Source organism: Pseudomonas sp. SWI44, assembly GCF_002947915.1.
In the GTDB taxonomy this organism is placed as follows: domain Bacteria; phylum Pseudomonadota; class Gammaproteobacteria; order Pseudomonadales; family Pseudomonadaceae; genus Aquipseudomonas; species Aquipseudomonas taiwanensis.
The window spans coordinates 1,779,326-2,005,622 of the sequence record NZ_CP026674.1 but is presented as its reverse complement, the minus strand read 5'-3'; the positions used below and the strand labels follow the sequence as shown (position 1 = coordinate 2,005,622).

The window sequence follows — 226,297 nt, the reverse complement described above, 5'->3', positions numbered from 1 at the left end:
GGTGACGATCAGGTCGATGCGGCCCAGCAGGTCGGCGTTGATGCCAGCTTCGGTACCGGTGTTGATACCGTCCTTGAACGGCGAGACGACTTCGAAGCCGTCCATGCAAGCCTGCATGGCGCAGATCGGGTCGATTTCGGTGACCTTGACGATCATGCCTTCCTGGCGCAGGGACTGGGCCGAGCCCTTGCCCACGTCACCGTAGCCGATCACCAGGGCTTGCTTGCCCGACAGCAGGTGGTCGGTGCCGCGCTTGATGGCGTCGTTCAGGCTGTGACGGCAGCCGTACTTGTTGTCGTTCTTGCTTTTGGTGACCGAGTCGTTGACGTTGATCGCCGGGACTTTCAGCTCGCCCTTGGCCAGCATGTCCAGCAGGCGGTGCACGCCAGTGGTGGTCTCTTCGGTCACGCCGTGGATTTTCTCCAGCATGGCCGGGTATTTCTTGTGCAGGATTTCGGTCAGGTCACCGCCGTCGTCCAGGACCATGTTGGCATCCCATGGCTGGCCGTCCTTGAGGATGGTCTGCTCGATGCACCATTCGTATTCCTGCTCGGTTTCGCCTTTCCAGGCGAACACAGGGATACCGGCGGCGGCGATGGCCGCGGCAGCCTGGTCCTGGGTGGAGAAGATGTTGCAGGACGACCAGCGAACTTCGGCACCCAGGGCAACCAGGGTTTCGATCAGCACGGCGGTCTGAATGGTCATGTGGATGCAGCCGATGATCTTAGCGCCCTTGAGCGGTTGCTCAGCCTGGTACTTGCGGCGCAGGCCCATCAGCGCTGGCATTTCCGATTCGGCGATGATGACTTCCTTGCGGCCCCAGTCGGCCAGGGAGATGTCGGCGACCTTGAAGTCGGAAAAACCTGCAGGCGTGTTTACAGCGCTCATTGAGAGCCTCCATTCGTAGTGTGCGAATGGGCGCCGTTGTGCGTTGAGCGTCCGCGTCGCGGACAACGCCCCAACCGAGCCTGACAGGCCGAGCCTGCTGCAGCGCCCCTCGGATGGGTGGCGGGCATGGCGCCACAGTGGGCGACCATGTTAAACGGCAGGGATTATAGCCTTGGCTGTGTGACACACCCAAGGCTTTCTGTCGATTAATCGCGACGATAGTCGATGTTCAATGGAGCGCCGGCGGCCGCTCTGCCATCATTACTCCACGTTAGCCAAGCAGGTCAGGAGTACCGATGAACTTTCACACCCGCAAATGGGTAAAGCCCGAAGACCTCAACCCCAATGGCACCCTGTTCGGCGGCAGTCTGCTGCGCTGGATCGACGAGGAGGCGGCGATCTACGCCATCGTGCAGCTGGGTAACCAGCGCGTGGTGACCAAGTACATGTCGGAGATCAACTTCGTCAGCGCCTCGCGTCAGGGCGACATCATCGAGCTGGGCATCACCGCCACCGAATTCGGCCGCACATCCATCACTCTCAAGTGTGAAGTACGCAACAAGATTACCCGCAAGATGATCCTCACCGTCGACAAGATGGTCTTCGTCAACCTGGGTGAGGACGGGCTGCCGGCGCCGCACGGGCGGACCGAAATCAAGTACATCCAGGACCAGTTCCCGGATACCGCTGTCGAGTAAGCGTCGCCCAAAGGTAGGAGCCAGCCTTGCTGGCGAACCAAGCACCACGGTGCATGGCGCCGGCTGTGCTGGTGTTCGCCGGCAAGGCCGGCTCCTACGCCGCGTGTCATTCGGCCGGTTGGCTCACCTTGCGCACCATCTTGCCGACCGTCAGACCCTGCACCAGGATCGACGACAGCACCACGATGTAGGTGATCGACAGCAACAGGTCACGCTCGTCGCCCACCGGCAGCGACAGTGCCAGTGCTACCGACACCCCTCCACGCAGGCCGCCCCAGGTCAGCACGCGCACGGTCCCCTTGGGCACGCTTCTCCAGCGGCGCAGCAGGACGATGGCCGGTGCCACGGTCAGCAGCCGTGACAGCAGTACCGCAACCGCCAGCACGCCGCCTGCCGCCAAGTGCAGCCAGTTGAATGGCAGCAGCAACAGTTCCAGGCCGATCAGGGCGAACAGCAGGGCGTTGAGCATGTCGTCGATCAGTTCCCAGAAACCGTCCATGTAGCGACGGGTCATGTCGTTCATCGCCAGGTTGCGCCCCAGGTTCCCGATGATCAGGCCTGCCACCACCATGGCGATGGGGGCCGAGACATGCAGTTCGTAGCACATCGCCGAGCCACCAATCACCAGCGCCAGGGTCAGCATCACCTCGACCTGGTATTGCTCGACGCTTTTGATCATCCGGTAGGTGGCATAGCCGATCAGTCCGCCAAACAACACGCCACCCACGGCTTCGTGAACGAACAGCATGGCGGTTTCAGCGACGCTCGGCGTCTCGCCCATCTGGATGATGCCCAGCAGCACGGTGAACACCACGACCGCGGTGCCGTCATTGAACAGCGACTCGCCAACGATGGTGGTCTTCAGCGGTTTGGAGGCGTTCGCAGTACGTAGTGCACCGAGTACGGCAATGGGGTCGGTCGGTGAAATCAGTGCGCCGAACAGCAGGCAGTAGATCAGCGGCACGTTCCAGCCGAACAGGGCGAACACCCAGTGGGCGAGATAGCCGATGACGAAGGTGGCGATCAACACGCCAAGGGTGGCCAGCAGGCCGATCGGCCAACGGTAGCTGCGCAGGTCGGTGAGGTTGACGTGCAGTGCGCCGGCGAACAGCAGGAACGACAGCATCCAGTGCATCAGCAGGTCGTTGAAGTCGATCTGGTTCATCAGCCCTTCGACGCGCTCTTCCAGGCCAGGAAAGCCAATCAGGCTCAGGCCCTGCAGCATCAGGGAAAACAGCAGAGCAGTCACCATCACGCCGATGGCGGGGGGGAGACCGATGAACCGGTAATTGACGTAAGTGAGGAGGGTGGTAAGGCAGATAAACGCTGCAACTAATTCAAGCATCCCAAATCCTGTGACGGTGGCTTCCAAGTCGTAACCCGAATGGCTCGGGCAGTTCTTTGATGGCCTGGCGCGGGGTTCGGGACACAGACTTTGACCGGATTCTTTCGAATCGTTCCCGATATGGACTGTTGCACTGCCTAGATTCCATAGCAGCCGGTCTGCCGGCGATGCGGCGCACAGGGCGCCTCAATCGCTATATATTCACAGGCTTGAAACGTCACAAGGATACAAGGCGTGTTGGCAACATCCCTGGTGCTGGTCGCCGCCCTGCTGCATGCGACCTGGAACACCCTGATCAAATTCAGTGGCGAGCGACTGCTGGTCATTGCCAGCATGGATGCGGTGGCATTGGTCTTTGCGGTGTTGGCGGTAGCCTTCGTCGCGTTTCCTCCGGCTGAAATCTGGCCATGGCTGCTGGCGTCGGCCCTGGCCGAGCAGTTGTACCGTGTCCTGCTGATCAAGGCCTACCGGGTTGGCGACCTGGGGCTGGTCTATCCTCTGATGCGTGGCTTGTCGCCGCTGGTGGTGCTGGGGCTAACGCTGGCATTCGCGGGCGAGTCACTGAGCCAGCAGCAGATCATCGGTATCTTGCTGATCCCCTGCGGCATGGCGTGTCTGCTCTGGCAGGGCGGCGGCGGTGAGCGGCTGCCGTGGTCGATGCTGCCAGTGGTTGCACTGATCGGCTTGTGTATCGGTTGTTACACCTGGTTCGACGGGCAGGCCGTAAGGCTCTGGGGCAAGCCCTGGGACTACCTGGTCTGGCTGACGTTGCTGAGCGCCTGGCCCTTCCCGGTCCTGGCGTGTGTGGCCCGGCGGCCGCAGTTTGCGCTGTTTTGGCAAACCCAGTGGCGGCTGGGGTTGGCGGTGGGTTTGTGCGTGCTGTTCAGCTATGCATTGGTGTTGTGGGCCATGCACCTGGGGTCGGTGGCCGAAGCTGCCGCGCTGCGCGAACTGAGCGTGATTCTGGTGGTGCTGCTTGGCATGCGCTATCTCAAAGAACCTTTTGGCGGCCCGAGACTCCTAGCTTGCGGGCTGGTCCTGGCTGGCATGCTGGTGATGAAGCTCTAACCCCGAACTCGAACAAGGAGTCCTGAACATGACCGTTGCCCTGTGGTGCATCCTGATCGCGCTCGTGCTGCCACCGCTTTGTGCCTTGATCGCCAAGACGAGTGGTCGTTTCGGTCTGAAGGATAATCACGACCCGCGCGGCTTCCTCGACACATTGTCGGGTTTGCCACGTCGTGCCCATGCTGCGCAGCAGAACGGGTACGAGGCATTCCCAGCGTTTGCGGCGGCGGTGCTGGTGGCCGATATCGTCGGCAATGCGGAGCAGGTGACCCAGGATGTGCTGGCGGTGCTCTACATCACCAGCCGGCTGCTGTACATCATCTGCTACCTGGCAGACTGGGCTGCCCTGCGTTCGCTGGTGTGGTTTGCCGGGTTGGGCCTGATCGTTTCGTTCTTCGTGGTATCGATCTGAGTTGAAGTGGCGCTCATCGCCGGCTTGGCGGCGATGAGCCTGCGCAACCTCAAGGTACTTTAGGCACCTCAGGCAGCGGCTTGTCCTTGGGCCAGAGCATCCAGATCTGTCCCTGCTGCTTCATGTTACCGGCCAGTTCACCCGCTTCGGGCCCAGTGCCCCAGAACAGGTCCGCGCGCACCTCGCCGGTGATCGCGCCACCGGTGTCCTGAGCGCCCACCGGGCGTACCACGGGGGAGCCATCAGGGCGAGTGGTAGACAACCACAGCAAGCTGCCCAGCGGGATCACCTTGCGGTCGATCGCCACGCTGTAGCCAGCGGTCAGCGGCACGTTGAGCGAGCCACGCGGCCCTTCGTTGCTGTCTGGGCGGGTGCTGAAGAAGACATAGCTGGGGTTGCTGGCCAGCAGCTCTGGCACTCGTTGTGGGTTCGCTTGTGCCCAGGCGTGGATGCTGCCCATGGTGACATCTTCTTTCTTCAATTGGCCTTGTTCGACCAGCCAGCGCCCAATGGGGCGATAGGGGTGGCCATTCTGGTCGGCGTAACCCAGGCGCATCTGTCGGCCATCTTCCAGCTGGATACGGCCCGAACCCTGGATCTGCAGGAACTGCAAGTCCATCGGGTCGGTCAGCCAAGCCAGCACTGGCGCTTTCACGCCATCGCGGTTGATCACTTCGGCCGTGTCATAGGGCTTGAGCACGCGACCGTCGAGCCGCCCGCGCAGGCGCTTGCCCTTGAGCTCCGGATAAACGCTGGCCAGGTCGACCACGATCATGTCCTCGGGAACGCCGTACACCGCGACCCGTGCTGCGTCGGTGCGCTCCAGGCTGCCGGGGTAGACCGGCTCGTAGTAGCCAGTGATCAGGCCGGTGGCGTTGTTCTCGGCCGAGCGCAGCCCCAGTACTTGCAACTGCTGTTGCAGGAAGGCGCGGATCTGCATCGCGTTGTCAGGCACTTTGGCCGCTGCTTCGCAGGTTGCAGCCCAGACAGGGTCGCGCTTGAGCTTTTCGCAGCCGTTGCGCCAAGCCTGGAAACCGGCCCGCAGGTCACTGTCGCTGACGCTGGGTAAGTCGTTCCAGGTGGCGGGGGCGTAGGTGGCAATGGCGTGGGGTTCGGGTTTGGCGTTCTCACCGCCGTTGCAGCCGGCCAGCAGGGCCAGGGCAGGCAGCGCCCAGGCGAGGTGGCGCAGAGCAGATTTCATGGCTGAATCCTTGAGGGGAGGCCTTGGAGCTTCCCTTGTTTTTCGTAAGGGTATTGGTCTTTGTCGAGCAGGCGAGGATACTGTCGGCCCTTTCCTTCTGCCAATGTGACCGTGATGTTCAAATGTTTCACAGCCCTGCTGCTGATCAGCCTGGCCCTGGTGGGCTGCGACCGTGTCGATCCTAACTCACCTTTGGGGCAGCGCAAGGCGATCTTCAAGCAGATGCTCAAGACCAGTGAGGATATGGGCGGCATGTTGCGCGGACGTTTGCCGTTCGATGGTGTGAAGTTCGCCGACGGGGCGGTGAAGCTCGATGGCCTGGCTCATGCGCCGTGGCAGCATTTTCCCCAGGTCAAGGATGAAGGTGACAGCAGTGCCCGGCCTGAAGTCTGGGAACGACAGGCGCGCTTTCACGACCTGGCGATGCAGTTGGAAGGGGTGACGGGCGAGTTGGTCGATGTTACCCGTAAGCAACCGCTGGATGCGGCAAGTCTGAAAGCGCCGATGGACAGGGTCGAAGCGGCTTGCAAAGCCTGTCATACGGAATTTCGTAACCATTGAGGGAGGGCGCCTCTCCCGAAGGTTCAGGGGAGGCGATGGGCGGGTCAGCGGTCCAGTTGGTCCACGGCTTCCTGCAGTTCCTTGCGGGACTCGGCAAGCTTGTCCTTGCGCTTGTTTATTTTTTCCGCGTCGCCTTTGGCTTCGGCCTTCTTCAGGTCCTTCTCGCGTTGCGCCACTTCATGGCGCGCATCGAGCACCTTCTGTTCGCGCTCTTTGCGCAGGCTGGCATCATTGCAGTTCTCAACCCCGCGCAGGGCTTCCTCCAGGCCCGCGACCTGAGCATCGTTACCGTGATCGCGGGCAATTTTCAGCTGATTCTCGATGGCGCTGCGCTTGGCGGCGCAGCCGGTCAGGCCTTCGTCCGGTTGAGCGGCCTGTACGGCGGTGGCCGCAAGGCCAAGTGTTGCCAGCAGGACGAGGGTGTGAACGCGTTTCATGAGGGCCTCCTTGACGGGGCGGGGCAGCAAAAGTTGGGGGAAATCCTGCCTTGGTTTTGCGGATTTATAAACCCTTGTTGGTTTTTCTAGCCCAGACAAAGATTTTTCCTACATGTTTTTAGGGGGTTCTTTGTTGAGCGGACCCGTCACCGATCATGAAACCGCGAATACCCGCCGCGCTCAGTCGAGCGGCTATGGTTTGCAGTTCATCGTCCACGAAAAAGGCGGCGAGCTGCTTCGATCGGGTGTCACCGATGCCTGGCAAGGCTTGCCAGTCCCTGGCGGACCTACCCGCCAGCGTTTCCCAATCGCCATCAAGTGCCAGGTTGCCCGGTGCGGGTATGCCGAGGCCGCGCAGCCAATGGGCAAAGGGGCGTGATCGGCCAGCTTCGAAGCTGTGCTTGAGCTGGCGGGCGCTGGCATGGCTGATGCCCGGAACTTCGGTCAATTGCTCCGAATCCAGCGTCAGCCAATCCGTCAAAGTGCGTACCTTGCCGCCCTGGACCAGGCGGCGCCAGGTGCCGGGGCCTACACCAGGCATGGCCAGCCCATGCTTGCCACTGAGCCAGGTGAGCCTGGCGATGAATTGCTCTTCGCAATCGTGGCTTGCTTGCCAGCAGCTTCTGGTGTGATACCGATCGGGCGTGGGGGATGCCACGGGTTGCCGCGCCAGGGCGCGGTGCACCACCTGCTCGAAGCGTGGAATGGTCAGTCCTGCCAGGCTGATCGCTACCTGGTCTCCCGGGCGTACGTCGAGTGCCTGCCAGCGAGCCAGTGAGCCCAGACTTACCTGGCTGATCATCCGGTCATCCAGGCGTATGGGCTGCAGTTGCAGCACAGGAGTGACCTTGCCCGTGCGCCCGACACGAAAGCGTACTTCGCGAACCGAGGCCAGCGCTTGCGAGTAGGGGTACTTCCATGCGGCGATCCAGTATGGCGCCTTGGCTTGCCAGCGCTCGGCGGGCGGTCGGTTGTCCTGGCGCAGAATGATGCCGTCGGTAGCGAAGGGCAGAGGGGTGCGGTACCAGTGTTGCCTCCAGTGGGCGGCATCGCTCGCTTGAACGATAGCCTTGCTGAAGCGTTGGCTGTCCGGAAACCCCAGCGCAGCCAACTGCGCCATGCGTTCGACCTGGGTGGACGGCCCATGAGGCCAGTCCCACACGAACAATCCGATGCTGGCGCCTTGTTCGGGTGAAAGCTGCTGACGCGCCAGCAGCCCTGCGACGGTCCCTCGGGCATTCATGCCACCGGCCTTGGCCTGAACGTGCTCTTCGAGGCGGTGGTACAGCTCTCCCTGCAGCACCAGGTCGATGGTTTGGGGTAGCTGCCGGGTGATCGACCCCAGATGAGGGATGTGGCGGCTCCAGTCATGGCCGTGGATGCCATCGCCCCGGCTCAGCAGACGGACCAGTCGACCTTGCCGGTAGACCAGCGAGACGGCGACCCCGTCGACCTTGGGTTGTACCCAAACGTCCGTCTTCCCAGTCAGCCAGCGTTCGGCCTCGGTGTTGTCGCTCAACTTGTCGACGCCGGTGTGGGGGACCGGGTGCGGGATCGGCCCTCGTGCACTTGCCAGGGGATTTGCGTGACCGGCGAGGCCGAAGCAGTTTTCCAGGTGTTTCAGGCGCAGGCGGCTCTGGTCGTAGATGTCGTCAGCGACTTCGGCCTTGCCCAGGCGATGGTAATGGTCATCCCAGCCGGCCAGGGTGCCGCGTAGCTGGGCGATTTCGGCCTTGGCTTGTGCGAGTGGCCAGTCAGGGCATGGCGCGGCGAAGGCCCCGCAGGCTTGGAACAGCAACAGCGAGAGCAGCAAGCGTTTGAGTGGCATGGCCAGCATCCTTGCATGGCGGGTGGAGCCCTCAGCCTAGGCAAGTACGGGGTCCGCTGCGGTGAACAGTTGTCAGTGCATATGTCATGAAAAAGCCCCTGCCGATCACTCGGCAGGGGCTTTCATTTCACCGCTGTAGGAAAATTACAGCCCGGCAGCGTCACGCAGCGACTGGGCGCGGTCGGTACGCTCCCAGGTGAAGGTGGTGAAGGTGTCGTCGCCGACAGTCTTCTGCTGCGGGGTACGGCCGAAGTGACCGTAGGCGGCGGTTTCCTGGTACATCGGGTGCAGCAGGTCGAGCATCTTGGTGATCGCGTATGGACGCAGGTCGAAGCACTCGCGCACCAGCTGGATGATCTTGTCGTCGGAGACCTTGCCGGTACCGAAGGTGTTGATCGAGATGGAGGTTGGCTGGGCTACGCCGATGGCATAGGACACCTGGATCTCGCAGCGCTCGGCCAGGCCGGCGGCAACGATGTTCTTGGCCACGTAGCGGCCAGCATAGGCGGCGGAGCGGTCGACCTTGGACGGGTCCTTGCCGGAGAACGCGCCACCACCGTGACGGGCCATGCCGCCGTAGGAGTCGACGATGATCTTGCGACCGGTCAGGCCGCAGTCGCCCACCGGGCCACCGATGATGAAGTTACCGGTCGGGTTGATGTGGTACTGGGTGCCTTTGTGCAGCAGCTCGGCCGGCAGGGTGTGCTTGACGATCAGCTCCATCACCGCTTCCTGCAGGTCTTTCTGCGAAACCTCAGGGTTGTGTTGGGTCGACAGCACCACGGCGTCGATGCCGACTACCTTGCCGTTCTCGTAGCGGCAGGTGACCTGCGACTTGGCGTCCGGGCGGAGCCATGGCAGCAGGCCGGACTTGCGCGCTTCAGCCTGGCGCTCGACCAGACGGTGCGAGAAGCAGATCGGTGCCGGCATCAGTACTTCGGTTTCGTTGCTGGCATAGCCGAACATCAGGCCCTGGTCGCCAGCGCCCTGGTCTTCAGGCTTGGAGCGGTCAACGCCTTGGGCGATGTCCACCGACTGCTTGCCGATGATGTTCATCACGGCGCAGGTGGCGCCGTCGAAGCCGACGTCGGAGCTGTTGTAGCCGATGTCGATGATGACTTTGCGCACCAGGTCTTCCAGGTCGACCCAGGCAGACGTGGTGACTTCGCCGGCGATGATGGCGACACCGGTCTTGACCAGGGTTTCACAGGCTACGCGAGCGTACTTGTCCTGGGCGATGATGGCGTCCAGGACCGCGTCGGAAATCTGGTCGGCGATCTTGTCCGGATGCCCTTCGGACACGGACTCGGAGGTGAAAAGGGAATATTCGCTCATCTCGACGGGTTCCTAAAATTTACCGATGGTGAGTGTCGCCAGCCGTCCGCTGGAAATGTCGGACCTGAATCTGGAAACCGTTACGCAAGCCTACATAGAGGCTGTCCCCGGGTGTCAGCCCGGCAGCATGGGCCCAGCGGGCCAGGTCGTCCTGCTCGAAACCTAGCCAGAGGTCGCCGCAGGCTTCCCGCGCCCAACTCTGGTCATGGCTGCACAGCTCGGTGACCAGCAGGCTGCCGCCGGCCTTCACCCGTTTGGCCAACTGGCACAAGGCCTGGGCCGGGTCGCTGAAATGGTGCAGGACCATGTTCAGCACAACGCAGTCGGCTTCCACATCCGTTGCACCCAGTGCATCGGCCAACTGCAGATTTACATTACCCAGGCCTTGGCGTTCGCAGACCTGGCGGGCCAGCTCGAGCATGGTCGGGCTGTTGTCCATGGCGGTGACCTGAGTGAAGCGCTGGGCCAGGTCTGGCAGGAAACCGCCGTCCCCTGGGCCGACTTCCAGGGCCGTGGCCGTGGGCGTGAAACTGAGATTGTCCAGCAGTGCCAACAGGCTTTCGCGGTACTGGGGCAGCCCCGCGATCAGGTCTTGCTGGGCGCGGAATTTTTCTTCCACCCGCAGGAAGAAGTCCTGGCTGGTGGCGGCGCGGCGTTGTTGCACCTGCGCGATTCGGGCCAGCACGTCTTCTGGCAGGGCCAGGTCGTCGACTTCTTCGAGCAGCGCCGCATGCAGCCGGCCGCCTGGGCGAAGGCCGTCGGGCAAGGCGCGGCGGTAGAAAATGGCATTGCCTTCGCGACGGGTGGCCACCAGTTCAGCCTGGGCCAGCACTTTCAGGTGATGGCTCATGCCCGACTGGCCGATGTCGAAAATCTGTGCCAGCTCCAGCACCCCGAACGAGTCGCTGGCCAGTGCGCGCAGGACATTCAGGCGCAGCGCGTCGCCACTGGCCTTGCACAGGGCGGCCAGGGTGTCGCTTCGCTGAATGGAAATGGGCTGCGCACGTAGGTTCATGACGCGGCAGTCTAGACAGGCAGGGCTACCCCCGCAATAGCAATATCAAAAAGTTTTGATATTGGGTGATGAGCGGAGCACGCACCCAGCACCACGTGAGCCTGCGCAAGCGGGTTTACCCGTGATCAATCCACCGCCGCTCCCTGTGTTTCCCCCGAATTGGAGGCCAATCACAGGAAAAATGCCCGACTGCGACCATCCGTCATTGCCCCCGAGCCCGCCTGTGGGCGAAAATGGCCGCCTTTTTTCGTTTCACTACCTATTCAAGCCCCAGGAGATTAGCGATGCCCAGCCGTCGTGAGCGTGCCAACGCCATTCGTGCCCTCAGCATGGATGCCGTGCAAAAGGCCAACAGCGGCCACCCAGGTGCCCCCATGGGCATGGCGGATATCGCCGAAGTGCTTTGGCGCGATTACCTGAAGCACAACCCGAGCAACCCGAAATTCGCCGACCGCGACCGCTTCGTGCTGTCCAACGGCCACGGCTCGATGCTGATCTACTCGCTGCTGCACCTGACCGGCTACGACGTCACCATCGATGACCTCAAAGGCTTCCGCCAGTTGCACAGCCGCACCCCGGGCCACCCCGAATATGGCTACACCCCAGGCGTCGAGACCACCACTGGCCCACTCGGCCAAGGTATCGCCAACGCCGTGGGCTTCGCCCTGGCCGAAAAGGTCCTGGCAGCCCAGTTCAACCGTGAAGGCCACAACATCGTAGACCACCACACCTACGTGTTCCTGGGCGATGGCTGCATGATGGAAGGTATTTCCCATGAAGTCGCCTCGCTGGCCGGCACCCTGGGCCTGAACAAGCTGATCGCCTTCTATGACGACAACGGCATTTCCATCGACGGCGAAGTGCACGGCTGGTTCACCGACAATACCCCGGCACGTTTCGAAGCGTACAACTGGCAGGTGATCCGCAACGTCGACGGCCATGACGCCGACGAAATCAAGACGGCCATCGAGACCGCTCGCAAGAGCGACCGTCCGACCCTGATCTGCTGCAAGACCATCATCGGCTTCGGCTCGCCGAACAAGCAGGGTAAAGAGGATTGCCACGGTGCCCCGCTGGGCAACGATGAGATCGCCCTGGCCCGCAAGGAACTGAATTGGAACCACGGCCCCTTCGAAATCCCTGCCGACATCTATGCCGAGTGGGATGCCAAGGCCGCTGGCGCCAAGGCAGAAGCCGACTGGAACCAGCGTTTCGACGCCTACGCCAAGGCCTACCCGGAACTGGCGGCCGAGTTCAAGCGCCGCGAGAGCGGTGAGCTGCCGGCTGACTTCTCCGAGAAAGCCCAGGCCTACATCAACGAAGTGGCTGCCAAGGGCGAAACCATCGCCAGCCGTAAAGCCAGCCAGAATGCCCTGAACGCATTCGGCCCGCTGCTGCCGGAGTTCCTGGGCGGTTCGGCCGACCTGGCCGGCTCCAACCTGACCCTGTGGAAAGGTTGCAAGGGCGTCGAAGCCAACGATGCCAGCGGCAACTACGTGTTCTACGGTGTGCGCGAATTCGGCATGACCGCCATCATGAACGGCGTTGCCCTGCACGGCGGCCTGGTACCTTACGGCGCGACCTTCCTGATGTTCATGGAATACGCCCGCAACGCCGTGCGCATGTCGGCACTGATGAAGCAGCGCGTCATCCACGTCTATACCCACGACTCCATCGGTCTGGGCGAAGACGGCCCGACCCACCAGCCGATCGAACAACTGACCAGCCTGCGCAGCACCCCGAACCTCGACACCTGGCGCCCGGCCGACGCGGTCGAATCCGCCGTGTCCTGGAAAGCTGCCCTGGAGCGCAAGGATGGCCCATCGGCGCTGATCTTCTCGCGTCAGAACCTGCAGCATCAGGACCGCGACGCCGACCAGATCGCCAACATCGCCCGTGGCGGCTACGTGCTGAAGGACTGCGCCGGCGAGCCTGAACTGATCCTGATCGCTACCGGTTCGGAAGTCGGCCTGGCCACCCAGGCACACGCCAAGCTCACCGAGCAAGGCCGCAAGGTTCGCGTCGTCTCGATGCCGTGCACCAGCGTGTTCGATGCCCAGGACGCGGCTTACAAGCAGTCCGTGCTGCCGGTCGAAGTCGGTGCGCGTATCGCCATCGAAGCCGCCCATGCTGACTTCTGGTACAAGTACGTCGGCCTGGAAGGTCGTATCATCGGCATGACCACCTACGGCGAGTCGGCTCCGGCCAGCGCGCTGTTCGAAGAGTTCGGCTTCACCCTGGACAACATCCTGGGTACCGCCGAAGAGCTGCTGGAAGACTGATACAGGCGTAAGGCGAGGGCTTAGCCCTCGTTTCGCGACACAAGGCCGCTCCCACAAGGTTACTGCACGTGCGGTCCCTGTGGGAGCGGCCTTGCGTCGCGATGGGCCGCAACGCGGCCCCAACCGCCATCATGCGTTAGCGAGCCAACGAATGTCCCACCTGCGTCCCTACAAAGTTGCACTCAACGGTTACGGCCGCATCGGCCGCTGTGTCCTGCGCGCACTGTTCGAACGTGGGGCAACGGCCGGTTTCGAGATCGTTGCGCTCAATGACCTGGCCGACCAGGCCAGCGTCGAATACCTGACTCGTTTCGACTCCACCCACGGGCGCTTCCCCGGCGAGGTGAAGGTCGATGGCGACTGTCTGCATATCAATGGCGACTGCGTGAAGGTAATGCGCAGCGCCACGCCGGAAGGCGTCGACTGGGCGGCACTGGGCATCGACCTGGTGCTGGAGTGCTCCGGCGCCTACCACACCCGTGCCGATGGCCAGCGTTTCCTGGATGCCGGCGCGCCACGGGTATTGTTCTCTCAACCGATGGCCAGCGAGGCGGACGTGGATGCCACGGTGGTCTATGGCATCAACCAAGACTGCCTGAGCGGCAATGAACGCCTGGTGTCCAACGCCTCCTGCACCACCAACTGCGGCGTGCCGCTGCTGCGGGTGCTGGACCAGGCTTTCGGCATCGAGTACGTGCAGATCACCACCATTCACTCGGCGATGAACGACCAGCCAGTGATCGACGCCTATCACCACGAAGACCTGCGCCGCACGCGCTCTGCCTTCCAGTCGGTGATACCGGTGTCCACCGGTCTTGCTCGTGGTATCGAACGCCTGCTTCCGGAACTTGCCGGACGAATTCAGGCCAAAGCGGTACGCGTGCCGACCGTGAACGTGTCGTGCCTGGACATCACCCTGCAGACCGCCCGCGACACCAGCGCGGCCGAGGTCAACCGGGTGCTGCGAGAGGCGGCGCTGGATGGCCCGCTGAAAGGCTTGCTGGCCTATACCGAGCTGCCGCATGCCAGCTGTGACTTTAACCATGACCCGCATTCGGCCATCGTCGATGCCAGCCAGACCCGTGTTTCAGGCCCACGCCTGGTCAACCTGCTGGCATGGTTCGACAACGAATGGGGGTTCGCCAACCGTATGCTCGACGTAGCCGAACATTTTCTGCACGTCGTACACCCAACCCGCACCAAACAGCCCTGAAGGACTGCATTCATGACCGTGTTGAAGATGACCGACCTCGACCTGCAAGGTAAGCGCGTTTTGATCCGCGAAGACCTCAACGTCCCTGTGAAGGACGGTGTGGTAGCCAGCGACGCGCGTATCCTGGCAGCGCTGCCGACCATCAAGCTGGCCCTGGAAAAGGGCGCGGCGGTAATGGTTTGCTCGCACCTGGGCCGCCCGACCGAGGGTGAGTTCTCTGCCGAGAACAGCCTCAAGCCAGTTGCCGACTACCTGAGCAAGGCGCTGGGCCGCGAAGTGCCGCTGGTGGCCGACTACCTGGACGGCGTCGAGGTCAAGGCGGGTGATCTGGTGCTGTTCGAGAACGTACGCTTCAACAAGGGCGAGAAGAAGAACGCCGACGAGCTGGCGCAGAAGTACGCCGCCCTGTGCGATGTGTTTGTCATGGACGCCTTCGGGACTGCCCACCGCGCCGAAGGCTCGACCCACGGTGTCGCCAAGTTCGCCAAGGTCGCCGCTGCCGGCCCGCTGCTGGCTGCCGAGCTGGATGCCCTGGGCAAGGCCCTGAAGGCCCCGGCCAAACCGATGGCGGCCATCGTTGCCGGCTCCAAGGTGTCCACCAAGCTGGACGTGCTGAACAGCCTCAGCGCGGTCTGCGACCAACTGATCGTCGGTGGCGGCATCGCCAACACCTTCCTCGCTGCCGCAGGTCACCCGGTTGGCAAGTCGCTTTACGAACCGGACCTGGTCGATACCGCCAAGGCCATCGCCGCCAAGGTCAGCGTTCCGCTGCCCGTGGACGTGGTGGTTGCCAAGGCGTTCGCCGAGAGCGCTGAAGCCACCGTCAAGGCCATCGCCGACGTGGCTGCCGACGACATGATCCTGGATATCGGCCCACAGACCGCTGCCAACTTCGCCGAGCTACTGAAGTCGTCCAAGACCATCCTGTGGAACGGCCCGGTTGGCGTGTTCGAGTTCGACCAGTTCGGTAACGGCACCAAGGTACTGGCCAAGGCCATCGCCGACAGCGCCGCCTTCTCCATCGCAGGTGGCGGTGACACCCTGGCGGCCATCGACAAATATGGCGTTGGCGCCGATATCTCCTACATTTCTACCGGTGGCGGTGCGTTCCTCGAATTCGTCGAGGGCAAGGTCCTGCCTGCCGTGGCAATCCTGGAAGAACGGGCCAAGGCCTGATAGAGAAGGCGCCTGGCAAAGGGAGCGACCGGATGGTCAAGCAATTGCCTGTGATGATCCTTGCCGGACTGCTGGGCGCATGCTCCAGCAGCCCGTCCTCGGATGCCGAAGGCCCGCAACCGCCCAAAGGCGGTTGCTACCAGTCTGAATGGCAGGCCGAGACCGTGCCGGTGATCAACAAGCGCCTGGGGCCGACCGGCCTGGAAAAGTACGACGACGAGCATCAGCGCAAAGCGCCCGGCTGCCCTTGATCGGGTGGCAGGCAACCTGACGGGTATTTCGTGGTCTGCGTGATGAGGAGCCGGCTTGCCGGCGATGGGCTGCAATGCAGCTTCAAGCGGAGTAATTTGATGAAAGCGCTGCTGGCCTCGATGGCCCTGGCGACACTGGCAGGATGCTCACTGCTGCAACCGGCGCAGCCCGCGCCGACGGACAACTGGACCCGTTGGGTCTGCGACACCCAGACCGAAGTCCTGTGGCGTTTCGCTGATGCGAAACGGGATGAAGTCGACGTACGCCTTGGCGGCGGTGACCAGGTCTACCGGCTCAAGTCCGAACCGGGTGCTTCCGGCGCGCTGTACAGCGATGGCGTGCTGGCCTTCCACACCAAGGGCGAAGAAGGCCTGGTGTACTGGGTGGCGACGAACGATCTGATTGGGCGGGGCTGCAAGGCACCGTGACTGGCCGGGCCGCGCTGGCGGCCCACACTACTTGAACAGCAACCGCCCCTGCGGCAGGCTTGCACGAAACAAACGACGCTTGTCGGGAGAGAGATACACAATGGCACTCATTAGCATGCGCCAGATGCTGGACCACGCCGCCGAGTTCGGTTACGGCGTTCCGGCTTTCAACGTCAACAACCTCGAGCAGATGCGCGCCATCATGGAAGCGGCCGACAAGACCGACTCCCCGGTGATCGTCCAGGCCTCGGCCGGCGCCCGCAAATATGCCGGTGCCCCTTTCCTGCGCCACCTGATCCTGGCGGCCATCGAAGAATTCCCGCACATTCCGGTGTGCATGCACCAGGACCACGGCACCAGCCCTGACGTCTGCCAGCGCTCCATCCAGCTGGGCTTCAGCTCGGTCATGATGGACGGTTCGCTCAAGGAAGACGGCAAGACTCCGTCCGACTACGAGTACAACGTTCGCGTCACCCAGCAGACCGTGGCATTCGCCCACGCCTGCGGTGTATCGGTAGAAGGCGAGCTGGGTTGCCTGGGCAGCCTGGAAACCGGCCAGGCCGGTGAAGAGGACGGTGTGGGCGCCGAAGGCATCCTGGACCACAGCCAGATGCTGACCGACCCAGAAGAAGCCGCTGACTTCGTCAAGAAGACCCAGGTCGATGCCCTGGCCATCGCCATCGGTACCAGCCACGGTGCTTACAAGTTCACCAAGCCGCCAACCGGCGACATCCTGGCCATCGACCGCATCAAGGAAATCCACAAGCGCATCCCGAACACCCACCTGGTGATGCACGGCTCCTCCTCGGTACCTCAGGAGTGGCTGAAAGTGATCAACGAGTACGGCGGTGACATCAAGGAAACCTACGGCGTGCCGGTCGAAGAAATCGTCGAAGGCATCAAGTACGGTGTACGCAAGGTCAACATCGACACCGACCTGCGCCTGGCTTCCACGGGTGCCATCCGTCGCTACATGGCTCAGCACCCGAGCGAGTTCGACCCACGCAAGTTCTTCGCCGAAACCGTGAAGGCCATGCGTGACGTGTGCATCGCCCGTTACGAAGCCTTCGGCACTGCGGGCAATGCCTCGAAGATCAAACCGATCTCCCTGGAAGGCATGTTCCAACGTTATGCCAAGGGTGAGCTGGCCGCCAAGGTCAACTGATCCGGCTGCTGCGTAACCCGAAAAGCCCGCATTCGATATGCGGGCTTTTTGTTTGTGCAAGGCTTGACCGGCTTCCCAGGCCTTGCTCGACTTTTTGCTGGTGGCGGGTTGACCGTTAGTCGGCTACCGTCCTAGTTGATGGCGCTTAGCCATTCCTTGCATTGCGCGTTTGGTCATCAAGGCTAGAGTTCATAATCGGATCCAATTGGATTCGAAGGCAGTCTTACAAGAGAAGCAGCATGGATGGCGCTCATACTCAATTGCCGGATGGCAACTCGGTTTTACTGGTTGTAGACGACTACCCGGAAAACCTCATCAGCATGCGGGCGCTCTTGGCCCGCAAGGATTGGCAGGTGTTGACGGCGAGCTCGGGGATGGAAGCCCTTAGCGCGTTGCTCGAGCACGATGTCGATTTGGTGCTGCTGGACGTTCAGATGCCGGAAATGGACGGCTTCGAAGTCGCCCGCCTGATGCGCGGCAGTCAGCGCACGCGGCTGACGCCGATCATTTTCCTGACGGCCAACGAGCAGTCCGACGAAGCCGTGCTCAAGGGGTACGCCAGCGGCGCCGTGGACTACATGTTCAAGCCGTTCGACCCGCAGATACTCAAGCCCAAGGTCCAGGCTTTGCTCGACCAGCAGAGTAACCGGCGCATGCTCCAGCGCCTTACCCGGGAGCTGGAGGCTGCCAGGGCGTTCAATGCCTCGATTCTGGAGAATGCCGCCGAGGGCATTCTAGTGGTGGATGCTACAGGCATCATCAGTTTCGCCAACCCGGCTATCTCGCGGCTGTTGCAGGCGCCGGTCGAGCAATTGCAGGGCGTGTCCGTACTGGACTTGGTGCAACTGCCCAATGTCAGCCTGTGGGTCGATTCAGAGTTCTACCAGGCCTACCTGGCACGGCGGATTTTTCGTGTGCATGACGCCCAGCTGCGTACCCAGACCGGTCAGTTGGTACCGGTGGCGCTGTCGTGCGCGCCACTGCCCGCCGAGCAGCAGGCCATGGTAGTGACGGTGCTGGACATGTCGGTGGTGCGCAACCTGCATCAGCAGCTCGAATATCAAGCCGTGACCGACCCCCTCACGGGCCTGCTCAATCGTCGCGGCTTCTATCAGGCGGCCGACGCGGTGCTGATGCGTAACGAGCACTCGGACAAGTGCCAGGCGCTCATGTACATGGATCTGGACGGGTTCAAGCGCATCAATGACTCCCTGGGTCACGACGCCGGTGATCGTGTGCTGCGTTGGGTCGGCGAGCAGCTCAAGGACTGCTTGGGTAATGAAGCCCTGCTGGCACGCATGGGGGGCGATGAATTCACCGCGCTGTTCGACGGGCTACCGTATCCGGAACAGGCCGGGCGTTTTGCCGAGCGACTGCTCGAGCGGATGTCCAGCTGCCAGCATATAGATGATCTGGACCTGAACCTGGGGGTCAGCATCGGGATCGCCACGTACCCGGACTGCGGTGCCAGCGTCGAAGGCCTGCTGCGGGCCGCCGATGTGGCGATGTATGCAGCCAAGCGAGCCGGACGTCAGCAATACCGCTTCTATGATCAGGAGCTCAACGGCCGAGCACGTTCGAGGCTGATGCTCGAAGACGGTGTCCGCGCTGCCATCGAGGAACGCGCCTTCACCCTGGTGTATCAGCCCCAGGTCAGTTTCGCCGACGGTCACCTGCGTGGTTTCGAGGCATTGTTGCGCTGGCAGCACCCTAGTGTCGGCGATGTGCCGCCGGGGCTGTTCATTCCATTGCTGGAAGAGGCCCGGTTGATCAACCGCCTGGCCAGTTGGATCTATCGTCAGGGCGTGTCCCAGCGCCGGGCCTGGCGTGAACACTTCGCGCCGGACGTGGTACTGGGTATCAGCCTCAGTCGCGCACAGTTTTCCATGCCCAGCCTGGTGGACGAACTGCAGCGGGTAATCAACGAACAAGGGCTGAGCCCGTCGCAGTTGGAGGTCGAGGTCGCGGAGACTTCGCTGATGTACAACATCGACGAGGCGGTCAAGCAGGTCAATCGTTTGCGTGAGCTGGGTGTTCGGGTAGCCCTGGACGACTTTGGCGCAGGCGATTGTTCGCTGCGCATGCTGCGCGACCTGCCAATAGATACCTTGAAGATCGACCGTCATCTGGTTGCACGACTGCCGGACTCCGCGGTTGATGCAGCCCTGGTGCGCAGCGTGATCGCCTTGTGCGCGGACTACGCCATCACGGTCATCGCCGAAGGCGTTGAAACCCCGGCCCAGGCAGCTTGGCTCAAAGCCAACGGTTGTGCGTACGTGCAGGGTTTCATCGTCGCCCACCCGATGACGGCAGCGGATGCCGGGCGCTTCCCGACAATTTTCCCCTGGCCGAGGCTATGATTGGCTAAACTCGCCCTTCGTTCCGCCATACCCTGTGCCATGACCGCATTACGCTACTTGCAAGCCTACCCGCCGCACCTGCAGGCGCAGGTGCGCCAGATGATCGACAGCAACCGCCTGGGCGATTACCTGCAACGCCGTTACCCTGAACGTCACGACATTCAGAGCGACAAGGCGTTGTACGGTTATGCCCAGGATTTGCGTCAGCAGTACCTGCGCAGTGCGCCGAGCCTGGACAAGGTGTTGTTCGATAATCGTCTGGACCTCACCCACCGTGCGTTGGGGCTGAACACGGCGGTGTCGAGGATCCAGGGCGGCAAGCTCAAGGCAAAGAAGGAAATCCGCATTGCCTCGCTGTTCAAGGAGGCCGCGCCACAGTTCCTGCGCATGATCGTGGTGCATGAGCTGGCCCATCTGCGGGAGCGGGAGCACAACAAGGCGTTCTACCAGCTCTGTCAGCACATGGAACCGGACTATCACCAACTGGAATTCGACCTGCGCGTCTACCTGACCTATCGGGAGCTGCAGGGCAATTGTTAAGGACCAAGCGGCATGGATGTGAGCAAGACCAAGAGCAGTTTCTATCGTCGTCTGTATGTGGCCTGGCTGATCGATAGTCAGACAGCCACCAGCGTACCGGCGCTGATGGAGGCCACCGGTATGCCACGGCGCACGGCGCAAGACACCATTGCCGCGCTGGCCGACCTGGATATCGTCTGCGAGTTCGAGCAACAGGAAGGTGCGCGCAACCATGCCGGGCATTACCGCATCCATGACTGGGGGGCCATCGACAAGCAGTGGATCATCCAGCACCTGCGGCAGATCCGTGAAGTCTTGGGGTACCCTTGACCGCTGTGGCGCGAGCCCCCTTGAACAGCGCAAGGCCGTCCTCCAGATCGCATCCATACGCCAGGAATTTGCAGATGTCCGCTAATCGGCAGGCTCTATCCCCTCGTTTCAGTAATTACGCCGCCATGGCCGATGGCGTTGCTACCCTGCTGTTCCCCCATGCCGAAGTCGTGGTTCACGACCTGCGCAGCCAGACCGTGGTGCATATCGCCAACAACATCTCCAAGCGCCAGCTGGGGGATGATTCGGCGCTGGATGACCTGCCCGCCGAACTGGACCCCTCGGCGCCCCTGGGGCCCTACGAAAAGCTCAATTGGAATGGCCAGAAGATCCGCTCCATCAGCAGCGTGATGGTCGATGAGTCCGGTCAGCCGGAAGCGCTGCTGTGCATCAATTTCAACATCTCGGTGCTCGAGCAGGCCAAGCAGGCGCTGGACCTGTTCTTCCAGGCCAGCCGCTTGCTGCCACAGCCAGAAGCACTGTTCCGCGACGATTGGCAGGAGCGGATCAATACCTTCCTGCACGCCTGGCTCGCGGACAAGGGGTTGAGCCTCGGCAGCCTCGACCGTGACCACAAGCGTGAGCTGGTGCAGGCCCTGCATGGACAAGGGGCTTTTCGTGGCAAGAGTGCCTATGACTACGTGGCCAATGTCCTGGGCATGGGGCGGGCGACGGTCTACAAGTATGTGAAGCTCATGCGGGAAGCGTGAAGGCAGGTCTCCAGCGACAGGCGATGCTTGCTGTTTGTAGATAAATATTCTACGGTGGACGAATATTCTATTCGTGGCGGCACTGTGGCCGCCTTTCACCCCGGAGAACCCGTCCATGGAAATCAACGATGCCGAGCTCGACGCGCTGTTTCTGTCGATCTTCCAGGCTCATCAGGCGCTACGCCCGCAGGTACCCGTCACCCCGTTGCTCCCCAGTGCTGGGTTGTCCGCGCTGACCGGCTGTAACGTTCTTCTGAAGTGCGAGCACTTGCAGTGCACGGGGTCGTTCAAATTCAGGGGGGCCAGTAACAAGCTGCGGCTGTTGGATGCTCAGCAGCGTCACCTCGGGGTAATCGCCGCGTCCTCGGGCAACCATGGCCAAGGCCTGGCGCTGGCTGGCCAGTTGCTGGGGGTGCCCGTCACGGTCTACGCCAGCAGCGAGGCATCGCCGGTGAAGATCGACGCCATGCGCGCGCTGGGTGCCAATGTCCAATTGCTGGATTGCGACCCGCTTGAGGTCGAGCTCGAGGCAGGACGCCGGGCAAGGCAGCAAGGCAAGCCGTTCGTCTCGCCGTACAACGATCTGGAGGTCATCGCCGGGCAGGGCACCATCGGCATGGAATTGCTGGAGCAGCATTTCGACCTGGATGCAGTGTTCGTTGCCGTCGGTGGCGGGGGGATGATTTCCGGCATCGCTGCCGCGCTGCATAAACTCAAGCCGTCGGTGGAGGTGATCGGTTGCTGGCCGGTCAATGCGCCGACGCTGCAGCGCTCGCTGGTAGCGGGACGGATCATCGAGGTCGAAGAAACCGACACGCTCTCGGACGGCACCGCAGGCGGAGTCGAACCCGACAGCATCACTTTCGGCCTATGCCAGCGGCTGCTGGACAGGACCGTGCTGGTCAGCGAGCGTGAAATCAAGGACGCAATGCGCGATGTCGCCTCCCATGAACGCTGGATCATCGAAGGCGCGGCAGCGGTCGCTCTGGCGGGCATGAAGCAATTGGCCAAAGACTATCAAGGCAAGAATGTCGCGGTGGTGCTGTGCGGGCGCAACATCCAACTGGAGCAATACCTGGAGGCGATCGCATGAACGTCTTCGACAGGCACCGCATCGAACAACATCTTGACCTGGGCGTGGCCGAGCGTTGGCTCGAAGAGGGTTTCATCGCCTATTCCCAGGGAAAGGTCCAGGCACCCCCGGTCCAGACCTTCGTTTTTGCCCAGTCCAATGGTGACTGTTGCATCAAGTCGGCCTACGTGGAAGGCAGCGAGACCTTTACCGTCAAAGTGTCCACCGGCTTCTACGACAACCCTGCACGAGGATTGGAGAGCAATGACGGCTTGATGCTGGTGCTCTGTGCCCGAACCGGTCAGCCGCTGGCGTTGCTGGCGGACCAAGGTTGGCTGACCGGCATGCGTACAGCATTGGCCGGGCGGATCGTCGCGCGGCGGATGGCACCCGCGAAGGTCGAGGCGATCGGGATTCTTGGGACTGGAACCCAGGCGCGAATGCAACTGGCGCAACTCATGCCCGTTACCACGTGCCGCGAGGTGAGTGTGTGGGGGCGCAGCGATGCGGGGCTGGCTGCCTACCGGGATTACGCCCAGGCACTGGGGTTCGACGTGCGGGTGGAACGTGAGCCCAAGGCGGTCGCCGAAGCGGCCAACCTGATCGTCTGCACCACCCCGTCTCGTGAGGCCTTGCTGCAACGTGAATGGATACGGCCCGGTACGCACATCACTGCGTTGGGCGCCGACACGTCCGGCAAGCAAGAACTCGACCCAAGGCTGGTAGCCAGTGCCGACCGCATCGTGGTCGACTCGATCCGCCAGTGCAGTCAATATGGCGAGGTGTCCCACGCCTTGCAGGCTGGCTTGATGAGCCCGGCCAGGCTAGTGGAAATCGGGACTGTGCTCGCCGGTGACGCCATCGCTCGCGAAGATGAGGGGCAATTGACCGTGGCGGACCTGACCGGTGTCGCGGTTCAGGATGCGCAGATCGCGCGCTGTGCCTTCGAGTCGCTGCGTGGCTGAGAATCAGGCCTCGCAATGAGGCCTGAACATTACGCCCAGTCATGGCGGCATATCGCAGACCAAAATAGAGGCTATTTGACATCATTGCCCGCTATCGCTTACCTCTCCCGATGTGTAACCTGCAAGTCCTGTAGTTGCGAAGACCGCCTTCAATAGCGTGAGCCCTCTACTACAAAAGGACTTGAGCATGCGGCCACTGCTGTGCGTTCTGGGGTTACTGGGAGTGTTGCTGGCCATGCCTGCCGTGGGCCAGGAGAAGTTGCGGCTGGTAGCCGACAACTGGCCTCCGTTCACCGACAGTGGCATGCCAGGGGGGGGATTAGCCACCCGCATCGTCACCACGGCGCTCGCCCGCGCAGGCTATGACAGCGAAGTGGAAGAGGTGCCTTGGGCGCGGGCACTGATGGGGGTCGGGGAGGGGCGCTATGACGTCCTGATCGACGCGTGGTACACCGACTCACGGACGCAGATTGGCCACTTTTCCAAAGCCTACCTGACCAACCGCATTCGTCTGCTCCAGCGTAAGGGAAGCAACGTGCGCTACCAGCGTCAGTCGGATCTGTATCCCTACAGCATTGCCGTGGTACGCGATTATGCCTATTCGCCGCAATTCGATGGCGACAGCCGTCTGAACAAGGTGACTGTACGAAACTTTTCCACTGCCTTGCGCATGCTGGCCGCAGGACGGGTTCAGCTGGCGGTGGAGGATGAGTACGTTGCCCGCTACAACCTGCAGCGTGAATCTTCGAAAGTGCGCGATGAAGTCGAGTTGGTCGAGCCACCACTGGGGGAGAACAGCCTGCACATTCTGGTCAGCCTAAAACGGCCCGACCATCTGCAGATCGTCGATCGTTTCGAGCGCGCCATCGCAGCGATGAAAGCCGATGGCAGCTATGCCCGCCTCATGCACCAGTACGGCTTCTGATCCCACCCTCTGAAACCGGCGTGCCGGCGATAGGGTGTACAGGTCAATCAGCCCGGTGCACCCTCCTTGATCAGATGCGCCGCCAGCGTTCGCAGCGGCCCCAATTGCCGGCAGATCAATGCCAATTGGGTCTGTACCAACCGCTGTTGTTCATCCAGCTCTTCCGGCATCTGCTCCAGCGTGTTGGCCAAGGCCTCTTCGGTATCGCTATGGATCGGCACCGGCAGTCGCGCCGCCAGTCCGTTGGCGATTTCGTCTAGGCTGCTGGCCAGGCTCTGGCCGGCACCTTCGATCAACTGCTCCTGGACTTCGGTCGGCAGCGTCGTATCGCGGTGGGCACCCAGCCCGGAGAGGTAGCTGAGCAAGGTATGCGACAGCACCAGGAAACGGAAACCGACATCGGCCTCTTTGCGAAAGTGCCCAGGCTCCATCAGCATGTTGGCCAGGGTAGTGGACAGCGCCGCATCGGCGTTGTGAGCATTGCGCCGCGCCAGGCGATAGGCCAGGTCATCGCGCTTGCCATGGGCATACTGCTGCATGATCTGGCGCAGGTACGCGCTGGCGCAGGACAGGGTGTTGGCCAGCGCCTTGTTCAGGTTACGGCCCTGCCAGTCAGGAAGGAACAGGAATACCGCGAGAATGGCGATCAGGCTACCCACCAGGGTATCGAACAGACGCGGCAGGAACAGCCCGTAACCGTCGCCGATCTGGTTGAAGCAGAACAGCACCATCAGGGTGATCGCAGCGGTGGCCAAAGTGTAGCGGGTCGTGCGGTTGACGAAGAACACCACGCCGGCGACCACGGCGAACATTGACTGGATGATCGGGCTGGGGAACAGGTCGAACAACGCCCAACCCACCGTGAGGCCGATGGCTGTGCCGATGACCCGCTGCACCAGTTTGCGCCGCGTGGCGCCGTAGTTGGGCTGGCAGACGAACAGCGTGGTAAGGATGATCCAGTAGCCCTGGGTCGGGTGAATCAGGTGCACCATGCCGTAGCCGACCGACAGTGCCAACGGCAGGCGCAGGGCATGGCGGAACAGCAACGAGGTGGGCGTAAGCTGCGTCCGCAGGCGGTTCCATACGTCCTTGAGGTTGCGTGGCGAACGGTCGAGCAGGCTGCTGTCGCTGGCGTCGGCAAGGCTGTCCGGGTTGCTTGCCGCCCCTAGAAGCCGGTCAAGGGTGGCAAGGTTGGCCGCCAGCGCACGCAATGAGCGCAGCAGCCCACGCCAGGCCGGGTTGCTCTGGATGCGCAAGTGCTCCAGTGAGGCGTTGAGGTCTTCCAGTGCTTCGGCAAAGCCAGTGTCCAGGACGAAGGGCTGGCGCAGGCGGATCGAGCGCGACAGCTCCTGGCACGCCGAACCCTGCTGGCGCAGCAGGCGCTGGCAGCGGAACATGACGTCACTGTGGAAGAACGCCTCGGCCAGGGCATTGTAGGGGTAGTGCGAGGCGCTGACCCGCTCGTGAATGTCTTGTGCCAGGAAGTACAGCTTCAGGTAGCGGCTGAGCTTGGAGTTCGGCTGGCTGTTGCCTACCCGGTGCAGAATGATTTCCTTGGCTGCGTTCAAGGCCGCTACGACCTTGCCGTTCTGCTGGGCCAGTTCCAGTCGCCGGGCCTCCACGTCGAGGTTGCGGATGGGCTCGAACAGATTGGCCTTGAGCTTAAGGTAGTGCCCCAGTTCACGGAATAACTTGGCCAGACTCTGTTGCACCGGCTGGTTGGAAAACAGTGCCTGCCACAAAACCGACAGCAGACCATACCAGGCGGCGCCTGCCACCAGCAGCAGTGGTTCGTGCCAGAAATCGGTTACCTGGCCGCCGCGCTGGTCCACGCCAATCATGGTGTAGACCGAAAGAATCAACGTTGCCGAGGCGATCGCGCCGTAGCGCTCGCCCAAGGCGCCGAGCATGGTCAGGCTGAAGGCTGCCAGGGCCAGGGCTGCGGCGAAGATCCAGGGATAGGGGAACAGCAACTCGACCGACAGGGCGGCGATGGCGAAGCACGCCAGGGTAACCGCCAGTGCGCTGAGACGGCCCTGCCAACTGTCATCGGTTTCGGCCAGGGCGCTGGCGATGATACCGAGGAACAGCGGGATCAGCAGTGCCATCTCGTCTTGATACCAGCACAGGGCCATGCTGCCGGTCAGGGCGATCGTTACCCGAATGCTGTAGCTGAACTTGTCTTGGCCCCACAAACGACGCAATGAATGGCGGAACGAGCTCGATGACATGATGGCCTTGGGCAGTGATCGAATGAATACCTTTCGAGGCCGGGCAATCGGGGCCGTTCACATCAGCCCCGGAAAACCGGCACTCCGCGCACAGACCAGCAAGAAGCGTTCCGTGCTGCTGAATGGATTCTACTCTACACGAACTGCGCCGCGGCGTTAGCAGATGCCCAAGCCCATTGGAAATTGAAGCCGCCCAGGTGCCCGGTCACGTCCAGCACTTCTCCGATGAAGTAAAGACCTGGGCTCTTGAGCGACTCCATGGTCTTGGACGACACCTCTCGGGTGTCCACGCCGCCCAGGGTTACCTCGGCGGTGCGATAACCCTCGGTGCCGGCGGGCACCAGTTGCCAGGCCGACAACTTGTCGGCGATCTGGCCAAGCTCCGCCGGGGTGTACTGCTTCATGGGCTTGGACTCGAACCACTGCTCGGCCAACAGGTTGGCCAGCTTGCGGGTGAAAACTTCACCAAGCACGGTCTTCAGTTCGGCGTTGGCGCGCTCGGTCTGCTGTTGCTGCAACCATTCCAGCGCGTCGCGATCCGGCAGCAGGTTGATCTCGACCGTGTCGCCGGCTTCCCAGAACGACGAAATCTGCAGAATTGCCGGCCCGCTCAGGCCGCGGTGAGTGAACAGCAGGTTCTCGCGGAAACGGGTGCCGTTGCAGCTGGCGGTGCAGTCCAGCGAGGTGCCCGAAAGCTCGCTGCACAATGCCTTGAGTTGGGGCTCGGTGATGGTGAACGGCACCAAGCCGGCGCGGGTCGGCAGCAGGGTATGGCCGAACTGGCGGGCCACCTGGTAACCAAAGCCGGTGGCGCCCAGTGTCGGGATCGACAGCCCGCCCGTGGCGATCACCAGCGACTGGCAGGCGAACGGGCCGGCGCTGGTCTGCAGCAGGTAACCCTGCTCGGTCTTTTCGATGTGCTCGATGCGCGTTTCCATGCGCAGTTCGGCACCCGCTTCATCGCACTCGGCCAGCAGCATGTTAAGGATGTCGCTGGACTTGTTGTCGCAGAACAGCTGGCCGAGCTTCTTCTCGTGGTAGGGCACGCCATGCTTGGCCACCAGTTCGATGAAGTCCCACTGGGTGTAGCGGGCCAGGGCCGACTTGCAGAAGTGCGGGTTCTGCGACAGGAAGTTGGACGGCTCGGTGTACATGTTGGTGAAGTTGCAGCGCCCGCCGCCGGACATGAGGATTTTCTTGCCTGGCTTGTTGGCGTGGTCGAGCAGCAACACACGGCGGCCTCGGCGGGCACTGAGCTGGGCGCACATCAGGCCGGCGGCGCCGGCGCCGAGGATGATTACATCGGTGGAATGCACGGTGTAAACCTGTCGGTATGAAACACGGAACCCTATGGCAGCGGGTTGACCCGCGAATACGGGGGTGCATTCGCTGGCGCATTCGCGGGTCAACCCGCTCCCACAGGATAGGCGTTTGGTTTTAGAGGATGCGAACCTTCAGGGAGCGTCCCTTGATCTTGCCGCTATTGAGCCGCTGCATGGCCTGCTTGGCCAGAGGACGCTCCACCGCCACGAACGCCTGGAAGTCGAAGATGGCGATCTTGCCCACCTGCTTACCCGGAATTCCGGCGTCACCCGTCAGCGCACCCAGGATATCGCCCGGGCGCAGCTTGTCCTTGCGGCCAGCCGCGATGCACAGCGTGGTCATTGGCGGAAGCAACGGCTCGCCGCCCTTGTGCTTCAGGCTGTCCAACTGGTCCCAGCGCAGCGGGCTCTTCTGCAGGGTCTCGATGGCCTGGGCGCGGTGACCTTCAGCCGGGGCCACCAGGCTGATGGCGATGCCTTTCTCGCCAGCACGGCCAGTCCGGCCGACACGGTGCACGTGGATTTCCGCGTCGCGGGCCAGTTCAACGTTGATGACCATGTCCAGGCCGTCGATATCCAGGCCTCGGGCGGCCACGTCGGTGGCCACCAGTACCGAGCTGCTGCGGTTGGCGAACATGGTTAGCACCTGATCGCGATCACGTTGCTCCAGGTCACCATGCAACGCCTGGGCGACGATGCCTTTGGCGGTGAGGTGGGCGACCACGTCTTCGCATTGTTGCTTGGTGAAGCAGAACGCCACGCAGGACTGCGGGCGATAGTGGCCCAGTACACGGGTGACCGCCTCCAGGCGCTGCTGTGGGTCGATCTCGATGAAGCGCTGCTCGATCTGGTTGTCGGCGTGCAGGCTCTCGACCTTCACTTGCTGTGGCTTGCGCATGAAATCGGCAGCCAACTGCTCGATGCCTGCCGGGTAGGTGGCGGAGAACAGCAGGGTCTGACGGCGCGACGGGGTCTTGCCGATGATGCTGGCGATGGCGTCGAAGAAGCCCATGTCGAGCATGCGGTCGGCTTCGTCCAGCACCAGGGTGTTAAGGCCGTCGAGCACCAGGGTGCCCTTGTCCAGGTGCTGCTGCACCCGGCCTGGCGTGCCGACGATGATGTGCGCACCATGCTCCAGCGAAGCGATCTGCGGGCCGAGCGAAACACCGCCACACAGGGTGAGGATCTTGATGTTGTCCTCGGCACGGGCCAGACGACGCAACTCCTTGGCCACCTGGTCGGCGAGCTCGCGGGTCGGGCATAGCACCAGGGCCTGGCAGCCGAAGTAGCGCGGGTTGATCGGGTTGAGCAGGCCAATGCCGAAGGCGGCAGTCTTGCCGCTGCCGGTCTTGGCCTGGGCGATCAGGTCCTGGCCCTTGAGAATGACCGGCAGGCTCTGGGCCTGGATCGGCGTCATCGAGGCGTAGCCGAGGGCGTCCAGGTTGGCCAGCATGGCAGCGGACAACGGCAAAGTGGCAAAGGCGGTGGTTTCGGTGGTCACGAGGCGGGCCTGCGGTGCGAAGCGAAAAATGCCGCACAGTCTACCAGCCTCGTGGCCATTCGCCCTACGAATCCATGTGGGCTTCCTGACGACGGGCACGCCTTCCGTCAGTCGGGGCCAGTTGCAGGAAGATCGCAGCGGCCAGCATGGCCATGATGCCAACCGTCAAGAACGTGAGCTGGAAGGCGCCAAGTGTCGTTTCCACGCCTTCGGCGCTGCCCGCCGCGGTGAAGCCGCCAAGCAGGGCGCCAGCGCAGGCTACGCCCAGGCTCAGCGACAATTGCGCGACCACCGACAACAAGCTGTTGCCGCTGCTGGCGCTGGCGTCGTCCAGGTCGATCAGGGTCACCGTGTTCATGGCGGTGAACTGCAACGAGTTCACCGCGCCGAGCAAGGCCAGTTGCACCAGCAGCAGGGCATAGGGCGTCTGCTCATCGACCAGGCCCAGGCTGGCCAGGAGCATGCCCAGCAGCAGCGTATTGCCGGTCAGCACGATGCGATAGCCCAGGCGCTCGATCATCGGTCTGGCGACCGACTTGGCCACCATCGCTGCGGCGGCCAGCGGAATCATGCTCATGCCGGCCTGGGACGGCGAGTAGCCTAGAGCGACCTGCAGCAGCAACGGCACCAGGAAGGGCAGGGCGCCGCTACCCAGGCGTGCGAACAGGTTGCCAAGGATGCCGATGGCGAATGTACGCACGCGGAATAGGCTGGGCGAAAACAGCGGCTGTGGGTCGCGCCCGGCGCGCAGCCAGTAGGCGGCCAGGCAGGCCATGCCGGCGAACAGCAACAGCATCACCCGCAGGTGCGGCAAATGCAGCTCGCCCAGGCCCTCCATGGCGATGGTGATCAGCACCATCGCTGCGCCGAACAGGATGAAGCCGGGCGTGTCGAAGGAGGTACGCTCGGCGCCGCGCAGGTCGGGGATGAACTTCCACACCGCCAGGCAACCGATTGCCCCTACCGGCAGGTTGAGCAGGAAGATCCAGTGCCAGCTCAGGATTTCTACCAGCCAGCCGCCCAGGGTTGGGCCCAGCAGCGGGCCGAGCAGGCCGGGGATGGTGATGAAGCTCATGATCCGCACCAGCTCTGAGCGCGGATAGGCACGCAGCACCACCAACCTGCCGACCGGCAGCATCAGCGCGCCCCCCAGGCCTTGCACGACGCGGGCGAAAATCAGGAAACCCAGGCTGTTGGCGGCGGCGCACAGCAGCGAGCCGAAGCTGAACAGCAAGATGGCGCTGAAGAAAATGTGCTTGGTACCGAAACGGTCGGCGATCCAGCCCGAGGCTGGAATCAGCAAGGCCACGGTCAGCATGTAGGAGATGATCACGCCCTGCATGCGCAACGGGTCCTCCTGCAGCGAGCGGGCCATGGCCGGCAGGGCGGTGTTGAGGATGGTGCCGTCCAGGGACTGCATGAAAAAGGCGATGGCCACCACCCAGGGGATCCAGCGGGCGGTGACGGGGTCCATCGGTGCACGATCAGGCATGACGTCCTCTTTTGTCTGTGCCGGCCGCTTCGCGGGCATACCGGTAATGCACCGGATGCTGTGCACTACCCTCAGGTACGGGCTTGCCCACGAAGAGGCCGCTAATGCCTATCACAATGTCAGGGTCAGGCTTTTGACCAGCGCCCCTGGTAAATGACTCGACCCGGTACTGCGCTGTCCATAGGTGCTGGTCGACAGGATCATTTCGCGCTCGTGGGTCAGGTCCTGCAGTTGGCTACCCAGCAGGTTGAACAGGCTGTCATCGAAACGCATGGTGCTCACCGGTCCCTGGATCTTGCCGTCTTCCACCCAGAACGTGGCGAAGCGGGTCAGCCCGGTCATGCGTGCTGCCGGCAAGTCCGAGTAATTCAGGTACCAGAGGTTGCTGATGTACAGACCAGTGCCAAGCCGTTGGAGAACCTCCGAGCGGGACAGGTTTCCTGCAGCCATGCTCAGCGCGCATGGCGATTCATGGCTGTCGGCCCCATTGGCCACCCCTTCGAACTCGGCTGCACTGCGCGCACTGATCAGCCGCTGCAACGCCTCGCCTTGCTGGATCAATGGCACGTCCATGCGCGGCGAGCCCTCATCGGAAAATGCCGGGCTCAGTGAACCGCTGACTTGCTCCGTGAAGCTGACCAGCGGACTCAGCCTGGCATCCCCGTTGTAAAGGCGCTGCAAGGGGCTGTTACCGGTAGCCAGGGCCTGGGCCGAAAAGCCTCCCCAGCACAGCATGCTGGCGATTTCGTCCATGGCGGCGGGCGCCAGGTAGGCACGGTAGCTGCCAGGTTCGAGGTTAATCGCTGGGCGACCGAGGAAGCCCAACTGCTCGCGTGCCTGGCGCAGGCGGGCGGTGAAGTCATCGGCGCTCCAGACCTGTCCTGCATAGTTGGACTTCACGGCCTGGCCGTTTGCGTGGAACAGGCTCCAGTCGAAGTTGAAACTGTTGGCCTGGTGCCAGCCGAAAGCCCCGAACGAGCTGGCAAAACCTCGGTAGATCGGCCCGGCGGCGTAGATGCCGACCAGATCCAGGTCGCCGGCCTCCCGGTCGAGCAGGGCCAGTACTTCGCTCAGTTCCGGAAGTGACTGCTCCTGCAGGCTGTGGCTGTTCCAGGCGTTTTCGTCCAGGCGCAGGTAGGGGTCGACTGCCAACAGTGGCAAGGTCTGGCGCAGTTGTGCGAGAGCGTCGAACAGGCGCTGTTGGTCAAGCTGGGCGTCACCACTCAACGTCACGTGCTGTTCCGCCTGGCGTCCGTCGCGAATCAGCCGCATCTGCGCGCTGGCCTGGCTGACTTCGCCGGCCTGGCGCACCCTGGCGTGGTTGAAACGCACGAATTGCGACTGCTCGGCGCCATAGCCGAGCGTGAACTGCTCGCCCGGTTGCAGGGCGCTGCGCACCGCGCCGACCAGGGCTTCGAAAGTGCGTTTCATCAGGCGTCTCCCCCGAATACGTCGATCTGGCGGAATACGCAGGCTGGCGAAGCATGGCCGACCCGTACCACTTGGTTGGGTTCGCCCTTGCCGCAGTTGGGCGTACCGAGAACCTGGAAAGTACTACGGTCGCCGACCGCCGAGAGGTTACGCCAGAACTGCGCGGAGATGCCGCGGTAATTGGGGTTCTTGACGATGCCCTTGAGCTCGCCGTTCTCGATCAACTGGCCCCATTCGCAGCCGAACTGGAACTTGTTGCGTGCGTCGTCAATGGACCATGAGCGATTGGTGCGCATCAGGATGCCATGCTCGATGCCCTGGATCAGTTGTTCGAGCGACTGGTCGCCTGGCTCGATGTTGAGGTTGGCCATGCGGTCGATGGGTGCGCGGTTCCAGCCGCATGCCCGGCTGTTGGCCACGCCATCGAGGCCGGAGCGGAACTGCGACAGGGCGCCGCCCAGCGGGCGCAGCAACAGGCCGTCGCGAATCAGGAATTGCTTGCTGGCCTCGGTGCCGTCGTCATCGAAGCTGTAGCTGGCCAGTTCTTCGCCGATGGTGGGATCGAAGGTCACGTTCAGCAGCGTCGAGCCGTATTGCAGGTGACCGAAATCAGTGGTCTTGACGAAGCTGGTGCCGGCGTAGTTGCGTTCGTCACCCAGGATTCGGTCCATTTCCAGCGGATGGCCGATGGACTCGTGAATCTGCAGCATCATCTGGTCAGGCATCAGCAGCAGGTCACGTGGCCCGCTGGGGGTATTGGGCGCCAGCAGCAATTGCAGCGCTTCATCGGCAACACGGCGGGCCGCGCCAACCAGGCCGCAGCGCTCGATGATTTCGAAGCCCCCTTGCTGGCCAAAGTTCTCGCGGCCCAGGCTCCGGCTTTGGCTGTCCTGGCCATCGCTGGCGGTCACGCTCAGCCCAGGGAACAGGAAGCGTTGGGCATGGCGCAGCTCGGCACCGGCAGAGTTCAGGAAGGTTTGCTCGACCAGGCTAAGGCCAAGGCTCGCCTGCCAGTCCACCAGGCGGCTGTCCTTGGGTACGCTGGCCGACTCGTCGGCGAGCAGATCCAGGCAGTCGGCAAGGCTCGGCAGCGACTGGTCGTAGTTGGGCGAGATGTGATCGTGGCGTGCGCAGGCGACTGGTTGTTCGCGCAGGTCGAGCAGGCTGTGCGCAGCAATTTGCCGGGCCAGTGCCTCGGCCTGCTCCAACGCCCGCTGCAGGCCCACCTGAGACAGGTCGGCGGTGGCCGCGTAGGCCTCGACGCCATTGAGCCGGACGCTGAGCATGGCACCTTCGTCCTGGCTGAAGAGCGGCGGCTCGGCCACGTTGCGACGTACGGAAAGTGACTGGTGCGACTGCTTTACATGACGCAGGGAAAACAACTCGGCCGTACTGCGCAGCGCGGCGAAGCGCTGACGCAGCAGGGCGCCGGAATCGAACATGCGGAAACCTCCGTTGGCACGGTGGCTCCCCCTAGAACCACCCGTCTTGCATGGCGAGGCAGGTGTCGTCGCGTGCCTCGAGCAATGCCAGGTCATTATGGCAGGGCGGCAGTTCCCAGGTCAGGAAATAACGAGCGGCTTGCAGCTTGCTGAGCCGGCTCATGCCGCTACAGCGCAGAGAAAAGAGAAAAGCCCTACGCGCTATCAGGAATTGGCTGGCTAACCTTTTTTGTGGAGTGGGAGCTTGATGGATTTTTGATCAGTTGGTGTCCACATGATACTTCTGATTCCTCGCTCGAAAGCGGACGTTCACTGTTCATTTCGCTTCGAAACGCCTTTCTTTGCCGTTTATCGTGTGTCCGAATCCTTGTTAAGGCCGGACGATTTGCCGGGGCTGCATGAGCTAATCCAAGAGTGCGGATTTTCACCCCATGAGTGCTTATTTGAGTACGCCAAAAATATCACTCTAAAAAAAGTCGGTGATGGTGATTGGTTGCTAGCGTGTTCAGAGCCAATCAGTCCATTCAAGCCTAAAAGGGCTGAGTTTTGGCCCCTGCACAGCTCTCATGGCCAAGATTATTTGGAGTCAGTGACAGACAGTGCACGGGCAGAGGTTTTTTCAGCAGGATCGAACCCAACGGAAACCAGCGGGCCAGGAAAGTGGTTGTTAAAAGTGATCGATAATGATGCGTTGTGGAACATATTGGCAATAGCCTCGAATAGAACCGGCACGATTGCCAATGAAGGAAGTATGTTTTTTTCGGATGGTAAGGACTGGGCAAATACTAGCCGTACACTCACACATGAATGGACTAGACTGGCGGATGACGAGCAGCACTTCGAGTCGGGCTCTGCGGTTTACCGTTATGGCACTCTGAAAAAAACGGTTCAGAAGTATGTGGAGTCGGATGACAATTGGGCGGTGAAAGGCCTGTCATGGTATTGGGTGCCGGTGACGCCCAATGTTATTTTCGAACGGAAGCATTAAATGGATGAGAGGGTAGCGAGGAAGTACGTGTGGTGGGGATGGGGCGCCTTGGATGCACTGTATATGTTGAACTATGTGGCGAAGAGTGTGCTGCAAGATCGGCTCCCCTTTTTCTCAGACGCGCTGAGTGCGTTGAGGATCATTGATGATCACGGCAGCTATGCCGTTGTATTCATAACGCTGGGGTGGTGTTTGCAGTTGTCCATTGCTGCAAGTGGTATCTTGCTCTTGCGCAGGAGTCGGTGGGGTGAACGCTTGGTTTGGCTGCAGTTGCCATTTAGGTTATTGTTGTTCGTACCTTCTGCATCGGTGCTGTTTTATTATATGGCTCCTCATTTTTCGCAGGGCTCAGTTGTAGGGATTGCACTTGTGGTTGCTAGCGAGCTCGCAAAGGTCTGGAGCCTGTGGTTTTTCAAAGAATCTGCACCCACCACAGGAAGCATCACATAACGGGGAGTCGAGTTGGTATGAGCCACCGTGTTCTCGGTGGCTCCCCCTTTAGAACCACCCGTCTTGCATGGCGAGGCAGGTGTCGTCGCGTACCTCGAGCAATGCCAGGTCATTATGGCAGGGCGGCAGTTCCCAGGTCAGGAAATAACGAGCGGCTTGCAGCTTGCCGAGGTAGAAGTCGCGGTCCGCTTCGGTGCCCTTGATCAAGCCCAGCTCGGCATGAATTGCCTGCTCCAGCCAGCGCCAGCCAATGACGCAGTGGCCGAAGGCCTTGAGGTACAGCGCCGAGTTGGCCAAGGCTCCTGCGACCTTGCCCTGGGCCAAATCGCCGAGCAAGGCAAGGGTCACGGCTTGCAGCCGATTGACCAGCTGCTCGAGAGGTTGGCGCAGCGCGTCGAGGCTCGGGTGGTGGCTGGCGCGCTCGGCAGTGGCGGCGATCAGACGGACCAGCTGCTTGAGCCCGGAGCCACCGTTTTGCGCGAGCTTGCGGCCCAGCAAATCGAGTGACTGGATGCCGTGGGTGCCTTCGTGGATCGGATTCAGGCGGTTGTCGCGGTAGTACTGCTCGACCGGGTATTCGCGGGTGTAGCCGTGGCCGCCGAGAATCTGGATGGCCAGTTCGTTGGCCTTGAGGCAGAACTGCGAAGGCCATGACTTGACGATGGGCGTCAGCAGGTCGAGCAGTTCGTGGGCCTGGCGGCGTGCTGCGTCGTCGCTGGCGGTTTGAGTGTCATCGAACAGCCGCGCGGCATACAGGCCGAGGTCGAAGGCACCCTCGACATAAGCTTTCTGTGCCAGCAGCATGCGCCTGACATCAGTGTGAGCGATGATCGGCACTGCCGGGCTCTGAGGATCTTTGTTGTCCGGCAGTCGTCCTTGTGGCCGCTGGCGGGCGTATTCCAGTGAGTACAGGTAGCCTGCATAACCCAACATCACCGCACCCATGCCCACGCCGATGCGAGCTTCATTCATCATCTGGAACATGCACGCCAGGCCTTGGTGTGGCTGGCCGATCAGGTAGCCGACGCACGCGCCGTTGTCACCGAAGTTCAGTGCAGTGGACGTGGTGCCGCGCCAGCCCATCTTGTGGAACAGCCCGGCCAGCAGTACATCGTTGCGCGCGCCGCGGCTGCCATCTTCGTTGACCCGGTACTTGGGCACGATGAACAGCGAGATGCCCTTCACTCCGGGGGGCGCATCCGGCAGTTTGGCCAGGACCATGTGCACGATGTTTTCCGACAGTTCGTGATCGCCGCCGGAAATGAAAATCTTGTTGCCCTTGATGCGGTAGCTGCCGTCGCCAGCAGGTTCGGCGCGGGTGCGGATGTCGGCCAGCGACGAGCCCGCGTGGGGTTCGGTCAGGGCCATGGTGCCGAAGTAGCGGCCCTCGATCATCGGCTGGAGGAACAGGCGTTTCTGTTCCTCGGTGCCGAAGCTTTCGATCAGGTTGGCCGCACCCATGGTCAGGAACGGGTAGGCCGTGGTGCCAGCGTTGGCGGCCTGGAAATGGGCGAAGCAGGCCTGCGAGAGCAGGCTTGGCAGCTGCATGCCGCCCACTTCGAAGTCACGGTTGGCGTTGAGGAAGCCGGCTTCCAGAAACGCATCGACGGCCGGTTTCACGTCCGGGATCAATTCCGCGCGGCCATCCACGTAGCGCGGCTCGTGCTCGTCGCCTTTGCGGTTGTGTGGGGCGAAGAACTTTTCGGCGATGGTACGGGCGGTGGTGAGCGCCGCGTCGAAAGTCTCGCGGCTGTGCTCGGCGAAGCGCGGGCGCTGGGTCAGGGCCTCGGCGTCGAGGACTTCGTAGAGTTCGAAGGCAAGGTTGCGTGGGCTGAGCAGGGTCTCGGGCATGGTGGCGGTCCTTGGACGGGCTTGGGGCGAGTCTAGGGCTGCTGTTTTGGTAGGGACAGGGTTATTGGTGTTGGTGATATGGGAGAAGAAGGCGGAGCGGCAGCTGGATGGAAGACGTGATGGCGGGCAGGTGCTTGTCGTTGGTTTGGCTGGGGTCTTGAGATCGAGCGCCGCCCGCGCGGCGCATCGCGAGCAAGGCTCGCTCCTACGGCTGTTTCGGGCCAGTAACGCCAGTGGCAGACGCGGGCGACCGTCTTGTTTGGACGACTCGATATCGCGCCGTTCACCAAAGCGGTCGCGCGCCAATATCACAGGAATAATTGGCCCGAAACAAACGTAGGAGCGAGCCTTGCTCGCGATGCGCCGCGCGGGCGGCGCTCGATCTCACGGCCACTGCAACGCCTACGTCGACCCCCCCTGAAGCATCGCCATATGCATTACCTGAACGCCAGCCAAAAAAAAGGAGAGCCTAAGCTCTCCTTCCTTTTCGCATCAGCCCAATCAGCCAATGGTCATCAAGCTGGCGTTACCGCCCGCCGCTGCGGTGTTCACACTTACCGCGCGCTCGATCACCAATCGCTCCAGCGCAATCTGATGGTCGCCGCTGGACAGCCCGTGAACGCCGACGATCGCACCGGCACGCTTGGCCACCTGTTGGCAAATGCCGCGCAGCTGGTCCGAGTCGCCATGATGGAGGACTGCATCGAAGGCCACTTCGTCCTTGTTCCAGTCAGCCACCAGCTTGACCTTGGCCTGCAGCTCTTTCGGCAGGCGGGCGCGCAGGCTCTTGGCCGGTTCGCCATCCTGGAACACCGCCGAGCTGCCGACCGCCAGCACTGCAGCCAACTGAGCCAGCAGGTCCGCTTCGTTGTCCGCCAGGCACAGCACGTGCTCGCGTGGCAGGATGGTGTAGCTGTTGCGCTCGCCAGTCGGTCCTGGCAGGACGCGGGAGATACCGCTTTGCGACTGCGCGGCGAACTGCTCGCAGAGGGCGGCCAGATCGCTCAGCTGGTTGCTGTCTGCCCAGGCCTTGAGGCTGTGCAGCGGCTTGGTCAGCTGTTCGTGCAAGGTGCGGTCCGGCTTGCCTTCGCCATCCTGATGCTGGAAGTGACGGGCAATGGCATCGGCCGGACGGGTCGACAGCAGGCGATACAGGTACAGCGGGCCGCCCGCTTTCGGGCCGGTGCCGGACAGGCCTTCGCCACCGAATGGCTGTACACCCACCACCGCGCCGACGATGTTGCGGTTGACGTACATGTTGCCAGCGTTAGCGGTCTCGACCACCTTGGCGATGGTCTCGTCGATACGGGTATGCACGCCGAGGGTCAGGCCATAGCCGGAAGCATTGATCTGCTCGATCAGCTGGTCGAGGTTGCGGCGGTTGTAGCGCACGACGTGCAGCACAGGACCAAAGATCTCGCGCTTGAGCTCGTCGAAGCTCTCCAGTTCGATCAGGGTCGGCATGACGAAGGTGCCGCGCTTGCATTCCTCGGCGTTGGCGATGGCGACCTGGTAGACCGAGCGACCTTTCTCGCGCATACCCTGGATGTGCTTCTCGATGCCAGCCTTGGCCTCGGCGTCGATCACCGGGCCGATGTCCACGGCCAAGCGGTCCGGGTTGCCCAGGCGGCTTTCGGCCATGGCGCCCTTGAGCATCTCGATCACGCGGTCAGCGGAGTCTTCCTGCAGGCACAGGACCCGCAGGGCCGAGCAACGCTGGCCAGCACTGTCGAAGGCCGAGGACACCACGTCGATCACCACCTGTTCGGTCAGGGCCGAAGAGTCGACGATCATTGCGTTCTGGCCACCGGTTTCGGCGATCAGCGGAATTGGGCGGCCCTGGTTGTCCAGGCGACCGGCGACGTTGCGTTGCAGCAGGCGAGCAACTTCGGTGGAGCCGGTGAACATGACACCCTTGACGCGCTCGTCACCGACCAGGCCGGCGCCGACGGTTTCACCGCGGCCTGGCAGCAGTTGCAGCACGCCTTCCGGAATGCCGGCTTCCAGCAGCAGACGCACGGCCTGGGCTGCGATCAGCGGGGTTTGCTCGGCCGGCTTGGCCAGCACCGGGTTACCGGCAGCCAGCGCCGCGGCCACTTGGCCGGTGAAGATCGCCAGCGGGAAGTTCCACGGGCTGATGCACACCACCGGGCCCAGTGGGCGGTGGGCGTCGTTGCTGAAGTCGTTGCGTGCCTGTACTGCGTAGTAGCGCAGGAAGTCCACCGCCTCGCGCACTTCGGCGATGGCGTTGGCGAAGGTCTTGCCGGCTTCGCGGATGAGCAGGCCCATCAGCGGCTGGATCTCGGCTTCCATCAGGTCGGCGGTGCGTTCGAGGATCGCCGCGCGTTCGGCCGGTGGAGTGGCCTGCCAGATCGGCCCGGCATTGAGCGCGCACTGGATGGCGTTGTCTACGTCGGCAACCGTGGCTTCCTGAACGTGACCGACCACGTCACGATGGTCGGCTGGGTTCAGTACCGGCGCGGCAGTGCTTTCGCTGGCGGCGCAGGCCAGCAGCGGGGCGGCTTTCCAGTCGTTGTGAGCGGTGGCCAGCATGGCGCAGGACAGCGACGCCAGGCGATGTTCGTTGGCCATGTCGATACCGGCGGAGTTGGCTCGCTCGGTGCCGTACAGATCACGCGGCAGCGGGATGCGCGGGTGTGGCAGGCCGATGCTGCCTTCCTGAGTGGCCATGCGCTCGATGCTGGCGACTGGGTCGGCGACCAGTTCCTGGATCGAGATCGAGTGGTCGGCAATGCGGTTGACGAACGAGGTGTTGGCGCCGTTTTCCAGCAGACGACGTACCAGGTAGGCCAGCAGCGTTTCGTGCGTACCGACCGGTGCATAGACGCGGCACGGGCGGTTGAGCTTGCCTTCGGAGATCTTGCCGACAACCTGCTCGTACAGCGGCTCGCCCATGCCGTGCAGGCACTGGAACTCATACTGGCCCGGATAGTAGTTCTGGCCGGCGATGTGGTAGATGGCCGACAGGGTGTGGGCGTTGTGGGTGGCGAACTGCGGGTAGATGGCTTCTGGCACCGACAGCAGCTTGCGGGCACAGGCGATGTAGGAAACGTCGGTGTACACCTTGCGGGTATAGACCGGGTAGCCTTCCAGGCCTTCCACTTGGGCGCGCTTGATCTCGCTGTCCCAGTAGGCGCCTTTCACCAGTCGGATCATCAGGCGGTGACGGCTGCGCTTGGCCAGGTCGATGACGTAGTCGATCACGTACGGGCAGCGCTTCTGATAGGCCTGGATAACGAAACCGATACCGTTCCAGCCTGCCAGCGACGGCTCGAAGCACAGGCGCTCGAGCAGGTCGAGGGACAGTTCGAGGCGGTCGGCTTCTTCGGCGTCGATGTTCAGGCCGATGTCGTACTGCTTGGCCAGCAGGGTCAGTGACAGCAGGCGCGGGTACAGCTCTTCCATCACGCGCTCGTACTGGGCGCGGCTGTAGCGTGGGTGCAGGGCCGACAGCTTGATGGAGATGCCCGGGCCTTCATAGATGCCGCGGCCATGGGAGGCCTTGCCGATCGAGTGAATGGCTTGTTCGTAGGACGCCAGGTATTTCTGCGCATCGTGCTCGGTCAGTGCGGCTTCGCCGAGCATGTCGTAGGAATAGCGGAAACCTTTGGACTCGAAACGGCTGGCGTTGGCCAGGGCTTCGGCGATGGTTTCACCGGTGACGAATTGCTCACCCATCAGGCGCATGGCCATGTCGACGCCCTTGCGGATCATCGGTTCGCCGCTCTTGCCGATGATGCGGGTGAGCGAGGAGGTCAGGCCGGATTCGTTGTGGGTGCTGACCAGCTTGCCGGTCAGCAGCAGGCCCCAGGTGGCGGCATTGACGAACAGCGACGGGCTGTTGCCCAGGTGCGGCTGCCAGTTGCCAGTACTGATCTTGTCCCGGATCAGGGCGTCGCGAGTGCCTTTGTCAGGGATGCGCAGCAGGGCTTCGGCCAGGCACATCAGGGCTACGCCCTCCTGGGACGACAGCGAAAACTCCTGCAGCAGGCCCTGGACGATACCGGCACGGCCTCCAGCGCTCTTCTGGTTACGCAATTTTTCAGCGATGCCGGCGGCCATCTTGTTGGTGGCTTCGGCTTGCGCTGCGCTCAGGCGAGCCTGCTCCAGCAGCATCGGAATGACTTCCTGCTCCGGACGGCGATAGGCGGCAGTGATGGCCGAGCGCAGTACCGATTGCGGCAGGATGCTCTCGGCGAACTCTAGGAAGCACTGGTGGACGTGGTCGGGCTGGACTTCGCCAGCTTCGTCCGCCAGGTTGCTGGCATGACCGTTGAGTTCGGTCAGGGTGGCGCCACCCTCTAGCTTCTCCAGATAGTTGAAGATCGCTTGCTTGATCAACCAATGCGGCGTGCGGTCGATGGACTGCGCAGCTGCTTTGAGTCGCTCACGGGTCGGGTCGTCGAGTTTGACCCCAAGGGTGGTCGTCGCCATTTCTTATCCTCGTTATTGCCACGGCTGTGGCCTAAGCTGTGCCAAGAGTATCCGTAGGTGTTTCCGGGTGCAACCAGGTGCAACCCGAATTTTTTCGGGAAAAGGTGCAACTCGTCCGGTCGGGTGCTTGGGATCCGAAAACGAGGCGTTCCTGGTGCATTTTCTTCTGAAAAACGGGGTTTTTGCTCCAAAAGGGAGCAAGAAATCGGCTTTCTCTGAAAACGCTCGGGCAGGTGCAACTTGCAAGTGAAAAATGGTTGCACCCACTTTGCGTTGTTGCATAGGATTCGCCGCCTGGGTGCAACCGTCTCGCTACGGTTGCGCATGAGATAAAAACAAACGCCAGGGCACACGCATGGGCAATCCACTAACGATCACCTTCGTGATCTACATCGCGGCAATGGTGCTGATCGGCTTCGCCGCCTATCGCTCCACCAAGAACCTTTCCGACTACATCCTTGGCGGTCGTAGCCTGGGCAGCGTGGTTACCGCGCTTTCCGCCGGCGCTTCCGACATGAGCGGCTGGCTGCTGATGGGCCTGCCGGGCGCCATCTACTTCGCAGGTCTTTCCGAAGCCTGGATCGCCATTGGCCTGACCATCGGTGCCTACCTCAACTGGCTGTTCGTCGCCGGTCGTCTGCGTGTGCAGACCGAGTACAACGGCGATGCGCTGACCCTGCCGGACTATTTCTCGAGCCGGTTCGAGGACAACAGCGGTCTGCTGCGAGTCATCTCGGCCATCGTGATCCTGGTGTTCTTCACCATCTATTGCGCCTCCGGCATCGTTGCGGGCGCCCGTCTGTTCGAAAGCACCTTCGGCATGTCCTACGAGACTGCACTGTGGGCCGGTGCTGCCGCGACCATCGCCTACACCTTCGTCGGCGGCTTCCTGGCAGTGAGCTGGACCGACACCGTGCAGGCTTCGCTGATGATCTTCGCGCTGATCCTCACCCCGATCATCGTGCTGATCTCCACTGGCGGCTTCGATACCACCTTCCTGGCCATCGAGGCGCAGAACCCGGCGAACTTCGACATGTTCCGCGGTGCGACCTTCATCGGTGTCATCTCGCTGATGGGTTGGGGCCTGGGCTACTTCGGCCAGCCGCACATCCTGGCACGCTTCATGGCAGCCGATTCGGTCAAGTCCATCGCCAACGCCCGTCGCATTTCGATGACCTGGATGATCCTGTGCCTGGCCGGTACCTGCGCCGTCGGCTTCTTCGGCATCGCCTACTTCTCGGCTCACCCTGAGCTGGCAGGCCCGGTCACCGAAAACCACGAGCGCGTATTCATCGAGCTGGCCAAGATCCTGTTCAACCCTTGGATCGCCGGTGTGCTGCTGTCGGCCATTTTGGCGGCGGTGATGAGCACCCTGAGCTGCCAGCTGCTGGTGTGCTCCAGTGCGCTGACCGAAGACTTCTACAAATCGTTCCTGCGCAAGAATGCGTCCCAGAAGGAACTGGTCTGGGTCGGTCGCCTGATGGTGCTGGCCGTTGCCCTGATCGCCATCGCCATGGCGTCCAATCCGGAAAACCGCGTGCTGGGCCTGGTGGCATACGCCTGGGCAGGCTTCGGCGCCGCGTTCGGTCCGGTCGTTCTGATCTCGGTGCTGTGGAAAGGCATGACCCGTAACGGCGCGCTGGCTGGCATCGTGGTCGGTGCACTCACCGTGATCCTGTGGAAGAACTATGTAGGTCTGGGTCTGTACGAGATCATTCCAGGCTTCCTGTTCGCCACCCTCGCCATCCTGTTGGTGAGCAAGCTGGGCAGCCCGTCGAAGAGCATGGTCACTTGCTTCGAGAAGGCTGATGCCGCGTATCACGCTGGCAAGTAATGCCTGCTGACTCGGTGTAGTCCTGCGCCGCCAAGCCGGCTCCTGCGTCCCCTGCAGGAGTCGGCCTGCCGGCGAAGGCTGGCCACCGATCGGCTGCCGGGCCTGACTCCGCCCGCAAGGCAAGGTAAACTTGCCGCCCCCGCAGGAGTTGCCATGAACTATCGTCACGCCTTCCACGCCGGCAACCACGCCGACGTCCTCAAGCACATCGTGCTGACTCGCCTCATCGCCCTGATGTCGCGCAAGGAACAGCCGTTCGCCTATATCGACACCCACGCCGGCCTTGGGCTGTATGACCTGCAAGGCGACCAGGCTACCCGCACCGGCGAGTATCTCGAAGGCGTCGCCCGGCTGTGGAATCGCGATGACCTGCCGGCAGCGACCGCCGATTACCTGCGCATCATCAAACGCCTGAATGCCGATGGCGAGCTGCGTTACTACCCCGGTTCGCCTGAGCTGGCCCGGCGCCTGATGCGCCAGCAGGACCGTGCGCTGCTCAACGAGAAGCACCCTGAAGACGGTCCGCTGCTCAAGGAAAACATGAAGAAAGACCCGCGTGTGGTCGTGCACCTGGGTGAGGGTTGGCATGTGCCGCGGGCATTGCTGCCGGTACAGGAAAAGCGCGCGATCATGCTGATCGATCCGCCATTCGAGCAGGCTGACGAGCTCAAGCGTTGTACCGTGGCGATGAAAGAGGCCATCGGCCGCATGCGCCAGACCGTCGCGGCCATCTGGTACCCGATCAAGGACCAGCGCTCGCTGACCCGCTTCTATCAGGACCTGACCAGCACCGGCGCGCCGAAGCTGCTGCGGGTCGAGCTGTACGTGCATCACCAGGACAGCCCGCAGGGGCTCAACGGCTCCGGCCTGGCTATCGCCAACCCGCCATGGGGCCTGGAGGAAGAGCTCAAGGAGCTGCTGCCATGGCTGGCCAAGGAGCTGGCCCAAACCGCGGGCAGCTATCGTATGGACTGGCTGATCGCTGAATAACCGATCGGCATGTTTCACTGTGGGGGCGGCCTTGTGTCGCGAAAGGCTTGCACGACACCCCCGCCAATCCCGCGGTGAGCTCGGCGCGCGTCGGCGGCCCTTTCGCGACACAAGGCCGCCCCTACAACGACCGTGCAGGCCATGCTGTTTGCGTTATAATCCCGCCTTTTAGCCGCCACCCGCCTATGAGGCCGCTGGCGCATCTCTACCGAATGAAGAGGCTAGTCCCTTGGCATTGACGATTCTTGGCCTGTCCGGCGCCCTTAGCCATGACCCTTCCGCGGCCCTGTACATCGACGGCAAACTGATTGCCGCCGCCGAAGAAGAGCGCTTCGTGCGTGACAAGCATGCGAAGAACCGCATGCCCTACGAGTCGGCGAAGTTCTGCCTGGAGCAGGCTGGCATCAAACCGTCCGATGTGGACGTGGTGGCCATTCCGTTCGCCCCGATCAGCCTGTTCGGCAAGGCCCGCTGGCACTATGCCAAGCGCTATTGGTACGCCCCGGACCGCGCGCTCGACGCCATCCTGATGGGCAACCGTCGCTACAAGCGCTACCGCAAGAAGATCGTCTGGTGCCTGGAACAACTCGGCTTCGACCCGAAAAAGGTCAAGATCGAACCCGTCGAACACCACCTGGCGCACGCTTCCAGTGCCTACCACTGCTCGGGCTTCAAGGAAAAAACCGCGATCCTCGGCATCGACGGCAAGGGCGAGTACGCCACCACCTTCTTTGGCTACGGCGAAAACGGCAAGATCCACAAGATCAAGGAGTTCTTCGATCCGGACTCGCTGGGCGGCCTGTATGGCGCGATCACCGAGTTCCTCGGTTTCGAAATGCTCGACGGCGAGTTCAAGGTCATGGGCATGGCGCCGTACGGCGATGCCAGCAAGTACGACTTCTCCCGCCTGGCCAGCTTCGAGAATGGCGAACTGGTGATCAACACCGAGTACGCCAACGTCATCGGCCTGCGCCGCTATAAAGAGAAGGGCAAAGGCTTCTACTTCTCGCCGAAGCTCATCGAGTGGCTGGGGCCGAAGCGTGAAGGCGATATCGCCGACGAGCCGTACATTCACTACGCGGCCAGCATGCAGGCGCTGTTCGAGAAAATCGCCCTGCAGATGATCGACTACTACCTGGGCGACACCCTCAAGCAGACCGGCAAGCTCGCTTTCGCCGGCGGCTGCGCGCTGAACGTCAAGCTCAACCAGAAAATCATCGCTCGCCCCGACGTCAAGGAGCTGTTCGTCCAGCCGGCTTCCGGCGACGCCGGTACCGCCGTGGGTGCCGCAGCCTATGTTTCCCATGCCCGGGGCGTGCCGGTCGAGAAGATGGAACACGTCTACCTCGGCCCGTCCTACTCCAACGAGGACGTGATCGCCGCCTGTGCCCGTCACCCGAGCGCGCCGAAGTGGCGCAAGATCGACGACATGCCGCAGCGCATCGCCAAGATCATGGTCGACGGCAACCCGGTGGCCTGGTTCCAGGGCCGGATGGAGTTCGGTCCGCGTGCCCTGGGCGGCCGTTCCATCATCGGCTGCCCGAGCGTGCCGGGCGTGGCCGACCGCATCAACGAGCAGATCAAGTTCCGCGAACGCTGGAGACCTTTCTGCCCGTCGATGCTCGACACCGTGGCACCGCAGATGATCAAGGTCGATCACCCTGCGCCGTTCATGACCTTCACCTTCGAAGTGGCCGAAGAGTGGAAGACCCGTGTGCCGGAAGTGGTCCACGAGGACGGCACCTCCCGTGCCCAGGTGCTCAAGCGCGAGTACAACCCGCGTTACTACGACATGATGAAGGCCCTGGAAGACCTGACTGGCAACGGTGTGTCGCTGAACACCTCGTTGAACCGTCGTGGCGAACCCATGATCTGCTCGCCGACCGATGCCTTGAACATGTTCTTCGGCTCGGACCTGCAGTACCTGATCATGGAAGACATCCTGGTCGTCAAGGACGGTGCGGCCCCGTATGACCAGCCGCTCTGACCTGCGCGTCCTGCAGTTCTGCCATGGCTATGACGGGCCGTTCCTCGACTGTGCCCGTCAGTACGCCAGCCTGTTCCAGGGCACCGGCTACAAAGTCACCACGGTGTTCCTCACCGGCGCCGCCGACCCGCAGGTTGCCGCTGGCTGTGCGTCGGACGAGGTGCTGTTCCTGGAGTTCAGCTCCAAGGCCGTGCGTGGCCTGAAGCTCGGGGCTATCCGCGCATTGCGCCGGATTGCCGCCGAGCGCGAATTCAGTTTCTGCATCGCCCACCGCTTCAAGCCGATCTATATTGCGTTGCTGGGCACAGGGTTGCCGGTGATCGGCGTGCACCATGCCTTCGGTGACTATGAGCGCAAAGGTCGTCGGCTGTTCGCCAACCTGTTCAGCAAGCGCTTGAGCCTGCTCGGTGTGTCCGATGCCGTGCGTGACGACATGCGCCGTTGCTTGCCACAGTGGCCGGCTGAGCGTATCCAGACGCTCTACAACCGAATCGACATCCAAGCCTTGCAGGCCTCGCTCGTGCCCCGAGCCCAAGCCCGCGAGGCCTTGGGCCTGGATGCGCAGGCCTGGGTCGTCGGCAACGTTGGCCGGCTGCATCCAGACAAGGACCAGGCGACCTTGCTGCGAGGCTTTGCCCAGGCACTGCCAGGGCTGCCCGCCGGATCGCGGCTGGCCATACTGGGGCAAGGGCGTCTGGAGGGTAAGCTCAAGGCGCTGGCCGGCGAGTTGGGTATCGCCGGCCAGGTGGATTTCCTGGGCCAGGTGCCGAACGCTCGCTGTTATTTCCAGGCGTTCGATGTTTTTGCCCTGAGCTCTGACCACGAACCTTTCGGCATGGTCCTGCTCGAAGCCATGGTTGCCGGGGTGCCGGTGCTGGCCACGGCCTGCGGCGGTGCCCGCGAAGTGGTCGAGGGCGTGGGCGTGCTGTTCACGCTGGGCGATGCTGCGCAGCTGGCGCAGGGCCTGCAGCACATGGCGCAGCTGGATGCGCAGCAACGCCAGGCCTGCGCCGGACACATGCTTGAGCGCCTGCACGAGCGTTTCTCCGACGCGGCCGTGCGTGAGGCCTTCTGGCAGTTGCCGCAGGTGCGTGCGATGGTGGCGCAGGCGTGATGCTCAATCATATTCAAGCGTTTCGCGAGCGTGGCTGGCAGGCCATCGACGCTGCAACCTATGCCGAAGTCTGGGGGCGGTACGGGGGAAGCGTCGCGACGCATCCGCTGGTGGTCGAGCAGTTGGCCCAATTGGCGCGAATTCCCGTGCGTTACCTGGGCTGGCAGCAGGGCGGTGAGCTCAAGGCCGCCATCCCCACCTGGGGGCGACACCTGGCGCTGTCCAAGGACGTGCTCAAACGTGCCGGCAAGAAAGGCCTTTTCGACCTGGGCAATGCCGAGATCATCCTGCCTGCCGCCGCGCAGGCAGGAGCCCCGTTGCGTCATGCCGGGCGTTATTTGTCCGAGCTCAACCAGGGGCGGTTCACCGGCCTCAAGGCGCAACCAGAGCAACTGGCTATGGCGCGGGCACACGAAGACCTGTCGAAGAAATTTCGCTACAACCAGCGCCGCGAGCTGCGCCTGTTGGAAGAGGCGGGCGGTGTGGTACGCCCGATCGGCGACTTCAGCGCCAGCGACATCGCCGCCATGTACTGCGACCTGTTCCAGCGGCGCTGGGGCTTCCCGGCCACCGGTGCGGCGCACATGGCCGAGGTGCTGGAGCGTCTTCGCGAGCTGCTGATCGGCTCGGTGCTGATGCTGGATGGCAATGCTATTGCGATCCAGTTGGTGTATCGGGTCGAGGCGCCGGAGTGGGTCAGCGTCGAGTACATCAACGGCGGCGTCGATCCCGAAACCAAGGCCTTCAGCCCCGGTAGTGTGTTGAGCTTCCTCAATACCCAGGCGGCCTGGGACGACGCACAGGCGCGCAACAAGCCACTGCGTTTCTCGTTCGGGCGCGCCGACCGCGAGTACAAGGACCGCTGGTGCAACCCCGTGCCGGTGTTCCAGGTATGAGCCGCAAGCAGCAGTTGCTCAAGCGTCACCGGCGCAACAAACGCCTTGGCCTGCTGGCCAGCCTCGGGCTCTTGCTGGCCTTGGGCTGGCTGACCTGGTGGTGGCTGGCGCTGCTGCTGTTGCCTGTCCTGTGGGCGGCCCATGAGGCTTGGTTCGCCGACCACCTGTTCTATACCCCGGGGGAAGACTACGTCTATCGCTTCGGTGACCAGACCCGCGAGGCAAAGGCCAGCCTGCAAGGTGGCACGCTGCGCACCGACGCCGCACTGAATGGCGATGAAACCTTGGTGCTGCAAGTGCGCGTCAAGAGCCGCTGGCTCGGGCGCTTCCTCGACCCGCGTGTCGAACTGTTCAGCGACGGAGGGCAGGACAGCCAGGCATTCGAGCGTGGCGTCGATGGCGTGCGTTTTCTCAACCTTACCGGCCTTGCTGCCCCGCTACAGGCAGGGAAATTGCGGTTGCGCGGACGTTGCTGCCGGCTGCAGGGCGAGCCACGGCTGTGGATAACCCCCAGCGTCGAGCTGCAGCGTCGCCGGGTGATGGTCATCGCTCCCCACGCCGATGACGCCGAGCTGGCGGCCTATGGACTCTACAGCCAGGCTGACGAAACCTGGGTGGTGACGCTGACTGCAGGCGAGATCGAAGCCGAGCATTACCAGCGGATGGGAATGAGCGGTGCCGAGGCGGCGCGGTTGAAGGGTCGCCTGCGCGCCTGGGACAGCATTGCCGTACCGCGTTGGGCCGGCGTTCCGGAGTCTCGCTGCGTCCAGCTGGGTTATTTCTGCCTGCAATTGCCCGCCATGCAGGCCGCGCCCGACCAGCCAGCTGTTTCCCGTGAAGCCGAGATGGTCGATATTCGCCCGTTTCGCCAGTTCAACCCGTTCCCTTTGCCGGCCGACAGCGATGGCCGGCCGACCTGGAACAACCTGCTGGCCGACCTGCGTGCCCTGTTGGAGCTGGCCAGGCCCGAGGTGCTGGTGATGCCGCATCCGCAACTCGACCCTCATCCAGACCATATCTGTGCCCAGGCTGCTGTGCTGGAGGCCCTGCAGGGCCTGGCGTGGCAACCGCAGACCCTGCTGTGCTACGCCAACCATCTGCACGACAACGACCGCTGGCCGATGGGGGACAGTGGCGATGGCGTAGCCTTGCCGCCGCAGCTGAGCGCCGACCAAGCCTGGGCGCCTTGCAGCCTGGTGCTGGACGTGGCAACTCAGCGCGACAAGGCGATGGCCCTGGGCATGATGCACGACCTGCAACCGCCCGCGCCGTTCAAGCGACGTGTGCGTCGGCTGCTGCAGCGCTGGCTGGCCGGGCGCCGTCCATCGCCCTACGGGGAGAACGAATTCTTCCGTAAGGCCGTGCGCCGGCATGAACTGTTCTGGCGGCGTGAGCTGTAACACGCCTCCGGTTGACCGAGTTGGCGCCGAGCGCCCAAGGAATGCAATGAAAGTCCTATTTCTGGTGCAGAAGGAACAACGGGCGATTCTCGACCGCCTGTACGATGGCGTCGCGGCCAACTGCGAGTGCGACCTGCGCTGGCTGAGCAGCGAGGAGCAACGCAACCTGCGCCGTTACTTCAAGCGTGAAGTGGATGTCGAGCGCTACGACCGGATTCTGTTCTTCCTGCGTTTCAAGCAGGAGATCCGCCAGGTGGCATTCATCCGCAGCGTACCGAACCTGGTCATCCTCGAACACGATGCCTACCAGAACTACATCCCCTGCAAGTACACCGGCAAGTTCAGCGCGCACTACCGCAAGCTGCCGTGGGCGCGGGTGATCAGTTCGGGCTACATGGTCAGCGAACGCCTGCGCCAGGAGGGTTTCGACGCGGTGTTCGTGCCCAAGGGCTATGATGAGCAACTGCTGGCCGACCAGGGGCGCGAGCGCGATATCGAACTCGCGTTCGTCGGCAGCACCAAAAGCGTGGCCTACAGTGGCCGCAAGGCCCTGCTGGACGAACTGGGACGGGTCGAAAACCTGGTGGTGACCCGCACCAAGTCGGGTGAGGACTACTGCAACACGCTCAATCGCATCCGCTTCTTCGTCAGCGCCGATGTCGGCATGGGCGAGTACATGATCAAGAATTTCGAGGCCATGGCCTGCGGCTGCGTGCTGCTGGCCTATGATCAGGGCGAGGCGGAGAACCGCGCCCTGGGACTTGAGGACATGCACAACGTAGTCCTTTACGACAGCATTCCAATGCTGCAGGAAAAACTTCGTATACTGCGTGCAGACCCTTCTCTGGCTCAGCGGATTGCAGAAAATGGACGACGTTTGTCCGTATCCCGTTTCAGCTTCGCGGAAGTAGGTCGTAGCATCGTCGAACACATGCGCCCTGCGCTGAGGCCTCATCCCCCGCTGACGTTCTTGCAGCGGCTTCGTCTCAAGCTCGGCATCTGACCAGCAGGCGTTTCGCTCGCCAGGGACGGTGAGCAGCGGTTGAAAGCATTGCGGAGGGAATCCGGTGCGCTTTTCCGTTGATAGTGACATCACGCTCGTCGTGACCAGTTGTGGACGGTTCGATCTGCTCAGGCAGACCCTGGACAGTTTCGACCGTTGCAACACAGCACCCATTCGCGAGGTCTTCATCACCGAGGACTCAGGCGACGACGCCGTGCACGCCTGCGTGCCCGAGCACTGGAAGCCCCACTGCCAGGTGTTCGTCAATCGGCCCAAGCTCGGTCAGTTGGCCTCGATCGACCTGGCCTACCGTCACGTCAAGACACCCTACATCTTCCACTGCGAGGATGACTGGAAGTTCTACCGGCAAGGTTTCGTCGAGGACTCCCATGCCATTCTGGAGGCCAGTCCGGGCCTTTTGCAGGTCTGGCTTCGCAGTTACGCGCACGATCTGGCGATTCACAGCCCCTACATTCACCTGGGTGAGCGCCAGGTGATTGCCGGCGTGCCCTGTTATCCGTTGCTTTCCGACAAGGCCGACTGGCAGGCGTTTTCCCTCAATCCTGGCCTGCGACGGCTGAGCGATTATCAGCGGCTTGCACCATTTGCCGCCTATGCTGGGGAGAAGGCGCTTTCCCGACGTTACGCCGAGTTGAACCTGGCCGCCGTGACTCTTGAGGGCGATGCGGTCTTGCACACCGGCTTCGGCATGCATGTGACCTTGCCCGGAGAAGACCGGCGCAAGGCCAGGCGGCGCAAGCGTGATCGGGTGAAGCTGGCATTGACGCTGCTGATAGGCGCGCTGCTTGGTATGGGAATTACCCTGTTCGTTCACTGAGATCGCAGTCCCACCTGGTTCGAGCGGGAGGGGAGCGTTATGCCATGAACATCGTCAACATGATGTGGTCGGGTGGTTCGCGGTACATCTCCATCCACAAGGTGCATTGTCAGGTGCTTGCCTGCATTGGCACCGATGCGCGCATCAGCAACTGGTTGTTGCTGGGCAGCGGCGTGTGCCATGCACTCGGACCGACCCAGGAGTGGCATCTGCCACCGAGGGCCCTGAAGGGCCGCCACCTCTGGCGCCTGCTGCGCCCGTGGCTGCGCAGGCGCCTGCGCAAGGCGCTGGTCGAGGCCCGGGCCGAAGTGCTGCTGCTCGACGGCGTGGGTGTTGCCCGTCTGGTCCTGCCGCTATTGCGACAGGTGCCAGAACTACGGGCCAATGTGTTGTTCCATGGCGGAACCCGGCTAAGCGCCGCCGACATTCGCCTGCTGCGTGAACAGCCCTCCGACCGCCTGAATCTTGCGGCGGTTTCGCAAACCCTTGCCCAATCCCTGTCGCACGACCTGGGCAAGCCGGTCAGGACGCTGCGTATCGCGCTCGACCCGAAGGCTGTTGCCGAGTCGTCGCTCAACGCGGCGCAAGCCCGACATACCCTGAAGCTGCTGCCGCCGCCAAACCTGGTCTTTGGGGCCGTGGGCCGCCTGGTGGAGGGGAAGGGGTTCGAGATGCTGATCGAGGCCTTCGCCAAGGCCGCCTCCCGGCAAGCGCACCTACACTTGGCGATCCTCGGCGATGGGCCGCTGCACGCCACCCTGCAGGCGCGAATCGAGGCGTTGGGCTTGGCCGAGCGCATACACTTGCGCGGTCATCGAGAGGACGTGCAGCAGCTGTACCGCGCATTCGACTGGGTGTTGATCCCTTCGCGCTCGGAAGGTTTGGGGCTGGTGGTGCAGGAAGCGGTGCTGGCCGGTGTGCCTGTGATTTGCAGCGACCTGCCGGTATTTCGCGAGCAGTTGCAGGACGCCGGCTGCTATTTACCTGTGGGCGACGCTTGCGAGTGGGCGGTGGCGATAGAGCGCTGCATCACGCTCGACCCTGCCTCCATGGCTGCTCGGCAGCGCCAGGTGCTGGCGCCGGAACAGGCATGGCAGATGTTTCAGGAAAGCTCGGCGAGCCTTCTGCGTGGCTGACCCTCAGCGGGCCAGCAGACTGGCTTCGAATTCGGCGAGCGGGAAGCGATCGCCCAGTTTCTCTCGTTCGATATAGCGCACCATGTGCTGGACGTTGCGTCGGATCATCCGCGCCGACAGCGGTGGGCGCAGGAAGCGCATGTCCGCCACGTCGATCAGCCCCAGGCGCTGGTCGGGGGTAACGACCACGTTGCCCAGGTGCAGCGAGCGGAAGTAGATGCCAGAGCGGTGCAAGTGGCGAATCAGCGTGATCAGTTCTGGCAGGTAGGTGTCCCAGCTGAAGCCTTCGTCGCGCGACATCTGCAACAATGTCCGGCCTGGCAGCGGGCGGTACAGCACCGCCGTCCTGCCCGGCAGGTCGAGCTTGTGCTGACTGATGACCTCCAGTGTCGGAATACCCAACTGCGCCAGGCGTGCGGCGTTGTCGACGAAGCGCTGGGAGTAGGGGCGCAGCAGCGCAGATGAAATCAGACGCTTGCGGCGGAAAACCTTGAGGAAATTGCCATCCTTGAGCAGATAGACTTTGGCTCCATGGCTGTCTGCCTCGAGCACCTGGGCGCCGAGTGTCAGCTGATCGAATTCGACCTGGGTGAGCCGGGAGCTATGCATGAGTAGGGCCTTGCCGTCTGGCGAACAAAATGACCGGCAATAATGCCGAAAATAACGCGTGAGCACCATGTCGGTGTCGGTGATTCACAGGGAGCGCAGATGTTGCATCAGAAAAGCTGGGCGCAGGTCTGGTTGGGTTTCGGTCTGGTCTGGTTCATGGCGGCAATCGCACTGGCACCCAGCAACAAGGTCTACCAGCAGGGTTTGATCCTGTTCCTTTGGTTGCCGACCCTGATCATGGCATGGCCTGCCCGACAGGTGCTGGCCGAGGCCTTTCGGCGTCAGCCCGTATTGTGGTGCAGCGTGCTGTTGCTGCTGGCCTGGAGCGCCATCAGCCTGGCCTGGTCAGCGAACCCTCAAGTGCTGCGTGAAAGCAAGCGCCTGCTGTATGTCCTGGTGTTCCTGCTGGCGTTCCCCTTGCTGGCGCAGGCTGGCGAGCCCAGGCTGCGGCGCTTGCTGCAGGCCGGTGGGCTGTTGCTGGCGGTCGCGGCGCTGGTATCGATGATCAACTTCTACGGGGTGCATGGGCTCGCGCTGCGGTCCAGGCTGCAAGGCATCGGCGAGATTTCGCACCCCATCCTGGGTGCCTATGTCATTGGCGCTGGATTGCTGGTGTTGTTGTACGAGGTTCCGCTTCATCGTGGCCTGCAGTTGGCCTGGCTGCTGGCTTTGCTACTGCTGGGGGCATTCGTCGCGTTCAGTCAGAGCCGTGGGGCGATCCTGTCGCTGGTCTTTACCGTGGTGGTTGCGCCGCTGTGGTTCCGTGACCGGTACAGCCGCCTGGTGGCGGCTTTGGCACTGCTGGCCAGTGGCATGGCGTTGTTCTTCATGTACGACCTGCTCACCCTGCGCGGTGCGTCCTATCGGCCCGAGATTTTCCAGGTGGCGTTGCAGATGATCGCCCAGCATCCATGGACCGGCGTGGGGCTGGGGGGTGATTACAACGTGTTTGCAGCGGGCAGGCGCTTCGACCACACCCATAACATGTTCACCCATGTGGCCCTTGAACTGGGGGTACCGGGGATGTTGCTGTGGATTGCCGTGTGGCTGTCGGCCCTGCGGGAAATCCTGCGTGCCCGGAGCAGCCTGTTCGGCAAGGTGTTGCTCGGCCTTTGGCTATTCTCCACGCTGGCCATGCAATTCGATGCCGCCAGTCTTACCGCTACGCCCCGTGCAGAGTGGTTCATCAGCTGGCTGCCCGTGGGTTTGGCCATGTTGTTACCCTGGGGAGTGCCGAAAATGACGCCTGTGGTAAAATTCGTCGTTCAACCTCAACAGCGAGCTCAATGATGGCCGAAACACCGCGACCTGCGGAGCATACCTCCAGCCTGAAGATCTATTTCCGGCTGCTGAGCTACGTGAAACCTTACGTCGGCATTTTCCTGCTGAGTATCGTGGGTTTCGTCATATTCGCCTCGACCCAGCCAATGTTGGCCGGGATCCTCAAGTATTTCGTCGACGGCCTGAGCAACCCGGAAGCGGTGTTGTTCCCCAATGTACCTTACCTGCGCGACCTGCAATTGCTGCAGGCAGTCCCCTTGCTGATCATTTTGATCGCCGCGTGGCAGGGGCTGGGGTCCTTCCTCGGCAACTACTTCCTGGCCAAGGTTTCCCTGTGCCTGGTGCACGATCTGCGCGTCGAGCTGTTCAACAAGTTGCTGGTGTTGCCTAACCGTTACTTCGACAACCACAACTCGGGGCACCTGATTTCGCGCATCACCTTCAACGTGACCATGGTCACCGGCGCGGCAACCGATGCGATCAAGGTGGTCATCCGTGAAGGCCTTACCGTGGTGTTCCTGTTCGCCTACCTGCTGTGGATGAACTGGCACCTGACCCTGGTGATGGTCGCCATCCTGCCAGTGATCGCGGTCATGGTGAGCGTGGCCAGCAAGAAATTCCGCAAGCAGAGCAAGAAGATCCAGGTGGCCATGGGCGATGTGACCCATGTTGCCTCCGAGACCATCCAGGGCTACCGCGTGGTGCGCAGCTTCGGCGGCGAGGCCTACGAAGAGCGCCGCTTCGGTCGTGCCAGCCAGAGCAACACCGACAAGCAGCTGCGCATGACCAAGACTGGCGCGTTGTACACGCCCATGTTGCAGCTGGTGATCTACACCGCCATGGCTGCCCTGATGTTCCTGGTCCTGTTCCTGCGTGGCGAGTCCACCGCCGGTGACCTGGTGGCTTACATCACCGCGGCAGGCCTGCTGCCCAAGCCGATCCGTCAGCTTTCCGAAGTCAGCTCGACCATCCAGAAAGGCCTCGCAGGTGCGGAAAGCATCTTCGAGCAGCTCGACGAAGAGCCGGAAGTCGACACGGGCACGGTCGAGAAGGCGCGTGTGGACGGCCGTCTTGAAGTTCGGAACCTGAGCTTCACCTATCCAGGGACCGACCGCGAAGTGCTCAGCGACATCAGCTTTGTCGCAGAACCTGGGCAGATGATCGCTCTGGTAGGGCGTTCGGGTAGCGGCAAGTCGACCCTGGCGGCGCTGATTCCGCGCTTCTATCACCATGACAAGGGGCAGATCCTGCTCGATGGCGTGGAGATCGAGAACTACCGCTTGCGCAATCTGCGTCGCCATGTGTCTCAGGTGAACCAGCACGTGACCCTGTTCAACGACACCGTGGCCAACAACATTGCCTACGGCGACCTGGCCGGGGCTCCGCGCGCGGATATCGAAGCCGCAGCCGCCGATGCCTATGCCAAGGAGTTCATCGACCAGCTGCCCAAGGGCTTCGACACCGAGGTCGGCGAGAACGGCGTGCTGTTGTCCGGCGGCCAGCGCCAGCGCCTGGCCATTGCTCGTGCGCTGCTCAAGAACGCGCCATTGCTCATTCTCGATGAGGCGACTTCGGCGCTGGATACCGAGTCCGAACGGCATATCCAGGCGGCACTGGACCATGTGATGCAAGGTCGTACCACGCTGGTGATCGCCCACCGATTGTCTACCATCGAAAAGGCAGACCAGATTCTGGTGATGGACCAGGGGCGTTTGGTGGAGCGCGGCACCCATGCCGAGCTGCTCGCAGCCAATGGCTATTATGCCCGCTTGCACGCCATGGGCCTGGACGAGCCCGAAAAGGCCGACATCACCTGAAACACCCTGTGTCGGGGCCCTTGTGGCCCCGATTGTCACCGGAATTTTCCAGGGCCTGATCTGGCCGTAAAGCCGTCGTCCACCCTGTGCTAATATCCTGCCCCTGTTCATTTTTTCATTTTGGGTTGCCCATGAAGTTGTCCATGCCGCGTTTCGATCAAGCCCCGGTACTGGTGGTCGGCGATGTCATGCTTGACCGCTACTGGCATGGCGGTACTTCGCGTATCTCGCCGGAAGCGCCAGTGCCGGTGGTCAAGGTCGATCAGATCGAGGATCGTCCCGGCGGTGCGGCCAACGTTGCCTTGAACATCGCGGCGCTCGGCGCGCCTGCGTTGCTGGTCGGTGTCACCGGCCAGGACGAGGCCGCCGACAGCCTGGCCAACAGCCTGCATGCCGCTGGCGTGCGTTCGGTGTTCCAGCGCATTGCGCACCAGCCGACCATCGTCAAGCTTCGGGTCATGAGCCGTCACCAGCAGCTGCTGCGTATCGACTTCGAAGAACCCTTCGCCACCGACCCGCTGTCGCTGGGCGCTGAGGTCGACAACCTGCTCGAAGGCGTCAAGGTGTTGGTGCTATCCGACTACGGCAAAGGCGCTTTGCGCAATCACCAAAGCCTGATCCAGGCGGCGCGGGCCAAAGGCATTCCGGTGCTGGCCGACCCCAAGGGCAAGGACTTTTCCATCTACCGTGGCGCGAGCCTGATTACCCCGAACCTCAGCGAGTTCGAAACCATCGTCGGCCGCTGCGCCGATGAGACCGAACTGGTCGCCAAAGGGCTGCAACTGTTGCAGGACCTGGACCTGGGAGCACTGCTGGTGACCCGTGGCGAGCACGGCATGACCTTGCTGCGTGCGGGTCAGCCAGCCCTTCACCTGCCCGCGCGTGCCCGTGAAGTGTTCGATGTCACCGGTGCCGGCGACACCGTGATTTCCACCCTGGCGGCCGCCATCGCTGCTGGCGAGGACCTGCCCCACGCGGTGGCGCTGGCCAACCTGGCGGCCGGTATCGTGGTCGGCAAGCTGGGTACTGCGGCCATCAGCGCGCCTGAATTGCGCCGGGCGATTCAGCGCGAGGAGGGCTCCGAGCGCGGTGTGCTGGGCCTGGAGCAGTTGTTGCTGGCTATCGACGATGCCCGCGCGCACAAAGAGAAGATCGTCTTCACCAACGGTTGCTTCGACATCCTGCATGCCGGCCATGTCACCTACCTGGAGCAGGCAAGGGCCCAGGGCGATCGCCTGATCGTCGCGGTCAATGACGATGCTTCGGTCAGCCGTCTGAAAGGCCCTGGGCGGCCGATCAATAGCGTCGACCGGCGCATGGCCGTGCTGGCAGGCCTGGGTGCGGTGGACTGGGTGATCAGCTTCCCTGAGAGTACGCCGGAGAACCTGCTGAGCCAGGTCAAGCCGGATGTGCTGGTCAAAGGCGGTGACTACGGCATCGACCAGGTAGTGGGCGCTGATATCGTCAAGGCTTACGGCGGTACCGTGAAGGTGCTGGGGCTGGTCGAGAACAGCTCGACCACGGCGATCGTCGAGAAAATCCGCAAGCACTGAAATAGGTTAGAGGGGCCGCTTCGCGGCCCCACGCGTTACTTGTGCAACGAGGTTCGCGCCCGCGCCAGCAACGCCCGTGCCTTTTCACCGAACCGGCGCAAGTGCGAGCCGGTATTGCTATCGGCCAACCCCTGCTGTTTCAGCCAATCCTTCCAGCGTATCCGCTCTTCCTTGACGACCCATCCTGTCTGGTTGGCGAAACTCTCCGCCAGGTAAAGCCCTCGTGTGCTGGCCGGCACCAGTTCGTCTTTCTTCAGGGTGTACAGCTCGGCCAGCGGTTGGCCGTCTTTCAGGGGCATCAGGTACAGGTCAGGCCGTTTGCGGTTGAGTCGCGCCACCAGCTGGTCACCCTCCAGCCGCTCATCGACGTGAAACAGGCTGAGTTTCTTGGCGTCCCGGGGTACCTGCAGGCGCATGTCGTAGATCAACTGCAACGAGGCGGTGGGCAAATGCACATAGGCCCTGGGCCGCTCCAGTAGCATCAGGTTGCCGCAATGCACAGGGCGAGCGGCGCCGGATTCCGGTGTGAGGATGAAGGGCAAGGTTTCACGATAATGCAAGGCAGCGGCATAGGGCGCGGGTAGCCAGGTGTCGTTGAAGCGTCCCCCCAGCCAGCCTTCCGGGGTTTCCAGCAAGCATTCCTCGGCCACCTCCTGCACTGCCGTGTGCAGGGGCAGGTTGAGCTCTTGTGCGGGGACATATCCGGATATCAGTTTCAGCACCACATCGCCCCGGTCCTGGCGGCGCTGGCGCACCAGCACCCAGTAGTCGCGGTGCTGCCAGTGCAGGGTCAGGCGTACCGAGACGCCCAGGTTGGCTAGCTCGACCACGAAACGCTGGTTGTCCGGCAGCTCGATGGCCTTGCGCCGCTGCTGGGTCTGAGCGAAGTTCAGCGGCATGCCGATGCTCTGGTAGATCAGGCCTTCGGGCGTCGCTTCGACATGCAGGGGCAGTGTCTTGAAGTTGCTTGGGTTCTTGCGAATCAGCGTACGCGGCACGAGGCTCCTCCTTGCGTCGGATCAGTCTCCAGACCTTGGGCCCAGACGGCTCAGTGCTGGCTCAGGATGCGGGCGACAGTGGCCACGTTGTGGGCCAGATGCAACGGATTGATGGTGCCGACGATAGCACTGCTCACACCAGGGTGGGAGAACAGCAGCTCGAAGCTGGCTTGCACCGGGTCGACACCAGGGGCCAGGCAGATGTGCCCGCTGGCCAGGGCCTTCTTCACCAGAATGGCTTTGCCATGTTCGGCAGCGTAGTCGAGGACCGGGCGCTCTGCCTGCTCGTTGAGGTTGTAGGTGACCATGGCGCAATCGCCGGTCTCCAGCGCCTTCAGGCCGCCGGCGACCGTCTTGCCGGAAAAGCCGAAGCCCAGGATCTTGCCCTCTTGCTTGAGCTCGGCAAGGGTCTGATAGACCTCCTGCTGCTCGAGAATGGCCAGGTCATTGCCGTCCGAGTGCACCAGCACCAGTTCGATGCGGTCGGTTTCCAGGCGGCGCAGGCTGCGCTCAACCGAGCGGCGGGTATGGGCGGCGCTGAAATCGAAGTGCGACTGGCCGTTCTCGAATTCCTCGCCGACCTTGCTGACGATCACCCATTGCTCGCGCTGGCCGCGCAGCAGTGGGCCCAGACGTTCTTCGCTGCGGCCATAGGCCGGTGCGGTGTCGATCAGGTTGATACCCAGCTCGCGGGCCTGGGCCAGCAGCAGGCGTGCTTCGTCATCGTCTGGAATGGTGAAGCCGTTCGGGTATTTGACGCCCTGGTCGCGGCCGAGCTTGACCGTTCCCAGGCCCAAGGGCGACACCTTGAAGCCGGTGCTGCCCAGCGGGCGGTGAATGTCGTGCAGGGTAGGCAGGGTCATGGCAGCAGTTGCTCCCAGGCCGGTACGCCCAGCACCGGGCGCGGAAGGTTATCGAGGGCGGGTTGAGCGCTTGGGCGAATGCCATCGCGATCGAGACTTGCCAGTACCCGATCACTGAAGTCGGGGGCCAATGCCAGTTTGGTCGGCCAGCCCACCAGCAGACGCTGCTGGTCGGCCAGGAAGGCATTGTCCGGGCGTACCAGGCCAGATTGCGCGGGTTCGGCGCGATCCACACGCAAGGTCGCCCATTTCAGTAGCGTCTGGTCTACCCATGGCAGCAGGTGTGCGATTTCCTTTTGCGCCGCGGCGATCTGCGCGGCTGGGTCGCGGGCTACGCCATCGGCTTCGGCCAGGTCGCCACCCATGTACCACACCCACTGGCCATCGGCTGCCGGGTGAGTGGTGATCGTCACCCGTGGCTTCGGGCCGCCGCCCAGGCAGTGGGCGTAGAGGGGTTTGAGGTTCGGCCCTTTGGCCATGACCATGTGCAGCGGCCGCAACTGCATCGCTGGCTGGTTGAGGCCGAGGGCCTGCAACAGCGCCTCGGTACCGCCACCTGCACTGAGGACGATGCGCTGGGCGCGGATTTCACGGCCATCGACGCGCAAGCCGACCAGCGCTTGGCCTTCACGCAAGGGTTCGATCTGCTCGCCCGCCAGCAGACTGTCACCGGCCAGCTCGGCCAGGTTGGCAAGCAGGCTGGGGACGTCGATCACCAGTTCGGCCAGGCGATAGACCTTGCCCTTGAACGCGGGGTCTTGAAGGGCAGGCGGCAGTTGCTCGCCCTTGACTTGGTCTACCCGGCCACGCACTGCCTTGCTGGCGAAAAAGCTGGTGAGGTTGCCGGCCAGGGTGCCGGGGGACCACAGGTAGTGCGCATCGGACAGCAGGCGGGTCTTGTCCAGCGCCAGCTCGCCGGTGCCGGCCAAGGCTTCGCGCCAACGTCGCGGCATGTCGGCGATGGCTTCCGAGGCGCCGGTCAGGGCGCCGTGCAGGGCGTACTTGGTGCCGCCATGGATGATGCCTTGCGATTTGATGGTCTGCTCACCGCCCAGGCTGGCACGCTCCACCAGCACTGTCGAATAGCCCAGTCTGCGCAGACGAGCATTGAGCCAGAGGCCTGCGACCCCGGCGCCGACGATCAGTACGTCAGTGGAAATGGCAGATGGCATGGCGGTACCTCGGAGACTGGGACAGCTGGCAAGTATACAGGCTTACCTTGTCATGACCCTATCGCTGCGCTATCCGCCTCCTTCAACGACCGCGCCGGCCGCCTAGCCGCCGGCTTGCCGGGGAGGCCGAACACCCAGGCGACTCAGTGTCCGGCAGTCTTCGAAAACAGCTGGATCACTACCACGCCCCCGACGATCATCGCCATCCCCAGCATTGCCGGTACATCCAGCTTCTGCCCGTAGATCACCAGCGCTGCCACGCTGATCAGCACGATGCCCAGCCCAGACCAGATCGCGTAGGCAATGCCCACCGGTATGCTGCGCACCACCAGGGTCAGCATCCAGAAGGCGATGGCGTAGCCACACACCATCAGCAACAGCGGCAGCGGCGTGCTCAAGCCCTTGACCGCTTTCATGGAGGCGGTGGCGATGACTTCGGCGCAGATGGCGATGGCCAGGTAGGTGTAGGCATTCATGGTGGTTTCCTCCGGTTTCTGCCGGGCATTTTAGGCATGTGCTGGATGGGGTAAAGTCATTACCTATCAGTATTGGAGATAGGTTGATGGCAGAGCAGTGGAATCTCGAGCAACTGCGCGTGTTCGTGCGTGTCGCCGAACTGCGGTCCTTTTCCGCGGTGGCCCGGGAGCAGCGCCGGGCGCAGTCGGCGGTCAGCAGTGCCATCGCAATGCTCGAAACGGACTTGGGTGTGACCTTGTTCGAGCGCAGCAGCGGTCGTCAGCCCAAGTTGACGGAAAACGGCGTGGCCTTGCTGGAGGATGCCCGCGAGCTGTTGCGCCAGTGCGAGCGCCTGGACGGCCGTGCGCTGGCGTTGATGCGTGGGCAGGAGGCGCTGTTGCGGGTTGCTCAGGACGAGGCCATGCCCTATCAGCCGGTGATCGACAGCCTTGACGAGTTGGCCAGCCGTTTTCCCTTCCTGGAAGTGCAGTTGGCCAGCGGCGCCCAAGGGGATGTGGCACGCAAGCTGGTGGAACGGCGCGCCGACCTGGGGTTGTTCTTCCATCACGAAAGCATCCCCAGTTCGCTGGAGCGGCGCGCCCTGGGCAGCGTGGAAATGGTCACTGTCTGCGCGGTCGGGCATCCGCTCGCCAAGGAGCTACGGGTCACCCGCCAGCAATTGGCGCGGCATCGACAGTTGTTGATCACCCCCCAGCAGAGCGGCTACCCGGGTGGCGAAGCGATCAGTCCGCAGATCTGGCGTGCGGACAGCTTCTATGCCATGGCCGAACTGCTGATGCGCGGCCTCGGCTGGGCCTGGTTGCCACGGCATGTGGTGCAGTATCCGACCTATCAGACACAGATGGTCGAGTTGGACAGCGAATGGCGGCCACCTGCTTTGGTGGCGGAGCTTGCCTGGCGGCGCGACGAGCCCTTGGGACCGGCGGCGCAATGGCTGGCCGAGCGCTTCGCGGTGCACCTGCGCGCGATCGGCTAGCCATTTTCCAGATGGTTCCTAGTACACTTCGCCACCATGAACAGAACCCTTTATTCCTTGTTGTTTCACCTGGGCCTGCCGCTGGTCGCGCTACGCCTGTTCCTGCGTGCCCGCAAGGCGCCGGCCTACGGCCAGCGCATCGCTGAGCGCTTTGCCCTGAACCTTCCGGCCATGCGCCAAGGGGGGATCTGGGTGCATGCGGTGTCGGTAGGCGAGAGCATTGCCGCCGCACCCATGGTTCGCGCCCTGCTCAAGGCCTACCCGGACCTGCCGATCACCCTCACCTGCATGACCCCGACTGGATCGGAGCGCATCCGCGCGATGTTCGGCGACGAGCCGCGCATCCAGCATTGCTACCTGCCCTATGACCTGCCGTGGGCGGCGGGGCGCTTTCTGGACCATGTGCGTCCACGTCTGGGCATCATCATGGAAACCGAACTTTGGCCCAATCACATTCACCAGTGCGCCAAGCGCGGCATTCCCGTGGCCTTGGCCAATGCACGGCTATCCGAACGGTCGGCCCGTGGCTACGCACGGTTTGCTGGCCTGACCCGGCCGATGCTCACCGAGATGAACCTCATCGCGGTGCAAACCGAAACCGAAGCCCAGCGATTCCGTGACCTGGGCGCACGGCCTGAATGCGTGAAGGTGACCGGCTCGATCAAGTTCGACTTGAAGATCGACGAGCAACTGCAGCCTCGGGCGCAGGCATTGCGCGGGCAGTGGGGGGCCGACCAGCGCCCGGTGTGGATCGCCGCCAGTACCCACGAAGGCGAAGACGCCCTGATCTTGCAGGCGCACCGCCAGTTGCTGCAGGTACATGGCGACGCGCTGCTGATTCTGGTGCCTCGCCACCCTGAGCGCTTCAATGCCGTGCATGCCCTGTGCCGTGAGCAGTTAACTACTGTGCGCCGCTCCTCGGGTGGTGCCGTCGACAGCCAGACCCAGGTGCTGCTGGGCGACACCATGGGTGAGTTGCTGTTCCTCTATGCGCTGGCCGATATCGCCTTCGTCGGCGGCAGTCTTGTCGCCACCGGCGGTCATAACCCGTTAGAGCCAGCGGCGCTGTCGTTGCCGGTGATCATGGGCCCGCATGTGTTCAACTTCCTCGAGATCAGCGCGATGTTGCGAGACGCAGGGGCGTTGCAGCAGGTGGATGATGTCGAAGGGCTGGCGGCGGCAGTACGTCGGCTGGTCGAGCTGCCTCAGGATGCCCAGCGCATGGGGGCGGCGGGCAAGCAGGTGATGTTGGCGAACCAGGGGGCGTTGCAGCGGTTGCTGGATGGGCTTGGGGCGTTGATTGGCTGAAATCCGAGCAGGCATCATCGCCGGCACGCCGGCGATGATGCAGCACCGACCTACGGCCTGCGCTCGAAATTCTTCGCCGCCGCCGCTGCCAAATCCGGTGGCAGGAAGTCCTTGTCCGGGTTGTAGTCTGGCTTCAGATACCGCTTGAGGTCCTGCAGGTCCTGCGGGCTCAAGGTTCCGGCAGCCTGTTTCAGGCTCAGGTTGTCGAGAATGTAGTCATACCGGCTGTTGTTGTAGTCGCGCACCGAGGTATACAGCTGGCGCTGGGCGTCGAGCACGTCGACGATGTTGCGGGTACCGACCTGGTAGCCGATCTCGGTGGCTTCGAGCGCGCTCTGGTTGGAAATGATCGACTGCTTGCGCGCCTGGACCTGTTCCACGTCGGTGTTGACCGCGCGGTGCAGGTTACGGGTGTTTTCCACCACTTGGCGGCGCAGGCTTTCGCGCTGCTGCTCGCTCTGGCTCAGGCGCTGGTAGGCCTCGCGTACCTGTGAGCTGGTCAGACCGCCGCTGTAGATCGGGATGTTCAGTTGCAGGCCGATGCTGGTTTGCTCAACGTCGCCGGCATAGCGCACGTTTGGCTGCGGGTTGCTGAATCCGAGGCTGTCGTTATCGCCTTTCTGGTAGCGAGCTACCGCATCGACCGTGGGCGCATGGCCGGCCTTGCGCTGGCGCAAGGTCTCTTCAGCTGCGGTGACGGCATAGTTGGTGGCCAGAAGGTTGAGGTTCTGGCGAGCAGCGGTTTCGACCCAGGCCTTGGCATCATTGGGCGTGGGCACCTGCACCGGCAGGGTGTGGACCACGCCCTGGATCGAGGCGTATTCGCGATTGGTCAGGGTCACCAGGGCCTCGAAGGCATCCTGGACCTGGCGTTCGGCAATGATCCGGTTGGCCCGGGCAGTGTCGTAGCTGGCTTGCGATTGCAGGACGTCGGTCTTGTCGGAGAGGCCCACGTCGAAACGTTCGTTGGACTGATCCAGCTGGCGCTTGAACGCCGCCTCCTCGGCCTTGGTGGCAGCCAGGTTGTCTTGGGCGCGGAGTACGGCGAAATAGTTCTGCGCGGTTTGCAGGATCAGGTTCTGCTCGGTGGCCGACAGCTCAAGCGCCGCCTGTTCATTGACAGACTCGGCTGCCTTCAACTGGAACCAGCGGTCGGCGCGGAAAATCGGTTGCGAGAGGGTCGCGCTCCACGAATTGCCGCTGCGGTTGGAGGTGATCGATGGCTCATCGAACTTGGTGCGGGTGTTCATCATTTCGGCACCTGCCGACAGGTTCGGCAGCAACCCGGCCCTGGCCTGGGGCACCACCTCGCGACGGGCGCCGTAGTCGGCGCGGGCCGCAGCCAGGTCGGCGTTGTTATCGACCGCTTCCTGGTAGACGCTGACCAGATCGGTCTTTACCGTTGCGGGCACATCCGCTGCCCAGACCACTCCGTTGGACGCACAAGACACGGCTATCGCCAGTGAGAGTTTGCGCAGCATAGAGGCAATCCTTGTACGAAATTTAATTACTGAACTGTTGAGTATCGAAAGACCGGCCAGTGTAGTGCCATGTGCAGCTGGCAACAATCGTCGACGGTGCCTTTCATCATCCGTGCGTTTTAGTCGCTTGGCTTTGCCGACCACTCCAGTCTAGACTGCGCATGTTCTTGTCGGGGTGCCTTGAAGCAAAGGCTGAGATCGGAAAGTTCCGGATCCCGTTGAACCTGATCAGGTTAGCGCCTGCGTAGGGAACAAGATTGCTCGCCTTCCCGGGGAGCCTCTTGTGCCAGGTCCGGGAATGTCACAGCTCGCGTAGCTCAAGGCACCTCCATGTACCGGCACTGCACACCCGTCCAGGGGGTGCGTCCGCGTCTTTCAGGTTCACCCCGACATTCCGTCCGCAAGGAAGACGTCTGGAGAGCCTGTGATGAGTAAACAAGAAAAAACGATCAACCTCAGCGAGTCGGCACAAGTCGACCAGCAGTCCGTGCAACCCTTCCCGCGTTCGCGCAAGGTGTACGTCGAAGGTTCGCGCCCGGACATCCGCGTGCCCATGCGCGAGATCAGCCTGCACGACACCCCCACCGATTTTGGCGGCGAGACCAACGCACCGGTGCTGGTCTATGACACCTCCGGTCCCTACACCGACCCCAATGTCGTCATTGACGTGCGCAAAGGCTTGGCCGATGTTCGTTCGTCCTGGATCGATGCCCGTGGCGACACCCTGCGCCTGGACGGGCTGAGCTCTGATTTCGGCCAGCAGCGCCTGAACGATGCCGAGCTGGCCAAGCTGCGCTTCGCCCATGTGCGCAATCCGCGTCGCGCCAAGCCTGGTGCCAACGTCACGCAGATGCACTACGCCCGCCAGGGCATCATCACCGCCGAGATGGAATACGTTGCCATCCGCGAAAACATGAAGCTGCAGGAAGCCCGCGCCGCCGGCCTGCTGAACCAGCAGCACGCTGGCCACAGCTTCGGTGCCAGCATCCCGAAGGAAATCACACCCGAGTTCGTTCGCGAGGAAATCGCTCGCGGCCGCGCGATCATCCCGGCCAACATCAACCACCCGGAACTGGAGCCGATGATCATCGGCCGCAACTTCCTGGTGAAGATCAATGGCAACATCGGCAACAGTGCCCTGGGTTCCTCCATCGAGGAAGAAGTGGCCAAGCTGACCTGGGGTATCCGCTGGGGCTCGGATACCGTCATGGACCTGTCCACCGGCAAGCACATCCATGAAACCCGCGAGTGGATCATCCGCAACTCGCCGGTGCCGATCGGCACGGTGCCGATCTACCAGGCCCTGGAAAAGGTCAATGGTATCGCTGAGGACCTGACCTGGGAGTTGTTCCGCGACACCCTGATCGAACAGGCCGAGCAGGGCGTTGACTACTTCACCATCCATGCTGGCGTACTGCTGCGCTACGTGCCGCTGACCGCCAAGCGGGTTACCGGCATCGTCAGCCGTGGCGGCTCGATCATGGCCAAGTGGTGCCTGGCGCATCACAAGGAAAACTTCCTGTACACGCACTTCGACGAGATCTGCGAAATCATGAAGGCCTACGACGTCAGCTTCTCGCTGGGCGATGGTCTGCGCCCAGGCTCGATCGCCGACGCCAATGACGCCGCCCAGTTCGGTGAACTGGAAACCCTCGGCGAGCTGACCAAGATCGCCTGGAAACACGACGTGCAGTGCATGATCGAAGGTCCTGGCCATGTGCCGATGCAGTTGATCAAAGAGAACATGGACAAGCAGCTGGAGTGCTGTGACGAGGCGCCGTTCTACACCCTCGGTCCGCTGACGACCGACATCGCCCCAGGCTACGACCACATCACCTCTGGCATTGGTGCGGCGATGATCGGTTGGTTCGGTTGCGCCATGCTTTGCTATGTAACCCCCAAGGAGCACCTGGGCCTGCCGAACAAGGATGACGTCAAGACCGGCATCATCACCTACAAGATCGCCGCCCATGCGGCCGACCTTGCCAAAGGCCACCCTGGCGCGCAAATTCGTGACAACGCCTTGTCCAAGGCGCGCTTCGAATTCCGTTGGGAAGACCAGTTCAACCTCGGTCTGGACCCGGACACTGCCCGCGCGTTCCACGACGAGACCCTGCCGAAGGAGTCGGCCAAGGTCGCCCACTTCTGCTCAATGTGCGGGCCGAAGTTCTGTTCGATGAAGATCACCCAGGAAGTACGTGAATATGCCGCCAACCAGCGTATCGACTCGGTCGATGTGTCGGTTGAGGAGGGCATGCGCGAGCAGGCCGAGCGGTTCCGCCAGGAAGGTAGCCAGCTCTACAAAAAGGTGTAAGTAGACCTTGGGGCCGCTTTGCAGCCCTTTCGCGACACAAGGCCGCTCCCCCTTAGATCGCGTGATCTTTGTGGGAGCGGCCTTGTGCCGCGCCAACCCCAACAACAAATCCGGCGAGCTACAAGCATGACCACCCCCAGCCACTTCTCCGCGGACCACCCGGTCCCCTCCAGCCACCGCCTGTTCGGTGCCCGCGACCTGTTCGCACTCTGGTTCTCCCTCGGCATCGGCCTGATGGTCCTGCAGGTCGGTGCCATGCTTGCCCCCGGCCTGGGGCTGGCGGGAGCCGTTCTGGCCATCGCCCTCGGCACAGGCGTGGGCGTGCTGTTGCTCGGGGCCGCTGGCGTCATCGGCAGCGACACCGGCCTGCCCGCCATGGGCACCCTGCGCTTGAGCCTGGGCCGCCATGGCGCCCGACTGCCGGCAGTGCTCAACCTGCTGCAACTGGTTGGTTGGGGCGCGTTCGAGATCATCGTCATGCGCGATGCCGCCAGCCTGCTCGGCGCACGCGCCTTCGGCGAGGACAGCCTGTGGAACAGCCCGATGCTGTGGACGGTGTGTTTCGGTGCCATGGCCACCTTGCTTGCGGTCAGCGGGCCGCTGGCTTTCGTACGCAAGATTCTGCGCAAGTGGGGTATCTGGGTGTTGATGGCCGCCTGCCTGTGGCTGACCTGGAACCTGTTCGCCAAGGCCGACCTGGCCGAGCTGTGGGCACGTGCCGGTGACGGTTCGATGTCGCTGGCCGTAGGCTTTGACATCGTCATCGCCATGCCGCTGTCCTGGTTGCCGCTGATTGCCGACTACTCGCGTTTCGCCAGCAGTGCCAAGCGCGTCTTCGGCGGTACCGTGCTGGGTTACTTCATCGGCAACACCTGGCTGATGAGCCTGGGCGTGGCCTACACCCTGGCCTTTGCGTCGAGTGGCGAGGCCAATGCCCTGCTGTTGGCCCTGGCTGGCGCGGGTATCGGTATCCCGCTGTTGCTGATCCTGCTGGACGAGTCGGAGAAGGCGTTCGCCGATATCCACTCCGCTGCAGTCTCGACCAGCGTGCTGGTGCGCTTCAAAGTCGAGCACTTGGCCCTGGCCATCGGCGTGGTGTGCACCCTCATCGCGCTGCTGGCGCCGCTGGCCCAGTACGAGAACTTCCTGCTGCTGATCGGTTCTGTGTTCGCGCCGCTGTTCGGCGTGGTGCTGATGGACCACTTCGTGATCCGCCGCCGCCGCGCGCCAGCGTTGGTCGAAGGGCTGCACTGGCAAGCGCTGGTGGCCTGGGTGGTGGGTGTTGCCGCTTATCACACGATTGCCGCGCAGGCCCCTGAGTTTGGCGCGACCCTGCCAGCACTGGTACTGGCAGGTGGGCTGCATGCGCTACTGAGCGTCAGCCGCGGCCGGGAAACAGTTCGGGCTTGAGCACGCCATTGAGGCGTGGGTACGGGATCTTCAGCTCGACGTGGCCCATGGAATAGGGCGCGATGGAATAGACTTCGTACTTCACCACTACCGCGCCGTACGTCAGGGCGATGTGCGGCGACTTCTTGAACGGCCAGGTCTTCACGAACTCGGCATCCTTGTCCATGCCAACGCTGATCAGCCAAGCGCGGTGGGACTCTTCGACGGTCTTCCAGAAGGTGTCTTCCTGGCCGGGCACCAGCATGTCCTGCAAGGTCAGCACTTTGTCCAGCTTGCGCGAGTAGTTGATGAAGCCGCGTCCTGGCATGCCATGTGCACCGCCGCTGTCCAGGTAGCTGGACAGTTCGATGATCACCAGTCCGTCATGCTGCTCGCGTACCTTGGCCTGCAGGTAGCTGCTATTGCGCTTGTCGGCGCTGGCCAGGTAGTGCTGTTCGTAGGCCTGCAGCGAGGCAGGCGCGGTGCCACGCTGGTTATCTTCGGTCAGTTGCAGCAGGCGTTGCTCGACGATGCCGTCGAGCTTGGGCAGCGCCGGGAAGTGGATGGTGTCGATGTTCACCAGCGGGCAGTCGCTTTCGGTGCAACCAGGTTTTACATGCTCCCAGGCGTCGCGCTTGACCTCCAGCGGAGCCCGGTAGTTGGGTGCGAACACGCTTTGGCAGGCACCAAGCGCCAGTGCCAGCACGGCCACGGAAGTCAGTTTGACCAGTGTCATGATGATCCTTGCAGAACAGGAAAAGTCGCCCTTTGACCGTCGGCGCGGCCTTCAGTTCGCCACTAAGCTAACAGAGAGAAGGCCTGCTGTCCCGAGTGGGCGAACGGTTGCCAGAAAGGGATGAAACAGGCTGGCGTGCAGAGTAGGATGGCGCGATGCGGTAAATGAGGTCATGAGGATTTCCATGTCAGACACGTTCAATTCGGTGCCCAAGGCGGTCGAGATCGTCAAGCGGGTCAATTGTTTCCAGGGTTTCTACAAGCTCGACAAGGTGCACCTGCGCCACGAGCTGTTCGCTGGAGGCATGGGCCGCGAGATCAGTCGCGAACTGTTCGTGCGGCATGACGCGGTCTGTGTGCTGCCCTACGACCCGTTGCGCGATGAGGTGGTGCTGATCGAGCAGTTTCGCGTGGGCGCCATGGACAAGGTCGCCAACCCGTGGCTGATCGAGATGGTGGCGGGGCTGATCGACAAGGACGAGCAGCCAGAAGAAGTCGCCCATCGCGAGGCTGAAGAGGAGGCAGGGCTTACCTTCAGCGCGCTGTGGCCAATGACCCGCTACTTCCCGTCTCCGGGCGGTAGCGATGAGTACGTTCATCTGTTCCTCGGTCGTTGCAGCAGCGAAGGCGCCGGTGGCCTGCACGGCCTGGAAGAAGAGGGCGAGGACATTCGTGTTCGCGTGTGGTCATTCGAAGATGCCCTGCAAGCGGTACGTGACGGGCGTATCTGCAATGCCGCGACCATAATCGGGTTGCAGTGGCTGGCGTTGAATCGAGACGAAGTACGAGGTATGTGGAAGTGAACCTGTTGCGTGAGCGTTATCGGGTAGATCTGGCCGGGCTGCAGGCAGCCTGTGAGGCCAACTATGCCCGGCTCATGCGCTTGCTGCCAGACATGCGCACCACCCAGAGTTCGCGCCGCATCGGCATGACCCAGGGCGACCAGATGCTTGGCGTACTGGTGCTCGACGTGGTGCTGGCATGCCCCTATACCACCACCTTGCGCGTACGCCAGGAGCACAGCCTGCCCTGGCTGCCGGTGCCGCACCTGGAGGTGCAGGTGTATCACGATGCGCGCATGGCCGAGGTGGTCAGTGCCGAGCACGCCCGACGCCTGCGCAGCATCTACCCGTACCCCAATGCCGCCATGCACCAGCCGGACGAAAAAGCCCAGCTCAATCTGTTCCTGGGCGAATGGCTGAGTCACTGCCTGGCCTGTGGTCACGAACTGGCAAGTGTGCGCTGAAATGTGACGCGGGTTGGTTTCGAGTATTTGCTCGAAAGCCTTCCGCCGCCATAATCCGTGCAATATCCGTTCGAGGAGACGGCCGTTGCCGCACCCAGACTCCCTACCGGCACCCATTCATGTGGTGCAACTGACCGACGCCCACCTGTTCGCCGACCCGGCTGGTTCGCTGCTGGGCTTGAGGACTCGGGACAGCCTGCGCCACGTGATTGCCCAGGTGCGCCGTGAGCAGCCGCGCATCGACTTGCTGCTGTGCACAGGTGACCTGTCCCAGGACGCCAGCGTGGCTTCCTACCAGGCTTTTCGAGCGCTCACCGCTGAGTTCGGTGCGCCGTCCCGCTGGTTGCCAGGCAATCATGACGAAGCCCGGGTGATGGCCGAGGTAGCGCCGGAGCAGACGCAGGCCGTGACCGATATCGGCGCCTGGCGCATCGTGATGCTCGATTCGGCAGTCGTCGGCGCAACCCACGGCTTGCTGGCAGATCAGCAACTGGCCACGCTGGACGCAGCGCTGGCAGGTGCCGGCGAGCGCCACTGCCTGGTGTGCTGCCACCATCAGCCGGTGGACATCGGTTGCGCCTGGATCGCCCCGATCGGCCTGCGTAACGCCGATGTACTGCTGCAGCGCCTGCTACGTTATCCACAGGTGAAGGCGTTGCTGTGGGGGCATGTTCATCAAGAGTGGGATGAAGTGCGCGATGGGCTGCGTTTGCTGGCCACACCCTCGACCTGCATCCAATTCGCAGCGCGCAGCGAAGAGTTCAAGGTGAGTGAGGAACAGCCAGGGTATCGCTGGTTGCGTCTGCATGCCGACGGACGGTTGGAGACCGGCGTGGAGCGGGCGCTGGATTTCGAAGTGAAGCTCGACTTCGACAGCCCCGGCTACTGAGGTGAACGCCCGTCGACGCGGCCTGGTGTCGCCAGCGGGCCACATCGCGGCCGATGCTTGATTGAAGATTGTGTTGCGAAATTCCCGATCCAGCGCCAAAACCCGGCGAACACGCTACACTGCGCGTCCCTGCGCCCACTCCGATCGGGCGCGAAGCCACAGATTCCGGGGGCAGCATGTCGGGTTCCATCCTCTATATCCATGGCTTCAACAGCTCGCCGCTTTCAACCAAGGCGCGGCAGCTGGAGGCCGTCATGCAGCAGTTGGGGCTGTCCGACCACGTGCGCATACCCGCTTTGCACCATCATCCGCGCCAGGCCATCGCCCAGCTCGAAGCGGTCATCGCCGAACTGGGCAAGCCCCTGCTGGTAGGCAGTTCGCTCGGCGGCTACTATGCCACCCATCTGGCCGAGCGCCATGGCCTCAAGGCCTTGCTGGTCAACCCAGCGGTTACCCCGCACAAGCTGTTCGACGGCTACCTGGGTACCCAGCGCAACTTCTACACCGATGAAACCTGGGAGCTGACCCTGGATCATGTGCAGGCCCTGGCCGAACTGGAAGTGCCGGCGCCCACGGACCCAAGCCGCTATCAAGTGTGGCTGCAGACCGCCGATGAAACCCTGGACTACCGCCACGCCGAGCGCTATTACCGCGCGTGCGCCCTGCGTATCCAGGCCGGAGGCGATCACGGCTTCCAAGGCTTTGCCCAGCGGTTGCCGGCTTTGCTGGCGTTTGCCGGTATTGCCCGAGGGCAGTACGCAGCGCTCGATTTTTCTGTATTTTGATCTTTTTGCATTCACCAGACTGACGACGAGAACCCATGGCCAATCCCAGCGCTAGCGCCTATAACGCAGACGCCATCGAAGTCCTCTCGGGCCTTGACCCGGTCCGTAAGCGGCCGGGCATGTACACCGATACCAGCCGGCCGAACCACCTGGCTCAGGAAGTCATCGACAACAGTGTCGACGAAGCCTTGGCCGGCCACGCCCGTTCGGTGCAGGTGATCCTCCACGCCGACCACTCGCTGGAAGTCAGCGACGATGGCCGCGGCATGCCGGTGGACATCCACCCTGAAGAAGGCGTGTCGGGGGTCGAGCTGATCCTGACCAAGCTGCACGCAGGCGGCAAGTTCTCCAACAAGAACTACCAGTTCTCCGGCGGCCTGCATGGTGTCGGTATTTCCGTGGTCAACGCCCTGTCGACCCAGGTGCGTGTGCGCGTCAAACGCGACGGCAACGAATACCAGATGACCTTCGCCGACGGCTTCAAGGCCAGCGAGCTGGAAGTGGTCGGTACGGTGGGCAAGCGCAACACCGGTACCAGCGTGTACTTCAGCCCCGACCCGAAGTATTTCGATTCGCCGAAGTTTTCCATCAGCCGCCTCAAGCATGTGCTCAAGGCCAAGGCCGTGTTGTGCCCGGGCCTGCTGGTCAGCTTCGAGGACAAGTCCACGGGCGAGAAAGTCGAGTGGCATTACGAGGACGGCCTGCGTTCTTACCTGGTCGACTCGGTCAGCGAGTTCCAGCGCCTGCCCGATGAGCCGTTTTGTGGCAGCCTGGCGGGCAACAAGGAAGCCGTCGACTGGGCACTGTTGTGGTTGCCTGAGGGCGGTGACAGTGTTCAGGAAAGCTACGTCAACCTGATTCCCACCGCCCAGGGCGGTACCCACGTCAATGGCCTGCGCCAGGGCCTGCTCGACGCCATGCGCGAGTTCTGCGAGTTCCGTAACCTGCTGCCACGGGGTGTGAAGCTGGCGCCGGAAGATGTCTGGGAGCGCATCACCTTCGTCCTGTCGATGAAGATGCAGGAACCCCAGTTTTCCGGTCAGACCAAGGAGCGCTTGTCCTCCCGCGAGGCGGCGGCGTTCGTCTCGGGCGTGGTCAAGGACGCGTTCAGCCTGTGGCTCAACGCCCACCCCGAGATGGGTATGCAACTGGCGGAGCTTGCCATCAGTAACGCCGGCCGCCGCCTCAAAGCCAGCAAGAAGGTCGAGCGCAAGCGCGTGACCCAGGGCCCGGCGCTGCCTGGCAAACTGGCGGACTGCGCAGGTCAGGACCCGATGCGGGCCGAGCTTTTCCTGGTCGAGGGTGATTCGGCCGGTGGCTCGGCCAAGCAGGCGCGCGACAAGGAGTTCCAGGCGATCCTGCCGCTGCGCGGCAAGATCCTCAACACCTGGGAAGTGGACGGTGGCGAAGTCCTGGCCAGCCAGGAAGTGCACAACATCGCCGTTGCCATCGGTGTCGATCCGGGTGCCGCGGACCTGTCGCAGCTGCGTTACGGCAAGATCTGCATCCTCGCCGACGCCGACTCCGACGGCCTGCACATCGCAACCTTGTTGTGTGCCCTGTTTGTGCAGCACTTCCGGCCGCTGGTCGAGGCCGGCCACGTCTATGTGGCGATGCCGCCGCTGTACCGCATCGACCTGGGCAAGGAAATCTACTACGCCCTCGACGAGGCTGAGCGCGACGGTATTCTCGACCGCCTGGTGGCCGAGAAGAAGCGTGGCAAGCCGCAGGTCACCCGATTCAAGGGCCTGGGTGAAATGAACCCGCCGCAGCTGCGCGAGACCACTATGGATCCGAACACCCGGCGCCTGGTCCAACTGACCCTGGATGATCTGCAGGGCACCACCGAAATCATGGACATGCTGTTGGCCAAGAAGCGTGCCGGTGACCGCAAGAGCTGGCTGGAAACCAAAGGTAACCTGGCCGAGGTCCTGGTTTGATTCGTCTGCTGTTCGCGGCCTGCCTTGCGTTGGTTGCCCTGCCGAGCCTGGCGGGCAACTGGCCGGAGCTCAAGCTCACCGCAGAGCACCCGATCGAGGGCATGCGTGGTGGCAACCTGTCCGGTCTGGCCTTTTGCCGCGGCGGCTTATGGGGCGTGTCCGACCGGGATGACGACCGCATCTACCGCTTCGACCAGCAAGGTGCAGTCTGGCGTGCCCAGCCGCTGACCTTCACGCCGCCGCCCGTGCCGGAAAGCGGCCTGCCCTGGGGGCTGAAGTCGCGCAACTGGGCGGCTTCGTACATTCGCGGTGGCGAATTGGACTACGAAGGCATTACCTGCGATCAGGCAGGCAATATCTTCCTGGTCAGCGAGGCCCACGCGGCGGTGCTGCAGTTGCCCGTCGACGGGGAGCCAGTCTGGTTGAAGATCGACCCTGCGATGATTCGCCAGGCCCGTGCCAGTGGCATGCTGCTGAACTTCAATGCCTTGTTCGAAGGACTGGCGATCAACCCGGCGGGCGACCGCCTGTGGTTGGCAGCAGAGCGTGAGCGCCGGGGCCTGGTGGCGGTGCAGCGCCAGCAGTCGGTCTGGACCTGCGAGCGCAGTTGCGTGCTGCTCAGCGAGGCCGGTGTCGAGATGCAGCCCGCACAGATGCCTAACCCGCAAGCGTTATCGCGAGACTTTTCCGATCTGGCCTGGTTCGACGGCAAGCTATTCACGCTCGAGCGCAACGCCTACCGCATCTGCCGTCGCGATGCCGGTACGGGCACGGTCGAGCGTTGCTGGTCGTTCGCCGCCGATGCCCTGGTGGAGGGGCGCCGCTATGATCAGCCGTTCGGTCTGGCCGAGGCCTTGGTAATCGATGCGAAAGGGGCCTGGGTCGGCCTGGACAACAACAACGGCGACCGTGCCGACGGTGAAACGCGCCCGATCGTCTGGCGCTTCGCTGCGCCCGAAGGTGGTTGGAGTGCCAAGCCATGAGCCAGCCACCGGGAAAGCGCGCGGGCAAGGTCCTGATGTTCGTCGCCTGGGTGGCGGCGCTGTTTCTGGCCACGCGTTTTTTTGGTGATTGGGAAGCCCGTGAACACAATCCGAACGTGCACGTGCAGTCCGAGCATGGCGAAGGTTTCATCGAGGTGCGCTTGCTGAGCAATGGCCAGGGCCATTTCGTCGCGGACGGCGCGATCAATGGCCAGGGGGTGCATTTCATGCTCGACACTGGCGCTACGGATGTGGCGATACCCGAAACGCTGGCCCGCGACCTGGACCTGGAGCGGGGCAGCCCGGTGACCCTGAGCACCGCCAACGGTCGCACCGAGGGCTATCGGACTCGCCTGGACAGCCTGCAGTTGGGCGATATCCGCCTGCAAGGCGTGCGCGCACTGGTGGTGCCCGGTCTGGATGGCCAGACGGTACTGCTGGGCATGAGCGCGCTGAAACAACTTGAATTTACCCAGCGCGGCGGCACCATGCTGCTGCGCCAGAACCTGAAATGACGAGGCCCGCATGAGCGACTCACTGGAACTCAGCCTCGACGGCGTCGAACGCCGCTCGCTGGCTGACTTCACCGAACAGGCCTACCTCAACTATTCCATGTACGTGATCATGGACCGGGCCCTGCCGCATATCGGCGACGGCCTGAAGCCGGTGCAGCGACGCATCGTCTACGCCATGAGCGAGTTGGGGCTCGATGCCGACGCCAAGCACAAGAAATCCGCCCGTACCGTCGGTGACGTGCTCGGCAAGTTCCACCCCCACGGCGACTCGGCCTGCTACGAAGCGATGGTGTTGATGGCGCAGCCGTTCAGCTACCGCTACACCCTGGTCGATGGCCAGGGTAACTGGGGTGCGCCGGATGATCCGAAGTCGTTCGCCGCGATGCGTTACACCGAGGCGCGCCTGTCGCGTTACTCCGAAGTGCTGCTCAGCGAGCTGGGCCAAGGTACGGTGGACTGGGTGCCGAACTTCGACGGTACCTTGCAGGAGCCGGCGGTGCTGCCGGCGCGCCTGCCGAACATCCTGCTCAACGGCACCACGGGTATCGCCGTGGGCATGGCGACCGACGTGCCGCCGCACAACCTGCGCGAGGTGGCCAGCGCCTGTGTGCGCCTGCTCGACGAGCCCAAGGCCACCATCGAGCAACTGTGCGAGCATATCCAGGGCCCGGATTACCCGACCGAAGCCGAAATCGTCACGCCGCGTGCCGAGATCCTCAAGATCTACGAAAGTGGCCGCGGCTCGATCCGCATGCGTGCGGTCTATCGCGTCGAAGACGGCGATATCGTGGTCACCGCGCTGCCGCATCAGGTCTCCGGTGCCAAGGTGCTGGAGCAGATCGCCGCGCAGATGCAGGCAAAGAAGCTGCCGATGGTTGCCGACCTGCGCGATGAGTCGGACCACGAGAACCCTTGCCGTATCGTCATCATCCCGCGTTCCAACCGTGTGGATGCCGCCGAACTGATGCAGCACCTGTTCGCTACCACTGATCTGGAAAGCAGTTATCGGGTCAACGTCAACATCATTGGTCTGGATGGCCGTCCGCAGCTCAAGAATCTGCGTGCGCTGTTGCTGGAGTGGCTGGAATACCGCATCGGTACTGTCCGCCGCCGCCTGCAGCACCGTCTGGAAAAGGTCGAGAAGCGCCTGCACCTGTTGGAGGGTTTGCTCACCGCGTTCCTCAACCTGGACGAAGTGATCCACATCATCCGCACCGAGGACCAGCCCAAGCAGGCCCTGATCGCGCGTTTCGACCTGACTGAAATCCAGGCCGAGTACATCCTTGAAACCCGCTTGCGCCAGCTGGCTCGCCTGGAAGAAATGAAAATCCGTGGCGAGCAGGACGAGTTGCTCAAGGAACAGGCCAAGCTGCTCGCGCTGCTTGGCAGCGATGCGAAACTGCGCAAGCTGGTGCGCAGCGAGCTGATCAAGGACGCTGAAACCTACGGCGACGACCGCCGTTCGCCGATCGTCGAGCGCGCAGAGGCCAAGGCGCTGTCGGAAAATGAGCTGATGCCGACTGAGCCTGTGACCGTGGTGTTGTCGGAAAAGGGCTGGGTACGCTGCGCCAAAGGCCACGATATCGATGCCACCGGGCTTTCGTACAAGGCGGGCGACGGCTTCAAGGCGGCGGCTGCTGGTCGCTCCAACCAGTTTGCCGTGCTCATCGACTCGACCGGCCGCAGCTATTCGCTGGCTGCGCACACCCTGCCTTCGGCACGGGGCCAGGGTGAGCCACTGACCGGTCGTCTGACACCGCCGCCAGGTGCCACCTTCGAGTGCGTGCTATTGCCGGACGACGATGCGCTCTACGTGGTGGCTTCGGACGCCGGTTACGGCTTCGTGGTCAAGGGCGAGGACCTGCAGGCGAAGAACAAGGCCGGCAAGGGCCTGCTGAGCCTGCCAAACGGTGCCAAGGTGATGACTCCGCGCCCGGTGGCCAACCGTGAGCAGGACTGGCTGGCCGCGGTGACGAGCGAAGGGCGCCTGCTGGTGTTCAAGGTTGCCGACCTGCCGCAGTTGGCCAAGGGCAAGGGCAACAAGATCATTGGCGTGCCCGGTGATCGAGTGGCCAGCCGTGAAGAATTTGTCACAGATTTGGCCGTCATCGCCGAGGGAGCGACTCTTGTGTTGCAAGCTGGCAAGCGTACCCTATCCCTGAAACCAGATGACCTTGAGCACTACAAGGGTGAGCGGGGCCGACGCGGTAGTAAGCTGCCACGCGGGTTCCAGCGGGTAGACGGGTTGCAGGTGGAAGTCCCGGCATAAGCGAGTAGTCTGTCTGGAACGGCAATTTCAGCGTCGTTCCAGGCAGAAATGCTGGAGTCGGGCCAATATTTCGCGGATGATAGTGCCCTTGTGGTGCCGGCGTGGCCGAGTACCCGATTGAATCTACATGAGTATCACTGCGGTTTGCCTGGTGGCGACCGCCTGGATGGGATGAATGAAATTCCTGCGCCTTCCATTTGCGCTGCTGATGACGGGTTTGCTGGGACTGGGCGGATGCAGCATGCATCAGCCCATGGCCCTGTACCAACTCGATAGTGGTGATCCCGGCCAGCCTTCGCAGAGTGCGGGCATGGCCGTGGTGCTCGGCCCGGTATCGATCGCCGATTACCTGCAGCGCGAAACCTTCCTGCAGCGTCAGCCTGACGGCAGCTTGAGTTCGGCCACCGATGGCCGTTGGGCGGGCAGCCTGTCGGCGGATATCGATCAATTGCTGGTACGTCAGCTGGCCTGGCGCCTGGACAGCCAGCGCGTCGTCCTGGCCCCGGCGAGCACGGGCTTCACGCCGGACGTGCAGGTGCTGCTGTCGATTACCCGCCTGGATTCGGGCAAGAACCAACCGGCGATCCTCGACGCCCAGTGGCGTCTGCTCGACCGTCGTGGCCACGTCCGTGACAACCGCATCGTCCACCTCGAGCAGCCGCACGAGGGTAGCGAAGCTTCGCAAGTGCAAGCCCAGGGGCAGTTGCTGCAGAAGCTGGCTGAACAGTTGAGCACCGCGGTCAAGCCGTTGGCCAATCAACCGGCCATCGCCGAAGAGGCGCCGAAGAAACCCGCTGCACCGGTGCAGGTGAAGAAAGGGCCAGAGAAATCCAAGATTCCGATGGCGTCACCGATTCGTACCGATATGGAAGTCTATCGGTTCTGATCGAACCGCCAGGCAAAAAAAGGCCCGCATCGCTGCGGGCTTTTTTGTGTCTGGCATTCTGGCCATGCAGCCTCTGCAGGGCGCCGGCTCCAGGAACGCTTGGCCGGCGATCAGGCTCGGCGCTCGTGCATGCGCGCCAGTTGCCGCTCCAGCATCGACGGATAAGGCTCCATCAAGCGTTCTACGCAGCACGCGCCTTCAGGGCTGGCGATCGGCCGGATACGAGCCCGCTGGCGAATCAGGTTGTCATCGCTGATCTGGCGCTCGACCAGCAGCAGGTTGCGGCTGTGCTGGGACAGGGCCAGGGCGTCCTGGGCCTTTTCGGTCATCAGCAGGTCGACCTGCTCCATACCTTGCAGATCATCGCCCGATACCAGGCCCAACTGCAGTTGCAGGGTAATACCGCTGTCCGCCACTTCGATCTGCAGTGCATGGCCCAAGGCGCGCAGCAACTCGCCACAGCAGATGGCATTGGTCAGGTAGTCCTCGCCACTGTCGCCACTGTGGAAGAGCACCAGGGTGCTGCCGTCATTGAGCGTGTAGGTTTCGCCTTCGTACAGCGACGCCGCTTGTTCCAGGCAGTCGCGGTAACGCTCCAGCAGCTCGGTCAGGCGTGTGCGTGGCAAACGGCGCAGCTGCTCCTGGGAGCCCAGCTGGACCGCTAGCACTGCGGTGTTCTGCGGCTCGCTGGAGGAGACAGCGCTGGCCTTGGGGGGGCTGTCTTCGTCCAACAGCCCGGCAAACGCCTCATCGTCTTCGTCGTCCGCCTGCGCCACGGCGTGCGCTCGTGGTGCTGGCTTGGCGGTGGTGGCGACGTCGTGCAGGTCGTCGAAGCTGTCCTCGTCGTCTTCCTCTTCCTCCGGCTCCGGGGGCGGAGGAGGGGCCAGGCGTGCGTGCAGTTGGCGAGCCAGGTCGCCGATTTCATCCTGACGGTCGGTAGCCGGGGTATAGGGGTGCGGATCACGCAGCCATACGCGCAGTTGCAGCAGCGGCGTGGTGATGTAACGGCCCTGGCGCAGGCTCAGGCTCAAAGCCAGTGCCAGTAGGATCGCAGCCAGGATGCCCATGCTTTGCAGGCTGATCAGCATCGGTTGCTGGAACTGGCTCATGTCCAGGCTGATGCGCAGTTGCCCGGCGGTCACGTCCTGGAAGGTGATTTTGGTCTGATACAGGCCCTCGGCCTCGCCCAGCAGGCTGTTGCGCGGGCGCTGGCCGGCTTCGGCCAGTATGCGGTTATCCACGCTGTAGATGGCGGCATGGGCTACCAGCGGGTTCTTCACCAGGTTGCCCAGCAGCACGTTGAGGCTGAGGATGTCGTTGGACACCAGCAACTCGGTCGCCGAGGTGGCGGTCTGGGTGGTCAGGCTCTGGCCAAGGGCGTCGGCCTGTTCGTGCATGGCCTGCTTGAATTGCAGGCCCATCACGCAGGCGTAGATCACTAACGCTAGCGCCACCAGGAAAATGTTGGTGATGGCGATGCGCAGTGCCAGGGGAATGCGACGTTGGCGCAGGGCACGGAAGATCATCAGGAAGAAGTTGTCTGGTTTGACGGGCGTAGGCCGGTTCACAGAGCGCGGCTCTTTATGGCGGAAAAGTGTTGCGCAGTATAGCGAGCCGTGTTTTGTCGGCAAAGTATCGTTGGCGCCCGATGGTCACGGAAAATCGGTAGAATGCGCATTTTTCATCGAAGTCGGAGCCAGGTTGTGCGCGAAATCGTCCTGATCAACATCACCGGTGAGGACCGTCCCGGTCTCACTGCGGCCATTACCGGCGTCCTGCTCCAGGGCGGAGTGAACATCCTCGACATAGGTCTTGCGGTCATGCATGGCACGTTGTCGTTCGGCATCCTGGTCGATATCCCGGACAACGAAGTGTCCACCCGCCTGCTGCAAGCCGTCCAGGCCAAGGCCCATGAGCTGAACCTGCAGGCGCGCTACACGCCCATTTCCGAGGCTGACTACCAGCACTGGGCTGACGGTCACGGTGAGGCACGCCACATCGTTACGCTGCTCAGCCGTAAGATCACCCCCGAGCAATTGCAACGGGTGAGTGCGGTCATCAGTAAGTACGAGCTGACCATCGAGCGCATCGAGCGCCTGTCGGCCCGGGTGGTGCTGGATGCCCAGCAGGAAAAAGGCAAGGCCGCCCTGGAGATCTCCGTCCGTGGCGAACCGAGCGATGCCCAGGCCCTGCGCGCGGACTTCTTCGCCCTGTCGGACGAGTTGAAGATCGACATCGCCTTCCAGAAGGACGACCTGTATCGCCGCAATCGCCGTCTGGCGGTGTTCGACATGGACTCGACGCTGATTGAGGCCGAGGTCATCGACGAGTTGGCCAAGGCCGCGGGTGTGGGCGAACAGGTCTCGGCTATCACCGAGCGGGCGATGCGCGGCGAGCTGGATTTTCGCGCCAGCTTCAAGGAGCGCATGGCGCTGCTCAAGGGCCTGGATGTGGGCGTACTGGACGAGATCGGCGCTTCCCTGCGTCTGACCGAGGGTGCCGAGAACCTGTTCGCCGAGCTCAAGCGCCTGGGTTACAAGACCGCGATCCTCTCGGGCGGCTTCTCCTACTTCGCCAAGCAGGTCCAGGCGCGCCTGGGCATCGACTATGTGTTCGCCAACGAACTGGAAGTGGTCGATGGCAAAGTGACCGGCGTGGCCGTGGAGCCGATCGTCGACGCCCAGCGCAAGGCCGACCTGCTGCAGCAACTGGCGAGCGAAGAGGGCCTGCAACTGGACCAGACCATCGCCGTGGGCGACGGTGCCAACGACTTGCCGATGCTCTCGCTGGCCGGCCTGGGCGTGGCCTTCCGGGCCAAACCACTGGTGCGTCAGTCGGCCAAACAGGCGATTTCCACCTTGGGCCTCGACGGCGTGCTGTATTTGCTGGGCATGCGCGACCGCGACGCGCGGGGTTGATCCCAGCCTCTGGTGCCCTGCACGGCACCGTGGGAGCGGCCTCGAGTCGCCAGAGGGCCGCCTGGCGGCCCTTTCCCGGCACAAGGCGGCGTCTGCGGGGCTGAGGGGCGTGGCAACTGGCCGCTACATCGCTGATTGCGAACTGTTCTAAGTCATCCTTTGATCACCATCTAGGCTTGGATCCGTACGGTTCACCCATCGACCGTACTGGCCCGGGGGGAGTCCTCGTGGCTATCAACTTCAAGGAGATGAAGTTCATGTTCAAGTACGCAGTGGAGAATCAGTGGGGCGGTAACTCGGCACCTTGGCACCCGGGCGGGATCTGGGTAATCGGTGGCCGCGACAATCAGAAGGTGGTGTCGGTGGACGTCAAGTCGACCGATGGAGGTCAGACTCTGCAAGGTGTCATGACCTATGCCGGCGAGGGACCGATCGGCTTCCAGGGCAAGCGCATTGCGCAGAACCGCTACCAGGTGCAGAACCAGTGGGGTGGCAGCAGTGCCCCTTGGCATCCGGGCGGGGAGTGGGTGATCGGTGGGCGCGACAACCAGAGCGTCGTCGCCTTGAGCGTCAGGTCCGAGGATGGCGGGCTTACTCTCAACGGTACCAACACTTACAACAACGAGGGCCCGATCGGCTTCCGCAGCCTGCTCGGTTAGCCATTGCTGCCAAGAAGACGCCCCCGGCCTTGCGCCGGGGGCGTTGAAGCGATCAACCTTGTTGCGGCTGAGCCAGCAGCTGGCCCATGCGCACCGCCGAGCCAGCGCCCAGCGACTCGGCCCACTTCACTTGCTCTGGACCGAACAGCACGATGGCGGTCGAGCCCAGCTTGAAGCGACCCAGTTCGGCGCCTTTTTCCAGATGAATCGGCGCACGGCTGCCTTCGTCATAGCGGAACGTCTTCAGCTCACGCTTGGGGGGCGTGACCAGGCCTGCCCAAACGGTTTCGATCGAGGCGACGATCATCGCACCGACCAGCACCACGGCCATCGGGCCCCGCTCGGTATCGAACAGGCAGACCACACGCTCGTTGCGGGCGAACAGTTCGGGGACGTTCTCCGCGGTGGTCTGGTTGACCGAGAACAGGCGGCCCGGCACATAGACCATTTCGCGCAGGGTGCCGGCAAGCGGCATGTGCACGCGGTGGTAGTCCTTGGGCGACAGGTAGATGGTGGCGAATTCACCGCCCATGAAGGGCGCCGCCAGGGCAGGGTCGCCGCCCAGCAGCTCCAGCGCGCTGAAGCTGTGGCCCTTGGCCTGGAAGATCCGGCCGTGCTCGATCGGGCCCAGTTGGCTCACCGCACCGTCGGCCGGGCAAAGGATCGCGCCGGGGGTTTCGTCCAGCGGGCGCGCGCCTGGCTTGAGGGCGCGGGTGAAGAAGGCGTTGAAGTGCTCGTAGGCGGTGAGGTCTTCGACCAGTGCTTCGTTCATGTTCACCTGGTAGCGCTTGGCGAACCAGGCGGTAAAGGCATTCTTGAACCAGCGCGCGCGGCACTCGGCGATGCAGCCCGCCAGCCGCGACAGCAGATGATGCGGCAGCAGGTACTGGCTGATGATGAACAAACGGGATTTCATGCAGGTTCCTTAGACTTCTACAGGCGTGTCCGGGTGGTTGCCCCATTCGCTCCACGAACCGGCGTAAGCCTTGATGCGCGGGTAGCCAAGGGCTTTGGCCACCAGGTAGGTGAAACCGGAGCGGCGGTGGGTCTGGCAGTGGGTGATCACTTCCTTGTCCGGCGTGATGCCCAGGCTCTGGAGGACTTCGGCGATGTCCTTGCGGATGCGCAGGTGGTCGTTGAGGTCCATGCCTGCGGTCCACTCGAAGTTGATGGCCCCTGGAATGTGTCCGCCCTTGGCCGCCAGCACCTTCTCGCCAGAAAACTCTTGTGGGCCGCGGGCATCCCAGATCACCAGGTCGTCGGCACCCAGGCGGCTTTGCAGGTATTCGCGGGTGGCGGTGGGCTCCTGGTGCAGGTGCAGTCTTACCGATGTGCTGGCCGCGGCAGGCACGTCGGTGGACAGCTTGTCGGCCGGCCACGACTGGATACCGCCATTGAGGTAGTGGTAGGCCTTGTGACCAATCACATCCAGCAGCCAGATGAAGCGGCCGGCCCAGCCGCCCCCTTCATCGTCGTAGACCACATAGACGGCATCGTCGCGATGGCCGAGTTCGCCGAACAGCTTCTCCAGGTCAGTCAGGGCTGGCAGCAGGCCTGGCGCTGGCGGCTGGCCGAGCTGGGTGCGCTTGCCCTCGACGAAGCGTGCCCCGGGGATATGCCCGCTGACATAGCGGTTGGCGCTGCTCAGGTCGACCAGGATCAGTTGCGGCGAATTCAGGCGTGGCAACAGGTCCTCGGGTTCGATCACCAGGGGCAATCCGGAAAAGTCAGTCATCCACGTTCTCCAGTGTGGAAAGAGGGGCGATTGTAGCGCAAGGCTCAGGCGTTGCGGGTGGCAAACACCGCCAGAGCACGCTCGATGCATTGCGCGGTCTTGCCGAAAGCTTGCACGCTGACATCGGCCAGTGGCTTGCCGCCCTGGTCGGCCACGGCCAGCATCAGCACCTGGTCGTTGACCGCCAGCGAACGCAGCAACACATGCTCGCTGCGAAAGAACGCGCGTAGGGGGGGAGGCAGCAGTGCTGAGAACTGGGCATGGTTTTCGGGTGTCAGGCGCAGCTGGCCGGCCTTGCTGACCAGCTTCTGCAACAGCCTGTTCTGAGCAACCGGCAAGGCGATCGCCGCCGCCTCCTTGGGCAGCCCGGCGGCTTGCTGGACGCGCAGCAGGTCGCTGGCCTTGTCCAGGGTCAACAGCAGGATGCGCTGCATGCCGCATGCCTGCAAGGCTTGGCGCGCCTGGTTGGACAAGTGCACGGCGTTGGTGAATGGGCTGGGTTGCGCGAGCATCTGCTCGCACAGCTTGCGCCAGGCGCCCAGGTCCTCGCGGGTAGGGGGCGGTGGTGCCAGCATGTCAGGGTGCGGGCGGCGCTGATGCCATGGCCAGATAAGGGCTTCGGCAGGGTGGAACAGGGCATGCCTGGCGTGGCGGCGGGCGCTGGCGGCCGCCTGTTGGTGAACCTGTTGCTGCACGTCTTCCAGCGAAGTCTGCAGGTAGAGCGCGGTCAGTAACTGCCAGCGCAGTAGGTGCGGATTGTCCCAGCCGACCTGGGCCGCCAGCGCGAGGTTGTTGGCCAGCAGCACGGTGTTGGCCGGTTGATTGAACCAGCGGCTCAGGGCGGGCGCTTCGTCCAGGCGATGCTGCTGGCTCAGCAGGTCCTGATCGCGGGCGATGCTCAGGATCTGGCTCAGTTGCTCACGTTCTTCCAGCAGCAGGCGATAGCCTTGTGTCACCCATTGCGACAGGCGCCAGTGCTCGGCCACGGCTTGGCACAGCGCCAGGATGCGCACGCCAAACAGTTCGGACTCGACCTCTGCGGCCTCTTCGCCTTTGTGGATAACACGCAGCTCCCAGGCATCGAGCAGCTTCGGGTAGGCCAAGGCCATGGGCCACAAGGGCGACAGGAACAGCAGGCTGCCCCAGTGGATCTCTTGCCACAGCCGCGCCAGGCGGCTGGCGAACAGGCCGTTGGCCTGCTGCGAGGCGTGCTGGCTGATCAGCAGGAATTGGCGCAGCACGGGCGGGATATCGTCATCGGGCAGCGCGGGCAGGCGCATCAGCAGTTCCCGGGTGCGCCCCAGGCCCAGGCGATTGAGGGCGATTTCCAGGCTTTCGGCCGGTTCCGCCAGGCTGGCGTTGGCCGGGTGATTGGCCTCGCGCATCACTGACAGCACCAGGGCCGGGCTGTCCTGCATCAGTTCGGCAATGTCGCGCAGGGAGCGGCGGCTGTCGTTGATCGCCGACAAAACTGTGTCATGGCTCTGCTTCGGCACCGGCAATCGGACACTGTCCAGCAGTTTGATCCACGCGTCTAATGTACGCGGAGCCTGAGTAGGTACCTTAGTTTCAATTGGCATTTTGACATCAGTCCGAACTGGCTTTTCGCATTGAGTGGCTATAGTCTGGCGCAGTTCTGCCGATAAGTAGAAGAAGAGTTTTAAGGCTCCCGTCCCTCATCCTGACCACGACTGCAAGTGCTTTGAACCTATGGCTAAAATTATCGGCATCATCGTCGTATTCGCGAGCGTGCTCGGCGGGTACGTGCTTTCCCACGGCAAGATCGCGGCACTGATCCAGCCGTTCGAAGTGCTGATCATCGGTGGGGCGGCCTTCGGCGCCTTCATGCAGGCCAACCCTGGTTACATGACCATGCATGTAATCAAGAAGTCGCTGAAGATGTTTGGCTCGCGTTTTACCCATACCTTCTACTTGGAGGTGCTGGGCCTGGTGTACGAAATCCTCAACAAGAGCCGTCGCGAAGGCATGATGGCCATCGAGAGCGATATCGAGGATGCAGCGGCCAGCCCGATCTTCGCAAAATACCCCGCAGTGCTTGGCGATGAGCGCATGACCGCGTTCATCTGCGACTACTTGCGCATCATGTCCACCGGCAACATGGCGCCCCACGAGCTGGAAGGGCTGTTCGACATGGAGCTGCTGAGCATGAAGGAAGAGCTCGAGCACCCATCCCATGCGGTCAACGGCATCGCCGACGGCATGCCCGGTTTCGGTATCGTCGCGGCGGTACTGGGTATCGTGGTGACCATGGCTTCGCTGGGTGATGGCGACCAGAAATCGATCGGTCTGCACGTGGGTGCGGCGCTGGTCGGTACCTTCTTCGGTATTCTGGCGGCCTATGGTTTCTTCGGTCCACTGGCCAAGTGCCTGGAGCACGATGCCAAGGAAGAACTCAACCTCTACGAGGCGATCAAGGCCTCGCTGGTGGCCTCGGCCTCTGGTATGCCGCCTTCGCTGGCCGTCGAGTTCGGTCGCAAGGTGCTGTATCCGAAGCATCGTCCGAGCTTTGCCGAATTGGAACAAGCGGTTCGCGGTCGCTGAGTCATGGAAAACAACCAGCCGATAATCATCAAGCGCGTCAAGCGCTACGGCGGCGGTCACCATGGCGGCGCCTGGAAGATCGCCTTCGCCGACTTCGCCACGGCGATGATGGCGTTCTTCCTGGTGTTGTGGTTGCTGTCTACCGCCACGCCCGAGCAGAAACTCGCCATCGCCGGTTATTTCAAGGACCCGATCGGATTCACCGAAAGCGGCACACCCTTCATCATCGACTTGGGTGGTTCGCCGCAGTTGGCTCCGGAAAAGACCATCAACCCGGAGCAAAAATCCGAGCCTACACCTGATACCAGCATTCAGCTGAACGAAGACCAGGTGCAAACCATGGCCGAGCAGGTGGAGCGCGAGCGCCTCGAACTGCTGCTGCAGGAGTTGCAGAACAAAGTCGAGGAGAACCCGCAGCTGCAGAAGTTCAAGGACCAGATTCTCTTCGAGATCACCCAGGACGGCTTGCGTATCCAGATCATGGACGCCGAGAACCGCCCGATGTTCGACCTGGGCAGCGCACGCCTGCAGCCGTACTTCGAAGATATCCTGCTGGCCATGGCTGACACCATCAAGGCGGTGCCTAACAAGATCAGCATCAGCGGTCACACCGATGCCAAGCCTTATGCCGGTACCGGCGAGTTCGGCAACTGGGAGCTTTCGGCCAACCGAGCCAATGCGGCGCGCCGTGCACTTGTCGCAGGCGGCTACCCGGATGAGCAGGTGGCGCGGGTAGTAGGCTATGCCTCATCGTCGCTGTTCGATCGCAAGAACCCGTTCAACCCGGTCAACCGGCGTATCGACATCATCGTGCTGACGAAAAAGGCCCAGCGCACCATCGAGGGTGAGCAAGGTACACCGGAGACGCCGCCTGCCGAGACGCCCGCGCCCGCAGCGCCTGGAGCACCCGGAGCATCGGCGGCGCCGGCGCCGACCGAGGCACCGATGCAGCCGCGTGAGCTACGGCAGAAGCTGAACATCTTCGAAGACGGTGTGTTGAAGATGGACGAGGCCAAGGACCAGTAGCCGGTCAGGGCCGCTTTGCGGCCCATTGCCGAGGCTCAGTAACTGTCTTCGGGCAAACTGGCGATGATCGAGCGGTAGCTGTTCATCCGCTGCTGCTTGATGCGCCCATCCTCCAGCGCCTTGAGCAGTGCGCAACCCGGCTCGCGATCATGCTTGCAGTCGCGGAAGCGGCACGTCCCGAACAGGTCGCGAAACTCGATGAATCCATCCTCGACATCGTTGCGGCTGACGTGACCCAGGCCGAACTCACGGATCCCCGGTGAGTCGATCAGGTCGCCGCCGTTGGGGAAGTGGTACAGCCGTGCGGTAGTGGTGGTGTGGGTGCCTTGGCCCGACCACTCCGACAGATCGCCGACGCGGGTGCTGGCCTCGGGCAGCAGGCTGTTGACCAGCGAAGACTTGCCAACCCCGGATTGACCGACGAACACGCTGATGTGCTCGTTCAGCATCTGCTGCAGGCGTTGCATGCCATCGCCGTGATGCGCCGAAACCTCAAGCAGCGGGTAGCCCAGGTCGCGGTAGACCTCGAGCAGGGCATGCAGCGCCGGGCCGTTCTCTTCGTTGATGAGGTCGGCCTTGTTCAGCAGCAGCAGCGGGCGAATACCGGCGTGCTCGGCGGCCACCAGGTAGCGGTCGATCAGGTTGGGGTGCGGTTCGGGCGCCGGGGCGAAGACGATCACGATCAAGTCGACGTTGGCCGCCACCGGTTTGAGCTGGCCATGGTTGTTCGGTCGGCACAGCTCGGTACTGCGGGGCATCTGCGCGACGATCACGCCGATGCCTTGGTTGCCTGCACGCCAGACTACGCGGTCGCCGGTCACCAGCGCTGGCAGGTTGGCCCGCAGGTGGCAGCGAAACACCTGGCCGGCAATCTCGCCGTCCTGGGCCTCGACCTCGACTTGTACGCCGAAGTGGGCGATCACCAGGCCCAATTGCTCCGGCCCCAGGTCGCCGCCCTCCAGCTCCTGCAGGACATGCTGCTCGCGTTTGGCGGCGCGAGCGGCGCGCTCGTTCTGGATTTTTTCGATGCGCCAGTTCTGGCGGCGGTTGAGCTGGCGTTTGGCCATGAAGGTTCCGTGTTGGCGGTGCACAAAAGAAAACGGCACGCAGTTTAGCATGCCGGGCGACGGACCATTCTCGTTACCTTTGCGCTTCGAATGCATCGGTCAGCCCCGCTAGGCTACTATGACGGCCTATACGAGGAGCCCCTTTCATGCAGAACCCACAGAACCTGATCTGGATCGATCTGGAAATGACCGGCCTGGATCCGGACAACGACGTCATCATCGAGATGGCCACCATCGTTACCGACAGCGACCTGAACACCTTGGCCGAAGGCCCGGTGATCGCCATCCACCACAGTGACGAAGTGCTGGCGCGCATGGACGAATGGAACACTCGCACCCACGGTGCCTCGGGGCTGACCCAGCGCGTGCGCGAGAGCAGTATCAGCATGGCCGAGGCCGAGGCGCATACCATCGCTTTCCTCGAACAGTGGGTGCCCAAAGGCAAGTCGCCGATCTGCGGCAACAGCATCTGTCAGGACCGCCGTTTCCTTTACCGGCACATGCGCGAGCTGGAAAACTACTTCCACTACCGCAACCTTGACGTCTCGACCCTCAAGGAGTTGGCCGCACGCTGGGCGCCTAACGTGCGCGACAGCTTCAAGAAGGGCGGAACCCATCTGGCGCTGGACGATATCCGCGAATCGATCGCCGAATTGCGCCACTATCGCGAGCACTTCATCAAGGTTTGAGCCGTGAGGGTGCAGATATTGTCTGCACGCCCTCTTTTGGTGCCCTTGGCAACTGGTTAGACTGCGCGCCTTTTTCGCAGGGATCTGCACCATGTTGTTGATGCTCTATCTCATTGCCATCACCGCAGAAGCCATGACCGGCGCCTTGTCCGCCGGTCGACGTGGCATGGACTGGTTTGGCGTGGTGCTGATCGCCTGCGTCACGGCCCTTGGGGGCGGCTCGGTGCGTGATGTCTTGCTCGGCCATTATCCGTTGACCTGGGTGAAGCACCCGGAGTACCTGGTGCTGACCAGCTGCGCTGCGCTGCTGACGATTTTCATCGCGCCGATGATGCGTCGCCTGCGCTCGTTGTTCCTGGTGCTCGATGCGCTGGGGCTGGTGGCCTTTACCCTGATTGGCTGCATGACGGCGCTGGAGATGGGGCAGGGGATGCTGGTGGCCTCGATCAGCGGAGTGATCACCGGGGTGTTTGGCGGGATCTTGCGGGATATCTTCTGCAACGATATTCCGCTGGTGTTCCGTCGGGAGCTGTATGCCAGTGTGTCGTTCGCGGCGGCTTGGTTCTACCTGGGGTGCGTGCATTTCCAGGTGCCAGCGGAGCAGGCCATGCTACTGACCTTGTTCGGTGGGTTCCTGTTGCGCTTGTTGGCAATCAGGTTCCATTGGGAAATGCCCAAGTTTCACTATAACGACCAGCAGTAAGAGCGGGCTGCGACGGGCAGTAATGCCAGTGGTTCGAATGGGCCTGAGATCGCGGTAGGCGCGAGCGTTGCTCGCGATACGCCCGCGCGGGCGGCGCTCGATCTCCCGCGCACTGAACGCTGCGAGACGACCCCGCCAGCTTCGACCTCCTCTACAGCGCTCCATGCCGCCCCAGCGCCCATTCCACGTGCTCGCGCACCAGCGCCGAAGGGTCGTCCCGGCGCGCCTTCAACGCTTCCAGCACCGGAATCGTCGTCGGCGCATTGCCCAACCCCACCGCCAGGTTGCGCAGCCAGCGCTCGTACCCGGCGCGGCGCAATGGCCCTCCTTCGGTCTTGCGCAGGAAGGTCCTCTCGTCCCACAGGAACATCTCGGCCAGTTCGCTGTTCTCCAGCCCGTGTCGAGGCATGAAGTCGTCCTCGCGGGTGTGGCTGGCGAATCGGTTCCACGGGCAGACGATCTGGCAGTCGTCGCAACCGAATACCCGGTTGCCGATCATCGCGCGCAGTTCCACCGGAATGGCACCCTTGAGCTCGATGGTCAGGTAGGAGATACAGCGCCTGGCATCCAGCACGTAGGGCCCCACGAACGCCTGGGTCGGACAGATGTCCAGGCATGCCTGGCAGCGTCCGCAGTGCTCGCTGGTGTGGGCTTCGTCCACCGGTAACGGCAGGTCGACGAACAGTTCGGCGAGGAAGAAGTAGCTTCCGGCTTTGCGGTTGAGCAGCAGGGTGTTCTTGCCAATCCAGCCAAGCCCGGCCTGTTCGGCAATGGCCTTTTCCAGCACCGGGGCACTGTCGACGAAGGCGCGATAGCCGAAGGGGCCGATCACCTCCTGGATGCGGTCGGCCAGATGCTGCACGCGCTTGCGCACCAGCTTGTGGTAGTCGCGGCCCAGGGCGTAGCGCGAGACGTAGGCTTTTTCCGGCTGGGCCAGGCGCTGGGCCATCTGGGTATCGCCGGGCAGGTAGTCCATGCGCAGCGACACCACCCGAAGGGTGCCAGGAATCAGCTGGTCGGGGTGCGAGCGCTTGCTGCCGTGGGTCGCCAGGTAGTCCATCTCGCCCTGGTAGCCTGCATCCAGCCAGCGCTGCAGGTGCTGTTCGTGCTCGCCAAGGTCGACGCCGGCGATGCCAACGTGGGCAAAACCGAGTTCGCGGCCGAAATCCTTGATCGATTGGGCCAGTGCGGCGAGGTCAGGTGTGGAGACAGGCATGGATGGGTAAGGCAATACAGGCTCAGGTGCGTATAATTCTGCCAGACATTGGAGCCTTTGACCCCATGCCCCAGACCAAACAACCCGGCAATGCCCCGCTGCGACTCGACCGCGAGACCGTCGCGGGCCTGCCTGCACGTTCTGCACAGGCTCACAAAGGCGATTTTGGCCACGTGCTGGTGGTGGGCGGCGACCTCGGCACCGGGGGCGCCGTGTTGCTCAGTGCCGAGGCGGCATTGCGCTGTGGTGCCGGGCTGGTCAGTGTGGCCACCCGTCCCGAGCACGTTGCAGCGGGCCTGGCTCGGCTGCCCGAGGTGATGTGCCTTGGGGTGAGTTCGGCGAACCAACTGGTGAGCGTGCTGGAGCGGGCGTCGGTGCTGGTTGTCGGCCCAGGCCTCGGGCAGGCTGCCTGGGGACGCAGCCTGCTGTCTGCGGTAGCCAATGCCGATCAACCTCAGGTGTGGGATGCCGATGCCCTGAATCTGCTGGCACGCACGCCTTTGGCCTTGCCCAGCGGGAGCATCCTCACCCCACACCCTGGTGAGGCTGCGCGTCTGCTGGGTATTTCCACCGAGGCGGTGCAGGCGGATCGACCTGGGGCGGCGCGTAAGCTGGCTCGCCGCTATGCCAGTGTGTGCGTGCTCAAGGGGGCGGGCTCACTGGTGGCCGACCCATCAGGGCGGTTGGCATTGTGTGAGCGTGGTCATCCGGCGATGGCCGGAGCAGGCCTCGGCGATGTGCTGACCGGCGTGCTGGGGGCATTGCTGGCCCAGGGGCAGGATGCCTGGCGTGCAGCCTGCCTCGGCGTATGGCTGCATGCTTGCGCGGGTGAGCGTCTGGGCGTCGAAGGTAGAGGCTTGGCGGCCAGTGATCTGGCGCCGGTCATTCGTGAGTTGTTGGAGGAGCATTCTGCGTGTCAGGCATAACCCTTTTTCTGGCCGATGAAGAGGCCATGGTCGCCTTTGGTGCGAAGCTGGCTGGAGTGACCGGCGGTCACGGCGTGATCTTTCTCGAAGGCGACCTGGGCGCGGGCAAGACCACGCTGTCGCGGGGCCTGATTCGCGGCCTGGGCCATACGGGGGCAGTGAAAAGCCCCACGTTCACCGTGGTCGAGCCCTACGAAATCGGTGATGTGCGCGCCTTCCATTTCGACCTTTACCGCCTGGTCGATCCTGAAGAGCTCGAGTTCATGGGGATTCGTGACTATTTCGAAGGTGACCCGTTGTGTCTGTTCGAGTGGCCACAAAAGGGTGCGGGCGTTTTGCCAAAGCCTGACCTGACCATTACCATAAGCCCCCAAGCGGGCGGACGCTCGCTGAACCTGTCGCCGCAGGGGGCTCGCGGCGAGGCATGGTGCCTGGCACTGGCCAAAGACTATAAACAGTAAGTGGGGTAGGTATGCGCATACGCGCACTGGTCGCCGTGGTAGGGCTGCTGCTGACAGCGGTGACCGTTGACGCTCTGGCCGTCACACAAGTCAAGAGCATGCGCCTGTGGCGCGCGCCGGACAACACGCGGCTGGTCTTCGACCTGTCTGGCCCCGTGCAGCACAGCGTCTTCACCTTGAGCGCTCCGGATCGCCTGGTCATCGACATCAACGGTGCGACCTTGGCCGCGCCGCTGAACGTCTCCACGTCCAATACGCCGATCAGCAGCGTGCGTTCCGCCCAGCGGACCCCCACCGACCTGCGCGTGGTGGTCGACCTGAAGAAGTCGGTCACGCCAAAGAGCTTCACCCTGGCGCCCAATGCCCAGTATGGCAACCGCCTGGTGGTCGACCTGTACGACCAGGAAGCCGATGCCGTTGCTGCCAGCACGCCAGCCGCGCCGCCAGCACAGGCGCCTGCGACCACCCCTGCGGTCCCAGTAACCCCAGCCCAGCCGGCCATCAAGTTGCCGCCGGTGCCCAGTGGCAAGCGCGATATCGTGGTTGCCATCGACGCCGGCCACGGTGGCGAAGACCCGGGGGCTTCGGGTTCGCGTGGTCAGCACGAGAAAGACATCGTGCTGCAGATCGCCAAGGAGCTGCAGCGCCAGATCAATACCGAGAAGGGCTACCGCGCCGAGCTGACCCGCACCGGCGACTACTTCATTCCGCTGCGTAAACGCACCGAGATTGCCCGTAAGAAAGGCGCAGACCTGTTCATTTCTATCCACGCCGATGCCGCGCCGTCCCGTGCCGCCTTCGGTGCCTCGGTGTTCGCGTTGTCCGATCGAGGTGCCACTTCCGAGACTGCCCGCTGGCTGGCGGACACGGAAAACCGCTCCGACCTGATCGGTGGTGCGGGCAACGTCAGTCTGGACGACAAGGACCGCATGCTGGCCGGAGTGCTGCTCGACCTGTCGATGACCGCCACGCTCAGCTCGAGTCTCAATGTCGGCCAGAAGGTGCTGGGCAACATGGGACGGGTCACTTCCCTGCACAAACAGCGGGTCGAGCAGGCCGGGTTCATGGTGTTGAAGTCACCTGATATCCCGTCGATCCTCGTGGAAACCGGGTTCATCTCCAACAACAACGAAGCTGCCAAACTGGCCACCGCCAGCCACCAGCAAGCCCTGGCGCGCTCGATCCATACCGGCGTACGCCAGTACTTCCAGCAGAACCCGCCACCTGGCACCTACATCGCCTGGCTGCGCGACAGTGGCAAGATCGCCCAGGGCCCGCGTGAACATACCGTGCGTCCCGGCGAAACATTGGCGATGATCGCCGTGCGCTACCAGGTCAGCGTGGCCAGCCTGCGCAGCAGCAACAGCCTCAAGAGCGATGAGCTGAAGGTCGGCCAGCACCTCGATATCCCCGCCACCACCCTGGCCTCTCAGCAATGAGTGGGGGCTCGCGCATCCAGCTGCTCAGCCCGCGGCTGGCCAACCAGATCGCTGCGGGCGAGGTGGTCGAGCGCCCTGCTTCGGTGGCCAAGGAACTGCTGGAAAACAGCCTTGACTCGGGCGCACGTCGCATCGATGTCGAAGTGGAGCAGGGCGGGGTCAAGTTGCTGCGGGTCCGCGACGACGGTGGCGGTATCTCCGCCGACGACCTGCCGCTGGCCCTGGCTCGACACGCCACCAGCAAGATCCGCGAACTGGAAGACCTTGAAGGTGTATTGAGCCTCGGTTTCCGTGGCGAGGCACTGGCGTCGATCAGTTCGGTGGCGCGGCTGACCCTCACCTCGCGCACTGCCGATGCCACCGAAGCCTGGCAGGTCGAAACCGAGGGGCGGGACATGACCCCGCGCGTACAGCCTGCCGCGCACCCGGTCGGCACTTCGGTAGAGGTGCGCGACCTGTTCTTCAATACCCCGGCCCGACGTAAGTTCCTCAAGGCCGAGAAAACCGAATTCGATCATCTGCAGGAAGTCATCCGACGCCTTGCGCTGGCGCGATTCGACGTGGGTTTCCACCTGCGCCACAACGGCAAGAGCATCCTCAGCCTGCACGAGGCCCACGACGAGGTTGCGCGGGCGCGACGGGTCGGCGCCATTTGTGGGCCGGGGTTCCTGGAGCAGGCACTGCCGATCGACGTCGAGCGCAACGGTTTGCGTCTGTGGGGTTGGGTCGGACTGCCCACGTTCTCGCGCAGCCAGGCCGACTTGCAGTACTTCTTCGTCAATGGCCGCGCGGTGCGCGACAAGCTGGTCGCCCACGCGGTGCGCCAAGCCTACCGCGACGTGCTGTTCAATGGCCGGCACCCGACCTTCGTGCTGTTCCTGGAGCTGGAGCCCAACGGCGTCGACGTCAACGTGCACCCGACCAAGCACGAAGTGCGGTTCCGCGAAGGGCGCATGGTGCACGACTTCCTGTACGGCACCTTGCACCGGGCCTTGGCCGATGTGCGTCCGGAAGACCAGCTGGCGGCACCGGCCCCTGCGGCGGAAATCGTCCGTCCCAGTGGTCTGCAGGCGGGAGAGTTCGGCCCGCAGGGCGAAATGCGCCTGGCCTCGCCAGTGCTCGAGCAGCCCCAGGCCGAGCCGCGTTCCTATTCCAGTACTGGCAGTGGCGGTAACGGTGCCGGTTACCAGTACTCGTATACGCCGCGCCCGTCCCAGCCGGTACCGGCTGCCGAGGCGCAAGCGGTCTATCGCGAGTTCTACGCGCCGTTGGGCGGCACCACCGGCGCGCCAGTATCGCTGCCTGAGGGCAAGGGTGACATTCCGCCCCTCGGTTACGCCCTGGCGCAGTTGAAGGGCATTTACATCCTCGCCGAGAACGCGATCGGCCTAGTGTTGGTGGACATGCACGCCGCCCATGAGCGGATCATGTATGAACGCCTCAAGGTGGCCATGGCCAGCGAGGGGCTCAGTGGCCAGCCGTTGCTCGTGCCTGAGACGCTGGCCTTGAGCCAGCGAGAAGCCGACTGCGCCGAAGAGCACGCCCAATGGTTCCAGCGACTGGGTTTCGAATTGCAGCGCCTGGGCCCCGAGACCCTGGCGATCAGGCAGATTCCGGCACTGCTCAAGCAGGCCGAGGCCAACCGTCTGGTGCAGGACGTGCTCGCTGACCTGATGGAGTATGGCACCAGCGACCGTATCCAGGCGCACCTGAACGAACTGCTGGGCACCATGGCCTGCCACGGCGCGGTGCGCGCCAACCGGCGCCTGGCCATCCCAGAGATGAACGCCCTGCTGCGCGACATGGAAAACACCGAGCGCAGCGGGCAGTGCAACCATGGCCGACCCACCTGGACCCAGATGGGCCTGGACGACCTGGACAAACTTTTCCTGCGCGGTCGATGACATGAGCGGCAAGCCTCCAGCGATTTTTCTCATGGGCCCGACAGCGGCCGGCAAGACCGACCTCGCCATCGAGCTGACCAAGGTGCTGCCGTGCGAACTGATCAGCGTCGATTCGGCGCTGGTCTATCGCGGCATGGACATTGGTACCGCCAAGCCTTCCAAAGAGGTGTTGGCCGCCCATCCGCACCGGCTTATCGATATTCTCGATCCGGCTGAAAGCTATTCGGCGGCGCATTTCTGTCGTGATGCCCTGGAGGCCATGGCCGAGATTACCGCGCGCGGCAAGATCCCACTGCTGGTCGGTGGCACCATGCTCTACTACAAGGCCTTGGTCGAAGGGTTGGCTGATATGCCCGCCTCGGACACCGCGGTACGCGCAGAACTCGAAGCCTTGGCCAACGAACAGGGCCTCGGCCAATTGCACCGCCAATTGGCCGAGGTCGACCCGGAATCGGCAGCGCGTATTCACCCCAATGACCCTCAGCGGCTGATTCGCGCCCTGGAGGTTTACCGAGTCAGTGGCGAGACAATGACGGCACATCGCCAGCGTCAATACGCGGAAAGTCGCGCCGCAGACGCAGGCGCGGGCGGGCATTTGCCCTATACTGTCGCGAGTTTGGCGATAGCTCCTACAGATCGTCACATTTTGCATCGGCGAATTGCGCTACGATTTTCGCAGATGCTGGAACAGGGCTTCGTCGACGAGGTCCGATCGCTGCGAGCCAGAAGTGACTTGCACGCCGGACTGCCGTCTATACGGGCAGTGGGGTATCGGCAGGTCTGGGATTACCTCGATGGCCAGCTGACTGAGAATGAGATGCGCGAACGCGGTATCATTGCCACCAGGCAGCTGGCCAAGCGGCAGTTCACCTGGTTGCGAGGCTGGAACGATGTCCATTGGCTCGACAGCCTGGCCTGCGACAATCTGCCCCGCACCTTGAAATACCTGGGGACCGTCTCCATATTGAGCTGAGTCCCTGCTCATTGCCGTCTATTCTTGCGATGGGGCGGCAGAATTTATTGATTTTTCTGATTTTCTACTATTGATCCTTACAGGAGTGCGGCATATGTCAAAAGGGCATTCGCTACAAGACCCTTACTTGAACACCTTGAGAAAAGAAAAGGTCCCGGTTTCCATCTACCTGGTAAACGGTATCAAGCTGCAGGGCTCGATCGAATCTTTCGACCAGTTCGTGGTACTGCTGAAGAACACCGTCAGCCAGATGGTCTACAAGCACGCCATTTCGACCGTGGTTCCAGCCCGTCCGGTTCGCCTGCCAAGCCCGTCCGATTCCGAACACGGCGACAGCGAGCCAGGCAACGCCTGATAGGAGCCTGCATTGTTCTTTGAGCGCCACGGTGGTGGTGAGCGGGCACTGCTCGTTCACTTGGAAGGTCAGAACCCTGAGGCGCGCGAAGACCCGCAGGAGTTTCAGGAGCTGGCGCTGTCGGCCGGAGCGGATATCGTTTCGCTGGTTACAGTGGCAAGGCACCAGCCCACAGCCAAATACCTGATTGGCAGCGGCAAGGTCGAGGAATTGCGCGACCTGGTCAAAGCCGAGCAGGTAGACCTGGTGATTTTCAATCACACCCTCACGCCCAGTCAGGAGCGCAACCTCGAGCGAGTCTTCGAGTGTCGCGTGCTTGACCGTACCGGGCTGATCCTCGATATCTTCGCCCAACGGGCGCGTACCCATGAAGGGAAGCTGCAGGTCGAACTGGCCCAGCTCGAGCACATGAGCACGCGACTGGTGCGCGGCTGGACCCACCTCGAACGACAGAAAGGGGGTATCGGCCTTCGCGGTCCGGGTGAAACCCAGCTGGAAACCGACCGCCGCCTGTTGCGGGTTCGCCTGCGTCAGATCAAGGCGCGGCTGGAGAAGGTGCGCAGCCAGCGCGAGCAGGCCCGCCGTGGCCGCAAGCGCGCGGAAATCCCGTCGGTGTCGCTGGTGGGTTACACCAACGCCGGCAAATCCACCTTGTTCAACGCCCTGACCGCTTCCGAGGTCTATGCTGCCGACCAACTGTTCGCCACCCTCGACCCGACCTTGCGCCGTCTCGAACTGGACGACCTTGGGCCGATCGTGCTGGCCGATACCGTGGGCTTCATTCGTCATTTGCCGCACAAGCTGGTCGAGGCATTTCGGGCTACGCTCGAAGAGTCGAGCAACTCCGACCTGCTGTTGCATGTAATCGATGCCCATGAGCCAGAGCGCATGGAGCAGATCGAGCAGGTGCTGGCGGTTCTGGGCGAGATCGGTGCCGAAGGCTTGCCGATCCTCGAGGTCTATAACAAACTCGACCTGCTCGAAGATGTCGAGCCGCAGATCCAGCGCGATGCCGATGGCAAGCCGCAGCGGGTCTGGGTGTCGGCTCGTGATGGGCGTGGTCTGGAGCTGGTTGGCCAGGCGATTGCCGAGTTGCTGGGGGATGATCTGTTTGTCGGTACCCTTTGCCTGGAGCAACGTTTTGCCCGCTTGCGTGCGCAATTCTTCGCCCTGGGTGCCGTGCAAAGTGAAGAGCATGACGAAGAAGGGCGCAGCCTGCTGAGTATCCGGCTGTCCAAGGTCGAGTTGAATCGCCTGGTCAGCCGCGAAGGCATGGAGCCGCAAGTGTTTGTCGAGCAACACACTTTGCAATAAATGCCCGGTGAGGTCGTCGGGCAGCAGTGGCAGGCATTCTGTAGCATTGGACGGCGCGCCGTGGGCGCGTCTTTGCTTTATCAGATGGAGAGCGCTATGGCTTGGAACGAGCCGGGTGGCAACTCGAACAATCAGGATCCCTGGGGCGGCCGTCGCGGTGGCGGCGGTGGTGGCGACAAGAAAGGTCCGCCGGATCTGGACGAGGCCTTCCGCAAGCTGCAGGACAGCCTGAACGGCATGTTCGGCAGTGGCAAGAAACGCGGTGGTGACCGCAACGTCGGCAAAGGTGGAGGCCTGGGCCTGCTGGGCATAGGCCTGGCAGTACTGGCGGCCATCTGGCTGTACAGCGCCGTGTACGTGGTCGACGAGCAGGAGCAGGCCGTCGTGCTGCGCTTCGGCAAGTACTATGAAACGGTCGGTCCCGGCCTGAACATCTACTTCCCGCCCATCGATCGCAAGTTCATGGAAAACGTCACGCGTGAGCGTGCCTATACCAAGCAGGGCCAGATGCTGACCGAAGACGAGAACATCGTCGAGGTGCCGCTGACCGTCCAGTACAAGATCAGCAACCTGCAGGACTTCGTGCTCAACGTCGACCAGCCTGAGGTGAGCCTGCAGCACGCGACCGAAAGTGCCCTGCGCCATGTGGTGGGCTCCACCTCCATGGACCAGGTGCTGACCGAAGGTCGTGAGCAGATGGCCGTGGATATCCGCGAACGCCTGCAGCGCTTCCTCGACACCTACCGTACCGGTATCACCGTTACCCAGGTCAACGTACAGAGCGCGGCAGCCCCGCGTGAAGTGCAGGAAGCCTTCGACGACGTGATCCGTGCCCGCGAGGACGAGCAACGTGCCCGCAACCAGGCTGAGTCCTACGCCAACGGCGTGGTGCCGGAAGCCCGTGGTCAGGCTCAGCGCATCATCGAGGATGCCAACGGCTATCGCGACGAAGTGATCGCCCGCGCCAAGGGTGAAGCCGACCGCTTCACCAAGCTGGTCGCCGAGTACCGCAAGGCACCTGACGTCACCCGTCAACGTCTGTACCTGGAAACCATGCAAGAGGTGTACAGCAACTCGAGCAAGGTCATGGTGGCAACCAAGGATGGGCAGAACAACCTGCTCTACCTGCCGTTGGACAAGATGGTCGAGGGCAGCCGCAATGCTGCCGCACCGGTCGGCAGCGTGCCTGCCTCGGTCAACGATGCCGCGTCGCGTGCGGTGCAGGACATGCAACAGCAACAGCCGCCGCGCACTAGGGAGAGCCGCTGATGAGCAATAAATCGCTGATCGCCCTGATCGCCGCTGTGGTGCTGGCCATCGTGGCCTGGAACAGCTTCTACATCGTGTCTCAGACCGAACGTGCGGTACTGCTGCGCTTCGGTAAGGTGGTCCAGGCGGATGTCCAGCCCGGTCTGCACGTGAAGATTCCGTATGTGAACCAGGTGCGCAAGTTCGACGCCCGCCTGATGACCCTCGACGCTCCGACCCAGCGGTTCCTGACCCTGGAGAAGAAGGCGGTGATGGTCGACGCCTACGCCAAGTGGCGCGTCAAGGATGCCGAGCGCTTCTACACGGCCACTTCCGGCATGAAGCAGATCGCCGACGAGCGTCTGTCGCGTCGTCTGGAGAGCGGCCTGCGTGACCAGTTCGGTAAGCGCACTCTGCACGAAGTGGTCTCCGGTGAGCGCGATGCGTTGATGGCTGACATCACCGCCTCGCTGAACCGCATGGCCAGCAAGGAGCTGGGTATCGAAGTCATCGACGTCCGCGTCAAGGCCATCGACCTGCCGAAGGAAGTCAACCGCAGCGTGTTCGACCGCATGAGCACCGAGCGTGAGCGTGAAGCCCGTGAACACCGCGCCAAAGGTAACGAATTGGCCGAAGGTATTCGCGCCGATGCCGACCGTCAGCGCCGTGTACTGCTGGCTGAAGCCTATCGCGAAGCTGAAGAGACCCGAGGTGATGGCGATGCCCAGGCGGCAGCCATCTACGCCAAGGCCTACACCCAGGACGCCGATTTCTATGCGTTCTACCGTAGCCTGCAGGCGTACCGCGAGAGCTTCTCCAGCAAGAGCGACGTGCTGGTCCTGGATCCGAAGAACGAGTTCTTCCGCTTCCTGGACAAGAGCAAGCCATGATGATCTGACCCCTTATCGGACCAGAAACCACCCCGCCTGGCAGCTAAAACACCAGTCGGGGTGCATCCTGAATGAAAAGGGGTGTATGATGCGGCAGCCGGGAAATTTCCCGGCTTTTTTGCGTCTGCAAGGTTGATTGGTCGAAGGCCAGTTGACGGTTTGGTCAGGACGCAAGGCAATTCGAGGGTATTGGCTACGGTGGTTGCGCTGGGATCGGTGCTGCCCGCTGCTGTGCGCCAATACCTGCTTCACTGACGGCTAGCCACAGGCAGGCCGCCCGGACCAGAGGGGAAATGGCGTAATGGCAACGGTAGACCGCTGGCTGCTGCCAGATGGCATCGAGGAAGTACTGCCACCTGAGGCTGCGCGCATCGAGATCGCGCGTCGCCAGGTGTTGGACCTGTTCCAGAGTTGGGGCTACGAACTGGTCGTCACCCCACATATCGAGTACCTGGAGTCGCTGTTGACCGGCGCCGGCCAGGACCTGGATCAGCGCACCTTCAAAGTGGTCGACCCGCAGTCTGGCCGCCTGATGGGCTTCCGCGCCGACTTCACCCCGCAGGTAGCGCGCATCGACGCCCACACCCTGCGCCGTGAGGGCCCGAGCCGCCTGTGCTACGCCGGCAGCGTGCTGCATGCCCAGCCGCGTGCCCTGTCCACTTCGCGCAGCCCGATCCAGCTGGGCGCCGAGCTGTACGGTGATGCCAGCCCCACCAGTGATGTCGAGGTCATCAGCCTGATGCTCGCCACGCTGCAACTGGCCGATGTGCCGGATGTACACATGGACCTTGGCCACGTCGGTATTTACCGAGGTCTGGCCCGAGCCGCCGGCCTGTCCGGTGCGGTCGAGCAGCAGCTGTTCGATGCGCTGCAGCGCAAGGCGGTCGATGAAGTGCAGGCGCTCACCGCCGACTTGCCGAAAGACCTGGGCAACATGCTGCGTGCCCTGGTCGAGCTGTGCGGTGGTCGCGAAGTACTGGCCGAAGCCCGCGTGCGCCTGGGCCGTGCCCCGGCCAGCGTGCTGGCGGCGCTGGATGATCTGCTGGCGATCGCCGATCGCCTGGCGTCGCGCTACCCGGACTTGCCGCTGTACTTCGACCTTGGCGAGTTGCGCGGTTACCACTATCACACTGGCGTGGTGTTCGCGGTGTTCGTGCCTGGCGAGGGTCAATCGATCGCCCAGGGCGGCCGTTACGACGACATCGGCGCCGATTTTGGCCGGGCACGCCCTGCCACCGGTTTCTCCACGGATTTGAAGACCCTGGTCACACTGGGGCGAGCGGAGGTCGTATTGCCAACTGGCGGCATCTGGATGCCCGACAGTGGCGACGCGGCCCTCTGGCAGCAGGTCTGCCAGTTGCGCAACGAGGGCCAGCGTGTGGTCCAGGCCCTGCCTGGCCAGCCGTTGAGTGCTGCTCTCGAGGCGGATTGTGATCGGCAATTGATTCAGCAAGACGGGCGCTGGCAGGTACTGCCGCTGACCCAGTGAGATTCTTCGTCGGCGATGGCCGGCAACCAAGTTTGCGTGAATGAGGACAAGTGTTATGGGTAAGAATGTCGTCGTCCTGGGCACCCAGTGGGGTGATGAGGGCAAAGGCAAGATCGTCGATCTGCTGACCGAACATGCTGCCGCCGTAGTGCGCTACCAGGGCGGTCACAACGCGGGCCACACCCTGGTGATCAACGGTGAGAAAACCGTTTTGCACCTGATCCCTTCCGGTATCCTGCGTGAAGGCGTTCAGTGCCTGATCGGCAACGGCGTCGTCGTTGCTCCGGATGCCCTGATGCGTGAGATCACCAAGCTGGAAGAGAAGGGCGTGCCAGTGCGCGAGCGCCTGCGTATCAGCCCGGCTGCCCCGCTGATCCTGTCGTACCACGTGGCCCTGGACCAGGCTCGCGAAAAAGCCCGTGGCGAAGCCAAGATCGGCACTACCGGTCGTGGTATCGGCCCAGCGTACGAAGACAAAGTCGCCCGTCGCGGCCTGCGCGTCGGTGACCTGTTCCACCGTGAGCGTTTCGCCGCCAAGCTCGGTGAGCTGCTGGACTACCACAACTTCCAGCTGGTGAACTACTACAAAGAGCCGGCCATCGACTTCCAGCAGACCCTGGACGAGTGCATGGCCTACGCCGAGCAGCTCAAGCCGATGATGCTCGACGTGACCGCCGAACTGCACAACCTGCGTCGCGCCGGCAAGGACATCATGTTCGAAGGTGCCCAAGGTTCGCTGCTGGACATCGACCACGGCACTTACCCGTACGTCACCAGCTCCAACACCACCGCTGGCGGTATCTCCACCGGTTCCGGCGTTGGCCCGATGTACCTGGACTACATCCTGGGTATCACCAAGGCCTACACCACCCGTGTCGGTTCCGGTCCGTTCCCGACCGAGCTGTTCGACGAAACCGGCGCCACTCTGGCCAAGCGTGGCCATGAGTTCGGTTCCACCACCGGCCGTGCCCGTCGTTGCGGCTGGTTCGATGCCGTCATCCTGCGTCGCGCCATCGACGTCAACAGCATTTCGGGCATCTGCCTGACCAAGCTGGACGTACTGGATGGCCTGGAAACCATCAACATCTGCGTTGGCTACAAGAACGAGAATGGCGCCGTCATCGACGCACCGTCCGATGCCGACAGCTACATCGGCCTGGAGCCGGTGTACGAAGAGATGCCAGGCTGGAGCGAATCGACCTTGGGCGTGAAGACCCTGGAAGAGCTGCCACAAGCGGCGCGCAACTACATCAAGCGCATCGAGGAGCTGATTGGCGCGCCGATCGATATCATCTCCACTGGCCCGGACCGCAACGAGACCATCGTGCTGCGTCACCCGTTCGCCTGATCTGCCTTCCTGGCTGATCGAACGCCGCGGTCCTGAGAGGGACCGCGGCGTTTTCGTTTAGGGGGGCTGCGCAGGCCCAGGCGCGGGCGAACCCGCTCTCACTGAATCTCCATGGTTCCAGAAGCCCGCGAAAGTGCCGGCCTGGACAATCCCTTGCTGGACCTTGGCGTATATCCCTGCTGCCCCCGGCACAACCCTTGCTGTAAGAAGCTTCTGTAGATGCCATCAGAATAATGGCGCCAGAAAACACGAGGGTTACACCGTGTCTGCCATCCTCTCACTGTTACGAAGCCGCCTCTTGCGGCCTGTGTTTGTTGCCCTTGGTATCGCTCTTTTGGTGCAGGTGCTGGTTGCCGTTGCGCTGACCCGGAGCACCGTTACAGCCTTGGAAGCCGATCTTGGGGAACGGCTGGGGGCTGACAGCAGGAAATTGGGTGCCGAACTGGAGCAAGCCGGCCAGGACGTTCGTTCCGGCCTTGAAAGCCTTTCGAGCAGCACCCGTCAGCGTCTGAGCGCTGGATTGTCCGAGCGGTTGCAAAGCGAGCAGCAACAACTGCGCGCCACTCTGGAAAAGAACCTCAAGGACTCCGCCAACGACATGGCCGAACTGCTGGCCTCGGTGGCACCGCGCGCCATCTGGGACAACGATGTGCCGATGCTTTCGGACTTCGCCCGACGGGCCCAGCGCAATCCCAACGTATTGTTCGTGATCTACGACGACGCCCAGGGCCAGCACCTGACGCGTTACCTCAATCGACAAAACCCCATCAACCAGGCCCTGATGGAGAAAGGGCAGGGTGAGCGAGCCTTGGACAAGGTGCTCGATGCTGCCCGTCGCGACCCGTCGGTGTATTTCGTCCAGGCATCGATCAACCCCAACGGCGCGGAAATCGGCAAAGTGCTGATGGGCGTCTCCACCGCTGGGGTCGACCAGGAGCTGAAGGCCCTCGACCAGCGCTTCGCGGCCCTGATTGCCAGTGGCGAGCAACTGGTGGGCGACAGCCTCGGTGCTGCGGCCGCCGACAGCGGAAAGACCCTGCGCGAGCGGCTGGAAACCGCCCAGAACAGCGCCACGGCCATGCAGGCCAACACGGCGCATACCGTGCGCGAGGCGGCGGCCGAGTTGCGTTGGCGCATTGGCCTGGGCCTGGTGCTCGTTGGTCTGGGGGTTCTGCTGGTGGTGGCGCTGGTGTTGGGTCGCCGGGTACTCAGCAAGCTGCGCCTGCTGATCGCAGCGCTCAATGACCTGGCGGCCGGTGAAGGCGACCTGACCAAGCGCGTCCCTCTCGACAGCCGTGATGAGATCGGCGACATGGCCTCGGCGGTGAACCGCTTCGTCGACAAATTGCAGCCCATCGTTCGCGAGGCCGGGGAGGTCGCGCAGCGTACCGGTGTGGAGATCGGCGCCATGGCCCAACGCAACGCGGGTGCCGATGCCGCCGCAGCCTTGCAGCGTGACGAGGTTGCGGCCAGCCTGCGCGACCTTTCCAGCATGGCAGACGAAGCCCAGGCGGAAAGCCACGCAATGCAGGCAGCGCTGCAACAGGTGGTGGACATTCGCCAGGCCACGGATGAGAACAGTCGCACCTCCTCGCAACTGGCGGGGCTGATCGAAAACCTTGCCGGCCAGGTCGATACCGGCTCCCAGGTGATCGAGCGGTTGGCCAAGCAGAGCGAGCAGATCGAAGTGGTGTTGACGGTCATTCATGGCATTGCCGAGCAGACCAATCTGCTTGCGCTCAATGCTGCCATCGAGGCCGCGCGGGCCGGTGAAACTGGGCGTGGCTTCGCCGTGGTGGCCGATGAGGTGAGGGCATTGGCGAGCAAGACACAAAGCTCCACCGGCGATATCCAGGCGCATATCGCTGCCTTGCAGAAAGGTGCCAAGGAGGCGGTGGCAACCATTGGCCAGGCAGGTGTGAAGGCCAGCGAAGGGCTGCTCGTGCTGCGTGACAGCGAGCGTCGCCAACAGTCGGTGCAAGCTGCGGTGGAGCAGGTGCACGCTGCGATTGGCCTGGCGACGCGTGCGGCTGAGCAGCAGGCCCATGGCGCGCAGGCAGTGCGGGGCCGGGTGGAGAACATTCATGCCCAAGCCGAACGCTCCGCTGAGGTGGTGATGCAGACCACTGCCAGCAGCAAGGTGTTGGACGAGCTGGCGGCGCAGTTGCGGGCGAGTTTGGGCCAGTTCAGGGCCTGATAACGGGCCGTTCGATCAGCGGCATTCGGGGCTTGGGAGGATAAATGCAGGGACGCGCCATCCGTTAGAAGATATCGAATTGATATTGCTCAATGCCGATGTCGACCAGATGGTCTAGACTCGCGCGCCACGTGAGCAGCAGGGCATGGACATGCTCTGGATTCAGGGAGGGAGAGCGATGATGCAATGGATGGGCGATGTGTTATCGGCGGCCTACGACGCGCAGGACGCGCAAGGGCTGCTGGACAGGATTCAGGCAGCGGCGCGGACCCTGGGGTTCGAGTACTGTGCTTACGGTCTGCGCGCTCCGCTGCCGGTGACCAAGCCCCGCGTGACGCTGCTCAGCACCTACAGCCGGACGTGGTGCGACCATTATCGACGATCGGGTTATCTGGCATTGGACCCTACCGTCCTGCACTGCCAGCAATCGGTTCAGCCGGTGGTCTGGGGGGATCGGGTTTTCCAGGATGCCCCGCAGCTCTGGGATGATGCCCGCAATGCCGGTTTGCGCCATGGCTGGGCTCAATCCTGCCTGGAGGGCCGCAACGCCGGCGGCATGCTGACCTTGGCCCGCTCCGCCGAAGCGCTGGGAGACTGTGAGCTGAGGTGTAACGAGGCGAAGATGCGCTGGCTGGCCAATGTCGCCCACCAGGGCTTCTCACGCTTGCTGTCGCCCACCTGGCAGCCCAACCCCGCCTCGCCATTGTCCAGCCGTGAGCGCGAAGTGCTGCGCTGGGCGGCCGATGGCAAGACGCTCAACGAAGTTGCCGACATCCTGGCCTTGTCGATCGAGACCGTGAAATTCCACACCCGCAATGCGGCGGTGAAGCTCGGCGCAGTCAACCGTACCGCTGCCGTGGCCCGGGCGGCCTTGCTGGGGTTGTTGGCCTGAGGGCAGGCCTGGACCTGCCAAATAGTGGAGTTTTCCGCCGTCAGCGCTTGAAGTCGAATACGCGTCCTTTCTCCCCAGGCAACAGGACGCGACATGGACATCGTCATTGGCACACGGCAGCAACTCGGGAGCGCCCGACTTGCGCAAATGGAGCGTTACCGCTATCGCGTCTTCGTCGACGAACTGGGTTGGGACCTGGCCTGTGAGCCGCAGTGCGAACGCGATCAGTTCGACCACGACAACACGCTCTACCTGCTGGCCTGCAACGGGCGGGACGACATCGTCGGCACGGCGCGCCTGTTGCCGACCCATCGCCCCTATCTGCTCGACGAGGTGTTTCCACAACTGATGGCTGGCCAGGCGCTGCCGCACAGTGCCCAGGTCTGGGAGCTTTCCAGGTTCGCGGCGATGGATTTAGCCGGGCCAGGCCTGCGCGGGCGCGGTCAGTTCTCGTCCACGATTGCGGTGCAGCTGCTCGATGCGGTCTTGCGCTGCGCTGCCGGCCATGGGGCGCAACGATTGATCACCGTGTCACCCCTGGGCATCGAACGGCTGTTGCGACGGGCCGGTTATCGCTACCAGCGAGCGGCGGCCCCGGTACGTGTCGGCGCGCATTGGCTGTTCGCCTGCTGGCTCGACGTAGCCGCGCAGCCCTACACAATTGGTGAGGTTACAAAGGCCCCGGCCTGTCGTTCAATGCACCGCGCTGCCTGACTGGCCCCCTGCCTGTTGGCATCAACCCTAAAAGGATTTCGAACATGGAAAACGTTCTGGTCGTCATCGGTCATCCGGACCTGAGCACCTCGCGCGCCAACGCAGCGATCGTCGAGGCGCTGCGCGACAGCAAGGTCACCCTGCATCCGATCAGCGCCGCCCTTGGCAGCGATGGCTTCGACATTGCCGCCGAACAGAAGCTGCTGTGCCAGCACCAGCGCATCGTGTTGCTGTTCCCGCTGTACTGGTATTCGTGCCCGGCATTGATGAAGCGCTGGATCGATGACGTCTTCACCCCAGGCTTTGCCTACGCGCGGGGTGGCGACAAGCTGCAGGACAAGGAATTCATGATCGTCACCAGCGTCGGTGCACCGGCTTCCGGCTACCGTGCAGGTGGTTTCAACCGGTTCACCCTGGATGAATTGCTGCGCCCGCTGCAGCAGACGGTCGCGTATGTCAAAGGTCGCTACCTGCCGCCGATTCCGCTGTACGAGTCGGTGTTCATCGCCGACGACGCGCTGGACCAGGCAGCGCGCGAAATAGCCGGCCTGATCACCAGCAACCAGGAGTCGCCTGACGAGGCCTATGAAAAGCTGCTGCTCAAGGCTGAGCTGGCGGCCATCGCCTTGCTCCAGCAATGACACGGAGCCTGTCCTATGTCTCGAACCCTGGCCTTGGCGCCTGAGTGCGTGCAGTTGGTAGCGCCTGTCGAGCGCCTGGACTTTTTGCACTGCGACGCCGCACAGCTCGCCGCGCCGGTCACTGCGCTGGGCGTTTACCACGCGATGACATCGGACATTCCGGCATGGCTGGCCGCGGCGTTTCGCCTTCGCGATTTCATCTCGCGCCGGTTCAATGTCGCCGACATCCGGGGTTTTTCTGCACGCCCCCCGGAACGGGCGCCTGTGGTGGGCGAGCGCTTGGACTTCTTCACGGTGGAGGCGCTGAGCGACAGCCAGTTGGTGCTGACTTCGCGAGATACGCACCTCGCCGTGATGGTGTGCATGGATCTGCAGCACACCAGACCAGGCACGCAGCATCTGAGCGTGACCACGTCGGTGCAGTGCTTCAATGCGTTCGGGCGCCTGTACATGTTGCCGGTGGGCCCCGCCCATGGGCCGATCGTCAGGCGCATGCTGCGCAATGCCGTGGCGGCTTTTCCCGTCCAAACCCGTTAGGTGATCAACATGGATCGTCAATTACCGTTGACTCCGCAGGTCCTGCACAAGGGCACGGCGGAGGATGTACTGCTTTCAGAATTCCAGGACTTGTTGCCCGCCCGACTCACCTGTCGGGAGGTCGAGCGGTTGCAAGGCGAGCTGGACCCGGCGGGTCTGACAGCCCTGCACCATGCATACCGCGAGGATGCCCGGCAGGGTTGGGTACTCGCCAGCTTGCCTGCCTCGATCAGCGAGACTGACTTTGCCGTGCTCGGCGGTTTCGAGATGAACGTGCAAGGTTTCTACGCGCTGCGCGACGGCGTCTACCATCTCGCTGCACCCTGGTTGCCACGCCAGGTAGAGCTATACCTGCAGCGCCACTTCGGGCTGCCCGCAGTGGACCAGGCGCAGGTGGCCCTGCTGGCGGACAGGCTGCATGTTCTGCCCGGTTGGGAGCGGGCCAACCTGTCGTCCTACACCGTGCTGAATGACACCAACAATTACTTCTTCTACAACAAGCCTCACGAGCATGTGCCTGGGCTGATGCTCATCGAGGTCGCGCGTCAGGCCATGTACCACTACTTCTACAGCCACTCCGGCTACCGTCGTGGCGATGTGTCCATCTCAATCGAGGACCTCGCGGTCTCGTTCAACAATTACACCGAGTCGACCTATGCGGTCGAAGTGGTGGTGCAACACAGTGCTGGTCAGAAACGGCATCAGCCGCGCACGGTGGACAAGACGGCGATGTTCTACCAGAACGGCAGCCTGGTCACGACCCTCCGGCTGCGTGGCAGCGCCATGAAGATGCCGCTGTTCAAGCGCATGCGCACGGTCAACTTCCCTGAGCACCATTGGTTCGCGCCCTCCAACCGGGTGCTACCGCAGGTGTTGCTGGGCATGAGCGATGGCAGCAGCGTGGAAGGCCGACTGGAGCATGTGTCTCTGCGGGGCGTGCGCTTCACGGCGCAACTGCCCCACGCAGCGTCGAGCGTGCGGCAGTTGTCGATCTACGTCAGAGATAGCGGGTTTCTCAGCTTTGCGATCGCCGCGGTTCACCCCTCGCGGCAGGAGGGCGTGCAACTGGCGATGTTCGCCAAGCTCGACCGCGCCACGCTGTCGACCCTCAAGGAGGTCATCAAGTGCCACTGCTTCCATGAGCCTCTGCTGGAGTATGCCGCGGTGGCCGATGCGAGTAACGATCCTTTGGCCAGTCCGTGTGTCCGGCAGAGCGTGTGAGCATGACTTCGGGTTATCCGCTGACACGCCAACCCATCGACCTGGGGCGGCACCTTCAGTTGAAGAACCGGGTGTACTTTGCGCCGATGGGCATCGATCTCGGGCGTGACGGCTGCCTTACCGAGGAGATGTTTGGGTTCTACCGAGGCATCATCGACGGCGGTTGCGCCATGGTCGTGCTGGCCAACTCGGCGGTGGATGCCTCCACGCGCCTGCATTCAGGCGGCCTGTGCCTGTATGACGAGCAGCATGCCGAGTGTCTGGCGCCGTTGATTGATTATGGCCGGCAGCACGCTTGTCCGGTGGTCGTGCAATTGCAGCATTACGGTGCGCAGGGCAATCGAGCCCTTGGCGGTGGGGTGTTGCTGGCGCCCAGCCGGAGCGCGCCCGGCAAGCGCCAGCCTGGTGTCCGGGTGATGACCCACGCCGATATCCGAGCGGTCTGCAGCCAGTTCGCCCATGCCGCTCGGCTGGCTCGGCAGGCGGGCTCGCGTGCGGTCCAGTTGCAGGCGTCCAATGGATATCTGTTGAGCAGTTTTCTCTCACCTCACACCAACCGCCGAACCGACCGTTATGGCGGTTCGCCCCTGCGGCGAGCGCGTCTGCTGTTGGAGGTGATCGAGGCCATTGCCGAGGCGACGCAGGGTGAAGTCGATATCTCCGTCCGCCTTGGCATCGATGATTGTCTTGGTGAGAAAGGCCAGCAGCCCGCGCTGCTCGAGCACGTGGTGCCAGCCTTGCAACAGGCTGGCGTGAGCGCGCTGATGTGTTCGGCAGCCGTTCGTGAAACCTTCCACTACATGTTGCGTGCCGACCCCAGGGTGCATGCCCTGCTCGTGCAGGGTGTGCGGCACATACGCGAGTTGACCTCGCTGCCGGTCGGTTTCGCCGGTTTCACCGGTTCGCTCGCCCAGGCCGAGGCGTTGCTCGATCTGGGCGTAACCGACCTGGTGGGCATGAGCCGGGCGCTGTTTGCCGACAACGACCTGGTCAACAAGTCCCTGGCCGGCAAGCCGGGCAGCGTCAATGCCTGCCGCTTCGACGGCAATTGTTTCCGTGACAAGAGCAACCCGAGGCTGGACCGGGTGTATTGCTGCGTGAACGACAAGTACAAGCGGCCCGATTCGATTCGATATGACTAAGGAGAGTCCAATGCAATTCGAGGAAAAGACCGTTGCTGTCACCGGCGGCACGAATGGGATCGGTCTGGAGGTGGCTCAACGCCTGGTCGCGCAGGGCGCACGGGTGGTGGTGCTGGGCCGCAGCCTGGAAAAGGGGCGTGCGGCCATGGCACTGCTGGGTGAACGGGCATCGTTCATTGCCTGCGATGTGGCCGAGGCGGGCGCCGTGCGAGACGCCTTCTGTGAAATCGAAACGCGCTTCGGTGGCCTTGATCATGCGGTGAACGCGGCGGGGGTGACTGCCCCCTACGCGCCAGTAGCCGACTTGCAGCCGCAGGACTGGGATCGGGTCATGCGTATCAATCTGCATGGTCCGCTTTACTGCCTGCAGCAAGAGCTGCGTCTGATCGGCCAACGGGCAGGTGGTGCGATCGTCAATGTCTCGTCCTGCGCCGGCGTGATGGCCATGCCCAACCAGGCTGCCTACGTTGCCAGCAAGGCCGCACTCAATGCCCTGACCCAGGTGGTGGCGATGGAAAGCGCCACCGATCGCGATGGCCGTCACGCCGTTCGAGTCAATGCCGTCGCGCCAGGCCCGATCCTCGGCGGCATGAATTCGCCGGAGCGACTGGCGGCCAGCCCCGCGAACACGCAGCGCAAGATCAATGCGACGGCCATGAAGCGCTTCGGTGAGGCCGGCGAGGTCGCCGATGCGGTGTTGTTCCTGCTGAGCGCAACCGCCTCCTACATCACCGGTAGCGTATTGAGCGTCGATGGTGGCTATCACATCGGCAAGTTCGAGTGAGGACCTCATGAACCACGTTTTCATCAGTGGCGTCAGTTCGGGCATCGGCCATGCGCTGGCCGCCTTGCACCTGGCGCGGGGCGACGAGGTATGGGGTGTCTCGCGGCGTGCGCCCGAAGATCTGCTGCGTCACGCGGGCTTCCATTTTCGCGGCCTGGACCTGTGCGCGCCTTCGGGCTCGGAGGCTGCGCTCCAGGTGTTTCTCGGCGAGACCTGCTTCGACACCGCCTACCTCAATGCCGGGACTTTCGGTTCTGCCCCGGACCTGGCCTGCAACACCTCGGCCGAGGCCTTTCGCGAGGTCATGGAGCTGAACGTGGTGGCGGTCAAATGGGTGCTCGATCTGCTGCTCAAGCGTGATGCGCTGCCACGTCAGGTCGTGTTCTCGGCTTCCGTCTCGGGCATTCGTCAGCGCGCTGGGATGCTGTCCTACAGCGTGTCCAAGGCGGCGTTGAATGCGCTGGCCAAGGTCTATCACCTGGAGAACCCGGAGGTGTTCTTCGCCGTGCTCGGTCTTTGCAATGTCGACACCACGGTGGCCCATACCATCCTGCAGGCCGATGAACGCTTTCCCGAACTGGTCGCCTTGCGCGAGCGCGCCGCACAGCCTGGCTACGTTGCCAGCCCGCAGGAGCGCGCACGCGATATCGTCACGCTGTTGGCACGGCGACAGGCCATTGCCCTGCAGTCAGGGCAATTCTACGAAGTCAGGCAACTTCTTGAACGTTTGAACATGGAGGTTTGAGCCGCATGAATCAGTCCCGCTACGCCACTATCGTCCGCGTCGGTGCGGTATACGACGTGATCGCCACCCTGCCATTCGCCATTCCATTCGTCGCTGGCTGGGCCTTGCAAGTGTTTGCCGGCCTGGATGCCTGGCTGGGCCTGGGCACGCCATTCGCCAGGCTCGATGCGACGTCGCTGTTCTTCATCAACCTGGGTGCTTTGGCTTACGTGGTCTGGGGCATTGCCCGTTGGCGCCAGCCCACGGTGAGCAACGGTCGGCTGGATGCGGCGCTGCGCCTGGCGGTCATCGGCTTGCAGCTGTATGCCCTGAGCCAGGGAGCCACGCCAATCCTGTGGGGGCTGGCGGCAGTGTTGTTATTGCTGGCGGTGCTGCAGCTGCGCACGCCTGCGTCAGTCGGGCAGGTAGATGAGGGGCGTGCGCTGTTCACGCGTTGAGTCGGTGGCCGTGAAGCCCCCTGCTCCAGTTGGAGCAGGAGGTGCAGGTTCATGCCTTGTTCAGGTACATCCGCGTGGTCAGCAGGTACACCGGCAACCCCGACACCACGATCAGCAACGCCGCATAAGGCGCCGCCGCCGCGAACTCGACGTTGGCGGTATGAGCCCACACCTCGGTGGCCAGGGTTGTCATCCCGGTCGGGCTGAGCAGCAGGGTGGCGGTCAGCTCCTTCATCGCATCCAGGAACACCAGGGCAAAGGCCGCTGCCATCGCCGGGAAGATGATCGGCAAGGTCACCCGGCAGAACGCCGCGAAGCTGCTGGCGCCCAAGGTCCGTGCCGCTTCTTCCAGCGTTGGCGAGGCTTTGTTCAATGCGGTGCGTACCGGTGATTGGGCCAGCGGCAGGAACAATAGTGCATACGCCAGTAGCAACAGCGCTGTGGTCTGGTATAGCGCCGGCACATAGTGCAGGGCGAAGAACACCAGCGTCAGTGCGATGACCAGCCCGGGCAGGGCATGCAGCAAGTAAGGCAGACGCTCGGCCCAGATCGCCAGGCGGCCTTTGAAGCGCACCACCAGGAAGCTGATCGGCAGGGCCAGCAACACGCAGAAGCCGGCGCCACCCAGCGACACCGACAGCGAAGTCAGCAACGCCTTGCTGATCGCCGCTACAGGGAAGGCCGCCGATGAACCCACGCTCAACCAATAGCCAAGCATGGCCAAGGGTATGCCGCTGCCCAGGATCGCCAGGCCCAGGCAGAACAGCTGCGCCACGGGCATCCAGGCACGTAGGCGAACCGGCTGCGCCCGACGGGCAACGCCCTGGCCAATCCTTACATGGCGTGCCTTGCCGCGTACCCGCAGCTCCAACCAGAGCATGATCAGGCACAGCACCAGCAGCACGGCCGATAGCATGGCCGCGTTGGCATTGCTGAATTCGAGCTCGAACTGTTGGTAGATCGCGGTGGTGAAGGTCTGCAGCCCAAGGATCGACAACGCGCCGAATTCCACCAGCATGTGCAGCGCAATCAGCAGCGCGCCGCCCAGCATCGAGGGCCAAAGCAGCGGCAAGGTGACTTTGATGAACACGCCCCAACGGCTGCAGCCCAAGGTGCGCGCAGACTCTTCCAGCGAGGTGTCGAGGTTGCGCAGGGTTGCTGCCACCGGCAGGAATACCAGCGGATACTTGGACAAGGCCATGACCATGATCGCCCCGCCCAGGCCCTCAAAGTCCGAACTCAGCGACACCCAGGTGAAGCTGCTGACGAACGAAGGCACAGCGAAGGGCAGGCACAACACCACGCCCCACAGGCGCCGACCAGGCAAGTTGCTGCGTTCGAGCAGCCAGGCCAGGGCCAGACCGACGATCATGCACGTCAGGGTCACGCCCACCATGAGCATCATGGTGTTGCGCATCAGCCCCCAGACGAAGGGACGCCACAACAGGTGCAGCGCCTCGCGCCAGCCGGCGTCCCAGGTCTTGATGGCGACGTACAGCAACGGCAACACGCTCATTGCCACCAGGAACAGGACAGGCAGCACCACCCAGACCGACGGGCGTTTGCGGCGCGGCACGAAACGTACCGGCACAGGTTCGGACAGGGCGGCGGTCATCAGAGCAAGCCGACCTCGCGCTCGAGCTCGATGGCTTCCTCGGCATTGCCCAGGTCAGCTGGCGAGATCTTCGGCGGACGCAGGTCTTCGAACGGCTTCAGGCCGCGATCGGAGACCATGCCTTTATGCAGTGGGTACTCAGCGGTGGTCTGGGTGATCACGCGCTGGCCTTCTTCACTGGCCATCCAGTTGAGCAGGGCCTGGGCTTCTTTAGGGTGTTTGCTGGCTTTGACCACGGCGGCGCCAGAGATGGTCACCAGGTTGCCGGCATCGCCATCGGCCAGGTAGTACAGCTTCGACTCCAGTTTGCCGCGTTCGCGCTCGAGTGCGTACCAGTAGTAGTTGTTCACCAGCACGGCGGCGACTTCACCTTTTTCCACCGCCTTCAGGGCGACCATGTTGTTGGTGTAGGTCTTGCCGAAGGCCTTCAGGCCGGTCAGCCACTCTTCGGTGGCGTCGCGACCATGCATCTTGAGGATGGCCACGGCTTGTTCCTGGAAGGCGCCGCTGGTGGGTACGTAACCGACCCGACCTTCCCACTCAGGGTTGGCGAAGTCCATGACCGTGGTCGGCAGGTCTTTCTCGTCGACCTTCTTGGGGTTGTACACCACGATCCGCGTGCGGGCAGTGATACCCATCCAGGTGCCGTTGGCGCCCACGTATTCCTTGGGCATCATGCTCTGCGTGGCATCGTCGATCTTCGCCAGCAGGCCCAATTCACCCAGGTTGTTCAGGGGGGGGGACTCTTCGGTGTAGATGATGTCGGCTGGCGAACGGTCGCCTTCTTCGATGATCTGGCTGGCCAGCTGATTGCTGCTGCCCTTGCGGATGTTGATATGGATACCGGTCTTGGCCTCGTAGGCCTTGGCGATGGCCTCGCCGATTTCCTTGTGTTGACCGTTGTACAGGGTCAGTGTCACCGGGTCGTCTGCCATGGCGGCCGGAGCGCCAATCACCAGGCTCAGGACTGCGGCGGCCAGGGTGCGCATCAGCGGTTGCGGACGGATCGTCATGCGGGTACTTCCTCGCTTGCGGCTACATATTTGGAAACAATGGTAAACGAAATCGTTTCTCAAGTGGCCGTGTGACGAGAAATTCATGGGCAGACCATGGTTCAACGTCTGGGGGCGCGGGACAGCTTGCGGGGGAGGGGGATAAAAATCGCAGGCAAGAAAAAACCCACTAGCAAGCTAGTGGGTTTTTGTATGGTGCCCAGGAGAAGACTCGAACTTCCACGACCGTTAAGTCACTGATACCTGAAACCAGCGCGTCTACCAATTCCGCCACCTGGGCAAAGCTTTGCATCATCTGTAGAAGGCGACTATCGTTCGCTTTCACACAGTAGTAACAGATCCTTGGTCATCTATTACTTGAAATTTTTGGTGCCCAGGAGAAGACTCGAACTTCCACGGCCGTTAAGCCACTGATACCTGAAACCAGCGCGTCTACCAATTCCGCCACCTGGGCACACATTCGAGATTACATGATGCTTTACAGCGCCGTTCATCTCTACTACAACTTCGGGGTTGTCCGTCGTTGTGGTGCGCACTATACGGACGCTCCGGAGGGCTGTAAAGCCCCTGATCGAAAAAAAATTCAAAAAATTCAACTTGTTGATTCCGCAGGCCTATTGCTTCGCTCCGGACATGCCGCTGGGGCTGTCCAAGGCTGACATTTCCGGTTTCAATACGCCTATGCCAGAATTCCTATCTATATACCCCAAGGTGAACCCCTTCTGATGGCCGATTGGCAATCCCTCGATCCCGAGGCCGCTCGCGAAGCGGAAAAATACGAAAACCCTATTCCCAGCCGTGAGCTGATCCTGCAGCGTCTTGCCGACCGTGGTGAACCGGCGGCACGCGAAGAACTGGCGGCCGAGTTCGGCCTCTACGATGAAGACCAGATCGAAGCCCTGCGCCGCCGCTTGCGTGCCATGGAGCGTGACGGTCAACTTATCTATACCCGGCGCGGCACCTATGCCCCGGTGGATAAGCTGGACCTGATCTGCGGCCGTGTCTCTGGCCACCGCGACGGTTTCGGTTTCCTTATTCCCGACGATGGCAGCGACGACCTGTTCCTCAGCCCATCGCAGATGCGCCTGGTGTTCGATGGCGACCGTGGCCTGGCCCGGGTTTCCGGTGTCGACCGCCGTGGCCGCCGCGAAGGCGTGCTGGTGGAAGTCATTTCCCGCGCCCATGAAACCGTGGTCGGTCGCTACTTCGAAGAAGGCGGCATCGGTTACGTGACGCCCGACAACCCGAAGATCCAACAGGAAGTGCTGGTTACCGCCGGTCGCAACGGCGGTGCCAAGATCGGCCAGTTCGTCGAGATCAAGATCACCCACTGGCCGACCCCGCGCTTCCAGCCGCAGGGCGATGTGATCGAAGTGATCGGCAACTATATGGCGCCGGGCATGGAAATCGATGTCGCCCTGCGCAGCTATGACATTCCGCATGTCTGGCCCCAGGAAGTGATCAAGGAAGCGCGCAAGTTCCGCTCCGAAGTCGAAGAAAAGGACAAGGAAAAACGCGTCGACCTGCGCCACTTGCCGTTCGTCACCATCGACGGCGAAGACGCTCGCGACTTCGACGACGCCGTCTACTGCGAACCGCTGGGCAAGCTGCGCCTGTTCTCCGGTGGCTGGCGCTTGTACGTCGCGATCGCCGACGTCTCCAGCTATGTTCGCCTGGGCTCGGCCCTGGACGTCGAGGCCCAGCAGCGCGGCAACTCGGTGTACTTCCCCGAGCGTGTGGTGCCGATGCTCCCCGAGGAGCTGTCCAACGGCCTGTGCTCGCTGAACCCGCACGTCGATCGCCTGGCCATGGTCTGCGAAATGACCATCAACAAGACCGGTCAGATGGTCGATTACCAGTTCTACGAAGGCGTGATCCACTCCCATGCGCGTCTGACCTACAACAAGGTCAGCAGCATGCTCGAGCATGCCCGCACCCGCGAAGGCAAGGCGCTTCGCGAGGAGTACAAGGAGGTCCTGCCGGATCTGAAGAACCTGTACAACCTCTACAAAGTGCTGGTAGCGGCCCGTCACACTCGTGGGGCCATCGACTTCGAGACCCAGGAAACCCGCATCATCTTCGGCGACCAGCGCAAGATCGCGGAAATCCGCCCCACCGTGCGCAACGACGCGCACAAACTGATCGAAGAGTGCATGCTGGCGGCCAACGTGGCCACCGCCGAGTTCCTGCAGAAGCACGGGGTTCCGGCCCTGTACCGCGTGCACGACGGTCCGCCGCCGGAGCGTCTGGAAAAACTGCGAGCCTTCCTGGGTGAGCTGGGGCTGACCCTGCACAAGGGCAAGGACCCGTCGCCCAAGGACTACCAGGCCTTGCTGGCCAGCATCGCCGATCGTCCGGATTTCCACCTGATCCAGACCGTGATGCTGCGCTCGTTGAGCCAGGCGGTGTACAGCACCGACAACAACGGCCACTTCGGTTTGAACTACGAGGCGTATACCCACTTCACCTCGCCGATCCGTCGCTACCCGGACCTGCTGGTGCACCGCGCCATCCGCAGCATCATCCGCTCCAAGGTCGAGACCCCGCACGTCAAGCGGGCTGGCGCGATGAGTATTCCGAAGGCGCGTATCTACCCGTACGACGAGAACACCCTCGAGCAATTAGGCGAACAGTGTTCGATGACCGAGCGCCGTGCCGACGAGGCCACCCGTGACGTGGTCAACTGGCTCAAGTGCGAGTACATGAAGGATCGCGTGGGTGAAACCTTCCCCGGCGTGATCACTGCCGTGACCGGTTTCGGCCTGTTCGTCGAACTGACCGATATCTACGTGGAAGGCCTGGTGCATGTCAGTGCGCTGCCGGGCGACTACTACCACTTCGACCCCGTGCACCATCGTCTGTCGGGCGAGCGCAGTGGGCGCACCTTCCGCCTGGGCGACACCATTGAGGTCAAGGTCATGCGCGTCGACCTGGACGAGCGCAAGATCGACTTCGAGGTGTCCGAGCAGCAGCTCAGCGCACCAGTGGGCCGTAAAGGTCGTAACGCCGCTCCAGTCGCCGACAAGTCCGAGGCCCCGAAGGTCGAAGCCAAGGCGACGCCCAAGCCGCGCAGCCGCAAGAGCGAGGCCGCCGAGGCGTACTTCCCGAAAGACGCGGTCCAGCGTAACGCCGAAGTGCGCAAGAGCCGTGAAATGAAAAAGGCGCTGATGAGCGAAGCCCGCAGCAGCGGCCATGCCAGCAGCAAGTCGGACAAAGGCGGCAAGTCGTCCGGCAAGCCGACCAAGCACCGTAAAGGTCCGTCCAAATCTGGCGGGCCACGCAAAGGCAAGAGCAAGCCATGAGTCAGCTGGAAAAAATCTACGGCGTGCACGCCGTGCAGGCGCTGCTGCAGCACCATCCGAAGCGGGTCAAGCAGATCTGGCTGTCTGAGGGGCGCAGCGAGCCACGTGTCCAGGGCTTGCTGGCGCTGGCCGCCGAGAACCGCGTACCGGTCGGCCAGGCCGAGCGCCGTGAGTTGGACGCCTGGGTCGAAGGTGTTCACCAGGGTGTGGTTGCCGAGGTCAGCCCGAGCCAGGTCTGGGGTGAGGCGATGCTCGACGAGTTGCTCGAACGCACCGAAACCCCACCGCTGATCCTGGTGCTCGACGGCGTCACCGACCCGCATAATCTCGGTGCCTGCCTGCGCACCGCGGATGCCGCCGGTGCCACAGCCGTGGTCATTCCCAAGGACAAGTCGGCCACGTTGACCGGCGTGGTGCGCAAGGTGGCGTGTGGTGCGGCAGAGGTGATTCCGCTGGTGGCTGTGACCAACCTGGCGCGTACGCTGGAGAAGTTGCAGCAGCGCGGGCTGTGGGTGGTCGGTACCGCAGGCGAAGCCGAGCAGGAGATCTACCAGCAAGACCTGACCGGGCCGCTGGTGATGATCATGGGCGCGGAAGGCAAGGGCATGCGCCGCCTGACCCGCGAGCACTGCGATTTCCTGGTGAAGTTGCCGATGGCCGGCAGTGTCAGCAGCCTGAACGTGTCGGTAGCGACCGGCGTCTGCCTGTTCGAAGCCGTTCGTCAGCGCCAGGCCAAGCGCTGACCCTCAGCCTGTACCGCCCTTTTCGCGGTTTTACCCGCGAAAAGGGCGGTAGCTCGTGAATATGTTTCTGGCTGTTCAAATATTCACCAATCACCTTGCTTGTGCGTCCAGCCTTCTCTACAATTGCGCCCCTTGCCGAGCTGGCAGGTGCGCATGTGCCTCTACTCCCTGGCAAGACACACCAGTGTCATTCACTCCTTGTCTGACCAGATTCGCTGGCAGACTACTAACCCGTAAGGAGCATTCATGCGTCATTACGAAATCATCTTCCTGGTTCACCCGGACCAGAGCGAGCAAGTCGGCGGCATGGTTGAGCGTTACACCAAGCTGATCGAAGAAGATGGTGGCAAGATCCACCGCCTGGAAGACTGGGGCCGTCGTCAACTGGCCTACGCAATCAACAATGTTCACAAGGCTCACTACGTGATGCTGAATGTTGAGTGCACCGGCAAGGCCCTGGCCGAGCTGGAAGACAACTTCCGCTACAACGATGCCGTTATCCGTAACCTGGTCATCCGTCGCGACGAAGCCGTTACCGGTCAGTCCGAGATGCTGAAGGCAGAAGAGAACCGCAGCGAGCGCCGTGAGCGTCGTGAACGTCCTGAGCATGCTGACTCCGCCGAAGGCGATGACAGCAATGACAGCGACAACAGCGATAACGCTGACGAGTAATCCACGGACCTTTTGAGGAGCCTATTACATGGCACGTTTCTTCCGTCGTCGTAAATTCTGCCGCTTCACTGCTGAAGACGTGAAAGAGATCGACTTCAAAGATCTCAACACCCTGAAAGCTTACGTATCCGAAACCGGCAAGATCGTTCCGAGCCGTATCACTGGTACCAAAGCTCGTTATCAGCGTCAGCTGGCTACCGCTATCAAGCGCGCCCGCTTCCTGGCCCTGCTGCCCTACACCGACAGCCACGGCCGCTGAGACCGGGTCGTCGACAAGAAGTAAGGGATAAGCATGCGAGCGTTAGCTGATTTCATCATGCGCGGTCGTGTGCAGGCCACCCTGGTGGTGGTCGCAAGTGCGGTATTACCGCTGCTGTTCTGGTTGAGTGCCGCTGCCGGAAGCCTGGTGCTTCTGCGGCGCGGATTCAAGGACGCTTCAACGGTCATCGCCTGGGGCCTTTTGCCTGCGGTGGCCATTTGGGTCTTCGGCGATCCAAGCACCTTGCTGGTGCTGTTGGGAACGCTGGGGCTGGCCGCCTTGTTGCGTGCCGGGCATTCCTGGAGTCGGGTGTTGATGTCCAGTGTTGTGTTGGGGTTGGTCTACAGCCTCATCCTGGACACGGTACTGCGCGAAACCTTCGAGGTGTTGGCCAAGGCGCTTGTGAAAGCCCTGCCGCAAATCGAAGGCAAGCCGGTTATTCCCGGTGAGCTGATCGGCCCCGTGCTGGTCGCTTCCACAGCGGTGATGTTGCAATTGTTCAGCGTGCTGGCGTTGATGCTGGCGCGTTATTGGCAAGCGGTGTTGTACAACCCTGGAGGCTTCGGTCGCGAGTTTCGCGCCCTGAGGCTGCCGCGGGGTGCCATGTTGGCGTTGGTTGCAGTGATGGTGTTGGGCCCGTTCATCGGCCCGCAGTTCATCGTCCTGGCATCCGCGTCCAGCCTGGTGCTCGTTCTGGCCGGCATCGCCTTGATGCATGGACTGGTGGCGCAGGGGCGACTGGCTGGTTTCTGGCTGGTTGGCATGTACGTGACACTGCCGCTGATCATGCAGCTGATTTATCCGTTGCTCGTGGTTTTGGCCATTGTCGACAGCCTGATTGATTTTCGCGGTCGCAAGTCCCCTCAGGGGAATGACTCCGCGAACGGTGAAGGTTAAAAGTTAAGAGGTTTTACCAAATGGAACTGATCCTGCTGGAAAAAGTCGCCAACCTGGGCAACCTGGGCGACAAAGTAAAGGTTAAGGCTGGTTACGGCCGTAACTTCCTGCTGCCATTCGGCAAGGCCACCGTTGCCAACGCCGCCAACCTGGCTGCGTTCGAAGAGCGCCGCGCCGAGCTGGAAAAAGCAGCTGCCGAGAAGAAATCGTCGGCTGAAACCCGCGCAGCCCAACTGGCTGAGCTGGAAGTCACCATCACCGCCACCGCTGGCGATGAAGGCAAGCTGTTCGGTTCGATCGGCACCCACGACATCGCTGACGCCCTGACCGCCTCCGGCGTTGAAGTGGCCAAGGCTGAAGTTCGTCTGCCGAACGGCACCATCCGTCAGGTTGGCGAATACGACGTAGCCGTGCACCTGCACAGCGACGTTGAAGCCACCGTACGCGTGGTCGTCGTAGCTGCCTAAGCTGCGCTGATCGGCTGGCCCCTCGCGGTTCAGCCGGTTAACATCGGGCACGGTCCTGTCTTTCACAGGCCGTGCCCTTTGTCTTTTTCATCCTCCAGAATTCTTTCGTGGCCATGAACGAGATCACCAATCCCGAACAGCTAGACTTGCAGACCGCAGCCCTGAAGGTGCCCCCGCATTCCATCGAGGCCGAACAGGCCGTGCTCGGTGGCTTGATGCTGGACAACAACGCTTGGGAGCGGGTGCTGGATCAGGTCTCGGACGGTGACTTCTACCGGCATGACCACCGCCTGATCTTCCGCGCCGTGCACAAGTTGGCGGACGCCAACCAGCCGTTCGACGTGGTGACCCTGCACGAGCAGTTGGACAAGGAAGGCTTGTCGAGCCAGGTGGGCGGGCTTGCCTATCTGGCGGAGTTGGCCAAGAACACCCCGTCGGTGGCCAACATCAAGGCCTACGCGGCGATCATTCGTGAACGTGCCACGCTTCGGCAACTGATCAGCATCAGTACGGACATCGCCGACAACGCCTTCAACCCCCAAGGCCGCAATGCCGAGGAAATCCTCGACGATGCCGAGCGGCAGATCTTCCAGATCGCCGAGGCGCGCCCCAAGACTGGCGGCCCGGTGGGGGTCAACGAGCTGTTGACCATGGCCATCGACCGGATCGACACGTTGTTCAACTCCGACAGCGACATCACCGGCGTATCCACGGGCTTCACCGACCTGGACGAGAAGACCAGCGGCCTGCAGCCCGCCGACCTGATCATCGTCGCCGGTCGTCCGTCGATGGGTAAGACCACGTTTGCCATGAACCTGGTCGAGAACGCCGTACTGCGCACCGACAAGGCGGTACTGGTGTTCTCCCTCGAGATGCCAGGCGAATCGCTGGTCATGCGTATGCTTTCGTCCCTGGGCCGTATCGACCAGACCAAGGTGCGTTCCGGCCAGCTGGACGACGACGATTGGCCGCGGCTGACCTCGGCGGTCAACCTGCTCAACGACCGCAAGCTGTTCATCGACGATACCGCCGGTATCAGCCCATCGGAAATGCGTGCACGAACCCGACGCCTGGCCCGTGAGCACGGCGACATCGCGCTGATCATGGTCGACTACCTGCAGCTGATGCAGATTCCGGGCTCGGCCGGTGATAACCGGACCAACGAAATCTCCGAGATATCCCGCTCGCTCAAGGCCCTGGCCAAGGAATTCAACTGCCCGGTCATTGCCTTGTCGCAGCTCAACCGCTCCCTGGAGCAACGCCCGAACAAACGCCCGGTGAACTCCGACTTGCGTGAATCCGGTGCAATCGAGCAGGACGCCGACGTGATCATGTTCGTGTACCGGGACGAGGTGTACCACCCCGAGACCGAACACAAAGGCGTGGCCGAAATCATCATCGGTAAGCAGCGTAACGGCCCTATCGGCTTCGTGCGCCTGGCGTTCATCGGCAAGTACACCCGCTTCGAGAACCTCGCGCCGGGCATGTACAACTTCGATGATGACGAATAATGGCTGTACTCACTGGGCTGCGGATAATTCATTGATTCAGTAGGGCACTGTGGGATCGCCTGCGAGCTCAGGTTTTCAAGCTGCGGAGCATCCCACTTGTGCTTGGCTGACGATCCGACCTTCGCTCATGGTGATCACCCGGTCAAATCTTGGCAGAGCGTTCTGATCATGCGTTACGCAGATCAGCCCTTTCCCTTGGAATGTTTCGAATAGCAGATCCCAGGTACGCTCCGCCGACCCGGCATCAAGGCCACTTGTGGGTTCGTCGAAGAAATTGAACTCGCCAGGCTGATTAAGTAGGCGTAGCAGTGTCAGCCTGCGAGCTTCGCCGCCAGAAATGGAGTCTGCGCGTGCATCCAGCTCGCGTTCGTACCAGTCTTTGTTCAGGCCTAGCCGTTCAAGCCACAGTTCGATTTGAGCTCGATCATGAGTGTGCTCGAACAGAACTGCTCGGGGCAGCGCTCCTGGAATGAAATGGGGGGCTTGAGGGCAAAGGCGTAAACGGCTGAACTGCTCGCTTGCGTCGAACTGTGCCAGACATCTGCCCTGGAGATAGACATGTTCACGCAACTGGAACACCGTTCCCGCCATGACGTGCAGTAGCGTCGACTTGCCACATCCGCTGGGCCCAATCAGCGCGACCCGTTCACCATTGCGCAGCGCCAACGGCTCATCCAGTTGCAATTGCAATGTGTTGCGAGTGCTGAGTTGACAGGGGGCGATGCGCAGCCCTGCGCCTTCGTCGTTGGATTGAATGTCTGTCGTGGATGATGGACCGAACAGCGGGAGTTGAAGCCAGTGTTCAAGTTTGCGTTTGTCGAGCCGAAACTGATCGAGCATTCGCCAGGCATCGGCCATTTGCGCGACCCCCGACAGCAGTCCACTCACCAAGGTAAATAGAGCAACCAGTTCACCCAGGCTCAATTGCGGTGATGTCAGGGATTGATCATTTATACCCCACATCAGCAAGCCGCCACTGCCCAGACCGATGAACAGAATACGCAGGGCCTGAAGCCAGCCGCCGCTGTAGGCTACCCGAACGGCTGAATCGGCGTAGTCAGATAGTGTCTGGTTGACCGGAATCATTGCTGCAGCCTCGGCTTTTTCCAGCTTGACCGTAGACGCAATGGCAAAGGTATCCACCCACTGTTCGGCCAGTTCGTCCTCTCGCGAGTTCACCGCCTCGATATGCGGTCGGCGCCAACGCACCAAGCGATCATTGGCCCATAAGTACACCAAGCTCAAAGGAATGAGACCAATCAGGACCGAGCTAGCCCCCAGATAGGCGAACAGTGTGGCCAGCAGCATCGCCTCCGCCAACACTGGCCATGCTGATCCGATCAGAAAGCCGAGCCATCGCTCTTGGGCCGTTAATCCCCTATCCAGTACTTTTACCAAGGTTCCGCCATGGAGTTGTCCATAGGCTTCGAAGCGTTTGTCCAGCAATCCTCGGCACCAACGGATGGAGAGTTGCTTCACACGGTCTTGGCAGAGGCGTGCCAGGCTCCAGGCTTGTATAGGGGTCAATGAGGCTTGCAATGCGATAAGGCATATGAAGGCTCCGAGCAAAAACTGGGAAGACGAGACGGAGATCGACAGGTTATCGATAACGTTGGCCAAAATCAGGGCTGGTACGACGGTCGCGACTTTCAATATCAATGTCGTGCTCAAGGCAGCGACAACGCCTCGATAAATATGCATGTCAGTCCCTTGTGTCTTTGAATACGGATTGCGGGGCGACTGGAATGCCGGACCTGATCAAATGGAATCGCTCCAGTCCAGGTATGAAAACCTGCACGACTGTGGCGAAATTCGGGTGCGCATAAAGGGTGCGGTAAAATATGGCTCTATTGTGCTTGCCCAGATTTATCAATGTGCGCTTTATCTGCCTGCGTACGCTGAGTTCGGGGCTCTGGGGGTGCCAGGTAGGTACGGTATGAGTGGGGCAGGGGTTCAGAAGGGCGGCAAGTCGCTCGGATTGTAGCAGCATCGTTGCTGTAGAAAGGTCTTCTTGTTTTTCCACATGACCATGAAGTTGTTCGCATTGAATATTTTCAGTCACGGCGCGATACATTGCGATGGATGGGCTTATGGAGCAGCCGGAGCCGACATGGCAGAGTGTGCCGATTCTTTTTTCGGGTGAAATGGCAATGCAAAATGGCACGTCATAAAAGTCATGGGACAGGAAAATATTCAAATTCTTGGCGTGGCGAAAGAGCGCATTGTCATGAGTGAAAACTTCTTCCAGGAAAGTGTCCGAGGGGCGGTAAAGTTCTGGTGGAGAAGACAATCCACAGAGCGATAGATAATACAGGGAGAGCGCATGGCGCTCGATGGCCTCATTGATGGCATGCAACAGTGCTTCATTCTCTGTGCAACCCAGCGCCATGCCAGCGTTCGTTGCATATTTGGCAAGGAAGCCAGCGGCAGTCCTTTCGATTTCGTCTACATTTTTGGGTGAGGGAGCCATCATTATCGCCGGTACGTTAATTTCGGCGTGGCTGTCCAGGGCTTCGAGCTTGAAATAAGGTATTTGGCAGTTGGAAGGTATAGACTTTAGCAGCCAATCGTCGAACGGCTCCATGGACTTTAAGATATGGTCGCTGCTGATCAGGGTGGGAGCGATGGCATCCATAAAGTAGTGTTCAAGGCTCTCGGCAAGTGCGCCTAGCTCACAGTATTCTCCCTTGCCGGCACCACTGGAAACCTCTTTAAAGGATCTGTCGTATAAATGGCAGGTGGCGACCAGTCCATTTTTTTTCGAGTGATGTATCCTCGCATGCAAGCCTAGCTGACGATGCAACCCTGTCAGGCGGTTGTAGGCTTCCTCAATATTCAGTTCTCGCTCGGTTATCATTTCTGGCTCCTAGGCGTGACCAGAAGGGGCGGTTGCCCCTTCTGGTCAAGGTCTTACATCATGTTGAGGAAGTCGATCTCGGACTCAGTGAACGTATAGTTCATTGCGCGAGAGAGCTGCAGGGTGTGAATTTCAGAACGACGACGTCCCATGGTATGTGCTCCTTTTAGTTGTTTGAGTTGCGCGTGTCAGCGCATGGGTGTTGTAACACTTGCTTTTTTGTTTGTTCAATATTGGTTTTGGCATTGCAAGGGAAAGTTTGTGTAGGTTTTTTTACTTGAGTGTGAAGTCTTGCTCCTACAGTTCTCGGTGGAGTTGGTAAATATTTGTTGATAATTAGTGGGTTAATGTTTTTTTAGGGGGGAAGGGGGGAATCATTTTGTAAAAGATTGAATGGATTGCTAACGGTTGGCTGGGAAAACAGGGAAGGGGACGGAGGTCTGATGGTCGGGATTTCCATTGGCAACCTGTCCAGGCGTCGGGCAGGTCATCAATTCCCAGGAAGGTGGTCGGATTTGGTCAAAATTTGTGCTATATTCCGCGCCCGCGATTTCCCTGCACACCAGAACCGGTCACTGACATGCAAGCAGCCAAACCACTCTACGACTATCCAAAGTACTGGGCCGAATGCTTCGGGCCAGCGCCTTTCCTGCCCATGAGCAGGGAGGAGATGGATCTGCTCGGCTGGGATTCCTGCGACATCATCATCGTGACCGGCGACGCCTACGTCGACCACCCGTCGTTCGGCATGGCCATCATTGGCCGCCTGCTGGAAGCCCAGGGCTTTCGCGTGGGGATCATCGCCCAGCCGAACTGGCAGTCCAAAGACGACTTCATGAAGCTCGGCGAGCCGAACCTGTTCTTCGGTGTGGCCGCGGGCAACATGGACTCGATGATCAACCGCTACACCGCGGACAAGAAGATCCGTTCCGACGACGCCTATACCCCAGGTGGCCTGGCCGGCAAGCGTCCGGATCGCGCCAGCCTGGTGTACAGCCAGCGCTGCAAGGAAGCCTACAAGCATGTGCCGATCGTGCTTGGTGGCATCGAGGCTTCGCTGCGCCGTATCGCCCACTACGACTACTGGCAGGACAAGGTCCGCCACTCGATCCTGATCGACGCCAGCGCCGATATCCTGCTGTTCGGCAACGCCGAGCGGGCGGTGGTCGAGGTGGCTCAGCGCTTGTCCAACGGCGAGAAGATCGAAACCATCACCGATGTGCGCGGCACAGCCTTCGTGCGTCGTGACACGCCAGAGGGCTGGTACGAGATCGACTCCACCCGTATCGACCGTCCGGGCCGTGTCGACAAGATCATCAACCCGTACGTGAACACCCAGGACACCCAGGCCTGCGCCATCGAGCAGGCCAAGGGCGAGGTCGAAGACCCGAACGAAGCCAAGGTTGTGCAGATTCTCGATAGCCCGCGCATGACCCGGGAGAAGTCGGTCATTCGCCTGCCGTCGTTCGAAAAGGTTCGTAACGACCCGGTGCTGTATGCCCACGCCAACCGAGTGCTGCACCTGGAGACCAACCCTGGCAACGCCCGCGCCCTGGTGCAGAAGCATGGCGAAGTGGACGTGTGGTTCAACCCACCACCCATCCCCATGACCACCGAGGAAATGGACTACGTGTTCGGCATGCCCTACGCCCGTGTACCGCACCCGGCCTATGGCAAGGAGCGCATCCCGGCCTACGAGATGATCCGATTCTCGGTGAACATCATGCGTGGCTGCTTTGGTGGCTGCACCTTCTGCTCGATCACCGAGCACGAAGGCCGGATCATCCAGAACCGCTCGCACGAGTCGATTCTTCACGAAATCGAAGAGATGCGCGACAAGGTGCCGGGCTTCACCGGCGTGGTCTCCGACCTGGGCGGGCCAACCGCCAACATGTACCGCATCGCGTGCAAGAGCCCCGACATCGAGAAGCACTGCCGCAAGCCGTCGTGCGTGTTCCCAGGTATCTGCGAGAACCTCAACACCGACCACAGCTCGCTGATCGAGCTGTACCGCAAGGCGCGTGCCTTGCCGGGTGTGAAGAAGATCCTGATCGCCTCGGGCCTGCGCTACGACCTGGCTGTCGAATCGCCGGAGTACGTCAAGGAACTGGTCACCCACCACGTTGGCGGATACCTGAAGATTGCCCCGGAACACACCGAGCGTGGCCCGCTGGACAAGATGATGAAGCCAGGTATCGGTACCTACGACCGCTTCAAGCGCATGTTCGAGAAGTTCTCGAAAGAGGCGGGCAAGGAGCAGTACCTGATTCCTTACTTCATCGCGGCGCACCCTGGCACGACCGACGAAGACATGATGAACCTGGCCCTGTGGCTCAAGAGCAACGGCTTCCGTGCCGACCAGGTGCAAGCGTTCTACCCTTCGCCGATGGCATCGGCCACGGCCATGTACCACTCGGGCAAGAACCCGCTGCGCAAGGTGACCTACAAGAGCGAAGGGGTGGAGATCGTCAAGAGCGAGGAGCAGCGTCGTCTGCACAAGGCGTTCCTGCGCTACCACGATCCGAAGGGCTGGCCGATGCTGCGTGAGGCGCTGCAGCGCATGGGTCGTGCTGACCTGATCGGCCCGGGCAAGCATCAGTTGATTCCGTTGCACCAGCCGCAGACCGACGCTTACCAGAGTGCCCGTCGCAAGAACTCGACGCCGGCCGGTAGCCATAAAGTGGGCAAGGACCAGAAGATCCTCACCCAGCACACCGGCCTGCCGCCGCGTGCCAGCGATGGCAGCAAGCCTTGGGACAAGCGCGAAAAGGCCAAGGCCGAAGCGTTCGCCCGCAATCAACAGGCGGCCAAGGAGCGCAGGGAATCGGCGAAGGGTGGCAAGGGCAAGAAGCCGCGTCAGCCAGTAATCCCGCGCTGATCGAGCGCTAGAACCCTGTGGGAGCGGGTTACCCACGCGTGGGTGGATTCACCGACGTATGTGCGGATGAACCCACTCCCACAGGTTAGCTGTCAGGCTATCGATCGAGATCAATCAGGTTTCTTGTCTACCCACTTTGGCGCCACTGGCGCGACAAAGTTGTCCATCCCATCCAGTAGCTCATCCGGCTGCTCACCCAGCAGCAACATCGCCCGATGCTGCGGCCGCACGAATCCTTCCTCGACGATATGGTCGAGGAATCCGCCCAGCTTTTCATAGAAACCCTTCACATCGAGCAACCCTAGCGGCTTGGCGTGATAGCCCAGTTGCCCCCAGGTCCAGACCTCGAACAGTTCTTCAAGCGTACCCAAGCCACCGGGCAGCGCGATAAAGGCATCGCTCAGCTCAGCCATGCGCGCCTTGCGTGCGTGCATGCCGTCGACCACCTCCAGGCGGGTCAGGTTCTTGTGGCCGATTTCAGCGTTCATCAGGCTCTCGGGGATGATCCCGATCACTTCGCCACCTGCGGCCAGGGCCGCGTCGGCCACGGTGCCCATCAGGCCGACCGCGCCGCCGCCATACACCAGGGTCAGGCCGCGTCGGGCAATGGCCTGGCCAAGGGCCACGGCTGCTTCGCGGTAGGCAGGGTTGGCACCGATGCTGGCGCCGCAGAACACACAAACGGAACGTACAGGCATTGCTCATCTCCAGTCGCATTGCGTTGACAGGGTACGGCTCATGCCTGCTGGTTCCAAGGGCGGTTTCACTCTGGGCGGGAGAATTCGCACATCGCGCCACTGGCACCGTGGGCGTAAGCGGCGAGCAGGCTGTTCATCAGGCTTCCAAGGGACATTTCGGGTGACTCCTAATTGAGAGGTTGTCCCATCGTCCACTATAAGGGCATGATGTGCTCTTAGATTGGTTGTATACAATCAATCGAACAATTCTACTGACTGGCCTCTTGACACCCCTTTGATTCACATCAGGTGGGGGCTGAACGGTTTCAGGCAGTCTCGCAATTGATAAAACCCTGCCAAGGAGATTCATGATGTTTGCGAAAGCTGTAGCGGTATCCCTGCTGACCCTCGCCAGCGCCTCTGTCTTCGCAGCCGAGTGTTCGGTAACTGTCGACTCGACCGACCAGATGTCCTACACCACCAAGGAAATCACCGTCGACAAGAGCTGCAAGGAATTTACGGTCAAACTGACCCACTCCGGCAACCTGCCGAAGAACGTCATGGGCCACAACCTGGTGATCAGCAAGACTGCCGACATGCAGGGCATTGCCACCGAGGGGATGAGCAAGGGCCTTGATAACGATTACATCAACGCCGCCAATGCCGGGATCATTGCCCACACCAAGATGATCGGCGCACCGGAAAAAGAAACCGAGGTGAAGTTCGACACCTCCAAGCTCGAAGCGGGTGGCGACTACAGCTTCTTCTGCACCTTCCCTGGCCACATCTCGATGATGAAGGGCAAGGTGGTCGTCAAGTAATGATGGCTTGAACCAGGGGAGGTCTTTGCCCTCCCTACGCGACGCAAGGCCGCTCCCACAGGATTTAGCGCTTTCTCAAGCACTGCGCAGTCCTCGTGGGCGCGGCCTTGTGTCGCGACAGGGCCGCAAAGCGGCACCAGACGGCTCAAGGGGCGAACGGCAGTTCGCGCTTGTGCTGGGTCTTGCGGTAGGTGTTCACGATGATGTTGAACGCTTCCTGATCCACTGGCAGCCCATGCAGGAACGCGTCGATCTGCTGGTAGGTCACGCCATGGGACGCTTCGTCCGGCTTGCCCGGCGCGAGGTCTTCGAGGTCCGCGGTCGGCACTTTCTCCACCAATGATTCCGGCGCACCGAAACTACGGGCGATCGCTCGTACCTGGTTTTTCACCAGACCGCTCAGCGGAGCCAGGTCACACGCACCATCACCGAACTTGGTAAAGAAGCCCATTACCGCCTCTGCGGCGTGATCGGTACCGATCACCAGGCCAGCGCGGGCGCCCGCGATGGTGTATTGGGCCACCATGCGCATGCGGGCCTTGGTATTGCCCACCACGAAATCCACCATCGACGGCGAGCCGCCTTCCAGTGCTTTCACTTCAGATGCCAGGGCGCGTACTGCCGGGGCGATATCCACCGTGTGCACTTCGTCGGCCTTGATCACGTCCAGGCAGGCCTGGGCGTCATGCTCATCGTGCTGCACCTGGTAAGGCAGGCGCACGGCGATGAAGGTATAGGCCTTATCGCCAGTCTCGGCGCGCAACTCGTTGATCGCCCGCTGGGCGAGCAGGGCGGCGGTCAGCGAGTCGACACCGCCGCTGATGCCCAGTACCAAGGTCTTGAGCCGGGCATTGGCCAGGCAATCCTTGATGAAGGCCACGCGCCGGGCGACTTCGGCCTCGATTGCGGCTGCGTCGGCGAACGGCGGCTGTACCTTGAGCGCCTGGGCAATCTCTTGCTGAACGGCTTGCATGGGTTACTCCTTGCTGGGGATTTTGAATACGTGGCGCATGTAGGCGACGAAGTTTTCATCGCGGCACTGGGTCTTGGCAGCCTCGTCGGAGATCTTGGCCACCGGCGAGCCGTTGCAGTCGGTCATTTTAAGCACGATGTTCATTGGCGCCACCCCAGGAATGTCGCAGGTCAGGTTGGTGCCGATGCCAAAACTGACATTGATGCGACCGCGCAGGGCGCGGAAGATTTCCAGCGAGCGGGTCAGGTTCAGGCCATCGGAAAACACCAGGGTCTTGGTCATGGGGTCTATACCGAGTTTCTGGTAATGGGCGATGGCCTTTTCCGCCCAAGCCACCGGGTCCCCCGAGTCATGGCGCAGGCCATCGAACAGCTTGGCGAAGTACAAGTCGAAATCGCTCAGGAATGCGTCCATGGTGATGCAGTCGGTCAGGGCGATACCGAGCAGGCCACGGTATTCGCGGACCCAGCAATCGAGGGCGGCGATCTGGCTGTCGATCAGCCGTGGCCCCAGTTGCTGGTGCGCCATGATCCATTCATGGGCCATGGTGCCGAGGGGTTTGACATCCAGTTTCCATGCCAGGTCGACGTTGCTGGTGCCGACGAACCGCGCCGGGAAGTCATCGCGCAACACCCGCACCACCTCTTCCTGGACGCGGCTTGAAAAGCGCCGACGTGTGCCGAAGTCAGCGACCTGCAATTCGGCCAGCTCGTCTTCACTGGCATGGGCGCGCAGCCAGTCGAACTTGCGATGCAACTGGTCGCGAGCCTCGGCCAGGCGCATGCGCGGGTGCAAGTGGCGGTTGCGCACTTCGCTGATGATGGCCAGCAGGGGCACTTCGAAGAGGATCACATGCAGCCATGGGCCGCGCAGCCGAAGGCACAGCTGGTTGTTCTCGATGCCCAGATGGACGTAGCTCAGGTTGAAGCGGAACAGCCCGAGAAAGCGCAGGAAGTCGGGTTTGAGAAAACTGATGCGTTCGAGAAAGGCCAACTGGCCTTCGTCCAAGGTCAGGTCGCCGAGCCGTTCGATCTGGTTGCGAATCTCGCCAAGGTAGGGGCGAAGGTCTTCGCCGTTACGACAGCGGAATTCCCATTCCACATCGGCATCCGGGTAGTTGTGCAGCACGCCCTGCATCATGGTGAGCTTGTAGAAGTCGGTGTCGAGCAGGTTATGCACGATGCGCTCGGCGAATGCGCTCTCGCTCATCAAAGGGGCTCCAAAAGCGGCGAATGGCGAACATTGTGCCAGCCTTTTCAGTGCTGATGTGTCGATGCAGGTGCTGTGGCGGGGAAGTCGAGTCGTGCAGACAGGTAACGATTGAAGGCGTTTCGGGCAAATCAGGTGTTTTTTCGTGCACGAGCTAGCCTTGAAGCGGTGCGGTCTGTAGCAGTCGCGCACCAGCGGTGTGCACTTCGGTGACGTCCGCTGTTACAGGCAGGTTGCACGTAAACACTTGCCGAGGTTGCAATGATGGCACCCGATGGTTGCTCCTTGTCTGTACGTGTGGTGGCGCCCGCCGCGCGGCAGACGGTTGCACGCTCAATAAAGAAAAGGCCGTCGGTCGCTTGGACACGACCCTTGCAGTGAGTTTTTCCAGTTCTTATTACCGATGGCACGGCCCTTGCTCCAAGTACAGGGCTGAGAAGTTGTAGTGCCAACCAAAAAAACTCTAGGAGCACCACCTCATGTCGCAGACGTTTTACAAGAAAGGTTTCCTGGCTCTGGCCGTAGCTACGGCACTGGGTGTTTCTTCGTATGTTCAGGCCGACATCAAGATCGGCGTCGCTGGCCCCATGACGGGTGCCAACGCAGCGTTTGGCGAGCAGTACATGAAGGGCGCCCAAGCGGCAGCCGACAAGATCAACGCCGAGGGTGGCATCAACGGCGAGAAGATCGTTCTGGTAAAAGGCGATGATGCCTGCGAACCGAAGCAAGCCGTGGCCGTGGCCAACCGCCTGGTTGACCAGGACAAGGTGGCCGGCGTGGTGGGCCACTTCTGTTCCTCCAACACCATCCCCGCTTCCGAGGTCTACGATGAGGCTGGCGTGATCGCCATCACCCCAGGCTCCACCAACCCGCAGGTCACCGAGCGCGGGCTTTCCGCCATGTTCCGCATGTGTGGGCGCGACGACCAGCAGGGCATCGTCGCTGGCGATTACATCGTTGACGTGCTCAAGGGCAAGAAGGTAGCCGTCCTGCACGACAAGGATACCTATGGCCAAGGCCTGGCCGACGCGACCAAGGCGCAGCTGGAGAAGCGTGGCGTCAAGCCGGTGCTGTACGAAGGCCTGACCCGCGGCGAGAAAGACTTCAGCGCCGTGGTCACCAAGATCCGCTCTGCCGGTGCCGACGTTGTCTACTTCGGCGGCCTGCACCCAGAGGCTGGCCCGCTGGTGCGCCAGCTGCGCGAACAAGGCCTGAAGGACGTCAAGTTCATGTCCGATGACGGCATCGTCACCGACGAACTGGTCTCCACCGCTGGCGGCGCCCAATACGTCGATGGCGTCTACATGACCTTCGGTGCCGACCCGCGCCTGCTGCCGGACAGCAAGTCGGTGGTGGAAGAGTTCCGCAAGGCCGGTACCGAGCCTGAAGGCTACACCCTGTACGCCTACGCCTCGCTCCAGGCGCTGGCTGCCGCGTTCAATGGCGCGAAGTCGAACAAAGGCGAAGATGCTGCCAAGTGGCTCAAGGCCAACCCGGTCAAGACGGTCATGGGCGAGAAGAAGTGGGACAGCAAGGGCGACCTGACCGTGTCCGACTACGTGGTCTACCAGTGGGATGCCAACGGCAAGTACCACCAGCTGGATAAACAAAAATAAGAACGGCCAGGCCCGGGGCATGCTTCGGGCCATAGCCCCGCGGTACCTGTCTTTATCCGTAGATCTGCACAGTTCTGCGCTGCGAGGGCCGCTTCATCCGTGGCCCGCCGTGGTCGGCGCTCGTGCAATCTCAATCAGGTGAGATTGCGTTATGGATGGTATTTTCCTGCAGCAACTGGTCAACGGCCTGACCCTAGGGTCGGTCTATGGCCTGATCGCCATCGGCTACACAATGGTCTATGGCATCATCGGCATGATCAACTTCGCGCACGGCGAGGTGTACATGATTTCCGCGTACCTCGCGGCGATCAGCCTGGCATTGCTGGCTTACTTCGGTATCGAGTCGTTCCCCCTGCTGATGCTGGGCACCCTGTTGTTCACCATCATCGTCACTGGCGTCTACGGCTTTACCATCGAGCGCATCGCCTACAAACCCTTGCGTAACTCCACCCGACTGGCACCGCTGATCAGTGCCATCGGCATCTCGCTGATCCTGCAGAACTATGCTCAGATCAGCCAGGGTGCTCGCCAGCAAGGCGTTCCAACGCTGCTGGAAGGCGCCTGGCGCGTCGAAGTCGGCACCGGCTTCGTGCAACTGACCTACACCAAGATCTTCATTCTGGTAGCCGCTTTCGTCGGCATGGGCTTGCTCACCTACGTGATCAAGTACACCAAGCTCGGCCGTATGTGCCGCGCCACCCAGCAAGACCGCAAGATGGCCTCGATCCTGGGTATCAATACCGACCGGGTGATTTCCTACGTGTTCGTCATTGGCGCGGTGATGGCCGCCCTAGCCGGCGTACTGATCACCATGAACTACGGCACCTTCGACTTCTATGCCGGGTTCATCATCGGGATCAAGGCGTTCACCGCAGCGGTACTCGGCGGCATCGGCTCGCTTCCTGGCGCGATGCTGGGCGGGATCATCCTGGGGATTTCCGAGTCGCTGTTCTCTGGCCTGATCAACTCAGACTACAAGGATGTGTTCAGCTTCTCGTTGCTGGTGATGATCCTTATCTTCCGCCCACAAGGCCTGCTGGGTCGCCCGCTCGTGGCTAAGGTGTGAACATGTCCGCTGCCAATACTGCCCCTGTTATCGAAAAAGGTTTCGACCTCAAACGCAGCTTGCTGGAGACCATCGTCGCCGGCCTGCTGGCACTCATTGTCTTCGGTCCGGTCGTCGGCGTGGTGCTCGACGGCTATAGCTTCAACGCCGAGCCCACCCGTGTCGCCTGGCTGGTCGGCGGGGTGATGGCCGGGCGTTTCCTGCTCAGCCTGTACCTGCAGACCGCCGCCGGACGCCGCATGCTCCAGGGCTTCGAGAGTGGTGGCTCGGGCGTGCATGTGCGTGCGCCTGACTACAAGTCGCGCCTGCGCTACATCATCCCGGCGCTGGTGGTGATCGCCATCGTCTTCCCGGTGTTTGCCAACAAGTACCTGCTTACCGTGGTCATCCTCGGCCTGATCTACGTGCTGCTGGGCCTTGGCCTGAATATCGTGGTCGGTCTGGCCGGTCTGCTCGACCTGGGTTACGTGGCCTTCTATGCCATTGGCGCCTACGGTCTGGCCCTGGGTTATCAATACCTTGGGCTGGGCTTCTGGAGCGTGCTGCCATTGGCCGCCATCGCCGCGGCGTTAGCGGGGTGCATACTCGGCTTCCCGGTGTTGCGCATGCACGGTGACTACCTGGCGATCGTGACCCTGGGCTTCGGCGAGATCATCCGCCTGGTGCTGAACAACTGGCTGTCGTTCACCGGTGGTCCCAATGGCATGCCGGCGCCGTCACCGACCTTCTTCGGGCTGGAGTTCGGTCGTCGGGCCAAGGATGGTGGGGTGCCTATCCATGAATTCCTCGGCATCGACTACAACGCCAACTTGAAGTTCGTGTTCATCTACGCCGTGCTGTTCCTGGTGGTGCTGGCGGTGCTCTACATCAAGCATCGGCTCACCCGCATGCCCGTCGGTCGTGCCTGGGAAGCGCTGCGCGAAGATGAAATCGCCTGTCGTTCGATGGGCCTGAACCACGTACTGGTCAAACTCTCGGCCTTCACCCTGGGCGCTTCCACCGCTGGCCTGGCCGGTGTGTTCTTCGCCACCTACCAAGGCTTCGTCAACCCGTCCTCGTTCACCTTCTTCGAGTCAGCGCTGATTCTGGCCATCGTCGTGCTCGGCGGTATGGGCTCGACCGTGGGTGTGGTGATTGCGGCGTTCGTGCTGACGGTGGCGCCAGAACTGCTGCGCAGTTTCTCGGAGTACCGTGTATTGCTGTTCGGCGTGTTGATGGTGTTGATGATGATCTGGCGACCGCGTGGGCTGATCCGCATCAGCCGCACCGGTGTGGTCCCGCGTAAAGGAGTGGCGCCATGAGCGACGATATCATTCTCTCGGTCGACAACCTGATGATGCAGTTCGGCGGCATCAAGGCGCTCAGCGATGTGAGCCTGAAGGTCAAGCGGAACCAGATCTTCGCCCTGATCGGCCCCAACGGGGCGGGCAAGACCACAGTGTTCAACTGCCTCACCGGCTTCTACAAGGCCAGTGGCGGGCGCATCGAACTGAATGTGCGCGGCAGCCACACCAATGTGATCCAGTTGCTCGGCGAGCGTTTCCAGGCTGCGGACTTCGTCTCGCCCGCGCGCTTTGCCAACCGTTTGTACTACAAGATGTTCGGCGGCACCCATCTGGTGAACCGTGCGGGCCTGGCGCGCACTTTCCAGAACATTCGCCTGTTCAAGGAAATGTCGGTGGTGGAAAACCTGCTGGTGGCCCAGCACATGTGGGTCAACCGCAACCTGCTGGCCGGAGTGCTCAACACCAAGGCTTACCGCAAGGCCGAAAGCGATGCACTCGACCATGCGTTCTATTGGCTGGAGGTGGTCGACCTGGTCGACTGTGCCAACCGCCTGGCGGGCGAGTTGTCGTATGGTCAGCAGCGGCGCCTGGAAATTGCCCGCGCCATGTGCACCCGGCCGAAGATCATCTGCCTGGACGAACCGGCTGCCGGCCTCAACCCGCAGGAAACCGAAGCCCTGAGCGGCATGATCCGTGTGCTGCGTGACGAGCATGACATCACCGTGGTGCTGATCGAGCACGACATGGGCATGGTCATGAGTATTTCCGACCACATCGTCGTGCTGGACCACGGCAACGTGATCGCCGAAGGCTCGCCACAGGATATTCGCCACAACCCGACGGTGATTGCCGCCTATCTGGGTGCCGATGAAGAGGAACTGGTATGAGTGCACCCATTCTCGAGCTGAAGGACCTGGACGTGTTCTACGGGCCGATCCAGGCGCTGAAGAAAGTCTCGATGCATATCAACGAAGGCGAGACGGTCAGCCTGATCGGCGCCAACGGGGCTGGCAAGTCGACACTGCTGATGTCGATATTCGGTCAACCGCGGGCTGCGTCCGGGCAAATCGTTTATCGCGGTACCGACATTACCCGTAAGTCGTCGCACTACATCGCCTCCAACGGTATCGCCCAGTCGCCGGAAGGGCGTCGGGTGTTCCCCGACATGACCGTCGAGGAAAACCTCATGATGGGCACCATCCCCATTGGCGACCAATACGCCAACGAAGACATGCAGCGCATGTTCGAGCTGTTCCCACGGCTGAAGGAGCGCCGCAACCAGCGGGCCATGACCATGTCCGGTGGTGAGCAGCAGATGCTGGCCATCGCTCGCGCGCTCATGAGCCGGCCGAAGTTGCTGCTGCTCGACGAGCCATCGCTGGGGCTGGCGCCGATCGTGGTCAAGCAGATCTTCTCCACCCTGCGGGAGCTGGCCAAGACCGGCATGACCATCTTCCTGGTAGAGCAGAACGCCAACCATGCGCTGAAGCTGTCGGACCGGGCATACGTGATGGTCAACGGGCAGATTCGCATGACCGGCACGGGGCAGGAGTTGTTGGTGAACGAGGAGGTGCGCAACGCCTACCTGGGCGGGCACTGAGTCATCCAAACGCCGGGAAGCCGGTTCCTGCAGCGAGCGCTTCAACCTGTAGGAGCCGGCTTGCCGGCGATGTGGACAACTTGTCGCATATCTTTTCCGAAGCACGCCAGAATCCACTCGCAAGTCATTGTTTCCACAGTTTCTATTTTTCCACGGATAATGTGGAACCGCCTGTGGAAAACATGGTGGCATCTCGTTGTATCCCTTTAACGACGGGGCCTGCAAAGGATCGGTCGTTTTTTGATCAAGCAGCCTTAGTACATGACTTTCCTGGGGATTCTTGCCCAGGCAGGGATGATCGACGCGCGTTCAATGCCTGTGGATAACTCTGTGAAAAAGCCTTGGACAGTCCGCTGTAGGCGGCATGTTTGAAAGCCCTGGGCCATCATGAAGACCGTGGCGGACGACCGCAGTAAGCTGAAAGGGTTCCGCTGTGTCGATAAGTTGCCCCCAATCCGTGGGGAAAGCCTTGTGGATAAGTTCTGCATACCTGCCGGCGGGCCCTCTGTTCCGAGGCTTCCGAGCATATGTACAAAAAATGACCAGCGCAGGACACGGCTTGCTGCCCGCGCGCTCGGAAGGCATGCTGCAAACCCTGCCGACGATAATCCACAGCGAGGAACAGAGCATGACGTCCACCGTATTCATCACAGGCGCGACTTCCGGTTTCGGCGAGGCCACCGCACGGCGCTTTGCCGAGGCGGGTTGGAAGCTGATCCTGACAGGCCGCCGCAAGGATCGCCTGGACGCCCTGTGCGCTGAGTTGGCGGCCAAGACCGAAGTGCACGGCCTGGTCCTGGATGTGCGTGACCGCAAGGCCATGGAACATGCCATTGCCAACCTGCCGGCAGGCTTTGAGAAATTGCGCGGCCTGGTCAACAACGCGGGCCTGGCGCTGGGGGCGGACCCGGCGCAGAAGTGCGACCTGGATGACTGGGAAACCATGGTCGACACCAACATCAAGGGCCTGATGTACACCACCCGCCTGCTGCTGCCGCGGTTGATCGCCCATGGCCGTGGTGCGTCGATCCTCAATGTGGGTTCGGTGGCCGGCAACTATCCGTACCCTGGCAGCCACGTGTATGGCGGTACCAAGGCGTTCGTCGGTCAATTCTCGTTGAGCTTGCGTTGCGACTTGCGTGGCACTGGCGTGCGCGTCAGCAACATCGAACCGGGCCTGTGCGAGAGCGAATTCTCGCTGGTGCGTTTCGGGGGCGACCAAGCCAAGTATGACGCCACTTACGCTGGCGCCGAGCCGATTCAGCCGCAGGATATCGCCGACACGATCTTCTGGATCCTCAACCAGCCGGCGCACATCAACATCAACAGCCTGGAGCTGATGCCGGTGAGCCAAGACTGGGCAGGTTTTTCGATCGACCGTTCGGCCAAGGGCTGATCGGCGGCCAGCCCGCTCCTGCAAGGCTCGCATGAGCCTTCGGGAGCGGAATTGCGTCAGTTCAGGCGCTGTAGGCCTTGCAGGCAGGTCGCCAAGTGATAGGGGGTGGTTGAAGGCATGTCGTGGCGGCTGACAGCGCCCTGACCATCCCGGCACTCATACCAGCCGCCAGCGTGAAGGAACCGTTGATCCATCGCCTTCAACTGCGCAGGCAGTTTCGCGAGTCCCTCTGGCCGCAACACCAGCGCCCGCAGGTATTCCGCCTGTGCCCAGATCCGCTGGGTGGCATCGAGCACCTTGCCGTTCACATCCAGCATCGCCAGCACGGCCGCGTCCTTCACGCCGCACCGCTCGGCATAGTCGAATGCGCGGTCTATCGCTGCATGCAGTGGGGTTTCGCGCAGCAGCGGTGAGGTATCGAGCAGGTAGAACCATTCGAACTGATGGCCCGGCTCGAACCAGTTATCCACCGCATCGCGCGGTTTTTCCAGCATCAGGCCGTGCTCCGGCTCGATGAAGTGCGCGTGCAGGGCGTCGCACAGCCGCAGCAGTGCCTGGCGTGCCTGGTCGTCCTCGCGCACTGCCAGTACCTGAAGCAGGGCCTCGGCCAGGTGCATCTGCGGGTTCTGCAGCGGTCCGCTACCCAGATCCGACCAATCCTGGTCCAGGCTGGCTTCGTACAGGCCGTCGTCGCGGGCAAATTGTTGCGCGATGACTGTCAGGGCTGCGTTGAGGGTGGACTCCACCAGGCTCTCGCGCACCTTGCCCCAGTAGTGTGCGCAGGCGAACACGATGAACGCGTGGGTGTAGAGGTCCTTGCGGGTGTCCAGTGGCTTGCCGTCGGCATCGATGCTGTAGAACCAGCCGCCGTGCTCGGCATCGTGGAAATGCCGCTGCAATGAGCGGAACAGCGCGGCGGCACGTTCCGCTGCACCGGGCTGCTCGATGCGGCTGCTGAACAGGTAGAGTTGGCGGGCGCAGGCCATGGCGCGGTAGCGCTGGACCGGCAGTGGGCGATGCTGGGCGTCCAGCGCCTCGTAGGGCAGGGCCATGTCGGCGTTCCAGCCCGGGCCTTGCCACAGCGGCACGATGCGCTCGGCGAAGTGCTGGTTGAAGCGGGCCAGTTCGGGCAGGGTGGGGCGGGGGTCGGACATGAAGGCGCTCGTCGCAGTCGGGCAGTGCGCCATGTTAGCAGAAGTGAGGTTGGGGATTGTTCGTGCCAGCCTGCCAGGAGCCCGGCCGCTGCAGCCAGCCGATCAGCCAGGATTGCCCAACCCCTGCCAATGTCGTGCCCCGACGAAGATGAAGCGCAGTTGCTGGGTGATCTTCTCTTGTGGCGTCAGTGCCTGTGGATAACCAGGCTCCGGACTGTCGATCAATTCGGGCAAGGTTGCGAACACGGTTTTGACCACAAGGTCGGCCATCACGGCCAACGCGGCCTGATCCAGATGTTGCCAGCGCTTCATGCGTCCAAGGTCGGTCGCCAGGTCGTTGCTGATGCCTTGGCGCAAACCGGCGATGGCTTGACGTACTGCCTGTGAACCCCCGTATTGCTCGCGGGCCAGAAACAGGAACTGGGCACGGTGAGCCGCGACCACATCGAGGAAGATGCGTACCGAAGCATCGGTGATGCCGCCAAGTTCGAATTCGTTGTGCCGAACAAGGCGAATGGTCTGGCGGAAGGTGGCGTCGACCTCGGCGACCAGGGCCAGGCCCAGGGCGTCCATGTCAGGGAAATGCCGGTAGAAACCGGTGGGTACGATGCCCGCGGCCCTGGCGACTTCACGCAGGCTGATGCTGCCGAACCCACGGCCGCTCTCCATCAACTGGCAGGCAGCGTCCAGCAGGGCCTGGCGGGTCTGTAGCTTTTGTTCGGCGCGAGGCAGCATGGGGGCGAATTCTGTGGCTGTACGGCTGGGCATTCTGGATAAAAAAACAAAGCCCGGTCAATGGACCGGGCTTGGAGGGGAGCAGGCGCTTTGCGTGGGATTGTTCTTTTCGGCCATGGCGATCAGCTCACACGGCTGAGTTCGACCAGACGATCCGAACCACCCTCGGCGACACGGCTGGAGCGTTCGATCAGACGGTCCGAGCCACCTTCGGCAACACGACCGGAGCGTTCGATCAGACGGTCCGAGCCACCTTCGGCAACACGGCCGGAGCGTTCGATCAGACGGTCCGAGCCACCTTCGGCAACACGACCGGAGCGTTCGATCAGGCGGTCCGAGCCACCTTCGGCAACACGACCGGAGCGCTCGATCAGACGGTCCGAGCCACCTTCGGCAACACGACCGGAGCGTTCGATCAGACGGTCCGAGCCACCTTCGGCAACACGGCCGGAGCGTTCGATCAGACGGTCCGAGCCACCTTCGGCAACACGGCCGGAGCGCTCGATCAGGCGGTCCGAGCCACCTTCGGCAACACGACCCGAGCGTTCGATCAGGCGGTCGGAGCCACCTTCGGCAACTCGACCCGAACGTTCGATCAGGCGATCCGCGCCACCTTCTGCCAGCGTTTTCAGCGGTTGGGCCATTTCGGCAGCGCTGGAACGCGATTCGGCGGTCAGGTGCTGGTCATCGGCTGGCATGGCGAAAGCGTTGGCGGCAAGGATTGAAAGGGTCAGGGTCAGCAGTTGGCGTTTCATGATTTCGGTGCTCCTCTCGGGGGCTGGAAAGTGGGTACGGAGTTAATGTTACGCCCGGTAACGCCAGAGAGAAGTTCATAAGGGTAATGGTGACAATCGACGATATTGATAGACGTTTAAACCGCTCTAGCACGGGGTTTCCATGGCAGGTAACGGCTAACGGCCACTGTTTCCGTGATGCGTGCGAAGGGCTGGAGATGACGGAAAGCTGAGCGGGGCATCTGGAAAAACCTGGTTATCATGGCCTCCTCGATAAAACCTCACTGGTTTTCATCAGTCCGAGATATTGAGTGCCACCATTGCGCTCGCTTCGTGCCATGTTGTCAGGAGAATCACGCAATGACGCGCCCCGCCAGAATCCTCGTCTGGACCCTCAGCAGCCTTGTGACCGTACTGGCGATCGTGCTGGTGGTGATTGCCACGTTCGACTGGAACCGCATCAAGCCGCTGCTCAACGAGAAGGTATCCGAAGCCTTGCATCGCCCTTTCGCGATCAATGGCAATCTTGCCGTGCAATGGCGTACCGAGCCGGAGGAAGGGGGCTGGAGAGCCTGGGTGCCGTGGCCGCGCTTCATCGCCGAAGACCTCACCTTGGGCAATCCTGACTGGTTGAAGGCGCCGAAGATGGTTGGGCTGGAACGTGTGGAGTTCCGCCTGTCGCCCTTGCCGCTGATCTTCCGGCAGATCGTCATCCCCCGTATCGACCTGACCCAGCCGACCGCCAGCCTCACACGGCTAGCTGACGGCCGTGCCAACTGGACATTCGACTTCGGGCCGAAGGACGAAAACGAAGCGCCTTCGCAGTGGCAACTGGATATCGGCGCCATCGGTTTCGACCAGGGCAATGTCAGTGTCGATGACCAGACATTGAAAACCAGCATGAAGGTGCAGATCGACCCGTTGGGCAAGCCGATCCCATTTGGCGACATCGTCGGTAAAGCACGCGCCGAGAAGGCCGGTGGAGCCCAGGATTATGCCTTCGGCCTCAAGGCCCAGGGCCGTTACAAGGGCCAGCCGGTGTCTGGTACCGGCAAGATGGGCGGGCTGCTGGCCTTGCAGGACGCCAGCCAACCCTTCCCGCTGCAAGCCGACGTCCGGATTGCCGACACCCATGTGGTGCTGAGCGGCACGCTGACCGACCCGCGCAATCTTGGCGCGCTGGATTTGCGCCTGAAGTTGTCGGGTGCGAGCCTGGGCAACTTGTACCCCCTGACTGGCGTGACCCTGCCGGACACCCCGGCGTACTCCACGGACGGGCGGTTGAGCGCCAACCTGCGAGCCCCAGAAGGCGCAACGTTCAATTACCAGTCGTTCAACGGCAAGATCGGTGACAGTGATATCCATGGCGACCTGGCCTTCGTCGCCAGTCAGCCCCGGCCAAAGCTGTCGGGGAACCTGGTGTCCACTCAACTGCTGTTCAAGGACCTGGCACCGCTGATCGGTGCCGACTCGAACGCCGAGCAAAAGGCCCGCGGCGGGGCCAGCAAGCAGCCGTCGGGCAAGGTGTTGCCTGTGGAGGCGTTTAGGACCGAGCGCTGGCGGGCGATGGATGCCGACGTCACCTTCAGCGGCAAGCGCATCGTCCACAGTGCACAGTTGCCTTTCACCGATTTGTCAGCCCACGTGATGCTCGACGATGGATTGCTGCGCCTGGAGCCTCTGCGCTTCGGTGTGGCGGGTGGCAACCTGGCGTCGGATATCCGCTTGGACGGTCGCAATGTGCCGTTGCAGGGGCGCGCCAAACTGACTGCCAGGGGGTTCAAGCTCAAGCAACTGTTCCCAAGCTTCGCGCCGATGCAGACCAGTTTTGGTGAACTGAACGGCGATGCCGACATCAGTGGCCGTGGCAATTCGGTGGCGGCGTTGTTGGGCACTGCAAACGGTGACCTGCGCATGTTGATCAATGACGGCGCTATCAGCCGCAGCCTGATGGAGATCGCTGGGCTGAACGTGGGCAACTACGTGATTGGCAAGTTGTTTGGCGATGAAGATGTGAAGATCAACTGCGCAGCCGCGGACGTTGGGATCAAGAATGGGTTGGCGACGACGCGATTGTTCATTTTCGATACGGAGAACGCGATCATCTACATCAACGGTACGGCCAACTTTGCCAGTGAACAGCTCGATTTGAAGATCACACCGGAGTCCAAGGGCGTTCGCTTGTTCTCGCTGCGCTCGCCATTGTATGTACGGGGGCCGTTTGCCAAGCCTAGTGCGGGTGTGCAGGCGGTGCCGTTGGCGTTGCGCGGGGCGGGGATGGTGGCGCTTGGCGTGGTTGCTGGTCCGGCGGCGGGGTTGTTGGCATTGATAGCGCCGAGTAGCGGTGATGAGCCCAATCAATGTACGCCGTTATTGCAACAGATGAAGGCAGGCAAAGCACCAGCGGCAGTGAAGAAATAGCGCGGTCGCGCTGTGCGCTTCGCTTGTTCTGCTGTTGCGTTGCTGCTGCTGAGCTTTGCTTTTAGTGCGCGAGGATCCAGGCACCACACATCACGAGGTCAGGAGGCCGGAGTGAGGGAGCCCCGAAACGTAGGGGCTGGATGGTAGGGGCCAACGGTTATGGTTACTTTGGCCACGACCAAAGTAACCCACCGGAAGGGCGGAAAGGTGAAGAAGCGACTCCATGGCAAATGGATATTCACGCGGGACAAATGCCGGCTTTTAGTTAAATTTTCGGCCTATGGTTGGCCCGTGGTAAGTGGGTCAGCCTAACCTTGTGCCAAGGCGAAGTTCCATCACCGTTCCGCTCTTACGCAAAGCAGTCAGAGGCCCTGCAGCAAATCCGACATGTCATCGGCGTGCTCTTCTTCCTGTGCCAGAATATCTTCGAAAATACGCCGCGTAGTTGGATCCTTATCGCCGATGTATTGGATGATCTCCCGGTAACTGTCGATGGCAATCCGTTCCGCTACTAAGTTCTCCAACACCATTTCCTTGAGCGATTTACCCTCTACATACTGGGCATGCGAGTGCTTCGAGAGGTTATCCGGATTGAAATCAGGCTCCCCCCCCAGCTGAACAATCCGCTCAGCCAATTTGTCAGCATGCTCGGCTTCCTGGTTGGCATGTTCCAGAAACTCCTGCGCCGCTACACTGGCCTTGATACCACTGGCCATGAAGTAGTGCCGCTTGTAGCGCAAGGTACAGACCAGCTCGGTGGCCAGCGACTCGTTGAGCAGCCGCAGGATTTTCTCGCGATCAGCAGGGTACCCCTCGGTCACGGCGCCTTGCTCGACATGCTGGCGTGCCCGCGCGCGCAAGGTGTTCACATCGGTCAGTTCAACGTTGCTCATGGTGGTCTCCAAACAGATCAGGACAGGTGTTCAGGTGTCAGGAAGGTTCACGCGCCATGGACAGCTTCGCTGTCCTTTTCGCGTTGGTTGCAGGTCTTGAAGCCCTTGGCATCGACATGGCCGGTCGCATCGAAACGCACGTAGTAAGGTTGCTGGTGCCCATCGCGGTTGAGGATGTAGTCATTGCAGGTGCCGCCGTGGGGCAGGTCGATCACGTTCGAGGGGCTGCCACCGATGGCGATGACTTTCTGCATGGTCATGCCGTTCTCCACCTGCTTCACCAGCGGCTCGTCACGGAAGGTGACATAGTCCACCGGGTTTTCCGGACGGCTGCCGCACGCCGCCAGGGTGGCACTTGCCAGAAGAATCGCCAGGGTCTGCTTGTACATGGTCCCGCTCCTTGCTAAGGGTCTGTTCTGGATTGGAACCACAGCGCACGCCAGGAGTTCGATTGCGATGCCCGCCGCCTGCGCGGTAGTGTTGGTCCATCGTCCAAGGACAGGGGCCAGGCAATGGCGCAGGAACTGGCAACGCGATACCCACTGGTACTGGTGCCGGGCATGCTTGGGTTCGTGCGGGTGCTGCTCTACCCCTATTGGTTCGGCATCGTCCCGGCCCTGCGTCGCGGCGGTGCACAGGTGTTTCCGGTACAGGTCTCGCCCGTGCACTCCAGCGAGGTGCGAGGCGAGCAACTCCTGGCGATCATCGAAGCGCTCTGTCAGCGCAGCGGCGCCGAGAAGGTCAACCTCATCGGCCACAGCCAAGGCGCCCTGGATGCGCGTTATGCGGCGGCCAGACGGCCAGATCGCATCGCGTCAGTGACCTCGGTGGCAGGGCCCAACCACGGCTCGGAGCTGGCCGATCATCTGGCGCGGGTGGCGCCTGGCGACTCCCCGCAGGGGCGCGTGCTCAAGGCGGTGCTGCATGGGGTGGCGGTATTGCTGGTGTGGCTGGAGACCAGCTGGCGCCGCGATCCGCTACCCATCGATGTGCATGCCTCGCACCAGTCGCTGACCAGCGATGGCGTTGCACGCTTCAACCAGGCTTATCCACAAGGCTTGCCGCATACCTGGGGTGGTGAGGGGCCAGTAGAGGTCAATGGCGTTCGCTACTACTCCTGGTCGGGAACGCTGCAGCCGGGGCTGACCGACCAGGGCCGCAACCGGTTCGATGGCAGCAACCGCTTCTGCCGCCTGTTCGCCCGCAGCTTCGTGAAAGAGAAGGGACAGTGCGACGGCATGGTCGGGCGGTTCAGCTCGCATCTGGGGCAGGTGATCGGTGATGACTACCCGCTCGATCACTTGGACATCGTCAACCAGCAACTGGGCGCGGTAGGCAAGGGGGCCGATCCGGTGCGGCTGTTCACCGAGCACGCAGCCCGGCTCAAGGCTGCAGGGCTGTAGAGAAAACGACTACACTCAGCCCCATGTCCGTGCATCGGGCGCGGAGACAAGGAGACCACTCCATGAAGATGCTGCAAGTGCCTGTGCTGGTGTTGGGTGTGTTGATCTGTGGGCAAGGATTCGCCGCCACGGCGCAACAGGAGAAGATGAAAACCTGCAATGCCGAAGCCACCGAACAAGCCCTAAAAGGGGACGAGCGCAAGGCATTCATGAGCAAGTGCCTCAAGGCGACCCAGCAGGAAAAAATGAAAACCTGCAACGCCGACGCCACCGCCAAGGCGCTTAAGGGGGACGAGCGCAAGGCTTTCATGAGCGACTGCCTGAAGAAGAAATGACCTGTGCCTATGCCTGTAGGACGAAGGCTGGCAGACTGCGAATCTTTTCCGTTGTCTGCCGCTGAGGCTGTATGACCTTCACCCCCCGCCAGATCAACCTGGCCAGTTGGATCATCGTATTTGCCGGCCTGTTGCTGGCGTTGCCCCTCAAGTTGCTGCCCAGCCTGCTGGCCGGGTTACTGGTGTTCGAACTGGTCAACATGCTCACGCCACGCTTGCAGCCGGTCATTACCGGCCAACGGGCACGCTGGCTGGCCGTGGCCATGCTGGGGACCTTGGTGGTCAGTACCCTGGCGCTGCTGATCGCCGGAGCCTTCAGCTTTCTGCTGCACGAAGCCGAGAACCCCGGTGCCTCGCTAGACAAGTTCATCGGCCTGGTAGAGCGTGCACGTGGCCAACTGCCGCCGTTCATCGAAGGCTACCTGCCGGCCAGCGCCGCTGAGTTCAAGGTCGCCATCGGTGACTGGATCAAAAGCCACCTCAGCGACCTGCAGCTGGTGGGCAAGGGCATGGCGCACATGTTCGTGACCCTGCTGATCGGCATGATCCTGGGTGCCATCGTCGCCCTGCAGCGCATTCCCGACATTTCTCGGCGCAAACCCCTGGCGGCGGCACTGTTCGAGCGGCTTAGCCTGCTGGTGCAGGCGTTTCGCAACATCGTCTTCGCACAGATCAAGATCTCGCTGCTCAACACCGTGTTCACCGGCATCTTCCTGGCGGTGGTGCTGCCTCTGTTCGGCGTGCACCTGCCGTTGACCAAGACGCTGATCGTGTTGACCTTCCTGCTGGGGCTGCTGCCGGTCATCGGCAACCTGATGTCCAACACCTTGATCACCATTGTCGGGTTGTCGCTGTCGATCTGGGTGGCGGCCGCCGCCTTGGGCTATCTGATCGTCATCCACAAGGTCGAGTATTTCCTCAATGCGCGGATCGTTGGCGGGCAAATCAGTGCCAAGGCCTGGGAGCTGCTGTTGGCGATGCTGGTGTTCGAGGCGGCGTTCGGGCTGCCAGGGGTGGTGGCGGGGCCTGTTTACTACGCGTATCTGAAGAGTGAGTTGAAGCGGGCCGAGCTGGTGTAGGTTCCCCTGCCTCATCGCCGGCTCGCCGGCTGCTGCGGGCGATGAGGCAGGGAAGGATTCAGGCCGCGCCGTATCGCTTGCGCGCCTCGATCGCCAAGCCGCTCCCAATACTGCCGAAGATGTTGCCTTCCACGTGCTGGGCATTGGGCAGCATTGCCGCCACACTGTTGCGCAGCGCGGGAATGCCGCTGGAGCCCCCGGTGAAGAACACCGTGTCCACCTGGGCTGGGCTTACACCAGCCTTGCCCAGCAGCTCGGTCACGCTGCCACGCACACGCTCCAGCAACCCCTCGATAGCGCCTTCGAACAGTGTGCGGGTCAGGTCGACACCCAGCTCCCGCTCGACGCGGCCCAGGTCGATGCGTCGGCTATCGTGCTCGGTCAGCTCGATCTTGCTGGCTTCCACTTCCATCGCCAGCCAGTGCCCGGCGCGCTGCTCGATCAGCTTGAACAGACGGTCGATGCCGAGTGTATCCTCGATGTCGTAGCGCATGCTGCCCAGCGCCAGTTGCGACTTCTGCGAGTACAGGGCGTTGATGGTGTGCCAGGTGGCCAGGTTAAGGTGGTAGCTGGTGGGCATCAGGGCGCCGCTTTTCATCCGGCTGCCATAGCCGAACAATGGCATCACCCCTTGCAGGCTCAGTTGCTTGTCGAAATCGGTACCGCCAATGTGCACGCCGCCGGTGGCAAGGATGTCGCTCTGGCGTTCGGCCACCTCGTGGCGCTCGGGCGACAGGCGGATCAGGGTAAAGTCCGAAGTACCACCGCCGATATCGACGATAAGCACCAGCTCTTCGCGGCTGATGCCCGACTCGTAGTCGAAGGCCGCGGCGATGGGCTCGTACTGGAACGACACGTCCTTGAAGCCGATCTTGCGCGCCACTTCGGCGAGGGTGTCCTCGGCCTCTTGGTCGGCAGCCGGGTCTTCATCGACGAAGAACACCGGGCGGCCCAGCACCACGTGCTCGAATTCGCGACCGGCGGCAGCCTCGGCGCGTTTTTTCAGCTCGCCGATGAACATGCCCAGCAGGTCCTTGAACGGCAGGGCGCTGCCCAGCACGCTGGTGTCGTGCTTGATCAACTTGGAGCCCAGCAGACTCTTGAGCGAACGCATCAGGCGGCCTTCATAGCCTTCCAGGTACTCGTGCAGCGCCAGACGGCCATACACCGGGCGGCGCTCTTCGAGGTTGAAGAACACCACCGAGGGCAAGGTGATCTTGCCATCTTCAAGGGCGATCAGCGACGAAGCGCCCTGGCGGTGCCAGCCGACGGTGGAGTTCGAGGTGCCGAAGTCGATACCGAGGGCGCGGGCCGGTGATACGTCAGACATGGGAAAAGGCTTCCGGAGGCAAAACGGCCGCGCAGTTTATGCCACTTGGCAACAGAATCAAGACCGGCCGTCTGCCTTGGAGCAAAGCCAAGCGAAGCTTGAAAGGCTATGCTTGACCCCAATCTTCAGAAGCAACACGCAATTTCACACTGGTGATCCATAGATGGACTTCAAAGACTACTACAAGATACTTGGCGTAGAGGCCACCGCGGACGAAAAGGCGATCAAGGCCGCGTACCGCAAGCTGGCGCGCAAGTATCACCCCGACGTCAGCAAGGAGCGCGACGCCGAGGAGAAATTCAAGGAGGCCAACGAGGCCTATGAAGTGCTGGGCGATGCGCAGAAGCGCGCCGAGTACGACGAAATTCGCAAGTACGGCGGCCAGCATGGCCGACCGTTCCAGGCGCCCCCAGGCTGGGAAAGCCGGGGGGGTGGTGGCGGTTTCGAAGGCGGCGATTTCTCCGACTTCTTCAGCTCGATCTTCGGCGCCCGTGGCGGCAACCCCTTCGGTGGCCGTGGTCAACAGCGCAGTGCGGGTAGGCGAGGGCAGGACGTGGAACTGGAACTGGCGATCTTCCTCGAGGAGACCCTGAGCAAGGAATCCAAGCAGATCAGCTTCCAGGTGCCGCAAACCAATGGTGCAGGCCAGCGCACTGGGTTCACCACCAAGACCCTGAACGTGAAGATTCCCGCCGGGGTGACCGACGGCGAGCGCATTCGCCTCAAAGGCCAGGGCGCGCCGGGCAGCGGTGGCGGGGCCAATGGCGACCTGTTCCTGACCATTCGCATGGCACCGCACCCACTGTTCGATGTCGAAGGTCATGACCTGATCGTCACTGTGCCGCTGGCACCGTGGGAGGCAGCCCTGGGCACCAAGGTGGAGGTGCCGACCCTGGAGGGCAAGATCAACCTGACCATCCGCCCCGATAGCCAGAGCGGCCAGCGCCTGCGCGTAAAGGGCATGGGGCTGGTGAACAAACAGGGCGAGCGCGGCAACCTTTACGCGCAGCTCAAGGTGGTCATGCCGACCACATCCAATGAGGCTGCCCGCGAACTGTGGACCAAGCTTTCCGAGAAGGCAGCGTTCAATCCGAGGGCTCAATGGAGTAAGTGATCATGAGCAGCACCCTGATCGTTCAACTGGATATGCGCACCCTGTGCCAGGAAGCCAACATCACGAAGGATTACGTGATCGAGATCGTCGAGCACGGCATCGTTGAACCAAAGGGGCGAACGCCGGAAGACTGGCTGTTCGACGACCAGGCGCCGCTGTTGGCCAGGCGCGCGGTCAAGCTGCACCAGGAGCTGGATCTGGAATGGGAAGGCGTGGCCCTGGCGCTGGAACTACTGCAGGAGGTGCAGCAGTTGCGCAGTGAGAACAGTATGTTGAGGCAGCGCCTGGGCAGGTTTACCCAACTCTAGGCCGTAACGGCCGATTTCTGGCCCAGCCTCAAGGTTGCAGGGGCTGCTTTGCAGCCCTTTCGCGACGCAAGGCCGTTTGCACAGGGGAAGGCGCTTCAGCGTGGTTCAGCTCCTGGGGTCAGCAGCAACTGCATGAAGGTCAGGTCCAGCCAGCGCCCGAACTTCACTCCAACCTGCGGCATTTGCCCGGTCACCACGAACCCCAGCCGTTCATGCAGGCGCACCGACGCCGCATTGCCGCTCTCGATGGCCGCCACCATCACATGCTTGCCACAACCCCGGGCACGCTCGACCAGCGCACTCATCAGCTGCGGCCCGAGTCCTTTGCCACGCTGATCGTCGCGGATGTACACCGAGTGCTCCACGGTATGGCGAAAGCCCTCGAATGGCCGCCAGTCACCGAACGAGGAATAACCCAGTACACCGCTGTCATCCACGGCCACCAGGATCGGATACCCCTGTTGTGCCCGGGCTTCGAACCAGGCCTGGCGGTTGGCCAGGTCGACCGGTGTTTCGTTCCAGATGGCCGTGGTGTTGCGCACCGCGTCGTTGTAGATGTCGAGGATGCCCGGCACATCGGCGGGCAGGGCGTCGCGGATTTCGTAACTCATGACAGCGTCTCGCAGGATCGATGGCTGCAGATTAAATGGTTACCAGCCCGCGCACACCTTCTGCCTGCATGTTTTCGCCACGACCCCGTTGCACGATCTCACCACGGGCCATGACCAGGTACTGGTCCGCCAGCGCCTCGGCGAAGTCGTAGAACTGTTCCACCAGCAAGATGGCCATGTCGCCGCGCGCTGCCAGGCGCCGGATCACTGCGCCGATCTCTTTGATCACCGAGGGCTGGATGCCTTCGGTGGGCTCGTCGAGGATCAGCAGGCGTGGGCGGCTGGCCAGCGCGCGGCCGATGGCCAGCTGTTGCTGCTGGCCGCCGGAGAGATCGCCCCCCCGCCGTTGTTTCATCTGTTCGAGCACTGGGAACAGCTCGTAGATGAACGCGGGCACTTCACGGGCTTCGCGGGCCGGGAAGCGCGACAGGCCCATCAGCAGGTTCTCCTCGACGGTCAGGCGCGGAAAAATCTCGCGGCCTTGGGGCACATAGGCGATACCGGCATGCACCCGTTGCTGGGGCTTGAGCGTGGTGATGGCCTTGCCTTCCCATTCGATGCTGCCTTCGCGGGCTGGCACCAGCCCCATCAAGCAGCGCAACAGGGTGGTCTTGCCCACGCCGTTGCGCCCGAGCAGCCAGGTGACCTCGCCGACCTTGGCCTCGAAGGACAAGCCTCGGAGGATGTGGCTGCCGCCGTAGAACTGGTGCAGGGAGTCGATTTTCAGCATGTGAGAATTCCTGAAATGGTTGCAGTGCTCATGCCAGCCGCTTTGCGGGTAAACCACGAAGAGGCTGGCACAGCCACCGGAGAATCATCGGCCCAGATACACCTCGACCACCCGCTCATTGGCCTGCACCTGCTCCAGCGATCCCTCCGCCAGCACACTGCCCTGGTGCAACACCGTCACATGGTCGGCAATGCTGCCGACAAACCCCATGTCATGTTCCACCACCATTAGCGAGTGCTTGCCGGCCAGACCCTTGAACAGTTCGGCGGTGAACTCGGTCTCGGCATCGGTCATGCCGGCCACCGGCTCGTCCAGCAACAGCAATTGCGGCTCCTGCACCAGCAGCATGCCGATCTCCAGGAACTGCTTCTGGCCATGGGACAGCAACCCCGCCTGGCGCTGAGCCAAGGGCAGCAGGCGCAAGGTGCTGAGCACCTCTTCGATGCGCTGGCGCTGTTCGCCGCTCAAGCGCGCCGCGAGGCTGGCCCAGACCGATTTGTCGGTCTTGAGCGCCAGCTCCAGGTTCTCGAACACCGTCAGCGCCTCGAACACCGTCGGCTTTTGGAACTTGCGGCCGATCCCGGCCTGGGCGATCTGGTACTCGCTCATGCGGGTCAGGTCGAGGGTGTCGCCGAAGTAGGCACTGCCGGTGTCCGGACGGGTCTTGCCGGTGATCACGTCCATCATCGTGGTCTTGCCCGCCCCGTTGGGGCCGATGATGCACCGCAACTCGCCGACGCCGATGTAGAGGTTCAGCGCGTTGAGGGCCTTGAAGCCATCGAAGCTCACGCTGATGTCTTCCAGGCTCAGCACCGTGCCGTGGCGGGTATCCAGGCCGGCCTTGCGACGCTGGCCCAGGCCGATGGCGTCACGGCTGGGGCCGAGGTTGTCGAAAACCGGTTCGAGCATGAACTCCGGATGCACAGGGGGGACGCCTTTCATGGCTGGCTCCTTTTTTTCAACAGGCCGACCACCCCCTTGGGCAGGTAAAGGGTGACGAGGATGAACAGCGCGCCGAGGAAGAACAGCCAGAATTCCGGGAATGCCACGGTGAACCAGCTCTTCATGCCATTGACCAGGCCGGCGCCGAGCAACGGGCCGATCAGCGTGCCACGGCCACCCAGGGCGACCCATACCGCGGCTTCGATGGAGTTGGTCGGCGACATCTCGCTGGGGTTGATGATGCCTACCTGGGGCACGTACAAGGCGCCGGCCAGGCCGCATAGAACCGCGCTGAGCACCCACACCAGCAGCTTGAACCCGCGCGGGTCGTAACCGCAGAACATCAGGCGGTTCTCGGCATCGCGCACGGCGGTGAGCAAGCGTCCGAACTTGCTCTGGGTCAGACGCCAGCACAGGTACAGGCTCGCCAGCAGCAGGCCGACCGTCAGCAGGAACAGAACCGCCCGGGTGCCCTGGGCGGCGATGTCGAAGCCCAGGATGGTGCGGAAGCTGGTGAACCCGTTGTTGCCACCGAAGCCCGTCTCGTTGCGGAAGAACAGCAGCATGCCGGCGAAGGTCAGCGCTTGGGTCATGATCGAAAAATACACGCCCTTGATCCGCGAACGGAAGGCGAAGAAACCGAACACCAGCGCCAGCAGCCCAGGTGCCAGCACTACCAGGCATAGCGCCCAGGCGAAGTGCTGGGTTCCAGCCCAGTACCAGGGCAGCTCGTTCCACGACAGGAATGTCATGAACCCAGGCAAGCCGTCGCCAGCGGCCTGTCGCATCAGGTACATGCCCATGGCGTAGCCCCCCAGGGCGAAGAACAGGCCATGACCAAGGGACAGCAAGCCGGCATACCCCCACACCAGGTCCAGTGCCAGCGCGACGATGGCATAGCAGAGGATCTTGCCGACCAGCGTCAGTGTGTAGGCCGAGACCTGCAGGGCGTTGTCCGCCGGCAGCAGTGACAGCAGTGGCAGGGCCACCAGCACCAGCACGACGAGGGCACCGATGGCCAGGGTCAGGCGTGGCCCGGCCTTTTGCGAAGCGGTAACAAGCAGAGGCTGGTTCATCAGTCGATTACCCGTCCCTTGAGGGCGAACAGGCCTTGCGGGCGTTTCTGGATGAACAGAATGATCAACGCAAGGATGAGGATCTTGCCGAGTACCGCGCCAATCTGCGGCTCCAGCAGCTTGTTGGCGATGCCCAGGCCAAAGGCTGCCCAGAGGCTGCCGGCGAGCTGGCCGACACCGCCGAGCACCACCACCAGGAACGAATCGATGATGTAGCTCTGGCCCAGGTCCGGGCCAACGTTGCCGACCTGGCTCAAGGCCACGCCGCCGAGCCCCGCAATACCAGAGCCGAGGCCGAAGGCGAGCATGTCGACGCGCCCGGTGGAAACGCCGCAGCAGGCCGCCATGTTGCGGTTCTGGGTCACGGCACGCACGTTCAGCCCCAGTCGGGTGCGGTTGAGCAGCAGCCAGGTGAGCAGTACCACCGCCAGGGCGAAGCCGATGATCACCAGGCGGTTGTATGGCAGCACCAGGTTAGGCAGCACCTGGATGCCACCGGACAACCATGCCGGGTTGCTCACTTCGACGTTCTGCGCGCCGAAGATCAGACGAATGGCCTGGATCAGGATCAGGCTGATGCCCCAGGTCGCCAACAGGGTTTCCAGCGGCCGGCCGTAGAGGTGGCGGATGACGGTACGTTCCAGCGCCATGCCGACCCCGGCGCTGACAGCGAAGGCCACAGGCAAAGCGATCAGTGGATAGAACTCGATGGCGCCCGGTGCATAGCGTTGCAGCAGCACCTGGACCATGTAGGTGCTGTAGGCGCCCAGCATCAACATCTCGCCGTGGGCCATGTTGATCACCCCGAGCAGGCCGAAGGTGATCGCCAGGCCCAGGGCGGCCAGCAGCAGGATCGAGCCCAGGGACAGCCCGCTGAAGGCCTGGCCGAGCAATTCGCCTGCCAGCAGCTTGCGTTTGACCTGGGCCAGGCTGGTTTCGGCCGCGGTACGCACGCCGGGGTCGCGTTCGGCGTCAGGTTGCAACAGCGCTTCCAGCCGGGTACGGGCCAGGGGGTCGCCGGTTTCGCCGAGCAGGCGCACGGCTGCCAGGCGCACGGCCGGTTCGCTGGCGCCTAATTGCAGGTTGGCCAGTGCCAGGCCGAGCGCGGCATGCACGGCGGCGTCCTGCTCGCTGGCGAAGCGCCGGTCGAGAAAGGCCATTTGCGCCGGTTGTGCGCTTTTCTGCAGTTGCTGGGCGGCGGTCAGACGCGTGTCGCGGTTGTCGCTCAGCAGTTGGTGGCTGGCCAGGGCGTTGTCGATCAGCCCGCGCAGGCGGTTGTTGAGGCGGACTTTGCGGCTATCACCTTCGGCGATGCGGCCCTGACGAAGGTTTTCCAGCAGCGCAAGACGCGCGGCATCGGGTTGCGCCGCCCAGCCTTCGAGCAGGCGAGCCTGCTCGGCGGGCTTGGCGGTGAGGAAGAATTCGCCCTCGTTGGCCTGGGTTGCCAAGGGCATCAGCAGGAGCAGGGTGAGCAGCAGTCTGAGCATGCGGGTAATCCTGGAAATCGGCGGTGGATTCTTCGCGGGTCAACCCGCTCCCACAGGTACGCTGCACAGTTTGAATAGGGTGCGGTCTCTGTGGACGCTGGGTTACCCGCGAATGGGCCGCAAAGCGGCCCCAATGCACTCAGTTACCTTTCACCGCGTAGTCCGGCCGCTTCTCATTGCCCGGAATGAACGGGCTCCACGGCTGTGCACGCAGCGGCTGCTCGGTTTCCCACACCACGCTGAATTGCCCGTCATCCTGGATCTCGCCGATCATCACGGGCTTGTGCAGGTGGTGGTTGGTCTTGTCCATGGTCAGGGTGAAGCCCGACGGTGCCTTGAAGGTCTGCCCGGCCAGGGCTTCGCGGACCTTGTCGACATCGGTCGACTTGGCCTTCTCGGCAGCCTGTGCCCACATGTGGATGCCCACGTAAGTGGCCTCCATCGGGTCGTTGGTCACTGCCTTGTCGGCGCCTGGCAGGTTCTTGGCCTTGGCATAGGCTTTCCAGTCGGCGACGAACTTCTGGTTGACTGGGTTATCCACCGACTCGAAGTAGTTCCACGCGGCCAGGTGGCCCACCAGTGGCTTGGTGTCGATACCGCGCAGCTCTTCCTCACCCACCGAGAAGGCCACCACCGGCACGTCGGTGGCCTTCAGGCCCTGGTTGGCCAGTTCCTTGTAGAACGGCACGTTGGAGTCGCCGTTGACGGTGGAAATGACCGCAGTCTTGCCACCGGCGGAGAACTTCTTGATGTTGGCGACGATGGTCTGGTAGTCGCTGTGGCCGAACGGCGTGTAGACCTCTTCGATGTCTTTGTCCGCCACGCCCTTGCTGTGCAGGAAGGCGCGCAGGATCTTGTTGGTGGTACGTGGGTAGACATAGTCGGTACCCAGCAGGAAGAAGCGCTTGGCGCTGCCGCCGTCCTCGCTCATCAGGTATTCCACGGCCGGGATGGCCTGCTGGTTCGGCGCGGCGCCAGTGTAGAACACGTTGGGCGACATCTCTTCACCCTCGTACTGCACCGGGTAGAACAGCAGGCCATTGAGCTCCTCGAACACCGGCAGCACAGACTTGCGCGACACCGAAGTCCAGCAACCAAACACCACGGCGACCTTGTCCTGGGTCAGCAGTTGGCGGCTCTTTTCGGCGAACAGCGGCCAGTTGGAGGCCGGGTCGACCACCACCGGCTCGAGCATCTTGCCGTTGACCCCGCCCTTGGCGTTGATCTCGTCGATGGTCATCAGCGCCATGTCCTTGAGCGATGTCTCGGAAATCGCCATGGTCCCGGACAAAGAATGCAGGATGCCGACCTTGATGGTTTCGGCGGCCTGGATGCTCCAGCTCAGGCCCATCGCCGCGAGCGATGCGCTGAGGGTAAAGGCCTTGATCAGACTGCGACGCTTCATGTGCTCTCTCCGCTGAGTTTTTTATGGTGTTGGGCAAGCGGGGAGGGGCTTTGCAAGGGGTGTGCCTAGTGGCAGAAGGTGCACAATAGAGGGGTTGTGCGAGGTATTAGGGCGTGAAGTGGATCCGATTTGGTGCCTGCGCTTTTGGCGTGCACAGGATTGGGGCCGCGTAGCAGCCCCAAGGGTTGTATCAGCTGTTGGACGCTTCACTCACGGCTGCACGCGGATGCCGCTTGCTGCGTACGAACTGATAGGTCACCGCCAGCAGCAGGAACCAGATCGGCGTCACCACCAGCGCAGAGCGGGTGTCCGCTTCCAGGCTCAGCAGCACCAGGATGAACGCGAAGAACGCCAGGCAGACGTAGCACATGAAACGACCGCCAGGCATCTTGTAGATCGAAGCCTGGTGCAGCGCCGCGCGGTGCTTGCGGTACTTCAGGTATGACAGCAGGATCAGCGTCCACACGAACATGAACAGCACCGCCGACACGGTGGTCACCAGGGTGAATGCCTCGATCACGTTGGGTACCAGGTAGATCAACACTGCCCCGAGCAGCAGGCAGGTGCAGGAGAAGTACAGGCCGTTGGCCGGCACCGAGCGGCTCGACAATTTCTCGAATGCCTTGGGTGCATCGCCTTCCTGGGACAGGCCATAGAGCATGCGGCTGGTGGAGAACACGCCGCTGTTGGCGGACGACGCTGCCGAGGTCAGCACCACGAAGTTGATGATGCTTGCCGCCGCCGGCAAACCCGCCAGCACGAACAGCTCGACGAACGGGCTCTTGCCCGGCACCACCTCGCGCCATGGGGTCACGGCCATGATCGCGACCAGCGCCAGGACATAGAACACGATGATCCGCACCGGGATCGAGTTGATCGCCCGTGGCAGGGTGCGCTCTGGGTTCTTCGCTTCAGCAGCGGTGGTACCGACCAGCTCGATGCCGACGAAGGCGAACACGGCAATCTGGAAGCCTGCGAAGAAGCCCATCAGGCCATTGGGGAACATGCCGCCGTCGTTCCACAGATTGGCCAGTTGCGCGGTATGGCCGCTAGGTGCGTTGAAACCGGTCACGACCATGTACAGGCCGGTGGCGACCAGGCCGAGGATGGCGACGATCTTGATCAGGGCGAACCAGAACTCGAGTTCACCGAACATTTTCACGGTCACCAGGTTCAGCGACAGCAGCACCGCCACGCAGGTCAGCGCGGGTATCCACTGCGGCAGTTCGGGGAACCAGAACTGGGTGTATGCGGCGATGGCGACCACGTCGGCAATGCCGGTGACTACCCAGCAGAACCAGTAGGTCCAACCCGTGAAGTAGCCCGCCCATGGGCCGAGCAGGTCGGCAGAGAAGTCGATGAACGACTTGTAGTTGAGGTTCGACAGCAGCAGCTCGCCCATGGCGCGCATGACGAAGAACAGCATGAAGCCGATGATCATGTAGACGAAGATGATCGAAGGGCCTGCCAGGCTGATGGTCTTGCCCGAGCCCATGAACAGGCCGGTGCCGATCGCGCCGCCAATGGCGATCAGTTGGATGTGGCGGTTGCTGAGGTTGCGTTGCAGGTGCTGATCTTCAGCAGGAGGAGATGAGGTCCGGGTCATGGGCTGCATTCCATCGAGAGTCGGTCTTCTTTTCAGAGGTAGCCGGCTAGGCTAACACGCTCGTTCCAGATGTGTGCGTGACAGATCGACTCGTTTTTTGGGTGGCAGCCTGTGCCCCGCGGCGGCCCTTTCGCGGGAAAACCCGCGAAAGGGCCGGCACCTATCGAGATTCAGGCATTGGCCAACGCCCGGTGGCGCCGCAGCACCAGGCTGTCCACCCCCCACATCACGACCATCGACACTCCCACCAGCGGGAACATCACCCCGAGCACCAGCATCACTGCCACCGCCGTCTTCCAGCGCGGCAGGTCATGGCGCAGTGGCGGCACGCCCAGGCCACCTGCTGGCCGGCGCTTCCACCACATCACCAGGCCGCTGACCGAACCCAGCAGAATCATCAGGCACACCAGCAGGATGATGATCTGGTTCAGTGCCCCGAACATCTTGCCTTCATGCAGCATCACACCCAGTTCGGTGGTCTTGGCCACCGGGCTGTAGTCGTGCCAGCGCACGTCGGCCAGAACCTTGCCGCTGTACTGATCCACGTGCAGGGTGGCATCGTTGCGCGGATCGTCGGCGAACACCGAGACGGTGAATACGCCTTCGGCCGTGGTCGGTAGCGTGATGCTGTAGCCGGGTTCGACCTGGCGGGCGGTGGCGATGTCCTCGACCTGCTGCACGCTCACTTGGGGCGCCGCTGGCGCGTTGGACATCATGTGATGCCCAGCATGTTCGGCATGGGCACCGGATTGTGGCATTGGGGTGTTCTCCATGGCCCAGGGCACGGTCTGGCGATGGGCGCTGTTGAGTTCACGCGCTTGCTGGTCCGACTTGGGCACGTCGTTCCACATGGCCGCCGGGAAGCGGTTCCACAGATCGGCGTACTGCTTGCCCCACAGCCCGGTCCAGGTCATGCCGCTGAGCAGCATCATCAGCAACAGCGCCGAGCCCCAGAAGCCGCTTACTGCGTGCAGGTCGCGCCACAACACGCGGCCACGGGCAGACAGCCTGGGCCACAACACGCCGCCACCGCTGCGCCCTCGCGGCCACCACAGGTACAGGCCAGACACCACCAGCACGATACCCCAGCCGGCAGCCAGCTCGACCAGCCTGTCGCCGACCGTGCCGACCATCAGCTCGCCGTGCAGGGCCCGGGCGATAGCCTGCAGGTTCTGCTTGGCGTCCTGGTCGCCGAGGATCTTGCCGGTATAGGGGTCAACGAAGACGTTGAGCTCGCGAGCGCCCTCGTGCACCACGAACTGCGCACTGCGCTCGGCATCGACGGGCGGCAGGTACTGGCCCACGTGCCCCTGTGGATAGGCCTGGCGCACTTCGGCCAACAGGGTGTCGGCACCCTGTCGCTGCGTACCGGCTTCGACCACCATCAGGTCGCGGTACATCAAAGGATCGAGCTGTGGCTTGAACAGGTAGATGATCCCGGTGATCGCCAACAGGATCATGAAGGGCGCGACGAACAGCCCCGCATAGAAATGCCAACGCCAGGCCAGGTTGTAGAAAGAAATGCGTGTTCCGCTCATGGGAGCCTCCTGTCTTGACCTGCTGATGGGCGCGCCCGAAGCCGCGCCCGTTGTTATTGTCAGAAGCTGAAATCGACCTTGGTCCAGAAGGTCCTGCCTGGCTCGTTCACCGGCTGTGGATCACTGGCCGGGTAGCCGAACCCGGCATTCCCTGCCAGGTTCAGGTGCTCGGCGTAGGCCTTGTCGAACAGGTTGTCGACCCCCGCGCTGAGCTTGAGGTTGTGGCTCACCTTGTAGGCGCCGTTGAGCGAGAACACGCCGAAGCCCGCGCTTTTCTGATAGTCCTTGCCCACCACGTTGCCCTGGTTCTCGGCGATACGGTTCTGTTCGGCGACCAGGCGCCAGAGGGCGCCGACGCTCCAGGTGTCGCGGCTGTAGGTCAGGCCCAGGCGGCTCTCCAGCGGTGGCATTTGCGGCAGTGCCTTGCCGTCGCTGCTGTTCTTGCCCCAGGCGTAGGCCAGGGTGGCGTCGGCCTTCCAGTTTTCGGTCAGCTTGTAGGCCGCCCCCAGTTCGCCGCCCATGATGCGGGCGTCGATGTTCTGTGCCTGGGTACTGCTCATGCCCATCATGCCGGTGCGATAGTCGAACAGGATGTAGTCGCGTACCTGCCCGATATATCCCGAGGCCCAGGCTTCCAGGCGCTCGTCGCGGTACTGGATGCCAACGTCGAGCTGGGTGGTTTTCTCAGGCTTGATGCTGTCGAAGGCATTGGTCGAGCCGGTTGGGCCCTGGTCCGGGGAGAACAGCTCCCAATAATCGGGGAAGCGCTGGGCATGGCCGAGGCCGATGTAGGTGGTGGCTGGCAACGCCGCCAGGTCGTGCTCGTAGCGAACGAAGCCGCTGGGAAGGGTGTCGGCACGGGTGTTGCCCTGGGTGGCGCTGTCCTCGCGAAAGTCCCTGGCTGAGGCACGGTCCAGGCGCAGGCCGGTGACCAGGCGGTCTTCGCCGGTGGCGTACCAGGTGAGTTCGCCGAAGGCGCCATAGTTGTGGAAGTCGGCGTCCTTGTCCCAGGGTTTGTCCTTGTAGGTGTCCACGCCCATTGCGCTGCGCGCGCGGTGCTCGTTGGTCTGCGCGTCGATGCCGCTGATCAGTTGCACATCGGCCCAGCGCCAGGTGGCCTTGATCCGTGCCCCCAGCGTGCGGCGTTCGACAGCGGCGGCCATCGGCCCGGCCATCATGCCGGTGCCTGACGGAGTACGCAGGCTGTAGTTGTCCATCACATGGTCGGCGTAGTTGTAGTAGACCTGCGCCTCGATTTTGTCGAGCACCTCGCCCAGGTTGGATTTCTCGAAGCGCAGGCCTAGGCTCTCGCGCTTGAACTGCGAACCATCCATGCCCCGCCCGGCGTAGCGTGCCTCGCCGTCGCCCTTGCCGGCGGTAAGCTCCAGCAGGGTGTCCTGATCTGGCGTCCAGCCAAGGGTCACATCGCCGTTCCATTTGTCCCAGCGAGACGGCACGGTGTCGCCATTGCCGTCCTTGTAGTCGTCCGAGCGTGACTGGTTACCGACGAAGCGAGCGTAACCGAGACTGTTGCCAGCCGCGGCGTCGAGGACCTTATCGAAGCGGCCGTTGGAGCCGGCCAGTAGGCTGGCGTTGACGCGGCTGCCGAGGGTGCCGAAGCGTTCCGGATCGCGTTCGAAGAGAATGGTGCCAGCCGAGCCCCCGGGGCCCCAGATCACGCTTTGCGGGCCTTTGATGACGGTGAGGCGGTCGTAGGTTTCCGGCGAAATGTAGGAGGTCGGCGCGTCCATCCGGTTGGGGCAAGCGCCGAGCATCACGCCGCCGTTGGTGAGGATGTTCAGGCGTGAGCCGAACATGCCGCGCAGTACGGGGTCGCCATTGGTGCCGCCGGCGCGGATCGCCGAGAAGCCGGGAATGGTCTTGAGGTAGTCGGCACCATCGCTGGCCGGCACCGGTTGGCGAGGGTCTTTCGGATGGGTGACGACGGTCAGCGGCGAGCTTGGCGCTACGGCGGTGATCACCGTCGGGCTCAGTTCCGCTTCATGGCCTTCATGGCCGGTATCGGCGGCCAAGGCCATGGGGGCGAGCAACGAGCCGCACAGTGCGGCGAGGGTCCCGCAGACGGCGGGAGTGAATACAGGGGTGCAGCCGGACATAATGATTCCAGTCGATCAGTCATGAGTAAGCGCGAAGCCTCCTGGCTCCGGGCGATATCGGGGGTTCAGACGCTGATCGAAAGGGGCGGCGCGCGGCTGCGTGCGCCGGGGAACACGGCCTGCCGGGCATGGCCCTGGCGCGTGGGTGCAAGGATGAAGGTGGAGGGCGCTGTGCTGGCTACGCTGAGCGGGCTAAGGGTTTGCGGCAGGGCGGGGCAGTTGAACAGCAGGCTGCAATAGCCGCATTTTTCCCACATCACATGCAACTGGCCATCGTTGCCCATGCCGTGATGTGTATCGCCGTCATGCTGATGGGCAGCCGCCATCGGCATGCTCATGCCGGCGTGGTGATCCATCGGCATCGACTGGGAAATCAGCGGGCCGATGAAGATCATCCACATGGCGAACAGGCTCAGCCAACCGCCACCGACGCGCCTGCGTTCAGGGCGGGTGGTACGGCTGAGGCTGTTACGTGGCAGGCTCATGGTGGCGAGCGCCTGTCAGCTGGCGTCAGTGCGCGTGTTCGTGGGCCTGCGGCTGGTCCGTCGGTGGCTGCTTCTGCACGGCCACATCGACGGTGATGTCGCCGGCCTTCTCGAAGTGCAGGGTCAATGGAAAGCGCTTGCCGTCGCTGAGCAGGCTGCGTTCTTTCGGTTGCATCAGCATCACGTGGTAGGCGCCAGGGGCGAAGGTCAGGTCCTTGCCCGCAGGTACCGTTACGCTTGGCACCTGCTGCATCTTCATGGTGCCGCCGCTGGTCTGGGCGTGCTCGTGGAGTTGCGCATCATCGCTGATCGGGCTGTCGACGCCGAGCAGGCGATCGTCGGCCTTGCCATTGTTGTGGACGACGAAATAGGCCGCGACGTTGGGGGCGTTCGGCGGTAGCGCCAGCGACCAGGGGTGGGCGATGTGCAGGTCGCCTACGGTGTACTCGTGGGCATTGGCGTAGGCGCCAGGCAGCAGCAGGGCAGCCAGCATGAGGGTGCGTTCGAGCATGGGCATGTCTCCGTTCTGATCGGGTTCGAAGCGAAAGCGTGATGAACTCAGACCAGGGGAGAGGCTCGGGGGTTGAGCGCGGGCCAAAGCTGGCGGGGCGTAGGTTGGTACGCGGCAAGCTGAGGCGCGAGCCCGGCAAGCACGGTGGGCGGATTGTGCAATTGCGGCGGATAGCCCGGCAGGGCAAGCAAGGGCGCGGCGCCCGAACAGCACCAGCAGTGCTGCATGTTGGAGTGGTCGTCGCTTTGCGTACCCAGGTCGATCTTGGCCAGGGCCTGGACATCGACCTTGGCCTTGCCCGCCATGCTGGAACAGAAAGCCCCCCACAGCAGCTGCTCAGCAGGGCCCTTGGGCGCAGCAGAGGACAGCGGCATGGCCAGCAGGTTGAACAGCACTGCAAGGCAGGCTATCCAGGCGATGTGCCGACGTGGGGGCATGGAGAGATCCGGTCAGGAATCGTGGTGGCTATTGTACGGCGGAGTATAGGTAAAAATGGCGGGGTGCGGTGAAGTGACGCAGTACCCCTGGACGCTTCGCTTCGATCCGCTGACCGAATCCAGCTTCGACGCCGCACAGCTAACGCTGAAAGTCTTCGCCCACCTGGCTTTCCGGCTGGCCGCGCTTCGGCAGATCCGCCGCGCGGTCGGTGCTTGGCAAGCCCAATGCCTCAAGCAGCGTGCTTGCCGAGTGGAATTCGCGCTCTGCCTTCGGCAACGGCGGGCGTTTCAGGACCAGTACCGGCACCCCCCGTTCCCGCGCCACTTCCAGCTTTGGCTCGGTGGCCACGCTGCCGCTGTTCTTGCTGACCAATACATCGATGTCCCGACGATCGAACAACGCTCGCTCACCGGCGATGTCGAACGGCCCGCGTGCGCCGATCACCTCGCAGCGCGCATTGCCTGGGCAGGCCTCTAGGGCGCGGAGTGTCCAGAACTGGCCAGCCGGTATCTCCTCCAGATGTTGCAAGGGCTCGCGGCCCAAGGTGAACAGCGGGCGGCGGAAAGGGGCGAGAGCCTGGATCAGGTCCGCCCAGTTTTCCACCTCGCGCCAGTCATCGCCAGGCTGAGGCTGCCAGGCCGGGCGGCGCAGGGCCCAGCACGGGGTGCTGGTGGCGCGGGCGGCGCTTGCCGCGTTCTGGCTGATCTGTGCGGCATAGGGATGGGTGGCGTCGATCAGCAGGGTAATGCCTGCTTCGCGCAGGTAGCGCGCCAGTCCCTCGGCTCCCCCGAAGCCGCCGACGCGCACCTGGCAAGTCAGGTCCTGGGGCACACGGCCTATACCGGCCAAGCTGTAGACGTGCTCGGGGCCCAGTCGACGGGCGATGGCCAGGGCCTCGGTGACGCCACCGAGCAGCAGGATGCGTCCGCTCATAAGGTACCCGCGCGGCCTACGATGCCGCCTTGCCGGTCGATGGCGATCACTTCCATTCGCACCTGCGCGGGCACCACGCTGCGGGCAAAGGCCAGGGCGTGGTCACACACTGCATCACCCAGGGCTATGCCTTGGGCATGGGCCAGGGCCAGCGCCTGCTGGCTGGTGTTGGCGGCGACGATGGCGGTTTGCAGTGCCGGGTCGGCACCGATGTCCGCCGCCCAGCCGGCCAGTTGCGGCAGGTCGATGCTCGAATGGCGGCTGTGCAGGTCCATGTGCCCGGCCGCCAGCTTGCTGATCTTGCCGAAGCCGCCACACAAGGTCACCTGGGCTACCGGCACTTTGCGCAGGTGCTTGAGCACCGCGCCGACGAAGTCGCCCATCTCGATCAAGGCGATTTCCGGCAGGCCGTAGACGCGGCGTATGGTGTCCTCGCTGGCATTGCCGGTGCAGGCGGCGATGTGGGTGTATCCGTTGGTATGGGCGACGTCGATGCCTTGGTGAATCGAGGCAATGTAGGCGGAGCACGAAAACGGCCGGACGATGCCGCTGGTGCCGAGAATCGACAAGCCCCCCAGGATGCCCAGCCGTGGGTTCATGGTCTTGAGCGCCAGCTGTTCGCCGTCGCGCACGTTGACCGTGACCTCGAAGCCCCCAGCGTAGGCACAGTCGCTGGCAAGTTGTTGCAGGTGCTCGCTGATCATGCGCCGCGGCACCGGGTTGATCGCAGGTTCGCCTACCGCCAGTACCAGCCCAGGTCGCGTGACCGTGCCGACGCCTTTACCCGCGACGAAGCGGATGCCTGGCTCCGCCAGTAAACGCACCTGGGTGTAGAGCAACGCCCCATGGGTGACGTCCGGATCGTCGCCTGCATCCTTCAGGGTACCGGCTTCAGCGCCTTGGTCATTGCGCCGGCAAAACTCCAGGCGCATCTGCACCACTTTGCCCTTGGGCAAGGTAATGCTCACCGCATCATGGCACTCACCGGTCAGCAACAGGCGCGCCGCCGCCAGGCTGGTGGCCGTGGCGCAGCTGCCGGTGGTCAGGCCGCTGCGCAGGGGGGCTGGTTGTTCTTGGGTTTCTTCACGCATCGGCAGGCTTCACCACGTCGAGCAGGGTGATTGGCAGGGCTTGGCGCCAGGTGTCGAAGCGGCCCAGAGGTTGCGCCTGGGCGATGTGGATACGCGTCAGTTCGCCACCGTGCTGTTCGCGGAAGTGGGCCAGGGCCAACTCGCTTTGCAGGGTCACGGCGTTGGCGACCAAGCGCCCACCAGGCCGCAGACGCTCCCAGCACAGCGGCAATACGCCCTCACGGGTGACGCCGCCGCCGATGAAGATCGCGTCGGGGCGCTCCAGTGCCTGCAGGGCGTCGGGTGCCTTGCCACGGATCAACTGCAGCCCAGGCACGCCCAGCGCGTCGCGGTTATGTTCGATGAAGCCTTGCCGCCCTTCGTCGGCTTCGATGGCCAGTGCCCGACAGGCAGGATGCGCGCGCATCCACTCGATGCCAATCGAGCCGCACCCCGCGCCCACGTCCCACAGCAGCTCGCCCGGCTGCGGTGCCAGGCGGGCCAGGGTGATGGCGCGGACATCGCGTTTGGTCAGTTGGCCGTCATGGCGAAAAGCCCCGTCGGGCAGCCCGGCGACCCGAGGCAGGCGCAACGCATGCGGGGTCGCGATGCACTCGATGGCGACCAGGTTGAGTGCGGCAACCTGTGCATCAGGCCAGTCTTCGGCCGTCGCTGACAAGCGACGTTCCTCGACGCCACCCAGATGCTCGAAGACTTGCACGCGGCTGGGGCCGAAACCCCGCTCGCGCAGCAAAGCAGCGATGGCACCGGGGCTGCTGCCGTCATTGCTCAGGACCAGCAGGCGCACACCGCTGTGCAGATGAGCGTTCAGCGTTGCCAGGGGCCGGCCGACGACCGACACCACCTGCACCTCCTGCAATGGCCAGCCGAGGCGGGCGGCGGCCAGGGCACAGGACGAGGGCATCGATAGCACCTGCATCTCGTCGGCGGGGAGCTGTCGCGCCAGGCTGGCGCCGACGCCGTAGAACATGGGGTCGCCGCTGGCCAGCACGCACACCGGCTCGCCGCGCAGGGCCAGGACCGGGGCCAGGGAGAAGGGGGCAGGCCATGGCTGGCGCTCGCCAGGCACGCAGCGTGGCAGCAGGGCCAACTGGCGCGGGCTGCCGATGATCCGCGAAGCGCTCAGCAGGGCGCGCCGGGCGTGCTTGCCCAGACCGCTGAATCCGTCTTCGCCGATACCTACTACTGTCAGCCAGGGGGCCATGGGTTCCTCTTCACTATTTTCGGGGTTGTGCACCGACCCCAAACCACGTCACAAGACCACCGGCTTTTCATGCCGCCGGACAAAGCAGGCATAATACCGCGCCTTCTACACTCAAGCGCATTTTCGCAGATTGCCGGACGCCCCATTGAAGCAGCCCAACGCCCCCGAAGTTTCACCCCGTCCCTCGGCTTGTCCGGGGTTGTGGCGCATCGTCAGTGCGCTTGACGGTGGAATCTGCCGGATCAAGTTGCCCGGTGGCCTGCTGCTGGCCGACCAGGCCGAAGCCGTTGCGGCGGCAGCCGAGCGTTATGCCGGTGGTGTGATCGAGGCGACCAACCGGGGCAACCTGCAGATTCGCGGCATTGGCCGCGATCCGAGCGGCTTGATCGACAGCCTGCTGGCTGCCGGGCTCGGCCCGCGCGAGGCAGCTGGCGACGATGTGCGCAACGTCATGCTCAGCCCTCTGGCCGGGCATGACCCGGCAATGTTGCTGGATGTGCGGCCCTTGGCGCTGGAGATCCTCCAGATGCTGGAAAGCACCCCGCGCCTGCATCAGCTCTCCGCCAAGTTCGCCGTGCAGCTCGATGGCGGCGAGGGCCTGGCCATGCTTGAGCATCCACACGACCTGTGGCTGTCGGCCGTGCGCCTGGAGCATCGCACCTGGTTGGCGTTTGGCCTGGCGGGCAGCCTGGTCGATGGGCAAGTGCTGGGCGCCGTGCCGGTGGCGCAGGGCTTGGCCCTGGTGCGTGCCGTGCTGGAGCGCTTCCTCGACCTGGCCAGCCCCGAGCAGTCGCGTATGCGTCAATTGCTGAAAAGCTGCACGCCCCAGGCGTTCATCGATGGGCTCGGACTGGATATCCGCCACGATGCCGCCGTGCTGAGCTGGAGGCGGACAGGCCGCGCCAGTCCCCGGCTGGGCGTTCTACCCCAGGCCCAAGGCATTGCCCTGGGCGTTGCACCGCCGCTGGGGCGACTGACACCCCACATGCTGCGCGGCGCCGCAGAGGTTGCCCGCGAAATGGGCGATGGCAGCCTGCGCATGAGCCCTTGGCAAAGCCTGGTGCTGACCAGTATCGCTGCCGACCGCAGCGATCAGGCGCTGGCGGCGCTCGCAGCCACCGGCCTGTTGTGCGACAGCCAGGCTCCCCTGGCCCGAATCACCGCCTGCACCGGTGCCAGCGGCTGCGCCAAGGCCCAGGCCGAAACCAAGGCCGATGCCGTTGCCCTGGCCTCGCTGTTGCGCCCAGGCGCTCCTGGCAGCGTGCATTTGTCTGGCTGCCCGCGATCCTGCGCCATGGCCCACGTCGCCCCAGCCACGCTGCTGGCCCGCTCGCCGGGCCGTTATGACCTTTACCTGCGCGATGCGCGCCTGCCGGGCTTCGGTGCCCTGCGCGCCGCCAACCTCACCTTGAACGAAGCAGGCGCCATGCTCGACCTGCCGACGGAGCACCTTGATGATTGACTACATCCGCGATGGTCAGGAGATCTATCGCAATTCCTTCCGGATCATCCGTGAGGAGGCCCGGCTCGAGCGGATTCCCGCAGATCTCGAAAAGCTCGCCGTGCGGGTGATTCATGCCTGTGGCATGGTCGACGCCATCGATGGCCTGCAGTTCTCCGAAGGCGCGGGCCGCGCCGGGCGCCAGGCCCTGGCCAACGGTGCGCCGATCCTGTGTGACGCGCACATGGTGGCCGAAGGCATCACCCGTGCGCGCCTGCCGGCCAACAACCAGGTGATCTGCACCCTTCGCGACCCAAGCGTGCCGGGCCTGGCCAAGGATGCCGGTAATACCCGCTCTGCCGTGGCGCTGGAGCTGTGGCGGCCTTACCTTGAGGGCAGCGTGGTGGTGATCGGCAACGCGCCGACCGCCTTGTTCTATCTGCTGGAGATGCTCGACGCTGGTGCACCGAAGCCTGCGTTGATCCTCGGTTTCCCGGTCGGCTTCGTCGGTGCCGCCGAATCCAAGGCGATGCTTGCCGCCGACAGCCGTGGCGTGCCGTTCGTGATCATGCAGGGCCGCCTGGGCGGCAGTGCGATGGCCGCCGCCGCGGTCAACGCCCTGGCCACGGAGGTGGAGTGATGACGCCGCGCGGACGTCTGCTGGGCCTGGGCGTGGGCCCTGGCGACCCTGAACTGATCACCGTCAAGGCGCTGCGCCTGCTGCGCGAGTCGCCCGTGGTTGGCTACTTCGTGGCCAAGGGGAAGCGTGGCAATGCCTTCGGCATCATCGAGGCGCACCTGCAACCTGAGCAGACCTTGCTGCCGCTGGTGTACCCGGTGACCACCGAAGCCTTGCCAGCACCCTTGTCCTACGAGCAGGTGATCAGCGATTTCTACGACGAAGCCAGCGTACAGGTGGCCGAGCACCTGGATGCCGGCCGTGACGTGGCGGTGATCTGCGAGGGCGACCCGTTCTTCTATGGCTCGTACATGTATCTGCACGACCGGCTGGCCGAGCGCTACGACACCGAAGTGATTCCGGGGGTGTGCTCGATGCTAGGGGGGGCTTCGGTGCTGGGTGCTCCCCTGGTGTACCGCAACCAGAGCCTGTCGGTACTGTCTGGCGTGTTGCCGGCCGAAGCGCTCAAGCGCCGCCTGGCCGACGCCGACGCAGCGGTGATCATGAAGCTTGGCCGCAACTTCCCCAAGGTGCGCGAGGTGCTGGCTGAACTGGGCCTGGACGGTCGTGCGCTGTATGTCGAGCGCGCGACCATGGCCAATCAGAAGATCGTGCCGCTGGATGAGGTCGATCCGCAGTCGTCGCCGTACTTCTCGTTGATTATCGTGCCGGGTGAAAAATGGCAGGGATGAACATGCACAAGGCGCCTGCGATCATCCTTCTGGGCCCTGGCAGCCTGGCCACGGCGCAGCGGATCAAGGGGCTTTACCCTGGTGCTGCGATCCATGGCCTGAGCGGGCGGGTCGAAGGCACCGACCATAGCTATGCGTCGTTTGGCGACACCTTGCGTGGTTTGTACCAGCAGGACACGCCGATCATCGCGCTGTGCGCGGCCGGCATCGTCATTCGCAGCCTGGCCAGCATGCTCACGGAGAAAGGCGTCGAGCCGCCCGTGCTGGCGGTCGCCGAGGATGGCAGTACGGTGGTGCCACTGCTGGGCGGTCTGGCCGGGGTCAATGTCATGGCCCGCGAGATTGGCGAGGCACTGGGTGTGCCTGCGGCGATCACCACCAGCGGCGAGTTGCGATTCGGCACCTGCCTGTTGAACCCACCCGAGGGGTATGCGCTGGCGGACATCGAGCAGGGCAAGCGTTTCGTTTCGGACCTGCTGGCTGGCGAGACGGTACGTGTCGAAGGCGATGCCCCGTGGCTTGCGCAGGTTCAGCTGCCGGCCAGTGAGTCCGCGCAGCGCATCATTCACGTAGGGTGCGAGGCGCGTCCGGCCAGCCGTGATGAATTACTGATCCACGCCCGCTCGGTAGTGGTCGCCATCGAGTCCGTTGGGCCGGCTCTGGTCGAGCAGGTGCGTGCTGCCTTGGGGGCTGCAGGCATCGCCGAGCCGTCACTGGCCTGCTTGCTGGTGGCCGAGCAGGCCATGGCAGAGCCGTCCCTGCATGAGGCCGCGCAGACGCTCGGCGTTGCGCTGCGCTTCGCCCCGAGGGTGTCCGGCCTGGCGGACCTGGCGAGTGCTGCCTTGCCTGGAGCACGCCTGATCGAACAAGGCGGTGTGGTCATCGCGTTGGCCCCGTCGCCCGTGGATGTCACCCAGGTCGGCCGCCCCCGTGGCCGCCTTGCGGTCATAGGACTGGGGCCTGGCGCCGCCGAATTGATGGTTCCCGCGGTCAAGGCTGAACTGGCCCGCGCCCAGGATGTGCTTGGCTACGAGACCTATGTGCGCATGGCCGGCCCCTTCCGTGGCGACCAGATTCTGCATTGCACCGACAACCGCGAAGAGATGCAGCGTGCTCGCCACGCCTTCGAACTGGCCGCCCAGGGGCGCTCGGTGGTGGTGGTGTCGTCGGGCGACCCAGGGGTATTCGCCATGGCTGCCGCCGTACTGGAAGCCCTGCACGAATCGACCGACCCGGCCTGGCATCGCGTGGACCTGGAGATCCTGCCGGGTGTGTCCGCTTCGTTGGCCACTGCCGCGCAGGCTGGCGCGCCGTTGGGGCACGACTTCTGCGTGATGTCACTGTCGGACAACCTAAAGCCCTGGTCGATCATCGAGCGACGTCTGGACCTGGCGGCGCAGGCCGACCTTGTCCTGGCGTTCTACAACCCCATCTCGCGCTCGCGACCTTGGCAGTTGGGGCGTGCCCTGGAGATCGTGCGTCAGCATCGGGAGGGGAACACGCCTGTAGTCCTCGGTCGCGACGTTGGTAGGCCCGGGCAGACGCTCAAGGTCGTACCTTTGGCCGAACTGGTGCCAGAAATGGTCGACATGCGCACCATGGTATTGATCGGATCCTCCACCACCTGCACCTTCGAGCGTGCGGACGGGGGGCTGTGGACCTACACCCCGCGCTGGTACGGCAGCAAACCGTAAGCGGTTGGAACAGCTGCCGTCGAGGAAGCATTTCAGGCAGGGCAAGGTGTCTGGCGATCGGTAGGTTTGTGGGTGGGCCGCAAGGGCTCACCCCCCCTATCACGGAGATCCGCCACATGACCGCCACCCGCGAGAAACAGACACTTCAACTGCTCGCCGACGAAAACCTGTTCGTGTTCAGCGACAACGTCACCGAGCTCGTTCGCGAAGCCAGTCGCGACAGCCATGCCCTGGCCACCCAGGCCGCCAACAAGAAATATCACCCCACCAAGGAGGTGGAGGCCTGGTTCGAAGAATACCTGCGGATCATGGGGGCGACGGGTTGGACGGCACTCAAGTACGAAGTCAACAAGGTTACGGAGTCCGGGTCGTACGTCGAGATGAGCAACCTGTTCTACCAGGGGCTTCAGTCTGCATACGGGTCGGCGACCGGCGATATCAGGCAAAGCCTCAAGGACCTGGGTGGCGCCGTCATGGAGGCGCTTCAGGACAGCAAGATCATCAAGCTCCTGGGTACCCGCACGCGTGAAGACGACCGGGTGAGCATCAGCCTGTGCAAGTGCGCTCAATCGGAAAGTGGTGAGGTGGTCATGTTGGTCTGCGCCCTGCAGAACGATGAACTTCCCGACAGGAAAGGCGAAACCCTGCTGGGCAAATGGGAGCACCGTGGCGCCACGACCTATGCCTGCGCCGCTTCGCTGAGCTTCAGCCGCCGCCGTTACAACAATGCCCGCGAACTGATCGAGCTGAAACTCGATGCCAAGGCGCGTGAAGTGCTGGCTGAACTCAAACTCGACTGATTTGCGGGGCGGGACATCGGGACTGGCTTTCCGATGTCCCGCCCGGTATGCGACCTGGAGGTACTGGAAGATGTCTGACCTGAACCCTTTATCGTTATGCGGCACGGTTGTCGAAAGCAGCATCATGCCGTTTTCTTCCGATGTCAGCCGTGAGGCGCGAGAGGACATTCTGTTGGTGGTCCGCTTTGCACACCGTGTGGCGACGGAGGAGAAGGAGGAACCGCTGTGTCTGGACTGGTTTACCAACTACCGGCGCAAACTGTGTTTTCTTGGATGGGATGCGACGCCTGCGCCTATCGTAAGACACCCAGGCCCAAGCCGAGAGCGGATACTGGAACGGGCATTGTCGCGAATCGGGCAAGTGGGTAGGCCGGAGCACCTGGCTGTCGCGGAACGGTCCATCCTGGCATTGCAGCGCGATCCGACGTTGATCAAGCGCTTCGAAACGCGGATGAGAGAGCAGAACAAGACCCAGATTCAGCTGATGCCTTGTGTGCGCAGAGCGGGTGACGTCTACGACATGGTGCTGTTCCACATGGAGATGCTCGAACTGGACAGCTACAAGAACCTCTTGTTCGCCAAGGGGGAGTTGAAAATGGCACTTCATGCACACAGTGCCGAATTGATACGGTTCAACCTGCGTTTGTTCAGGGACCAGCACAAGCAGTTGGTCTTGTCGCGGGTGCTGTCCAAGGATCGCCAGCTTATCGAGGACTTGAAGCTCTAGGGCAACAGATAACCTTTGATTCCGGTAAAGATGATCTGCGCCGCAAGGGCGCAGACGAACAGCCCCATCAGGCGACTGACGATCTGCAAGCCCTGGTCACCCAGAATCCGCTCGATGCTGTTGGAGAGGTACAACACCAGGCCGACGGTGAAACTGGCCAGGGCGATGCTGACGATGGCCAGCAGCTTGTCGTCCCAATGCGGTTGGCCCACGCCCATCACCAGCAAGGCACCGATGGTGCCGGGGCCAACGGTCAGGGGGATGGTCAGTGGCACGATGGTCACGTCTTGTTGCACGTTGTCGGCCTGCACCGCCGGCTTGCCCTGGGCCATGCCCAATGCCGAGATGAACAGCACGCTGCCGGCGCCGATGCGGAAGGCGTCGGCCGTGATGCCGAACACCCCGAAGATCACCCGCCCGAACAGGTACAGCAGCACGCTGGCGACCAGCGCGGCGAAGGCCACGCGCCATGCCAGTTGCTTGCGTTCCTTGCTGGAATAGCCGCGGGTCAGACCGATAAAGCACGACAGCACGAAGAATGGGCTGTAGAGCACGAGCATCTTCAGGTAGACGCTGAACAACTCATGGAGCATGGCAAGGTCCATGGCAGGAAGGGTGTGGGGAGTGTATCAGCGCCCCCATCGCCCGTGTAGGCGCGACAGGCCCTGCACATCACGAGGTATGCGCAGTATCCGCCTGGGCCTCACGGTTGTTCGCCCAGTACTGGATCAGCTCGCGCAATTGCGAGAGCTCCACCGGCTTGGCCATGTGCCCGTCCATGCCAGCGAGGCGCGCACGCTCTTTGTGCTCGGCCAGAATATGCGCGGTCAATGCCACCACCGGCGTGCGCTGGCGTTGGTTGGCGGCCTCCCACGCGCGCAGTTGCTGCGTCGCGGAGAACCCGTCCAGTACCGGCATCTCGCAGTCCATCAAGACCAGGTCGTAGCGCTGTGCCTTCATGGCTTGCAGGGCTTCTTCGCCGTTACTGGCGGTATCTGGCTCCAGGTCCAGCTTGCCGAGCATACCTCGGATCACCTTGGTCGAGATGCTGTTGTCCTCGGCCACCAACACGCGGAAATCGCGGGGCAGCTCAAGTGCTGGCGCCGCGCCGGGCATCGGTATGGACACGGCCTGTTCGCGGCCGCGTTGCGCCAGTTCCTCGGCCAGGGTGGTCTTGAGCGTGTAGCCCGCCACGGGCTTGGCCAGGATTCGCTTGACCCCGGCATTGCGGGCAATGACCTTGCTCGGTGCATTGCTGATGCCGGTGAGCATCACCACCAGGATGTCGTGGTTCAGGCTCGGGTCTTCCTTGATCTTGGCGGCCAGCTGCATGCCGGTCATGCCAGGCATGTTCTGGTCCAGCAGCACAGCGTCGAAGTAGTCGCGCAGGTGCGCCTTGGTGCGCAGCAGGGCCAGCGCCTCCTTGCCCGAAGGCACGGCGCTGACATTCATGCCCCAGGCGCTGCATTGCTGCACCAGGACCTTGCGGCAGGTGTCGTTGTCGTCGACCACCAGCACCCGGGCATCGCGCAGCGGGCCGTCGAGGTCGGTGGGCGGTTGTTCGAGTCGCGAAGGGTCCAGCGGCAAGGTCAGCCACAGGGTGTTACCCATGTTGGTGCTGCTCTTGATGCCGAACTCGCCCTGCATCATGCCGATCAGCTGCTTGGCGATGACCAGGCCCAGGTGGCCGCCCAGCTTGTTGCTCGACAGGAAGTGATGACTGTGCAGCTCGGCCTGCAGCAGGGCTTCGCGCTCTGCGGCCGGCAGTGGCTCGCCGCTGTCCTGTACGGCGATGCGCAAGCGTGGTGCCTCGCCGCGCTGGTCCAGCGCCACCACCAGCAGGATCTCGCCCTGGTCGGTGTTCTTCAGGGCGTTTTCCAGCAGGCTCGACAGTGCCTGGCGCAGGCGGGTCGGGTCGCCGCTGATGACGCGTGGCACCTGCGGCTGGGTGAAGCTGATCAGCTCGATGTTCTGCTGTTCGGCCTTGGCCCTGAAGATGTTCAGGCAGTCTTCGATCAAGGCATTGAGGTCGAACTGCACATCGTCCAGCTCGATCTGCCGCGACTCGAGCTTGGAAATGTCGAGAATCTCGTTGATCAGGGTCAGCAGTTCGTTGCCGGCGCTGTGGATGGTCTGCACGTAGTCGCGCTGCTTGACCGACAGCGGCGTGCCTAGCAGCAGCTCGGTCATGCCCAGCACGCCGTTCATGGGGGTGCGGATCTCGTGGCTGATCTTGGCCAGGAACTCGGCCTTGGCATTGATTTCGGCATCGCTGGCAGCCAGCGCGCGGCTGGCGCTGAAGCGTTCCTCGCTCATCCGGCGCAGGCGTTCGCTGACGGCCAGGTTGAGCAGCAACCCGCTGGCCACGGTCATGGCCATGAGGATGCACAGCAGCCAGGGGGTCGAGGTGCGGGTCAGCCCGAGCAGTGCCGGAAGCAGTACCAGGCCGCAGAGGTTGTAGATCACCATGGCGAGGCTGAACAGGCGCGCTGGCCCATAACCCTTGTACCAGTGGTAGCTGCTCACCAGCAGCATGCTTACGCTGCCCAGCGACAGCAGCGCATAGGTCATCAGGTTCAGCGGCAGGGTATCGACGAACAGCAGGACCAGGCCGCTGACCGCCGTGACCAGTATCTCGCCCTGCAACAAGCGGTTGAGCCGTGGCGAGCTGCAGGGGGAAAAGAAATGCTGGGTGAAGTACAGCCCGGCCAGCCCTGCCAGGACCAGGGTCAGGTAGGCCGCCGGCGTCTGCGCGCTATGCCACAAATGCCACCATGGGCCGCTGAGGTTCAGCAGAATCAGGCCGCTGAGCAGCATCAGGCCGTGATACAGGGCCAGCACCAGGGTGGTGCTGGAGCGGGTGTAGAGGAAGCGGATCAGGTTGTGCAGGATGAGCATCACCAAACCGCCGAACAGCATGCCGAACAGCAAGGGCTGAGCCTGGTCGGAGGCTGCTACCGCGGCGGGCTCCAGGCTGATGGCCGGGCGCAGCTGGTGCTCGGAGACCAGGCGCAGGTAAATATCCAGCGGCTGCTGGCGGTTGGGCAGAGGTAAGACATGGTCGCTGCCGCGCAGGGTCGGGCTGGCGTTGCCGGCCTGGGGGCCATGGTGCAGCTGACGGAGCAATTGGTCGCCGTCGAGGGCATAGAGGTCGAGGCGTGAGAGGTCCGGGGCGAACACCCGCAGCAGTTGTTCCTGGTCGCCAGGCTCCAGCCGGTAGTGCAGCCACAGGGCCTGTTCCGCGGGCGCGGCATCCAGGTCGCCGAGGGCGATGGGGCTGAACTGGCTGCGGTAGCGATCGGAGCGCACATCGCTCAATTGCAGGTTGGCCTGTTCATCGAGCAGAACCGACCAGCCTCCGCCTTGTTCGGCCGAAGCCGGAAGCAGGCAGAGCAAGGTCAGCAAGCTGACGATCAGGGCTGTGGCAATCCGAAGCCGACGCACGACGAAATCCCTTCTTAGCTGATGTGCCGGGTATTAACTATGCGCGGCGCGCCAAGTCGAAGGCAAGGCCTTGGCCAGAGCCTGTCGACGAGCCGAAGGCCGTGGGCGCAGGGCACCACGGCGATTCGGTAATGCTTACTGCTGGTGCTCACCGCGCTCGCGGGCAATGGCCCGGTAGCCGATGTCGGTCCGGTAGAAGCTACCGTTCCAGCTGATTTCCTTGGCCAGGCGGTAAGCCTGCTGCTGAGCGTCGGCAACCGTGCTGCCCATCGCCGTGGCGCAGAGCACGCGGCCACCGTTGGTCACCACTTGGCCATCCTTGAGCGAAGTACCGGCGTGGAACACCTTGCCTTCGATCTTGGCCGCTGCTTCCAGGCCGCTGATCACGTCGCCCTTGGCGTAGTCGCCTGGGTAACCGCCTGCTGCCAGCACCACGCCCAGGCTCGGGCGCGGGTCCCACTGGGCCTCGACCTTGTCCAGGGCCTTGGCGAAGGCGGCCTCGACCAGCAGCACCAGGCTCGACTCCAGGCGCAGCATGACCGGTTGGGTTTCCGGGTCGCCGAAGCGGCAGTTGAACTCGATGACCTTGGGGTTGCCCGCTTTGTCGATCATCAGGCCTGCGTACAGGAAGCCAGTGTAGACGTTGCCTTCCTCGGCCATGCCCCGCACGGTCGGCCAGATCACCTGCTCCATCACACGCTGGTGCACCTCGGCAGTGACCACCGGGGCAGGGGAGTAGGCACCCATGCCGCCAGTGTTCGGGCCGGTGTCCTTGTCGCCGACGCGCTTGTGGTCCTGGCTGGTGGCCATTGGCAGCACGTTCTGGCCGTCGACCATGACGATGAAGCTGGCTTCCTCGCCGTCGAGGAACTCTTCGATCACCACGCGCGAACCCGCGTCGCCGAAGGCGTTGCCGGCCAGCATGTCACGCACGGCGGCTTCGGCTTCTTCCAGGGTCATGGCGACGATCACGCCTTTGCCTGCAGCCAGGCCGTCGGCCTTGATCACGATTGGCGCACCCTTCTCCTTCAGATAGGCCAGGGCAGGCTCGATCTCGGTGAAGTTCTGGTAGTCGGCGGTCGGAATCTTGTGACGGGCGAGGAAGTCCTTGGTGAAGGCCTTGGAGCCTTCGAGCTGGGCCGCGCCCTTGGTCGGGCCGAAGCAGTCCAGCCCACGGCTGCGGAACAGATCGACCACACCGATAACCAGCGGTGCTTCAGGACCGACGATGGTCAGGTCGACGTTCTTCTCGGCGAAATCGGCCAATTGCTCCAGGGCACAGACGTCGATGGCGACGTTCTCGCACTTGGCTTCGATGGCGGTGCCAGCGTTGCCTGGGGCAACGAAGACTTTCTCGACGCGTGGGTCCTGGGCGACTTTCCAGGCCAGGGCGTGCTCACGGCCGCCGCTGCCGATGATCAAAACTTTCATGTCAAAACCTCGAAATCTGTCGAACGAGAGTGGTTGCCTCTCGCTTTGCGAGGTCGCAGTAAAGCAGGTGGATGCAAGGCGAAGCCGGTTCCGATGAGCGTAGTTGCCTTCTGGCAATGAGCATCAGCGGAACCGGCCCCAACGCAGCAGATACCTGCTTCAGTGCGGCCGATTGCCGTAAATCAGTGGCGGAAGTGGCGCATGCCGGTGAAGACCATCGCGATGCCGGCTTCGTCAGCAGCAGCAATCACCTCGGCATCACGCATCGAGCCACCGGGTTGGATCACGGCGCTGATACCCACTTTAGCCGCATTGTCGATGCCATCACGGAACGGGAAGAACGCATCCGATGCCATGACCGCACCCTGAACCTGCAAGCCGGCATGCTCCGCCTTGATGGCGGCGATACGGGCGGAGTTCACGCGGCTCATCTGGCCAGCACCGACACCGATGGTCTGACGCTGCTTGGCGTAGACGATGGCGTTGGACTTGACGAACTTGGCCACTTTCCAGGCAAACACCAGGTCATGGATTTCCTGCTCGGTCGGGGCGCGCTTGGTGACGATCTTCAGGTCATCGGCGGTGATCATCCCGATATCGCGGCTCTGCACCAGCAGGCCACCGTTGACGCGCTTGAAGTCCCAACCGGCGGCGCGCTCGGTAGGCCACTCGCCACACTCCAGCAGACGCACGTTCTGCTTGGCGGCAACCACTTCACGGGCGGCCTGGGAAATTTTCGGCGCGATGATCACTTCGACGAACTGACGGTCGACGATGGCTTTGGCGGTTTCGCCGTCCAGCTCGCGGTTGAAGGCGATGATGCCGCCGAAGGCCGACTCGGTGTCGGTGGCGTAGGCCAGGTCATAGGCCTTGCGGATGCCGCCTTCGTCTTCAGGGACGACGGCCACGCCGCATGGGTTGGCGTGCTTGACGATGACGCAGGCTGGCTTGACGAAGCTCTTCACGCACTCCAGCGCGGCATCGGTGTCGGCCACGTTGTTGAACGACAGCTCCTTACCCTGCAGTTGGAGGGCGGTGGAAACGCTGGCCTCGCCTTTCTTGGCCTCGACGTAGAACGCCGCGCTCTGGTGTGGGTTCTCGCCGTAGCGCATTTCCTGGGCCTTGACGAACTGGCTGTTGAAGGTGCGCGGGAATTCGCTGCGGCCTTCGGTGCTCAGGGTCTCTTTGGCCTGGTCGATGGTGCCCATGTAGTTGGCGATCATGCCGTCGTAGGCGGCGGTGTGTTCGAAGGCCTTGAGCATCAGGTCGAAGCGCTGGGCGTAGGTCAGGCCACCGGCCTTGAGGTTCTCAAGGACGCTGGCGTAGTCGCTGGCGTTGACCACGATGGCCACGTCCTTGTGGTTCTTGGCGGCCGAACGGACCATGGTTGGACCACCGATGTCGATGTTCTCGATGGCGGTTGGCAGGTCACAGCCCGGCTTGGCGATGGTGGCTTCGAACGGGTACAGGTTGACGGCGACCAGGTCGATCGGCTTGATGCCGTGCTCGTTCATGATGGCATCGTCGATGCCGCGGCGGCCCAGGATGCCGCCGTGGATTTTCGGGTGCAGGGTCTTGACCCGGCCATCCATCATTTCGGCGAAGCCGGTGTAGTCGGCCACTTCCACCGCGTTCACGCCGTTGTCCTTGAGCAGCTTGTAGGTGCCGCCGGTGGACAGGATCTCGACACCGAGCTGTTGCAGCTCACGGGCGAATTCGAGGATACCGGTCTTGTCGGAGACGCTGATCAGGGCGCGGCGGACTGGCAGGCGGGTAGTCTGGTCGGTCATTTCGGGTTCCAATAACGCGGTGGAGTCAGCAAAAAAGGCGTCCCTTTGCAGAGGCCGCCTTTTCTGATTGGGATTCTGGCTTTACAACAAGTCGTACTGCTTGAGCTTCTTGCGCAGGGTGCCACGGTTGAGTCCGAGCATCTCGCTGGCCTTGGTCTGGTTGCCCTTGACGTAGTTCATCACGCATTCGAGCAGGGGCGCCTCGACTTCAGAGAGCACCAGGTTGTACACGTCCGTAACGGTAGCGCCTTCCAGGTGGGCGAAGTAGTTGTGCAGCGCCTTCTCGACGCTGTCGCGAAGGGTCTGGCCCTCTTCGCTCGGCGTGTTGAGGTGCTGTTTGAGGTTGGCGTTGTCGCTCACGGGCGTTGTTCCACTCACTAATGTCTCGGTCATCATCGTCATGCGGCCACCCCTTGTCCGTCCTCTGTCTCAAGGCTCTGTCGACGCTCGCTGAAAAAGGCGCGAACGTTGGCGCACTGCGCTTGTGTGTCTTCCAAAGCGTTGAACCGGGAGCGAAACTCCTTGCCACCGGGTCTTGTTGCCAGGTACCAGCCGACGTGCTTGCGGGCGATACGTACGCCCATTACATCGCCATAGAAGGCATGCAGCGCGGCCAGGTGCTCCAGCAGGATGCGTTCCACTTCGTCCAGCGTGGGGGCTGGCAACTGCTGGCCAGTCCTCAGGTAATGCTCGATCTCGCGAAAGATCCAAGGCCGCCCTTGGGCAGCCCGGCCAATCAACAGGCCGTCGACGCCGGTGGCGTCCAACACCGCCCGGGCCTTTTCTGGCGAAGTGATATCGCCGTTGGCGAAAACCGGGATCGACACCGCCTGCTTGATGGCAGCGATGGTGTCGTATTCGGCTTCGCCGGTATACAGGTCGGCGCGTGTGCGGCCATGTACCGCCAGCGCCTGGATGCCGGCCTGCTCGGCGATTTTCGCCACGTTCAGGCCGTTCTTGCTCGCCCGGTCCCAACCCGTGCGAATTTTCAGCGTCACCGGGACATCCACTGCACCGACTACGGCGTGGAGGATCTCGCTGACCAAGGCTTCATCTCTCAATAAAGCAGAGCCTGCGGCTTTGTTGCAGACTTTTTTTGCCGGGCAGCCCATGTTGATGTCGATGATCTGGGCGCCAGCTTCGACGTTGGCCCGGGCCGCCGCTGCCATCATCTGCGCGTCACCCCCGGCGATCTGGACCGAGCGAGGCTCGGGATCGCCTTCATGGATGCGGCGCAGGCTGGACTTGCGGCTGTTCCACAGGCTCATGTCGCTGGTCACCATTTCCGATACCACCATGCCTGCGCCCAAGCGCTTGCAAAGTGTGCGGAAAGGTTGGTCCGTAACCCCGGCCATAGGAGCAAGGATCAGGTTGTTTCGCAGTGTATAAGGGCCGATGCGTACCGCCGACATAGGTGTTCCCTGTTGTGGGGCCGAATCATTGGAGTCCGAAAAAGGGTTGGCATGATACCCGCTCTCGGTGACCGGATAAAGATGGATTTGGATAAAATCTGAACAGCTGCGGCCTTATGCCCGAAGGTTTGCGACAGCAGGCCAGCGCCGGCAAGATGCCGGCCCGACACCGCCGGTCACTCGGGAGAGCGGAAGCTGAGGCTGTAGTTCACGGCCTTGGGGCCCGGGTCGAGAATGTCCAGGGCGATGTGGATCGGGGTCTGGCTGGGCATTTCGCCACGCCCGGCCAGCTCCCCGGAGAGGTACTCGCTGGGCTTGAAGCGACGGCTGGCGATCAACTGGCCGTTGAGGTCGGCAAAGCGCAGCTCCAGCAGCGGGAATGGCTGCGCGAAGGGCGCGCGGTTGTAGATGATCGCATCGACGATCAGTGCACCCTTGAAGTCGGGGTGGCTGCGCACCACAAGGTTGCTGCTCTTGATGCGGGATATGTCGACGCGGGTCGGCACCTCGCAGCCCAGCAGCGGGCAGACTTGCTGGAACCAAGGACGGTACTGGTCCTGGCGGGCCATCTCGTCGAAGTGGTACCAGATGTACTGGAAGGCCAGCAGGCCTGCGGCCACTAGCGTCAGTAGGCCCCACAAAAGACGTTTGCCCCAGTTGGGTCGGGGTTTCTCCCAGTCCAGTTGCAGCGGGTCGTCGACCACATCGACCAGGGGTTCCTTGCGCGCCGGGCGCTCGGCCTTGGCGACCAGGTCGGGTTCGATGCGCTCGCCCGGCACCGGCTCGAACGGTTCGTCGTCACGGGCCGACAGGTGCAGGTCGGTGTCGTCATCGTCACGGGCGCTCAGGCCTTTGACGTGGACTTCATCCTCGGCTACCGAGAGCGGCTCGCTGAAGGTCTCTTGCGGCTCGACCTCGGTGCTTGAGCGCGCTGGCGGTTCGTCGTCGAAATCCAGGTCCAGGGTCGTGCCCAGGGTCGGCTCGGTGCGGTCGCCGGGTTCAGGCTCCCGTTCCAGTGGCTCCTGCTCCAGCAAGACGGGGGCAGGCTCGGCCGCAGCTTGGGGTTCGAGCGGTTCAGGTGGTTCGTCGATGGCGTTGCCGAACGGCTCGTCTGCCAGATCGGGCGGGGCGGGCTCGTCACGACGGGCGTGCAGTGCCCTGTCGCTGTTCGGGATGTGTGGCTCTGCCGGTTGGCCACGTCGCTCGAGTCGGGCCAGTTCCTGGTCCAGGTCGAGTGCGTCCAGCGCTTGCGCGGTGGCAGCCCAGTCTTGCGGCTCGGCAGCAGGCTCGCTGACCGGCGGTAGCGGCGCGAGAGCAGGTGCCGCGACAGGCTCTGCTGGCGGTACGGGCGCGCGAGCGGCGCCAGCACGGTTTTGCTCCAACAGTTGCTTGGCCGCATTGAACACCTGCAGGCAGTGGCCGCAACGTACTACGCCGCGCGCCACGCTCAACTGGTGATGGGTGACGCGAAAGCTGGTTTGGCAATGCGGGCACTGGGTGACGAAACTGTCGGTCATGCGGCAATCCGGGAGCTGTGCAGAGACTTATTCTAGGCCTGCCTATCGGCGGCGACCACTGATGAGCACCCAGCCGTCACGGACGACGATCGGGTCCAGCTCGAAGTCGGCGGCGTAGGCAGCGGCCACTTCTTCGCCTTGCTCGGCGAGAATGCCCGACAGGGCCAGCAGGCCACCTGGACGAACCAGGCCAGACAACTGCGGTGCCAGCGAAACCAGCGGGCCGGCCAGAATGTTGGCGACCAACACGTCGGCCTGCATGGCCGGCATGTCTTCAGGCAGGTACAGGGCCAGGCGCTCATCGGCGATGCCGTTGCGCTGGGCGTTGTCGCGCGAGGCCTCCAGGGCCTGTACGTCGATGTCGGTGCCGACTGCTTCACGGGCCCCCAGCAGCAGCGCGGCGATGGCCAGGATGCCCGAGCCACAGCCGAAATCCAGCACCTGGGAGTCTTTGAGCTGTTGGCCATCGAGCCATTCCAGGCACAGGGCGGTGGTCGGGTGGGTGCCGGTACCAAATGCCAGGCCGGGGTCGAGGAGCAGGTTGACCGCGTCTTTCTCGGGCGCCTCGTGCCAGCTTGGCACGATCCACAGGCGCTGGCCGAAGCGCATCGGCTGGAAGTTGTCCATCCAGCTACGCTCCCAGTCCTGGTCCTCGATCACTTCGGCGTGGTGCTCGGGCAACGTATCGCCGGTCAGCAGGCGCAGGTGGGCGAACACATGCTCCGGCTCGGCGTCGGCTTCGAACAGGGCCAGAAGATGGGTGTGCGACCACAGTGGGGTGGTGTTGAGGTCGGGCTCGAAGATCGGTTGATCCTCGGCGTCCATGAACGTCACCGAGACGGCGCCCACTTCGAGCAGGGCGTCTTCGTAGGTTTCGGCTTGTTCCGGGCTGATGGCCAGGCGTACTTGCAGCCAAGGCATGGCGGGCACCTTTGGTAAATCGACAGGGGCAGCCCGAGGCTGCGCGAAGGCTGGCAGTTTACGCGAGTGCGGTGGGTTTGTGGATGACTTGCGGGCTAATCGGCGGCAAGCAGACGCCTACGGATACACACGTGCGCTGTAGGAACCGGCCTGCCGGCGATGGAGTGCAAAGCACTCCTCCAGAATCACTGCTGACGCAGGCTCTCGAGCAACTTGTGCGTCGGATACCCATCCGCCGGCCATCCCAGCCCTTGCTGGGCATTACGAATGGCCTTGCGGGTGTTCGCGCCAATGATGCCGTCGGCATTGCCTGCTTCATGGCCGCTGGCGTTGAGCAGGTTTTGCAGTTCAACGCGCTCGGTCCGGCTCAGCGGCAGGTCTTCCTTCGGCCAGCTGCCGGCGATGAAGCCCCAGCCACTGAAACGGTCCCCCAGCAGGCTCACGGCCAGGGCATAGGACGACGAGTTGTTGTACTTGAGGATCGCGCGGAAGTTGTCCAGGACCAGGAACGCCGGGCCGCGTGCGCCGGCCGGCAGCAGGAGTGCGGCAGACAGCTGGTTGCTGCCCGAAGGCAACTGCGTGCCGGCGGGCAGTTTCACGCCCATCTGCAGCCACTCGTAGACAGGCTTGCGCAGCGCGCCATCAGCTTGCCAGTAATCGAAGTCGGCCGGCAGCTGGACCTCGAAGCCCCACGGTTGGCCGCGTTTCCAGCCCGAGCTCTGCAGGTAGTGAGCGGTGGAGGCCAGGGCGTCGGGGGTGCTGTTCCAGATATCCCGGCGGCCATCGCCGTCGAAATCCACTGCATGGGTGTTGTAGGTGGTCGGGATGAACTGGGTCTGGCCCATGGCACCGGCCCAGGAGCCGCGCATGGCGTCTGGCTGGATGTCGCCGTTCTGCAGGATTTGCAGGGCAGCGATCAGTTGGTCCTGGGCGAACTGTGGGCGGCGGCCTTCATAGGCCAGGGTAGCCAGCGAGCGGATCACCGACTTGTTGCCCTGGAACTGGCCGAAGTTGCTCTCCATGCCCCATACCGAGACCAGCACCTGGCGGTCGACACCATATCGTTGCTCGATGCGGCTCAACAGTTCGGCGTTCTGCTCCAGCAGCTTCTTGCCGTTGCGTACGCGCAGCGGCGACAGGGCACCTTCGAGGTACTCCCATACCGGACGGGTGAATTCAGGTTGGCTGCGGTCAGCCTTGATCACGTCCATGTCTGGCGTCACGCCAAGGAATGCACGGTCGAAGGTGTTGGCCGCAATACCGGCTTGCAGGGCTTGCTGGCGGAAACCGGCCTGCCACTGGGCGAAGGTTTGCAGAGGCTGGATTTCAGTGCTGACGTCAGGCGTTGCGGTAGGCAGCGTGACTACCGGGGCGGGCTGGGCGGGTGCCAGCGGCAGGGCGTCGGCGGCGGTGGGTTTCTCCGCGCAGGCGACGAGCAGGATGAGGCTGGATGCCACGATCAGTTGGCGGGTTTTCCAGCGAGGGCGAAGACTGAGAAGCATGCACAGATCCAGAATTGCAGGTCAGGTGCCGACCATACCATGCCTGCGCTCGCGATGCTTTCATGCTGCCAAAAAGTACGAAGCCTCCCAATCTCTCGATTGGAAGGCTTCGCGGCGGTAGCTGCCTTTGCCCTTGTTCGGTCGTTCTTGTCGGCATCGGAACAGGGGCTGGGCGACGATGGACTTGGCCTTGTTGGGCCCGTGCTTTTTCGGCTTTTTGCTCATGGTGCAATTCCCGTTGGGGTGGGTGTCGGGGCGCACTGTAGGCCTGTGGGCAGGGTGAGGCCAATTGATTGTGTTTATGGTCCGGCGGCCTATCGCCGTGGTTCGTCGTCGCGGCAATCTGGTACCTGGCGGGTGTGCAGGAGCTGCGTGTCGGCCAAGAGGCTCATTCGGGGGGCAGGACCAGACGCTGTCCGGCCATCAACAGCGATAGCCTGGCAAGCCCCGTCCATGGCGAGCCCTCGGCCTGGCCCTTGATCTGCGCATCGATACGCTGGGCGTCCTGCAGCAATTGCGCCCAACGCTGCGCGGAGAGACGCTGCAGGGCCTTGCTGACCAAGGGGCGGCGTTTGTCCCACACGGGCGGTCGCGCCTGGCTGAAGGCCTTGTCCAGCGGCACGCCTTGGCTGAACTGCTGCGCCAGGCCCGCCAGCAACCGCAACTCGCGGGCCAGCGCCCAGAGGATCACGGGTGGCTCGACACCTTCGCCACGCAGGCCTTCGAGCATGCGCAGGGCGTGGGCTGCCTCGCCATTGAGAATGGCATCGACCAACCCGAATACGTCGAAGCGGGCGCTGTCGGCAACTGCCGCCTGCACGGTTTCGACGGTGATCTGGTTGCCTTCGGCGAGCAGTTTGAGCTTTTCGATTTCCTGGGCGGCGGCCAGCAGGTTGCCCTCGACCCGTGCGGCGATCAGGTCGACGGCATCGCGCTGCGCCGACAGGCCAGCCTGGGACAGGCGCTGATTGATCCACTGTGGCAGTTGCTGAGTATCCACCGGCCAGATCTGGATGAACTGGCAGTGGGGCCCTTCGATCAGCGCCTTGCCCCATTTGGTCTTCTGCGCGCTGCCGTCCAGCTTGGGCAGGCTGATCAGCAGCAGGGTGTCCTCGGCAGGTTTGGCGCAGTACTCCATCAGCGCGCTGGCGCCCTTGTCGCCGGGCTTGCCCGAGGGCAGGCGCAACTCCAGCAGGCGGCGCTGGGCGAACAGGGAGAGGCTGGCGCCCGCCTGGAGCAGGGTGCCCCAGTCGAAGTTGGCGTCGGCACTGAACACCTGGCGTTCGTCGAAGCCTTGCTGACGGGCTGCGGTACGGATGGCATCGGCGGCCTCCTGGCACAGCAGCGGATCGTCACCGCTGACCACGTAGACCGGCGCCAGGGCACCTTGCAGGTGCTTGTTGAGTTGGGCGGGGGAGAGCTTCATGGGAAACAGGCGGGGCACCCTGGGGCGCCCCGCACGGGCTTAGTTGCCCGGAACTTCCAGCGGCGATTGCTGTGGCGTCTCGGCCTGCTGGCGGCGAGCGGCCTCCAGTGCGGCGGCTTCTGCCTTGGCGCGTTCGTCGGCTTCCTGCTGCAACTGGTCAAGCTGCGTCGGCGTCAGCATCTGCAGGCGCACGACCATGGCTTGCACCAGGTCGCGACGCATCTCGGTGCGGGCCTGTTCGGCTTCCTGGTCGGAACCTGTGATGTTGGAACCGTCGTGGATGTAGATCTTGCGGACTTCCAGCTTGTCGCTGAGCAGTTCGAGGTTGTTCAGGCCCAGGATGCTGTAGTCCAGCTCGGTGGTCAGCTCGTATTCGGCCGAGCGGTTGCCACCGCTGTAGGTCGCGGCGCGCTGGCTTTCTTTCTCGTTGGTCAGCACCAAGCGGTAGGGTGCGCCTGCGTGAACGTTGACGCCACTGCGCTGCAGCACTTCGCGCAGCTGGGTCACGGTCTCGCCGTAGGCGTTGCGCGCGCTGACGTCCATCTCTTTGACGCTCAGCTCGGTGGTACCGGTGCCGCGCAGCTGGAAACCACAGGCGCTGAGCACGACGGCCAGGCCTATTACCAGCAGATTGCGTTTGATCATGTTGTTGCTCCCTTGTGAGCCGATTCCGCCCGCCCGCATAGGCTGCGGGCGGGCGTTGCCATCAGTTGGCGACGATGTTGACCAGCTTGCCCGGTACCACGATGACCTTGCGGATGGTCAGGCCGTCGGTGAAGCGCAGGACGTTCTCGTTGCTGCGGGCTGCGGCTTCGATCTCCTCGCGGCTTGCGGCGGCCGGCATTTCCACCTGGCCACGCAGCTTGCCGTTGACCTGGACGACCAGGGTCACGGTGTCCTGCACCAGTGCGCTTTCATCGACAACTGGCCAGCTGGCGTCGATCACGGCCTGGTCATGGCCCAGTGCCTTCCACAGCTCATGGGAGATGTGCGGGGTGATCGGGGCCAGCAGCAGGGTCACGGCTTCCAGGCCTTCCTGCAGCAGGGCGCGGTCCTGTTCGGTGGCCTGCGGGGCTTTTTCCAGTACGTTCATCACGGTCATCACCTGGGCGATGGCGGTGTTGAACTTGTGGAACTGGCCGACATCATTGCTGGCCTGCTTGATCGCAGCGTGGATGGCTCGGCGAATGACCTTCTGCGCGTCGTCCAGGGCGGCGACATCCAGCTTGCCCGGCAGACCCTGGGTAACGTGGGCCTGGGCCAGACGCCAGACACGGCGCAGGAAGCGGCTTGCGCCTTCGACGCCGGAGTCGGACCACTCCAGGCTCATGTCGGGCGGCGAGGCGAACATCATGAACAGGCGGCAGGTGTCGGCGCCGTAGGCTTCGATCATCGACTGCGGGTCGACGCCGTTGTTCTTCGACTTCGACATCTTCTCGGTGCCGCCGATTTCAACCGGCAGGCCATCGGTCTTCAGGCGAGCGCCGATGATCTTGGCCTTGGCATCACGCTCGACTTCGACGTCGGCCGGGTTGAACCAGTCCTTGCCGCCGTTGCTGGCAACGCGGTAGTAGGTCTCGGCGACCACCATGCCTTGGGTCAGCAGGTTCTTGAACGGTTCGTTGGAGGTGACCAGGCCTTCGTCGCGCATCAGCTTGTGGAAGAAGCGCGCGTACAGCAGGTGCAGGATCGCGTGCTCGATACCGCCGATGTACTGATCGACTGGCAGCCAATGGTTGGCCGCTTTCGGGTCGACCAGGCCCTTGTCGTAGTTGGGCGATGCGTAGCGGGCGAAGTACCAGGAGGACTCGACGAAGGTGTCCATGGTGTCGGTTTCGCGCTTCGCTGCGGTGCCGCATTTCGGGCAGGTGCACGCATAGAACTCGGGCATGCGCGCCAGCGGCGAACCAGCGCCGTCCGGTACCACGTTCTCCGGCAGGACGACCGGCAGTTGGTCTTCTGGTACTGGCACGTCGCCACAGGATGGGCAGTGGATGATCGGGATCGGGCAGCCCCAGTAGCGCTGGCGGCTGATACCCCAGTCGCGCAGGCGGAACTGAGTGCGCGATTTGCCCAGCTCCTTGCGGATCAGGGCTGCTTCGATGGCGTCGAATGCGCCCGCGAAGTCCAGGCCGTCGAACTCGCCGGAGTTGATCAGCTGGCCGTGTTCGCCATAGGCCGCCTGCCATTCGCTGCCGACTTCGTCGCCAGCGCTGGTGCGTACCACTGCCTTGACTGGCAGGTTGTACTTGTGGGCGAACTCGAAGTCGCGCTCATCGTGGGCTGGAACAGCCATTACAGCGCCGTCGCCGTAATGCATCAGCACGTAGTTGGCGACCCAGACCGGCAGCTTCTCGCCGGTCAGCGGGTGCTCGACCAGCAGGGAAGTGGCCATGCCTTTCTTCTCCTGGGTGGCCATGTCGGCTTCGGCAACGCTGCCGCTCTTGCATTCGTCGATGAATGCCTGCAGCGCCGGGTTGCCCTGGGCGGCCTGGGTGGCCAGCGGGTGCTCGGCGGCGACGGCGACATAGGTGGCGCCCATCAGGGTGTCCGGACGGGTGGTGAAGACCTTCAGGGTACCTTCGTGGCCGATGCTCGCCTGGTCGTAGGGGAACTGCACTTCCATGCCGCGCGACTTGCCGATCCAGTTGCGTTGCATGGTCTTGACCTGTTCAGGCCAGCCCGGCAGCTCGTCGAGGCTTTCCAGCAGCTCGTCGGCGTAGTCGGTGATGCGGAAGTAGTACATCGGGATTTCGCGCTTCTCGATCAGCGCGCCCGAACGCCAGCCACGGCCATCGATGACCTGTTCGTTGGCCAGTACGGTCTGGTCAGCCGGGTCCCAGTTCACGGTACCGTTCTTGCGGTAGATGATGCCTTTCTCGAACAGGCGGGTGAACAGCCACTGCTCCCAGCGATAGTAGTCGGGTTTGCAGGTGGTGACCTCACGTGCCCAGTCGATGGCCAGGCCCAGGCTCTTGAGCTGGGTCTTCATGTAGTCGATGTTTTCGTACGTCCACTTGGCCGGCGCGACGTTGTTCTTCATCGCGGCGTTTTCCGCGGGCATGCCGAAAGCATCCCAGCCCATCGGTTGCAGGACGTTCTTGCCCAGCATGCGCTGGTAGCGGGCAATCACGTCGCCGATGGTGTAGTTGCGAACGTGGCCCATGTGTAGCTTGCCGCTCGGGTACGGGAACATCGATAGGCAATAGTAGGTGTCTTTGCCTGGCTGTTCGGTAACAGCGAACGATTGTTGCTCGTCCCAGAACTTCTGGGCGGCGGCTTCGATATCACGGGGCGTGTATTGTTCGTGCATGGCTACTTTTGGCTGAGAGAGAAGAGACCTTGTTCCAGGCAGCGGAACCTCGCTGCGTCCGGCACTCCGGTGTCGTGAGCGTGAACGCCGTAGCATACAGCAGCGCCGCACATCGTGGGAAACCCTGATTGCGAACGTCCGCTGGTCGCAGGGGTCGGCTGCTTTTTACAGTGACGCTAAGCTCATGGTTGGGGGGAGATATTCTTATCTTCAATGAGGTGAACGGATGGGAGAGACGCAGCTACCCGCAATCAAACCGGAGCTTTACGAACGCCTGATCGACCGTCTTGGGCTGGCGCTGGAAGTTGCCAGGACCTCGGTACGATTGCGCGACGAGATGCCCGCCGAGCTGGAACTGCGCGGCTTGAGCCATGCAGAGTTCGAAGTGATCAAGGCCTACCTGGAGTCGCTCCCGGAACGCCGAAATGCCTGCGTTGGCGCATACCCGCAAGCGGAGCCGGCCTCGGCAAAGATCATCTGGCTCAAGGACAAGCGACGCTCCACCGGCACGGCAAGATCCAGGACGCTGCCAAATCGTTAGCCGTTCAGGATTAAAGGCGCAGGCCATCGTGCGCCGGTGCTTCGATATACACCCTATGATCGGCGTCGGTCGCACTCTTGTTGCCCGACGCCGATCCTCTTAGGCTGCACGCCTTCCATGGAGGTGTGCCAATGCCGATTCGATTCTTCATCAAACAATGGTTGATGCCACCCGGCATCCTGTTCCTGCTCTTGCTGGCTGCCTGGTGGCTGCGTGCCAGGCGCCCGCGCCTAGCGGCGTTGTGCTTTGCTGTCGGGCTCGGAGGCTTGTGGTTGATGAGCCTGCCTGCGGTGGTGCAGGAGTCGGCGCGTTTGCTGGAGACCGAACCGCCTCTGGCTGTTGGTGAATGGGCGGGCCTGGCGAGCCGGGCCGATGCCATCGTGGTACTGGGGGCCGGGCGTGAACGGGGCGATCCGGCCTGGGGCGGTGGCGACCAGCCCAGCGCCTTGGCGCTGGAGCGCATGCGCTTTGCGGCGCGTCTGGCCAAGGCCTCTGGCCTGCCGGTGCTGACCAGCGGCGGCTTGCACTACGGCACGCCGCCGAGTGAGGCGCAGTTGATGGCCGACCGGTTGCAGGAGGACTTTGCCGTTGGCGTCAAATGGAAGGAAGAAGCCAGCCGTACGACCTGGGAGAATGCCCAGCTCAGCGCCCGGCTGCTTCAGCCTTTGGGTATTCGCCGGGTAGTGCTGGTGACGCAGGCATGGCACATGCAGCGCTCGCGCTGGAGCTTCGAGCAGGCGGGCTTCGAGGTGGTGGTGGCGCCGATGGGATTTCTTGGGCGTGATCATGCGCGGCCGTTTGGCGGGTTGCTGCCGGAGAGCCGGGCGGTGTGGCAAAGCGGGCAGTTGCTCAATGAGGCGGTGGGGTTGCTAGGGTATCGGTTGTTCTATTGAGATGGCCGTTCACCGGCAAACCGGCTCCAGCAGTGCCCCGCACGCGCTCGGCTCTTGCCCAGGGCTGTTGTTTCCAAGCCCCGAAGTTCTTGGATGGGCGCGGCCATGCGACGCGAAAGGGCTGCGCTGCAGCCCTCGCCTGTCCCGTGTCGTCAAACGGTCTTCGCGATCCGCCCGGCTGCCAACGCCCAACCCAGCAACAGCGCACAGACGATCGCCAGCGGCCACGAGCGCCATTGCAGATAAGGTGTCAGTTGCTGCATGGGCACCACCTCGCCATACAGGATCGCCTGCTGGAATTGCGGTATTTGCGCGGTGATCTTGCCGAATGGGTCGATCAGCGCGGTGACCCCGTTGTTGGTGGCCCGGATCATCCAGCGGCCAGCTTCCAGGGCACGCATCTGCGCCATCTGCAGATGCTGCAGCGGGCCGATCGAGGTGCCGAACCAGGTGTCGTTGCTGATGGTCAGCAACAGGTCGCTGCGGGCAGCCAGGCCGGCGGCGAATTCCGGGTAAACGACTTCGTAGCAGATGTACGGCGCAATCTGGTAGCCCTTGGCTTGCAGTAGCGGCTGGTCTTCAGGTCCCCGGGCGAAGTCGGACATTGGCAGGTTGAAGAACTCGATCAGCCCCCGAAGCATGTCCTGCAGTGGCACGTATTCGCCGAACGGCACCAGCTTTTGCTTCAGATACGTGCCATCGCCCTCACCGGTGACGGTGATACCGTTGTAGTAGCGGCGCTGGTGGTGCACCACTTGCCGCACAGGTACGCCGGTGATCAGCGCAGAATGCCGCTCGGCGGCAAAACGCCCCATCACGTCGATGTAGCCCTGCGCCTGGTCCTTGAGCACCGGTACGGCTGTCTCTGGCCAGACCAGCAGGTCCACGGGCTTGGAGGTGAAGCTCATGTCGCGGTACAGCGCCAGCTGTGCGTCGATATGGGCGGGGTCCCACTTCAGGTCCTGCTCGACGTTGCCTTGCACGGCAGCGACCTTGAGCGGGTCGCCGACCGGGGTGGTCCAGGCGTGGCCCTTGAGCGCAAGGCCCAGGCCCCAGGGTGCCAGCAGCAGCACGATGCCGACCGCCAGGAATGACGGGCGTGCCCGCAGACGCGGCAGGTTGCACAGCAGCGCAGCGCTCATGGCCAGAACGAAGGACACCAGCCACACGCCACCCAGCGGGGCAAGCCCGGCCAGCGGACCGTCCAGCTGGCTATAGCCTGCGTATAGCCACGGGAAACCGGTCAGGAACCAGCCTCGGAAGGCCTCTTGCAACAACCACAGCGCAGCAAAGCACAACGCATCGGCCAGGGGCGCTTCATTGCGCCGTAGCCAGCGCGCCCACAGCCATGTGGGCAAGGCGAAGAACCAGGCAAGCGCCGCGAAGAACGCCAGCAGCAGCAGAGTCGCCAGCAGCGGAGAAGCACCGCCATAGGTGTTCATGCTGACGTAGATCCACCAGGTGCCGGCACCGTACAGGCCGAAGCCGAAGCACCAACCGCGGCCCATGGCCTGGCGCGGGCTGAGCTCGCGCAGGCCGAGGTAGAGCAGGGCGATGGACACCAGGGCCAGCGGCCAGATGTCGAATGGCGCCAAGGCCAGGAGAGTGGAGGCGCCGGCCGCCATGGCCAGCAGGTTACCGGGCCAGCCGGGGCGGGTGATCCAACGCATGTTTGTCCTTAGCGGGTGATCGGTGTCAGGCGCAGCAAGTGTATCCGCCGGCTATCGGCGTTGAGAATACGGAATCTGTAGGAACCGATCTCGGTAGTCTCGTTGCGCTTTGGCAGGTGGCCAAAGGCGCTCATCACCAGGCCGCCGACCGTGTCGAACTCGTCGTCCGAGAACTCGCTGTCGAAGAACTCGTTGAAGTTGTCGATCGGTGTCAGTGCCTTGACCAGAAAGTCGCCGCTTGGCAGTGGCTTGATGTAGCTGTCTTCCTCGACATCGTGTTCGTCTTCGATGTCGCCGACGATCTGCTCGAGCACGTCCTCGATGGTCACCAGGCCCGCCACACCACCATATTCGTCGATGACGATGGCCATGTGGTTGTGATTGGCGCGGAATTCACGCAGCAGCACGTTCAGGCGCTTGGATTCCGGCACGAAGGTGGCGGGGCGCAGCAGGTCCTTGATGTTGAAACTGTCGCCGTTCTCTTTGAGGATCAGCGGCAGCAGGTCCTTGGCCAGCAAGATCCCGAGCACATCGTCATGGCTTTCGCCGATCACCGGATAGCGCGAGTGGGCGGCGTCGATCACCGCAGGCAGGAACTCACGTGGCGACTGGGTAGCCTTGATGCTGATCATCTGCGAGCGTGGCACCATGATGTCGCGCACCTGCAGGTCCGCGACCTGGATGGCACCTTCGACGATGGTCAGCGCTTCGCTGTCGAGCAGCTTGTTCTGATGGGCTTCACGCAGCAGCTCGAGGAGCTCCTGGCGGTTTTTCGGCTCATGGGCAAAAGCCTGGGTCAGTTTACCCAGCCAGGACTTCTGCCCGTTGCTCGATCGATCTTCGCTCATGGCGGTTCTCGTGATCCTTGCAGTATCAGTGTGTGATTGATTCGTTTTCATCGTCGGCATATGGGTCGGGGTGACCCAGTTCTGCCAGCAATTCCCGTTCCAGCGCTTCCATTTCCTCGGCCTCATCGTCTTCGATGTGGTCATAGCCGAGCAGGTGCAGGCAGCCGTGGATGACCAGGTGCGCCCAGTGAGCCTCCAGGGACTTGCCCTGTTCGGCGGCCTCGCGCTCGACCACTGGCACGCAAATGACCAGGTCGCCCAGTAGCGGGATATCCAGCAGGTCGTCCGGCACGTCGGCTGGGAACGACAACACATTGGTTGCGTAGTCCTTGTGCCGGTAGGTGTGGTTGAGTTCGCGGCCTTCGGTTTCGTCGACCAGGCGAATGGTCATTTCCGAGTCGGCGCTGCGCTGGCGCAAGGCCAGTTCGCACCAGCGGCGGAAGGCGGCGTCATCCGGGGCGGCAGCGTCCGTGGCCCGTTGCAGGTCGAGTTCAAGCATCTTTGCCGGGAACCTCGGGTTTTGCCTGACGGGCGTCGAAACGGTCGTAAGCTTCGACGATGCGCTGCACCAGTGGGTGACGAACCACGTCTTTGGGTTGGAAGTGGGTAAAGCTGATGCCCGGAACGTCCTTGAGCACCTCGATGACGTGGGCCAGGCCCGACTTGGTGCCGCGTGGCAGGTCGACCTGGGTGATGTCACCGGTGATCACCGCCGTCGAGCCGAAGCCGATTCGGGTGAGGAACATCTTCATCTGTTCGAGCGTGGTGTTCTGGCTCTCGTCGAGGATGATGAAGCTGTTGTTCAGTGTGCGGCCACGCATGTAGGCGAGGGGGGCGATCTCGATCACCTGGCGCTCGATGAGCTTGGCCACATGCTCGAAGCCCAGCATCTCGTAGAGCGCGTCGTAGAGCGGGCGCAGGTACGGGTCGATCTTCTGCGCAAGGTCGCCTGGCAGAAAACCGAGCTTCTCGCCGGCCTCGACGGCCGGACGCACCAGCAGGATGCGACGCACTTGCTCGCGTTCCAGGGCGTCCACGGCGCAGGCCACGGCCAGGTAGGTCTTGCCGGTACCGGCCGGGCCGATGCCGAAGTTGATGTCGTTGGCCAGGATTTCCTTGACGTAGCGCTGCTGGTTGACCCCGCGCGGGCGAATGTTGCCCTTGCGTGTACGCAACGAAACGCTCACCTCATTGACCGCCGGGTTGTCGATGTTCTCGACCGTGGACTCCTGCAGGTACAGGTGGACGGTTTCCGGCGACAGGTCGGAGGATTTGGCCTCGCGATAGAGACGTCGCAGCAGTTGCTCGGCAGCGGAGGTCGTCTTGGGTTCGCCGATCAGCTCGAATTGGTTGCCGCGGTTGCGGATTTCGATGGCCAGGCGTTGTTCGATCAGGCGCAGGTGCTCGTCGAACTGGCCGCACAGGTTGGCGAAACGGTGGGCCTCGAAAGGTTCGAGGATGAAACGATGGGGTTCTATGGGTGCGTTCAAGGTCGTTTTTTAGCCGCTCGACGGCAATGAATGTGATCTCAAGAATAACCCTTCGATGGCAGTGGCGAAAGCACTGAAACGATCAAGGGTTGGCACAAGCTATGTACTGCCCGTTCCGGCCTTGTCGCCGGCGAGCCGGCTCCGGCCGGAAGTGCGGGACTCGTGCTGGCTGGAACCGGCGGCACAGATCGATCTGCCTCTCTGCTATGATGCCCGCCTTTTCTTACGCATGTGTTATCTCCGCAAACATGAGCAAACGCGAACCCGCCATCTATAAAGTCATTTTCCTGAATCAGGGCCAGGTCTTCGAAATGTATGCCAAGCAGATCTACCAGAGCGATCTGTGGGGCTTTCTCGAAATCGAGGAGTTTGTCTTCGGCGAGCGCACCCAAGTGGTGGTCGACCCGAGCGAAGAGAAGCTCAAGAACCAGTTCGAAGGGGTGATCCGCAGCTTCGTGCCGATGCACTCGATCGTGCGTATCGACGAAGTGGAGCGTCTGGGAACGGCCAAGATCAGCGAAGCCAAGGGGGGTGGCAATGTAATGCCATTCCCGATGCCGATGCCGGAGAAGTAAGGCGTTTCAGGGAAGTGGCGAGAACGGCGTGCGCCCTTCGGCGTTCTGTAGTTCAAGCAGGTACTTGCGGAAGATCTGGCCGAGCACCTGGGTGGCATGCTCCAGCTCGTCACGGGGCATCTGCTCGGTCACTTCATCGGCCATGTCCAGTGCATCCTCGGCACCGTTGACCGCGGCCATCTTCAGCAGGATGTAGGCCTGCACGTTATTGGCCTTGACCCCTTCGCCATGGAAGAACATGGCGCCCAGGCGGTATTGGGCTTCGGCGTGACCTTGCAGCGAAGCTTTCTCGAACCAGTCCAGGGCCTTTTTCAGGTCCTTTGGCGTTTGCGTGTAGTAATACTCGCCCAGTTCGAACTGCGCTTGGGCGTCCCCGGTCGCCGCCGTCTGCTCACAGGCCTTCAAGGCATTGTGCAGGTCTTCTGGCTGAACGTTCAAAGTGCAGCGGCCCGTCGCTGGAATCAGCAACGAGTTACCGCCCTCCGCCAGGGCCAGCAGGGGCTGAAGAAGCAACAGGCAGCCCATGGTCAGGGCGCGGCCGGTGCGGTTCATGGGGATCGACTTACCTCTGCAAAGCTACGGCCAATGTCTCTGGTGGCACATTATGGGATAAGCAGCGCCAACCTTACAAAGTTTTACGCGAATTTCTGTTTGGTTGGGGAAGTCAGTGGGTGTTGCAGGCTCTTTTATTACCCGCCCCCACAGGTATTGCACAGGTTACCAGGCCTGTGAAGTACCTGCAGGAGCCGGCGGCCGGCGATCAGGGAGCTTACTTGAGCTTGGCGAAAGCGCGCTCGGCCGCATCCAGGGTGATCTGCAGCTCTTTCTCGCCGTGGGCGATCGAGGTGAAGCCGGCCTCGAACGCGCTTGGGGCCAGGTATACGCCACCTTCGAGCATCAGGTGGAAGAAGCGCTTGAAGCGCTCGGCGTCGCTGGCCATCACGTCGTCGAAGGTGACGATGTCGTCGGCGCCACTGAAGTACAGGCCGAACATGGCCCCCGCCTGGGTCGTGACGAACGGAATGCTGGCAGCATCGGCGCGCTGCTGCAGGCCATCGAGCATGCGGCTGGTGAAGGCGCTCAGTTCATCGTGGAAGCCCGGGCGGCTGATCAGTTTCAGGGTGGTCAGGCCGGCCGCCATGGCCAGTGGGTTACCCGACAGCGTGCCCGCCTGGTAGACAGGGCCCAGCGGGGCGATGCAGCCCATGATTTCGCGTTTGCCACCGAAGCAGCCGACGGGCATGCCGCCACCGACGATCTTGCCGAAGGTCGACAGGTCCGGCTTGATGCCGTAATGGCCCTGTGCGCCACCGAGGGAGACGCGGAAACCGGTCATCACTTCGTCGAAGATCAACACCACGCCGTGCTTGTCGCACTGCTCACGCAGGCCTTCGAGGAAGCCTGGAGCCGGTGGTACGCAGTTCATGTTGCCGGCCACCGGCTCGACGATGATGCAGGCGACGGTCTGACCGACTTCGGAAAGGGTCTTCTCCACCGCAGCGATATCGTTGAACGGCAGGGTCAGGGTGTGCTTGGCGAAGTCCGCCGGGACGCCGGCGGAGCTAGGCACGCCCTGAGTCAGCAAACCAGAGCCGGCCTTGACCAGCAGGCTGTCGGAGTGGCCATGGTAGCAGCCCTCGAACTTGATGATGGCGTCGCGGCCAGTGTAACCACGGGCCAGACGAATGGCGCTCATGGTCGCTTCGGTGCCCGAGCTGACCATGCGCACCATTTCCATGGACGGCACGATCGAGCAGACCAGGTCGGCCATTTCGGTTTCCATGGCGGTCGGTGCGCCATAGGACAGGCCGTGTTCGAGCTGCTTGCGTACCGATTCGAGTACGTCCGGGTGGCCGTGGCCGAGGATCATCGGGCCCCAGGAGCCGACATAGTCGACGTAGCGCTTGTCGTCCTCGTCAACCACGTAGGCGCCTTCGGCGTGCTTGAAGAACAGTGGCGTGCCGCCGACGCTCTTGAAGGCACGGACCGGCGAGTTGACGCCGCCGGGGATGTGCTTCTGGGCTTGGGCGAACAGGGATTCGGAACGGGACATGGAGTTATCTCTCGAAATCAGGAAGCGAACAGGGCGTTGAAGGCGCGGGCGCGGCGGGTAACTTCCTGCGCGCTGTCGGCACCGAACAAGCCATGGATCACCGCCAGCAGGTCTGCACCATGGGCGACCAGCGGGGCGGCGTTGTCGAGGGTGATTCCGCCGATCACGGCGATCGGTAGCTTGACCTGGGCACGGGCCTGTTCCAGCAGCTCTACGCTGGCGGCCGGCGCACCGGGCTTGGTCACCGAGTTGAAGAAGCGCCCGAAGGCCACATAGCTGGCGCCTTCGTTGGCCGCTTGTCTGGCCAGGTCGAGCTGGGCGTGGCAGGTCGAGCCGATGATGGCATGGCGGCCCAGCAGGGCGCGGGCGGGTGTCAGTGGGCCATCGGTTTGGCCCAGGTGCACGCCGACGCCCAGGCGCGCGGCTAGTTCGGCATCGTCGTTGATGATCAGCTGGGTGCCGTAGCGCTCGCAGAGCTGCTTCAGCGCCTCTGCTTCGCGCAGGCGGCGGGCGGCATCGTCGCTTTTGTCACGGTATTGCAGCAGGCACACGCCGCCTTCAAGGGCTGCCTCGACGTGGGACAGGAAACGGCCGGCGAGCAGCTGGCTGTCGGTGATCGCGTACAGACCGCGTAGCTTCATCGGAAAGCCTCGTATCAGGAACAGAAGTCCAAGGGCAGACGGCGCGGGACGAACTGGCCTTTGCCCAGTTGTTCGGCATCGCGCAGGGTTCGCCAGGTGTAGTCCAGGGCACTGCGTACGGCGCTCTGGAGCTGCTCGCCAAGTGCCAGGCGACCGGCTAGGGCACTGGCCAGCGTGCAGCCCGAACCATGGTAGCTGCCGGGCAGACGTTGGCAGGTCCAGGTGTGGCTCTGGCCGTCGCGGCTGTACAGGCGGTTATGGATTTCGTCTTCGTCACCGTGGCCACCGGTGATCAGCAGGTGTTTACAGAACGGCAACAGTTTTTCGGCACACTCGTCGGCGCTGCCGTCGGGCAGTTCGGCCAGAATGCGTGCTTCGGGTAGGTTTGGCGTGGCGATGGTGGCACGCGGCAGCAGGCGTTCGCGCAGGGCATAGCCGACCTCGTCCTTGCCCAGGCGGCCGCCGCCACCCGCGCGCAGCACGGGGTCGCAGACCAGCGGGAGGTGAGGGTGGGCGCTGAGCAGTTCGGCAACGGTGTCGACCATTTCGATCGACCCGAGCATGCCAAGCTTGACCGCAGCGACATCGGAGTCGGCCAGCACGGCGTTGGCCTGTGCCAGTACCCATTCGCGGTCGAGCACGCGGAAATCGGTAACGTTGACGGTATCCTGGACGGTCAGGGCTGTTACCGCGGGCGCGGCGTGACAGCCTTGGGCGATCAGGGCTTCGATATCTGCCTGCAGGCCGGCACCGCCACTGGGGTCGTGGCCGGAGAGACAGAGGACAACGGGGCGGGAGCTGTAGGTATTCATGGTCGGCGAGCTTACCACCAATCCCATTTGCGCGGATCGTCCTACAAACGCTATTTGTTGATCAATCGGTCAATTTATTGGTTTCGGATGTCTGCAAGCCATTGATCTAGAGCGGTTTCTTTAAAATATGAAGTGGCCCAATGCTATCGTTGAAGGCTATGCTAGAGTGCTCGGATAATTCGACTAACGGGTACTGCCGGGGTACGTCGTCTCAAAGGGATGGGGGGCAACCACGACGCGACCGGACAGGCCATGCTGGGGCTGTATGCGCTATTTGCTGATTGTGCTTCTGGGCTGGCTGCCCGTGCTGGCCGGTGCGGTCGAAATAACCGACGCGACCCGGCATCTCCCGCTTGGCAGGGTCATGCAGGTCTACGAGGACCGCGACGGCAGCGCCAGTATCGCTCAGGTCAGCGCACCTGCGTTCGCCAGCCGTTTCCGCCAGCATGGTCAGGACGTGCTCAATGCTGGTTACTCGACGTCGGTGTTCTGGCTCAAGTTCGACCTGCGTTACGCCGCTGCCCCGGGTGCGGCGCCGCGTCAGTGGCTTCTTGAACTGGCCTACCCGCCATTGGACCATCTCGAACTGTATCTGCCTGACGCCAGCGGAGCCTACCGCCTGGCCCAGCGTACCGGCGACGCGCTGCCTTACCACAGCCGGCAGATACGGCAGAACAACTACCTCTTCGAACTGCCCTTGCGCCCGGGCCAGGCGGTCACGGCCTATCTGCGCCTGCACAGCCAGGGCTCGGTCCAGGCCCCCTTGGCGCTGTGGTCGGCCGAAGCCTACATCGAAGAGCAACCTGCGCGTTTGTACGTGCTAGGGATCATCTACGGCGTTTTGCTGGTGATGCTGGTGTACAACCTGTTCATCTACCTGAGCGTTCGCGACGTCAGCTACCTCTATTACATTGCCTATATTGCGTCGTTCGGCTTGTATCAGGTATCGGTCAATGGCGCGGGCGTAGCCTACTTCTGGCCCGACAGCCCCTGGTGGGCGAATGCGGCGACGCCGATGTTCATTGGCGCTGCCGGCTTGTTCGGGTGCCAGTTCGCCCGGCATTTCCTGCAGTTGAGCAGTATTGCCCGTGGTTTCGACCGGCTGTTGCAACTGTTGATGCTGGGCGGTGCGCTGGTCATGGTGCTGGCAGTGAGCATGCCCTATGGCGTCGCCTTGCGCATGGCCACCTTGCTGGCGCTGGCGTTCACCGTGAGCATTTTCGCGGCGGGGCTTTATGCCTGGTGGCATGGCCTGCGGGTGGCGCGCTGGTTCATCATCGCCTGGTCGGCGTTCCTGCTCGGCGGCCTGGTCAACACCCTGATGGTGCTGGGCTATCTGCCGAATGTGTTCCTCACCATGTACGCCAGCCAGCTCGGCTCGGCGCTCGAGGTGGCGCTGCTGTCCTTGGCCCTGGCCGACCGGATCAACAGCCTGCGCGAGCAGCAGGCCAGCACGTTACGCGACACGGGGCGGACGTTGGAGCAATTGAACCAGCAACTGGCACGCAGTAACCGCCTGAAGGACGAGTTCCTGGCCACTGTGACCCACGAACTGCGCACGCCGATGAATGGTGTGATCGGTTCGCTTGAGTTGATGCACACGCTACCCATGGACGCGGAGATGGCTCAGTACCACCGGACGGCGGTGGGCTCGTCGCAGGACATGATGGACATGGTCGACGACATTCTCACCCTGACCGAACTCCAGGCCGGCCGCCTGCGTGTGCAAGGCACGCCGTTCAGCCTGCGGCGTCTGGTCCAGGACCTGCGGGCGGGCTACGCCGGGCGTGCGTTGGGCAAGGGTTTGTACCTGAGCCTGGACATTCCTGCAGAATTGCCTGACGCGCTGGTTGGGGACGCGCAGAAGCTGGCCCGCTGCCTGGGTTGCCTGGTGGATAACGGCCTCAAGTTCACCCATCAGGGGGGTGTCATGATTCAAGCCCGAGGCCGGCGTCTTGGCCCGGACAGCCTGTCGCTGACCTTCACGATCAGCGACAGTGGCATCGGCTTCGATGACCTGGACCAGGCGATTCTCTACCAACGCTTCTTCCAGGTGGATGGCTCGATGACCCGACGTTATGGCGGCCTGGGTATCGGCTTGTCGATCTGCCGACAGTTGGGCGAGTTGCTCGGGGCCACGTTGTCCCACGAGTCGACGCGGGGGTTGGGTAGCCGATTCGAACTGACGCTGGAGGTGGCCATCGAGCAGGTGCAGATGCCTCCCGGGCGGACGGCCTCCGGGGCAACGCGGTTCTAGGTCATTCCGTCGCCGTCTGTTTAGTCATATTTGTCACTATGACTGCCTGGCAGGGAGTGCTTCACTGGGGTTTCAGGCTTGCCCGGATCCAGGAGCTCGACGATGAACCTGCACCAGTACGCTGAAACCCACGAAGTGACGAACCAGCCGCCCTCCCTGGATGGCGCCAACCTGTACCGTCTGGACCAGCCGCTACAGGAGTGGTCGCAGCGTTGCGGCGCGGGCTGGGCGGAGTCGCGGATCGACGCCTATGGCGCCCTGGCCGGCGGACCGCTGATGGCGGCTGGCTTTCTGGCCAATGCGCACAAGCCGGAGTTCAGCAGTCACGACCGTTATGGCCATCGGATCGACCTGGTGGAATTCCACCCCGCGTATCACGAGCTGATGCGCACGGCTGTCGAGCACGGGTTGCCTTCACTGCCCTGGGCCGAACCACGCCCGGGCGCCCACGTGGCCAGAGCGTGCATGACCTACCTGCACAGCCAGGCCGAAGCCGGCACGGGCTGCCCGCTGACCATGACCTTCGCCGCGGTGCCGGCTTTGCGCGTGCAGCCGGAGCTGGCCGAGTACTGGTTACCGAAGATCCTGGCGCGGGAGTACGACCCCCGAAACGTCGGTGACCGGCACAAGGCCGGGGTTACCCTTGGCATGGCCATGACGGAAAAACAGGGCGGCACCGACGTGCGTGCCAACACCACCCGGGCCTACCCGGTTGGCGCTTCCGGGCCCGGCCAGGCGTACGAGTTGGTCGGGCACAAATGGTTCTGTTCCGCGCCCATGTGCGATGCCTTCCTGACGCTGGCCCAGACGGAAAAGGGCCTGAGCTGTTTCCTGTTGCCCCGGCATCGGCCTGACGACAGTCGTAACCAGTTCTATATCCAGCGGCTGAAGAACAAGTTGGGCAACAGCTCGAATGCTTCGAGCGAAGTGGAGTTTCGTGGTGCCTTGGCGTGGATGATCGGTGAGGAGGGGCGGGGCGTGCCGACCATCATCGAGATGGTGGCCATGACCCGTTTCGACTGCATGGTGGGTTCCAGTGCCTTGATGCGGCAGGCGTTGACCCAGGCGGCCCATCATTGCGCGTATCGCAAGGTGGGTGGCCGGGTATTGAGCGAGCAGCCGTTGATGCAGAACGTGCTGGCTGACCTGGCCCTGGAAAGCGAGGCGGCGCTGGCCTTGAGCTTGCGCATGGGGCAGGCGCTCGATCAGTTGGACGATCCTCAGCAAGCGCACTTCGCGCGGTTGGTGACGGCGGTGGGCAAGTATTGGATCTGCAAGCGGGCGCCGGGGATGATCAACGAAGCGGCGGAGTGCCTTGGGGGCGCGGGTTATGTCGAGGAGAGCATCTTGCCCCGGCTGTACCGAGAGGCGCCGGTCAACTCGACTTGGGAGGGTTCTGGGAACGTGCAGTGTCTGGATGTGCTGCGGGCGTTGTCCAAGGAGCCGGGAGTGTTGGACGCGTTGTTCGCCGAGTTGGGCGATGGCCATGGTGACCCGCGGCTTGCAGCGCATATTGGCAATCTCAAGGGGGCTTTTGCCGACACCGGAGACATTCAATACCGCGCCCGGCAGTTGACCGAAGATATTGCGCTGGCGCTGCAGGCCAAATTGTTGCTGGAGGCAGGTAATACAGCGGTGAGTGATGCATTCATTGGCAGCCGGTTGTGCACGGGTGGCCGGGTGTATGGGGCGTTGCCCAGGGGTATTGATGTAGGAGCGCTCGTGGCGAGAGCTACGCCTGTTTGGTCAAATTGAGAAGCGCCTCATTTTGAGTTCTTGCTCTTGCTCTTGCTTTTGCTCTGCTTTTGCTTCTAATGCGCGATAGTCCAGACGCCACGAATTGCGACGTCAGGAGGCCGAGCGTAGGGCTTGCGGAGGGAGGTGACGGGCATGGATGCCCGTCAAGCGCTGCGGCCCAGGATGGGCCGTTCAGCGCGGTCCTCCCGGGAGCAAGACCGTAGCGAGGGGACCCCGAAGCGCAGCGTAGGGGCCGGATGATAGGAGCCAACGGTTTTGGTTACTTTGGCCACGACCAAAGTAACCCGCCGGAAGGGCGGAAAGGTGAATAGGCGCCTCCATGGCAAATGGATATTCACGCTATTTGAATGCCAGTACCAAGTATTCGCTTTGAGGTTTGAGGTTTGAAGTTTGGTATTTAGATTTATGAGCATATCCATTTGCCAAGGCGACGCTCAATCACCTTTCCGCTCTTACAGCGGGTCACTTTTTGGCAGACGCCCCAAAAAGTAACCAAAAAAGTCTGGCTCCTATCATCCGGCCCCTACGCTGCGCTCCGGGGTTCCCTCACTCCGGCCTTGCTCCGGGAGGACCGCGCTGAACGGCCCATCCTGGGCCGCAGCGCTTGACGGGCATCCATGCCCGTCACCTCCCTGCGCAAGGCCTGCGTTCGGCCTCCTGACGTCGCAATTCGTGGTGTCTGGACTATCGCGCACGAAAAGCCAGAGCAACAGCCAGAGCACAAGCCACAGCACAGCCAGAGCACAAGCCACAGCGACAGCCAGAGCGACAGCCAAGCCAGAGCGAGATACTCCTGATCAATGGGGATGTAATTACCCGCGAAGGTAGGCAAGATGACTCCCATGCATGTCCAGACAGGAAGCCCAGTGTGAGCCAAGCTTTTGTAGTCGTTGATACCCCCGAACAGGCCGTCGATCGTCTGGCGGCCTTGCATGAACAGGCCACCGGGGCCCTCAGCCAGGCCCTGAAGCTTTACCTGAAGGACCGTACCCAGCCCAATGACGACGAGCGGGCCTTGTTCCGCTACCCGGCCCTGCGCCTGACCTACTACAGCCATGGCGAAGTCGCCGCCACCACCCGGGCCTACGCCAAAGTCCAGGTAGCCGGCACCTACAGCGTTACCGTCACCCAACCCGCCGCGTTCAGAAGCTACCTCCTGGAACAGCTGCGCCCGCTGATGAGCGACTACACCGTAACGGTGGAAGTCGGTGTCAGCGAACAGAACATCCCATACCCCTACGTGGTCGACCAAGGCGACGAACTCGCCGGCAGCGGCATCACCGCCGCAGAACTCGCGCGGGTATTCCCCAGCACCGACCTGTCAGCCGCCACCGACAACATCGCTGACGGCCTGTGCGACTGGGGCAGCGCCGAAACCCTGCCGCTGGCGCTGTTCGACGCCGCCCGCGTCGACTTCTCGCTGCGCCGCCTGGTGCACTACACCGGCAGTGACTGGCGCCACATGCAGCCGTGGATCCTGCTGACCAACTACCACCGCTATGTCGACCAGTTCATCAGCCACGGCCTGGAGCAATTGCGCGAGGACCCACGCTTCGTACGCATGGTGTTGCCAGGCAATGTAGTGATCGAGAAGGGCATGGACCACGGTGAGGCCCAAGCGCTGGTCGCCAGCGTCGTCTGGCACCGTTACCAGATGCCGGCCTACCACCTCATCGCCGGCGATGGTGATGGCATCACCCTGGTCAACATCGGTGTCGGCCCGTCCAACGCCAAGAACATCACCGACCACCTGGCGGTGCTGCGCCCGCACTGCTGGCTGATGATCGGCCACTGTGGCGGCCTGCGACAGTCGCAGACCATCGGCGATTACGTGCTGGCCCACGCCTACATGCGCCGCGACGGTATCCTCGACCGGGTCGTGCCGCCGAACATTCCGATTCCGGCCCTGGCGGAAGTGCAACTGGCACTGCAGGAAGCCGCGGCGCAGGTGACCGGCGAGCGTGGCGAGGCCTTGAAGAAGCGCCTGCGCACCGGCACCGTGCTGACCTACGACGACCGCAACTGGGAGCTGCGTTGGGCCCAGGAGCGTCCGCTGATCAACCTGTCCCGCGCCGTGGCGGTGGACATGGAAAGCGGCACCATCGCCGCCCAGGGCTACCGCCTGCGTGTGCCGTACGGCACCTTGCTGTGTGTTTCGGATAAGCCGCTGCACAGCGAGATCAAATTGCCTGGCTCGGCCAATGCCTTCTACAACCGCGCCGTCAGCCAGCACCTCAAAATCGGCATCGCTGCCCTCGATCTGTTGCGTACCGAGCTCAATTCGTTGCACTCGCGTAAACTGCGCAGCTTCGATGAGCCGCCGTTCCGCTGAGGATCCATGCCCCTGCCACCCCGTTCCAAGCCGCGCCGTCCCTCGGCGCGGCCTGCCGGTCCACGTCGCCAACCCAAGGCGCCGCCGGCCGAGCCCCGCCTGATCCTGTTCAACAAGCCGTTCGACGTGCTGACCCAGTTCAGTGACGGCGAAGGGCGTGCCACCCTCAAGGACTACATCGACATCCCGGGCGTCTATCCAGCCGGGCGGCTGGATCGTGACAGCGAAGGCCTGCTGCTGCTGACCAACGACGGTGGACTGCAAGCGCGCATCGCCGATCCGAAGCACAAGTTGGCCAAAACCTATTGGGTGCAGGTCGAAGGCGAGCCGAGCGACGAGCAATTGCAGCGGCTGCGCGACGGCGTGGAACTCAACGACGGGCCCACCTTGCCAGCACAAGCGCGGCGCCTGGATGAGCCTGATCTGTGGCCGCGCAATCCGCCGGTGCGGTTTCGCAAGAGCGTGCCGACCAGTTGGCTGGAGCTGGTGATTCGCGAGGGGCGCAACCGCCAGGTGCGGCGGATGACGGCAGCGGTAGGGCTGCCTACCTTGCGTCTGGTGCGGGTACGTATTGGTGACTGGACCCTGGATGGCCTGGACCAGGGCTGCTGGCGCGAGGTGGCGCCAAAGCTCGTGCGCTAACCCAGCGCCGTCGGCAGGGGCAACACCGCCCCTGCAGGAGCTGGCTTGCCGGCGCTGAGCTCCGCCAAACCGCTAAACCCCCTCCAGAAACCCCACCACCACGCTCTTGATGATGAAGGCCAGTACACCCAGGCCCAACACGAAGAACAGAATCAGCGTACCAAAACGCCCCGCCTTGGATTTCTTGGCCAGGTCCCAGACGATGAAGCCCATGAAACCGATCAGCACGGTCACCAGGACGATCATCATCCACTCTTCAAATACAGCCGGATCCATCTGTTTTCTCCTGTTGCGATCAGCGCAGGTGGGTCAGCGGCATTTCGGTGCTGGCCAGCACCTGGTTGAGCACGAAGCTCGAACGCACGCTGGTGACGCCTTCGATACGGGTCAGGCTGCCTAGGAGCAACTTCTGGTAATGGTCCATGTCGGGCACCACGACCTTCAGTTGATAGTCAGCGTCCATTCCCGTGACCAGGCTGCATTCCAGCACCTGGGGCAGGTTGCGGATGGCGGCTTCGAAGGTTTCGAAACGCTCCGGGGTGTGACGGTCCATGCCGATCAATACATAGGCAGTCAGGCTCAGGCCGAGTTTCTTGCGGTCGAGCAGGGCGACCTGGCGCGAGATATAGCCGTCGTCTTCCAGTTGCTTGACCCGACGCGAGCATGGGGAGGGCGAAAGACCGATACGTTCTGCCAGCTCCTGGTTGGAGATGCGTGCGTCACGCTGCAATTCGGCGAGGATGCTCAGGTCGTAGCGGTCAAGCTTGCTCATGGGAAAGGCCTTTTCTGTTCAGATTGCGATGAATTATCAATCCAGGGTGAAAAATTGCGCAAGTGCTATTTATCCGAGCAATCTTCGCAATCATCTGCTGCACCGTCTCCCGTATCGTTACTCACAGAATCACTGCCCGGACATGAGTCCACGGCGACGCGCCCTAGGCGGGCGGTCGCGGCCAGCCATCCAACAGGATCCGCCAGGCCCCCGGGCTACACACCGTCCAGAAGACGATGTGAGGTGAGCCGGTGCCACAAGCACCGAGCACGGACGACAATTCCCAAAGGGAGGCCCAGCGGCCTCCCTTTTTTCATGCCTGCGTTTTTCATCTGCCCTTGCCATGGGCGCGGTAGACTGGCGGCCAGTGCAGTGCATTCACCGAGAGGAACAACATGAAGTCGCGCATCTGGCAGTTGGCAGGTGTTGGTGTGTTGGGGCTGGGCATCAGCTTGGGCGCTTTGGCCCAAGGGCCGGGCGAGGGCTATGGCGGTCAGGGCGACACCCCCCAGCAAGGCGCCAATGGTGGCGCCCCAGGCCGTGCGCTCAACTCGCGCGACGAAGTGCGTCAAACTCAACCTGCGCGACAGGGTTACTACCAGGACATCCCGCGTCGCAATGGCGAGGTGCGTTCGTGGGAGGCGGGTGGCCCAGGTCAGCGGCCTGGGGGCGACTGGCATGGGCGTCCGGACGGGCATGGCAATGGCTGGGGGCCTGGGCCGCAGTACCGCCCTGGGCATACGGTAGACCGCTTCCCCGACCGTTACTGGAAGGTGCCCTACCGTGGGCAGGATTACTTCTACTCGGGCGGTTACTGGTATCGCCCTCATGGGGGCCGCTATATCGTGGTGACCCCGCCGTATGGTGTGCGGGTCGATTACCTGCCGCCTTACGCCCGCGAAGTATGGCTGGGCGGGGCGTTGTTCTTCCTGGTGGCCGATACCTATTACCAGTACCTGGCCGACAGCCGCGAATATGTAGTGGTCAACCCGCCTGTGGCCAGGCCTGCACCGGTAGTGCCCGCCGCCAACGGTTATGACGTGGTGGCCTACCCGATGTATGGCCAGGGGCAGGAGCAGCAGGATCAGGATCGCTACCAGTGCCACCGCTGGGCCGTAAGCCAGTCGGGGTTCGACCCCGCGAACGCCAGCTATGCGCCCGCCGCCAACGTGGCGGACACCTACCGACGTGCGCTGGGCGCTTGTCTGAGTGGGCGGGGATACAGCATCAACTGAGGCTGTGTGTCGCCTGGATAGACCCTATCGCCGGCCAGCCGGCTGCCGCACCCGTTGGCGATAGGGGGCTCAGACAGGGTCCGCATGCACCATCACATCCGCCTTCGGATACCGCTGGCGGATCGCCGCAGATGCTGCCACGCACAATGCATGTGCCTCGTGCAGCGGCAGTTCCCCGGGCAGCTCCAGATGCAGTTGCACGAACCATTGGTTGCCTGACATACGCGTGCGCAGGTCATGCACGCCTTTTACCCCAGGCACCGCCAGCACTTGTTCGGCCATGCCTTCGGCGACATCCGCAGGCAGCTCCTGGTCCATGAGGATCGCCGTGCTCTCCCGGGCAATCTGCAGCGCGCTCCAAAGGATGTATACCGCGATGCCGAGGCCGAACAGCGCATCCACTTGTGGCCAGCCGAAGCGGGCCAGCACCAGGGCCAGCAGGATGCTGCCATTGAGCAGCAGGTCAGAGCGGTAGTGCAGCGAATCGGCGTGTACGGCCGTGGAGCCGGTCAGGCGGATGACCTTGTGCTGCAAGGCCAGCAACGCCACGGTCAGTACCAGCGACAGCAACATCACGGCGATGCCGATGCTGGTGTCGCCCAGAGGCTGCGGTGTCTGCAGGCGCTCGACCGCTTGCACCGCGATCAGCACCGCGCTGCCACCGATGAACAATGCCTGGGCCATGCCGGCCAGGGCTTCGGCCTTGCCATGGCCGAAACGGTGGTCGTCATCGGCCGGGCGCAAGGCGTAGTGCACGGCCAGCAGGTTGAGGAACGAGGCGACGGCGTCCAGCGCCGAGTCGGTCAAGCCCGCCAGCAGGCTCACCGAGCCGCTGAGCCACCAGGCGACCGCCTTGCTCAGGACCAGGATGCTGGCCACGGCCAATGAGGCGCGGGTAGCCAGGCGCAGCAGGCGTTGGTGTTCAGCCGGGGTGATCATGCCGGAGGCGATGTCCTTGTGTGGTTCAGGCGGCCGGGACCAGGCCGTAAGCGGCCAGTTGCTCGACGCTGCCACGGTGCTGGATCAAGCGCGGGTCGTTCAGCGGCAAGCGCTGGCCCAGCTCGCTTTCGAGAATGGCCTGCAGCTTGAGGTTGTCGACCTTGCCGTCGGGCGTGACGGCTTGGCGCAGTTTCTCCGGCGCGACCTGGGCCGTGGTGCCGCCGGGGTAATAGATGGCACCGGTGGCGAAGTCCACGCCGAAGGCGATCAGGCCAGGAATGACATAGAACAGGATACCGATGGCATCGAGCGCGGCGACCACAGGGTCGATCTTGCCTTCGATCTGACCGCGACGGTCAGGGTAGAACAGCGTGCCACAGGCCGTCAGCTGGGTCAGCAGGGTGGCGATGAGTACGCTGCCAATGACGCGGGAAGGGATACGCATGTGAATCTCCGAAAAAGGTGTACTGCAAGGCTAGGCGTTACGCCAGCACCTGATGCTAAGACCATGATAGAGCAGGCTCGGTTCGCCGTTATACTCGGACGATTGTTCGAGGACCACCATGATTTCATTACCAATCGATGCTGTCTTGCCCGCCCTGCGCCGGGCGCTGGAAAACCGTGACGAAGCGGTGCTCGAAGCGCCTCCCGGTGCGGGCAAGACCACCCGGGTACCCTTGGCGTTGCTGGACGAACCTTGGCTGGCCGGCCAGACCATCCTCATGCTCGAACCCCGTCGCCTGGCCGCCCGTGCGGCGGCCGAGCGCCTGGCCAGCGAGCTGGGCGAGAAGGTCGGGGAAACCGTGGGCTACCGCATCCGGCTGGACAGCAAGGTGGGCCCCCATACCCGCATCGAAGTGGTCACCGAAGGTATCCTCACGCGGCGCCTGCAGGCTGACCCGGCGCTGGACGGGGTGGGCTTGCTGATTTTCGACGAGTTCCACGAACGCAGCCTGGACGCCGACCTGGCCCTGGCGCTGAGCCTCAACGGCCGCGAACTGCTGCGCGACGAGCCGCCGCTGAAGATCCTGCTGATGTCCGCGACCTTGGAAGGCGAACGCTTGTCGCGGCTGCTGGACGATGCGCCGGTGGTCAGCAGCGAGGGTCGCATGCACCCTGTGGATATCCATTGGGGGCGCCCGTTCCAACCCGGTGAATTCATCGAGCCACGGGTTGTGGACAGTGTGCTCCAGGCCTTGGCGGACCAGACCGGCAGCCTGTTGGTGTTCCTGCCCGGTCAGGCCGAGATTCGACGTGTCAACCAGAGCCTTCGCGATGCCCTCGGCGAACGTCCCGAGATCCTGCTGTGCCCATTGCACGGCGAACTCGACCTCAACGCCCAGCGTGCGGCCATCGACCCTGCGCCCAAAGGCCAGCGCAAGGTGGTGCTGGCCACCAATATCGCTGAAACCAGTCTGACCATCGACGGTGTGCGCGTGGTCATCGACGCCGGCTTGGCACGCGTCCCGCGTTTCGACCCAGGCAGTGGCATGACGCGCCTGGACACGCAGCGCATCTCGCGGGCCAGTGCCACCCAACGTGCCGGGCGGGCTGGACGTCTGGAGCCGGGGGTGTGCTACCGACTGTGGTCCGAAGCCCAGCACGACCAGCTGGCGGCCCACGGCAGTGCCGAAATTCTTCAGGCCGACCTGGCAGGCCTGGCCCTGCAACTGGCGCGATGGGGGGTTGAACCAGGGCAACTGCGCTGGCTCGACCAGCCACCGACTGCTGCGTTCGCTCAAGCCCGGGACCTGCTGGCACGGCTGGGCGCGTTCAAGCCGGGCAGCCGCGATCATCTCAGCGAGCACGGCCAGGCCATGGCCGAGCTGCCTGCCCACCCGCGCATTGCGCACCTGCTGTTGCGCGGGCAGAGCCTGGGGTTGGCCGACATGGCCTGCGATGTCGCCGCCTTGCTGGGCGAGCGCGATATCCAGCGCGGGGCTGGCGCCGACTTGCACAGCCGACTGGCGCTGGTCAGCGGCGAGGCCAAGGCCGGTCGTGACAGCCAAGGGGGCGTGCAGCGTGCGCGCCAGCTGGCCCGTCAGTACCGGGGGCTGTTGCGCGGCAAGGCCGCAGCGGCGGTTACCGACCCTGATCATCCTCGTTGGCTCGGTGCGCTGTTGGCGCTGGCCTATCCCGATCGGGTCGCTCAGCAGCGCCGCGAGGGCGGTGCCGAGTATCGCCTGGCCAATGGCCGCGCAGCGCTGTTCGCCGAGGTCGATGCTCTGATGAAGTGTCCATGGCTGGTGATCGCCGACCTGGGCAGCCGTCAGGGGCAGCGGGAAGAGCGCATCTACCTGGCGGCCGAGTTCGACCCGGCGCTGTTGGACGGCGTGCTGGCCGAGCAGGTCGATGTCCTCGATATCCTTGACTGGGACGAGCGGGAGAACGTTTTGCGTGCCGAGCGTCAGCGCAAAGTGGGCGAACTGGTACTCAGTCGCGAACCCTTGCCTGGTTTGGATGAAGAGGCGCGAACCAAGGCCCTGCTCGGTTTGGTGCGACGCAAAGGCCTCAACCTGCTGACCTGGACGCCGGAACTGCGCCAGTGGCAGGCGCGTATTGCGTTGTTGCGCCAGCTCGATCTCGCGCAGGACGGCCAAAGCGAATGGCCTGATCTGAGCGACGAGGCATTGTTGGCGAGCCTCGATGTCTGGCTGCAGCCGTACCTGGGCAACGTGTCGCGGCTGAGCCATTTTGCCGCGCTGGATGTGTCCTCGATCCTGCGCAACCTGCTGCCCTGGCCGTTGCCGCAACGTCTGGATGAGCTGGCGCCGCAATCGCTGACAGTGCCTTCGGGTTCGAACATCAGGCTCGATTACAGCGAGTACCCGCCGATTCTCGCCGTGCGCCTGCAAGAGCTTTTTGGCTTGGCGGATACGCCACGTCTTGCGCAAGGACGCCTGCAGGTGAAGCTGCACTTGCTGTCACCCGCGCGCCGACCGGTGCAGGTCACTCAGGATCTGGCCAACTTCTGGCGCACGACCTATGCCGAAGTGAAGAAAGACTTGAAAGGACGTTACCCGAAGCACTACTGGCCGGATGACCCGCTGGTGGCCGAGGCCACGGCGCGGGCCAAACCACGCGGCACGTGACAGCGCCGGCACCGTTGCTGAAATGGGCGGTGCCGGTCAGGTATCACGCGCCAGCTTCGCCTTCGAGCAGCATGAACAGGCGGTAGAGCACCACGGTGCTGAACAGTTGCAAGAACCCGCTGAGGCTGTCCATGGCCAGCTTGGCGGCCGGCGAAGGCTCTGCAATGGCCATCAGCAGCGTGCCATCGATCAGCCAGATCGGCGCCAGCACGCCCACCACGCAGATCATGATGCGCATGAAATGGCCGGTGGTCATCCGCGCGCTTTCGCGCATCGCTTGCACCACTGGCAGGCCGCGCAGAACCAGCAGGTACTCGGCGAACACCAGGTTGATCATGATCCACACGCCCGGGAAGATGAACAGCGCCAGGCCCGCCATGATCAGCAGCGAGCTGATCAGGATCAGCAGCGCCAGTTGCGGCCACAGCTGCACGGCGCGGGCGAACAGGTTGCGCTTGGGGATGTCCTGGCCGTTGCTGCGGGTGTCCAGGTAGAGGATCAGCGCCGCGCTGTAGAGCGGGTAGAACAGAAGACTGACCAGCATGCCGTAGGCAGGTGAGGCCTGCTCGCCCATTTGCCGGTACAGCAGTTGAGTCAGCAGGGCTTCGAGCACCACCAGTGGCAGGCACAGCGCAATGATGCTCTTTAAGTGGCGGCGGAAGAAGTACAGGGAGTCGCGCAGAACGCTCAGCGGATTCATCAGTCAACATCGCATGGCTGTAGAAGCAGGGGCCTTACTTTAGCCCAGAGCGGCCAGTTGCTAAAAAATGTTTCACCGTCTCGATGATTGAATCCTCTGGTTACGCGCCCCATCTTTGACACATCCGATGTCCTGCTCCCCCATGAGGTAGCTCCATGAACACTGAAGAACAAACCCTGATCGACGGCCTGTTCGGTCGCATCAAGCAAGCCGAGGACCCGAGCCAGCCTCGCGATGCCCAGGCCCAGGCGCGCATCGAGGACCACCTGCGACAGCAACCGGCCGCGCCTTACTACATGGCCCAGGCCATTCTGGTCCAGGAGGCTGCGATCAAGCGCCTGGACGAGCAGAACAAACAGCTCGAAGCCGAACTCAAGCAAGCCCGTGCCCAGCTCGAGGCAACCCGCAGCAGCAACAGCAGCAGCGGTGGTTTCCTGTCCAGCATCTTCGGCGCAGGCACACGCAACCCAGAGCCGGTTCAGCAACCTCAACGCCCAGCAGCGCCTGCTTCCGGTGGAGGCGGCTGGCGCGAGCCGTCCGCACCTGGGTTCTCCCAGCCCCCTGTGCAGCAGCCAGGTTTCGGTGCAGCCCCGGCCCGCAGTGGTGCCAGCAGCTTCCTCGGCGGTGCCATGCAGACCGCGGCCGGTGTGGCGGGCGGCGTCTTGCTGGCGCAGGGCATCAGCAGCCTGTTCAACCATCACTCGCAGCCGGATGAGGTGGTCGAGGTGATCAAGGAAGAACCGGCCCCGGCCAGCGACAACGGTGGTTGGAACGACGCTTCCGAGCCTCGGCAGGTCGCCGACAACGGTGGCTGGGGCGCTGATCAGGGGGGGTATGCGGATACCGACTATGGCAGCGATGACGGCGGGTTCTTCTCCGACGACGACACCTTCGTCTGACCGGTCTGGCATACTGGAGGCATTTCAGGGGTGCGTTGCGCCCCTTCCTGCCGAGAGTGAGTCGTGAAGAAGATCGCGCTGTTCGCCGATGTGCAGAACCTCTACTACACCGTGCGCCAGGCCTACGGTTGCCACTTCAATTACACCGCGCTATGGGCCGATGTGTGTCGCGAGGGCGAGATCGTCGAAGCTGTGGCGTACGCCATCGACCGTGGCGACACCAAACAACAGCAATTTCAGCAGATCCTGCGCAACCTCGGTTTCGATGTACGTCTCAAACCCTTCATCCAGCGCAGCGATGGCTCGGCCAAGGGCGACTGGGACGTGGGTATCACCCTGGATGTGATCGATGCCGCCAGCCGTGTCGACCAAGTGGTGCTGGCCTCAGGCGATGGCGATTTCGACCTGTTGCTCGAGCGCGTGATCCAGCGCCATGGCACCGAGGCGGTGGTCTATGGCGTGCCAGGGCTGACCGCGTTGTCGCTGATTCGCGCCGCCAGCCGCTACGTACCTATCGAGGGGCGCCTGTTGCTGCGCCATTGAACTCAGCTTTTCTTGCCATTGCTCTGCAGGTGATCCAGCGGCACCCGCCGTTCCACCGCGCTGGACAGAATGATCGAGGTCTTGCTGAAACCCAGCTGCGAAACGCGGTTGATCAACGCTTCCAGTTCAAGCATCGAACCCACGGCAGCCTGCATTATCACGCAAGGGTCGCCGGTCACCCGGTGGCACTCGGTCAGCTCGGGTATGCGGGCCAGCTCGTCGTAGCTCTGTTGATTGCCATGGCTGGCCAGCCGCAATTCGATCACGCACTGTATCGGCAGGCCGATCTTGGCCAGGTTGACCTTGGCCGTGTAGCCAGAGATGACCCCTGTGGCTTCAAGCTTGGCCACCCTTTCCGCGACCGCCGGCGCCGAAAGATTCACCTGGCGAGCCAGTTGTGCGTAGGTGGCCCGTCCGTTTTCGAGCAGGGCGGCGAGCAGCATGCGGTCGTATTTGTCCATCTGAGGTTCCTGCTTTGCATTCAACGGCAAAATGGCCGAACAAACGTTCATTGCAAAGTATAAGGGCGTGTTAAACGTGTTTTGTAACTTAAGTTTGCACGGAAGCCTTTCTAAACTAAGTCACCCGTAAACGGATTTCGAGTCTTTTTCCATGCCTGCCTCCCGTCGCCTTCCCTGGTTGCTCATTGGTGCCTTCCTGGCCTTGTATCTGGTCTGGGGTTCCACCTACCTGTTCATCCGCATCGGTGTCGAAACCTGGCCGCCGATGCTCATGGCCGGGGTGCGATTTTTGATTGCCGGTAGCCTGTTGTATGGCTTCCTGCGCTGGCGTGGGGTGCCGGCACCGAGCTGGACGCAGTGGCGTGCGGCAGGCGCCATCGGCTTTCTGTTGCTCAGTTGCGGCAATGGCGGTGTGACCCTTGCCGAGCATGCCGGGGTTGCATCGGGTGTGGCGGCCTTGGCGGTTGCCACCGTGCCCCTCTTCACCTTGCTGTTCGGGCTGCTGTTCGGTCACCGCAACTCGCGGTTGGAGTGGGCGGGGATCGTCCTTGGCCTGGTCGGTATCGGGCTGCTGAACCTGGGGTCGAACCTGCAAGCCAGCCCCATGGGCGCGGCACTCATCCTGTTCGCGGCGGCGGCCTGGGCGTTCGGCTCGGTGTGGAGCAAAAACCTGCCCTTGCCCCAGGGCGCGATGGCCAGTGCCGCCGAGATGCTGGTCGGCGGCGCGGTATTGCTGCTGGGCAGTGCCCTGAGCGGCGAGCGCTTGACGCAGATGCCCACCGCAGCCGGTTGGGGCGCGCTTGCCTACCTGGTGTTCTTCGGCTCGATCCTGGCCTTCAGTGCCTACATGTACCTGCTCAAGCACGTACGTCCGGCGGCAGCGACCAGCTATGCCTATGTCAATCCGGCGGTTGCGGTGTTGCTCGGCATCGTCTTTGCCGGTGAGACCATTGGCGCCGAAGAATGCCTGGCCATGGCGGTGATCATTGGCGCGGTAGTGCTGATCGGCCTGCCACAGTGGCGCAGGCCGCCGCAGCCCGTGCAGCCGTTGAAAGGCGAAATCTGCAAGTAGGGTGGGGTGTTGCGGTAAACTTGCCGCCTTCGCTGAACCCCCCTGACGGTATTGCCATGAATTTCGCCAAACTCGGCCTGATCGAACCCTTGCTGCGCACGTTGCAGCACCTGGGCTACAACACTCCGACCCCTGTCCAGGCCAAGGCCATTCCCGCCGTGCTGGCCGGCCGCGACCTGATGGCCGCGGCCCAGACCGGTACCGGCAAGACCGCGGGTTTTGCCCTGCCGGTGTTGCAGCGCCTGGCCCTCGAAGGGGAAAAAGTCGCCAGCAACTCGATCCGAGCGCTGGTGCTGGTGCCGACCCGTGAACTGGCCGAGCAGGTGCATGCCAATATCCGTGAGTATGCCGAAAACCTGCCGCTGAGCACCTATGCGGTGTATGGCGGTGTCAGCATCAACCCGCAGATGATGCGCCTGCGCCGGGGTGTCGACCTGTTGGTGGCAACCCCAGGGCGACTGCTGGACCTGTTCCGTCAGAATGCGGTGAAGTTCGCACAAGTGCAGACCCTGGTGCTCGACGAAGCCGACCGAATGCTCGACCTGGGGTTCGCCGAGGAACTGCAGGCGGTGTATGCCGCCTTGCCGCGCAAGCGCCAGACCCTGCTGTTTTCCGCCACCTTCTCCGACCAGATCCGCATGTTGGCGGGCCTGGCCCTGAACGATCCGCTGAGCATCGAGGTCAGCCCGCGCAACACCACGGCTTCGACGGTCAAGCAGTGGCTGGTGCCGGTGGACAAGAAGCGCAAGGCCGACCTGTTCTGCCATCTGCTGCGCAAGCAACGCTGGAAGCAAGTGCTGGTGTTCGCCAAGACCCGTAACGGTGTCGACCAATTGGTGGAGCGTCTGATGGGCGAGGGCGTGAACGCCGATGGCATTCATGGTGACCGGCCACAAGCCACGCGCCAGCGTGCGCTGGACAGTTTCAAGGCCCGCGAGATTCAGGTGCTGGTGGCCACCGATGTGGCGGCGCGCGGCCTGGACATCGACGACCTGCCACTGGTGGTCAACCTGGACCTGCCGATCGTGGCCGAAGACTATGTGCACCGCATCGGCCGCACCGGCCGGGCGGGCAACAAGGGCGAGGCCATTTCGCTGGTGTGTGCCGACGAAGTGCAACTGCTGGCCAGCATTGAAACCTTGATCCGCCAGACCCTACCGCGTCATGAAGAGCCGGACTTCATCCCCGATCACCGGGTGCCGATGACCGATGCCAGCGGCCAGGTGATCAAGAAGCCGAAGAAGCCCAAGAAGCCGAAAGAGAACAGCGCCAAGCGTGGGTTGGGACGGTGGATGGACAGTGCCGAGTCTGGGGCCTCGGAAGCCCCGGTCAAGGCAGTACGCAAGGTGCCGAGTTTCAACAGTGGGCCGCGTAAGCGTAAGCCTTGAGGTGGTCGGGGCCGCATTGCGGCCCAATCGCCGGTGAGCCGGCGCCTACCGTGCGGGTTTGGGATGGGCCAACCACTGTGCGGCAGCGCGCCCCGCTCGCAGCCCGCTGGCAAAGCACGCCGTCAACAGGTAGCCCCCGGTCGGGGCCTCCCAGTCCAGCATCTCTCCGGCACAAAACACGCCGGGTAGTTGCTTGATCATCAACCCCTCATCCAGCCCCTCGAAGCGCACGCCGCCGGCGCTGCTGATCGCTTCATCCAGCGGCCGTGGACGCAGCAACTCGATGGGCAATGCCTTGATCGCCTGTGCCAACGCTTGTGGGTCGGCAAAGGTGGCCTGGTCGGTCAGTTCGCGCAGCAAGGCGGCTTTCACGCCGTCGAGCCCCAATTGGCTGTGCAAGTGCTTGGCCATGGAACGCGAGCCTCGTGGCTTGGCCAGGGCGAAAGCGATTTTATCCACAGGCCGGTCAGGCAGCAGGTCGAGTCGCAACGTTGCTCGGCCATCACGGTTGATCGCCTCGCGAACCGGCGCCGACCAGGCATACACCAGGCTGCCCTCGACACCCTGGGCGGTAAGAATGAATTCGCCCTTGCGCGGCGCACTGCCAGGCACGCTGAGGGCGATGTTCTTCAGTGGTGCGCCGGCGAACTTGTCCTTGAGCAATGCACTCCAGCCTGCGACTTCAAAGCCACAGTTGCTCGGTTGCAGCGGCGAGATATCCACACCCCGGGCGGCCAGCAGCGGCTGCCAGCTGCCATCCGAGCCCAGGCGTGCCCAGCTACCACCACCCAACGCCAAGACTACCGCACTGGCGCGTACACTCAGTTCGCCCTGTGGATAAGCAATCCGCAGGCTGCCGTCATCGTTCCAGCCCAGCCAGCGATGGCGGGTGTGGATAACCACGCCACTGTCGCGCAGGCGCTTGAGCCAGGCGCGCAGCAGTGGCGCGGCTTTCATGTCGCGGGGGAAGACACGGCCCGACGTGCCGACGAAGGTCTCGATGCCCAGGCCGTGGATCCACTGGCGCAAAGCATCGGCATCGAAGTCGTGCAGCAGGGCGTCGATCTCACCCTGGCGTTCGGCGTAGCGCGAAACGAAGGCCGGGTAAGCCTCGGAATGGGTGATGTTCATGCCACCCACGCCCGCCAGCAGGAACTTGCGACCCACCGAAGGCATGGCGTCGAACACCTCCACGGCGAGGCCGGCCTGGGCCAGGGCTTCGGCGGCCATCAAGCCAGCGGGGCCGGCGCCAATGACGGCGACCAGGGGAGGGGAGGCAGGGTGTAGATCGGGCATGGTGGGGGGCAGGCTGTGGAAAAGAGCGCGCATTCTACCGCAGGCAGGCCTGTGGCGGCACTGAACAAAAAATGATCAGTACCTTGTACGCCAGGTGTTCAGAGGGCTGCAGCCGCTTTCCCGCAGGTTATCCACAAGCGGTTCCACAGTCATTGTGAACAACCGATGACTTTCGCAGCGCTGTGGTGAAGGATCCCGTGGCGCTTGGCCAGGGCCAGACGGTCCTTACTGTAGCCGCCACCGATGACGCCCACCACTGGGATATCGCGGCCCAGGCAATGGCGCAGGACCTGTTCGTCACGCGCAGCCAGGCCCTCATCGGTCAGTTGCAGGTAACCCAAGGCATCGTCCTTGTGCACATCCACCCCAGCGTCGTACAGCACGAGGTCGGGCTGGTACAGCGGTAACAGGTAGTTGAGGGCATCGTCCACCACCTTCAGGTACGCAGCGTCGCCCATGCCTCGGGGCAACGGGATGTCCCAGTCGCTTTGCGCCTTGCGGGCCGGGAAGTTCTGTTCACAGTGCAGCGACACGGTGATGGCATCGGGGGTGTCATGGAGAATGCGCGCGGTGCCGTCGCCCTGATGCACGTCGCAGTCGAAGATCAGGACCCGGTGCACGCGCCCAGCCTCCAGCAGGTAACGGCTGATCACCGCCAGGTCGTTGAAAATGCAGAAGCCGGCGGGGTGGTCATAGTGGGCATGGTGGGTGCCGCCGGCCAGGTGACAGGCCACCCCATGGCGCAGCGCCATTTCGGCGGTGAGCAGCGACCCGCCGACGGCGCGCACGGTCCGCCGAGCCAGGGCCTCGCTCCATGGCAAGCCAAGACGGCGCTGGTCTTCGCGAGACAGTTCGCCACTCATGTAGCGCTCGATGTAGCCCCTGTCATGGGCCAGGGCGAGGACGTCGTTCGGGCAGATTTCCGGACGCAGCAGCGCCTGGTCGGTGGTCAGTCCGCTGTCGATCAGGTGATCGTGCAACAGGCGGAACTTGTCCATCGGGAAGCGGTGCTCGGGGGGAAATTCCGGGCTGTAGTCTTCGTGGTAGATCAACGGCAACGGCATGGCAGGTTCGCATTCAGGGCCAGCGGCCATCTTGCCAGCAGTTGCCGTGTCGTTGCCAATGCCAGCGTTGCAAGGCTACCGCTCGGTCGTGGCCAGTACCCGCTGCCAGTCCGGCGCGTTCATGCGCCCCAGGATCCTTGCCTTGCCGGTGCTGTCCACCGAAACGAACAGGGCGCTGGCGTATCCGCTGTCACGCTCGCCGCCAGCCACCTTCTGCGCGCGCTGGAAATGGTCGATGCAACCATTGTGGGTGACCAGCACCAGGTTGTGGCCTGGGCGCTTGCGAGCCAGCGCATCGTCGACGAACGAGCGGTCGCAGCGCTCCAGCCAATCTTCGCTGGGCACGGCTTGGCCAAGAATGAAATGAGCCGTCTGGCGTGTGCGCAGCTTGGGGCTGCTGAGCATGTCAGCGTTGGCCAGCCCCAGGTGTTGCAAGCCCTGGCCGACGCGGGTGGCGGCCTCACTGCCGGCCACGGTGATGCCGGTGGGGTCGTCCAGGCACGGGCCGGGGGCGCTGTCGCAGCGTTCGGCATGGCGGACCATGACGATCACCGCACCCTCGGCCCAGTCCTGCAGCAGGCCGCTGTCACTTAACTGTTGTTCGTTGCCAAGGTCCACGATATGCGTCCTCGTTGCCAGCCAGGTGCTCAACGCCGCCAGTATCAGGCACAGGCCGAAGGCGGCACCGAGAAGCGTGCGCAGGCGTCCACTTCGCTTGCGTTGGGTGTGGGCGATAGGGGCTTCCAGTGTGTTGCTCGACTGCATGCGTCACTCCGATGGCATGACCGCGCCAGGCGCGGCGTTGGATGCCGGCATTCTGGAAAGCGTGCTGTCGGGAGGCGGTGAAGGGGTTGTGAAAATTGCATTCAAGGCGCCCTGGCCGCGCCTACGCTTTAAACTGCAAGACCGTGAAACCGGAGCCTCATCGATGACCCCTATCCTGCATCTGGAAAGCGCACGTCTGGTGCTGCGTCAATGGCACGACGACGACTTGCGTGAGTTCGCCGCCCTGTGCGCGGACCCGCAGGTGATGCGTTATTTCCCTGCCCCCATGACGCGCCTGGAAGCGGCAGCCTTGATCGGACGGATCCGTGGTCACTTCAACGAATACGGCTTTGGCCTGTGGGCGCTCGAGCGCAAGGACAGTGGTGCCTTCATCGGCATGACTGGCCTACTCAACGTCAATTTCGACGCCCCCTTCGCCCCGGCCGTCGAGATAAGCTGGCGCCTGGCGCGGCGGCACTGGGGGTTGGGTTTCGCCAGCGAGGCGGCCTGGACGTGCCTGCGTTGTGCTTTCGCCCAATTGCGCCTGGATGAAGTGGTGTCGTTCACTACCGAGGGCAACCTGCCGTCGCAGAAAGTCATGCAGGCCATTGGCATGGTGCAGGACGTTTCTGGCAGTTTCGAACACCCCCGCCTACCCGCAGGTCACCCTTTGCGCCCCCATGTGCTGTATCGCATCGACCGGGCGCACTGGGAGCAGACCCTGCGCGGCTGAATGGTTGGCCATGCGCGGTGCCGATGACAAACCCTGTATCATTTACCCCGATGAGCGCGCCGAAGAGCTGTGATGCCTTGCTAGGAGAACCCCCGATGAGCCATGTGTTGGACGACCTGGTCGACCTGTTGAGCCTCGAGTCGATCGAGGAAAACCTGTTCCGCGGACGCAGCCAGGACCTGGGCTTCCGCCAGCTGTACGGTGGTCAGGTACTGGGCCAGTCGTTGTCGGCGGCCAGCCAGACGGTCGAGGATGCGCGCCATGTGCATTCGCTGCATGGCTACTTCCTGCGGCCGGGCGATGCCAGCCTGCCGGTGGTCTATTCGGTCGACCGCGTGCGCGACGGCGGCAGCTTCAGCACGCGCCGGGTGACGGCGATCCAGAAGGGCCAGACCATCTTTACCTGCAGTGCCTCGTTCCAGTACGACGAGGAGGGCTTCGAGCACCAGGCGCAGATGCCTGATGTGGTGGGCCCCGAGAATCTGCCCAGTGAAGTCGAGCTGGCGCGCACCATGGCCGATCACCTGCCCGAGCGCATTCGCGAGAAGGTGCTGTGTGCCAAACCGATCGAAATCCGCCCGGTCACCGAGCGCGACCCGTTCAATCCCAAGGCTGGCGACCCGGTCAAGTACGCCTGGTTCCGCGCCGACGGCAGCCTTCCGGACACCCCGGCGCTGCACAAGTACCTGCTGGCCTATGCCTCGGACTTCGGCCTGCTGACCACCTCGCTGCAGCCCCATGGCAAGTCGGTGTGGCAGAAGGATATGCAGATCGCCAGCCTCGACCACGCGCTGTGGTTCCACCGTAACCTGCGCGCCGATGAATGGCTGCTGTACGCCACCGACAGCCCGTGGGCTGGTAACTCCCGTGGTTTCTGCCGTGGCAGCATCTACAACCGCGCCGGTCAGTTGGTGGCGTCCTCCACCCAGGAAGGTCTGATTCGTCACCGCAAGGACTGGGCATGAGCCTCGCCGAGATTCGCAACTGGGTGTTCGACATGGACGGCACGCTCACCGTGGCGGTGCACGATTTCGCGGCCATCCGCGAGGCGTTGGAGATTCCTGCCGAGCATGACATCCTCACCCATCTGGCGGCGTTGCCAGCAGCGGAGGCGGCAGCCAAGCATGCCTGGCTGCTGGAGCACGAGCGTGACCTGGCCATTGCCTCCACGGCCGCGAGCGGCGCGGTGGAGCTGGTGCGTGAGCTGGCCGCGCGTGGCTGCCGGCTGGGTATTCTGACCCGTAATGCCCGGGAGCTGGCGCATGTGACCCTGGAAGCGATCGGTTTGGCGGACTGCTTTGCAGTCGAGCACATCCTCGGGCGTGACGAGGCCGCGCCCAAGCCCAGCCCAGATGGCTTGTTGAAGATCGCTGATGCGTGGGGCGTGGCCCCGGGCGAGCTGGTGATGGTCGGGGACTATCGTTTCGACCTCGATTGCGGGCGCGCAGCGGGCGCGCGAACGGTGTTGGTGAACCTGCCGGACAACCCCTGGCCTGAGCTTGCCGACTGGCATGCCGCCGACTGCCACGCGTTGCGCAGCCTGTTGGGCTGAAGGGCCTGTCGCCAACGGACAATCCGCCTGGGGCTGCGCGGCGTCCGCCGGCGATGGGGCCATTACAGACACCGCCGCCATTGCTGGCTAAGCTCCTGTTCTGCTTCCCCATCCAAGGAGTTCCAGCCATGAGCAGCAAGGCCATCTACGTCCAACCCGGCGGCGGCTACGACAAGGTCCAGGTCGGCACCTGCGAGGCCCCGGCACCAAAGGCCGGCGAGATCACCGTGCGCCTGCACGCCAGCTCCCTCAACTACCATGACTTCGCCGTGGTCAGCGGCATGTGGGGGCCGAGCGAGCGGCGTATTCCCATGGCCGATGGCGCGGGCGACGTGGTTGCGGTCGGCGCGGGTGTCGATGAATTCAAGGTCGGCGATGCTGTGGTCAGCACCTTCTTCCCAGGCTGGCTCGACGGCCAGGCCCAGGTCGAAGGCTTCGCCAGCGTCCCCGGTGATGGCATCGACGGTTACGCCCGCGAACACGTGACCGCCCGTGCCACCGCCTTCACCCTGGCCCCCAAAGGCTACAGCCATGCCGAAGCCGCCACGCTGACCACCGCCGGCCTCACCGCCTGGCGTGCGCTGATGAGCGATGACCACCTCAAGCCCGGTGACACGGTGCTGGTGCAAGGCACCGGTGGGGTGTCGATCTTCGCCCTGCAATTCGCCAAGTTGGCCGGCGCGACGGTCATCGCCACCTCATCCAGCGACGCCAAGCTCGAACGCCTCAAGTCGCTGGGCGCCGACCACCTGATCAACTACCGCACCACCCCCGCCTGGGGCGAGCAGGTGCGCCAGCTCACCGACAACCGGGGTGTCGATCACGTCATCGAAGTGGGCGGCCCTGCGACCCTGGAGCAGTCGATGATCGCCGCACGGATCGGCGGGCATATCTCGCTGATCGGCATCCTCACCGGTGTGGCAGGGCAGTTGCCGCTGGTGCAGGCGCTGGTACGGCAGATCCGCCTGCAGGGCGTGCTGGTGGGCAGCCGGGCGCAGCAACAGGCGATGGTCCGGGCGATCGATGCCAATGGCCTGCGGCCTGTGGTAGACAAGCACTTCGAACTGGAGCAGATCGTCGATGCGTTCCGCTACCAGGAGAGCAATCGCCATTTCGGCAAGATCTGCCTGACCTGGTAACCCGTTCGGTCAGTCCGGCAACAAACGGTCCCGGCTGTTGGACAGGTGCAAGCAGATCGCCGCCCGCGCCGCATCCGGGTCCTTGCGCCGAATGGCATTGAGGATGGCCTCGTGTTCGAGGTTGGCCAGGTAGGCATGGCGAGCCAGGTTGGCGCCCGAACGCTCGTTCAGGGCCATGCGGTTGCGCGGGATCATGCCATTGCCCAACTGCATCATCATCTCGGTGAAGTACAGGTTGCCAGTGGCTTCGGCAATCAGCAGGTGGAAACGCCGGTCGGGCTCGATGCAGCTGTCGCCGGCCGCTGCCAAGTCCTGGTAGTCGTCCAGCGCCTGGCGCATGCGCTTCAGGTGCTCGTCGCTGCGGCGCAGGGCGGCGAGGGCGGCGGCCTGGCCTTCCAGGCCGATTCTCAACTCCAACAGGTCGCGCACACTGGCGGCGTTCTCTGCCGCCACCCGCAAGCCCGCCTGGGCCTGGCGCTCGATCACGAAGGTGCCGATCCCGTGGCGTGGCTCCACCAGTCCCGACGCCTGTAGCTTCGACAAAGCCTCGCGTACCACCGTGCGGCTGACGCCATGCTCGCGCACGAGCGTGTTTTCTGAGGGCAGCTTGTCACCGGGCTGGAAGGTGCCCAGCAGAATGTGTTGGGTCAGGCTCGAAACCAAGTCGTGGGCGCGGCTGTGGCCACGGGAGTGGGTGTCCATGGGTTTTCCTGGTAGCCGTTAACTTGTATGACAAGTTAATGCATCGAAATATTTTTTGCAGATTTTTTGTATCGAAGACGGAGTGGTCTTGCCGCTGTTTTAACGAATATCGCGCAATTTAGGCTTTTTGCAGCTTGTATTTTGCCATTTAGATGGTTTTTCACGTCTTGTCGTACAACTGCCCGGCGAATATGCTCGTTCCCACTGGCCTGTCAGACAACCCCGGCGGACTGCCTTCCGCCAACGACAGCCTCTCGACCCGCACAAAAACAATTAGTGGGAGATTTCACGTGAACGACACCCTCGATCCGTCCGCCCGAAGCGGTGGCGACGCGTTGGCCAGTGCCGTGGCCAAGGTCAAGCGCCATGTCCTGCCGCTGTTCGTCATCATGTTCATCGTCAACTACCTCGACCGCGTCAACATCGGTTTCGTGCGCCCGCACCTGGAAAGCGACCTTGGCATCAGCGCGGCGGCCTACGGTTTCGGCGCAGGGCTTTTCTTCATTGGCTACGCCCTGTTCGAAGTGCCGTCGAACATGCTGTTGCAGCGTGTCGGTGCACGCCTGTGGCTGACCCGCATCATGTTCACCTGGGGGCTGGTCGCTACGGCCATGGCGTTCGTGCAGAACGAAACCCAGTTCTATGTACTGCGCTTCCTGCTGGGGGTGGCCGAGGCCGGTTTCTTCCCAGGGGTCATCTATTACTTCACCCGTTGGTTGCCAGCTGCCGAGCGCGGCAAGGCCATTGCCATCTTCCTCAGCGGTTCGGCAGTGGCATCGCTGATTTCCGGGCCCCTGGCCGGCGCCTTGATGCAGATTCAGGGCATGGGCCTGCACGGCTGG

At 62.9% G+C, this 226,297-nt stretch carries 202 protein-coding genes, 2 tRNA genes, 3 pseudogenes and 2 riboswitches (2 of these 209 cut by a window edge); of the genes and pseudogenes, 117 read left to right on the top strand and 90 right to left on the bottom strand.

The genetic code is table 11. The annotated features are described in order from the left end of the window. Positions 1–888: the 5' portion of an adenosylhomocysteinase gene (ahcY, locus tag C4Q26_RS09530; RefSeq protein WP_023378362.1), read on the bottom strand. It extends 522 nt beyond the left edge of the window; only the first 888 of its 1,410 coding nucleotides appear in the window; it begins with the start codon at positions 886–888; the stop codon falls past the left edge of the window. Between the two features lie 21 nt (positions 889–909). Next, a riboswitch (S-adenosyl-L-homocysteine riboswitch) is annotated at positions 910–1,005 on the bottom strand. Positions 1,006–1,184: 179 nt separating this feature from the next. Here ahcY and C4Q26_RS09525 point away from each other — a divergent pair. Further along, positions 1,185–1,586 (top strand): acyl-CoA thioesterase, encoded by a 402-nt coding sequence (locus C4Q26_RS09525; protein ID WP_023378363.1) that lies wholly within the window; start codon positions 1,185–1,187, stop codon positions 1,584–1,586. 106 nt (positions 1,587–1,692) lie between these two features. Here the strand turns inward: C4Q26_RS09525 and C4Q26_RS09520 are convergent, their stop codons facing one another. Further along, positions 1,693–2,931 (bottom strand): sodium:proton antiporter, encoded by a 1,239-nt coding sequence (locus C4Q26_RS09520; RefSeq protein WP_023378364.1) that lies wholly within the window; start codon positions 2,929–2,931, stop codon positions 1,693–1,695. A 234-nt stretch (positions 2,932–3,165) separates the two neighbouring features. Here C4Q26_RS09520 and C4Q26_RS09515 point away from each other — a divergent pair, with 234 nt between their 5' ends. Both C4Q26_RS09515 and C4Q26_RS09510 read left to right on the top strand, forming a co-directional pair. Beyond that, a complete protein-coding gene (locus C4Q26_RS09515; protein WP_023378366.1) occupies positions 3,166–3,999 on the top strand; it encodes a DMT family transporter in 834 nt (277 codons plus the stop codon). Between the two features lie 28 nt (positions 4,000–4,027). After that, positions 4,028–4,411: an MAPEG family protein gene (locus C4Q26_RS09510; RefSeq protein ID WP_023378368.1), complete on the top strand. Its 384-nt coding sequence runs from the start codon at positions 4,028–4,030 to the stop codon at positions 4,409–4,411. A gap of 49 nt (positions 4,412–4,460) precedes the next feature. Here the strand turns inward: C4Q26_RS09510 and C4Q26_RS09505 are convergent, their stop codons facing one another. Beyond that, positions 4,461–5,612 (bottom strand): murein transglycosylase A, encoded by a 1,152-nt coding sequence (locus C4Q26_RS09505; protein WP_104883027.1) that lies wholly within the window; start codon positions 5,610–5,612, stop codon positions 4,461–4,463. 114 nt (positions 5,613–5,726) lie between these two features. Between C4Q26_RS09505 and C4Q26_RS09500 the strand changes: the two genes are divergently transcribed. Beyond that, the gene (locus tag C4Q26_RS09500; protein ID WP_023378370.1) at positions 5,727–6,173 is read left to right on the top strand and encodes a cytochrome c; all 447 of its coding nucleotides are present in this window, start codon (positions 5,727–5,729) and stop codon (positions 6,171–6,173) included. 44 nt (positions 6,174–6,217) lie between these two features. On the opposite strand, the gene C4Q26_RS09495 is transcribed toward C4Q26_RS09500, so the two are convergent. The 4 genes from C4Q26_RS09495 to C4Q26_RS09480 form a co-directional block, all read right to left on the bottom strand. Continuing rightward, a complete protein-coding gene (locus C4Q26_RS09495; RefSeq protein ID WP_023378371.1) occupies positions 6,218–6,610 on the bottom strand; it encodes a DUF1090 domain-containing protein in 393 nt (130 codons plus the stop codon). A gap of 118 nt (positions 6,611–6,728) precedes the next feature. Next, positions 6,729–8,438, bottom strand: a complete 1,710-nt coding sequence (ligB, locus tag C4Q26_RS09490) for an NAD-dependent DNA ligase LigB (protein ID WP_104883026.1) — start codon at positions 8,436–8,438, stop codon at positions 6,729–6,731. A 144-nt stretch (positions 8,439–8,582) separates the two neighbouring features. Further along, complete coding sequence (gene metK, locus C4Q26_RS09485; RefSeq protein WP_023378373.1) at positions 8,583–9,773, bottom strand: methionine adenosyltransferase; 1,191 nt, start codon at positions 9,771–9,773, stop codon at positions 8,583–8,585. 19 nt (positions 9,774–9,792) lie between these two features. After that, positions 9,793–10,788, bottom strand: a complete 996-nt coding sequence (locus C4Q26_RS09480) for a metalloregulator ArsR/SmtB family transcription factor (RefSeq protein ID WP_023378374.1) — start codon at positions 10,786–10,788, stop codon at positions 9,793–9,795. A gap of 284 nt (positions 10,789–11,072) precedes the next feature. Between C4Q26_RS09480 and tkt the strand changes: the two genes are divergently transcribed. The 13 genes from tkt to C4Q26_RS09415 all read left to right on the top strand — a co-directional run bounded on the left by tkt (position 11,073) and on the right by C4Q26_RS09415 (position 24,185). Continuing rightward, positions 11,073–13,070, top strand: coding sequence for a transketolase (gene tkt, locus C4Q26_RS09475; protein WP_023378375.1), 1,998 nt, complete (start codon positions 11,073–11,075; stop codon positions 13,068–13,070). Between the two features lie 151 nt (positions 13,071–13,221). Next, entirely contained in the window at positions 13,222–14,283 is a 1,062-nt protein-coding gene (gene epd / locus C4Q26_RS09470; RefSeq protein ID WP_027907946.1) for an erythrose-4-phosphate dehydrogenase, read from the top strand. Positions 14,284–14,295: 12 nt separating this feature from the next. Continuing rightward, complete coding sequence (locus tag C4Q26_RS09465) at positions 14,296–15,459, top strand: phosphoglycerate kinase (RefSeq protein ID WP_023378377.1); 1,164 nt, start codon at positions 14,296–14,298, stop codon at positions 15,457–15,459. Next, positions 15,459–15,710: a hypothetical protein gene (locus C4Q26_RS09460; RefSeq protein ID WP_104882256.1), complete on the top strand. Its 252-nt coding sequence runs from the start codon at positions 15,459–15,461 to the stop codon at positions 15,708–15,710. Before C4Q26_RS09465 ends, C4Q26_RS09460 begins: the two co-directional genes overlap by 1 nt. Before the next feature lie 99 nt (positions 15,711–15,809). Further along, positions 15,810–16,139: an MliC family protein gene (locus C4Q26_RS09455; protein WP_023378381.1), complete on the top strand. Its 330-nt coding sequence runs from the start codon at positions 15,810–15,812 to the stop codon at positions 16,137–16,139. A gap of 100 nt (positions 16,140–16,239) precedes the next feature. Beyond that, positions 16,240–17,304: a class II fructose-bisphosphate aldolase gene (gene fba / locus C4Q26_RS09450; RefSeq protein ID WP_023378382.1), complete on the top strand. Its 1,065-nt coding sequence runs from the start codon at positions 16,240–16,242 to the stop codon at positions 17,302–17,304. Positions 17,305–17,543: 239 nt separating this feature from the next. Further along, on the top strand, positions 17,544–19,664 hold the full coding sequence (locus tag C4Q26_RS09445) for a bifunctional diguanylate cyclase/phosphodiesterase (RefSeq protein WP_023378384.1): 2,121 nt from the start codon (positions 17,544–17,546) through the stop codon (positions 19,662–19,664). Between the two features lie 39 nt (positions 19,665–19,703). Next, complete coding sequence (locus C4Q26_RS09440) at positions 19,704–20,204, top strand: M48 family metallopeptidase (RefSeq protein ID WP_023378386.1); 501 nt, start codon at positions 19,704–19,706, stop codon at positions 20,202–20,204. Positions 20,205–20,216: 12 nt separating this feature from the next. After that, positions 20,217–20,513, top strand: coding sequence for a helix-turn-helix domain-containing protein (locus C4Q26_RS09435; RefSeq protein ID WP_023378388.1), 297 nt, complete (start codon positions 20,217–20,219; stop codon positions 20,511–20,513). A 74-nt stretch (positions 20,514–20,587) separates the two neighbouring features. Next, the gene (locus C4Q26_RS09430; RefSeq protein WP_027907947.1) at positions 20,588–21,223 is read left to right on the top strand and encodes a transcriptional regulator; all 636 of its coding nucleotides are present in this window, start codon (positions 20,588–20,590) and stop codon (positions 21,221–21,223) included. A 115-nt stretch (positions 21,224–21,338) separates the two neighbouring features. After that, on the top strand, positions 21,339–22,316 hold the full coding sequence (locus tag C4Q26_RS09425; RefSeq protein WP_104882252.1) for a threonine/serine dehydratase: 978 nt from the start codon (positions 21,339–21,341) through the stop codon (positions 22,314–22,316). Further along, complete coding sequence (locus tag C4Q26_RS09420) at positions 22,313–23,260, top strand: ornithine cyclodeaminase family protein (RefSeq protein WP_023378393.1); 948 nt, start codon at positions 22,313–22,315, stop codon at positions 23,258–23,260. Before C4Q26_RS09425 ends, C4Q26_RS09420 begins: the two co-directional genes overlap by 4 nt. A 187-nt stretch (positions 23,261–23,447) precedes the next feature. Continuing rightward, on the top strand, positions 23,448–24,185 hold the full coding sequence (locus C4Q26_RS09415; protein ID WP_104883025.1) for an ABC transporter substrate-binding protein: 738 nt from the start codon (positions 23,448–23,450) through the stop codon (positions 24,183–24,185). 47 nt (positions 24,186–24,232) lie between these two features. Here C4Q26_RS09415 and yccS read toward each other — a convergent pair whose 3' ends face one another. The 7 genes and pseudogenes from yccS to C4Q26_RS28195 all read right to left on the bottom strand — a co-directional run. Next, positions 24,233–26,416, bottom strand: a complete 2,184-nt coding sequence (gene yccS, locus C4Q26_RS09410; RefSeq protein WP_104883024.1) for a YccS family putative transporter — start codon at positions 26,414–26,416, stop codon at positions 24,233–24,235. A gap of 134 nt (positions 26,417–26,550) precedes the next feature. After that, entirely contained in the window at positions 26,551–27,732 is a 1,182-nt protein-coding gene (locus C4Q26_RS09405) for an NAD(P)/FAD-dependent oxidoreductase (RefSeq protein ID WP_023378398.1), read from the bottom strand. Positions 27,733–27,853: 121 nt separating this feature from the next. After that, positions 27,854–29,191: an ATP-dependent RNA helicase DbpA gene (gene dbpA, locus C4Q26_RS09400; protein ID WP_238346403.1), complete on the bottom strand. Its 1,338-nt coding sequence runs from the start codon at positions 29,189–29,191 to the stop codon at positions 27,854–27,856. 112 nt (positions 29,192–29,303) lie between these two features. Beyond that, positions 29,304–30,731, bottom strand: a complete 1,428-nt coding sequence (gene mdtD, locus C4Q26_RS09395; RefSeq protein WP_023378401.1) for a multidrug transporter subunit MdtD — start codon at positions 30,729–30,731, stop codon at positions 29,304–29,306. Positions 30,732–30,842: 111 nt separating this feature from the next. Then, positions 30,843–32,162 carry a TldD/PmbA family protein gene (locus C4Q26_RS09390; RefSeq protein ID WP_104883023.1) on the bottom strand — a complete coding sequence of 440 codons (1,320 nt, stop codon included), beginning with the start codon at positions 32,160–32,162 and terminating at the stop codon, positions 30,843–30,845. Beyond that, positions 32,162–33,604, bottom strand: a complete 1,443-nt coding sequence (locus tag C4Q26_RS09385) for a TldD/PmbA family protein (protein WP_027907948.1) — start codon at positions 33,602–33,604, stop codon at positions 32,162–32,164. The genes C4Q26_RS09390 and C4Q26_RS09385 overlap by 1 nt, the downstream gene beginning before the upstream one ends. Before the next feature lie 31 nt (positions 33,605–33,635). Continuing rightward, positions 33,636–33,752: pseudogene (locus C4Q26_RS28195) on the bottom strand (hypothetical protein); the annotation flags it as partial. A gap of 126 nt (positions 33,753–33,878) precedes the next feature. Here C4Q26_RS28195 and C4Q26_RS27850 point away from each other — a divergent pair. Both C4Q26_RS27850 and C4Q26_RS09370 read left to right on the top strand, forming a co-directional pair. Then, the gene (locus C4Q26_RS27850) at positions 33,879–34,592 is read left to right on the top strand and encodes a hypothetical protein (protein ID WP_158664886.1); all 714 of its coding nucleotides are present in this window, start codon (positions 33,879–33,881) and stop codon (positions 34,590–34,592) included. Between the two features lie 48 nt (positions 34,593–34,640). After that, the gene (locus tag C4Q26_RS09370) at positions 34,641–35,042 is read left to right on the top strand and encodes a hypothetical protein (RefSeq protein ID WP_158664885.1); all 402 of its coding nucleotides are present in this window, start codon (positions 34,641–34,643) and stop codon (positions 35,040–35,042) included. A 48-nt stretch (positions 35,043–35,090) separates the two neighbouring features. Here the strand turns inward: C4Q26_RS09370 and C4Q26_RS09365 are convergent, their stop codons facing one another. Both C4Q26_RS09365 and putA read right to left on the bottom strand, forming a co-directional pair. Further along, complete coding sequence (locus C4Q26_RS09365) at positions 35,091–36,893, bottom strand: acyl-CoA dehydrogenase (protein ID WP_023378409.1); 1,803 nt, start codon at positions 36,891–36,893, stop codon at positions 35,091–35,093. A gap of 501 nt (positions 36,894–37,394) precedes the next feature. Then, entirely contained in the window at positions 37,395–41,348 is a 3,954-nt protein-coding gene (gene putA / locus C4Q26_RS09360; protein WP_023378410.1) for a trifunctional transcriptional regulator/proline dehydrogenase/L-glutamate gamma-semialdehyde dehydrogenase, read from the bottom strand. A gap of 355 nt (positions 41,349–41,703) precedes the next feature. Between putA and putP the strand changes: the two genes are divergently transcribed. From putP to C4Q26_RS09315, 9 genes are all read left to right on the top strand, one after another. Beyond that, positions 41,704–43,182 (top strand): sodium/proline symporter PutP, encoded by a 1,479-nt coding sequence (putP, locus tag C4Q26_RS09355; protein ID WP_023378411.1) that lies wholly within the window; start codon positions 41,704–41,706, stop codon positions 43,180–43,182. Positions 43,183–43,335: 153 nt separating this feature from the next. Continuing rightward, entirely contained in the window at positions 43,336–44,172 is an 837-nt protein-coding gene (locus tag C4Q26_RS09350) for a 23S rRNA (adenine(2030)-N(6))-methyltransferase RlmJ (protein ID WP_023378412.1), read from the top strand. A gap of 229 nt (positions 44,173–44,401) precedes the next feature. Beyond that, positions 44,402–46,159 (top strand): carbamoyltransferase, encoded by a 1,758-nt coding sequence (locus tag C4Q26_RS09345; protein ID WP_023378413.1) that lies wholly within the window; start codon positions 44,402–44,404, stop codon positions 46,157–46,159. Continuing rightward, positions 46,143–47,273: a glycosyltransferase gene (locus C4Q26_RS09340; protein ID WP_023378414.1), complete on the top strand. Its 1,131-nt coding sequence runs from the start codon at positions 46,143–46,145 to the stop codon at positions 47,271–47,273. The genes C4Q26_RS09345 and C4Q26_RS09340 overlap by 17 nt, the downstream gene beginning before the upstream one ends. Further along, positions 47,273–48,169: an antimicrobial resistance protein Mig-14 gene (locus C4Q26_RS09335; RefSeq protein ID WP_104883020.1), complete on the top strand. Its 897-nt coding sequence runs from the start codon at positions 47,273–47,275 to the stop codon at positions 48,167–48,169. Before C4Q26_RS09340 ends, C4Q26_RS09335 begins: the two co-directional genes overlap by 1 nt. Further along, positions 48,166–49,569: a PIG-L deacetylase family protein gene (locus tag C4Q26_RS09330; protein ID WP_023378416.1), complete on the top strand. Its 1,404-nt coding sequence runs from the start codon at positions 48,166–48,168 to the stop codon at positions 49,567–49,569. The genes C4Q26_RS09335 and C4Q26_RS09330 overlap by 4 nt, the downstream gene beginning before the upstream one ends. 46 nt (positions 49,570–49,615) lie before the next feature. Beyond that, positions 49,616–50,572 carry a glycosyltransferase gene (locus C4Q26_RS09325; RefSeq protein ID WP_104883019.1) on the top strand — a complete coding sequence of 319 codons (957 nt, stop codon included), beginning with the start codon at positions 49,616–49,618 and terminating at the stop codon, positions 50,570–50,572. Positions 50,573–50,636: 64 nt separating this feature from the next. Continuing rightward, positions 50,637–51,410 (top strand): glycosyltransferase family 2 protein, encoded by a 774-nt coding sequence (locus C4Q26_RS09320; protein WP_104883018.1) that lies wholly within the window; start codon positions 50,637–50,639, stop codon positions 51,408–51,410. Positions 51,411–51,454: 44 nt separating this feature from the next. Continuing rightward, complete coding sequence (locus C4Q26_RS09315) at positions 51,455–52,546, top strand: glycosyltransferase (protein ID WP_023378419.1); 1,092 nt, start codon at positions 51,455–51,457, stop codon at positions 52,544–52,546. Positions 52,547–52,549: 3 nt separating this feature from the next. Here the strand turns inward: C4Q26_RS09315 and C4Q26_RS09310 are convergent, their stop codons facing one another. Continuing rightward, a complete protein-coding gene (locus C4Q26_RS09310) occupies positions 52,550–53,155 on the bottom strand; it encodes a toluene tolerance protein (protein ID WP_023378420.1) in 606 nt (201 codons plus the stop codon). A gap of 99 nt (positions 53,156–53,254) precedes the next feature. Here C4Q26_RS09310 and C4Q26_RS09305 point away from each other — a divergent pair. From C4Q26_RS09305 to hldE, 3 genes and pseudogenes are all read left to right on the top strand, one after another. Continuing rightward, a pseudogene (locus C4Q26_RS09305) lies at positions 53,255–54,426 on the top strand (O-antigen ligase family protein); the annotation flags it as partial. A gap of 18 nt (positions 54,427–54,444) precedes the next feature. Then, positions 54,445–56,253, top strand: coding sequence for a lipid A export permease/ATP-binding protein MsbA (msbA, locus tag C4Q26_RS09300; RefSeq protein WP_023378422.1), 1,809 nt, complete (start codon positions 54,445–54,447; stop codon positions 56,251–56,253). 131 nt (positions 56,254–56,384) lie between these two features. Further along, a complete protein-coding gene (hldE, locus tag C4Q26_RS09295) occupies positions 56,385–57,806 on the top strand; it encodes a bifunctional D-glycero-beta-D-manno-heptose-7-phosphate kinase/D-glycero-beta-D-manno-heptose 1-phosphate adenylyltransferase HldE (protein WP_023378423.1) in 1,422 nt (473 codons plus the stop codon). A gap of 35 nt (positions 57,807–57,841) precedes the next feature. Here the strand turns inward: hldE and C4Q26_RS09290 are convergent, their stop codons facing one another. The 4 genes from C4Q26_RS09290 to C4Q26_RS09275 all read right to left on the bottom strand — a co-directional run bounded on the left by C4Q26_RS09290 (position 57,842) and on the right by C4Q26_RS09275 (position 61,315). Beyond that, positions 57,842–58,804 (bottom strand): metal ABC transporter ATPase, encoded by a 963-nt coding sequence (locus C4Q26_RS09290; protein WP_104882241.1) that lies wholly within the window; start codon positions 58,802–58,804, stop codon positions 57,842–57,844. Positions 58,805–58,854: 50 nt separating this feature from the next. Further along, a complete protein-coding gene (locus C4Q26_RS09285) occupies positions 58,855–59,667 on the bottom strand; it encodes an aldo/keto reductase (protein ID WP_023378425.1) in 813 nt (270 codons plus the stop codon). Further along, positions 59,664–60,839, bottom strand: a complete 1,176-nt coding sequence (locus tag C4Q26_RS09280; RefSeq protein WP_104883016.1) for an FAD-binding oxidoreductase — start codon at positions 60,837–60,839, stop codon at positions 59,664–59,666. The genes C4Q26_RS09285 and C4Q26_RS09280 overlap by 4 nt, the downstream gene beginning before the upstream one ends. A gap of 143 nt (positions 60,840–60,982) precedes the next feature. Further along, on the bottom strand, positions 60,983–61,315 hold the full coding sequence (locus tag C4Q26_RS09275) for a multidrug efflux SMR transporter (protein ID WP_023378427.1): 333 nt from the start codon (positions 61,313–61,315) through the stop codon (positions 60,983–60,985). Between the two features lie 86 nt (positions 61,316–61,401). On the opposite strand from C4Q26_RS09275, the gene C4Q26_RS09270 reads away from it, so the two are divergent. Both C4Q26_RS09270 and waaA read left to right on the top strand, forming a co-directional pair. Next, positions 61,402–62,292 (top strand): LysR family transcriptional regulator, encoded by an 891-nt coding sequence (locus C4Q26_RS09270; protein ID WP_023378428.1) that lies wholly within the window; start codon positions 61,402–61,404, stop codon positions 62,290–62,292. A gap of 36 nt (positions 62,293–62,328) precedes the next feature. Beyond that, complete coding sequence (gene waaA, locus C4Q26_RS09265; RefSeq protein WP_104883015.1) at positions 62,329–63,600, top strand: lipid IV(A) 3-deoxy-D-manno-octulosonic acid transferase; 1,272 nt, start codon at positions 62,329–62,331, stop codon at positions 63,598–63,600. Between the two features lie 50 nt (positions 63,601–63,650). Here the strand turns inward: waaA and C4Q26_RS09260 are convergent, their stop codons facing one another. After that, entirely contained in the window at positions 63,651–65,081 is a 1,431-nt protein-coding gene (locus tag C4Q26_RS09260; protein ID WP_027907956.1) for a TolC family outer membrane protein, read from the bottom strand. 161 nt (positions 65,082–65,242) lie between these two features. Next, positions 65,243–65,349, top strand: a riboswitch (TPP riboswitch). Positions 65,350–65,508: 159 nt separating this feature from the next. Here C4Q26_RS09260 and thiC point away from each other — a divergent pair. After that, a complete protein-coding gene (gene thiC / locus C4Q26_RS09255) occupies positions 65,509–67,395 on the top strand; it encodes a phosphomethylpyrimidine synthase ThiC (protein WP_023378431.1) in 1,887 nt (628 codons plus the stop codon). Between the two features lie 126 nt (positions 67,396–67,521). Beyond that, on the top strand, positions 67,522–68,805 hold the full coding sequence (gene cytX, locus C4Q26_RS09250; RefSeq protein WP_027907957.1) for a putative hydroxymethylpyrimidine transporter CytX: 1,284 nt from the start codon (positions 67,522–67,524) through the stop codon (positions 68,803–68,805). On the opposite strand, the gene C4Q26_RS09245 is transcribed toward cytX, so the two are convergent. After that, a complete protein-coding gene (locus C4Q26_RS09245; protein ID WP_023378435.1) occupies positions 68,774–69,520 on the bottom strand; it encodes an RsiV family protein in 747 nt (248 codons plus the stop codon). The two genes, cytX and C4Q26_RS09245, sit on opposite strands and share 32 nt — an antisense overlap. 184 nt (positions 69,521–69,704) lie before the next feature. Between C4Q26_RS09245 and C4Q26_RS09240 the strand changes: the two genes are divergently transcribed. The 9 genes from C4Q26_RS09240 to C4Q26_RS09200 all read left to right on the top strand — a co-directional run bounded on the left by C4Q26_RS09240 (position 69,705) and on the right by C4Q26_RS09200 (position 79,032). After that, entirely contained in the window at positions 69,705–70,322 is a 618-nt protein-coding gene (locus tag C4Q26_RS09240; protein ID WP_023378437.1) for an NUDIX domain-containing protein, read from the top strand. Beyond that, a complete protein-coding gene (locus C4Q26_RS09235) occupies positions 70,313–70,765 on the top strand; it encodes a DUF1249 domain-containing protein (RefSeq protein WP_027907958.1) in 453 nt (150 codons plus the stop codon). The genes C4Q26_RS09240 and C4Q26_RS09235 overlap by 10 nt, the downstream gene beginning before the upstream one ends. Positions 70,766–70,850: 85 nt before the next feature. Further along, positions 70,851–71,654 (top strand): 3',5'-cyclic-AMP phosphodiesterase, encoded by an 804-nt coding sequence (cpdA, locus tag C4Q26_RS09230; protein ID WP_023378440.1) that lies wholly within the window; start codon positions 70,851–70,853, stop codon positions 71,652–71,654. A gap of 176 nt (positions 71,655–71,830) precedes the next feature. Further along, positions 71,831–72,439: a YqiA/YcfP family alpha/beta fold hydrolase gene (locus tag C4Q26_RS09225; protein WP_104883014.1), complete on the top strand. Its 609-nt coding sequence runs from the start codon at positions 71,831–71,833 to the stop codon at positions 72,437–72,439. A 35-nt stretch (positions 72,440–72,474) separates the two neighbouring features. Further along, the gene (gene parE / locus C4Q26_RS09220) at positions 72,475–74,379 is read left to right on the top strand and encodes a DNA topoisomerase IV subunit B (protein ID WP_027907959.1); all 1,905 of its coding nucleotides are present in this window, start codon (positions 72,475–72,477) and stop codon (positions 74,377–74,379) included. Then, positions 74,376–75,362: an esterase-like activity of phytase family protein gene (locus C4Q26_RS09215; RefSeq protein ID WP_023378445.1), complete on the top strand. Its 987-nt coding sequence runs from the start codon at positions 74,376–74,378 to the stop codon at positions 75,360–75,362. The genes parE and C4Q26_RS09215 overlap by 4 nt, the downstream gene beginning before the upstream one ends. After that, a complete protein-coding gene (locus tag C4Q26_RS09210) occupies positions 75,359–75,877 on the top strand; it encodes a TIGR02281 family clan AA aspartic protease (protein WP_023378447.1) in 519 nt (172 codons plus the stop codon). The genes C4Q26_RS09215 and C4Q26_RS09210 overlap by 4 nt, the downstream gene beginning before the upstream one ends. 10 nt (positions 75,878–75,887) lie before the next feature. After that, a complete protein-coding gene (parC, locus tag C4Q26_RS09205; protein WP_023378448.1) occupies positions 75,888–78,146 on the top strand; it encodes a DNA topoisomerase IV subunit A in 2,259 nt (752 codons plus the stop codon). Positions 78,147–78,321: 175 nt separating this feature from the next. After that, positions 78,322–79,032 carry a membrane integrity-associated transporter subunit PqiC gene (locus C4Q26_RS09200; protein WP_027907960.1) on the top strand — a complete coding sequence of 237 codons (711 nt, stop codon included), beginning with the start codon at positions 78,322–78,324 and terminating at the stop codon, positions 79,030–79,032. A gap of 110 nt (positions 79,033–79,142) precedes the next feature. Here the strand turns inward: C4Q26_RS09200 and C4Q26_RS09195 are convergent, their stop codons facing one another. Continuing rightward, complete coding sequence (locus C4Q26_RS09195; protein ID WP_027907961.1) at positions 79,143–80,600, bottom strand: AhpA/YtjB family protein; 1,458 nt, start codon at positions 80,598–80,600, stop codon at positions 79,143–79,145. Between the two features lie 135 nt (positions 80,601–80,735). Here C4Q26_RS09195 and serB point away from each other — a divergent pair, with 135 nt between their 5' ends. Both serB and C4Q26_RS09185 read left to right on the top strand, forming a co-directional pair. After that, positions 80,736–81,950 carry a phosphoserine phosphatase SerB gene (serB, locus tag C4Q26_RS09190; protein WP_023378452.1) on the top strand — a complete coding sequence of 405 codons (1,215 nt, stop codon included), beginning with the start codon at positions 80,736–80,738 and terminating at the stop codon, positions 81,948–81,950. A 257-nt stretch (positions 81,951–82,207) separates the two neighbouring features. Beyond that, complete coding sequence (locus tag C4Q26_RS09185; protein ID WP_027907962.1) at positions 82,208–82,609, top strand: hypothetical protein; 402 nt, start codon at positions 82,208–82,210, stop codon at positions 82,607–82,609. Positions 82,610–82,661: 52 nt separating this feature from the next. Here the strand turns inward: C4Q26_RS09185 and asd are convergent, their stop codons facing one another. From asd to C4Q26_RS09170, 3 genes are read right to left on the bottom strand one after another with little or no spacing between them, the layout of a single operon-like run. Continuing rightward, positions 82,662–83,525, bottom strand: a complete 864-nt coding sequence (gene asd, locus C4Q26_RS09180; RefSeq protein WP_023378454.1) for an archaetidylserine decarboxylase — start codon at positions 83,523–83,525, stop codon at positions 82,662–82,664. 9 nt (positions 83,526–83,534) lie between these two features. Beyond that, on the bottom strand, positions 83,535–84,344 hold the full coding sequence (locus C4Q26_RS09175) for a rhodanese-like domain-containing protein (RefSeq protein ID WP_023378455.1): 810 nt from the start codon (positions 84,342–84,344) through the stop codon (positions 83,535–83,537). A gap of 44 nt (positions 84,345–84,388) precedes the next feature. After that, positions 84,389–85,924: an HDOD domain-containing protein gene (locus C4Q26_RS09170; protein ID WP_023378456.1), complete on the bottom strand. Its 1,536-nt coding sequence runs from the start codon at positions 85,922–85,924 to the stop codon at positions 84,389–84,391. Positions 85,925–86,054: 130 nt separating this feature from the next. Here C4Q26_RS09170 and motA point away from each other — a divergent pair, with 130 nt between their 5' ends. Both motA and motB read left to right on the top strand, forming a co-directional pair. Next, positions 86,055–86,906, top strand: coding sequence for a flagellar motor stator protein MotA (motA, locus tag C4Q26_RS09165; protein WP_023378457.1), 852 nt, complete (start codon positions 86,055–86,057; stop codon positions 86,904–86,906). A 3-nt stretch (positions 86,907–86,909) separates the two neighbouring features. Then, positions 86,910–87,932, top strand: a complete 1,023-nt coding sequence (gene motB, locus C4Q26_RS09160) for a flagellar motor protein MotB (protein WP_023378458.1) — start codon at positions 86,910–86,912, stop codon at positions 87,930–87,932. Positions 87,933–87,967: 35 nt separating this feature from the next. Here the strand turns inward: motB and rsgA are convergent, their stop codons facing one another. After that, positions 87,968–88,999 carry a small ribosomal subunit biogenesis GTPase RsgA gene (gene rsgA / locus C4Q26_RS09155; protein WP_104883013.1) on the bottom strand — a complete coding sequence of 344 codons (1,032 nt, stop codon included), beginning with the start codon at positions 88,997–88,999 and terminating at the stop codon, positions 87,968–87,970. Positions 89,000–89,145: 146 nt separating this feature from the next. Between rsgA and orn the strand changes: the two genes are divergently transcribed. Both orn and C4Q26_RS09145 read left to right on the top strand, forming a co-directional pair. Next, the gene (orn, locus tag C4Q26_RS09150; RefSeq protein WP_104883012.1) at positions 89,146–89,688 is read left to right on the top strand and encodes an oligoribonuclease; all 543 of its coding nucleotides are present in this window, start codon (positions 89,146–89,148) and stop codon (positions 89,686–89,688) included. A 91-nt stretch (positions 89,689–89,779) separates the two neighbouring features. Beyond that, positions 89,780–90,391 (top strand): trimeric intracellular cation channel family protein, encoded by a 612-nt coding sequence (locus C4Q26_RS09145; protein ID WP_023378461.1) that lies wholly within the window; start codon positions 89,780–89,782, stop codon positions 90,389–90,391. A gap of 151 nt (positions 90,392–90,542) precedes the next feature. Here C4Q26_RS09145 and queG read toward each other — a convergent pair whose 3' ends face one another. Continuing rightward, positions 90,543–91,607: a tRNA epoxyqueuosine(34) reductase QueG gene (gene queG / locus C4Q26_RS09140; RefSeq protein ID WP_104882236.1), complete on the bottom strand. Its 1,065-nt coding sequence runs from the start codon at positions 91,605–91,607 to the stop codon at positions 90,543–90,545. Between the two features lie 65 nt (positions 91,608–91,672). Between queG and C4Q26_RS09135 the strand changes: the two genes are divergently transcribed. The 22 genes and pseudogenes from C4Q26_RS09135 (at position 91,673) to C4Q26_RS09035 (ending at position 113,264) form a co-directional block, all read left to right on the top strand. Next, positions 91,673–92,533 carry an NAD(P)H-hydrate dehydratase gene (locus C4Q26_RS09135; protein ID WP_023378463.1) on the top strand — a complete coding sequence of 287 codons (861 nt, stop codon included), beginning with the start codon at positions 91,673–91,675 and terminating at the stop codon, positions 92,531–92,533. Further along, a complete protein-coding gene (gene tsaE / locus C4Q26_RS09130) occupies positions 92,521–92,994 on the top strand; it encodes a tRNA (adenosine(37)-N6)-threonylcarbamoyltransferase complex ATPase subunit type 1 TsaE (protein ID WP_023378464.1) in 474 nt (157 codons plus the stop codon). The genes C4Q26_RS09135 and tsaE overlap by 13 nt, the downstream gene beginning before the upstream one ends. An 11-nt stretch (positions 92,995–93,005) precedes the next feature. Beyond that, complete coding sequence (locus tag C4Q26_RS09125; protein ID WP_023378465.1) at positions 93,006–94,433, top strand: N-acetylmuramoyl-L-alanine amidase; 1,428 nt, start codon at positions 93,006–93,008, stop codon at positions 94,431–94,433. Next, on the top strand, positions 94,430–96,337 hold the full coding sequence (gene mutL / locus C4Q26_RS09120) for a DNA mismatch repair endonuclease MutL (RefSeq protein ID WP_023378466.1): 1,908 nt from the start codon (positions 94,430–94,432) through the stop codon (positions 96,335–96,337). The genes C4Q26_RS09125 and mutL overlap by 4 nt, the downstream gene beginning before the upstream one ends. Before the next feature lies 1 nt (position 96,338). Next, positions 96,339–97,310 carry a tRNA (adenosine(37)-N6)-dimethylallyltransferase MiaA gene (miaA, locus tag C4Q26_RS09115; RefSeq protein ID WP_104883011.1) on the top strand — a complete coding sequence of 324 codons (972 nt, stop codon included), beginning with the start codon at positions 96,339–96,341 and terminating at the stop codon, positions 97,308–97,310. 94 nt (positions 97,311–97,404) lie between these two features. Next, a complete protein-coding gene (gene hfq, locus C4Q26_RS09110) occupies positions 97,405–97,665 on the top strand; it encodes an RNA chaperone Hfq (protein ID WP_003258160.1) in 261 nt (86 codons plus the stop codon). A gap of 12 nt (positions 97,666–97,677) precedes the next feature. Continuing rightward, the gene (hflX, locus tag C4Q26_RS09105; RefSeq protein WP_023378468.1) at positions 97,678–98,979 is read left to right on the top strand and encodes a ribosome rescue GTPase HflX; all 1,302 of its coding nucleotides are present in this window, start codon (positions 97,678–97,680) and stop codon (positions 98,977–98,979) included. 96 nt (positions 98,980–99,075) lie between these two features. Continuing rightward, the gene (gene hflK, locus C4Q26_RS09100) at positions 99,076–100,248 is read left to right on the top strand and encodes an FtsH protease activity modulator HflK (protein WP_023378469.1); all 1,173 of its coding nucleotides are present in this window, start codon (positions 99,076–99,078) and stop codon (positions 100,246–100,248) included. Next, a complete protein-coding gene (gene hflC, locus C4Q26_RS09095) occupies positions 100,248–101,117 on the top strand; it encodes a protease modulator HflC (protein ID WP_023378470.1) in 870 nt (289 codons plus the stop codon). Before hflK ends, hflC begins: the two co-directional genes overlap by 1 nt. A gap of 301 nt (positions 101,118–101,418) precedes the next feature. Continuing rightward, positions 101,419–102,606, top strand: coding sequence for an ATP phosphoribosyltransferase regulatory subunit (locus C4Q26_RS09090; protein ID WP_023378471.1), 1,188 nt, complete (start codon positions 101,419–101,421; stop codon positions 102,604–102,606). Positions 102,607–102,661: 55 nt separating this feature from the next. Then, a complete protein-coding gene (locus tag C4Q26_RS09085) occupies positions 102,662–103,954 on the top strand; it encodes an adenylosuccinate synthase (protein ID WP_023378472.1) in 1,293 nt (430 codons plus the stop codon). A 598-nt stretch (positions 103,955–104,552) separates the two neighbouring features. Further along, a pseudogene (locus C4Q26_RS28735) lies at positions 104,553–105,245 on the top strand (methyl-accepting chemotaxis protein); the annotation flags it as partial. Between the two features lie 21 nt (positions 105,246–105,266). Then, on the top strand, positions 105,267–106,151 hold the full coding sequence (locus tag C4Q26_RS28730; RefSeq protein WP_371919417.1) for a methyl-accepting chemotaxis protein: 885 nt from the start codon (positions 105,267–105,269) through the stop codon (positions 106,149–106,151). 178 nt (positions 106,152–106,329) lie between these two features. Further along, a complete protein-coding gene (locus C4Q26_RS09075) occupies positions 106,330–107,043 on the top strand; it encodes an autoinducer binding domain-containing protein (protein ID WP_023378474.1) in 714 nt (237 codons plus the stop codon). Between the two features lie 93 nt (positions 107,044–107,136). Then, positions 107,137–107,757, top strand: a complete 621-nt coding sequence (locus C4Q26_RS09070) for an acyl-homoserine-lactone synthase (RefSeq protein ID WP_104882234.1) — start codon at positions 107,137–107,139, stop codon at positions 107,755–107,757. Between the two features lie 44 nt (positions 107,758–107,801). Next, positions 107,802–108,398, top strand: coding sequence for an NAD(P)H-dependent oxidoreductase (locus tag C4Q26_RS09065; protein WP_104883010.1), 597 nt, complete (start codon positions 107,802–107,804; stop codon positions 108,396–108,398). Positions 108,399–108,413: 15 nt separating this feature from the next. Further along, entirely contained in the window at positions 108,414–108,935 is a 522-nt protein-coding gene (locus C4Q26_RS09060) for a DUF2867 domain-containing protein (RefSeq protein WP_023378477.1), read from the top strand. A 9-nt stretch (positions 108,936–108,944) separates the two neighbouring features. Continuing rightward, complete coding sequence (locus tag C4Q26_RS09055; RefSeq protein WP_023378478.1) at positions 108,945–110,156, top strand: AfsA-related hotdog domain-containing protein; 1,212 nt, start codon at positions 108,945–108,947, stop codon at positions 110,154–110,156. Positions 110,157–110,158: 2 nt separating this feature from the next. After that, complete coding sequence (locus tag C4Q26_RS09050; protein WP_023378479.1) at positions 110,159–111,298, top strand: NADH:flavin oxidoreductase; 1,140 nt, start codon at positions 110,159–110,161, stop codon at positions 111,296–111,298. A 10-nt stretch (positions 111,299–111,308) separates the two neighbouring features. Beyond that, a complete protein-coding gene (locus tag C4Q26_RS09045) occupies positions 111,309–112,082 on the top strand; it encodes an SDR family NAD(P)-dependent oxidoreductase (RefSeq protein WP_023378480.1) in 774 nt (257 codons plus the stop codon). A 7-nt stretch (positions 112,083–112,089) separates the two neighbouring features. After that, positions 112,090–112,827, top strand: a complete 738-nt coding sequence (locus C4Q26_RS09040) for an SDR family oxidoreductase (RefSeq protein ID WP_023378481.1) — start codon at positions 112,090–112,092, stop codon at positions 112,825–112,827. A 5-nt stretch (positions 112,828–112,832) separates the two neighbouring features. Next, a complete protein-coding gene (locus tag C4Q26_RS09035; RefSeq protein WP_023378482.1) occupies positions 112,833–113,264 on the top strand; it encodes a hypothetical protein in 432 nt (143 codons plus the stop codon). 49 nt (positions 113,265–113,313) lie between these two features. Here the strand turns inward: C4Q26_RS09035 and C4Q26_RS09030 are convergent, their stop codons facing one another. From C4Q26_RS09030 to C4Q26_RS09015, 4 genes are all read right to left on the bottom strand, one after another. Next, the gene (locus tag C4Q26_RS09030; RefSeq protein ID WP_104883009.1) at positions 113,314–114,879 is read right to left on the bottom strand and encodes an iron ABC transporter permease; all 1,566 of its coding nucleotides are present in this window, start codon (positions 114,877–114,879) and stop codon (positions 113,314–113,316) included. After that, a complete protein-coding gene (locus C4Q26_RS09025; protein ID WP_023378484.1) occupies positions 114,879–115,892 on the bottom strand; it encodes an extracellular solute-binding protein in 1,014 nt (337 codons plus the stop codon). The genes C4Q26_RS09030 and C4Q26_RS09025 overlap by 1 nt, the downstream gene beginning before the upstream one ends. A gap of 193 nt (positions 115,893–116,085) precedes the next feature. Then, a tRNA-Leu gene (locus C4Q26_RS09020) sits at positions 116,086–116,172 on the bottom strand. Between the two features lie 87 nt (positions 116,173–116,259). After that, positions 116,260–116,346, bottom strand: a tRNA-Leu gene (locus C4Q26_RS09015). A 271-nt stretch (positions 116,347–116,617) separates the two neighbouring features. Here C4Q26_RS09015 and rnr point away from each other — a divergent pair. From rnr to dnaB, 7 genes are all read left to right on the top strand, one after another. Further along, positions 116,618–119,194 carry a ribonuclease R gene (rnr, locus tag C4Q26_RS09010; protein WP_023378485.1) on the top strand — a complete coding sequence of 859 codons (2,577 nt, stop codon included), beginning with the start codon at positions 116,618–116,620 and terminating at the stop codon, positions 119,192–119,194. Beyond that, the gene (gene rlmB / locus C4Q26_RS09005) at positions 119,191–119,937 is read left to right on the top strand and encodes a 23S rRNA (guanosine(2251)-2'-O)-methyltransferase RlmB (RefSeq protein WP_023378486.1); all 747 of its coding nucleotides are present in this window, start codon (positions 119,191–119,193) and stop codon (positions 119,935–119,937) included. Before rnr ends, rlmB begins: the two co-directional genes overlap by 4 nt. Before the next feature lie 246 nt (positions 119,938–120,183). Next, positions 120,184–120,609 (top strand): 30S ribosomal protein S6, encoded by a 426-nt coding sequence (gene rpsF, locus C4Q26_RS09000; RefSeq protein WP_023378487.1) that lies wholly within the window; start codon positions 120,184–120,186, stop codon positions 120,607–120,609. Positions 120,610–120,637: 28 nt separating this feature from the next. Further along, complete coding sequence (rpsR, locus tag C4Q26_RS08995) at positions 120,638–120,868, top strand: 30S ribosomal protein S18 (RefSeq protein ID WP_003249563.1); 231 nt, start codon at positions 120,638–120,640, stop codon at positions 120,866–120,868. Positions 120,869–120,901: 33 nt separating this feature from the next. Further along, on the top strand, positions 120,902–121,765 hold the full coding sequence (locus C4Q26_RS08990; RefSeq protein ID WP_023378488.1) for a hypothetical protein: 864 nt from the start codon (positions 120,902–120,904) through the stop codon (positions 121,763–121,765). A 20-nt stretch (positions 121,766–121,785) separates the two neighbouring features. Further along, complete coding sequence (gene rplI / locus C4Q26_RS08985; RefSeq protein WP_023378489.1) at positions 121,786–122,232, top strand: 50S ribosomal protein L9; 447 nt, start codon at positions 121,786–121,788, stop codon at positions 122,230–122,232. Between the two features lie 113 nt (positions 122,233–122,345). After that, positions 122,346–123,743: a replicative DNA helicase gene (gene dnaB, locus C4Q26_RS08980; protein ID WP_104882396.1), complete on the top strand. Its 1,398-nt coding sequence runs from the start codon at positions 122,346–122,348 to the stop codon at positions 123,741–123,743. A gap of 75 nt (positions 123,744–123,818) precedes the next feature. Here dnaB and C4Q26_RS08975 read toward each other — a convergent pair whose 3' ends face one another. Then, positions 123,819–125,444 (bottom strand): ATP-binding cassette domain-containing protein, encoded by a 1,626-nt coding sequence (locus C4Q26_RS08975; protein ID WP_104883008.1) that lies wholly within the window; start codon positions 125,442–125,444, stop codon positions 123,819–123,821. A gap of 1 nt (position 125,445) precedes the next feature. Beyond that, positions 125,446–126,600 carry a YcaO-like family protein gene (locus tag C4Q26_RS08970; protein ID WP_104883007.1) on the bottom strand — a complete coding sequence of 385 codons (1,155 nt, stop codon included), beginning with the start codon at positions 126,598–126,600 and terminating at the stop codon, positions 125,446–125,448. 580 nt (positions 126,601–127,180) lie between these two features. Here C4Q26_RS08970 and C4Q26_RS08960 point away from each other — a divergent pair. Beyond that, the gene (locus C4Q26_RS08960; protein WP_023378493.1) at positions 127,181–129,478 is read left to right on the top strand and encodes a YgiQ family radical SAM protein; all 2,298 of its coding nucleotides are present in this window, start codon (positions 127,181–127,183) and stop codon (positions 129,476–129,478) included. A 110-nt stretch (positions 129,479–129,588) separates the two neighbouring features. Here the strand turns inward: C4Q26_RS08960 and C4Q26_RS08955 are convergent, their stop codons facing one another. Next, positions 129,589–130,176: a TIGR00730 family Rossman fold protein gene (locus C4Q26_RS08955; RefSeq protein ID WP_023378494.1), complete on the bottom strand. Its 588-nt coding sequence runs from the start codon at positions 130,174–130,176 to the stop codon at positions 129,589–129,591. 350 nt (positions 130,177–130,526) lie between these two features. Here C4Q26_RS08955 and azu point away from each other — a divergent pair, with 350 nt between their 5' ends. Then, positions 130,527–130,976, top strand: a complete 450-nt coding sequence (gene azu / locus C4Q26_RS08950) for an azurin (RefSeq protein ID WP_027907973.1) — start codon at positions 130,527–130,529, stop codon at positions 130,974–130,976. Positions 130,977–131,121: 145 nt separating this feature from the next. On the opposite strand, the gene nadE is transcribed toward azu, so the two are convergent. Together nadE and pncB are read right to left on the bottom strand one after the other, a co-directional pair. Continuing rightward, a complete protein-coding gene (nadE, locus tag C4Q26_RS08945) occupies positions 131,122–131,949 on the bottom strand; it encodes an ammonia-dependent NAD(+) synthetase (protein WP_104882229.1) in 828 nt (275 codons plus the stop codon). A 3-nt stretch (positions 131,950–131,952) separates the two neighbouring features. Beyond that, the gene (gene pncB, locus C4Q26_RS08940) at positions 131,953–133,158 is read right to left on the bottom strand and encodes a nicotinate phosphoribosyltransferase (RefSeq protein WP_023378499.1); all 1,206 of its coding nucleotides are present in this window, start codon (positions 133,156–133,158) and stop codon (positions 131,953–131,955) included. A gap of 479 nt (positions 133,159–133,637) precedes the next feature. On the opposite strand from pncB, the gene C4Q26_RS08930 reads away from it, so the two are divergent. The 6 genes from C4Q26_RS08930 to C4Q26_RS08905 all read left to right on the top strand — a co-directional run bounded on the left by C4Q26_RS08930 (position 133,638) and on the right by C4Q26_RS08905 (position 140,122). Next, positions 133,638–134,774 (top strand): branched-chain amino acid ABC transporter substrate-binding protein, encoded by a 1,137-nt coding sequence (locus C4Q26_RS08930; RefSeq protein WP_023378500.1) that lies wholly within the window; start codon positions 133,638–133,640, stop codon positions 134,772–134,774. 151 nt (positions 134,775–134,925) lie between these two features. Next, complete coding sequence (locus C4Q26_RS08925) at positions 134,926–135,840, top strand: branched-chain amino acid ABC transporter permease LivH (protein WP_104883006.1); 915 nt, start codon at positions 134,926–134,928, stop codon at positions 135,838–135,840. A 2-nt stretch (positions 135,841–135,842) separates the two neighbouring features. Then, positions 135,843–137,141 carry a high-affinity branched-chain amino acid ABC transporter permease LivM gene (gene livM, locus C4Q26_RS08920; RefSeq protein WP_023378502.1) on the top strand — a complete coding sequence of 433 codons (1,299 nt, stop codon included), beginning with the start codon at positions 135,843–135,845 and terminating at the stop codon, positions 137,139–137,141. Then, entirely contained in the window at positions 137,138–138,013 is an 876-nt protein-coding gene (locus tag C4Q26_RS08915) for an ATP-binding cassette domain-containing protein (protein WP_023378503.1), read from the top strand. Before livM ends, C4Q26_RS08915 begins: the two co-directional genes overlap by 4 nt. Beyond that, positions 138,010–138,726 carry an ABC transporter ATP-binding protein gene (locus tag C4Q26_RS08910; RefSeq protein WP_023378504.1) on the top strand — a complete coding sequence of 239 codons (717 nt, stop codon included), beginning with the start codon at positions 138,010–138,012 and terminating at the stop codon, positions 138,724–138,726. The genes C4Q26_RS08915 and C4Q26_RS08910 overlap by 4 nt, the downstream gene beginning before the upstream one ends. A 628-nt stretch (positions 138,727–139,354) precedes the next feature. Then, positions 139,355–140,122, top strand: coding sequence for an SDR family oxidoreductase (locus C4Q26_RS08905; protein WP_023378505.1), 768 nt, complete (start codon positions 139,355–139,357; stop codon positions 140,120–140,122). A gap of 56 nt (positions 140,123–140,178) precedes the next feature. On the opposite strand, the gene C4Q26_RS08900 is transcribed toward C4Q26_RS08905, so the two are convergent. The 3 genes from C4Q26_RS08900 to C4Q26_RS08890 all read right to left on the bottom strand — a co-directional run bounded on the left by C4Q26_RS08900 (position 140,179) and on the right by C4Q26_RS08890 (position 142,766). Further along, positions 140,179–141,276: an AGE family epimerase/isomerase gene (locus C4Q26_RS08900; RefSeq protein WP_104883005.1), complete on the bottom strand. Its 1,098-nt coding sequence runs from the start codon at positions 141,274–141,276 to the stop codon at positions 140,179–140,181. A 102-nt stretch (positions 141,277–141,378) separates the two neighbouring features. Then, entirely contained in the window at positions 141,379–142,011 is a 633-nt protein-coding gene (locus C4Q26_RS08895; RefSeq protein WP_023378507.1) for a TetR family transcriptional regulator, read from the bottom strand. 122 nt (positions 142,012–142,133) lie between these two features. Beyond that, positions 142,134–142,766, bottom strand: coding sequence for a phage infection protein (locus tag C4Q26_RS08890; protein WP_104883004.1), 633 nt, complete (start codon positions 142,764–142,766; stop codon positions 142,134–142,136). Positions 142,767–143,105: 339 nt separating this feature from the next. Between C4Q26_RS08890 and C4Q26_RS08885 the strand changes: the two genes are divergently transcribed. Beyond that, positions 143,106–145,166, top strand: coding sequence for an AsmA family protein (locus tag C4Q26_RS08885; RefSeq protein WP_023378509.1), 2,061 nt, complete (start codon positions 143,106–143,108; stop codon positions 145,164–145,166). A 362-nt stretch (positions 145,167–145,528) separates the two neighbouring features. Here C4Q26_RS08885 and C4Q26_RS08880 read toward each other — a convergent pair whose 3' ends face one another. Both C4Q26_RS08880 and osmE read right to left on the bottom strand, forming a co-directional pair. Continuing rightward, on the bottom strand, positions 145,529–146,059 hold the full coding sequence (locus tag C4Q26_RS08880) for a bacterioferritin (protein ID WP_023378510.1): 531 nt from the start codon (positions 146,057–146,059) through the stop codon (positions 145,529–145,531). A 47-nt stretch (positions 146,060–146,106) separates the two neighbouring features. Next, a complete protein-coding gene (gene osmE / locus C4Q26_RS08875) occupies positions 146,107–146,448 on the bottom strand; it encodes an osmotically-inducible lipoprotein OsmE (RefSeq protein WP_023378511.1) in 342 nt (113 codons plus the stop codon). 123 nt (positions 146,449–146,571) lie between these two features. Between osmE and C4Q26_RS08870 the strand changes: the two genes are divergently transcribed. The 3 genes from C4Q26_RS08870 (at position 146,572) to C4Q26_RS08860 (ending at position 148,876) form a co-directional block, all read left to right on the top strand. Continuing rightward, positions 146,572–147,462 carry a triacylglycerol lipase gene (locus C4Q26_RS08870; protein WP_023378512.1) on the top strand — a complete coding sequence of 297 codons (891 nt, stop codon included), beginning with the start codon at positions 146,572–146,574 and terminating at the stop codon, positions 147,460–147,462. Between the two features lie 62 nt (positions 147,463–147,524). Next, positions 147,525–147,797, top strand: a complete 273-nt coding sequence (locus C4Q26_RS08865; protein ID WP_023378513.1) for a PsiF family protein — start codon at positions 147,525–147,527, stop codon at positions 147,795–147,797. A 71-nt stretch (positions 147,798–147,868) separates the two neighbouring features. Continuing rightward, positions 147,869–148,876, top strand: a complete 1,008-nt coding sequence (locus C4Q26_RS08860) for an AI-2E family transporter (protein WP_023378514.1) — start codon at positions 147,869–147,871, stop codon at positions 148,874–148,876. Between the two features lie 58 nt (positions 148,877–148,934). Here C4Q26_RS08860 and C4Q26_RS08855 read toward each other — a convergent pair whose 3' ends face one another. Beyond that, positions 148,935–150,206, bottom strand: a complete 1,272-nt coding sequence (locus C4Q26_RS08855; protein ID WP_027907979.1) for an Hsp70 family protein — start codon at positions 150,204–150,206, stop codon at positions 148,935–148,937. A gap of 163 nt (positions 150,207–150,369) precedes the next feature. Between C4Q26_RS08855 and cbpA the strand changes: the two genes are divergently transcribed. Continuing rightward, positions 150,370–151,320 carry a curved DNA-binding protein gene (cbpA, locus tag C4Q26_RS08850; RefSeq protein ID WP_027907980.1) on the top strand — a complete coding sequence of 317 codons (951 nt, stop codon included), beginning with the start codon at positions 150,370–150,372 and terminating at the stop codon, positions 151,318–151,320. Positions 151,321–151,322: 2 nt separating this feature from the next. Beyond that, positions 151,323–151,628 (top strand): chaperone modulator CbpM, encoded by a 306-nt coding sequence (locus tag C4Q26_RS08845; RefSeq protein ID WP_023378516.1) that lies wholly within the window; start codon positions 151,323–151,325, stop codon positions 151,626–151,628. Positions 151,629–151,723: 95 nt separating this feature from the next. Here the strand turns inward: C4Q26_RS08845 and C4Q26_RS08840 are convergent, their stop codons facing one another. The 15 genes from C4Q26_RS08840 to C4Q26_RS08770 form a co-directional block, all read right to left on the bottom strand. Further along, a complete protein-coding gene (locus C4Q26_RS08840; RefSeq protein ID WP_023378518.1) occupies positions 151,724–152,239 on the bottom strand; it encodes a GNAT family N-acetyltransferase in 516 nt (171 codons plus the stop codon). Between the two features lie 31 nt (positions 152,240–152,270). Next, positions 152,271–152,969 (bottom strand): urea ABC transporter ATP-binding subunit UrtE, encoded by a 699-nt coding sequence (gene urtE / locus C4Q26_RS08835; protein ID WP_104883003.1) that lies wholly within the window; start codon positions 152,967–152,969, stop codon positions 152,271–152,273. An 84-nt stretch (positions 152,970–153,053) separates the two neighbouring features. Then, complete coding sequence (urtD, locus tag C4Q26_RS08830) at positions 153,054–153,911, bottom strand: urea ABC transporter ATP-binding protein UrtD (protein WP_023378521.1); 858 nt, start codon at positions 153,909–153,911, stop codon at positions 153,054–153,056. After that, positions 153,908–154,987: an urea ABC transporter permease subunit UrtC gene (urtC, locus tag C4Q26_RS08825; protein WP_023378522.1), complete on the bottom strand. Its 1,080-nt coding sequence runs from the start codon at positions 154,985–154,987 to the stop codon at positions 153,908–153,910. The genes urtD and urtC overlap by 4 nt, the downstream gene beginning before the upstream one ends. After that, positions 154,987–156,474 (bottom strand): urea ABC transporter permease subunit UrtB, encoded by a 1,488-nt coding sequence (gene urtB / locus C4Q26_RS08820; protein ID WP_023378523.1) that lies wholly within the window; start codon positions 156,472–156,474, stop codon positions 154,987–154,989. Before urtB ends, urtC begins: the two co-directional genes overlap by 1 nt. Positions 156,475–156,613: 139 nt before the next feature. Further along, positions 156,614–157,879: an urea ABC transporter substrate-binding protein gene (urtA, locus tag C4Q26_RS08815; protein WP_023378524.1), complete on the bottom strand. Its 1,266-nt coding sequence runs from the start codon at positions 157,877–157,879 to the stop codon at positions 156,614–156,616. A 190-nt stretch (positions 157,880–158,069) separates the two neighbouring features. Further along, positions 158,070–159,485 carry a D-serine/D-alanine/glycine transporter gene (gene cycA, locus C4Q26_RS08810; protein WP_104883002.1) on the bottom strand — a complete coding sequence of 472 codons (1,416 nt, stop codon included), beginning with the start codon at positions 159,483–159,485 and terminating at the stop codon, positions 158,070–158,072. A gap of 170 nt (positions 159,486–159,655) precedes the next feature. Beyond that, positions 159,656–161,023 (bottom strand): PepSY domain-containing protein, encoded by a 1,368-nt coding sequence (locus C4Q26_RS08805; RefSeq protein ID WP_023378526.1) that lies wholly within the window; start codon positions 161,021–161,023, stop codon positions 159,656–159,658. Between the two features lie 59 nt (positions 161,024–161,082). Next, positions 161,083–163,140, bottom strand: coding sequence for a TonB-dependent copper receptor (locus C4Q26_RS08800; RefSeq protein WP_027907982.1), 2,058 nt, complete (start codon positions 163,138–163,140; stop codon positions 161,083–161,085). Positions 163,141–163,205: 65 nt separating this feature from the next. Continuing rightward, the gene (locus tag C4Q26_RS08795) at positions 163,206–163,625 is read right to left on the bottom strand and encodes a DUF2946 domain-containing protein (RefSeq protein ID WP_104883001.1); all 420 of its coding nucleotides are present in this window, start codon (positions 163,623–163,625) and stop codon (positions 163,206–163,208) included. 25 nt (positions 163,626–163,650) lie between these two features. Further along, entirely contained in the window at positions 163,651–164,136 is a 486-nt protein-coding gene (locus tag C4Q26_RS08790) for a copper chaperone PCu(A)C (RefSeq protein WP_023378529.1), read from the bottom strand. Between the two features lie 47 nt (positions 164,137–164,183). Then, entirely contained in the window at positions 164,184–164,573 is a 390-nt protein-coding gene (locus C4Q26_RS08785) for a DUF2946 domain-containing protein (RefSeq protein ID WP_023378530.1), read from the bottom strand. Positions 164,574–164,712: 139 nt separating this feature from the next. After that, a complete protein-coding gene (locus C4Q26_RS08780; protein WP_104883000.1) occupies positions 164,713–165,507 on the bottom strand; it encodes a cobalt-precorrin-6A reductase in 795 nt (264 codons plus the stop codon). Continuing rightward, positions 165,504–166,598 carry a cobalt-precorrin-5B (C(1))-methyltransferase gene (locus tag C4Q26_RS08775; protein WP_023378532.1) on the bottom strand — a complete coding sequence of 365 codons (1,095 nt, stop codon included), beginning with the start codon at positions 166,596–166,598 and terminating at the stop codon, positions 165,504–165,506. Before C4Q26_RS08775 ends, C4Q26_RS08780 begins: the two co-directional genes overlap by 4 nt. After that, positions 166,591–167,802, bottom strand: a complete 1,212-nt coding sequence (locus C4Q26_RS08770; RefSeq protein ID WP_027907983.1) for a bifunctional cobalt-precorrin-7 (C(5))-methyltransferase/cobalt-precorrin-6B (C(15))-methyltransferase — start codon at positions 167,800–167,802, stop codon at positions 166,591–166,593. Before C4Q26_RS08770 ends, C4Q26_RS08775 begins: the two co-directional genes overlap by 8 nt. A 130-nt stretch (positions 167,803–167,932) precedes the next feature. On the opposite strand from C4Q26_RS08770, the gene cobG reads away from it, so the two are divergent. From cobG to C4Q26_RS08740, 6 genes are all read left to right on the top strand, one after another. Continuing rightward, positions 167,933–169,264, top strand: coding sequence for a precorrin-3B synthase (gene cobG / locus C4Q26_RS08765; RefSeq protein WP_027907984.1), 1,332 nt, complete (start codon positions 167,933–167,935; stop codon positions 169,262–169,264). Further along, positions 169,257–169,883: a precorrin-8X methylmutase gene (locus C4Q26_RS08760; protein ID WP_023378535.1), complete on the top strand. Its 627-nt coding sequence runs from the start codon at positions 169,257–169,259 to the stop codon at positions 169,881–169,883. The genes cobG and C4Q26_RS08760 overlap by 8 nt, the downstream gene beginning before the upstream one ends. After that, positions 169,883–170,614 carry a precorrin-2 C(20)-methyltransferase gene (locus C4Q26_RS08755; protein ID WP_177429830.1) on the top strand — a complete coding sequence of 244 codons (732 nt, stop codon included), beginning with the start codon at positions 169,883–169,885 and terminating at the stop codon, positions 170,612–170,614. Before C4Q26_RS08760 ends, C4Q26_RS08755 begins: the two co-directional genes overlap by 1 nt. Next, positions 170,602–172,308, top strand: a complete 1,707-nt coding sequence (gene cobJ, locus C4Q26_RS08750) for a precorrin-3B C(17)-methyltransferase (RefSeq protein ID WP_104882998.1) — start codon at positions 170,602–170,604, stop codon at positions 172,306–172,308. The genes C4Q26_RS08755 and cobJ overlap by 13 nt, the downstream gene beginning before the upstream one ends. A gap of 116 nt (positions 172,309–172,424) precedes the next feature. Beyond that, positions 172,425–173,108 carry a hypothetical protein gene (locus C4Q26_RS08745; protein ID WP_023378538.1) on the top strand — a complete coding sequence of 228 codons (684 nt, stop codon included), beginning with the start codon at positions 172,425–172,427 and terminating at the stop codon, positions 173,106–173,108. A 70-nt stretch (positions 173,109–173,178) separates the two neighbouring features. Next, on the top strand, positions 173,179–173,835 hold the full coding sequence (locus C4Q26_RS08740) for a hypothetical protein (RefSeq protein ID WP_104882997.1): 657 nt from the start codon (positions 173,179–173,181) through the stop codon (positions 173,833–173,835). On the opposite strand, the gene C4Q26_RS08735 is transcribed toward C4Q26_RS08740, so the two are convergent. From C4Q26_RS08735 to leuS, 13 genes are all read right to left on the bottom strand, one after another. Beyond that, a complete protein-coding gene (locus C4Q26_RS08735; protein ID WP_023378540.1) occupies positions 173,832–174,428 on the bottom strand; it encodes a MarC family protein in 597 nt (198 codons plus the stop codon). The genes C4Q26_RS08740 and C4Q26_RS08735 overlap by 4 nt on opposite strands. 79 nt (positions 174,429–174,507) lie before the next feature. After that, complete coding sequence (locus tag C4Q26_RS08730; RefSeq protein WP_023378541.1) at positions 174,508–177,279, bottom strand: hybrid sensor histidine kinase/response regulator; 2,772 nt, start codon at positions 177,277–177,279, stop codon at positions 174,508–174,510. A gap of 135 nt (positions 177,280–177,414) precedes the next feature. Further along, a complete protein-coding gene (gene purD, locus C4Q26_RS08725) occupies positions 177,415–178,710 on the bottom strand; it encodes a phosphoribosylamine--glycine ligase (protein WP_023378542.1) in 1,296 nt (431 codons plus the stop codon). A gap of 182 nt (positions 178,711–178,892) precedes the next feature. Continuing rightward, on the bottom strand, positions 178,893–180,500 hold the full coding sequence (purH, locus tag C4Q26_RS08720) for a bifunctional phosphoribosylaminoimidazolecarboxamide formyltransferase/IMP cyclohydrolase (RefSeq protein ID WP_104882996.1): 1,608 nt from the start codon (positions 180,498–180,500) through the stop codon (positions 178,893–178,895). Between the two features lie 81 nt (positions 180,501–180,581). Next, on the bottom strand, positions 180,582–180,902 hold the full coding sequence (fis, locus tag C4Q26_RS08715) for a DNA-binding transcriptional regulator Fis (protein WP_011535876.1): 321 nt from the start codon (positions 180,900–180,902) through the stop codon (positions 180,582–180,584). Further along, positions 180,899–181,912 carry a tRNA dihydrouridine synthase DusB gene (dusB, locus tag C4Q26_RS08710; RefSeq protein ID WP_027907988.1) on the bottom strand — a complete coding sequence of 338 codons (1,014 nt, stop codon included), beginning with the start codon at positions 181,910–181,912 and terminating at the stop codon, positions 180,899–180,901. Before dusB ends, fis begins: the two co-directional genes overlap by 4 nt. Before the next feature lie 176 nt (positions 181,913–182,088). Beyond that, entirely contained in the window at positions 182,089–183,429 is a 1,341-nt protein-coding gene (locus tag C4Q26_RS08700; protein ID WP_104882995.1) for a DUF3426 domain-containing protein, read from the bottom strand. A gap of 42 nt (positions 183,430–183,471) precedes the next feature. After that, positions 183,472–184,350, bottom strand: a complete 879-nt coding sequence (gene prmA / locus C4Q26_RS08695; RefSeq protein WP_104882994.1) for a 50S ribosomal protein L11 methyltransferase — start codon at positions 184,348–184,350, stop codon at positions 183,472–183,474. Positions 184,351–184,535: 185 nt separating this feature from the next. Further along, positions 184,536–185,852 (bottom strand): lytic murein transglycosylase, encoded by a 1,317-nt coding sequence (locus C4Q26_RS08690; RefSeq protein ID WP_104882993.1) that lies wholly within the window; start codon positions 185,850–185,852, stop codon positions 184,536–184,538. A 60-nt stretch (positions 185,853–185,912) separates the two neighbouring features. Continuing rightward, positions 185,913–186,077, bottom strand: coding sequence for an alternative ribosome rescue factor ArfA (arfA, locus tag C4Q26_RS08685; RefSeq protein WP_023378548.1), 165 nt, complete (start codon positions 186,075–186,077; stop codon positions 185,913–185,915). A gap of 163 nt (positions 186,078–186,240) precedes the next feature. Continuing rightward, positions 186,241–187,278 (bottom strand): DNA polymerase III subunit delta, encoded by a 1,038-nt coding sequence (gene holA / locus C4Q26_RS08680; protein WP_027907991.1) that lies wholly within the window; start codon positions 187,276–187,278, stop codon positions 186,241–186,243. Between the two features lie 39 nt (positions 187,279–187,317). Next, positions 187,318–187,923 carry an LPS assembly lipoprotein LptE gene (gene lptE / locus C4Q26_RS08675; protein WP_023378551.1) on the bottom strand — a complete coding sequence of 202 codons (606 nt, stop codon included), beginning with the start codon at positions 187,921–187,923 and terminating at the stop codon, positions 187,318–187,320. Positions 187,924–187,984: 61 nt separating this feature from the next. Continuing rightward, positions 187,985–190,591 carry a leucine--tRNA ligase gene (gene leuS / locus C4Q26_RS08670; RefSeq protein ID WP_023378552.1) on the bottom strand — a complete coding sequence of 869 codons (2,607 nt, stop codon included), beginning with the start codon at positions 190,589–190,591 and terminating at the stop codon, positions 187,985–187,987. A 226-nt stretch (positions 190,592–190,817) separates the two neighbouring features. On the opposite strand from leuS, the gene C4Q26_RS08665 reads away from it, so the two are divergent. Next, positions 190,818–191,132, top strand: a complete 315-nt coding sequence (locus C4Q26_RS08665; protein ID WP_023378553.1) for a hypothetical protein — start codon at positions 190,818–190,820, stop codon at positions 191,130–191,132. Positions 191,133–191,263: 131 nt separating this feature from the next. Further along, positions 191,264–192,025 (top strand): YdcF family protein, encoded by a 762-nt coding sequence (locus C4Q26_RS08660; protein ID WP_027907992.1) that lies wholly within the window; start codon positions 191,264–191,266, stop codon positions 192,023–192,025. Positions 192,026–192,177: 152 nt separating this feature from the next. On the opposite strand, the gene lnt is transcribed toward C4Q26_RS08660, so the two are convergent. Genes lnt through C4Q26_RS08640 form a run of 4 tightly spaced genes read right to left on the bottom strand, consistent with a single transcriptional unit; the run spans position 192,178 to position 196,033 of the window. Beyond that, entirely contained in the window at positions 192,178–193,695 is a 1,518-nt protein-coding gene (lnt, locus tag C4Q26_RS08655) for an apolipoprotein N-acyltransferase (RefSeq protein ID WP_023378555.1), read from the bottom strand. An 8-nt stretch (positions 193,696–193,703) separates the two neighbouring features. Next, the gene (locus C4Q26_RS08650) at positions 193,704–194,543 is read right to left on the bottom strand and encodes an HlyC/CorC family transporter (protein ID WP_023378556.1); all 840 of its coding nucleotides are present in this window, start codon (positions 194,541–194,543) and stop codon (positions 193,704–193,706) included. A 25-nt stretch (positions 194,544–194,568) separates the two neighbouring features. After that, complete coding sequence (gene ybeY, locus C4Q26_RS08645; RefSeq protein WP_023378557.1) at positions 194,569–195,042, bottom strand: rRNA maturation RNase YbeY; 474 nt, start codon at positions 195,040–195,042, stop codon at positions 194,569–194,571. Continuing rightward, entirely contained in the window at positions 195,035–196,033 is a 999-nt protein-coding gene (locus tag C4Q26_RS08640; RefSeq protein ID WP_023378558.1) for a PhoH family protein, read from the bottom strand. The genes ybeY and C4Q26_RS08640 overlap by 8 nt, the downstream gene beginning before the upstream one ends. A 248-nt stretch (positions 196,034–196,281) precedes the next feature. Here C4Q26_RS08640 and C4Q26_RS08635 point away from each other — a divergent pair, with 248 nt between their 5' ends. Beyond that, on the top strand, positions 196,282–196,608 hold the full coding sequence (locus tag C4Q26_RS08635) for a DUF1820 family protein (RefSeq protein ID WP_016393488.1): 327 nt from the start codon (positions 196,282–196,284) through the stop codon (positions 196,606–196,608). A gap of 6 nt (positions 196,609–196,614) precedes the next feature. On the opposite strand, the gene C4Q26_RS08630 is transcribed toward C4Q26_RS08635, so the two are convergent. The 4 genes from C4Q26_RS08630 to C4Q26_RS08615 all read right to left on the bottom strand — a co-directional run bounded on the left by C4Q26_RS08630 (position 196,615) and on the right by C4Q26_RS08615 (position 200,114). Next, a complete protein-coding gene (locus C4Q26_RS08630; protein WP_023378559.1) occupies positions 196,615–197,160 on the bottom strand; it encodes a tetratricopeptide repeat protein in 546 nt (181 codons plus the stop codon). Between the two features lie 217 nt (positions 197,161–197,377). Then, positions 197,378–198,661: a glutamate-1-semialdehyde 2,1-aminomutase gene (gene hemL, locus C4Q26_RS08625; RefSeq protein ID WP_023378560.1), complete on the bottom strand. Its 1,284-nt coding sequence runs from the start codon at positions 198,659–198,661 to the stop codon at positions 197,378–197,380. A 17-nt stretch (positions 198,662–198,678) separates the two neighbouring features. Continuing rightward, the gene (gene thiE, locus C4Q26_RS08620) at positions 198,679–199,302 is read right to left on the bottom strand and encodes a thiamine phosphate synthase (protein ID WP_023378561.1); all 624 of its coding nucleotides are present in this window, start codon (positions 199,300–199,302) and stop codon (positions 198,679–198,681) included. 14 nt (positions 199,303–199,316) lie between these two features. Further along, positions 199,317–200,114, bottom strand: coding sequence for a hydroxymethylpyrimidine/phosphomethylpyrimidine kinase (locus C4Q26_RS08615; protein ID WP_023378562.1), 798 nt, complete (start codon positions 200,112–200,114; stop codon positions 199,317–199,319). 265 nt (positions 200,115–200,379) lie between these two features. On the opposite strand from C4Q26_RS08615, the gene C4Q26_RS08610 reads away from it, so the two are divergent. The 4 genes from C4Q26_RS08610 to C4Q26_RS08595 all read left to right on the top strand — a co-directional run bounded on the left by C4Q26_RS08610 (position 200,380) and on the right by C4Q26_RS08595 (position 207,103). Beyond that, a complete protein-coding gene (locus tag C4Q26_RS08610) occupies positions 200,380–202,371 on the top strand; it encodes a hybrid sensor histidine kinase/response regulator (protein ID WP_104882992.1) in 1,992 nt (663 codons plus the stop codon). Between the two features lie 102 nt (positions 202,372–202,473). Further along, a complete protein-coding gene (locus C4Q26_RS08605) occupies positions 202,474–204,126 on the top strand; it encodes an acyl-CoA dehydrogenase family protein (RefSeq protein WP_023378564.1) in 1,653 nt (550 codons plus the stop codon). 871 nt (positions 204,127–204,997) lie between these two features. Next, positions 204,998–206,461, top strand: a complete 1,464-nt coding sequence (amn, locus tag C4Q26_RS08600) for an AMP nucleosidase (protein WP_023378565.1) — start codon at positions 204,998–205,000, stop codon at positions 206,459–206,461. A gap of 6 nt (positions 206,462–206,467) precedes the next feature. After that, positions 206,468–207,103 (top strand): pseudouridine synthase, encoded by a 636-nt coding sequence (locus C4Q26_RS08595; protein WP_027907996.1) that lies wholly within the window; start codon positions 206,468–206,470, stop codon positions 207,101–207,103. Positions 207,104–207,175: 72 nt separating this feature from the next. Here the strand turns inward: C4Q26_RS08595 and C4Q26_RS08590 are convergent, their stop codons facing one another. Beyond that, positions 207,176–207,379, bottom strand: coding sequence for a DUF2788 domain-containing protein (locus C4Q26_RS08590; protein ID WP_023378567.1), 204 nt, complete (start codon positions 207,377–207,379; stop codon positions 207,176–207,178). A 19-nt stretch (positions 207,380–207,398) separates the two neighbouring features. Next, positions 207,399–207,875 (bottom strand): Lrp/AsnC family transcriptional regulator, encoded by a 477-nt coding sequence (locus C4Q26_RS08585; RefSeq protein WP_016712159.1) that lies wholly within the window; start codon positions 207,873–207,875, stop codon positions 207,399–207,401. A 395-nt stretch (positions 207,876–208,270) separates the two neighbouring features. On the opposite strand from C4Q26_RS08585, the gene C4Q26_RS08580 reads away from it, so the two are divergent. Then, on the top strand, positions 208,271–209,110 hold the full coding sequence (locus C4Q26_RS08580; protein ID WP_027907997.1) for a DUF6515 family protein: 840 nt from the start codon (positions 208,271–208,273) through the stop codon (positions 209,108–209,110). A 69-nt stretch (positions 209,111–209,179) separates the two neighbouring features. On the opposite strand, the gene C4Q26_RS08575 is transcribed toward C4Q26_RS08580, so the two are convergent. Both C4Q26_RS08575 and C4Q26_RS08570 read right to left on the bottom strand, forming a co-directional pair. After that, positions 209,180–210,049: a cation diffusion facilitator family transporter gene (locus C4Q26_RS08575; RefSeq protein WP_104882991.1), complete on the bottom strand. Its 870-nt coding sequence runs from the start codon at positions 210,047–210,049 to the stop codon at positions 209,180–209,182. A 25-nt stretch (positions 210,050–210,074) separates the two neighbouring features. After that, a complete protein-coding gene (locus tag C4Q26_RS08570) occupies positions 210,075–210,494 on the bottom strand; it encodes a hypothetical protein (RefSeq protein ID WP_023378570.1) in 420 nt (139 codons plus the stop codon). Between the two features lie 118 nt (positions 210,495–210,612). Between C4Q26_RS08570 and hrpB the strand changes: the two genes are divergently transcribed. Continuing rightward, positions 210,613–213,141 (top strand): ATP-dependent helicase HrpB, encoded by a 2,529-nt coding sequence (gene hrpB, locus C4Q26_RS08565; protein ID WP_104882990.1) that lies wholly within the window; start codon positions 210,613–210,615, stop codon positions 213,139–213,141. A 43-nt stretch (positions 213,142–213,184) separates the two neighbouring features. On the opposite strand, the gene C4Q26_RS08560 is transcribed toward hrpB, so the two are convergent. Continuing rightward, positions 213,185–213,841: a YciC family protein gene (locus tag C4Q26_RS08560; RefSeq protein WP_104882989.1), complete on the bottom strand. Its 657-nt coding sequence runs from the start codon at positions 213,839–213,841 to the stop codon at positions 213,185–213,187. 155 nt (positions 213,842–213,996) lie between these two features. Here C4Q26_RS08560 and C4Q26_RS08555 point away from each other — a divergent pair, with 155 nt between their 5' ends. Both C4Q26_RS08555 and C4Q26_RS08550 read left to right on the top strand, forming a co-directional pair. Continuing rightward, complete coding sequence (locus C4Q26_RS08555) at positions 213,997–214,740, top strand: DUF2076 domain-containing protein (RefSeq protein WP_027908000.1); 744 nt, start codon at positions 213,997–213,999, stop codon at positions 214,738–214,740. A 63-nt stretch (positions 214,741–214,803) separates the two neighbouring features. Continuing rightward, entirely contained in the window at positions 214,804–215,283 is a 480-nt protein-coding gene (locus tag C4Q26_RS08550; RefSeq protein WP_023378574.1) for an NYN domain-containing protein, read from the top strand. Between the two features lie 2 nt (positions 215,284–215,285). Here C4Q26_RS08550 and C4Q26_RS08545 read toward each other — a convergent pair whose 3' ends face one another. Next, positions 215,286–215,744 (bottom strand): Lrp/AsnC family transcriptional regulator, encoded by a 459-nt coding sequence (locus C4Q26_RS08545; protein WP_027908001.1) that lies wholly within the window; start codon positions 215,742–215,744, stop codon positions 215,286–215,288. A 151-nt stretch (positions 215,745–215,895) separates the two neighbouring features. Here C4Q26_RS08545 and yedA point away from each other — a divergent pair, with 151 nt between their 5' ends. Continuing rightward, positions 215,896–216,816 (top strand): drug/metabolite exporter YedA, encoded by a 921-nt coding sequence (gene yedA, locus C4Q26_RS08540; RefSeq protein ID WP_023378576.1) that lies wholly within the window; start codon positions 215,896–215,898, stop codon positions 216,814–216,816. Between the two features lie 56 nt (positions 216,817–216,872). Further along, positions 216,873–218,204 carry a DEAD/DEAH box helicase gene (locus C4Q26_RS08535; protein ID WP_104882988.1) on the top strand — a complete coding sequence of 444 codons (1,332 nt, stop codon included), beginning with the start codon at positions 216,873–216,875 and terminating at the stop codon, positions 218,202–218,204. 45 nt (positions 218,205–218,249) lie between these two features. On the opposite strand, the gene C4Q26_RS08530 is transcribed toward C4Q26_RS08535, so the two are convergent. The 3 genes from C4Q26_RS08530 to C4Q26_RS08520 form a co-directional block, all read right to left on the bottom strand. After that, positions 218,250–219,500 (bottom strand): TIGR03862 family flavoprotein, encoded by a 1,251-nt coding sequence (locus C4Q26_RS08530; protein WP_104882987.1) that lies wholly within the window; start codon positions 219,498–219,500, stop codon positions 218,250–218,252. Between the two features lie 149 nt (positions 219,501–219,649). Continuing rightward, positions 219,650–220,564 (bottom strand): histone deacetylase, encoded by a 915-nt coding sequence (locus tag C4Q26_RS08525; protein WP_023378579.1) that lies wholly within the window; start codon positions 220,562–220,564, stop codon positions 219,650–219,652. A 75-nt stretch (positions 220,565–220,639) separates the two neighbouring features. Beyond that, a complete protein-coding gene (locus tag C4Q26_RS08520) occupies positions 220,640–221,329 on the bottom strand; it encodes a histidine phosphatase family protein (protein ID WP_023378581.1) in 690 nt (229 codons plus the stop codon). A 163-nt stretch (positions 221,330–221,492) separates the two neighbouring features. On the opposite strand from C4Q26_RS08520, the gene C4Q26_RS08515 reads away from it, so the two are divergent. The 4 genes from C4Q26_RS08515 to C4Q26_RS08500 all read left to right on the top strand — a co-directional run bounded on the left by C4Q26_RS08515 (position 221,493) and on the right by C4Q26_RS08500 (position 224,753). After that, a complete protein-coding gene (locus C4Q26_RS08515; RefSeq protein ID WP_023378582.1) occupies positions 221,493–222,062 on the top strand; it encodes a GNAT family N-acetyltransferase in 570 nt (189 codons plus the stop codon). 95 nt (positions 222,063–222,157) lie between these two features. After that, positions 222,158–223,027 (top strand): acyl-CoA thioesterase II, encoded by an 870-nt coding sequence (gene tesB / locus C4Q26_RS08510; RefSeq protein ID WP_023378583.1) that lies wholly within the window; start codon positions 222,158–222,160, stop codon positions 223,025–223,027. Next, entirely contained in the window at positions 223,024–223,614 is a 591-nt protein-coding gene (locus tag C4Q26_RS08505) for an HAD family hydrolase (protein WP_027908005.1), read from the top strand. The genes tesB and C4Q26_RS08505 overlap by 4 nt, the downstream gene beginning before the upstream one ends. Before the next feature lie 128 nt (positions 223,615–223,742). After that, positions 223,743–224,753 (top strand): NAD(P)-dependent alcohol dehydrogenase, encoded by a 1,011-nt coding sequence (locus C4Q26_RS08500; protein WP_023378585.1) that lies wholly within the window; start codon positions 223,743–223,745, stop codon positions 224,751–224,753. A 9-nt stretch (positions 224,754–224,762) separates the two neighbouring features. Here C4Q26_RS08500 and C4Q26_RS08495 read toward each other — a convergent pair whose 3' ends face one another. Continuing rightward, complete coding sequence (locus tag C4Q26_RS08495; RefSeq protein ID WP_023378586.1) at positions 224,763–225,455, bottom strand: FadR/GntR family transcriptional regulator; 693 nt, start codon at positions 225,453–225,455, stop codon at positions 224,763–224,765. A 290-nt stretch (positions 225,456–225,745) separates the two neighbouring features. Here C4Q26_RS08495 and C4Q26_RS08490 point away from each other — a divergent pair, with 290 nt between their 5' ends. Beyond that, on the top strand, positions 225,746–226,297 hold the beginning of the coding sequence (locus tag C4Q26_RS08490) for an MFS transporter (RefSeq protein ID WP_104882986.1). 798 nt of this gene lie beyond the right edge of the window; only the first 552 of its 1,350 coding nucleotides appear in the window; its start codon is at positions 225,746–225,748; the stop codon falls past the right edge of the window.

What these genes read in the sequence shown, in the direction of transcription:
- C4Q26_RS09200 (WP_027907960.1), top strand. Translation starts at nt 78,322, where the DNA reads ATGAAATTCCTGCGCCTTCCATTTGCGCTGCTGATGACGGGTTTGCTG.
- urtB (WP_023378523.1), bottom strand. Translation starts at nt 156,474, where the DNA reads ATGCTCAGACTGCTGCTCACCCTGCTCCTGCTGATGCCCTTGGCAACC.
- C4Q26_RS09445 (WP_023378384.1), top strand. Translation starts at nt 17,544, where the DNA reads ATGGATGGCGCTCATACTCAATTGCCGGATGGCAACTCGGTTTTACTG.
- C4Q26_RS08990 (WP_023378488.1), top strand. Translation starts at nt 120,902, where the DNA reads ATGCGAGCGTTAGCTGATTTCATCATGCGCGGTCGTGTGCAGGCCACC.
- C4Q26_RS08960 (WP_023378493.1), top strand. Translation starts at nt 127,181, where the DNA reads ATGCAAGCAGCCAAACCACTCTACGACTATCCAAAGTACTGGGCCGAA.
- cobJ (WP_104882998.1), top strand. Translation starts at nt 170,602, where the DNA reads ATGGCAGGGATGAACATGCACAAGGCGCCTGCGATCATCCTTCTGGGC.
- yedA (WP_023378576.1), top strand. Translation starts at nt 215,896, where the DNA reads ATGCCTGCCTCCCGTCGCCTTCCCTGGTTGCTCATTGGTGCCTTCCTG.
- C4Q26_RS09365 (WP_023378409.1), bottom strand. Translation starts at nt 36,893, where the DNA reads ATGCCCGAGACCCTGCTCAGCCCACGCAACCTTGCCTTCGAACTCTAC.
- C4Q26_RS08575 (WP_104882991.1), bottom strand. Translation starts at nt 210,049, where the DNA reads ATGATCACCCCGGCTGAACACCAACGCCTGCTGCGCCTGGCTACCCGC.
- C4Q26_RS09385 (WP_027907948.1), bottom strand. Translation starts at nt 33,604, where the DNA reads ATGTTCGATTCCGGCGCCCTGCTGCGTCAGCGCTTCGCCGCGCTGCGC.
- C4Q26_RS08900 (WP_104883005.1), bottom strand. Translation starts at nt 141,276, where the DNA reads ATGTCCGACCCCCGCCCCACCCTGCCCGAACTGGCCCGCTTCAACCAG.
- metK (WP_023378373.1), bottom strand. Translation starts at nt 9,773, where the DNA reads ATGAGCGAATATTCCCTTTTCACCTCCGAGTCCGTGTCCGAAGGGCAT.
- C4Q26_RS09210 (WP_023378447.1), top strand. Translation starts at nt 75,359, where the DNA reads ATGAGCCAGCCACCGGGAAAGCGCGCGGGCAAGGTCCTGATGTTCGTC.
- asd (WP_023378454.1), bottom strand. Translation starts at nt 83,525, where the DNA reads ATGAAATCCCGTTTGTTCATCATCAGCCAGTACCTGCTGCCGCATCAT.
- C4Q26_RS08910 (WP_023378504.1), top strand. Translation starts at nt 138,010, where the DNA reads ATGAGTGCACCCATTCTCGAGCTGAAGGACCTGGACGTGTTCTACGGG.
- yccS (WP_104883024.1), bottom strand. Translation starts at nt 26,416, where the DNA reads ATGTCATCGAGCTCGTTCCGCCATTCATTGCGTCGTTTGTGGGGCCAA.
- C4Q26_RS08925 (WP_104883006.1), top strand. Translation starts at nt 134,926, where the DNA reads ATGGATGGTATTTTCCTGCAGCAACTGGTCAACGGCCTGACCCTAGGG.
- fis (WP_011535876.1), bottom strand. Translation starts at nt 180,902, where the DNA reads ATGACGATGATGACCGAGACATTAGTGAGTGGAACAACGCCCGTGAGC.
- C4Q26_RS08870 (WP_023378512.1), top strand. Translation starts at nt 146,572, where the DNA reads ATGGCGCAGGAACTGGCAACGCGATACCCACTGGTACTGGTGCCGGGC.
- C4Q26_RS08605 (WP_023378564.1), top strand. Translation starts at nt 202,474, where the DNA reads ATGAACCTGCACCAGTACGCTGAAACCCACGAAGTGACGAACCAGCCG.
- C4Q26_RS09340 (WP_023378414.1), top strand. Translation starts at nt 46,143, where the DNA reads ATGACCAGCCGCTCTGACCTGCGCGTCCTGCAGTTCTGCCATGGCTAT.
- urtE (WP_104883003.1), bottom strand. Translation starts at nt 152,969, where the DNA reads ATGCTGAAAATCGACTCCCTGCACCAGTTCTACGGCGGCAGCCACATC.
- C4Q26_RS08770 (WP_027907983.1), bottom strand. Translation starts at nt 167,802, where the DNA reads ATGGCCCCCTGGCTGACAGTAGTAGGTATCGGCGAAGACGGATTCAGC.
- C4Q26_RS08525 (WP_023378579.1), bottom strand. Translation starts at nt 220,564, where the DNA reads ATGCCGTTGCCGTTGATCTACCACGAAGACTACAGCCCGGAATTTCCC.
- C4Q26_RS09430 (WP_027907947.1), top strand. Translation starts at nt 20,588, where the DNA reads ATGTCCGCTAATCGGCAGGCTCTATCCCCTCGTTTCAGTAATTACGCC.
- C4Q26_RS08855 (WP_027907979.1), bottom strand. Translation starts at nt 150,206, where the DNA reads ATGTCTGACGTATCACCGGCCCGCGCCCTCGGTATCGACTTCGGCACC.
- motB (WP_023378458.1), top strand. Translation starts at nt 86,910, where the DNA reads ATGGAAAACAACCAGCCGATAATCATCAAGCGCGTCAAGCGCTACGGC.
- C4Q26_RS09145 (WP_023378461.1), top strand. Translation starts at nt 89,780, where the DNA reads ATGTTGTTGATGCTCTATCTCATTGCCATCACCGCAGAAGCCATGACC.
- C4Q26_RS08660 (WP_027907992.1), top strand. Translation starts at nt 191,264, where the DNA reads ATGCCGATTCGATTCTTCATCAAACAATGGTTGATGCCACCCGGCATC.
- C4Q26_RS09480 (WP_023378374.1), bottom strand. Translation starts at nt 10,788, where the DNA reads ATGAACCTACGTGCGCAGCCCATTTCCATTCAGCGAAGCGACACCCTG.
- thiC (WP_023378431.1), top strand. Translation starts at nt 65,509, where the DNA reads ATGAGTAAACAAGAAAAAACGATCAACCTCAGCGAGTCGGCACAAGTC.
- hfq (WP_003258160.1), top strand. Translation starts at nt 97,405, where the DNA reads ATGTCAAAAGGGCATTCGCTACAAGACCCTTACTTGAACACCTTGAGA.
- C4Q26_RS09175 (WP_023378455.1), bottom strand. Translation starts at nt 84,344, where the DNA reads ATGACTGACTTTTCCGGATTGCCCCTGGTGATCGAACCCGAGGACCTG.
- C4Q26_RS08785 (WP_023378530.1), bottom strand. Translation starts at nt 164,573, where the DNA reads ATGCCCCCACGTCGGCACATCGCCTGGATAGCCTGCCTTGCAGTGCTG.
- C4Q26_RS08795 (WP_104883001.1), bottom strand. Translation starts at nt 163,625, where the DNA reads ATGAGCCTGCCACGTAACAGCCTCAGCCGTACCACCCGCCCTGAACGC.
- putP (WP_023378411.1), top strand. Translation starts at nt 41,704, where the DNA reads ATGGGCAATCCACTAACGATCACCTTCGTGATCTACATCGCGGCAATG.
- ligB (WP_104883026.1), bottom strand. Translation starts at nt 8,438, where the DNA reads ATGCCACTCAAACGCTTGCTGCTCTCGCTGTTGCTGTTCCAAGCCTGC.
- C4Q26_RS08845 (WP_023378516.1), top strand. Translation starts at nt 151,323, where the DNA reads ATGAGCAGCACCCTGATCGTTCAACTGGATATGCGCACCCTGTGCCAG.
- C4Q26_RS09495 (WP_023378371.1), bottom strand. Translation starts at nt 6,610, where the DNA reads ATGAAACGCGTTCACACCCTCGTCCTGCTGGCAACACTTGGCCTTGCG.
- hflC (WP_023378470.1), top strand. Translation starts at nt 100,248, where the DNA reads ATGAGCAATAAATCGCTGATCGCCCTGATCGCCGCTGTGGTGCTGGCC.
- C4Q26_RS09035 (WP_023378482.1), top strand. Translation starts at nt 112,833, where the DNA reads ATGAATCAGTCCCGCTACGCCACTATCGTCCGCGTCGGTGCGGTATAC.
- C4Q26_RS08610 (WP_104882992.1), top strand. Translation starts at nt 200,380, where the DNA reads ATGCGCTATTTGCTGATTGTGCTTCTGGGCTGGCTGCCCGTGCTGGCC.
- C4Q26_RS08515 (WP_023378582.1), top strand. Translation starts at nt 221,493, where the DNA reads ATGACCCCTATCCTGCATCTGGAAAGCGCACGTCTGGTGCTGCGTCAA.
- parC (WP_023378448.1), top strand. Translation starts at nt 75,888, where the DNA reads ATGAGCGACTCACTGGAACTCAGCCTCGACGGCGTCGAACGCCGCTCG.
- rnr (WP_023378485.1), top strand. Translation starts at nt 116,618, where the DNA reads ATGGCCGATTGGCAATCCCTCGATCCCGAGGCCGCTCGCGAAGCGGAA.
- motA (WP_023378457.1), top strand. Translation starts at nt 86,055, where the DNA reads ATGGCTAAAATTATCGGCATCATCGTCGTATTCGCGAGCGTGCTCGGC.
- hflK (WP_023378469.1), top strand. Translation starts at nt 99,076, where the DNA reads ATGGCTTGGAACGAGCCGGGTGGCAACTCGAACAATCAGGATCCCTGG.
- msbA (WP_023378422.1), top strand. Translation starts at nt 54,445, where the DNA reads ATGGCCGAAACACCGCGACCTGCGGAGCATACCTCCAGCCTGAAGATC.
- C4Q26_RS09500 (WP_023378370.1), top strand. Translation starts at nt 5,727, where the DNA reads ATGTTCAAATGTTTCACAGCCCTGCTGCTGATCAGCCTGGCCCTGGTG.
- C4Q26_RS08780 (WP_104883000.1), bottom strand. Translation starts at nt 165,507, where the DNA reads ATGAGCGGACGCATCCTGCTGCTCGGTGGCGTCACCGAGGCCCTGGCC.
- rplI (WP_023378489.1), top strand. Translation starts at nt 121,786, where the DNA reads ATGGAACTGATCCTGCTGGAAAAAGTCGCCAACCTGGGCAACCTGGGC.
- C4Q26_RS08860 (WP_023378514.1), top strand. Translation starts at nt 147,869, where the DNA reads ATGACCTTCACCCCCCGCCAGATCAACCTGGCCAGTTGGATCATCGTA.
- C4Q26_RS08775 (WP_023378532.1), bottom strand. Translation starts at nt 166,598, where the DNA reads ATGCGTGAAGAAACCCAAGAACAACCAGCCCCCCTGCGCAGCGGCCTG.
- thiE (WP_023378561.1), bottom strand. Translation starts at nt 199,302, where the DNA reads ATGAAGCTACGCGGTCTGTACGCGATCACCGACAGCCAGCTGCTCGCC.
- C4Q26_RS08930 (WP_023378500.1), top strand. Translation starts at nt 133,638, where the DNA reads ATGTCGCAGACGTTTTACAAGAAAGGTTTCCTGGCTCTGGCCGTAGCT.
- C4Q26_RS09465 (WP_023378377.1), top strand. Translation starts at nt 14,296, where the DNA reads ATGACCGTGTTGAAGATGACCGACCTCGACCTGCAAGGTAAGCGCGTT.
- C4Q26_RS09085 (WP_023378472.1), top strand. Translation starts at nt 102,662, where the DNA reads ATGGGTAAGAATGTCGTCGTCCTGGGCACCCAGTGGGGTGATGAGGGC.
- C4Q26_RS08865 (WP_023378513.1), top strand. Translation starts at nt 147,525, where the DNA reads ATGAAGATGCTGCAAGTGCCTGTGCTGGTGTTGGGTGTGTTGATCTGT.
- hldE (WP_023378423.1), top strand. Translation starts at nt 56,385, where the DNA reads ATGAAGTTGTCCATGCCGCGTTTCGATCAAGCCCCGGTACTGGTGGTC.
- cbpA (WP_027907980.1), top strand. Translation starts at nt 150,370, where the DNA reads ATGGACTTCAAAGACTACTACAAGATACTTGGCGTAGAGGCCACCGCG.
- C4Q26_RS08700 (WP_104882995.1), bottom strand. Translation starts at nt 183,429, where the DNA reads ATGACCGACAGTTTCGTCACCCAGTGCCCGCATTGCCAAACCAGCTTT.
- fba (WP_023378382.1), top strand. Translation starts at nt 16,240, where the DNA reads ATGGCACTCATTAGCATGCGCCAGATGCTGGACCACGCCGCCGAGTTC.
- C4Q26_RS09275 (WP_023378427.1), bottom strand. Translation starts at nt 61,315, where the DNA reads ATGAATGCCTACACCTACCTGGCCATCGCCATCTGCGCCGAAGTCATC.
- C4Q26_RS09270 (WP_023378428.1), top strand. Translation starts at nt 61,402, where the DNA reads ATGGCAGAGCAGTGGAATCTCGAGCAACTGCGCGTGTTCGTGCGTGTC.
- azu (WP_027907973.1), top strand. Translation starts at nt 130,527, where the DNA reads ATGTTTGCGAAAGCTGTAGCGGTATCCCTGCTGACCCTCGCCAGCGCC.
- C4Q26_RS08580 (WP_027907997.1), top strand. Translation starts at nt 208,271, where the DNA reads ATGAAGTCGCGCATCTGGCAGTTGGCAGGTGTTGGTGTGTTGGGGCTG.
- C4Q26_RS09060 (WP_023378477.1), top strand. Translation starts at nt 108,414, where the DNA reads ATGTCTCGAACCCTGGCCTTGGCGCCTGAGTGCGTGCAGTTGGTAGCG.
- C4Q26_RS09225 (WP_104883014.1), top strand. Translation starts at nt 71,831, where the DNA reads ATGTCGGGTTCCATCCTCTATATCCATGGCTTCAACAGCTCGCCGCTT.
- C4Q26_RS09285 (WP_023378425.1), bottom strand. Translation starts at nt 59,667, where the DNA reads ATGACCCTGCCTACCCTGCACGACATTCACCGCCCGCTGGGCAGCACC.
- leuS (WP_023378552.1), bottom strand. Translation starts at nt 190,591, where the DNA reads ATGCACGAACAATACACGCCCCGTGATATCGAAGCCGCCGCCCAGAAG.
- C4Q26_RS27850 (WP_158664886.1), top strand. Translation starts at nt 33,879, where the DNA reads ATGATACTTCTGATTCCTCGCTCGAAAGCGGACGTTCACTGTTCATTT.
- cytX (WP_027907957.1), top strand. Translation starts at nt 67,522, where the DNA reads ATGACCACCCCCAGCCACTTCTCCGCGGACCACCCGGTCCCCTCCAGC.
- mdtD (WP_023378401.1), bottom strand. Translation starts at nt 30,731, where the DNA reads ATGCCTGATCGTGCACCGATGGACCCCGTCACCGCCCGCTGGATCCCC.
- C4Q26_RS09135 (WP_023378463.1), top strand. Translation starts at nt 91,673, where the DNA reads ATGCCCCAGACCAAACAACCCGGCAATGCCCCGCTGCGACTCGACCGC.
- C4Q26_RS08545 (WP_027908001.1), bottom strand. Translation starts at nt 215,744, where the DNA reads ATGGACAAATACGACCGCATGCTGCTCGCCGCCCTGCTCGAAAACGGA.
- C4Q26_RS08505 (WP_027908005.1), top strand. Translation starts at nt 223,024, where the DNA reads ATGAGCCTCGCCGAGATTCGCAACTGGGTGTTCGACATGGACGGCACG.
- C4Q26_RS09070 (WP_104882234.1), top strand. Translation starts at nt 107,137, where the DNA reads ATGGACATCGTCATTGGCACACGGCAGCAACTCGGGAGCGCCCGACTT.
- C4Q26_RS09170 (WP_023378456.1), bottom strand. Translation starts at nt 85,924, where the DNA reads ATGCCAATTGAAACTAAGGTACCTACTCAGGCTCCGCGTACATTAGAC.
- livM (WP_023378502.1), top strand. Translation starts at nt 135,843, where the DNA reads ATGTCCGCTGCCAATACTGCCCCTGTTATCGAAAAAGGTTTCGACCTC.
- C4Q26_RS09045 (WP_023378480.1), top strand. Translation starts at nt 111,309, where the DNA reads ATGCAATTCGAGGAAAAGACCGTTGCTGTCACCGGCGGCACGAATGGG.
- C4Q26_RS09420 (WP_023378393.1), top strand. Translation starts at nt 22,313, where the DNA reads ATGAACGTCTTCGACAGGCACCGCATCGAACAACATCTTGACCTGGGC.
- C4Q26_RS09435 (WP_023378388.1), top strand. Translation starts at nt 20,217, where the DNA reads ATGGATGTGAGCAAGACCAAGAGCAGTTTCTATCGTCGTCTGTATGTG.
- parE (WP_027907959.1), top strand. Translation starts at nt 72,475, where the DNA reads ATGGCCAATCCCAGCGCTAGCGCCTATAACGCAGACGCCATCGAAGTC.
- urtD (WP_023378521.1), bottom strand. Translation starts at nt 153,911, where the DNA reads ATGAAAGGCGTCCCCCCTGTGCATCCGGAGTTCATGCTCGAACCGGTT.
- C4Q26_RS08895 (WP_023378507.1), bottom strand. Translation starts at nt 142,011, where the DNA reads ATGCTGCCTCGCGCCGAACAAAAGCTACAGACCCGCCAGGCCCTGCTG.
- rsgA (WP_104883013.1), bottom strand. Translation starts at nt 88,999, where the DNA reads ATGGCCAAACGCCAGCTCAACCGCCGCCAGAACTGGCGCATCGAAAAA.
- dnaB (WP_104882396.1), top strand. Translation starts at nt 122,346, where the DNA reads ATGAACGAGATCACCAATCCCGAACAGCTAGACTTGCAGACCGCAGCC.
- C4Q26_RS08745 (WP_023378538.1), top strand. Translation starts at nt 172,425, where the DNA reads ATGACCGCCACCCGCGAGAAACAGACACTTCAACTGCTCGCCGACGAA.
- C4Q26_RS08740 (WP_104882997.1), top strand. Translation starts at nt 173,179, where the DNA reads ATGTCTGACCTGAACCCTTTATCGTTATGCGGCACGGTTGTCGAAAGC.
- lnt (WP_023378555.1), bottom strand. Translation starts at nt 193,695, where the DNA reads ATGCGTTGGATCACCCGCCCCGGCTGGCCCGGTAACCTGCTGGCCATG.
- C4Q26_RS08555 (WP_027908000.1), top strand. Translation starts at nt 213,997, where the DNA reads ATGAACACTGAAGAACAAACCCTGATCGACGGCCTGTTCGGTCGCATC.
- C4Q26_RS08840 (WP_023378518.1), bottom strand. Translation starts at nt 152,239, where the DNA reads ATGAGTTACGAAATCCGCGACGCCCTGCCCGCCGATGTGCCGGGCATC.
- C4Q26_RS08570 (WP_023378570.1), bottom strand. Translation starts at nt 210,494, where the DNA reads ATGCGTATCCCTTCCCGCGTCATTGGCAGCGTACTCATCGCCACCCTG.
- C4Q26_RS08530 (WP_104882987.1), bottom strand. Translation starts at nt 219,500, where the DNA reads ATGCCCGATCTACACCCTGCCTCCCCTCCCCTGGTCGCCGTCATTGGC.
- C4Q26_RS08560 (WP_104882989.1), bottom strand. Translation starts at nt 213,841, where the DNA reads ATGAATCCGCTGAGCGTTCTGCGCGACTCCCTGTACTTCTTCCGCCGC.
- arfA (WP_023378548.1), bottom strand. Translation starts at nt 186,077, where the DNA reads ATGAGCAAAAAGCCGAAAAAGCACGGGCCCAACAAGGCCAAGTCCATC.
- C4Q26_RS09245 (WP_023378435.1), bottom strand. Translation starts at nt 69,520, where the DNA reads ATGACACTGGTCAAACTGACTTCCGTGGCCGTGCTGGCACTGGCGCTT.
- C4Q26_RS08630 (WP_023378559.1), bottom strand. Translation starts at nt 197,160, where the DNA reads ATGAACCGCACCGGCCGCGCCCTGACCATGGGCTGCCTGTTGCTTCTT.
- C4Q26_RS08890 (WP_104883004.1), bottom strand. Translation starts at nt 142,766, where the DNA reads ATGAAACGCCAACTGCTGACCCTGACCCTTTCAATCCTTGCCGCCAAC.
- hrpB (WP_104882990.1), top strand. Translation starts at nt 210,613, where the DNA reads ATGATTTCATTACCAATCGATGCTGTCTTGCCCGCCCTGCGCCGGGCG.
- C4Q26_RS09065 (WP_104883010.1), top strand. Translation starts at nt 107,802, where the DNA reads ATGGAAAACGTTCTGGTCGTCATCGGTCATCCGGACCTGAGCACCTCG.
- osmE (WP_023378511.1), bottom strand. Translation starts at nt 146,448, where the DNA reads ATGTACAAGCAGACCCTGGCGATTCTTCTGGCAAGTGCCACCCTGGCG.
- C4Q26_RS08880 (WP_023378510.1), bottom strand. Translation starts at nt 146,059, where the DNA reads ATGAGCAACGTTGAACTGACCGATGTGAACACCTTGCGCGCGCGGGCA.
- C4Q26_RS09025 (WP_023378484.1), bottom strand. Translation starts at nt 115,892, where the DNA reads ATGACGATCCGTCCGCAACCGCTGATGCGCACCCTGGCCGCCGCAGTC.
- rpsF (WP_023378487.1), top strand. Translation starts at nt 120,184, where the DNA reads ATGCGTCATTACGAAATCATCTTCCTGGTTCACCCGGACCAGAGCGAG.
- C4Q26_RS08500 (WP_023378585.1), top strand. Translation starts at nt 223,743, where the DNA reads ATGAGCAGCAAGGCCATCTACGTCCAACCCGGCGGCGGCTACGACAAG.
- C4Q26_RS08955 (WP_023378494.1), bottom strand. Translation starts at nt 130,176, where the DNA reads ATGCCTGTACGTTCCGTTTGTGTGTTCTGCGGCGCCAGCATCGGTGCC.
- C4Q26_RS09030 (WP_104883009.1), bottom strand. Translation starts at nt 114,879, where the DNA reads ATGACCGCCGCCCTGTCCGAACCTGTGCCGGTACGTTTCGTGCCGCGC.
- prmA (WP_104882994.1), bottom strand. Translation starts at nt 184,350, where the DNA reads ATGCCTTGGCTGCAAGTACGCCTGGCCATCAGCCCGGAACAAGCCGAA.
- C4Q26_RS09520 (WP_023378364.1), bottom strand. Translation starts at nt 2,931, where the DNA reads ATGCTTGAATTAGTTGCAGCGTTTATCTGCCTTACCACCCTCCTCACT.
- C4Q26_RS09525 (WP_023378363.1), top strand. Translation starts at nt 1,185, where the DNA reads ATGAACTTTCACACCCGCAAATGGGTAAAGCCCGAAGACCTCAACCCC.
- C4Q26_RS09280 (WP_104883016.1), bottom strand. Translation starts at nt 60,839, where the DNA reads ATGCCATCTGCCATTTCCACTGACGTACTGATCGTCGGCGCCGGGGTC.
- C4Q26_RS08650 (WP_023378556.1), bottom strand. Translation starts at nt 194,543, where the DNA reads ATGAGCGAAGATCGATCGAGCAACGGGCAGAAGTCCTGGCTGGGTAAA.
- C4Q26_RS08735 (WP_023378540.1), bottom strand. Translation starts at nt 174,428, where the DNA reads ATGCTCCATGAGTTGTTCAGCGTCTACCTGAAGATGCTCGTGCTCTAC.
- C4Q26_RS09425 (WP_104882252.1), top strand. Translation starts at nt 21,339, where the DNA reads ATGGAAATCAACGATGCCGAGCTCGACGCGCTGTTTCTGTCGATCTTC.
- urtC (WP_023378522.1), bottom strand. Translation starts at nt 154,987, where the DNA reads ATGAACCAGCCTCTGCTTGTTACCGCTTCGCAAAAGGCCGGGCCACGC.
- ybeY (WP_023378557.1), bottom strand. Translation starts at nt 195,042, where the DNA reads ATGCTTGAACTCGACCTGCAACGGGCCACGGACGCTGCCGCCCCGGAT.
- C4Q26_RS09330 (WP_023378416.1), top strand. Translation starts at nt 48,166, where the DNA reads ATGAGCCGCAAGCAGCAGTTGCTCAAGCGTCACCGGCGCAACAAACGC.
- C4Q26_RS08590 (WP_023378567.1), bottom strand. Translation starts at nt 207,379, where the DNA reads ATGGATCCGGCTGTATTTGAAGAGTGGATGATGATCGTCCTGGTGACC.
- urtA (WP_023378524.1), bottom strand. Translation starts at nt 157,879, where the DNA reads ATGAAGCGTCGCAGTCTGATCAAGGCCTTTACCCTCAGCGCATCGCTC.
- C4Q26_RS28730 (WP_371919417.1), top strand. Translation starts at nt 105,267, where the DNA reads ATGGCCTCGGCGGTGAACCGCTTCGTCGACAAATTGCAGCCCATCGTT.
- C4Q26_RS09075 (WP_023378474.1), top strand. Translation starts at nt 106,330, where the DNA reads ATGATGCAATGGATGGGCGATGTGTTATCGGCGGCCTACGACGCGCAG.
- C4Q26_RS09185 (WP_027907962.1), top strand. Translation starts at nt 82,208, where the DNA reads ATGTTCAAGTACGCAGTGGAGAATCAGTGGGGCGGTAACTCGGCACCT.
- C4Q26_RS08760 (WP_023378535.1), top strand. Translation starts at nt 169,257, where the DNA reads ATGATTGACTACATCCGCGATGGTCAGGAGATCTATCGCAATTCCTTC.
- C4Q26_RS09440 (WP_023378386.1), top strand. Translation starts at nt 19,704, where the DNA reads ATGACCGCATTACGCTACTTGCAAGCCTACCCGCCGCACCTGCAGGCG.
- C4Q26_RS09240 (WP_023378437.1), top strand. Translation starts at nt 69,705, where the DNA reads ATGTCAGACACGTTCAATTCGGTGCCCAAGGCGGTCGAGATCGTCAAG.
- C4Q26_RS09505 (WP_104883027.1), bottom strand. Translation starts at nt 5,612, where the DNA reads ATGAAATCTGCTCTGCGCCACCTCGCCTGGGCGCTGCCTGCCCTGGCC.
- nadE (WP_104882229.1), bottom strand. Translation starts at nt 131,949, where the DNA reads ATGCAAGCCGTTCAGCAAGAGATTGCCCAGGCGCTCAAGGTACAGCCG.
- purH (WP_104882996.1), bottom strand. Translation starts at nt 180,500, where the DNA reads ATGACCGACCAGACTACCCGCCTGCCAGTCCGCCGCGCCCTGATCAGC.
- tesB (WP_023378583.1), top strand. Translation starts at nt 222,158, where the DNA reads ATGAGCCATGTGTTGGACGACCTGGTCGACCTGTTGAGCCTCGAGTCG.
- C4Q26_RS08635 (WP_016393488.1), top strand. Translation starts at nt 196,282, where the DNA reads ATGAGCAAACGCGAACCCGCCATCTATAAAGTCATTTTCCTGAATCAG.
- C4Q26_RS08800 (WP_027907982.1), bottom strand. Translation starts at nt 163,140, where the DNA reads ATGTCCGGCTGCACCCCTGTATTCACTCCCGCCGTCTGCGGGACCCTC.
- dbpA (WP_238346403.1), bottom strand. Translation starts at nt 29,191, where the DNA reads ATGCTGGCCAACCTGGACGCCCTCGGCTACGCCTCGATGACGCCGATC.
- C4Q26_RS09335 (WP_104883020.1), top strand. Translation starts at nt 47,273, where the DNA reads ATGCTCAATCATATTCAAGCGTTTCGCGAGCGTGGCTGGCAGGCCATC.
- dusB (WP_027907988.1), bottom strand. Translation starts at nt 181,912, where the DNA reads ATGTCGGCGGTACGCATCGGCCCTTATACACTGCGAAACAACCTGATC.
- miaA (WP_104883011.1), top strand. Translation starts at nt 96,339, where the DNA reads ATGAGCGGCAAGCCTCCAGCGATTTTTCTCATGGGCCCGACAGCGGCC.
- C4Q26_RS09090 (WP_023378471.1), top strand. Translation starts at nt 101,419, where the DNA reads ATGGCAACGGTAGACCGCTGGCTGCTGCCAGATGGCATCGAGGAAGTA.
- C4Q26_RS08615 (WP_023378562.1), bottom strand. Translation starts at nt 200,114, where the DNA reads ATGAATACCTACAGCTCCCGCCCCGTTGTCCTCTGTCTCTCCGGCCAC.
- C4Q26_RS08970 (WP_104883007.1), bottom strand. Translation starts at nt 126,600, where the DNA reads ATGATAACCGAGCGAGAACTGAATATTGAGGAAGCCTACAACCGCCTG.
- rpsR (WP_003249563.1), top strand. Translation starts at nt 120,638, where the DNA reads ATGGCACGTTTCTTCCGTCGTCGTAAATTCTGCCGCTTCACTGCTGAA.
- C4Q26_RS08805 (WP_023378526.1), bottom strand. Translation starts at nt 161,023, where the DNA reads ATGAGCGGAACACGCATTTCTTTCTACAACCTGGCCTGGCGTTGGCAT.
- C4Q26_RS08755 (WP_177429830.1), top strand. Translation starts at nt 169,883, where the DNA reads ATGACGCCGCGCGGACGTCTGCTGGGCCTGGGCGTGGGCCCTGGCGAC.
- C4Q26_RS09315 (WP_023378419.1), top strand. Translation starts at nt 51,455, where the DNA reads ATGAACATCGTCAACATGATGTGGTCGGGTGGTTCGCGGTACATCTCC.
- C4Q26_RS09455 (WP_023378381.1), top strand. Translation starts at nt 15,810, where the DNA reads ATGAAAGCGCTGCTGGCCTCGATGGCCCTGGCGACACTGGCAGGATGC.
- tkt (WP_023378375.1), top strand. Translation starts at nt 11,073, where the DNA reads ATGCCCAGCCGTCGTGAGCGTGCCAACGCCATTCGTGCCCTCAGCATG.
- waaA (WP_104883015.1), top strand. Translation starts at nt 62,329, where the DNA reads ATGAACAGAACCCTTTATTCCTTGTTGTTTCACCTGGGCCTGCCGCTG.
- epd (WP_027907946.1), top strand. Translation starts at nt 13,222, where the DNA reads ATGTCCCACCTGCGTCCCTACAAAGTTGCACTCAACGGTTACGGCCGC.
- C4Q26_RS09390 (WP_104883023.1), bottom strand. Translation starts at nt 32,162, where the DNA reads ATGAAACGCACTTTCGAAGCCCTGGTCGGCGCGGTGCGCAGCGCCCTG.
- queG (WP_104882236.1), bottom strand. Translation starts at nt 91,607, where the DNA reads ATGCCTGTCTCCACACCTGACCTCGCCGCACTGGCCCAATCGATCAAG.
- orn (WP_104883012.1), top strand. Translation starts at nt 89,146, where the DNA reads ATGCAGAACCCACAGAACCTGATCTGGATCGATCTGGAAATGACCGGC.
- mutL (WP_023378466.1), top strand. Translation starts at nt 94,430, where the DNA reads ATGAGTGGGGGCTCGCGCATCCAGCTGCTCAGCCCGCGGCTGGCCAAC.
- C4Q26_RS08885 (WP_023378509.1), top strand. Translation starts at nt 143,106, where the DNA reads ATGACGCGCCCCGCCAGAATCCTCGTCTGGACCCTCAGCAGCCTTGTG.
- C4Q26_RS08585 (WP_016712159.1), bottom strand. Translation starts at nt 207,875, where the DNA reads ATGAGCAAGCTTGACCGCTACGACCTGAGCATCCTCGCCGAATTGCAG.
- rlmB (WP_023378486.1), top strand. Translation starts at nt 119,191, where the DNA reads ATGAGTCAGCTGGAAAAAATCTACGGCGTGCACGCCGTGCAGGCGCTG.
- C4Q26_RS08595 (WP_027907996.1), top strand. Translation starts at nt 206,468, where the DNA reads ATGCCCCTGCCACCCCGTTCCAAGCCGCGCCGTCCCTCGGCGCGGCCT.
- purD (WP_023378542.1), bottom strand. Translation starts at nt 178,710, where the DNA reads ATGAAAGTTTTGATCATCGGCAGCGGCGGCCGTGAGCACGCCCTGGCC.
- lptE (WP_023378551.1), bottom strand. Translation starts at nt 187,923, where the DNA reads ATGATCAAACGCAATCTGCTGGTAATAGGCCTGGCCGTCGTGCTCAGC.
- C4Q26_RS08905 (WP_023378505.1), top strand. Translation starts at nt 139,355, where the DNA reads ATGACGTCCACCGTATTCATCACAGGCGCGACTTCCGGTTTCGGCGAG.
- putA (WP_023378410.1), bottom strand. Translation starts at nt 41,348, where the DNA reads ATGGCGACGACCACCCTTGGGGTCAAACTCGACGACCCGACCCGTGAG.
- C4Q26_RS08665 (WP_023378553.1), top strand. Translation starts at nt 190,818, where the DNA reads ATGGGAGAGACGCAGCTACCCGCAATCAAACCGGAGCTTTACGAACGC.
- cycA (WP_104883002.1), bottom strand. Translation starts at nt 159,485, where the DNA reads ATGACCCGGACCTCATCTCCTCCTGCTGAAGATCAGCACCTGCAACGC.
- C4Q26_RS09350 (WP_023378412.1), top strand. Translation starts at nt 43,336, where the DNA reads ATGAACTATCGTCACGCCTTCCACGCCGGCAACCACGCCGACGTCCTC.
- C4Q26_RS09510 (WP_023378368.1), top strand. Translation starts at nt 4,028, where the DNA reads ATGACCGTTGCCCTGTGGTGCATCCTGATCGCGCTCGTGCTGCCACCG.
- holA (WP_027907991.1), bottom strand. Translation starts at nt 187,278, where the DNA reads ATGAAGCTCTCCCCCGCCCAACTCAACAAGCACCTGCAAGGTGCCCTG.
- C4Q26_RS09040 (WP_023378481.1), top strand. Translation starts at nt 112,090, where the DNA reads ATGAACCACGTTTTCATCAGTGGCGTCAGTTCGGGCATCGGCCATGCG.
- pncB (WP_023378499.1), bottom strand. Translation starts at nt 133,158, where the DNA reads ATGAGCGAGAGCGCATTCGCCGAGCGCATCGTGCATAACCTGCTCGAC.
- C4Q26_RS09325 (WP_104883019.1), top strand. Translation starts at nt 49,616, where the DNA reads ATGAAAGTCCTATTTCTGGTGCAGAAGGAACAACGGGCGATTCTCGAC.
- C4Q26_RS08690 (WP_104882993.1), bottom strand. Translation starts at nt 185,852, where the DNA reads ATGCTTCTCAGTCTTCGCCCTCGCTGGAAAACCCGCCAACTGATCGTG.
- C4Q26_RS08495 (WP_023378586.1), bottom strand. Translation starts at nt 225,455, where the DNA reads ATGGACACCCACTCCCGTGGCCACAGCCGCGCCCACGACTTGGTTTCG.
- C4Q26_RS08975 (WP_104883008.1), bottom strand. Translation starts at nt 125,444, where the DNA reads ATGCATATTTATCGAGGCGTTGTCGCTGCCTTGAGCACGACATTGATA.
- C4Q26_RS08790 (WP_023378529.1), bottom strand. Translation starts at nt 164,136, where the DNA reads ATGCTCGAACGCACCCTCATGCTGGCTGCCCTGCTGCTGCCTGGCGCC.
- C4Q26_RS09310 (WP_023378420.1), bottom strand. Translation starts at nt 53,155, where the DNA reads ATGCATAGCTCCCGGCTCACCCAGGTCGAATTCGATCAGCTGACACTC.
- C4Q26_RS08915 (WP_023378503.1), top strand. Translation starts at nt 137,138, where the DNA reads ATGAGCGACGATATCATTCTCTCGGTCGACAACCTGATGATGCAGTTC.
- C4Q26_RS09415 (WP_104883025.1), top strand. Translation starts at nt 23,448, where the DNA reads ATGCGGCCACTGCTGTGCGTTCTGGGGTTACTGGGAGTGTTGCTGGCC.
- hemL (WP_023378560.1), bottom strand. Translation starts at nt 198,661, where the DNA reads ATGTCCCGTTCCGAATCCCTGTTCGCCCAAGCCCAGAAGCACATCCCC.
- C4Q26_RS08520 (WP_023378581.1), bottom strand. Translation starts at nt 221,329, where the DNA reads ATGCAGTCGAGCAACACACTGGAAGCCCCTATCGCCCACACCCAACGC.
- C4Q26_RS09125 (WP_023378465.1), top strand. Translation starts at nt 93,006, where the DNA reads ATGCGCATACGCGCACTGGTCGCCGTGGTAGGGCTGCTGCTGACAGCG.
- C4Q26_RS09260 (WP_027907956.1), bottom strand. Translation starts at nt 65,081, where the DNA reads ATGCTGCGCAAACTCTCACTGGCGATAGCCGTGTCTTGTGCGTCCAAC.
- C4Q26_RS09055 (WP_023378478.1), top strand. Translation starts at nt 108,945, where the DNA reads ATGGATCGTCAATTACCGTTGACTCCGCAGGTCCTGCACAAGGGCACG.
- C4Q26_RS09050 (WP_023378479.1), top strand. Translation starts at nt 110,159, where the DNA reads ATGACTTCGGGTTATCCGCTGACACGCCAACCCATCGACCTGGGGCGG.
- C4Q26_RS08535 (WP_104882988.1), top strand. Translation starts at nt 216,873, where the DNA reads ATGAATTTCGCCAAACTCGGCCTGATCGAACCCTTGCTGCGCACGTTG.